This is a genomic window from Halobacillus salinus (assembly GCF_004684905.1).
Classification (GTDB): Bacteria; Bacillota; Bacilli; order Bacillales; family Halobacillaceae; genus Halobacillus; species Halobacillus salinus.
In genome coordinates this window covers 1491989-1721253 of sequence record NZ_SRJC01000001.1, presented here as the reverse complement: position 1 = coordinate 1721253, position 229265 = coordinate 1491989, and the positions used below count along the sequence as shown (strand labels likewise).

The window sequence follows — 229265 nt, the reverse complement described above, 5'->3', positions numbered from 1 at the left end:
TGTGGTCACACATGGCTCACGTTAATGTCTTTGATACGACGCTTCGGGATGGAGAACAGTCAGCAGGTGTCAATTTGAACCGTCTGGAGAAAATTGAGATTGCGAAACAGTTGGAACGTCTAGGAGTAGATGTGATGGAAGCGGGTTTTCCCGCTTCTTCACAGGATGATTTCGAAGCTGTTAAAGAAATCGCCAATACGGTTAGAGGTTGTTCCGTTACAGGACTTGCCCGTGCGCATCGTAAAGATATTGACCGTGCCTGGGAGGCACTGAAAGGCGGAGCGGAACCACGCATTCATATTTTTCTAGCAACCTCCCCAATCCATATGACCCACAAACTGAAAAAGACACCAGATGAAGTGGTGGAGACGGCGGTAGAAATGGTGTCTTACGCGAAGGAAAAATTTCCTATTGTACAGTGGTCGGCAGAAGACGCTTGCCGCTCAGACTTGGATTTCCTAGTTCATATCATCGAAAAAGTGATTGATGCTGGGGCATCTGTTATCAACCTTCCGGATACGGTAGGTTATACAACTCCAGATGAATACGGGAAGATGTTCCGTTACGTAACGGAGAATGTTCCGAACATCGATAAGGTCATTCTATCCGCTCACTGCCACAACGATCTCGGGATGGCTGTTTCCAACTCATTGGCTGCTATCGAGAACGGTGCCCGTCAAATTGAAGGGACGATTAATGGGATCGGTGAAAGAGCTGGGAACGCAGCAATCGAAGAGATCGGAGTCGCGCTTGAGATTCGCAAAGATCGCTACGACTATCAAACGAATCTAGTATTGAAGGAAATCAAACGTACGAGTGATCTGGTCAGCAGATTGACTGGCATGATGGTACCAGGGAATAAAGCGGTAGTCGGAAGGAATGCTTTCGCCCATGAATCCGGCATTCACCAAGACGGGGTGTTGAAAGAGTCAACAACCTACGAAATCATTACACCTTCTATGGTTGGGATTGATTCCAACCGTATGGTACTAGGAAAACATTCTGGTCGTCATGCTTTCAAAGAAAAAGTGAAAGAGTTCGGCTTTGAACTCAATGAATCTAAATTGAAAGAAGCGTTCGAATCATTTAAGAACCTTACAGGTAAGAAGAAAGAAGTAACGGATGATGATTTGTTCGCTATATTGACAGATACGCAGACAGAACACGATAATCTGCCGAAATATAAATTGCAGGCATTTCAAGTGCAATATGGCAGCATAAACCGCCCTACGGCAACCATCCTGCTTACCCAGCCGAATGGAGAAGAAGCGGAAAAAGCGAATACAGGCGAAGGTAGTGTCGAAGCCATCTATAACACACTGGATGATTTGATAGAAGGCGATGTCCACTTGATCGATTATCAGCTAAGTTCTATCGGTCGCGGCAGGGATGCACTCGCTGAAGTCCATGTTCAACTGACCGTGAATGGGGAGAAGGCCTCAGGTCGCGGGTCCGCTCAAGATGTATTGGAAGCTTCTGCACATGCTTTTCTGAATGCTGTAAACCGCACTCTGTATAGAGAGCAACAGAAAGTTTATCAAAAAGCCCAAGTATAGGAAGGGGAGCTCCTTAATGAAGAAACACATCGTCCTTTTGCCTGGAGATGGTATCGGTCCAGAAGTAACGAAAGCCGCGAAACAAGTGCTTGAAGCAATAGCCGGACGGTACCAGCATACGTTCACCTTTGAGAGCCATGATATTGGAGGGGCTGCCGTCGACCAACATGGCACTCCTCTTCCGGAAGACACAGTGGAAGCTTGTAATAAAGCAGACGCTGTATTCCTAGGAGCTGTCGGTGGTCCGAAATGGGATCAGCTTCCTGGACATCTTCGACCAGAAAAGGGGCTGCTAGGTATCCGCAAACAGCTTGGCCTTTTCGCTAACCTTAGGCCAGTTCAGGCTTTTCAGCAGTTGCTTCACGCCTCCCCTTTAAAATCGGAAGTTGTAGCAGGCAGTGACTTACTGATCGTTCGTGAACTTACAGGCGGTCTATATTTCGGAGAACCTCGTGAACGCCGTGATAACGGACAATCCGTAGTCGACACACTGGCTTACCAACGATCAGAGATAGAAAGAATTGTAGAGAAAGCTTTTCAAAGTGCCCAAGTTCGAAGGAAGCACCTGACATCCGTAGACAAGGCGAACGTCTTGGAATCGAGTCGGATGTGGAGAGAAGTTGTAGAAGAGAAGAAACAGGCTTATCCAGATGTAGAGGTAGAACATATGCTGGTAGACGCGGCAGCTATGAAACTAGTGACAAACCCATCGAGCTTTGACGTCATCGTTACGGAAAATATGTTTGGTGACATCTTAAGCGACGAGGCTTCCGTATTGACAGGTTCCCTTGGGATGCTGCCATCTGCAAGTGTACGTGAAGACGGAGTCGGATTGTTTGAACCGGTACACGGGTCTGCTCCTGATATCGCAGGACAAAACAAAGCAAACCCGCTTGCGTCCATCCTTTCCGTCGCTATGATGTTGAAACACTCATTCGGAATGCAGGAAGAAGCGGATACAGTGGAAGCGGCGGTTCATGAGGTGCTGCATGCTGGCTTCCATACTGCGGACCTTGATATTACTCAAGGGATTGAAGTTGGTGGCAGTCAAATGGCTGCAAAAGTGATCGAACAAATCAGCACGAATGATACGACGGAAAATATCATGCGCTGCTATGTGTGATGGGAAAGGAGAATGATGATGGGGCAGGCGAAGACGATTATCGAAAAAATATGGAATAAACACGTAGTCCACGAAGAAGAGGGGAAGCCAGACCTTTTATATATTGATCTGCACTTAGTCCATGAAGTGACCTCCCCTCAAGCATTCGAAGGCTTGCGAATGAGTGGACGAAAAGTCCGTCGACCTGATAGGACCTACGCTACGATGGACCATAACGTACCTACCGTTCACCGTAACGTTATCAAAGACGCTGTATCAAAGAAACAAATGGAAACGTTGAAAGCAAATTGTGAAGAATTCGGCGTAGACCTTGCGGATATCGATCACCCTGATCAGGGAATTGTCCATGTCATTGGTCCAGAGCTAGGTTTGACACAGCCAGGAAAAACGATTGTATGCGGAGATAGCCATACTTCCACACATGGGGCATTCGGAGCGCTTGCTTTCGGAATCGGCACGAGCGAAGTGGAGCACGTCCTAGCAACGCAGTCCCTGTGGCAGTCAAAACCAAAAACGATGGAAGTTAAAGTCGAAGGGAAGCTTGGAACAGGAGTTACAGCAAAAGATCTTATCCTTGCTATCATCGGTAAATTCGGGGTTCGCTTCGGTACTGGTCATGTCATTGAATATACTGGGGAAGCGGTCCGCAACCTTTCGATGGAAGAGAGGATGACGGTTTGCAATATGTCCATCGAGGCTGGCGCGAGGGCTGGATTGATCAGTCCTGACGAGACGACAGTTAACTACTTGCAAGGTCGTAGGCATACACCTTCTGGTAAAGAATTCGATGTGGCAGTAGATGAGTGGCTGTCACTCGCTTCTGATGAAGGGGCTAAATACGATCAGACTGTATCCATTCACGCGAATGAAATCGAACCTCAAGTAACGTGGGGAACGAACCCATCACAGTCTGTCCCGGTTGGTGGTAACGTACCGGACCCACTTGAAGTAGCAGAAGATGCGGACGGTGTTCAACGTGCCATCGAATATATGGGGCTCGAAGCCGGGCAATCGATTCAATCGATTCCAGTTGAACATGTATTTATCGGTTCTTGTACGAATTCCAGAATGAGCGACTTGAGGCGAGCTGCTGATATCGTGAAGGGCGGGCGCGTACATGAAGGAGTCAAAGCGATTGTCGTACCAGGGTCTCAAACTGTAAAGCAGCAGGCGGAAGCAGAAGGACTGGATACGATTTTCCTTACCGCTGGGTTCGAATGGCGCGATGCAGGTTGCAGCATGTGTCTCGCCATGAATGATGACATCGTACCACCAGGTGAGCGCTGTGCATCAACATCGAACCGAAACTTCGAAGGCAGGCAAGGGAATGGTGCTCGTACACACTTAGTCAGTCCAGAAATGGCAGCTGCAGCAGCACTAGAAGGAAGATTTGTCGATGTAAGAAAATTCGCCAGTGCGGTAGGAGGGTAACAGATGGAACCTTTGAAACAACATACTGGTCTCGTTTACCCACTTAACCGAACAAATGTGGATACAGATCAGATTATTCCTAAGCAGTTCTTGAAACGAATCGAACGACAAGGATTCGGCCAGTTTCTTTTTTATAATTGGCGTTTCAACGAAGATGGATCGAAGAAAGAGGAGTTTTCATTAAACGATCCAGTTTACGAAGGAGCTTCTATCCTTGTTGGTGGAGAGAACTTCGGTTGTGGCTCATCAAGAGAGCACGCACCGTGGGCGATTCAGGACTTTGGATTTAAAGTCGTCATTGCTCCAAGTTTTGCTGATATTTTCTATAATAACTGTTTTAAAAATGGAATCTTACCTATTCAATTACCAATCGAAACAACGGAAAACATGATCAAAGAGGCTGAGGACCATCCGTACGAACTAAAGGTCGATCTTGAGAAACAAGAGGTGACCGATGGTTCTCGAACAGTCTCTTTTGATATACAACCTTACCATAAGGAAATGCTTCTGAATGGTTGGGATGAAATTGCTGTCACCTTAACGTATCAGGATAAAATCGACCAGTACGAACAAAAATTATCTTAAAGGAGTGAAGACGTTGGGGATTTCTTAACGCTAGCCAAAGTAATGGATGCACACAAAACGTTGCAAGGGGTGGTTCATCGAACACCGCTTAAGACGTCGGAGACACTCAACCAGCTGGTTGGGAGACAGGTGTTTATGAAGATGGAAAACCAGCAAAAGACTGGGGCATTCAAAGTCCGCGGGGCTTCCTATAAGGTGTCTCAACTTACAAAAGAAGAGGCGCGTCGAGGGGTTATCGCGGCTTCAGCCGGTAACCATGCTCAAGGCGTGGCGCTTGCTGCGACGAAGCGTGGCGTGGAAGCGAAGATCTTCATGCCAGAATCAACCCCTCAAGCTAAAGTCCAAGCGACAGAAGGTTATGGTGCGAAGGTGGTCTTGACAGGTGAATCATTCCAAGAAGCCTATCAAGCTGCTTGTGAGGAGCAAAAACGCTCTGGAGCGATTTTCGTCCACCCATTCGACGATCATGATGTGATGGCAGGTCAGGCCACGGTGGCTGTGGAGATGTTGGAGCAGCAGCCTGACTTACAGACGCTTTATGTGCCGATCGGCGGGGGTGGATTGATCAGTGGCGTAGCTTTTGCGGCTAAGCAATTGAAACCATCTATTCATGTAGTTGGAGTTCAATCAGCAGAAGCACCTTCCACGTACAACGCCCTATACAAACGGGGACCAGAGAAATTGACATCAGTCTCAACAATCGCTGATGGGATCGCCGTGAAGGAAAAGGGGAAAGTGACCTTTCCTTGTATCCAGAAATACGTGGATCGGGTCATCACTGTTGAAGAATCTGAAATTGCACAAGCGATGCTTTTCTTACTTGAAAGAGAAAAGACATTGGTCGAAGGTGCAGGAGCCACTGCCTTAGCTGGTCTAATGCAGGAGGGCGTTTCTCTTTCAGCGGGGAATTCAGGGGTTATTCTCAGTGGAGGGAATATGGATTTGACCCGTATTCCGATGATCCGTAAGCTAGCGAATCCGAAAAAAATCGTGATTGCATGAAAGAGCTGATCCCGCTTTGCGGGACAGCTTTTTCTTTTTTAGTTTAGACTTCTTCCATAAATCCCTCACAAGTTCTCCGTGCTCCGAGTAGATATGCTATGATGAAAAAAAGTTAGGAGGATTGCTATGAAGATCCCATTTATTAAATGTCATGGTTCAGGAAATGATTTTATACTTATTGATGAATTAGAGAATGCTTTAGCTTTTACAGAAGAGGAGCGCAAGCATTTATCTCTTCTTTTGTGTGACAGAAACAACGGGATCGGCTCAGATGGCATCCTATTTGTTTTAGGAAGCGACAAAGCAGAAGGACGTATGCGCATGTTCAACTCGGATGGCACAGAAGCCGAGATGTGCGGTAACGGTCTTCGCTGTGTGGCGAGGCATATGATTGATAAGTTGGGTCGTTCCAATATACAAATAGAAACAGAGAAGGCTGTACTCTCTGTCAGTCAAGTAGAACAGATTTATCCTTCTATTGATACGTTTGCCGTTGCCATTGAGCCGGTTTCGTTTGATGTAGCTTCGCTGCCGATGAATTTCTCTGCAGAACAAGCAGTTGATGTTGAGATTCCAGAGCTATCTGAACGTCATAGGTTTACGGCGTTAAGTGTCCCGAATCCTCATATCGTTTCACTGGTAGATGAGGTGAAAGAGGAGGAACTTTATGAAATAGGGAAGAAAGCTAATCAACTCTCTTCTGTATTCCCGAACGGGGTCAATGTTAGTTTCGTCCAGCAGCTTGAACAGAACCAAATATTCGCAAGGACTTACGAGCGCGGTGTCGGGCTGACTAACGCGTGTGGCACTGCGATGTCTGCCTCATCACTTGTTTCTACCCTTCTTGGCACCAATGAGTTAGACACTCCCGTCGTTGTAATCAATAAAGGAGGACTAGTCCATTGCATCGTAACAAAGGATGGAGATACTTACCGCATTCAGTTACGGGGCAATGGCACGAATGTCTATCAAGCGGTTGTGGAAGTGAACGATGATATGCAGGCATTTTACGTACATTCTGAAGAGAGATTTGAAGAAGAAAATAAGGCATATGAAAAACTGCAAAACTATGCTGCTAGTTTGATAGGAGGGAGCAGAGCATGATAAAAACATTTGAACTAAGAACCGATCACCATGATCAAATGATTGATGTTACCCATATGGTGGAGAAGTGGATTCGTGATGAAGGAATCGAAGAGGGGATCATCGTAGTAAGTTCCATGCATACGACTGCTGGACTTACGGTAAATGAGAATGCTGACCCTGATGTGAAGACAGATATGTTGAGAAGGTTTCGTGAGGTTTATCCGTGGAATCACAAAGAGGACCGTCACATGGAAGGGAACACAGCTGCACATATGAAAACAAGTACTGTCGGCCATGCCCAAACCTTGATTATCGAGGATGGGGAGCTTACGTTAGGTACCTGGCAGGGTCTCTATTTTTGTGAATTTGATGGGCCAAGGAATAGAAATTTCAAAGCAAAAGTGATGCAATAAATGAAAAACACCGCCTCTTTCAGAAGATGAAAGGGGCGGTGTTTTATGCACAACGAAACCGGTTTACTAAAAATCGTGGTTTTTTTCAGAAAAATCCTTGAAAACGGATTCATTAGCGTATATAATCAAACCAAGTTAACAAATCAATTGATTTTTTTTAGGTGTTTACGAAACCGGTTTCGTAAATGCAGCCATTATTTAGGGGGAGATTTCATTGTTTATGAAAAAAGGATTTATTGTTAGCATGCTTCTGCTTGTAAGTGCTTTCTTATTTGCCTGCAGCAGTGACAATCAAGAAGCTTCAGGCGAAAACGGCGACGGCGCTACTCTGGACTTCTGGGTGTTTGGTGCAACGAACTATGAAGATCTAGCGAAAGAATACGAGAAAGAGAATCCAGATGTGAAAATCAACATCAAACGTTCTGAATTAGGCGATCACCACGACAGTCTTTTCACTTCCATTTCTGCGGGCACAGGTGCTCCGGATTTGACAATGATCGAAGTCGATCAGCTTGACCGTTATAGAGAAGCTCAAGATCGTTTCGTGAACTTGTACGACCTTGGTGCAGATGAAATCCAAGATCAATACTTAGATTGGAAATGGAACATGGCGGAGAATGGCGAAGGCGATTTCTTATTCGGACTTCCAACTGACATTGGACCGAAGGCGATGTACTACCATACAGGAGTCTTTGAAAACGCGAAACTACCAACTGATCCTGATGAAGTTAGTGATATGATTTCTAGCCCAGACGCATTTGCGGATGCAGCTTCTAAAGTGCTAGACGAAACAGGCAAGCCGATGGTAGACAGCATGGAAATGGCGTTCCGTGCAAACATGGATGCCCTTGAAGTAAGTTACTTCAACCGTGATGGCGAGCTATTGATCGAAGAGTCAGGTAACGGAGTTCGTGAAGCATACGATTACGCTGTAGAACTACATGATAAAGGCTATGTAGGAAACTTTGAAATGTGGACACCAGAATGGGCGAACGCTTTGAATAAAGGTGAATTCGCAGTTGAAATGGCTCCAGCTTGGTTGAAAGGTTACATGACAGAAAATGCTCCAGAAGGTAAAGGAAACTGGAAAGTAACGACTCTTCCAACAGACTTTGCTGGTAACTGGGGTGGGTCTTATGTAGCGATCCCTGCTGAGTCTGAGCAGCAGGAAGCGGCTTATGACTTTGCTAAATGGTTACTATCTCCAGAGAATCAATTGAAGTCCTTCACAGAAAGTGGATTGTTCCCATCTGCACCATCTGTTTATGAAATGGACGAATTCGTAAACAACGAAGATGAGTACTTCAGCGGTCAAAACACTGCGAAATACTTTGCAGAAGCAGCACAAGACATTCCTGAAGTTTACAAAGGACCAAAATATGTAACAGTTAACAATGAAGTACTGACAGCTCTACGCAACGTGCAAGAAGGTGCTGATCCACAAGAAGAGTGGGATGCAGCAGTGAAACGTATTCAAGACATTTTGAAACGATAAAACAACAGGCTGGGTGAGGCTGCTCATCCAGCCCTCTCTTAAGTAAGGGGTTGATGGAGTGGAGAGTGTTCATAAACGAAAACAAGTAGCAGCGAAAGCCCAGAAGAGAAAACTATCTGAGAAGAAAAAGGATATGATCTCGGGTTACTTATACGTTGCACCTTTTTTCATCATTTTCGGTATCATAGGGCTATACCCTGCGATTTTTAGTATAGTGCTAGCTTTTCAGAAGTGGAACGGGCTTGGAGACATGCAGTTTGTCGGCATGCAGAACTTTGTCATTGTTCTACAAGATCCTTTGTTCTGGAAGTCATTATATAACACGATCATCATGGGATTGATGGGAACAGCGCCCCAATTGATCGTCGGAATCATTTTGGCCTACTTCTTGAACATGGCCGTAATCAGGTTCACAAACTTCTTCCGAGTTACCATATTTATGCCATATATTACATCCATGGTAGCTGTGGCATTGGTATTCGGAGTATTTTTCAGTAGTAATGAGACTGCTCTTGCAAACTATGTATTAGGTTTACTCGGGTTCGATCCAGTTAGTTGGAAGACTTCAGAGTGGGGAGCTAAAATTGCGATTTCCCTAATGGTATTTTGGCGATGGGTCGGATACAATACGATCATCTACTTAGCTGGCCTTCAAAGTATTCCGAAGGATTTATATGAAGCAGCTACAATCGATGGCGCAAACAAAGTTCAGCAATTCCTTCACATCACGGTTCCTTTATTGAAACCGTTTATTATTCTGACAGTATTCATGTCTACGGTCGGTGCCCTTCAGTTGTTCGCTGAACCTACAGTATTCCTAGGTAGCTCCGCATTCAACCGTGATGAAGCGATGACCGTCGTCATGTATCTATATCGAGACGCATTTAACTTAGGATCATTCGGTACTGCTTCTGCAGCAGCTGTTCTATTGTTAATTATCATCATAGGCGCTGCAGCCCTGAACACGTGGTTAACTTCTGGTGCAGGGCGTAAGAAGAGAGGAGTGTAAATATGGCAAATCCAAAACCAAAGAAACTTACTAAAGGTACATTACCAATCTACGTGGTTTTAACCATAGCTTCTCTTTTGTCGCTTTTCCCGTTCTACTGGATGTTTGTAATGGCGACAAGGCCAAGTGCCGCTTATAACTCGATTCCTCCAACATTGTTACCAGGAACTCAGTTAGTCGAGAACTTCCAGAAAGTATTGGATACAATTCCTTTCTTCCAGGCGATGTGGAATACCATCATCTTGTGTTCAGCTGTAACAATAGGTGTCTTACTGATTAGTTCCCTTGCAGGATTTGCATTCGCTAAGTTCCAATTCCCAGGCAAGAACTTCTTGTTCATCCTGATCTTGCTGACAATGGTTATTCCGCCGCAATTGGGATTGATTCCACAATTCTATCTCATCTCGCAATTAGGTTGGCTCGATACATTGCTCGGGGCTGGTGTCATCTTCTTGCTGAACCCGCTAGGAATCTTCCTTATGAGGCAGTATGTCAGTCAATCTGTTCCTGATGAGTTGATGGAGGCGGCGAAATTAGATGGTTGTTCGAACTTCAGAATCTACTGGAGTATTGTACTACCAATCATCAAACCGGCATTTGCAACTTTAGGAATTATTGTTTTCACTTTGGTATGGGGAGAATTCTTGTGGCAGTTCACGGTATTGCGTGACCCATCCTCCTACACATTACAAGTCGCATTGGCATCATTGAACAATGCTTTCCGTGTCGACTTCGGGATGTTGTTATCAGGAGTATTCTGGGCAACAGTTCCGTTGATCATCATATTCTTAATGTTTAACAAACTCTTCATCTCAAGTATTACAGAGGGATCCATTAAGTAGTCTTTATATGCTACTCTCGCTCTTTGTTGATACAATAGAGATAACAAATGGCGAGTCGTAATGAAGGAGCTGTAAAGATGGACTTAACGATAAGAGATATTGCCAAAATGGCAGGTGTTTCACCGGCCACTGTATCAAAAATCATGAACAATTACGGTGGAATAAGTGAAGCAACGAAAGAGAAAGTATTCAAAATCATTGAAGATACAAATTATCAACCAACCTTCTCAGCAAAATCACTAGCCACTAAAAAATCTAACTTGATCGGCTTAATCTATGCCGGAAAAATCAATGTTGATTTTAAGCACCCGTTTTTTAATGAAGTGGTGAATACATTCAAAAAATCTGTCGGTGCTTTGGGCTATGATTTGTTGTTGTTCTCAAATGAAAAGTTTTATCAAGGAGAAAGTCAATACCTGGAGCGGTGCAAACACTTCCATGTGGATGGCTGCCTGGTGATCGCCGGAGATGAGATCGAAGAGGCGGTCCATGAAATCGCAGAGAGCCAGATTCCCTGCATCGGGATCGACTTGGAACTTGAGGGACCTCATTCGAGTTACATTATGACCGATAACGAAAAAATCGGCATGAAGGTCGTTGAACATTTGTATCTAAATCAAGTCCGAAAGGTTGCCTACATTGGAGGGAATCCAGATTCTTTCCTTGCCAATATCCGTAACCAAGGCTACTTTGCTGCAATGAAAAAATTCGGCTTACCGATTCGTGATGAGTGGGTTCACTATGGGGACTTTTTCGAGGAAAGTGGCTATCAAGCCATGAAGGAGATACTTGAAACTGGAGAATGTCCAGAAGCGGTATTTGCCGCTTCCGATATGATGGCTTTAGGTGCATTGAAAGCCATGAAGGAGAAAGGTATTTCTGTTCCGGCAGATGTTCAACTTATCGGGTGCGATGATGTCGAAGCGTGCCGTTATAGTGACCCTCCATTAACGACGGTAAGACAAGATAAACAAAAGCTAGGGAAGCTGGCTGCTTATATGCTTGATGATCTCATTCGGGATCAAAACGAGATACACCCGGTTAAAGTCGATCCTGATTTGGTATTGCGATCATCAACATTAGTTAGGTAGCTATAGCCTCCTTATCATCAATGGAGGGAAAGTCATGACAACGATTCAGTTTCCAAATGACATCAAGTGGGGAGCGGCTACCGCTTCTTATCAAATAGAAGGAGCTGCTAACGAAGGTGGAAGAAAGCCTTCCATTTGGGATGTGTTCGCTCATACACCAGGTAACGTCAGAAGAGGCGACCACGGTGATGAGGCGTGCGACAGCTACCACAGATATAAAGAGGATGTCCAGTACTTAAAAGAACTCGGTGTGGATATGTACCGCTTTTCCATCGCTTGGCCGCGTGTCATTCCTAATGGCACAGGTGAATTGAACCCAGAAGGCGTTCAGTATTATCGAAATTTGATCAACGAGTTATTGGAGAACGACATAGAACCAATGATTACACTATATCACTGGGACCTTCCACAAGCTTTACAAGAAAAAGGTGGTTGGGAAAGTCGCCAAACAATTGATGCTTTTGAAGCGTATGCGAAGGCAATGTTTGAAGAGTTCGGCGATGTAGTCAAGAACTGGATTACCATCAATGAACCTTGGTGTGCTTCCTTCTTGTCCAATTACTTAGGTATCCATGCGCCTGGCAAAACGAGTCTGCAAGCGGCAGTCGATGTTTCCCACCACTTGCTGGTTGCTCACGGGCGCGCTGTGAAAGACTTCCGTGATATTGTACCTGATGGAGAGATAGGTTATGCTCCGAATATGGGCTGGATGGAACCTTTCACAGATAAAGAGGAAGACATAGAAGCGAGCAAGCGTGCGATGATGTGGCAGAAAGAGTGGTTCATGGATCCGGTCTTTAAAGGGACTTATCCGGAGCAACTCGTTCAGCTCTTCGAGAAGAACGGCGCCGTTTTAAAAGTGGAAGAAGGAGATTTAGAGTTTATTTCTCAACCGATCGACTTTATGGGAATGAACTACTACACTGGCGGCCTTGCCCGGCATAAAGAAGGAGAGGGCTTGTTCGACGCAGAAGAGATTCCGCTTGATAATCGTAGAACCGATATCGGCTGGCCGATCTATGCGGACGGGTTTTACCGTTTGTTGAGAGATTTGCATCAAACCTATGGTGATGTACCCATTTATATCACCGAAAACGGTGCCTGCTACAATCATGAAGCAAAAGATGGCCGGGTAGAGGACACAGAACGGGTTGACTACTTGAAACAGCACCTCGCTTCTTTGCACCGTGCAATCGAATCAGGTGTTCCGATCAAAGGGTATCTTGTATGGTCATTGTTGGATAACTTCGAGTGGGCATTCGGCTATGAAATGCGCTTCGGTATTATTCACGTCAACTTCCGTACGTTCGAGCGGACACCGAAAGACAGCTTCTATTGGTATAAACAATTGCTTACAAACGGATGGTTTGAAGTGTAATAAAGGAAAGACCCCGGGAGATTATTCTTCCGGGGTCTTGCTTGTTTAATAGGCAATGGTATGGCAATAATGAAGGTAAGCAGAAAGAACGGAAGGGGGATAACGTGATGAGAGTAAGAATAGAGTGGACCTATAAGAAACCGAAGGGTCCGACTACATTTTTCAAATCAGAGGAAATGAAAGCAGCGGAAGCGGCACTGATAGCGGAAGATTTAACACAGACAGGGCGTGTTAAAGAACTTCAGTTTCTAGATACCAACGATCAGTCCTGGTCGATGAAAGAACTGAATAAGTTCTTAAGAGGAATCCAGACAGAGCCTCATGATGCAATAGTGTACTTCGATGGAGGCTTTGATTTAGAAGAGAAGGTGTCCGGGCTGGGTTGTGTGGTGTACTATGCACAAAACCATAAAAACTATCGCTTGAGAACGAATGCGAAGGTAGAAGGGTTGAAGTCCAACAATGAAGCGGAATATGCAGCTCTGCACTTAGCCTTGCAAGAGCTCGATCTATTGGGGATCCGCCATCAGGAAGTGACCTTTGCAGGTGACTCCCAAGTAGTGATCAATCAGTTGCTGGATGAGTGGCCGGTAATGGAAGAAGAACTATCTAAATGGGCAGATCGAATCGAGAATAAAATGGATGAATCAGGGATCAGACCTTCCTATAGCGTTCTATCCCGAAAGAAAAACAAAGAAGCGGATCGATTAGCTACACAGGCTCTCCAAGGTGTAGAGGTACGAAGCACGATCGAACTCGAGAATTAAAAAGGTAAGAGAAGAAAAAAACGCTCCGACTTAGGATTGTCGGAGCGTTTTTTACGATTAATAATTCATGGACTCCCCATTTTCGGGTATGGCAATCTTGCTTGCGATAGCGTTAGCTTCCACGTAATCTTCTAACTCTCTTCTCGTTAACAGACAGTGGTTCAACGCTTCCATATGAACTGCGACGATGTTTGCGTCTGGGGATTCTTCATGGGTTCTCACGACATCTTCTTTTGTCATCGTGATCGGACCACCTTCTAAGAATTGGGCAGCTCCCGCGTTCACTACAATGACTTCCGGACGGTGCGTGTCGATTACTTCTTCAACGCCATCATACCAGATCGTATCCCCGGCTATATATAGTGTCTTTTCATTATGGTAAGTGAAGACAATTCCAGAAACGCTTCCTGTTAACGAAGTCATTTCTTCAGAACCATGTTGTCCTTCTGTGCGGATAACTTTCACTCCCCCGATAGTGTCGACCTCGTCTAAACACATGACCTTTGTAAAACCTGCTCCTTCTACTTGTGCTTGATCTTTTTCATTTTGAACGTAAATTGGCATGTCCTTAGGTATTTTTTCTTTTGCAGCTTCGTCAAAGTGGTCAGGATGGAGGTGCGTAACGAATACAGCATCCACGTCTAGAAGCTCTTCAACAGGTATTGGAAGTTCTACAAGTGGGTTGTTCAAATGTTGGTTCGTCGTATTTTCAAAAGGTGGCATGGATCCTTTGTCAGCGAAAAAAGGGTCGATTAAGAAGCGGTGGTTCGCGTATTCTACAAGCATTGTTGCATTACGGATATGTGTAATCTTCATCATTAGCCCTCCATTTATCTTCTCTATAAGTTAGTTGGTTATCTCTATTACTCTAAATGTGTTCACAAAAAGCGTGGATTCTAAACCTTTCCAAACGTCAATATAGATGCCTATGTACTTAAGGATGACCTACATAACTGTAGCTGCGTCGACCAAACTAATAGAAAAAGGGGACAATCTTATGACATTATTCCGTCTTGGCTATGTTGCTATGAGTATGCACCTTCAAAACGCTTCACCTTCTCAAACTATGACGTACAAGCGTTTTCAACAAATCCCTGATCGTGAGGCCGGGTTAAACAAGCTCGCACGTATTGCTCAAAGTAACTTACACAATTGCTTGCGCTTATTAAAGCATAACAAGTCGCATGGAATTAAATTTTTCCGGTTCAGTTCCAAGTTGGTTCCGCTTGCGACACATGAGGAGTTGAAAGGGTGGAATTATATATCCCCAATCAAAGAAGACCTTCAAGAGCTGGGGGCATTTGCGAAAAAGAATGGCATGCGTGTTGATTTTCATCCGGATCACTTTGTTGTATTGAACTCGCCGAACAAAGATATTTTGAAAACCTCGCTTCAAGTTCTGAAGTATCACTATCTGCTTCTTCACCACATGGGCATTGAGCCTGCACATCGGTGTGTGCTTCATTTGGGAGGAAAATACCAAGACAAAGAGTCCTCTTTGGAACGACTTATAGAAAACTGGATGAAAGTGCCTTCGGATATTCAGAAGATGATTATGATAGAGAATGATGATACGTCTTATACGCTTGAAGATTGTCTTTATGTTTGTGAGAAGTTGAACCTGCCTCAAATCTTTGATCTGCACCATCACATGGCGAACCACGCTGATCCGCAATGGGAAAACCATTGGTCAAGAGTCGTAAAGACATGGTCTCATTCCAAACTACCTTTAAAGATGCATATTTCCAGTCCGAGATCAGATGATGCCTTTAAAAGTCATGCCGATTTTGTTGATCCTACTATGTTTCTTGACTTTGTTGAAAAAGTGAATGGATCTGTCAGCCAGATCGACTGCATGATTGAAGCAAAACAGAAAGATGAAGCATTATTTCGGCTGGTCGAAGCACTTGAAAGTGACTCACGGATTGAGATGAAGAGCGAGAGTACGTTCATTTGGAAGGGGTAAGTGACATTTAAGCTTTAAGGACGCGTGAGTTGTCAGTAAGGGGCTTATATTTCGACATTGAGGTTGTTTTTATCAGTAAACTGTCCAATAGGGCTACCTTTATCTACGTAATCAGCTATAAATTGTAGGAAACGTCGTATAATGAAGCCATTTTCGACGGTTAAGGAGGGAAGGAGGAGTATTATGTCGATTAACGAATAAAAACCCCCCCCATTCTAGGAAGAAAAGGGGGGAGCTAATTAAAATACTTTTGTTGTCCAATCTTCACAATTCCAAACATCTGTTACAATATCCTGATAAAATTCAGGCTCGTGGGAAATGAGAAGGACACTGCCTTTATATTCTTTCAATGCTCGTTTGAGCTCTGCTTTCGCATCCACGTCAAGGTGGTTGGTTGGCTCATCGAGCACAAGGAGATTCGTCTCTTTATTGATTAATTTGCAGAGTCTGACCTTGGCTTTTTCGCCACCGCTCAACACTTGAACCTTACTCTCGATATGCTTCGTTGTCAGTCCGCAACGTGCAAGGGCAGAGCGCACTTCATATTGCGTGAAGTGACGGAATTCTTCCCAGATTTCTTCGAGGCAGGTGTGGTTGCTAACCTCTTTTAATTCTTGTTCGAAGTATCCGATATGGAGATTATCCCCTTGCTCAACCGATCCTGACACAGGCTCGATCTCACCTAGGATACTCTTCAGTAAGGTTGTTTTACCGATACCGTTTGCACCGGAAAGAGCAAGCTTCTGGCCTCGTTCCATCGATAGATTAAGCGGACGGGAGAGAGGTTCGTCATAACCGATGACAAGGTCTTTTGTCTCGAATAAATACTTGCTCGGAGTACGCGCCTGTTTGAAGTCGAACTTCGGTTTCGGTTTTTCAGAATCGAGTTCGATCACGTCCATCTTATCCAATTTCTTCTGGCGGGACATCGCCATTTTACTAGTAGCGGCGTTCGCTTTATTACGAGCTACGAAATCTTTCAAGTTCGCAATCTCTTTCTGCTGTTTCTTAAAAGCAGCTTCTTTTTGCTGCTTTCTCATTTCATACACACGCAAGAATTCGTTGTAGTCGCCTGGATAACGACTGAGTTCCTGATTTTCCATATGATAAATCAGGTTCACGACACTGTTGAGAAACGGGATGTCGTGTGAAATGAGAATAAACGCATGCTCATAGGACTGCAAGTAGCCTCTCAACCATTCGATATGCTCTACATCCAAATAGTTGGTCGGCTCATCGAGAAGTAGGATCTCAGGTTTTTCGAGTAATAGTTTGGCAAGTAGGACTTTTGTTCGCTGTCCACCACTCAAGTCATGCACATCGCGTTCAAGGCCAATCTCATCCAGCCCCAAACCGTTGGCAACTTCTTCTACCTTTGCATCAATCGTGTAAAAATCGTTATTGGTAAGAATGTCTTGCATCTGACCTGTTTCCTCTAGTAGTTCTGTCAGCTCATCTGGTCCGACTTCCCCCATTTTGGCGAATAGTTGGTTCATTTCTTCTTCGAGGTCGAACAAGTATTGATAAGCGGTTCGCAATACGTCGCGGATGGACATACCTTTAGCAAGGTCGGCATGCTGATCAAGATAGCCGACACGTGTACGTTTCGCCCATTCTATTCTTCCGTCATCTGGTTCTATTTTTCCTGTAATGATATTCATGAAAGTGGATTTACCTTCACCGTTCGCTCCGATCAAACCTATATGCTCTCCTTGAAGGAGGCGGAATGAAACGTCATCAAAGATGGCTCGGTCACCAAATCCATGGCTCAATTTATTGACTGTGAGTAAACTCATCTTGTAAACACCTTTTCTAATTAGAATTCATGTTTCCTTATTATAAAGGTCATCTTACAAAAGTGATAGTGATTTTAAGAAAAAAAACGCGCTGCAGCATACAGCGCGTTACATGTTAACAGATCGAATCTTTAGGACTAGGGTTCTTCAAACCGAATAGGGGTCTGATGAACAAGGCTAGACCTGTTCCTAGAAGGGCCATAATCATCCATACATATCCGTGCAGGCTGAAGGAAGCAATCCCGCCGAAGTATGCACCAATGTTACATCCGAAAGCAAGGCGAGCACCATATCCCATAAGTGCGCCTCCGAAAATAGAGGCTATCCCAATGCCTGGTTTGATTTTACCTGGTTTGAAATTTCCTTGGAAGCTTGCTGCTATGAAGGCACCAAGGATAATTCCAAAGTTCATGACACTGGTTGAATCAGCTAGCACGGTCTGATTGAGTGCTGTAGTATTACCTTGCCAGTAGGTCCAACTTGCCACGTCAACACCGAAGGTCTGCAAGAACTTGGATCCCCACAATGCGAATGCAGAGGTGATGCCCCAAGGATTACCTCGTATTGTAAGGGTTAGCGCATTTAGTAATCCTAAAATCACAGCTGCTAAAAGTAGTGGCCACGCCCCGCGCCATAACCGTTTAAGACCGGAAGTTGTGGCTAAGGGTGCCATTTTAGGCGGATTTTTTCTCTTCGCGATTTTGACAGTTATTCCGTAGATTCCTAAAAAGACAGCAATCTGGACGATCCAGCCACCGAAATATCCAAAGCCTGTGGACTCGGCTAAGGAGATAGCCGGTAGAGATGGTAAGCCTCTCCAGAAACCGATGTGATAGGCACCGAGTACAGATCCTCCAATAAATCCGAGTAGGGTCAATATCATCGACGACTTACCGCCACCTACTGTATATAAGGTACCGGAGGCACATCCTGAACCGAGCTGCATGCCGATCCCGAATAAGAATGAACCGAATACCACACTCAGTCCCACTGGGAACACATAGCCTTGAGGGCTGTTACCTGTAAAGCTGAAACCTGTAGATAAAATAATGGCAAAGAAAGTGCTGGCTACTGCAAGCATGAGCAAGTGTGCCTGAAGTCCTTGTACGTTCCCAACAGACATGAGCCTCCTGAAAGCGGATGTGAACCCAAAGCGAGCATGTAGTAATGTGAGTCCAAACGCTATGCCGACTATAAACAAGACCCCTTGTGTTGCATTCGTGACCGTTACGATCATGATGAACAACATCAGTGACAATATGGCCCCGAACCAGACAAAAGGTTTCTGTATAGGGTTTAACGAGGATACCTCAGTTGTCGGTGCCCACGTATTGGAATGTGATACATTTTGTGTAGACATGACCAATCCTCCTAATTCATATTTGTTTACTTGGTTTTAAACAAGGTTATTTTAACGGACAACTCGTCTATTTGTAAACCTATCTGCATAGACTAATTGTAAAAGATAAGATGTGCTACTTTTACTTAGGCTTAACACCGAATTTAAGGACAAGTAGTAAACTGGACGTGAAGACAGGGTACGTATTAAAAATATTGGAGGGATGTCCTATACCTGTCGTTAACCGATTTTTCACTCGTTTGTTTTTCCTTGTCAATTCAAGATCAAGTCGAAGAACGGCGTGGAGAACATCTGGTGCTCCCCCCCCAACATAAATGAATACTTATAAGCTGCGCCTTCAAAAGTCGCGGCTTTTTTGTGTGAAGATATTTATCTTTATACGCGTTTTTAAATAAAAAGGACAGGGTTAATCCAAAATAGGATAGGGTATTGTTTTACAGGTATTAATAGAAAGGAGTGTGTATCCATGCCAAAAAAAGACGAGTGGCATGTCATTTTTTTATTGGATAGTAAGCGAGTTGTTACCCACGACTTGGAGTTGAGTGAAGCGATGGATGAAAGGGAAGCCTCTGAATTCATTGTGAAGCAGTTAGATCGTGGAACATGGTGGTTTCTAGAGGATGGAGTTGCCCTCCATACGCGCGGAGTAGAAAGCTTTTACTTAGACAAATGTGCCAAAAGAACCCGTTTTTCCAGAGATTAAAAAAAGAGGGAAGCTCCTTATAGGAGCTTCCCTCTTCCGTATTTAGGATAAGATTTCAACTTCTATCTGCCGTCTACCGAATTCCATTGCATCAGATTGTCCAGGAATAAACACATCGATACGATGTCCTTGGATATCCCCACCAATGTCACCAGCAACAGCAATTCCGTATCCTGGAACGCGGACCTTGGATCCGAGTGGTATGATATCAGGGTCGACTGCGATTACTTTCTTATTTGGATTGGCACGAAGGTCGATACCCGTGTAAGTCGTTCCACTGCAACCTTCACAGAAAGCCGTATAAGCAGTAGCTTCAACGTTTACAGTCGTTTTCGATTGCTCGGACTTCTTCTTCGGTTCACTGAATCGTTCAGCATCTGATTCTTTCTTCTTGAGTTGAACCTCTTTTTCTTTTACTTCTTCTATAGAAACACGTTCATCTGCGTGAATGACTGTTGGGTTTTCGCCACCTAGATATAATATGCCTAGTGTATATAGTACGGTCATACTTAGGAGAATTCCTAGTTTTTTCATCATGTCATACTCCTTTAATGTGAATTCATTAGAAGTATAACAAGTACGAAATCACTATATCAAAGTCAAAGGTGAGTCATTTGTATTACACTTTAATGACAAAAATGACTTTAACGGGATGTTCCTTTGCGTTTCTTACCACAGCAGGACGAAGGGCGTGGTGGTTTTTTCTTAGACTGGTTTTTATTGTTTCGCTCTCCCATAATGACACTCCTCTCCCTTGGAATTAAGGTAGTATATGCACGTCTCGTTTGATTGACCGTGCGTTTGACATGAGACTTTTGATGGATGTGCATTCCCTTTATAATTAGTAAAGAATAGCTGTCGAAATAACCTATTCACATGCTATAATAAGAACGATGGAATATATTCCAAGACGTTAGAATTAAAGGAGGACGGGCCCATGTTATTTTGTCCTCACTGTGGAAGTGAAGTGAACGAGGGCTCCCGTTATTGCTCCCAATGTGGTCAACAATTAGAAGGGGATCTAAAGAAACCTATACATAAGTCGGAAGATCGAAAGAAGCCTTGGCTGCCTGTTTTACTGCCAGTGTTGGTAGCCCTTTTGACATCTGCCGTACTTTTTTTTGTTTACACTCATGAGCAAGGGGTCAACGAAGAAGTATTGAAGAGCAAACAAGAAGCGGAGGAACTCGCATTATCCGGTCATTATGCGGATGCTGAAACCATGCTGGAAAAAGCTGCGGAACAGCGTCCCAACATTGAAGCATTTCAAGAAGACTTGGATAGTGTACGCTCTGTTCTGACCTTGCAAGAGGATATGAGTCAGGTGGAAACTATGATTGAGGATCAAAAGTTATCTAAGGCGGAGGAATCACTATCTGAAATACAGAAAGTGATCCAAGAAAAAGACAGTCAGCTATTTTCTACCTTAATCCCGGAAATGAACAACTTGGATTCGCGAATTACCGTGATGACTATAAATAAAGAACTGAGTCGTATGACGGATATTGATGAACTAGCGGTAAAACTGAACGAACTATCAGGTTTGAATTTGAAAGAGGCGTCTCAAGTAAGGGAGAAAATCACGGAGAAAATGATTTCCTTGTCTACCAAACAAGCAGAAAAGGCATTGAATGAGAAACAGTATAGCGAGGCTATATCTTCGGTAGACCAAGCCCTTCAATACGCGGGGAATAATCAAAAGTTATTGCAACTGAAAGAGCGTATCAAGCAGGAGAAAACTGCTTTCGAGGAGAAGCAACAAGAACGCTTGGAACAAGCGATGCAGCAGGCTGCAAAGGATGAACTAAAGAATCAAACAGATGCATTAGAGGTAGTGGAAGTTTCCATAAAGAAAGATGAATTCGGTGATTTCAGTGTTCAAGGTAAAGTGAAAAGCGTCGCTACACAAATCATCAGTACAGTAACGGCGACTTACGAGATAAAGAACAGTGAAGGTAAGGTAGTGAAAAAGGATTCGGCAAAAGTCTATCCAGTTTATTTGAACCCGGAAGATGAAGGTACATTTGATAAGGTGTATTATAAGCTGAAGGGAAAGAACTACAAAGTCGAAGTGACAGAAATGGAATGGTTAGTAGAGTAAGGAGGCGATTCGGTGAATCGTGCTTGGATCATCAGTCTTGCCTTAACTTTTTGTGTATTAGTTGCGGGTGGCATAGGGTTATATTATGTCATTGATAAAGTACCTGCTCAGATTCAAGCAGCACCTGTACTAAGTGACCCGCAAGTGAACAAGAGTAGTGAAGAGCAAGTTCCGAAGAAAACAAAAGATATTATATATGAATCTCAGAAACTAGTCGTTCAAATAGAATTAGAGGACGGCAGTATCGGCTCAGGTTTCTTGTATAATGAGCAAGGCGACGTCATAACGAATGCTCACGTTGTAGCAAATAATAAAGACGTTACTGTCATGACTACGGAGTCGAAAGAGATGCCGGGTGAGGTAATAGGAATAAGCAGGGATACGGATGTAGCTGTCGTCAGAGTTCCCGGCTTGAAAGGCAAACAGCCCCTCCCGATACTCGAAGAGGATAACGTAGAGCTTCTAGATGAAGTTCTTGCGCTTGGAAGTCCTTTAGGTCTTCAGAATACCGTTACTCGAGGAGAAATAAGTGGCTTGAACCGTCATCTTCAAATCGATCCATTTGAGTACGATGATGTGTATCAGATTTCGGCACCAATTTCGCCGGGAAATAGCGGTGGTCCATTAATAAACAGTAATACTGGCGAAGTAATCGGAATCAACAGTGCAAAGATAGGTCAGGAGACAATCGGGTTCAGTATTCCGATAACAAGTGTTCTTCCGATGGTGAAGCAATGGAGTGAACAGCCGATGGAATCGCTGCCGGACTTTCCGGAACTTACTTCCTCATCCAGTGCAAAAGGCAACGTAACGGATGCGGAGCAGGCTACCTATCTGGTGCAGTACTTTTACGATAGTATCAATCAAGGGGATTTCGTAACAGCGTACTCTTTATTGGGGAATAGCAGACAGGAAGAAACTTCCTTCGAACAGTTCCGCTCAGGGTACTATAATACTCTTTCGGTCAAAGTGGATAATTTAGTAGCAGACCCTAAAGATAATAAAATCGAAGTTACTGCTTTTCTAACTGCTGAGGAGACGAAAAATGGGGAGGTTTCTATTAAGAAATACAAGGTTACCCACCCTGTCAAATATGAGAATAAGTCCTTGAAGATCTTCGAGGGAAGTGGCGAAGAATTAACTGCTGAATCGAAATCGGAATGAATATAAAGAAGAGGCTGGAATGATCAATCAAATCATACCAGCCTCTTTTTTTGTTGCGTGCTCTTTTTGGGCTATCTGTTGTGCACTTCATGTGCTACTCGGATCCCGGATTCGACCGCTCCTTCAATCCAGCCATGAAAGGAAGAGGTGTGCTCCCCTGCGAAATGCAGACGCCCTTCTGGTGTTGCTAGGTTTTCCTCAATATCCCTGCTCTGACCTGGTGTGAACAGCGTGAAGCACCCGGCTGAGAATGGATTGGCGCTCCAATTGAACACCACGCTTGAAACGTATTGTTCATAGACTTGCTCCCCATAGATTTTCGATAAGGTTTGCATGATTTCATCAATAATCTGATCCTTTTTTAAACTGTTAAATAACAATGCATTTTGCCCCCAGCTATAGCTTGCAAGCATTACAGCAGGCTGGGAAGGATCCGCGGAAGCTCGAGGGAGGTACATGAAACGTAAAGGCAGATCGGTAAGAAGGTTATCATACGGATACTTCTCCCAGAATCTTGTCTTAAATTCAATGCCTACCTTAACAGCAGGGACAATGGTTAGTTCTCTTATCGCTTTCCACTTATTAAACGAAATCGAATTGTAGGGATCGACTTCCATGAATTGAAAAGCTGTATATGGCACCGAAGAAATGACGTAGTCGGCCTGCCAACACCACTTTTGCTTTGTTCTAGTATCTGTTGATTCTACAGAAACACCTTGGTCAAATTGGGTTATTTTTACCACTTTTTGGTTGAAATAGATGTTGTCTTTTAATTGCGGATAAAACGAGTAAGGAAGTCGATCGTTTCCTCCGGTAATTTCAAAAAACTTCGTTTCATCACCGAATATAGGGTAAATGATGTCTGTCAAAATATCGACAAACGAAAACTCTGGAAACCCTTCGATTCCAAGCAGCACGTTGATTTTACGAACGGCTGTTTCTGAAAGGGAAGGACCGAGGGGGTTGTGTCGCAAATATTCCCCCATAGAGTATCGGGAATATTCTTTTCGTAGCTGTTTTTGTTCCTCCGGGGAGCTGTTCTTGTACAAAGTCAGGAAGTATCCTACAGCTTCTAAGAAAAGAGTGGATGCTGTCTTTCCTTCTTCAGATTCGTTTAAAGGAAAGTTTAGGATATCAGGGTGTTCTTCATAGTACTCCCGGGTCGTCAAAATATCATTGACGAATATTAAGTCCTTTGAGGAGGAATTTAGAAATTTGTTTATCGGTAAATCGAATTGTTTAATGTATGTATGGGTCAGCAGGTGATTACCAGGAATCCGCATTGCCCCCACGTCTAAGTAATTGCCCTGAGTAAAAGGTTGTCGAACAGTGAATACTCGTCCTCCGAGCCTTGAATTTCCTTCTAAGATTGTCACCTGATGCCCAGCCTTCTTCAGCAATGAACCGGCAACTAATCCAGCCATGCCTGCCCCGATGATAATCAGCTTCTTGGGAGCCGAGCCCGCTTGAAGCCCATCTTGGATTATGTGAATCATGTCTTCAGGATAAGATAGAGACGATGAATTGTTCATAACACACCACCTTTTTACTTATTTATGATTTTTTGGAAATGAATATGTCGGTCACTTTAATCATAAAATCTTTTTTCTCTACATGTAATATAGGAAAAGAGGTGAGATGGATGCACGAAAACCAAACTTCCATACCTGTCTTGTGGGTGAGTGGCATGGGGCGAGTCAAAGTGGAACCGGATATGGCCGAAGTGAAAGTGGGGGTCGTGACGGAAAATCAAAGCTTGTCCGTTGCTCAGTCGCAAAGTGCAGAAGTTGTCACGAAACTCATTCAATCACTGCAGGAAGCCGGTATAAAGAAGCAGGATATCCAAACCGATGAATACTACATTTTCCCAGAATATGACTATCAAGACGGCAAGCAGGAGTTCCGAGGGTATCGAGTGACGCATATACTGAATGTGACTGTGGATAACATTCGAAATGTTGGAGCTATTATTGATCTTGCTGTATCGAACGGAGCGAATCGAGTTTCCAATGTAAGTTTCCATGTCCGAAACCGAACTGAGTATGAACAAGAGGCGCTTAGACGCAGCTTATACGACGCACAAAGAAAAGCACAAACTGTATGCCAAACGCTGGGAGTCCACTTATATCCCGTTCCGATCAAGATCGTAGAGGGAAGGAGTGATGTCAGGGAGGAGAGGCCTGTAACGTATGGGAAGACAACAGTTTTGAGCAGCGCAAGTACACCAGTTGAAGCAGGTCAAACGGAGATAACGGCTCAGGTTCAGGTACAATTCACCTACTATTCTCCTCAATAAGGTTGTCGTTGCTGCACGAAAAATTACTCCAACAAAAAAAGTTGCGTAAAGCAAAAACTTACCTTACAATATCCCTATGCATATTTTGACGCGGACAGGAGGTTTCTATGAATGGTTGAAAATTTGATGCTCGCTTTTGGATTGACATTATTAGCTGGATTGGCAACAGGTATCGGTAGCCTGTTGGCTTTTTTTACATCCACTACTAATACAAAATTCCTATCGTTAGCGCTAGGCTTCTCTGCTGGAGTCATGATCTATGTCTCGATGGTTGAGATATTCTTTAAAGCACAAGATGCACTTGTTGGTTCGATGGGAGAAGTACCTGGTAAGTGGTTGACTGTTGCGGGTTTCTTCGGTGGGATGGTTGTGATTGCACTCATAGACAAATTGATACCGAAGGCAGGTAACCCACATGAAGTAAAAAAAGTGGAGGACATGTCCAAATCACAATCCTCCATACAAGATTCCAATCTACTGAAGATGGGAACGTTCACAGCCCTTGCCATTGCAATTCATAACTTCCCCGAGGGGATTGCAACGTTCACAGCAGCACTGAACGACCCGACACTTGGAATAGCGATTGCGTCGGCTATTGCTATTCACAATATACCGGAAGGCATTGCTGTTTCGGTGCCGGTGTATTTTGCAACTGGAGATAAGAAGAAGGCCTTCAAGCTTTCTTTCTTAAGTGGACTTTCAGAACCCTTGGGAGCGATATTGGCGTATTTAGTACTGATGCCGTTTTTGAATGATGTGGTATTCGGCATTCTGTTCGCCGGTGTTGCAGGTATCATGGTGTTTATTTCATTAGACGAATTACTGCCGGCATCCAGGCGCTACGGAGAAGCCCACTTGTCTATTTATGGGGTCGTTGCTGGAATGGCCGTTATGGCACTCAGTCTGCTTTTGTTTATTTAAATATCTTTCTATCTATAAATAAGTCCGATCAGCGGTGTGTCTCACTCCTGATCGGACTTTTATTATAACGTAATATTTGTTTTTCTCTTCTGGAAGTCGACATCCTGGTAATAGGTGTTCTTAACTAGCACATTCGGCCCTAAACACTGAACAGCTGGACAGTGGCAGTTTAGAGATTGTGCGGTTTTTGTACCCATCCATTGATCATACGCTTCAGGAAGGGAGGTGGTTTGGATGTTTCCTAGTCCTGGTTCATCTCCGAAGTCTGTTACGATGATATCACCACTGAAAATGTTGACATTTAACCTGGATCTTCCGTCTGGGTCATTTCTAACGGAAACATTTTTCTCTTGGTAAAGCCTTGTGAGGAGATCCAAGTCCTCTTGAGAAGAGCTGCAAGGATAGTAAGGAAGCGTTCCAAATAACATCCAAGTGTCTGGATTTCGGTGGTCTAGTAACCTAAGGATTCCTTCACGCATTTCGTCAAGACTCAGTGTCTCCAAACTGCTGGCGAAATCAACCGGATACATAGGGTGAACTTCATGACGAGCACACTTCATTTCAAGAATATGGTCATGTATTTCTTCTAAGTAAGGGAAAGTTCTCTTATTCAACATCGTCTCTGCTGATACAAGGACCCCTTGATCAGCTAAGCGTTGAGAATTCTCGACCATTCTATCAAAGAACATCCTTCTGCTTTTTTCAGGTGGCTTCTTTTCCATTCTTGCAAACCCAGTATGGATAAACTCATCAATTGTACCCCAGTTGTGCGAGATATGTAACACGTCCAAGTAAGGGATAATATCAATATAGCGCTCATACGGCAAAGTTAAATTAGAGTTGATTTGTGTTCGAACTCCGCGGGAATGAGCATATTTAAGAAGTGGTAAAACATAGTTCTCTACAGACTTCTTGGACATCATAGGCTCTCCACCCGTAATACTTAGTGTTCTGAGATGGGGGATTTCATCCAGGCGCTTTGTAATCAGTTCCATTGGTAAAGCCTCTGGGTCTTTTGATTGAAGAGTGTAACCGACAGCACAGTGCTCGCACCTCATATTACAAAGAGTAGTAGTTGTAAACTCTATATTTGATAAAGTCATAGATCCATGCTCTTGGACATCCATGTATGCCTCCCAAGGATCATATTCGGGAGTCAAGGATTGAAGCCTCATATTAGTCTTCATGAATGAAACTTCCTTTCTAAAAAAATAATCATAACGTTTATTCTATCATTATTCTGGTAAGAAACCTAGCATTCCTAAATAAGAGGATTACTTGTTATTAGAATCGAAAGGTATAGAGGTAGGAGGAGATTTGAGAATGAAACAAACGGTGTTAATTACAGGTGCATCAAGTGGCTTTGGGTATTATACAGCACTGAATTGTGCGAAAAGAGGTTTTCATGTCATTGCCACTATGAGAAATATGGACAAGGCGAAACTATTCGAAGAGAGCGAAGCAGCCGAAGAGATAAAGAATAATATTGAAGTATGGCAGCTGGATGTTACGGATGCACTCTCACTTGCTCATTTTAAAGAGAGGGTTCGAAACCTTACGAGGCTAGATGTACTTGTGAACAATGCTGGGTTCGCAATCGGAGGATTTGTAGAGCAAGTTCCTTTAGAAGCGTATAGAAGGCAGTTTGAAACCAATTTATTCGGTGTCATTCAAGTCACTCAAGCTGTTCTTCCTCTCATGAGAAAACAGGGAAGTGGAAAAGTCATGAATGTGAGTAGTATCAGTGGTCTGATCGGCTTTCCTGGTCTGAGTGCTTATGTATCGTCCAAGCATGCCTTGGAGGGATGGTCGGAAAGTTTGCGCTTTGAAGTGAAACCATTCGGAATAGACGTAGCGCTTATAGAACCTGGTTCTTATCAAACGAATATTTGGTCAACAGGAATGGAGCTGCCAGAAGAAGTGCACAACCCTGATTCACCATATGCCTTTTACGTTAAAGGGCTTTGGGATGCACTACAACAAGAGTCTCCAGGAAAGCCTGAACAAGTTGCTGAATTAATGGGCAAGCTGGCGGGTCGGACTAACATTCCGAAACTCCGATATCCGGTTGGGCCAGGTGTGAGAATGAATTTATTATTCAAGACATTACTACCTTGGAAATGGCTCGAAAGAATCGTCTTGAAAAAGCTGCTCCGTTAACTGTTTCCTTCTCTCTTTAAGAGGGAAGGTGCAACATAGAGAGGAGAGATTAGAATGGAGATTATGCGCGGAGCAGAAGAAATTAAATACGAAGGAAATGAAGTGGGGGTACTTGTATCCCGCGGTTTCACAGGGACTACTCAGAGTATTCGACCATTAGCGGAATCCTACGCCAGAGAAGGCTACACGGTATGTGCACCTCGTCTGAAGGGGCATGGTACCACTCCTGAAGATATGGAGACTACTACATATCATGACTGGGTTGCATCGGTCGATGACGCTATGACATGGCTTTTGGATAGATGTGGATCGGTATTTGTAGTAGGACTGTCTATGGGAGGAACGTTGGCTCTTGAAACTGCTGTTCAATATGAAGCAGTAAAAGGAATAGTCCTCATTAATGCAGCAATTGAGATTCCTGCATTGAACCATATCGATTCGAATAATCAGCGTTTTATCGAACCGATCGGAGCAGATATCAAAAATGAGTCATTTGAATTGACATACGATAAAACACCCGTCAAGTCGGTGGAACAACTACAAGATCTAATGTCCGAGGTCAGAGAGAAGCTCTCTAGTATTCATTGTCCTATTCTGTTATTTGTTTCGGATGAAGACCATGTTGTTCCTCCTCATAATTCAGAGGTCATCTTCCAGTCTGTGTTCTCAGAGCGAAAAGAACTCGTCCATTTAGAGAACAGTTATCATGTTGCCACCTTGGATTACGACCAAGATCTTATTAAAGAGCGGAGTTTAGAGTTTTTCCAAAGGTACACTAAAACCAGAGCTATGGACTAATAAGATAATCAGTACGTTCTTTGTTTTCGTCTCATCGTGCTGTCTGTTAAGCAAGGAGGAAGGGTATTCGTGTTTCACCGTAGGATTTTGTTTCTTGTAGAGGTCGCTATTTTTGCAGCACTTGCCCTACTGTTAGATGTCATACCATTCTTATCCTTTAAAGTATGGGCGCAAGGCGGTTCTGTGTCGTTCTCGATGGTTCCTGTCTTCTTAATGGCATTTAGATGGGGCATGAAAGGTGGAATGACAACAGGGCTGCTGTTTGGCTTATATCAAATTTTTGCAGGTGCCTATATAGTGACCATTATGCAGACGCTGCTGGATTACTTCATTGCATTTGCTGCAATAGGTGTATCAGGCATAGTTTCAGGTCCTGTTCAACAAGCGATCAGCGCACACCGGAAAAAAGGCTGGATCCTGTGGATGACCTTAGGGTGTTTCATAGGCAGTGTACTGCGGTTTGCTGCTCACTTTCTGGCGGGCCTGATCTTTTACGGCTCCTTAGCACCTCCCGGCCAACCCGTATGGCTATATTCTTTAGTGTATAATGGGGGCTACATGTTACCGGCATTCCTATTAAGCACACTTGTTATGATTTTGTTACTCTCTAAGCGACCAAAACTTCTATTATCGTGAATCTATAACGCTCAACTTAGAGCGTTTTGATTTTTGTATCTAATTAGACTATAATCTAATTAGATAGTCATTTAATAAATAAGGGGGCAATCTTATGCAATTAGAGAAAATGGTCGCATTTCATAAAGCAGTAGGCGATCCTACCAGGCTTCGTATCATCGCTTTGCTTAGGAATGGCCCGCTTCACAATCAAGTTCTTGCAGATAAACTCGGATTGAGGGCACCGACGATTACCCATCACCTTAAGCGATTAAGGGATACAGGGATGGTTTACACAAGACGTGACAAGAACACCATCTACTATTATCTGAACGAGAAAACATTGGAACTGATGGCTACCTCCATTCTGAAATTAGGAGATGATCAATCAATGCAGGCAAGCGAAATGAAAATGACCAATCAAGAGCAACAACGGATTTTACAAAACTTCATGACGGAAGATGGACAATTGAAGCAGCTTCCGAGACAGTTGAAAAAGAAACTCGTCATTTTATCTTATTTTGTTCAGGGGCTGGAAGAGGGAAGAGTATACGAAGAGAAAGAGATCAATGATTACATTCAAACATTCTTCGATGACTTTGCCACTGTAAGGAGAGAATGGATTATGCAGCAGTTTATGTATCGTGAACATAACCGCTATGAGAGGAACCCGGTCGAAATGTGGCCAATGAAGGTGGAAAGGTAGCTACGGCTGCCTTTTTTTATTTGAAGAAGCCTACAATCGATTAAAGGTTTGATTCTTGCAGATATAGGTAAAATATAGATTACTATGGTTTGGGGTGAAGCGTATCTATGAAACAAGGAACTAGCTTATGGAATGTATCGCGGGTTGAGTGCGGGGAGGTGACGGAGCTCCAGGATGAAGTGGCTGTCGAATTCCCTCTTACACTCGTTGTGAACGGGAAGGAATTCGCCACCATGGTCTGCTCTCCTTTAGATTTGGAGGTTCTTGTCATCGGTTTTCTAGCTTCTGAGGGCATCATACGTCGTAAAGAAGATATTTCCAGTCTGTCTATAGACGAGGACACAGGTTTCGCTTATATCGAACTAACAAAAGAGGTGCCGGTCGTCTCCACGATGGAAAAGAGATGGATCGGGTCATGCTGCGGAAAAAGTCGTGCATTCTATTTTCAGAGTGATGCCAAAACCGCAAGAACGATTATGAACCATTTCCAGTTGGAGCCGGAAGTCTGCCTTCAGTTAATGAAACAATTCCACGCAGAAGCTCAAGTGTTCAAAAAGACTGGTGGTGTGCATCAAGCCTCCATTGCAACAAGAGAGGGGCTTGAGGTTACTTTTGCAGATATAGGGCGTCATAATGCTTTGGACAAGTTACTCGGACACATGATTCTTCATCAATTAAGGAACAAAGAACACACCGTTTTATTCAGTGGAAGAATCTCTTCTGAGGTTCTCTTGAAAATTTCGAAAATGGGGATTGGATTTCTGCTTTCCAAGTCAGCACCCACCGACCTCGCTCTCAAACTAGCAGAGGATTTGAACATCACAGCAATCGGTTTTGTACGAGACGATCGGATGAATGTGTACACTCATCCAGAGCGATTGAAAACAGATGTCGCTCCGTCATTTGCAGAAATGAACAAAGGAGGAATTGACGTTGATTGAACGCGATCATACAGTAGTTACAATAAATGGAACCGAGTATTTGGGAGAGCCCGGCCAGAACCTTTTGGAGTTAATCCAGTCTTCTGGGCAAAGTGTCCCGGCAATCTGCTATACAGAGTCGCTTGGGTCTATTCAAACATGTGATACTTGCATAGTTCAGGTGAATGGAGAGCTTGTAAGGGCTTGTGGGCAAACAGTTGAAGCTGGAATGAGTGTGCAGACAGAGCTGCCTCATGTACATAAATCACAGAAAGAGGCGCTCGATAGAATCCTAGAGAAGCACGAGTTGTATTGTACCGTTTGCGATTATAATAACGGCTCGTGTGAAATCCATAATACAATGGCCGAATTCGGCCTCGAACACCAGTCAAGACCATTTCAACCTACCACATACAATCGGGATGAATCGGGATCTTTTTACCGTTACGACCCAGATCAATGTATTTTATGTGGGCGCTGTGTAGAAGTTTGCCAAGATGTCCAAGTCAATGAAACGTTAACGATTGATTGGGAACGCCAAGAGCCGAGAGTCATATGGGATAACGACGTCCCGATTGATCAATCTTCATGTGTGAACTGTGGGCAGTGTTCTACAGTTTGCCCTTGTAATGCAATGATGGAAAAAGGGATGGAGGGAGAGGCTGGCTTCTTGACTGATCAGAAACCAGGCATTCTTAAATCCATGATTGAATTGACCAAGAAAGTTGAGACGGGTTACGGGCCACTGTTTGCAGTGTCCGACACAGAAGCTGAAATGCGTGAGTCCCGAATTAAGAAGACGAAAACGGTCTGTACGTATTGTGGAGTAGGCTGCTCATTCGATGTATGGACAAAGGATCGGGAAGTCTTGAAAGTTGAACCACATCCAGAATCGCCTGCCAATGGAATTTCTACTTGTGTGAAAGGTAAATTCGGATGGGATTATGTTAATAGTGAAGAGCGATTGCAGAGACCTTTATTGAGAAAAGGAGACCATTTTGAAGAAGTTGAATGGGAAGAAGCGATTGGTTTCGTAGCAAAACGGATGAAAGAGATCAAAGCGGAGAAAGGTTCCGATCACCTTGGATTCATTTCATCATCTAAAGCGACCAATGAAGAATCCTACTTGATGCAGAAACTGGCTCGCCAAGTAATTGGAACAAATAATATCGATAACTGCTCTCGCTATTGTCAAACACCAGCCACAAAAGGATTGTTCCGTACAGTAGGTCACGGTGGGGACTCTGGATCGATCGATGATATTGCCTCAGCGGAACTCGTCATGACGATTGGGTCCAATACGGCAGAATCCCACCCGGTTCTTGCTTCCCGCATTAAACGGTCGCAAAAACTCTTTAACCAAAAGCTCTACGTTTTTGATTTGAGAAAACATGAAATGGCAAAGAGGGCAGACAAGTTCATTCAACCGAAGTCCGGAACAGATCTAGTCTGGTTGTCTGCTGTAACCAAGTACATTTTGGATCAGGGATGGGAAGATCGTTCTTTCCTCGAAAATTGGGTGAATCACTTTGAAGAATACCGTGAAAGCCTTGAGCCTTTCACGTTAGAGTATGCATCTGACATGACAGGGATATCTATAGAAGAGTTGAAGCAGCTCGCAGATACCATTGCGCATGCAGAATCTGTAGCTGTCTGTTGGGCGATGGGTGTCACGCAGCACATGCGTGGAGCGGATACTAGTACGGCGATTTCCAACTTGTTGCTGATCACTGGCAATTATGGCAAACCGGGAACTGGTGCGTACCCTCTGCGTGGTCATAATAATGTTCAAGGGTGTAGTGATTTTGGAAGTATGCCGAGCTTCTATGTCGGTTATGAAAAAACCACGGATGAGGACGTACGTGGAAAATATGAAAAAGCCTGGGGTGTTGAGCTCCCTGGTGGTACTGGAAAGGATAATCACCAAATGATTGAGGCGATCCATGACGGTGATCTTTCCGCAATGTACGTTATGGGAGAGGACACTGGGATAGTGGACGCTAACATTAATTACGTTACCGCCGCGTTTGAGAAGTTGGATCTATTCATTGTACAAGACCTGTTTTTGACGAAGACTGCAGAGTATGCAGACGTTGTATTACCGGCTTCTCCTAGTCTTGAGAAGGATGGTACTTTCACAAACACCGAACGACGTATTCAACGTCTATATAAAGCTTTAGAACCGTTAGAAGGAACAAAGCCTGATTGGCAGATCATTCAACTTATCGCACAAGCGCTTGGGTTTGATTGGGGATATTCCCACCCATCTCAAATCATGGAAGAAGCAGCAGGTCTTGCGGAGATGTTTGCTGGTGTTAGTTATGAACGTTTACAAGGGTATCAAACGCTGCAGTGGCCGGTTCAAGCAGACGGGACGGATGAACCTTTGCTATTCACGGATGGATTCCCATTCAAGGATAAAAAGGCGAAGTTATTCCCGCTTGAATTTGAATTGCAGTACGATACGAGTGAAGAATACGACCTTCATGTCAATAATGGTCGCTTACTGGAACACTTTCACGAAGGGAACATGACGTATAAGTCCGAAGGGATTGCCAGAAAGACTCCGAATGCTTTCATAGAAGTTTCCGAGGAGTTGGCAAAAGAACGAGGAATATCAGAAGGTGCTGAAGTGAAGCTGATTTCGGAATCGGGAGAAGCGACAGGCGTTGTCACTGTGACCGATCGCGTGAAAGGAAAAGAGATTTTTCTACCTCTTAACGATAGTGGAAAATCGGCAGTCAATTTCCTTACTGATAATCGAGTGGATAAAGACACGAATACACCAGCCTATAAGGAAATAGCAGTGAAGATGAAAGTGTTGAAGAAGAAAGGGAAGTCTCCGATTCCTCCGAACAACCATCGTCGTGGTCATCCTGTTCCACAAATAAGCGTAAGAGTTGAGGATAAGTGGAAGAGGGAAGATTATCAATTTCCAGGAAGTCAGGTGAGGCGCTAATGGGGAAGGCTATTACAAATATTAATCGGTACTCCGTATCTGAAGAAGAGAAAAGGGACAAAGATTTTGCGGAAGTGAAAGAAGCGGTCGCTGACAATAAAGATGCTATTTTAAAAGGCATACAACTGTTAAAGGCTTTGGAAGAAGGCGGAACTCTTGATACTGCTTATGCTTTTACGAATGCAAAACGAACGGCTTTAGAACGGGTTGTTCAAGAGATTAGTAAAGAGCAGTACACACCACTTCTTGAGAATTTACCGAGTTTAATTTTCCTGATAGGCGAACTGGATGTAAATGGAATTCGTGACCTCACGAAGCGGTTGAATAAAGGGATTGAAGAAATGGAACAAGTACCATCAGATGAAAAGTCTAACGTACTAGATGTGATGAAGGCTTTAAAGGATCCAGATGTGAACCGTAGCCTGACGATGATGCTAGGATTTCTTAGAGGTATGGGGCGGTCTTAGATAAAATAAAAAGAAACGTTCAGCTTGAATGAAGCTGAACGTTTCTTTTTTGCTGTTCAGATATCTAAAAAGAACCATACGATCATGATCAGTTGAATGATAATTTTTGCAACCGTACCACTCAAGAAGCCAAGAAGCGACCCTATTGCGGCTTTCATAGCCTCATTTGTTGTCCGTTTCTGGACCAATTCCGTGATAATCACCAGTACAAATGGCACGATGATGATCCCGAAAGGAGGTATGATGAAAGATCCTATGATGACACCTATTGCTGCTAATCGCTCTCCCCACTTGCTACCGCCATACTTTTTCACAAAGTAACTGTTAGCAATAATATCGGATACAATGAGAACGATTGTTAAAACAACAACGCCTATCCAAAAGAACATGGACAATGAATCTCCGTCTATAAAGAAGAAGTACCCTAAAAATCCGATCCAGAGCACGAGAGGAGCGGGGATGATCGGAAATATAATACTTGCGAAACTTGCTATGAAACAAGCGATGATAATAACCCAGATAATGATTTCCATAAGTGGACCTCCAACTTTCTTTGATGTACGTTTTAACTACGTTATTAAAGAGAGATAAGTTTCACTTTTTTTGCAGCCAAAAAGCCAGGCATCTGCCTGGCTTTGGATTTTCATTATTTTAGACCCAGGTCTTGTCGGTCAGGTGGAGCCATGAATTCTGGACCGATAGGATCTTTCACATGTTTAAGAAGTATCTCATCGATATCATGTAGTGTTTCTGTATCAATCTGAAAGTCCGATACGTCTTCTACCGGGTCAAGTTGATCCGGACGTCGACCGCCCATCAAGGCAATTCCTGATCCTGGCTGGTCCAATACCCAGCGCAATGCTAAATGAAGTACACGTTTACCGAATCGATCCTGAGCCAGTTTATCGAGTTCGTCAACAGCGCTCAGGTATTGTTGGAAACGAGGCTGTTGGAATTTAGGATCATTATTCCTAAGGTCATCTCCTTCGAACTCTCGACTCTCAGACATTTTGCCGGATAATAGACCGCGACACAATGACCCGTAGCTGATTGTCGTGATATTATGATCCTTTGTATAGGGAAGTGTCGAGTCTTCAATATCTCTTTCAAACAGATTATAGGGAGGTTGCAATGTGTGTAAAGGAGCAGCTTCTCTGAATATATCCATCTGCTCTGGAGAGAAATTGCTGACTCCTATTGCTCTGATTTTCCCTTGTTTATAAAGGTAATTCAGTGCTTCCGCTGTTTCGTATATCGGTGTCATAGGGTCCGGCCAGTGAACCTGATAAATATCAATATAGTCAGTTTGCAAACGGTTGAGTGAGTCTTCTACTTCCTGATGGATTCTCTCTGTTCCCGCGTTTCGAAAGACAGAATCATCCTGCCAGTCCATTCCGACCTTTGTTGCTAGTACAATATCTTCTCGTTTACCATATTGTTTCAATGCCTTGCCCACAATTTCTTCCGAACGGCCAAATCCGTATACTGGCGCTGTATCAATTAGATTTATTCCTTTATCAAGTGCGGTGTGGATCGTTTTAATGGATTGCTCTTCATCCGTACCACCCCACATCCATCCTCCAATAGCCCACGTACCAAGTCCAATTCTACTAGCTTCTAGGGATGTATCACTAATTTTTATTTTTTCCATTTCAAGCACCTCCAAAACAATTCCTACTCATGAAGATACCCTTTATAAAAATAAGTTAATCATCTCAATAATTCTCCTTTTCTATTTTCAGAAAATTAAGATATAATATTGGAAAAGATATTTAGGGGGCGAAGTAATGGAAACAGCCAAGGAATTTGAGGTTCGTAGTCCAAAGAGGAAGCCTTGGAAGAAGTACGCATTAATATCAGTAGGTATCGTTGTTTTGTTGATCGCAATAGCGCTAATTTTTGTAAACGTTTACATAAATCGATCATTACCCCAAGTGCAAGGAGAAGTAGAGATCAATGGATTGGAGGAGCAGGTCACGGTATTGAGAGATGATCAGGGTGTCCCTCATATCAAAGCGGAGAATGCTCATGACCTATTTCTTGCTCAAGGGTATGTTCAAGCCCAAGACCGGTTATTCCAGATGGAGCTAGCAAGACGACAGGCGTCTGGTACTTTAAGCGAAGTGGTGGGGGAGGCTACAGTGGACCAGGATAAATACTTCCGAACACTAGGTCTTCGTAGGGCAGCGGAAGCATCATTGACTAGCTATTCAGAGGAGTCCATGGATGCATTGGAGGCATTCTCAGATGGAGTGAATGCTTATATAAATGACGCGAGCACTAATCATCGCCTTCCTCCAGAATTTGCTCTAATGGGTATTGAACCTGAAGCTTGGGAACCTGTCGATTCATTGACAGTTGGTAAGTATATGGCTTTTGACTTGGGGGGACATTGGGAGCGACAGGCTTTCAACTATTACTTATTATCCGAATTTAATGAAGAAAAAGCTTATGAATTATTCCCGACGTATCCGGAAAAGGCTCCAACCATCTTAGGAGAGGTCGGTAAGGTGGACGTTGCTTCGAGTTTCAAGGATGCAGTCATTCCTCATGCATTCAATGGAAGTAACAATTGGGTAGTCAGTGGAGAACGTACATCATCAGGTGCACCTTTACTTGCTGATGATCCTCATTTGGGGTTGGCAACACCTTCCATTTGGTATCAGATGCATCTACAATCTCCGGAGTACAATGTCTCTGGTGTCATCTTTGCTGGGATCCCAGGAATCATTCTAGGTCACAACAGTGATATTTCTTGGGGGGTAACGAACGTAGGACCAGATGTGCAGCAGTTGTATTTAGAAAAAAGGAATCCAGATAACCCGGATGAGTTCCTTTATGAGGAGGAATGGGAAGAAGCGACCATTCACAAAGAGCCTATTAAGGTCAAAGATGCAGATACCATTGACTATGAAGTGACGGAAACAAGACATGGTCCCATCGTAAGTGAGTTTGCTGAGCAGAGTGGAAAAGACACATCCATGACATTACGTTGGACTGCGTTAGATCCAACGACAGAACTAGAAGCGATACTCGAAATTAATCGGTCCACTAACTGGAATCAATTCGAAAAGGGTCTTGAAAAGTTCTTAGCTCCTGCGCAGAACTTTGTATTCGCTTCAAATGACGGAACGATCGCTTACAAGGCGAATGGACAGATTCCTATTTATGATAATCCTGATGATGCATTGCTACCAATGCGCGGATGGAAAGAAGAGGATGAGTGGAAAGGGTATATCCCGTTTGATGAATTGCCGAGTATAGTGAATCCTGAAGAAGGATTTGTCGCAACTGCTAATAATAAAGTGGTTGGGGACGATTACCCTTATCATATCAGCCATAACTGGGCTCAACCCTATCGTTATGAGCGAATTGTACAGTTATTAGAAGGAAAAGAGAATTTGAAAGTGGAAGACTTTCAAGAGATGCAGATGGACGTTCATAACTTACAGGCGGAAGAGTTTCTACCGTTTATGCTGAGTCATCTTAGTCGCGAAAATCTATCACACCAGGAGGAAGAGGCTGTCAGTCTATTGGAGGGTTGGAATTATGAAGATGACAAGGACCTCACCCAACCATTGCTTTTTCACGCTTGGATCTCAAGCATACAGGATGTGCTATACCAAAGTTCAATACCTGAGGAAATGAGAGGACTTTTCCACGGTTCTGGTCAAACAACGGATGAACTGCTACGAGACGTGCGAGAAGGGGAGGACTCTGTCTGGATAACAGAAGCAGGCGGAATCGAACAAGTAATGACTACTTCATTTAACCGAATGATTAGCGAACGGGTAGAAGACCTCGGAGAGGACGTGGAGCGCTGGACATGGGGAGATGCACATGCTGTTGCCTTCACTCATCCATTGTCCAGTATCGGGTTCCTGGAACGATTCTACAACCCGGAAGAACCAAAGCCTGTAAGTGGCAGTAGGGTAACGGTGAGAGCAGCTGGTTATGGAGAGGATGGAATCGTTGACCATGGAGCATCATGGAGATTCGTATCAGATTTATCGAAACCTTCGTTAGGTCACCATATCGTTGGACCGGGTCAGTCAGGGCACTTTCGGAGTGCGTGGTACCACGACCAATTTGATGACTGGGTAGAAGGGGCGTATCATGAGACGTCTCTACAAGAGACGTCTGGTCAGGAATTGATGCTCACTCCCGCAGAATAATCGATCCAAATCAAGGGAATGTCACGTATGGGAAATACCCATCGTGACATTCCCTTGTTTGTATCAGTAGTAAAAAATAGTTATTTGTGCCACAATATATAAAAAAGTAAGAGGAGGGAGAAGCATGCACGAATTTCATGATGCATTTATTCAGATATTAATCTTGCTCGCTATTTCCGTTACTGTCATCGGAATTGCGAAGCTGTTAAAAGAGCCATACTCCATCGCACTAGTAATTGTTGGGTTGATATTAGGACTTACTGAACTCCCTTACATTGAAGAAGCGGAGTTTTACATAACTCAGTCAGAAGTCTTTCAAGCTACAGTCATTTCACTGTTTCTTCCTATATTATTAGGGGATGCTACTTTGAAACTTCCCTTTCACCATTTGTATCATCAACGGAAGCCTATCATTGGACTTGCATTTGTTGGTACGTTTCTTTCCTTCGTCACAATAGGTGCAGCTTCCTATTTCTTGCTGGATCTTCCGCTTATTGTGTCATTCACTTTCGCAGCATTGATGAGTGCGACAGATCCGATAAGTGTATTGTCCATCTTTAAGTCTCTCGGGGTCTCTCAAAAGTTATCGACCGTAATGGAGGGGGAGTCTTTATTCAATGATGGTATTGCTGTCGTTCTATTTAAGATATCAAGTATCTACTTATTGACTTATATCGAAATGGGCTGGAGTGGTCTAGGGAGTGGGGTCCTCTTGTTCCTGCAATTTGCCTTAGGTGGAGCGGTTATCGGGCTCATAATCGGGTTTATCTTTTCACAAGTCATCCGGATCTATGACGACTATCCGCTAGAAATCGCTTTTAGTGCGCTGTTATTCTTCGGGAGTTACTTTATTGCTGAACACTTCCATACTTCAGGAGTTATTGCAGTAGTGGTGGCTGGATTCGTATTTGGAGATTATGGTGCCAAAATCGGTATGTCCAAGGAAACCAGGACTAATATCAATACATTCTGGGATGTTATTACTTTACTAGCCAATTCCCTTATCTTCCTAATGGTCGGGATTGAGATCCGCAACATTGACTTTGCTGACAGCTGGGGACTTATCGCCTTCGCAATTGTGATTGTGCTAGTAGGAAGGACGCTTGCCCTTTATATCAGCACGGGCTGGGTGAAAGATCTGAACAGGAAAGAAAGGTTATTATTGAATTGGGGTGGGCTTCGAGGAAGTCTATCTATTGCACTAGCTCTCAGTCTTCCTCTTGAGTTTGACGGGAGGGAAGAAGTGCTACTGCTAACATTCTCGGTCGTACTATTTTCGCTTCTAGTACAAGGCTTGACAATTAAACCTCTCGTTAAAAAATTGGGGCTTTCCTCAAAATAAAGAAAGAGAATCTAAGAAAAAAAGGAGGCTTTCCAAGAGCCTCCTTTTCTCCTTTCTATACAAAATAGTCCATGTAGTAAAAGAACGTGACGACGAGTGAAACGGCCGAATAGGCTAAGCATGTATAGAACCCAGTCGAGGGCAGGAACTTTTTAGTTTCCGATTCTTGTTTAATACCAGTGCTTGATTGAACCTGTAAATCGATGGCTTTCGTACTATGCCCACCCGCGGAATTGAAAAAGCGGATAGCAAAGGCTACTAGTAACCCAAGAAAAAATGAGAAATCGATAAAAGCAGAGTTAGTCAGCCAGGCTATTCCTGTATTGACTGCAAGCAAAAAGGCGACTGTCCATAAAATCATCATAATTTTCTTCACTCTAATCCCTCCTATCCGTTTATACGACTTAGAAGGTGAAAGGTTCCGAAAATTTAAAATATAAAACTGTCCCTTTAAAAAAAGCCACTCAGCAGAGTGGCTTTACATATAGCTTTGTAGGTTCTTGACAGCCTCGCTCAAGTTCTCATGAAGGACAAAGTCAAACTGATGATCACTATTGGTTGGTTCGTTGTTGATGAGAATTTTCGTCTGGTCTTTTGCATAATACGGCAGCATATTGAACGGAGTTACCTGCAACGAAGTGCCAAGCACAAGTAGTACTTCTGAACGATCGATTACTTGCTCCGCTATCTCGTGAGACGTAATCATATCACCGAACAACAATACGTTCGGCTTTAAATATCCACCGCATCCCTCACAAGTAGGGGTTTCTGCCGACATGATATGCTCGAGTGAAAAGACTGCCCCACAATCAGGGCAAGTTGCACCGCTTAAGCTACCATGGTACTCTATAACATTTTTGTTTCCTGCTTTGGTGTGAAGTCCATCTACATTCTGGGTGATGATGGTTACTTCGCGGTCTTCCGTTTCAAGAGACCGAAGGAAGGAGTGCACGCTATTCGGTTGATAAGATTGAACTAATTTCATCCTGAAAATCGCTTTATATTTCTTCCAGAAATCAATAGGGTCGTGGTAAAAATAGTCGGCAGACATATAAAACTCCCGTGACTCATCCTCTGACCATAACCCCTCGCTCGAACGGAAGTCTGGTATTCCGCTGGCAGTAGATACCCCAGCTCCCGTGAGTACTGTAAGGGATTCGCAAGATTTCAAATGTAAAGCAATCGTTTCGTACATGGCCGAACTCCTCTTTCTATCGTTTATTGAATCCCTTTCGCTGAACAAATTCTGTAACGTCCATTCTCATAGGGTGTGTGAAGCGTCGCAGCATTTGGTCTGTCCAGGAATCAGTACGATTGTTACTTCCTCTATTCAAATAATAGGCAGCAATCGTAGAATTGAATGTTTCTAATGGTTCCTCATAAGACTTGTATTCATTTTCGAAGTAGACAGCTTCTTTCGGCAAACGAGGCTTGCGGTCGGGCCGATGATCGGGAGTACCTATAACTAGACCGAACAATGGAATGACATGCTTCGGTAATGATAGGACTTGGTCTACCTTTTCTATGTTATTGCGCAGGCTGCCGATATAACAAATGCCTAGTCCCATGGATTCTGCTGCTAAAGCAGCATTTTGGGCTGCTAAAGCTGCATCTATAGCAGAGACAAGAAAATGTTCACTGTTCTCTATATTCGGAAGCATATCTTCATACTCCTCATCCGAAGCCTTGATGGTCACCCGGTGGAAGTCAGCACAGAATACAAGTAAATGACCGTTATCTTTCACATAATTTTGTCCCGATACTTCGGCTAATGCTTCCTTTTTGTGTTGTTCTGTGACACCAATAATGCTATAGGCCATCATATAACTCGATGTCGAAGCTTGTTGAGAAGCCTCTATGATTGTACTGATTTGGTCTTCGGTCAGCGGTATATCTTTGAATTTACGTATAGAGCGATGGTCAAGTATTGTTTCGATAACCTGGTTCATTGATAATCCTCCTATTGATAGATCCAGTGTGTCGTGATGACATCCCTCACTCCTGAATTAGAAATGGGTTCGGATTCTACAGTAATGATTTGATTAGTATCAAAAGTAACAGAACGGATCGGATATTGGAATTGATTCGGCCTTGGAATTAATTGTTCCTCTTCTTGCAATTCTAGTTCGACCGGTTGTAACGTTTCAAGGTTCAGAACAGATAAATGATGCGTTGGTGTTTGGTCCTCCGTGCTCCGTTCAAACAGGAAAGCTGCAAAAGATTGGTCAGGAGAAAGTTGGTACTCGGTAAGCACACTCAAGTCACTTAACAAAAAGGATGAGGCTTGATCAAAGTCTATCAATAGATAGGAGCAATCATCCTGGTGACAAGCGAAGGTCACTATGTATTGATCATTTATAACATGGGTGAAAGATAAGGATTGAAGTTTTTGTACTGGCTTATTAAAATTCCCCAGATACCTAGAAAGTATGGGGTAATCAGAGAAGGAATAATCATAATTGTGCTGATCAATAACCACTTCGGCTATGTCATCATTTTCTTTATTGGCATTAGTTTGTTCGATTCCGATCGCCTCTTCTAAAACTTCTGAGGTAGAAGAAGTGTTATCCTGACCTGCTTGGCACCCTGCTAATGCAATAAAACAGATAGCAAATGAAAATAGCATTTTATTCATAACGATACCTCGATTCCGCATTTCTACCATCAGGATATCACATCTTCCTCGGTGGGAAGCTAGTGATTCAAGATGAAGAGTACATTTTAAATAATTTAAATATTCAGTAAAAGAGGAATAATGTCGTTTGGTGGAGAAATATATAATATTACACTTTGGCGAGGTGAACGTGATGGGAGAGGTGTGCGACTTCAGGTTCTATCAAAGCAGGAAACTTGTTAAAGAGAGAGCGAGAAACAAAAAGCTGATCTACGAAGTGTATTTATCTACTATTCAGTTTGTCCACTTAACGGCGGATGGTACTTATGAGGATCCAGGAGATTACTTAAATACTAGTACTGATCTCCGGGAGTTGTATATGAACGATGAAGAAAAATTTTGGCAGATGTTTGATTTGGTCAAAAAATATTGGAGGTTAGAGATCAAGTATGGAAATGAGATTTTCGGACGTGCATTTGATGCATTTCCAACCGTCGAATCATTGTGTTTCTTTATTAAAAAAGAGATGAAGATCATGTAGACAATCTTACAATTGTCTCATGACCTTCATCCTTTTTTTGGTATTGAGGAACCCTACATAGACTTGAATGATTCCAAGTCCAAGTATTAAGGATCCCACAGAGATGGTAAGAAGAGGGCTCGTACTAATGTGAACGATTCCTACCAGAACCATCCATTTGTAAAATCCGTTCCTAAAGGTGTAGTAACTTAATGCAAGCGTAATACTTACTACGATAAGAACGCCTATTCCTGATGCTAACATATTGATTCACTCCTGATAATATCTGAAAATTCTTAATTTTAACTACTTTAACATATTATGTATCTTTTGTATAGTAGCTTAGAATATTTATATACCCTGATTGATTGTTTCTAAACATTTCACTCGAGGATGGGCTCCAAATTGTAAAATATGTGAGAACCTGTTCTGATTGGGGTATGTTATAAATATAGTTTTTCTGACACTGATGCCGAATATTAGAGGAGTGATAGTAATGAATGGAAAGATTGAAGTCGAACACTTGTCGAAAACGTTCAAGAAAGGAAATGTGCAAGCAGTTAAAGATGTCTCTTTTACAGTAGAAGAAGGGGAGTTCTTCGCTTTTCTTGGTCCTAATGGAGCTGGGAAATCCACTACTGTTCAAATCTTAACGACCCTCATAAATGCTACCGGTGGAAAAGCGTTGGTTGCTGGTCATGATGTCATCCGGGAACCAGACCAAGTGCGGCGTTACATTGGTGTCGCTCTTCAAGAGACCGGTGTAGACCCTGATTTGACTGGAAGGGAGCTATTAGAACTTCAAGCCAACATATTTGGATTCGATAAAGGAGCAGCGAAAAAACGAGCAGAAGAACTTCTCGGCATCGTTCAACTGACAAAGGATGGAGAACGAAGGGTAGGAAACTATTCGGGAGGTATGCGGCGCAGATTAGATCTTGCGCTTACATTAGTGAATGAACCTAAAATCCTATTTCTGGATGAACCGACTACTGGTTTGGACCCTTCTAACCGGATGGCGATTTGGAAAGAACTGCGACGCTTGAACGAAGAAAATGGCACAACGATTTTCTTGACTACACAATATTTAGAGGAGGCCGATTCCCTGGCTCACCGAATTAGCATCATTAATGCAGGTGAGATCGTTGCAACTGGTACGCCGAAAGAACTAAAAGCCCAAATTGGCAACGACTTGATCACTATGACTTTCAAGTCGAAAGAAGATATGTTGAATGCTGAACAGCTAATGTCTGAGCATTTAGGTGATAGTGAAGTCATTAATCAAAATGGAAAATTGACTTGTTATGTAGAAGACGGTGCTAAGCAATTGCTGACGCTTGTCCGTATATTGGATGAAGAAAATATCGAGGTGGAGTCTGTAAATTTGTCATCTCCTACCTTGGACGATATATTCTTGAAAATCACGAGTGAACAGAAGGAGGAGGAATAATGGGCAACAGTGTATGGAAAGACACCTGGTTGATTACCGTTCGAAATATAAAGACAACATTGCGCAACCCATTCTCTTTTATACCCAACTTGATTATTTCTGCATTCTTTTTGTTAGTTTATGAAGCTGGATTGAGTGGTATAGCGGAGCTTCCTACATTCGAAGGGGCTAATTACTTAGCTTTCATTCTTCCGGTTTCGATAGTCTCTGCGGCAATCGGCGGAGCAGGTGGAGCTGGTCAGGGAATTGTCAAAGATATTGAAAATGGATTCTTCTCTAGGTTATTACTTACCCCGGCATCAAGACTTGCGATTGTATTAGGTCCAATTATTGCAGGGATGCTTCAGTTACTGGTGCAAACGATTCTTATCATCTGTGTCGGCTTCCTATTAGGACTTAAAGTGGAAACAGGATTTTTAGGCGTTTTATTTGTCCTATTAATAGCTATCGGATGGGGGCTTGCATTTGCAGGATATTCAGCTGGTGTTGCGCTCCGAACGAAAAACGCTCAAGCCTCTCAGTCAGGTACACTCATCTTTTTCCCGTTGATCTTCTTAAGTACAACTTTCGTACCTTATGAATTGTTGGATGCACAGTGGTTGAAAATCGCAGCCACCATTAATCCGACTACGTATATATTTGAAAGTATGCGTAGTGTTTTGATTGATGGCTGGGTATTCAGTGAAATGATCCAGGGGATTCTTGCTATTGGTATTGCGTGCGCCATTACGATTACCTTCGCTGCTGTTTCAGCTAAGAAAGCAGTCGCAAGAGGCTGATGGAAACAAGTATTTCCATGTGAACGCTATCATGCTATACTGAATTCACTATATACGTTAGGAGTTGATGTGTTATGGCAAAACAAACTTACCATTTCAGAAACCATAAGATGATTACACTAGGAGGACGCATCATCTCTTAACGTCCTCCAAACCAAGGAGGAACCGGATGAATTTAATGAATGAATTTTTCAGTAGTCAAGTGATAAAAGGCGAGCAGGTAGGGAGAATTAGCTTCAGTGCTCATGGTGTCTATTCGATTGTCACGGATGCGGGCACTATAGAAGGAAGGATACCAGGGCGTTTTTATCATAGGGCTGAAGAATCGAAAGACTACCCTGCTGTAGGCGACTGGGTTGTTTATCAAAGGGAAAACCAAGGACCTGCCATCGTTGATCGCGTGCTGAACAGAAAGACGTTGCTCTCACGTAAAAAAGCAGGGCCAGGACTGGATGAACAAGTCATGGTAGCGAATGTAGATGTAGTACTGGTGGTCACTTCGTTAACGAAAGAGTTTAACGTACGAAGGATAGAGCGATATGTGCAGCAAGTATATGAGAGCGGTGCGAGACCGGTTATTGTTTGCACAAAGAAAGATCTATGCACTCAAGTGAACCAGAGAATGTATGAAGTAGAAAGAGTTGCCCCAGGAGTCCCTGTTCATTGTTTGAATACAATAGAAGGGGAAGGGGTGGATGCGTTAGTTCAAGAGTGGAACGAATACGAGACGGTTGTTTTGATTGGTTCTTCAGGCGTCGGTAAATCCACTCTCATCAACCATCTACTGAGTGAGCACGCTCAAGAAACGCAAGAGGTGAGAGCTCAAGACCATCGTGGCAGGCATACTACGACTCATCGTGAACTTTTCAGGTTATTGGATGGGGCGTTTCTTATCGATACACCAGGCATGAGGGAAATGCAGCTATGGGGCGAGGAATCTACCATCGATCAAACGTTCTTGGATATCGATCAGCTACAGAAACAATGTAAGTTTCGTGATTGTCAGCATGAAACGGAGCCAGGTTGCGCAGTGAGACGTGCAATTAATGACGGTGAGCTCGAAGAGGAGCGTTTGAATAACTATCGTAAATTGAAGCGTGAACTGAAGCGGTTGGCATTAAAAGAAAAGTATGGAACACAAAGGACCAATCGAATGCTGCATGGCCCGAATAAAATACAATGAAAAAAGAGCATTCTCAAGTACTTGAGAATGCTCTTTTTTGGTTGGTCATTACTTGTTCATATATTTCTCAATTTCCCACTTACTAACAATCAGTGAATACTCTGTCCACTCTTCTTCTTTTGCACAGATGTACTGTTCGGAAGTGTGATCACCAAGTGCATTCAGAAGGACTTCGTCTTTCTTCAGAGCGTTAATCGCTTCTTTTAGGTTAGTAGGAAGTGTTGGTACACTGTCATCTTCTACTTCGTAAAGGTTACGGCTTTCTGCTTTACCAGCATCTAGCTCATTACGAATTCCTTCCAGTCCTGCTTGGATCAATACAGCTAGTGTCAAGTAAGGGTTCGCTGTTGGGTCCGGGTTACGAACTTCGAAACGAGTACCTTTACCGCGAGTAGTTGGAACACGCATCATACAACTACGGTTAGAGTGTGACCAAGCTACGCTGACCGGAGCTTCATAACCAGGCACTAGACGTTTGTATGAGTTAACGTTAGGGTTCGTGATGGCAGCAATGGCACTAGCGTGGTGTAGAATGCCGGCGATAAAGTGTTTCATTGTCTTAGATACGCCATCTTCTGCGTCTTCATCATAGAACACGCTGTCTCCGTCTTTGAATAGAGAGAGGTGACAGTGCATACCGGAACCGTTCTCGCCTGCAATCGGTTTAGGCATGAATGTAGCATGATAGTCATGATTCGTCGCGATATCTTTTACAACGTTCTTGAATGTTTGAATGTTATCAGCTGTTTTCAGCATGTTGTCAAAACGGAAGTTGATCTCATGTTGACCCATCGCTACTTCGTGGTGGGAAGCTTCCATTTCGAAACCATACTTCTTCAGTGTACGAACGATATCTCGGCGGACTTTATCTCCTTTATCCTTTGGTGAAGAATCGAAGTAACCACCGCGGTCATTCATCTTGCTGATTGGATAACCATCTTCGTTCAATTTAAATAGGAAGAATTCAGGTTCAGGACCTACGTTTACCGTATAGCCCATGTCTTCCGCTTCTTGCATCGCACGTTTAAGAATATATCGTGGGTCTCCTTCAAATGGAGTTCCATCTGGTTTATAAATGTCACAAATGAAACGAACACTGCGATCCTCTTCGATTTGGGATGGCAATACTAAGAATGTATCTAAGTCTGGAACAAGATACATATCGCTTTCTTGAATCGCAGAAAATCCAGAGATGGAAGAACTGTCGAACATTGCTTCATTATTAAGGACCATATCTAGTTCCTCAATAGGAAGTTCTACGTTCTTCGTGTCTCCAAGCATGTCTGTAAATTCTAGTAGAATGAACTCAACATTGTTTTCTTGAACTTGCTGCTTAATCGTTTCCTTGGTATGTGTCATACAAGACCCTCTCTTTAAATGTATTTTGAAAAACGATAGTTCGTCTTTCTTATTGTTTCTATGTAAGGAATTCTAACATAATGTGTAGCGGATTCCAAACATCTTTTTATCATTTCCCGAATTTTTTGATAATAAACCTAGTAATCATAGAATATAACTTTTTCATAGAAAGAAGGGGATTGGCTATGAGAGCGCACTCTTATAAGAAGGGAATAACTCTGTCTGTTTACCTATTTGTTATATCGTTTCTAGAATCGCAGTGGAAGGTGGGGGACCATTCTTTCAATTTGATGATGTATGTAACGATTCACCAGCTTATCTATATTCCTGTTGGTTGTATTTTGGCATGGGACAACTCGGCAGAATTTCGAGTGGAGTGGAAAAGGATGATCCTTTTCGGTGTACCGGTTCTGTATTTGATAAGTGTTCCTTATATCATCCGAGTAGAGTCCGTACTTCCCTCTTACATGGTTACAAATGGAGCGGTAGGAGTCGTTTCGCAGATTATATTAGGGTACATCATTATTACTTCCCTTTACGTTAAGCAAATAACCTATAGGAAACACTGAGAAAGATGGACGTAGAACTAATTTTCCTTTATAATCGTGTCTGTGAAAGCTGTTACGGCTACATACTATGAAGAGAAAGGATGACTGAAATGAGTAAAACATTTATTTTTGGACACAAAAATCCAGATACAGACACGATTACTTCAGCACTCGTATATGCCAACTTAAAGAAAGAACTAGGAGAAGATGTTGAAGCGGTTAGACTTGGTGAAGTTAATGGGGAAACACAATTTGCATTGGATAAGTTCAGTGTAGAAGCGCCGAAAATGGTAGAGCGTGTTTCTGATGAAGTAGAGCAAGTTATTCTAGTCGACCATAACGAGCGCCAACAAAGTGCGGAAGATATTGATGAGGTGCAAGTTCTGGAAGTTATCGATCACCACCGAATCGCAAACTTCGAAACAAAAGGTCCTCTATACTATCGCGCGGAGCCTGTTGGGTGTACAGCAACGATTTTGAATAAACTGTATAAAGAAAAAGGCGTAGAAGTTCCTAAGGATATGGCTGGTCTCATGCTATCTGCTATTATCTCTGACTCTCTATTGTTCAAATCTCCTACTTGTACAGATGAAGATCGACAAGCTGCGGAAGAACTTGCAGAAATCGCTGGTGTGGATGCTGAAGGGTATGGATTGGACATGCTTAAAGCAGGTGCAGATATCAGTGACAAGAGTGCAGAGGAACTGATTTCTCTTGACGCGAAGGAATTTGAAATGGGCGGTAAAAAAGTTGAAATCGCTCAGGTGAACACTGTGGAAACAGGTGACGTTCTGAAGCTTCAATCTGAACTGGAAAAGGCAATCGACTCTGTTATTTCCAGTAAAGAGCTTGATCTATTCCTGTTGGTTATCACAGATATTCTCGAAAATGATTCCACCGTACTTTCATTGGGACAAGCAGCAACTGCGGTTGAAGAAGCTTTTGGTGTGACATTGGATGGAAATCAAGCCGTTCTTGAAGGCGTCGTTTCCCGTAAGAAACAAATCGTTCCACCTCTTAATCAACATTTTGCATAATAAAAAAAGCGGTCACCAATTGCTGGTGATCGCTTTTTTATGGGAAAGGAAAGGGTCATCCAAAGTTCCATTCTTCTCTTAAGATCCCCATACGAATGGAGTCATAATACTCTCCTTCATATAGTCTTGTTTTACGAAGTCTTCCTTCCATTTTCATTCCTAACTTTTCAGCTACTCTCATCATTCTCTCGTTCCTAGACCAAGTTGTCAGCCCTACTCTAGCTAAGGGGAGTATTTGAAAAAGGTGGTCTATCCATAATGAAAGGGCCTCCGTTCCGTAACCGCCGTTCCAGTAGTCCGAGTCGTAAATGCCAATTCCTACTTCTAACCAAAGAGAAGGCTTGTGTTCCCAATAATACGTTACCGTACCGATGACGTGACCGTCGACTTCAATGATTAACCGTGAGTCAGGCTCTCCGAAGGCTAATCGTTGCTGTCTCGCATATTCATGGCTTCTATAACTATCTAGTGTATGAGGTTCAAGCGGATAATAAGGCGCGTCCCACTTCTTCCACTCCGGTTCGTCTTGGTAGATCATTTTCCAAAGGGCTGGAATATCATCATCTTCGATCGTTCTAAGTACAACTCTGACCCCTTTTAAATTGGTGACTGTCTTTGCCATTTTGAATCTCCTTTGACGCATTCTCCCTATATTTTAACATATGGATCTATGTTCATAGCACACAAAGTTTTTGATAGTGTATGGTAGGGTATAGTGAAAAAAGTAAACTTACATAAGAAAAGGGTGATTGCATGATAAAGGTAGCTGCTTATTCGAAAGGTAATGGGCTGCAAGATGATCTTTCTCTCAAGCAGCTGTCAGAGAAGGAGTGGGATTGGTATTGGGTTGACTTTGAATCTCCCACTAGCGGAGAAGTGGAGCTGTTAGAGAGCTTCTTTCATTTCCACCCTCTAGCTGTAGAGGACTGTCTACATGAATTGCAACGTCCTAAATTAGACTATTATGATGACCACACATTTTTTGTCATTCATTCCATTCATCCGAAAACGTTGGAAAGGGAAGAGATTAACATATTCTTAGGAGAGTGCTACATTGTTACTTTCCATAAGAAGCCTGCCCGGTCTCTTGAAACGGCAAGACAAATGTTATTCAAAAGTAGGCATAAGGAAGAGGTGGATGAGTATTTTATTCTCCATCAAATCTTAGACAAAGTGGTTGATAATTATTTCCCGATCGTTTATCGGATTGAGGACCATATTAACGAAATCGAGGATAATACAAAGAACCTATCTATGGAGCGGCTTCTTGACGAACTTTTCGATCGGAGAAGTGAGTTGTTGACTTTGAGACAGACCGTTCATCCGATGAGGGACTTACTTTACCGGATTCTTAACACCCACCACCTGGATGGTGTAAGAGAAAGAAGGGAATACTTTGCTGATATCCACGATCACTTGATCAAGGTTGCAGATATCATTGCTTCTAATAGGGAAATGACCCAGGACATTAGGGATAGCTACCTTTCCTTAAACTCACACCAGACGAACCGCACTATGCAGATTCTGACGGTAATATCTGTGATCTTTATGCCTCTCACGTTTATCGTAGGAATTTATGGAATGAACTTTCGAAATATGCCAGAACTACAATGGGAATTCGGCTATTTTGGTGTATGGGCTATAATGATTGGTATTGCGTTCGGAATGTATCGTTGGTTTAAAAACAAAGGTTGGTTCGATTGAAAGACCTCCTCCTTATATAGGGAGGAGGTTTTTTCGTTCTTAAGACTGATTCATATTCACTCTCTTGGCTGTGGGAGGATTTTTCCCAGGAAGCTATGATAAAGGTAACTTACAAAAGGGGAGTGAATGGGTGTGATCAACGAATTTGAACTGTCGCAAATCGTGTCAGATAGACGTACGAAGTAATGGCTTGTTCCAGTTTGGTTATACAGAAAAAACGACCAAGCATAGGCTTGGTCGTTTCTAGTTAAAGTAGTCTTCCGAAGACATAATTAATGAGGAACCATAGGATACCGAAGAAGATAATTAAATAGGTAATGTATTTGATAGCTGCTACGCCGACCTTACTGGAATCGGTTTTCTTTTCCTTTACTTCAATATCACGGTCTTGTTTCTCTATGTCCACATCACGATCTTCTTTCATGTCTATTCACCTCTTGTACAAATATTATACAACTATAGAAGTTTGATCGCTCATCATTGATTCGGTGTACCGCTTACGGCATCTTGTTTGTTCCACCCGATCTTTCCAAGAATCTTCTACCTCTGCAAAAACAGTTTCTACATTTTCCCCATCTATGATCAAAATAACGGGCTGGTCTAGATCCATTAATAAGAAGAAAGATAATAGCTTCGGGAAATGACCAGCATCAGCAATGGATTGTCTCTGATGTAAGTACATTTGAAGATTATTGGACCCAATCAGTTTATGGAGCTTCAAAATCTGATTCGTTGTTAAAGGCTGGTGGAATTCAATTTGATACGAGTAAAGCTCTTTCAAATTATTCGCCTCCACAGTGATTGTTAATGTTTTGTTACAATACTGTTACCCGTACAAAACTTATACTAAACCGGCTTTATTTTAATGCTCGTAAATCATCTTCCTTGTCATGCCCCCGTCCACCACAATATTTTCGCCATTCACAAAGTCATTCTCGGCATCTGCTAAGTAAAAGGCTGCCTTCGCGATGTCTTCCACTCGTCCTACTCGGTTTGATAAATGTTGTTCGTGATCTACATTTCTTAATTCGCTAAGGTCGCCTGTATGGATCCAACCTGGGCTTATGGAATTAACTCTAATATCGTAAGAGGTGAGGGATGCAGCAAGTGCGTGAGTCAGGGCAATTATGCCTCCTTTGCTGGCAGCATATCCTTCAGAATTCGGTTCTGACATGCTGGCTCTGGTCGAGGCAATATTAATGATCCTACCTTTGATCTGCATTCCTTTCCAAAGGCTGCTCGTTAACTTAGAAAATAAGAATACACTGCGCAAGTTGGTGTTTATTATTTCGTCCCAGTCCTCAACCCAGGATTCAAATATGTTCTTGAATTCGCTTATCCCAGCATTGTTTATTAAAATGGTCGGAATCTGATGATCAGTCTCCAATTGCTTGATTAGCTGTGAGATAGCTTGCGGATTGGAAACATCACAGGGATAAAATAGAAAGGTACCCGATAATTCGTTTGCTTCTTTGGATAATTTCCTGCCATTTTCTTCATCTATATCACAACCAATAACCTTAGCTCCCCTTTTTGCATAGGCTAGTGATAAACCTTTTCCAATGCCGTTGCTAGCTCCGGTAATGAGTACGACTTCTTTAGAGTGGTCCATGAACATTCCTCCTTCTCCTGTATTTTCCTTACAGGGTTTGAACGTAAACCTCTTGTCTACATTGCTTGTGAAGGTAACAGGAACATGATATGATTCTTTCAAACTTGGAGGTGATCGTATGCGGAAAGTTACACTAGTGGACGTGTTCAAACATCGGATTACTCAGAAGTATCTCCAAAGATCCGGCATTCATCACGCGGTCACCGTCGCTGGTTACGCTCTGGAGATGGCTGTCGAGGCAGGCGTAGATCCCGACCTGGCAACGAAGTCCGCCTTGCTGCACGATATGGGGCATTATGAATGGTACCGAGACGGTAAGTGGGACTATGAAGAATACCGTAAGCATGATATCCATGCTATAAAAGGTGCAGAGCGCGCACATAAGTTATTGATCAGGCTCGGTGAGGATAGAACCGTCGCGAAGGAAGTTTCACTGGCTGTCTTATTGCATACAGATAGCTATCTGCCATTTGAATTGAATGGGAAAAGGACACCTCTCCAAGAGGTGGTTCGATTGGCTGATGAGAAGGATGAGCAGCCTGGTGGGTTACACCATTACAAACAAATGGATAAGAGTGAAGCAATAAGAATCTTGCATCAGCTTGATCTGGAAGTGGACCAGGCAGACTACGAAAATGACGTATCTTGAAGCATGATTCTTGGAAAACATCTTTTATTTCAAAAATGGCTTTACATTAGGAAAATGTTTCTATATAATTTCCAGTGTAAGAAAAAATTACTAGGAAAGCGAGGTCGAAAAAATGAAAAACATGAACATGAACACTTCAATGAACTGCATATCGACCTGCGCTAGTACGGTAATCATTTATTCATAAAGTTCGGATACAATGAAAATATGTACTCATAATTGCTGCAGGTGGAACGTAATGTAATCCTGTGGCTTTTTTATGGAGTAGTACTGAATCACTCAAGCCACAGGAGTCCCCTGTGGTTTTTTATTGTGCAATGAGAGAGTATATTTACTCTTTTGTGATATAAACACACTATTTAGGAGGTGATCAATATGACGATCCAATTTTTAATTTTCACTATACGCATCTCAAGGAGAAGGGTAAGGAAATGTGCACCATTGCCTGGGTACCGTCCGACCGCGGAAGACCGATGGTTAGATAGGAAATCTTCCATGAACCAATTAATGTAGGGGGGTGTGAACGATGAATGAAAATCGCAGAATTGAATTTATGAATTGGTTGAATGTGGAGAAGGATACGGATTAGCTGGAAGAAGGAGGAGCTGTCATGAAGCTGAATTTCATCCTATTTGTCGTCACTTTTCAAAAAGCATCGGAAGAAACAAGAGGCAGACAACTGAAAAAGATGAGAGCCATTGAACGGCAGATAGAAGCGTCGAGAATCAAGAGTCATTTTATTTAAAAAAACAAGCCCCCGAATCTCGGGGGCTTGTTTCCGTTAGAAGAAGCTTGGGATATCACTTTCTTCTGAAGGGTAAGCCCATAGGAAAGATGATAACTCTTGTTTAGTCATTTTTTTCTTCATCGCTAATGCGAATATGTTAATTAGGTGCTCAGCCGAACTGGTGAGTAGGTGTGCTCCTATTATTTCATTCGTTAATGGGTTCGTAAGTATTTTGACATACGCTCCATTTTCGTTCGTGCGTTTATAAGAGAAGAAAGAAGCGATATTCTTAGACTGCACCTCATAAGGAATGTTTTGGGAACTGGCTTCTTGTTGAGTTAACCCAACCTTTGCAAGCTTAGGATAGGTGAACACGACAGAGGGTACGGGGGTGTTTACAGGACTAATTTCCTCTTCCTCAAACAGGTGTTGAAGCAATCGCCGGACTTCCTCTCCGGCAACAGGTGTCAGAGGTGGCTGGCCGTTTTCAGCAACATCACCAACCGCATAGATATGTGAATGGGATTGAGTTTGGTAGAAATCATTTACTTTAATACCTTTTTCCCCAAGTTCAATACCTGCTTTGTCAAGCTGCATTCCGTCAACGTTAGGTGAGCGTCCTCCGCCATGTACTACGAGATCCGCCTTGAATTCATGTTCGTGGTCGAATTTCTTAACATTCAATCGGTAACCCCCATCCTGTGCTTTCTCAATGGCAGTTACTTCTGTACCAACATGTATATCGACTCCAAGATCTTTCGTCAATTCAATTAGTTTATTGGTCATTTCGTGGTCGAAAGACTCTAAAACGTTTCTGCCTCTGTGCAGGATGATTACGTCTTTGCCGAGCCTTGCGCATAAGTGGGCAAACTCAAATGAGATATACCCTCCTCCTACGAAAAGTATTCGATCAGGAAGCTCTTCTAGCTCGAAGAATTCATCGCTTGTCGTTAAAAGGTCTCCACCTTCAACTGGAAGAGTGGCTGGTTTAGCTCCTGTAGCAATGATGATCTTCTGTCCCGCTAAGGTCTGGTCGCCTACTGATATCGTCTTTGCATCTTGAAAAACTGCCTTTCCCTTAAACGTATCGATTCCCTCGTTCTTCAAGGATTCTTCAATCGATGGCGATACTGGTTCTACAAATTTATCTTTAAACGTTTTTAGTTCCTGCCAATCTAAATGAACCTCTCCTTTTAGACCAGACCCCATTACTCGTTGAGCATTATCATAGATCTCGGATATGCCGACGAGGACTTTTTTTGGATCGCATCCTCTGTTCGGACATGTACCCCCAAATTCACGCTCTTCCACTATGGCGACTTTCCATCCTTTCTTTCTTGCTTGATTAGCCGCACGGCCTCCTGCGGGTCCAGATCCGATGACGATTAGATCATATGTACTTGTCATTAGTCCCATCCTTTCTATAATCAGTAATTAAATTCTACCCATATTATGTACTTAAGAAACCATTCGAAACCTTTGAAAAAGGAGGATAATTCCGTTATGTTCAATAAAAGGACTTTACAGAAGGGCATGAGAGAATTGAATTTACATAGAACGCCAATTCCGGTTTCCAAAGCAGTAGAAGACGTCTTGAATACAAAAGTAGATAAGCGAGTAGAGAAGGTGAAACTCGAGCAGTCTTTTCACCGTGTTTTAGCAGAGGATGTAGTGGCCACTCATCCTGTACCTCCTTTTGACAAATCACCGTACGATGGGTTCGCCTTCCGATCCGAAGATACAAGGAACCTTACGCGTGAGGAACCTGGTCAATTCCGAGTGATCGAAACCGTTCCGGCTGGACACCGGGCATCTAGAGCTGTGAATAAAGGGGAAGCTATTCGAATCATGACTGGTGCGGAGATACCGGGAGGGGCAGATTGTGTTGCAATGTTCGAAATCTGCCAACCTTATCAAAGGGACATGGAGGAGTGGGTAACGCTGAAACGTCCCCTTTCTCCTCAGCAAAACATTATCCCGACCGGATCTGAAACCAAAGAGCAAGAAATCCTTGTGAAAAAAGGGGAAGTAATCAATCCTGGCATACAAGCATTATTAGCCACATTCGGATATGGAGAGGTCCAAGTGTACGTGAAACCTAAAATCGGAGTATTTGCAACTGGCACAGAGCTGCTCGATGTAGACGAACCATTGCAGCCTGGGAAGATCAGAAACTCCAATGCTTATATGGTTATGTCTCAGATAGAGCGTGCAGGTGGGACTGGCATCTATTTTGGAAAACTCGAGGACAATTTTGATCTATGTTATCAGGCCGTGGAAGAGGCTCTTGATCAAGTGGACTGCCTCATTACTACAGGAGGCGTATCTGTAGGGGATTATGATCTTATGCCGGACATATACGACAAACTTGAGGCAGAAGTGCTATTTAATAAGGTTGCAATGAGGCCGGGGAGTGTGACGACCGTTGCGAGGAAGGATGAGAAGCTGCTATTCGGGCTTTCGGGTAATCCTTCTGCTTGTTATGTAGGATTTGAGTTGTTTACTTATCCCATAATCCAGTCTTTCTTGGGGAGAAGCCGTCCCTTCCACAAGAGGGTCCAGGCAACATTAGGAAAGGACTTCAAGAAACCTAACCCGTTCACCCGTTTTGTAAGAGGGTTTATTTCTTATCATGAAGGGAATGTGTATGTACATCCTTCTGGCATAGATAAATCAGCTGTTGTAAGCTCTTTAGCTGAAACGAATGTACTTATTCAGCTTAGGGGAGGAACAAGAGGTTATCAACAAGGGGATGTAGTGGAAGCCATTTGTCTCGAAGAAATGGATGGACAAAGCCATTTTTAGATAGAAAGGTGTGGTGAAGTTGGCTGAAACGCTTGTAGATCAATTGCAAAGGCCGATGAAAGATTTAAGAATATCAGTGATAGATAAATGTAATTTTCGTTGTACATATTGTATGCCTAAAGAAATTTTCGGAGACGATTATGCATTTATGCCAAAAGATCAGTTGCTGAGCTTCGACGAGATTATCAGGCTGGTCAAAGTGTTTGCTCAATTCGGAGTCGAGAAAATTCGTATAACGGGTGGAGAACCTTTGATGAGAAAAGACCTGCACCTTCTGATCTCTCAAATAAAAGAAATAGAAGGTATTAAGGATATAGCAGTCACAACGAATGCTGTCTTCCTCGTCAGACAAGCGGCTAAATTGAAGGAAGCTGGTTTAGACCGAGTCAATATTAGCTTGGACGCAATTGAAGATGATGTGTTCAAGGAGACGAACGGACGAGGAATAAAAACGGCTCCTGTTTTGAAGGGGATTGAAGCAGCAAGAAAAGCGGGACTGAATATAAAAATAAATATGGTTGTCAAAAAGGGAATGAATGAGAGTCAAATCCTGCCGATGGCCCGTTACTTTAAAGGGACTGGTGCAAGACTTAGATTCATCGAGTTCATGGATGTCGGGAATCACAATGGATGGAAGATGAATGAAGTTGTCTCCAAGAAGGAAATTGTGGAAAAGATCAATGCTGAGATGCCTTTAGAACCTGTAGATCCAGCATATTTCGGCGAAGTCGCTTCTAATTACCGGTACATAGATGGAGAAGGAGAGATTGGTTTGATCTCTTCTGTGACGGATGCTTTCTGCAGTAGTTGTACACGTGTGCGGTTGTCCGCAGACGGTAAACTGTTCACCTGTCTGTTCGCTTCGGATGGTTATGATATCAGAAAGAACTTGAGAGATGGAGCGAGTGATTCACAGATAGTCGAGACTATTCGATCGATTTGGATAGGTCGTAAAGATCAGTATTCTGTTGACAGGGCCGCTGGTAAACCTTCCCCTAAAAAGAAAATCGAAATGTCCTATATCGGAGGTTGATGTAAGTCCCGGGGTCAGTGGTTTATGGCCCCAGGGACATTTTTTTCGCGGAACTTTCTTTGCTCAATAAAGGAGCGTCCTCTATAATAAATAATAAGACTATGAGCCCTTGGAGGTCATATAAAGTGAAAACCTTTAAATTAGTTTCTTTAGACATTGTAGAAGAGAAAAATGACGACATCACTCAGCGTAGAATCAAGCTTCAGGATGGTTTGATCATTAATCGAGAAGATGACCACGGACGTTGGACGATTGAGGCTTATGTTGATGATAGTTATAAGGATTTCTTTCAATCGATGGTCGAAAGTGAAGAAGAGCTGATCATCCAAGTGAAAATAACGAAACAAAGCAACCAACCTGCTACATTTTTCGTGAAAGTCATTGATACGAACACTATCGGCGATTCCATGAACGTAATTTTCATAGGAACGATGATTGATCGACAGTTAGAACAAGTAGAGGGAGTCCTTAAGTCTTTAATGGATGAGGGCTTTCAAGGTGAAGAACTATTAGAAGAATTCAAACGCAGGGGACATCAAGCGAAAGCGTGATTTCCCTCCCTACATACAATGACAAATTTCGTGTAAACGGAGAAATTACTCTTCCATCCTGATATAATAAACAAGGCATATAGTCACAGAAAAAAACGATACATTAAAGGAGTACTAGCATGTGGGTGAGAAGGAAAAGCCTTCGCTGGCTTAATGGATTATCGCCATTTCAATTAATTGCGATTTACTATTTATTTGCTGTCACCGTTTCTTCCATTCTCATTGCTCTGCCCGTGGCTCACCAGCCGGGGGTCAACCTGAGTTTCATAGACGTGTTATTTACAGCAGTAAGTGCGGTTAGTGTAACAGGTTTAACTACCGTCCCTACAGCCGAGACATTTAGTACAACAGGAATATTTATCCTTGCACTTGTCCTGCAGTTTGGTGGAATTGGAGTTATGACCTTAGGAACTTTGATTTGGCTCATGTTAGGGAAGAAAATCGGTTTGAAAGAACGTCGTCTCATTATGACAGACCAAAACCGAAATTCTTTCCAGGGCATGGTAAGTATGGTTCAGCAAATCGTTCTTGTTGTTTTACTGATAGAGCTTCTAGGCTTTTTGACGCTCGGGACATATTTCCTTCAGTATTATGATCCCGGTGAAGCTTACTTACAAGGATTCTTCGGTACAATCAGTGCAATGACGAACGGTGGCTTTGATATTACAGGTCAATCTCTGATTCCTTTCAGTGATGACTATTTCGTACAGTTCATCAATATGATTCTAATCATTGCTGGGGCTATTGGGTTCCCGGTATTGATCGAAGTCAAGCAATATTTGTTTCATAATGATCGAGTGAAAACGATTCGCTTTTCTTTATTTGCGAAGTTGACAAGTTTTACTTTCTTCGTGTTAGTAGGATTCGGAGCGATTATGATCATTGCTTTGGAGTTTAACTATTTCTTTTCAGGAAAATCCTGGCACGAAATTTTCTTTTATGCTTTGTTCCAGTCCGTAACGACAAGAAGTGGTGGTTTGTCCACTATGGATATCAACCAATTCCAAGAGCAAACGCAACTTTTCATGTCATCTTTGATGTTTATCGGTGCATCTCCAAGTAGTGTCGGAGGCGGGATACGAACAACAACTTTCGCGCTTGTCATAATCTTCATCCTCACTTTCGCTAGAGGTGGATCGAGGATACGAATTTTCAGAAGAGAGGTTCACAACGAGGATTTGAACCGGGCTGTTGTTGTAACATTGATGGCCCTTATCACCGTTTTTACGGCAATCGTCGCCCTCTCCATAACGGAGCCTTTCAATTTGAACGAGATTATATTTGAAGTTACGTCTGCCTTTGGGACAGTTGGCCTGTCTCTTGGCATTACACCTGGACTTTCCGTTTTTGGAAAATGTGTGTTAATGCTGTTAATGTTCCTCGGGCGAATTGGGATTTTAACGTTCTTATTTTCTTTCCAGAAAGACCGTACTTCAGGAAAGTACCATTATCCAAAAGAGAGAATAATTATCGGTTAGTCTTTAGGGGGATGCGTCATGTCGTATACAAGTGAGAAAGAACTTCCGATTCACGAGTGGTTATACAAGCATTTAAATGACCCACTTATTTTCGTAAATGAAGAGCATCTTATTGTCCGCTGTAATCCTTCGGCTGTCCAACTTATGGGGGAAGTCGAAGGGAGTTCAGTGGACATATTTTTTCCAAGGGAGAAATGGAGACACGGCAAAGAAAGTCATCAGGTATTGCATCTGAATAAGAAGTTGAAGGGAACGTTCCACCTAAAGTCATTGAAGTTGGAGGACGAGGCTTTATACGCCATTATCATTGTACCCGTCTCGATTCCTGAAGAGCATAGGAAGATACTTAAAGAATGGGATCAGGTTCGATCGGAGGGTGTGGTCATCCATGAGGATGGAGTTATCGTTGATTGTGATAGCACGTTTGCTCATCTGTTCGGTCACGAACCGGAGGACTTAAGGGGAACCGAGGTTTATCAGTTGGTTGATCGTAAACATCATCAAAGGGTGACAAACCTCTCGATGAACGATGAAGAAAGCCCACCTATAAAAGGAATGGGGAAGAATGGAAATGCTGTGTTTGTCGAGGTGGTGGCTCATCGATACGCCCAGAATGATCTGGTGAGAGTAGCCATCGTCCGTGATGTGACAGAACGCGTACATAATGAAAAGAAAATAGAGTTTATGTCCTATTTCGATGAGATGACGGATCTTCCTAATCGCTTATACTTTAACGAAATACTAAGTCAAGCTATTCAAGAAGCTCACGGGAACGGAGAGAAGTTTGCCGTCCACTTCATTGATATCGATTATTTCAAACAGATCAATGATACACTTGGCTATACGTTTGGAGATAAGCTGCTTCAAGCCTGCGCTTCTAGATTAAAGAAGACAAACGGTTCTACTACGTTTGTAGCGCGTCTGGGTGGCGATGAATTTCTTGTGTTGCAACGGTACATAAATTCAATGGAAGAAGCGGAAAGCCATGCACAGTCCATGATTGATACTTTCAAGCAGCCAGTCACCATTGATGGATATGATCTATTTACTACAATAAGTGTGGGGCTAAGCTATTATCCTTTCCAAGGAACTACTGTAGATGAGCTAATAAAGAAAGCTGATAGTGCCATGTACACGGTAAAAGAAACGCAGCGGAATTCATTTATGAGCTATGATACGTCCATGACCGAGAAATTTGAAAACATGTTATCCATTGAAACGAATTTAAGAAAAGCTATAGAAAGAGATGAGCTTCAAGTACATTACCAACCTCAAAAAAGTATCCTAACGGGTAAAGTAGTAGGGATGGAAGCGCTCATCCGTTGGCATCACCCCACGAGAGGTGTGGTTTCGCCGTCCGAGTTCATACCGATTGCGGAAAAGAACGGTCTTATCGTGGAGATTGGTGAGTGGGTGATGCGTGAAGCTTGTATTCAAAATAAACAATGGCAGGACCAAGGGCACCCTCCAGTAATTGTCGGAGTGAATTTATCTGCGCTGCAGTTCCATCAGAAAGATATTGTTCAACGAGTTAAGAGGGTCTTGAAGGAAACAGGTCTTGATCCACACTACCTCGAACTTGAGATTACAGAAAGCATGGCAATGTCGAATGAGGAGTACATCATAAAAACCTTAAATGACTTGAGAAACCTCGGTGTTCATGTATCGATCGATGATTTTGGAACAGGATACTCTTCATTGAAATATTTGAGTCGTTTCCCTGTAAGTAAACTGAAAATTGATAAAGCATTTATTAATGAGAACCAAGAGCAGAACCAAGCAATCGTTAAGTCGATCATTCATATGTCCCATTCCTTGAACATGAAGGTTATTGCCGAAGGAGTAGAGACAGCAGAGCAATTAGCCTTTCTAAAAGCAGAGCGCTGCGATGAAATGCAAGGTTACTACTACAGCAGACCACTTCCCCCGGAAGAGTTGTCATCTATTTTCACGAGGGATCACCTTCATTAACAGGGTTCTTTTGCAACAAGAAAAAAGGCGGAATCACTTTTTTGTGATTCCGCCTTTTTCGTTTTTATTATTTATTCAAGGGGTGGTTTTAGCAGTAAAATGCCGCTCCGACAATAATCAACAGAATGAACAAGACAACGATTAATGCGAAGCCATTTCCAGTTCCGTACCCACCGACTCTTTGACAACGACGTCCACCATAAGGGTAGCATCCTCCGTACATAAAAGCTCACCTCCTGTTGTTTACATACTCAGCGTATGCAAGAAGGGGCTCTGGCGTATAGACACTTACCTAGTTCGTATAGGAAGTCGGTGCTGCTTTCATTATTTGACTTCTTGTATCAGAACTAGCTGGGGTTTCTGATTGATGTTCACTGCAATGATCAATCTCCTCACACCAGTGGTTTAATTGACTCTTCTGTTCTGTTGGGTTTGAAACCAAGGCATGGGAAGGGTAATAAGGCCCGTGTACTCGCTGTTTAGCTCTCATGATTCCGTCCTCCTTATCACTAGTATGAACGGTTTTTAAATGATTATGAGGCGAATTATACTCCTGGTGGTTATAAAAGTGTAAAAAGGGGTAAGGATTAGGACAATGACTTCTATAAATTAGTGGACGAAAGTGAGCACATTGAGGTGGGCATATTGCCGTACTTTACATAAAGGGTTCGTTATAATGTTTGTAAGTTGTCGTGAGGAAGGTGAATAGGATGAAGAAGATTGCAGTAGTGGGTGCTGGTCCCGGTGGATTGGCTGCATCTATGATTTTAGCTTCAAAGGGATATGATGTTCATGTATATGAGAAACAGCACTATGTTGGTGGTAGGAACGGGCACTTCTCGTTGGGGGATTATACGTTCGATATCGGTCCGACATTCCTTAGTATGCCCCATATCATGGAAGAGATATTTCAATCAGCGGATCGAAATGTCCATGATTATATGGATCTCATTGAGCTTTCTCCCATGTATGAACTGCAGTTCGACGGGAAGCGTGTTCCGATGTATCGGGACAGAAGAAAGATGCTTCGTGTCATCAGAGAGTATTTCCCCGGCAATGAAGTCGGTTATCAACGCTTCATGAAAGAAACGAAAGAGAAAATGGATGCCTTAACTCCTTTATTGCAGACAAGGCACCATCGTTTAAGGGATTATGTAAGTAAACGAACTTTAAAAGCCCTGCCGAAATTATCGCTAGGTAAATCAGTTTACGACGTATTGTCAGAATACTTTAATGATGAAAAATTAAAAATCGCCTTCACATTCCAGGCGAAATATCTAGGGATGTCTCCGTGGGAGTGTCCCGGCGCATTTTCCATTCTCTCTTATATGGAACATGCTCATGGTGTCTTCCACCCCAAAGGTGGGGTCAACCAGTTGTCTAAAGCAATGGCGAGAGTAACGGAAGAGCATGGTGGACAAATATATCTAGGTCAAGGAGTCCGTAATTTTGTTTTAGACGGGAAGAAAATCACGGGCTTAGAATTGGAATCGGGGGAAAAGGTGACAGCGGATGAGTTCATTGTCAATGCTGACTTTGCCCATGCGATGAATCATTTGGTAGAGGACAAGGACTTGAAAAAGTTCAAGTCGGATAAATTGGCTAAAAAGAAATATTCTTGTTCTACATTCATGATCTATGTTGGTTTGGATAAGTTGTACGATATGCCACACCATACGATTCTCTTCGCAGAAGATTACCAAAAAAACGTGAATGAAATGACAAAGGATCTTGTGCTGTCAGAGGAGCCATCCATCTATATCCATAATGCAAGTGTAACAGATGATACTCTTGCACCTGAAGGACACTCGGCCGTTTATATCCTTGCTCCTGTTCCGAATAACTATTCAGAAATTGATTGGGATGAGAAAGAGGAAGTGTTTAAACAGTTGGTCTACGAAGAATTAGAGAAGAAAACAGGATTCTCCGATATTCGGGAACATATTGTAGCTGAGAAGGTTTTGACTCCTAAGCAATGGGAACAAGATCATTTTGTCCATAAAGGAGCTACCTTCTCCTTAGGGCACCAGTTGTCACAAATGATGTACTTCAGGCCGCACAATAGATTTCAAGAGCTGGAGCACTGTTGGTTAGTAGGCGGGGGGACGCACCCTGGAAGTGGACTTCCGACAATTTTAGAGTCAGCTAGGATTACGACAGGTTGGATTAGAGAGGAAGAGGTGCAACCTACATGAAACAAAAGGAAACGATAATTGTTGGCGGGGGTATAGGTGGGTTGGTTACAGCCCTGCTGTTATCCAATGAACCAGATCGAAATGTGACTATTGTGGAGAAGGAAAAACATCTTGGTGGACGACTGACGTATGAAAGGCATGGGGAATACAAAATTGATCAAGGTCCTACCATCGTATTGCTTCCCGATATGCTTCTCAATATTCTAGAAGAGGGTGGAATGGAGAAATCGAGGTTCCCTCTTCTGCCTTGCAACCCTTTATATGATGTGAATTTCAGTGATGGATCTACTTATACCAAATATTCCGATCCTGTTCAGCAGAAGGAGGAACTTGCTGATAAGTTCCCGGGTCAGGAGAAAGGGTTCGACCGGTTTTTAAGCGATATGAAGATTCGCTTTCTTCAAGGTAGAAGCCAATTCTTGGAACAATCTTTCGTAGAAAAGAGAACCTTTTTCTCTGGTAAGAACCTTCGCACTCTGATTCGCTTACGAGCATATCAGAATGTCCGTCGGATGATGAGACGTTACTTTTCTGATGAACGTCTAGTAGAAGCATATTCATTACAAACACTCTATATCGGCGGCCATCCCCAACAATCCCCGGCTATGTATTCACTTGTTTCCTACAGTGAACATGAGCATGGGATTTGGTACTTGAAAGGTGGCTATGCACACCTGGTGGAATTGATTGTTGAGGAGTTAGAGGAGCGAGGAGTTCATTTCATGACGAATGCTCCTGTTGAAAATTTAGACATTCAAAATCACCAAGCAAAGGGCATTGTCGTGAATGGCAAGACGTACCAAGCGGATGATGTTATTTTAAATGGAGATTTCCCATTGATGGACCGTCTCGTACCTGAAGAGTATCGACTGAATCGAAAATACACACCTTCATCAGGATGCCTCCTTATCTATATGGGGCTAGATAAGAATTATGAGCATTCATCGATTCATCAGTTCTTCCTTTCTTCAGACTTCGACCGCCACATGCGGCAAGTATTCGAAACGAAGGAGTTACCGGATGACCCTTCTTTTTATACATTCCACCCTTCTATGGTGGATGATTCACTTGCTCCACCAGGAAAAGGGGTATTATATACGCTCATTCCGGTTCCCGTGGGTCCCAATGTGGATTGGAGTAAGAAAGAAGAATTGATACAGTATGTAATCAACCAAATGGAGTCAAGAGGTTTTCCAGGATTGAAAGATCAGATTAACTGGATGAAGATCCGTACTCCAGAAGAAGCACAAAAGGAAGGCTTATATGCTGGTGGAAGTTTCGGGATAGCCCCTACACTGTTTCAGTCGGGTGTTTTCCGTCCACAAATGAAACCTTATCCAATTGAACACCTTTATGCTGTTGGAGCTTCCGTCCACCCTGGTGGCGGGGTGCCCATCGTTATGCAAGGTGCCAAACTATTGGCAAATCATTTGCAATTTGGGTCCTCAGAAAGGCATAATTACAAGCGAGGTGTTAAGTGATGACGGATTTGAACCAAGCTTACCATTATTGTAGAAAGATCATCGAAGAACATTCCAAAACATTCTCCAAAGCATTCTCGTTGCTTCCAAAACAGCAGAAGTATGCTGTATGGGCGATTTACGCTTTTTGTCGAAGGGTTGACGACATTGTCGATGAAGGGACGAGCCCTAAAGAGGAGCTGGAGCAATTTGCTGAGGAGTTTGAATTGTTCATGGAAGGCAAGTTGATGTCGGAACATCCTGCTTGGATTGCCTTAGAGGACGTTTTCGAGAAGTTTTCTATGGATGCCAAACCTTTCTATGACATGATTGAAGGGCAGAGAATGGATCTTTACCCGGAGCCGATTGAGACAAAAGACGATTTACTTAGATATTGCTATCATGTTGCGAGTACGGTCGGACTTATGTTACTGCCAGTCCTCGCACCTGGTAAAACGCCGATGCTTCGCCAAGGTGCTGTTGAACTTGGCTACGCGATGCAAATCACCAATATTCTGAGGGATATAGGAGAAGACCTCGAACGAGGCCGTATATATGTACCTACTGAATTATTGGATAAGCACGCCTACACAATGGATGATTTGAAAAATCGCAGGTTGAGTCCGGCTTTTGTTCAATTGTGGGAGGATCTGGCTACGGACGCCGAAGCGTATTATGCTAATGCGCTAAAGACGATTTCATACTATCCACTTTACTCACAGGCTCCAGTCGGAGGAGCTGCTCGAATGTATCGTGCTATCATTCAATCGATAAGAAATAATGACTATCAAGTATTCAGTGAGCGGAATTATGTGAGCGATCAACAGAAGAAGCAGATTATTGCTGAGATGCAGTAATCTGCTTCTTTTTGTAGTATCACTCGATATTTACGAGTTTTCCAATCATTTCATTCGCTACGTTCTGCCCGCTTAAAACGACCATCGGTGACCCTCCACCAGGGTGTGTGCTTCCACCACAGAAAAAGAGGTTATCGACGTCCTTCGATTTATTAAATGGTCTCATAAATGCCTGCAGCTTCCGGTTGGAAGAGGGACCGTATAAAGACCCTTTATAAGCACCGAACATGTCCGCGATTTGTTTGGGGGTTATGACTTTCTCGTATTTCACGTGCGATTCAAGCGGAATACCATTTCGTTTCAATTTATTATAGATCAACTGTTTATAGGCTTGATCGTCTTGAGTATTCCTTTCTTCAAGTGCTGGTGCATTTACAAGAAGGAATGTGTTGTCTCCTTCTGGCGATACACTCGGATCTGACTTGGAAGATGTACATAAATAGATGGTAGGATCATCAGCATATCTACCTTTTTGAAGTTGATTGAATTCTTTTTTGTAATCATTCGAAAACAGCACATGGTGGTGATGCAGTTGATCAAGTTTTGTGTCCAGTCCTGCCATAATGACAAAAGCTGAGATGGAAGGGTCAATCTTTTTAAGCTTTTGTTTTGAAAGCGATGGGCTCGCATCTTGACCCAAGAGCTTCGGGACAGCTTCCAACAGATCCCCATTTATCAATACGTAATCTGCCTCGACTTGTTCACCTGACTCTAGCTCTATACCGACAGCGGTGTTTCCCTCAGTCAGTACCTTCCGCACGGGTTGATTGTTATGTAAACGTGCCCCCTGACGACGAGCTGCCTTTACAAAGCTTTTGGCAATATTCGTGTTACCTCCTCGAACATAATAGACGCCATCATTCAACTCCAAATGAGCAATCATCGCGAAGGTAGCAGGAGTAGTAAAAGGGCTTGAGCCTACATATGTTGAGTAACGATTCAATGATTGAATAATCTTAGGATTTGAAAAGTAAGAATGGAAGAAGCGATCCATTGATTGCCAGGGCCTTACTTGTGCTAACGCTTTTGCCAGTCCTGGTGAGAGATAATCGGACCAGCTTGAAAAGGTTCGATGAAGGAAGTGCTGCTTAGACAAGTCATATAATCGCTCCACTTCATCCAAGAAACGATCGTAACGTGCAGCTCCTTTTTGGTCCATGGCTTCGAGCTGTTCTTTCATATCCGCTGGATTGGAGGAGAGATCAAATACTGTCCCATCAGGAAATTGGTTGCGAGTGTGTCTTTCTAGTTGGATGAATTCCAATTCTTCTTCCGGGATAAGACCTCCTTGACGGACTACGTCACAAAACACTTCCGGCATTGTCATCGTATTAGGTCCGAAATCGAAGTGGTAACCCTGTTCATCAACGGCCATCATTTTTCCGCCAAAGTGATGATTCTTCTCATAAACATCTACTTCCAACCCGTGTTTAGCAAGGGTGACCGCGGCAGATAAACCACCGAGCCCCCCACCGACAATCGCTACTTTCATTCATAAGACCGTCCTTTCCATTGATAAGTATCTCCTTTGAGGTGTACAAACATGGATACTACCATTAATGTGATCATGATCATGACAGATACGGGTAAAAAGAAGGAAAGCCAAAGCGGATGCCCCGTACGACTGTCTACATACATTTTAAAAGTTACAGTTAACAGGTAAGGGAGTAAATAAAGCATACTTCCTTCAGTTATGGCAAAGAAAATATAAGCTGTCGGGAGTAGAAACAGAACCGTATAGAAGATAGAAAGGAAGAGCACCATCCACACGGAACGCCCTAATCCTGAATAGATGTTCTTCTTAAAACCATTCCACGTCTCTTTTGAAGAACTGTACATATAAGACAGAACCGACGGCGTAATATTAACAAGAATCATACGAAGTCCGTGCTTCTTTACTTCTCTTGCAATATGAACATCTTCCACCAAAGAGTCCTTGACGGATTCGTGTCCACCAATTTTGATATAGGCTGACTTTTCTATACAAATAAAGATACCACAGGCAGCAGTAAAAGCTGGGCGAGTAGTATGGTTGGCAATCATTAACGGGAGGTGCAGTTGGACAACCATGTGTTGGAGAGGTACGAGCATGTGACTTAGAAAATGATCATTCGGATAGTGTGGAAATCCACTTAGCATTGAAGCATCGAATTTCTTCATCGTAGCAACCGTGCTCTCTATAACATGGGGAGCGACTCTCGCGTCCGCGTCCAAAAATAGCAAGTACGCTCCGTTCGCTTCCTCAGAGAGTTGATGACAAGCATGTACCTTACCGTTCCAGCCAGAAGGAAGGGGGCGGCCGCTAATGATTCTGAACCTTGGGTCATCACTTATTTCCTGATCGAGTAATCTATACGTATCATCTTCAGAGTGATCGTCTAACAGCAGAATCTCCAAATTGTCATAAGTTAATCGCTTCAAGGAAGCAATCAGACCCTTCACGTTCTCCTCCTCATTCCTTAATGGAATGAGCAAAGATACCTTGGGAGTCGATGAAAGGGTCATATTGTGTTTTAGAGGGTAGAGAAATATTCCATTGATAATGGTCCAAATGTTAAGCAGGATGGTAAGAATCAATAGGGAGTAAAAAATCATTGTTCCTTCCACCTCCGAAATTGTTGATCAAATAAATTGTGCCGTTCTTGAATGACAGCTTCACGCAGTTCATCCAGTTGCTTCGTCGCTAGGTCCTCCAACAGATTGGATAGTTCTTTTCGGTTAAGCGAAGAGAAGGAGCTGTTCTTTACTGGTTCGCCTATTCTTACATAGACGTTCGGTCTACGGGAATGCTCAAGACTATAATATAGGCTGATCGGAACAACATTCACGTCTTCACTATGCTCTGCTATGTAGGCAGTGCCAGAAAAAAATTCAAGAGGGCGTTTCTCTAGATGTTCCTCCTGTCCTTGAGGAAATATCCAAACAGTCTTGTCTTCATTAAGTAATTGAATGGAGTACTGAAGCGATTCGATCATATCCCGCCGGAGCTCAGCATTGATGGAATAGCCACCCACCTTCTGGAAGAATGGGTGTTTCTTCATGCCTTTCTCGCTCATCATAGCGTATCCTTCCGATTGCACAATTTGGTCGTTCAAATAAAAGATGAGAAGCGGATCCCACCACGTCGAATGGTTGATAAGAAATAATGTCCGTTTGTTAGGAATCTCCTTCGAGTCTTTCCATAGGTGAATTTGTTCAAAATGATAACGGAGAAAAAAACGATTAAAGCGCGTAAAACCCCATTCTATTAACTTGTTTTTCTCAGCTCTCTTCATGGCGGGTTCTCCTTAAAAAGTAAAGTGAATACCAAAGTACACTGAGAACAATCACGAGTGCAGAGGCTAGCCATAGACCTCCTGAGACAGCAATGATGCAGAACATCACAATGATGAGTCCATAAACGAGTGCCAGCCTATTCTCCCAAAGTTCAACCTGTGTATGTTTGGTAGGGGAAACGAGAACGAATGATAAATGCAAAGCTGATGCTACAACCATCCAGCCAACGAAGTTAGAGAAAGGGATGTCATAGTACAACCCTGGTTCTTCCCATAACCAATATTCCTTTACTTTGAAAGAAACAGGATCCAGGATTAAATCCATCGTCACAGCTAATAAACCCCCGATAATGATGAACATGATTTTGGATACTATAGTATTCGAAAGCCTTGTGATGACTCTTGCTAATTCATGTGAGCAGCCCATAATAAGAAGCCAGGCAAATCCGATAGTGATTGGTGTGTTGAAGAGTTTCAATCCAAAGTTATCCGTGTATTGATAAGCTCCGAATAAAAAGTCATACTCCACACCCAGATGCTCAATCCAGATACTAGCGACAATAATCCAAAGACTGTAGAGAATACCAAAACGACGCCCGTACAAAGAAATGAAGTACAGGCCACTCACAATACCTGCTGCGATAAGGAATACGCTATTTGCCCATTCTAACCAAGGTGGAATCAGGTCAAAAGTGAGCAGGAATACACCGCATATGTACCAAAAAATAAAAAAACGATAGATGAGATTCATTGGGGGACCTCCTTATCTATATTTTATCGAAGCGAGCCCCAAGTGTATATGTAGAACGCTTATGTTCTATTCCATGATACCTCGGTTATCAGGTCATTAAACGTAATCTGCGATGTATTTGAGTTATTTTTTATGAGCAACAGGGAACTTCTATTAATGGAGACGATTTTTTCTGTGTTTTTTGATAAACTATAAGAGATGAGGGGGGTGACACCATGGAATTAGTAATGTGGTTTGTGTGTGTAATCATAGGTGTTGGTTTAACTGCGATGAATATCTTTGATAAAGGGTAAACCATACTTAACCGGGGAACAGGTCCTTCTGTTTCCTTTTATTTTGCTTAGTGATGTTAGAATTTTCAGTATAATTTAAGTCTCGAGTACATAAGAGCAGGTGATTACCATGATGAAATCCTGATGTGTGGGCTATTCAAACAATCAGGAGGGATGATTAATGGGAAATTTAAAAACGGAATCTTTGAAAAGAAAACTTAATGAAGAAGATTTCTCAGGAGTACTTTCTTTATCAAGTCAAGGTTATTCGTTAATGGAGAAAATACGAGGGTATCGGAATGAGGCAGAAGGGTTACCCAATCTGCTCGACACGAGGTTTCAAATTGCTTCAGGGTGCAAGATATTCACAGCTGTAGCAATCTGTCAACTAGTAGACCAAGGTAAGTTGACTTTTGATACAACTATTAACCAATGTTTGCCTCGATCATTTCCACTATGGAATGATGATATCACTTTGCATCATCTGCTAACTCATACCTCAGGAATACCAGACTACTTCGACGAGGACGAGATGGACAATTATGAGGAATTGTGGAGGGAACGCCCGACTTATCAAATGAAAAACCCGGTTGATTTTCTGCCACTGTTCCAACATGAAGCGATGAAGCATACTCCAGGCGAGGCCTTCCATTATAATAATGGAGCTTTTATCTTGCTTGGATTAGTCGTTGAGGAAGTATCGGGTCAGTCGTTTAGGGATTATGTTCAAGAACATGTATTTGATGTAGCTGGCATGGGGGCGTCGGGTTATTTTTCAATGGACCGATTACCTGAGCAAACAGCTTTAGGGTATATAGACGATGAAAGTGGCAAGAGAACGAACAGTTACGCTCTCCCGATCATAGGGGGGCCGGATGGTGGAGCTTACGTGACAGTGAAAGATATGGAATGCTTTTGGGATGCGTTGATCCACCACAAACTATTGAATCCGGATACGACGAATGCACTTTTGACTCCTTATCAAAAGGTTACGGAAGATATTTATTATGGATACGGGGTTTGGTTGAAAAAGCAAGAGGATGAGTGGCTTAAATGTTATGTTATGGGGTATGACCCGGGGGTTAGTTTTCACTCCGCCTACTATATGGATTCTAAAACAACGTTAACTATTTGCAGTAATTACAGTGAATTTCCGTTTAGTTTTGTTTTAGCACTAGAACAAGGCTAGACCATATTAATAAAACATGAAAGAAACCTCATGCTTAGAAAGCATGAGGTTTCTTTGTTCTACTTGGTTAATCCCCATTCATTGAAGGGATAGATCACTAATTCAGTTCGTCCGATAATCTCCTCTTCGTCGATAAAACCGAGTCCGTTCCGGCTATCTTTGCTGATAGCACGATTGTCACCCATCACGAAATATTTTCCATCAGGTACTTGAACGGGACCATAATCTCTAGTGCCGTTAATTGCGCTATCGTTAAGATAGTTTTGTTTTTGCTCTTCACCGTTAATATATAGAGTATGATTTCTTATCTCAACCGTGTCCCCTGGCTGGCCGATTATACGTTTTACATAACTTTTGACAGGACGTTCGATGATCACGATGTCCCCTCGTTCAGGTTCGTCGATATAATAGATGATTTTATTGAACATTACACGTTCCCCGTTTTCGAGCGTAGGGTCCATGCTAGCTCCTTCTACAATGGATGTCGCAAAGAAAAAAGTTCTTAATATAAAGGCTAATGTTATGGCGATGGCAATAGCTTTCAACCATTCCAGCCACTCATTCTTTGATTGCTCTGACAATGCAGATCTTCCTTTCTTGATGAACACAGGATACATGCTTGGTCGTTCAATCTCCTTTATATTTTATCACATCAGAACTAAATGAAAAGCGGTCTAAATGAGGGTTTACAAAAGTGTAATATGTCGACAGGTCACTAGCTTTGTCAAAGGTATTTACAGGAATCCCATTCTTTGAGATAATTCGGTGCGAATAAGGAATAGGGGAACAAACATTCTTTCCTGTTAATTTCATCCTGTGTTATGCTTAAGTCAGACTAAACATCAGGGGGCGCTCAGATGAACATGAAGTATGAACTACCACTTGATGACGAAGTGGAAAGACTACGAAAGAAGATGATTGAAATCGCATCGAACCAAGGCTTTGCAAGTCAAGAATCGGTCGAGGTGAGTCAAGAACTGGATCTATTATTAAATAAAATGCAGATGGAACATCAAGTATAAACAGACGCCTTAGGAGTGCAATTTATCCAAGGCGTTTGTTTTCTTTTAAGCTTGGATGCAGTAAGGAATATCGTCAAAAAGAAAAGTTATATTCTATTGTTTAACAGGAAGTTATCTAAACGGTCCAACCCTTTTTCAAGAGTTTCTAAACTGTAAGCGTAGGAAAGTCTCATATACCCCTCTCCATACTCCGAGAATGCATCCCCTGGAACGAGCGCAACACCTGCCTCCTTCACCATTCTTACTGCCAAGTTGAATGTCGTCTCGCCCTGAAGAGCTAAAGACGGAAATACATAGAAAGCTCCATCAGGTGCAGAGTAATCTAACCCCATTTTATTCAATCTATTGAGAACATAGTCTCTTCTTTTTTGGTAAGCAGCTTTCATTTCTTCGGTATAGATTCTGCCGTTCTGCAATGCTTCTAGTGCGGCATGCTGACTAATGCTCGAGGCACAGGAAACATTATATTGATGAACTTTCAACAGGTGTCGGGATAACCAGGCAGGAGCAAGCGTATAGCCAATTCGCCATCCTGTCATAGCTTGGGATTTTGATACGCCATTAATGACGACTACATGATCCTTTATTTCTTTGAACTTTGCGATAGAGGTGTGTTCTTGTTCAAATACCAGTTCTCCGTAAATTTCATCGGCAATGATGAATAGTTCCCTTTCTTTTACCAGGTCCGCAATGTCCCTAAGTTCCTTCTCCGTCAAAGAAACACCGGTTGGGTTAGAAGGGTACGGCAGGATGATGGCTTTTGTTTCAGGTGTCACGTTTTCTCTGATAAGGTCTGCCGTTAATTTAAATCCATTATCTCGAGTATCAATATGAACCGGGACTCCACCAGATAACTTAATCAGAGGCTCATACCCAGGGTAAACTGGACCTGGCAGAAGGACTTCATCGCCAGTTTCTAGTATGGTCCGTAGCGTAATGTCAATTGCTTGTGAAGCCCCGACGGTTACGATGATCTCTTCGACTGGTTCATAATCAAGTTGATATAAGGTGGAAACATGTGCAGAGATTGCTCTTCGTAATTCGATGATCCCTGCATTATGAGTATAGCTCGTCTGGTTATTATGGATCGCATCAATTCCGGCCTGTTTAATGGATGAGGGAGTAGGGAAATCCGGTTGGCCGATCGTTAATGAAACAACATCGTCATAGTCGCTAACCATGTTAAAGAATTTTCGAATTCCTGATATTTCGATAGTAGAAAGACGTGGATTGATTCGTGAATGCATAGTGTAACCTCCAAGTAAATGAATCTTAACAAAATGTTCAAACAATTCAGAATGATGACGTGTTATACTTTTTATCGTAAGCTGAACGAAAGGAGTAAAATGGAATGAGATCCAATCGTATTTCATTTGAAAACCTGGTCGATCAAAACAAAAGGCAATTATTAAATGATGAGCAAGCACTTGAAAAAATAGAACAAGAGATTGATGAGAAGCACGCCAAGAAATCCAAATCTGAATCTATAGTAAACTGATCATATCACAGGAGTAAAGCAGCCGCATACCGGTTGCTTTCTTCTTTTTTGATTCCGTTTTTCGTGATGATTTTGAAGCATCACGTTTATAAAAATATGTCAATTGTGTTTATAATAGAAAGAGAATAGAGGAGGGAAGGCAATGCAGCAGACAGGATTGATCTTAGAAGGTGGAGGTATGAGGGGGGCTTATACGGCAGGAGTGCTCGATTATTTTATGGATGAGAAAATCCACTTCCCTTATGTTGTAGGTGCCTCTGCAGGCGCGTGTAATGGAAGTTCTTACGTAGCAGGACAAAGGGGACGTAACTACGAAGTGATCGTAGAGTATGGGAGTCACCCGGAATACATATCGTACAAGCGGATGTTTACCCAGAAACAGCTGTTTGGAATGGATTTCATATTCGATACGTTACCTAATCAGCTTGTTCCATTCGATTATGAGGCATTTCAAAACAGAAAAACGACCTTTGCCGTGGCAACAACAGACATGAAATCAGGTGAGTCCTTATTTTACGAGGACTTTCCAAATCGTGAATCGCTACTCAAAGTGATTCGAGCATCCAGTTCGCTACCGTTAGTAGCCCCGAGTATCGAGTATGACGGACGAGAGTTGATGGATGGAGGGATTGCAGACCCTGTTCCTATTCAGCCCTCTATAGACAAAGGGAATAAAAAACATGTCATCATTTCAACAAGGAACGATGGATATGTGAAGAAGAAGATGAAGCTGGGATGGTATTTTCTAAGGAGATATAAGAATTATCCTTTGTTCGCCAATGCTCTATTGGGTAGACATTTAAAATATAACCGACAAATGGAACAACTGAAACAGATGGAGGATGAAGGGTCTGCGTTTGTTATTCAACCAATTCATCCACTGAAGGTCAGTAGGATAGAGCGTAATCGTGACAGGCTCCATGCTTTGTATGAACAGGGCTACCGGGAAGCGGAGGAACAAAGGAGCCAGTTAGAGCATTTTTTGCAATCTTAAATGGGAGTGAATGAAATGGGAGAGAGTGAGGAGATAACTAGGAGAATTGTAGAAACTTTCTCTGAACATCGGAACGATGAGAATCGCCAAGGGATGGAGAAGTATATGAAACATCACTTTGCATTCTTTGGGATTAAAGCACCCGAGCAAAAAAAGTTGTTGTCCCCCATATTAAAGGAGTTCCGAGGAATTTCGGAGGAGGAGCGTTTTGAGGCAGCGCATCTATTGTTTCAGCAGAGAGAACGTGAGTGTCATTACGCTGCGCTTTCCCTATTGGAAAAAGGCAAGAAGTTCATTTCAAGAGGCGCTATTGATGAGTATAAGAAGCTGCTTATGACCGAGTCCTGGTGGGATACAGTCGATGTTCTCGCTGCAAAATTGTGTGGCGGTTATTTTCTTATGTACCCTGATCAACTTATTCCGGTGACAAAAGAGTGGCGTCAGTCAGACAACATGTGGGTCCGGCGCTCCAGTGTACTACATCAACTCAAATTCAAAGATATGACGGATGAACGATTGCTGTTTGAAACCGTGGAGGTTCTGAAGAATGAAAAGGAATTCTTCATTGAGAAGGCGATTGGATGGGCGTTGCGTGAATATAGTAAAACGGCTCCTGAAGCAGTGCAGGATTTCATTAATAATACCGAGCTTCGTCCACTTAGTAGAAGAGAGGGCCTCAAGTGGATGAAAAACAAGGGTCTAATCAAAGTGTAAGTTTATTTTCGTTCTCCTTTGTTCATAATGGTTTATAGATTTGAACAAAGGAGTGGAAGGATTATGGAAGGTTGGATTGATTTATCGATTCTCGATCAGGTCATTGGGTTGGTTGATGCCGATTTATGGCATATCGTCGGTTGGAATCCTAGTTATGTCCAATTTTCGCTCGTGTTCATATTTATGATGTCTCTTATGTGGGTAATCCGTCCGATTATCGAATGGTTAATTGTTAAGCAGTGGGCATTGACCTTGAGCTACTCAGCAACGGCGCTATTGGTTTTTAGTTTCCTGCAATTGGTCGATCGGTACGCCATGGTACAAAACGAATCGTCGCTTCCAAGTCAATTCTGGCCAATTTGCTTGCTTGCTATTAGCGGTTATGGAGCTATTCATCTCCTGTTTGTCGCTTCTATCAAAGTATGGCAGAGAATGACCAAACGAACCAAGCGGCGCGCCGCATAAAAAAATCCAGGGTCCCTGGATTTTTTTATTTAAAATTTTGTGTTGGTGAACCCACCATCTATACGGATGACTTCTCCATTAATATATGGTGCATCAGAAGTTAACAAGAAAGTGACCAGCTCTGCCACTTCTTCTTGCTCCCACCGCAAGTTTGAAAGCCACCTTATTCCTTTGAATCCTCCTCTCTACTTTTTATCTTTTCGCCGGTTGTTTGTTTGTAAACAACTCCTGAAGTGTTTGAAACTTAAGGGGGGGCTGAATACGTATAAGGAGTCCAGAGAGGGAGGTGTAGTATGGAGTTTCCCATCCTATTTTTGATAGTGCTTCTCTTTATAATTGGCCTCATTGTACTTAATATCTTTACAAGTGTATGGGCTTACCGAGATGCAAAGAAGAAATCCAATAGTGAACTTTATTGTTTGGTTGTATTGGTTGGTACCTTGATTTTTCCTGTGGTTGGACTTCTTGTGTATATCATTATTAGAAACGATTGAAACAGATAGTGGTGAAATCAAAGCCAATAAGAAGCTTCTAACAAAGTTATGCTAAAAAAAAGGCGAACGAAGTCGATATATAGGGTATAACTTAATGATTAGGAAGGACGATACCTATGGATAAGGATCAAGGAATACTGCTTGAAAGTGGTACAAACGAACTGGAAATTGTTGAATTCGGAGTCGGCGAAAATCGTTTCGGAATCAATGTTATCAAGGTTAAGGAGATACTAAATCCCCAACCCATTACGAAAATTCCACATTCGCATTCTTCGGTAGAGGGAATAATTGAAATCCGAGGTGAAGTCGTACCGGTTGTGAACGTGGCCCACGCACTTGGGTTCGATCCTTCCGAACAACCGGAACAAGATAAATTCATTCTGTCAGAGTTCAACCAAACGAAAATCGTATTCCATGTACATACTGTCACCCAGATCCATCGTATTTCTTGGGAGCAGATTGAAAAACCGAGTAAAATGTATCAAGGTTTAGAGACTCAAATAACAGGAGTCATTAAGATGGAAGAAGAAATGATGCTTCTGTTGGATTTCGAAAAAATCGTGGCAGATATCAATCCTGAAACAACACTTCAAGTTGATCAATTGAGGGAACTCGGAGAGCGGGAACGTTCCCACAAGAAAATTCTGATCGCAGAAGACTCCGGTCTGCTAAGGGCGTTATTACAAGAGACTTTGGAAGAAGCGGGCTATTCCCAAACTCACCTTTTTGAAGATGGTAGGGAAGCATATGACCACCTTAAAGCTCTGGCGGAAGAAGGAAAAGAGGTAGATGAAGAATATCAATTGATCATCACGGATATAGAAATGCCTAGGATGGATGGTCATCATTTCACTAAGCTTGTAAAAGAGGATTCTAAGTTAAGCAGTCTGCCTGTTGTCATCTTTTCTTCACTAATTACTAATGAACTTCGTCATAAAGGAGAGAAGGTTGGGGCAGATGCTCAAGTATCCAAGCCTGAAATCGTCCAACTTGTAAAATATATAGACCACCATATTCTATAAAAAAAAGCCGCTATACGCGGCTTTTTTTAATCTTTATCTAATACTTCATACAGGTCATCATGCCACTTGTAAGCGTGTTTGGAAAGTTGCTCCGGTCCAAGGTGGTCAGGAGATGCTTCCTGTACAATCTGTTTTTCACGTGCCGTCAAATGTTCAAATGAGGAACGCATCTCTGTTGTGTATTCCATATATTTGTGTAGATGATAAAGAAAATCATCTAGAGGACGCATGGTCATGTGAGTCACCCTCCTTTTTTAAGGACACTGTTCCTTTTTAGAAGAAGACTCAAACATATTATGGAAGGTTTGGGAGAGTTCACAAAATCATTTTCTTCGTCTTTGGTTCCACGGACTTACCGTTTTTTGACCAAGCATACTTGGCTGAGCTGTCGTATGGTAGGACGGAGCTGTTTTGCTCCTAGGATTCTCCCAATTTAAGTATCGATATAACGTTCGCTTTGCTTTAGATAGGGAAAGCTGGGGTTTTGGATTTCGATAGTTCTGATCTACTTTACCAAGGTGCTTGAGTTGGTCGAAGTCTTTTTTGTTTGCAGGAACATGGAAATAGTATCCACCTACTTCTATGAGGAGCGTAGAATGCTGCTGACTCAATTTCGGGTGATCGGAAAAGTGGAGGCCGACTTTCCTTGCTCGATCTTCCTGAAGAAGCTTATCTATTGTGTGTTTCTTGATTTCATATAAGTGTTTCGGTTGAGGCGCGGTTTTGGCGTGGCGATTCACTATGAATAAAGATTCTGCTAACTCTTGATTACTGCTCACCTGTTTCCTCATACGCGTACTCCTTTCATTGCGGTTGATTCTATCGTAATAGAGAATAGGGAAAAATGCAAAATATTTACATATTTAACAAGAGAAACGGTCGACCACTACTTGGTCAACCGAATAACGTCATTTACGATTTTCTTCATTTCTCCCGCTTTTGTTCCAGAATACCTTTTAACTACCTCTCCTTCAGGTGTTACTAAGAAGAAACTTGTGCCATGAGCGAATTGATCCGTATCTTCTAGTCGCTTCAAAGGAGATTGAAATGACTTGATAGAAAGTTCTTTCACTTCCTCAAAAGTGTACCCAGTCAAAAAGCTCCATTGTGTGTAATCTGGATTATATGGATTCGCAAACTCCTTCAGCTTGGCTGGAGAATCATGCTCGGGATCTACGCTGATAGAACGTAGCGGTATGTCTATTTTTTCTTCTTTAAGTAACTGTTGGAGTCTTGCCATATTTCCTGTCATAGGAGGACAGACGGTTTCACAATTCGTGAATATGAAGTCTGCAATCCAGTATTCCCCTTCAAGGTCCTCACGTAACTCGACCGTTTTTCCATCTTGGTTAACGGCGGAGAATGCTTGAATCTCCCGTGACATATTCTCCTCAATGGGAGAACCGCATGCTGTCATCAGCATAATCATGAACAAGGCTCCAATGACTTTGGTCATCATATATATCCCTCTTTTAAAGTTTTCTAACCTAATTCTATCATTTAGAGGGCTTTCTTGACTGTAATTCACAAAACTGTTACACCTTTTCAGGCTCTAGGTGGAATATAGACATCTCTGGTCTGCAAAGGAAACGGTAGGGTAACCTGGTCGTACCTATTCCTCTGCTAACAAACAAGTCTAAAGAATCCAGGGCATAGTGCCCCTCTACATATTTTTCTGCCATCGGGGGAGTAACGAGATACCCGAAGCCTGGGAGTTGTATTTGTCCCCCATGGCTATGTCCGGACAATTGAACATCCACGGGGTAAGCATGATATCGATCCGCGCTATCAGGTTCATGTACGAGCAGAATAGTATATAGTTCTTCACTAGTGTTGTAAAGAGCGGATTCAATATCGGGGCTACCGAGCATCATGTCGTCCAATCCAGCAAGAACAATTTCGGTTCCTTCTTTCTGAATACGGTGGTGCTCGTTTTGCAACAACTGAAACCCGCCATTTCCCATGACTTCTTTTATTTTTTCCGTGCCATAGCCACCATGGTCGTGGTTCCCATAAATCCAATACTTACCAAACGGTGCTTCTAACTTGTCCAATAGTCTGACAAGCTCGGGGTGGAAATAATAAGTGTGCGGAGCATCAACTAAGTCACCTGTAAATACGATTACATCAGGACTTTGCTTTTGTATCGTGTTTACAAGTCTTTCGAATGACTGAATGTCGTAATGGAACCCAAGATGGGTATCGGAAAACTGCAGAATGGTAAAACCTTGAAATGAATCAGGTATTTTAGTATGAAGAAGCGGGTAACGTTTGATCGTAAGCATTTCAGGCTCAATGTAACGTGCATAGTAGTAACTTAGCCCACTCACACCCAAGAAACCTACCACGCTTTTAAGCATGTTCTTCAGAAAAACGCGTCGAGTGATTGCCATAAGAAAGCCCTCTTCTCTATATGCTTTCGCTATTATAACACGGTTGTCTTTAAGAAAAATGAGGATTTCTGTCAATCCTAGCAATCTTTTTTTAAAAATGAACAGGAATTCATTTTTTTGTGTTGAATGTAACCATAGAGAAGATAGGAGGCTTTGGGAATGAAAAATGAGGTAGTTATTGTTACAGGTGGTTCAAGTGGTATGGGGCTCTATATGGCGAAACGCTTCTTAGAAGAGGGAGCAAAAGTTGCCATAACGGGCCGTAACCAAGAGAAACTTGAGAAAGCGAAAGAACAGATAGCAAAAGGAAAAGAGGAAGACCTTCTACTTATACCGATGGACGTGAGGGAAGTGGAAGATGTTCAGCGTATGGTCACATCAACAGTAGACGCATTCGGCCGAATCGATCATCTAGTGAACAATGCGGCGGGTAACTTTATAGCACCTGCTGAAAAATTAAGTACAAATGGATGGAACTCTGTCATTAACATTGTTTTAAATGGGACCTTCTACTGTAGTCAGGCTGTTGGAAATTATTGGATTGAACAAGGCATTAAAGGTTCGATCTTAAATATCGTAGCGACATACGCGTGGAATGCGGGAGCAGGAGTCATTCACTCTGCAGCGGCCAAATCAGGTGTACTTACCATGACGAGAACACTTGCAGTCGAGTGGGGGACTAAATACGGGATCCGCGCAAACGCCATCGCACCTGGCCCTATTGAGCGTACAGGAGGGGCAGAGAGGTTGTTTGAGTCTGAAAAGGCAGCTGAGCGTACTTTGAAATCCGTACCGCTTGGCAGGCTTGGAACCCCAGAAGAAATTGCTGGACTTGCGCGCTTTATCCTCTCTGAGGAAGCTTCTTACATGAATGGAGAAGTCGTCACTCTGGACGGAGGTCAATGGCTCAATAAATTCCCTTTCTGATTCTATTTTAAAAAAACATCCAACGTTTATATACCGTTGGATGTTTTTCTTAGATTATATAGAAAAAGATGGTGAAGAAATGTAAGATCGATCCCCCAAGTACGAATAGGTGCCACACCATATGGTGGTACGTAAAGCTCCTCCACACATAGAAGATTGCTCCGATCGAATACATTACGCCACCGACGACAAGATACGTAATCCCTCCAGCAGGCACTTCTGCTGTCAGTGGACCCCATGCTAAAATAATGAGCCAGCCCATCAAAACGTAGAATACCGTTGAGAGAACAACGAACCGTTTGACGAAGAACACTTTGAACAAAATACCCAATATCGCGATACCCCACACAATCCCGAACAAACTCCAGCCAAGTGTACCTCGCAATGGAACTAGCAGGATAGGAGTGTAGGTCCCTGCAATAAATAAATAGATGGAAGAGTGGTCGAAGATCTCAAAAAGGTCTTTCGCTCTCCCGGGAGGAAAACTGTGTACAAGAGTAGAAGATACATACAAGAGAAGCATGGTTGCTCCGTATATCGATACGGAAACAATGTGCCACGCGTTCCCGCCAATACTTGCGAATACAATCAGTAGTACAAGCATAGCCACACTCAAAATCGCTCCGATTCCATGAGTAATGGCATTTGCAATCTCTTCGCGTCTAGAGAAGGTATGCGTCATCATAAACCTATCAACCCCATTCTAATGGATACTGTTCATTATACTCTTTCCAATCAGAGGAATAAAGTATGGATTAGTCTCTTTGTGGTTTCGGTTGGAATAATCAGGGTATATGGATATCGGTATGATGAGTAGGAGAGAAATGTCGGAAATTGCGGTTCGAATAGCGTTTGAAACTATGTTAAACTATGTAATGGTTCACATTGAGCGTTTGATTCTGTGCTCCTTCCGTTGTACGTCATAAAGGAGTGATTGACGATTATGGTTAGTTTGGAAAAAAACAAATTGGAATGGCCGACAATAGCTGAATTGATGATTCCATCTGAAAAGGTTGCTCACGTCCAGATAGGAAACCCATTAGAACATGCCTTGCTTGTTCTTGTAAAATCAGGATATTCCGCTGTACCTGTTCTGGATCCGACTTATAGATTTCAAGGAGTCATCAGCAAAACGAAAATTTTGGAAGAAACGCTTGGAATTGAAGAGTTTGAATTGAATCGTTTAGGCGAAATCCAAGTCAATGAAATAATGGACACAGAGGTTCCGTGCTTGAATCCTGATGATCATATGATTGAAGCTTTGCACAAGTTGATTGATTATCCGTTTGTTTGTGTGACAAATGAACGTGGGGAATTCGATGGGATTGTAACGAGAAGAAGCATTTTGAAACAATACAGCAAACATTATCACGAAATTCTTAAATTCTATGAGTGAAAATTATATGTGAGAATATGGTAGAATAGATGGCATCTCAAGGTGTCATCTATTTTTTTCTTGTTTATGGACAGCAATAGATCTGTTCTTTCTGATGAAAGGATGAATAGAACAATGGAGCAAATACATACAAAAAACCGGCCATTCATTCTAGCATCCGTCATGCTTGCTATGTTCCTGGCTGCAATCGAAGCAACTATAGTATCTACTGCAATGCCCTCTATTGTAGCGGATTTAGGAGGATTCAGGCTGTACAGCTGGGTGTTCTCTGCTTATCTGTTGACTAATGCATCTACTGTACTGCTGTTTGGGAGACTTGCTGATGTATTTGGGAGAAAACCGATTTTCTTAACAGGTATCAGCCTCTTTATGCTGGGGGCGATCGTTTCTGCTCTTGCACCGAACATGCAGGTTTTGATCGGAGCGCGTCTGATCCAAGGAGTAGGTGCTGGTGCACTGATGCCCATTGCAACAACGATTGTGGGCGATATCTATACAAAAGAAGAAAGGGCGAAAATTCAAGGTTACCTTTCTAGTGTCTGGGGGATATCTGCCGTAACGGGACCTGCCCTGGGTGGATTCTTCGTTGATGTGCTCAGTTGGCCGTTTGTCTTCTGGATGAACATTCCTCTAGGCTTACTTGCCCTTGCAGGAATCACCTTCTTTTTTAAAGAAGATACCTCTTTAGAGAAGCGTTCTGTTGACATGGTCGGCTCGATCTGGGTGGTGATCGCTGTCAGTTCTTTACTCTTTATACTAGTAGAAGGAGGTCAGCGTGTTCCGTGGTTATCTGCAGAAATAATAGGACTCCTAGCTTTGTTCTTAGGAAGTCTCTTCGCCTTTTTGCATCATGAGAAATCAATTGAAGACCCTATGCTACCGTTGCACCTTTGGTCGATCAAATCCATTCGGTATGCAAACATCACTTCGTTTCTAACCGGAATGATCCTTATCGGTGTTTCCAGCTATCTACCTGCTTTTGTGCAAGGAGTGATGGAACGTTCTGCCACGATAGCAGGATTCACGCTGACTACCATGTCGATAGGGTGGCCTATTGCCTCGACGATAGCGGGGCGGTTGGTATTGAAGATAGGATTCCGCAAAACTTCAATAATAGGGGGAGTTTCGCTCATAATCGGAGGAATTGTATTCTCACTACTTTCTCCAGAACGTGGACCACTGGTAGCAGCACTGGGATCTTTGTTTATCGGTATCGGCATGGGGCTTACGTCTACTTCGTTCATCGTTTCCATTCAGAATGCGGTTAGCTGGCAATCCAGAGCAATAGCAACTGCATCAAATATGTTTATGAGGACGATCGGTAGTGCTCTCGGTGCAGCACTCCTCGGAGGCGTTCTGAACAACCGTGTTGAGGAGTTCATCAGAAGTGCAGGGTTACCCGAGCGAATCGATTTGAATTCCACCAATCAGCTTCTGACAGAAGAAGGAAGAGAAAGTCTTGGTCCTGAAGTAAGAAGGATCCTTCAAGAAGGTTTGAGCTCCGGTTTGCATATGGTATATATCGGTCTCCTCCTGTTAGCGGGTGTCAGTGTTCTATTTATTTTGTTACTTCCGAAAAAAGAAGATTGAAAATTCATTCTCTCCTTTGATAAAGTAAAGAAGGAAAGACAATACATAAGGAGGAATGACATATGAAACAAATGGATGCTAACGAAATTATTTCGTTTATTTCTAATAGTGAAAAGTCAACACCAGTCAAAGTTTATGTGAAGGGGAAGAACTTGAGTGATTTGGACTTTGGAGATCAAGTCCAAGATTTCCTCTCCGCAGATTCTGGCGTCCTTTTCGGCGAGTGGAAAGTACTCGGACCACTTCTAGAGAAATACGAAGAATCCATCGAAGACTACGTCATTGAGAATGATCGTAGGAATTCCGCTATTCCTCTTTTAGATCTCAAGAAAGTGAATGCACGGATCGAGCCTGGTGCTGTTATACGAGACCAAGTGGAAATCGGTGATGGAGCTGTCATTATGCTTGGTGCAATGATCAACATTGGTTCTGTTGTAGGAGCAGGCACGATGATTGACATGAATGTTGTACTAGGTGGACGTGCGACTGTCGGTAAGAACTGTCACATTGGTGCAGGTGCTGTATTAGCAGGTGTGATCGAGCCTCCTTCTGCAAAACCTGTAGTGGTAGAAGATGGAGTTGTGATTGGTGCCAATGCTGTGGTTCTCGAGGGAGTTACAGTCGGTGAAGGCGCCGTAGTCGCGGCAGGGGCTATTGTAACGGAGGATGTTCCTCCTCAAACCCTCGTTGCCGGAACTCCAGCGAAAGTCATTAAGAAAATTGATGATCAAACCAAATCCAAAACCGAAATCAAACAAGAATTGCGTAAGTTGGATAATTGACGAAAAGGCCTTGCTTAGGAGCAAGGCCTTTTGCATAAACAGGAGGAGAAGAATGGTGAATCAAGAATCACTTCAGGCGATAAGGCGAGATCTTCATAGAATTCCAGAGCTAGGCTTTCAAGAGTTGAAAACCCAGCGCTATTTGTTGGATTACATCAGAAATCTGCCGCAGGAAAATATAACCATCAGTACATGGCGGACTGGTATATTTGTGTTTGTAAATGGGGAGAAGGGTAGCAAAACGATCGGCTATCGTACAGATATAGATGGTCTTCCTCTTCAAGAAGAAACGGGCCTTCCTTTTTCATCGGAACATGAAGGGAGAATGCATGCTTGTGGACATGACTTCCACATGACGATTGCGCTCGGCGCATTATCTAAACTGGCTGAGCAACCTGCTGACCATAATGTAGTGTTTCTATTTCAACCAGCAGAAGAAGGTCCGGGTGGTGCGGAACCGATGCTGCAATCGGAAACTATGAAAGCGTGGTGGCCGGACGTGATTTTTGCTCATCATATTGCCCCGGAATTACCCGTCGGTACTATTACATCCAAACCGGGCTTGCTGTTTGCCAATACGAGTGAGCTGTTCATTGATTTTGAAGGCACTGGAGGGCATGCGGCGTACCCGCATCGTACAAAAGATATGGTAGTGGCAGCGAGTTCTTTCATTGTCCAGCTCCAGCAGATTGTCGCACGCCGAGTAGACCCCCTCGATAGCGCAGTCATCTCGGTAGGTAAAATGGAAAGTGGGACTGTGCAGAATATTATTGCTCAAAAAGCTAGAGTTGAAGGAACGATACGTACGTTGTCTCCTGCTTCTATGAGCATTGTGAAAGAGGAAATAGAAAAATTGGCAAGAGGCTGTGAAATCTCAAATGACTGCAGTATTACGATTGATTATGGGGCTAACTATCACCAAGTGACGAATGATGAAGGATTGGTCGCTTCTTTTAAGGAAGTCGTAGAACAGTGCGGTTATACCTATGAGGAGGCACCGATGGCGATGACAGGAGAAGATTTCGGTTATATGGCTAAGGAAATACCGGGTTTCATGTTTTGGTTAGGAGTAGATTCACAAGCTGGTTTGCATCAATCAAAGCTAGACCCGAAAGAGGATTCTCTCCCAATAGCCGTTGATGTCGTTGAGTCCTTCATCCGAACACTTACTTAACTATGCATATGCTGCATTCTTAAAGGGAAACTAAATTCAAGTGTGTTTTGTAATCTTTAAGGGTAAGCCTACAATAGTGTTTACATAGTTAAGGGGGCGGGAGTCATGGAAGCAACAATTAAGCTTATTGCAGTAGCGATACTCATTTTACTTACGGCATTTTTTGTAGCAAGTGAATTCGCGATCGTTAAGGTGCGTAAGACCAGAATGGAATCACGGGCAGCCGAAGGAGATAAGAAAGCAGAACGAGCTTTGAAGCTCTTGAATGACCTGGATTATTATTTATCGGCATGTCAGTTGGGGATCACCATCACTGCTCTAGGTTTAGGGTGGTTAGGAGAACCGACGCTTGAGGTGCTGCTACATCCTTTATTTGATGAGCTTGCCTTACCAGATACGATTTCGACGACGCTATCCTTTGTAATCGCGTTCTTCGTTATCACATTCTTACACGTTGTTTTGGGAGAACTTGCACCTAAAACAATTGCAATCCAAAGAGCAGAAGCAATTACTTTGCTGCTTGCACGACCGCTTATTCTATACAGCAAAATAATGTATCCATTGATTTGGCTATTGAACGGATCGGCGAACATATTTGTCCGCTTGTTCGGCTTTCAAACAGCGAAGGAATCAGAGGAGGTCCACTCAGAAGACGAATTGAGACATATTCTGACGCAAAGCTACAAACAAGGGGAAATCAACCGCTCAGAATACACGTACGTGGACAGAATATTTGAATTTGATAACCGAACAGCTAAAGAAATCATGATCCCAAGAACGGAAATGGCAGTTCTCGATATTACAGATTCTGTGATGACTAATATTCGGTCCATGAAGAGTAAACGTTACACTCGATACCCTGTCATTCAAGGTGATAAGGATCAAATAGTCGGGATTATCCATATGAAAGAACTAGTTTATGTGGGTGACCACGAAAGCCTGAGTCCATATATCAGGCCAGTAATGAAGGTGTTTGAGAATGTCCCGATTCATGACTTACTTGTGAAAATGAAAAAAGAACATTCTCATATGGCTGTCCTTGTTGATGAGTATGGTGGAACATCGGGCATTGTTACGGTAGAGGATATCCTTGAGGAGATTGTAGGAGAAATTCGAGATGAATTTGACCACGAAGAGGAAAAAGAGATACGCCGTCTCAAGAACGGACATTACCTGCTGGATGGGAAAACCGCTATCCAAGATATCAACGAATATTTCGATATGGAACTGAAACATGAAGACATCGACACGATATCAGGTTGGATCTTCACACAGGATTATGAGGCGGAAGAAGGAACCATTATTAAAGAAGGGAATATGCAATTTAAAGTGGTCGATATGGAAGATAGCCACATTAAGAAAGTAGAAGTTTGGCAAGAGGATACAGCATAAAACAACCTGCCCAAATAGGGCAGGTTGTTTTTTATTAATCTTCATTTTTGGTTACGTACACTTGGTGAGGGTAAGGAATCTCGATTCCTGCTTGGTCGAGCGCTTCTTTCATCGCTTTACGCAAGTCGCGTTCAACACCCCACTGCTCCATGTTAGCTGTTTTGCCCAAGATACGAATGACCACATCTGAGGAACCAAGGCTTTGAACACCAAGCACGTTCGGCCCTTCTTTGAAGCGTTCATCCTCTTGGAAACGTTCTGCTACTTCGTTCAACACAGTCATAGCTTCATCGATATTCTCATCATATCCGATTCCGATATCAACAAGAGCTCTCATGTTTCCGCGAGAATGGTTGGCTACACCAGCAATGTTGCGGTTTGGAACAAAATTAAGTGTGCCGTCGAAGCTGCGGATCTGGGTTGTACGGATGCCGACTTCTTCGACCACTCCGTCATAGCCACCCGCTGTCACGTAATCATCCACCTCTACCTGACGCTCTAGTAATAGGAAAAAGCCTGTCACGACATCGGATACAATACCTTGAGCACCGAAACCTATTGCCAGACCTACAATACCAGCACCTGCAAGTAATGGCGCAATGTTAATATCTAATGCTCCAAGAATCATTACAATCAGAATAAAAATGAGAGCATAGGAAAAAATGTTAACAGAAAGCTTCTCTATTGTCTTACTTCGTCCTTCTGTTATATTGCGCCTCTGACCCATTTTGTGAATGGATTTTTGAATGGCCTTTGTACCAATGGGGCGTACTATGAGAAATCCGATTATAAGTAAAAGGATCTCGAGACCGCCCATTATAACTGATTCAACTACAACACTAGGGTTGAATTTAAACCCTTCTTCAAACAAATTCATTATTGGTCTCCTCTCATAAAGCAAAATAGTATCCTTTTATAGAATAGCGAAAAGTATGTCATAGTTTCAAATATTTTTCAAGAAAAAGCAGAGGATTGTCGGTTTCTGCGCCGATAGACTTCGATCAATATATGGAGGTTTGTTTAATGACAGAACGAATGGTAGCCAAGCAGGCACCCCGTTTTGAAATGGAGGCTGTGCTTCCTAATGAAGAATATGGAAAAGTGTCGCTTGAGAAGAATATTAGTAAAGATAAGTGGACGGTTCTCTTTTTCTATCCGATGGATCTATCTTTTGTAAGTCCCACAGAAATTACGGAATTGTCTGATCGTATTGAGGAGTTCTCAGAACTCAATACAGAAGTGATCGGCATTTCTACGGATACGATCCACGCTCACAGGACTTTTATTGCTACGCCACGGGGAGAGAATGGCCTCGGGGATCTTCAATTTCCGCTTGCAGCAGACACGAATCATCATGTTTCCAAATCATACGGTGTACTTATTGAGGAAGAAGGCGTCGCATTAAGAGGATTATTCATCGTTAACCCTGAAGGTGAACTGGAGTATCAGGTTGTCCACCATAAGAATTTGGGACGCAACGTAGATGAGACAGTAAGAATATTGAAGGCATTACAAGAAGACGATCCACATCCATTAAGCTGGAAAGTGGGGCAACAAACACTATAAGGAACGAGCAACTTCCATAAATATGGAGGTTGCTTTTTCATTGGTAAGGGAACTAACCAAAAGGAGATAGGTAGAGGTTCCGTCAATGGAATGAGAAGGAACATCATTAAATTCCGACTAAAGTTCACATTACTACTAATTTTTGAAAAATTAAGTCAAAAGGGTGGATATTTATTTCGTTACCCGATATATTAGTTATTACGGAAAAAAAGATTCAGAGGAGGGAGACAGATGGATACATTTAAAAAATTGAAGCAGTTTTACTGGCCATATCGAAAATACTTCTTTTGGTCATTGTTTTCACTGCTTTTTGTGACAGCGATTTCACTCGTTTATCCGATTGTCCTTAAAATTACGATCGATGATGTTATCTTGGCAGAACAATATAACCTGATTCCTTACATTTGCATTGCATTCATCGCACTTATGATTATCAAAGGTATAGCGACATATTTTCACCAATACTTAGGAGAGAACTTTGGAATCCGATCCGTCTACACACTGAGGGATGAGTTGTACAAGAAATTACAACGCCTTCCCTTCAAATATTACGATAACGCCAAAACAGGAGACTTGATGTCAAGGTTAACAGCTGATGTTGAGGGCTTCCGCTTTTTCCTAGCGATGGGCTTCTCCGAATTGGTGAGGATTACTTTACTGATTGTGTTGAGCCTAGGAGCGATGTTCTATTACTCCGTGCCACTTGCATTAGTAACAATGGCTGCTATGCCTTTCTTGGCTGTAGTAGTGTACCGCTTCGATCGGCGTGTTCACCCGGCTTTCCGTAAGATTCGGAAGTCATTTGGTAAGTTGAACACACGTGTTCAAGAAAACATCAGTGGTATGAATACAGTGAAATCTTTATCTAGAGAAGATTTCGAAGTGGGTCGCTTTCTAAACCGAAGCGAAGACTATCGTACGAATTTCATTACAACGTCCAACATATGGTCGAAGTACTTTCCTCTTATGGAGTTTATCGGCAACATATGTGTCGTTGCTCTTCTTGCATACGGAGGTTATCTAGTCATCAATACTCCATTGCAATTGGGGGTTCTTGTAGCCTTTTTCCAATTTGTTTGGCTTGTACTTGGTCCGTTGATGAACTTTGGGTTCGTCATTAACCTTTTCTCTCAATCGAAAGCATCTGGTGAACGTCTGCTAGAAATTCTGGAAGCAGAAGAGGATATCCAAGAAAAAGAAAACCCGATTGTGAAAGACCGGTTGAAAGGTCATGTAACGTTTGAGGGTGTCACGTTAACCTACTCAGAAGATGACGATTCAGCTCTGAAAGACATCTCATTCGATGCTCCACCAGGCAAAACGATAGGGTTGATCGGGGCGACGGGAGCTGGGAAAACGAGTATCACACAGTTGATTACCCGTTTCTATGAACCAGAAAAAGGAGAAGTGCTTGTTGATGGCAAGCGTGTCCAGGAATATGGGCTGAAAACGCTTCGGAAGAATATTGGGTTTGTATTGCAGGAATCGTTCCTGTTTTCCACGACCATCCGGGAAAACATCAGTTATGGTAATCCTGATGCTTCGTTAGACGATGTCATTTCGGCAGCGAAACGTGCCCAAGCTCATGACTTCATTATGGAGATGCCTAATGGATACGACACATTATTAGGGGAGAGAGGAATGGGATTATCCGGAGGGCAGAAGCAGCGAATTGCGATTGCCCGTGCCATACTCATCGACCCAGCGATATTGGTGTTGGATGATGCGACATCTGCTGTTGATATGGAAACGGAATTCCAGATCCAAAAAGCCTTGCAAGAAGTGATGGAAGGCCGTACTACCTTTATCATCGCACACCGTATTTCTTCTCTGAAGCATGCGGATGAAATCCTAGTCCTTGAAGATGGTGGAGTCGTAGAGCGAGGAGTTCATGAGGATCTCCTTGTCAACGGCGGTCCATACCAACGCATCTACGATATTCAATACCAAGATAAAGAGAAGATCCTTAATACTGCCAATTTATAGAGAAAAGGGGGGACCGTTATGGCAAAGCGGCCAAAACATGAGCCTGAAACGAATAAGCATTTAGACCGTTTCAAATATACGAAAGACCAAGCGGTAGAAAAACCGTTTAATTGGGCGCAAATGTGGCGCTTATTGAAATATGTGAAGCCTTACTCCAAGAAATTATTGCCCATCGCGATCATTGCTATGCTTGTATCGACCATCGTCCGACTCGTTGTTCCCATATTGATTGGTAAAGTAGCAATTGATATAGCCATTAAAGGGCAAGATGTTCCATTTTTGACTAAGCTCGTTATCGGCATATTCATTTTGTATTTGCTGAGTTACGTCGGGAACGTATTCAGGATCAAATATGTGAACATATTAGGTCAGAACGTTATCTATGATTTGAGACAGCATCTTTTTTCTCACGTACAGCGGCTGTCGCACCGCTTTTTCGACACCCGCTCAGCAGGTTCGATTCTTGTGCGGATCATGAATGATATCAATTCGTTGCAAGAACTGTTTACAAATGGAATTGTCAACTTACTTATGGATGTTGTCATGCTTACCGGGATTGTGGTCATTCTCTTCGTCCTCAGCCCGAAACTGGCCATTGCTATCCTTGTCATCTTGCCAATCATGTTCTACATCTCAACGAAATTAAGGCGGAATATTCGACGATCGTGGCAGGATGTAAGGATTCAACAATCCAAATTGAATTCCCACCTGAACGAAAGTATTCAGGGAATAAGGATCACACAATCCTTCTCCCAAGAAAAAGAGAACACCGAATATTTCGATGGAGTGAACACAGACAATTTCAATTCATGGGATAGAGCAATAAAGAAAAGTTCCATGTTCCGACCGTTCGTGGAAATGAGTAACGCAATCGGAACTGTCATTCTTATAGCTTTCGGTGCCTATCTGATTTTAAATAATAGTATTGAGATAGGAACTTTTGTTACTTTCTCCTTCTATTTAGGAATGTTTTGGGAGCCGATTTCACGTTTGGGGATGATGTATAACCAACTCCTTATGGCAATGGCGGCATCTGAACGCATCTTCGAGTTCCTCGATGAAGAGCCGAATGTTGAAGAGAAATCAGATGCTGTGAATTTGAAAGACATGAAAGGTCACATTGAGTTTGACCATGTTCAGTTTGCTTACGATGAAAAACGTATCGCGCTCCACGATATCAACTTAGAAATGAAGCAAGGAGAGACGGTTGCCTTAGTAGGTCATACCGGTTCTGGTAAGTCGACAATAGCCAATCTTATCAGCCGTTTTTACGACCCAACAAAAGGTGCAGTGAAGATTGACGGAGTCGATTTAAGAGATGCAACAATCGATAGCGTCCGCCAACAAATCAGTGTTGTCTTACAGGATACCTTTATTTTCTCTGGTACCATCATGGAGAATATACGCTTCGGTAATCCTAATGCATCGGATGAAGAAGTGATAGAAGCTTCCAAAGTGGTCGGGGCAGATGATTTCATCCAACGTTTGAATAACGGATACGAAACAGAAGTAGAAGAACGAGGGAATATATTATCAGCCGGGGAAAGGCAGTTACTTTCCTTTGCGAGGGCGCTACTAGCCAATCCGAAGATTCTTATTTTGGATGAAGCGACTGCAAGTATCGATACCGAAACGGAAGTTATGATTCAAGAAGCGCTTCGTAAATTGCTGAAGGGTCGAACAGCTATTATGATTGCCCATAGACTTTCAACCATCCGGGAAGCGGATAATATATTTGTGCTGGAGAATGGAAAGATCCTAGAGAATGGATCGCACAATGAGTTAATGGATCAGAAAGGCGAATATTATGAATTGGTCAAAGCACAGTTTCAGATGCTTGATGCCATTTAGCGAGAAAGCACCTTCTTTTATGAAGGTGCTTTTTTATGTCGTAAAGCTTCTCTCTCGCGTTAAGGATTGGCTGGTTGAGGGTATTTGGAAATTAAGTATATCTTTAGACAAATTCCTTCTTGTGGTGTAAACTGTAGTCAAAATTAAGAGATTGTGAAGTTTGTCACAAAATCGTCAACAACTTGAAGTTGGGGGAACGCTTACAGCCCTTATACTATGTAATCAGAGATATTAATTTGCCTAAACCGGTAAGGAGGAACTTCTATGTTTGAATTAGATGGTGCAATGATCAGTAGATTATTGACGTCTATGACTCTTCTATTCCACGCCATCTTTGCCACGCTAGGCGTCGGGGTACCCGTTCTAGTATCTGTATCAGAGCTGATCGGGATAAAGAAGAAAGACCCGCACTATACGTTGCTTGCTAGGCGTTGGACAAGAGGATACACAATTACAGTAGCGGTGGGTGTTGTTACAGGAACCGCTATCGGCTTGCAGCTATCATTGATTTGGCCAAGCTTTATGCAGCTTGCGGGAAATGTTATAGCACTACCGCTATTTATGGAAACATTTGCGTTTTTCTTTGAAGCGATTTTTCTAGGAATTTATTTGTACACGTGGGACCGGTTCAAAAATCCGATATACCACTGGCTCTTATCTATTCCTGTTGTAATTGGAGGGACACTGTCCGCATTCTTTATCACGACCGTCAACTCATTCATGAACCAACCACAAGGTTTCGAATTGGAAAATGGTACAGTTACGTCGATTGATCCTTTGGCAGCCATGTTTAACCCGGCTACTCCTACAAAGGTATTTCACGTCATATCTTCTTCGTACTTAACAGCAGCTGCTGTGTTAGGAACAATAGCGGCCATTTCCATCTTGTTTAAAAAAGGCTCTGCCTACCACAAGAAAGCATTGAAACTCACAGTCAGCCTCACTTTCATTTTTGCAATTATGACAGCCGTAGCTGGAGATTTGTCAGCGAAGTTTCTCGCGGAATACCAGCCTGAGAAACTAGCGGCTGGGGAGTGGCACTTCGATACAGAAGAAGGAGCCGATTTGATTGTGTTCGGGACACTGGATGAAAATAATGAAGTCCAAAATGCGATTCGGATTCCGAATGCATTGAGTTTCCTTGCGCATGGTGATTTCAATGCAGAAGTAGAAGGGCTTGAAGAGACACCTGAAGATGAAAGGCCTCCTCTATGGATTCACTACATGTTTGATTTGATGGTATCCATAGGCTTTTACACACTGGGGATATCCATGCTGTTCCTTGTTTTCTGGAAAGTGAAAAAGTGGAATGAGCACAATAAATTGATTCTAACCGGGCTTGCACTGGCAGGACCATTGTCTATGCTGGCAGTTGAATTCGGTTGGATTTATGCAGAGGTCGGTCGTCAACCTTGGATTATGAGAGGCTTTATGACAGTGACAGAGGCTGCAACTACTTCCCCACACATTGGCGCGATGTTCATATTGTTCTTTGCGCTTTATGTAGTTCTCGGTACCGGATGCGTCGTCGTCCTCAGGAAAATGTTTAAAAACAACCCTGCGGAAATCGAATTGGAACATCGATTTCCGCAAGTTGCTGCGACGAAGGAGGATGACAACTCGTGAACTATGAATTAATTGGAATTTCAGTACTCTGGCTTTTCCTTTATGGCTACTTAATTGTAGCTTCGGTTGACTTTGGTGCCGGTTTCTTTGCTTACTACGCAAGAGTGACGAAGAAGGATCATATTATCAACCAACTGATCTCCCGTTATTTGTCACCGGTTTGGGAAGTGACGAATGTCTTCTTCGTGTTCTTCTTTGTAGGTCTTGTAGGATTCTTCCCGGATGCAGCGTACTATTATGGTCAATCCCTTCTAGTACCGGGAAGTATAGCGATCGTTCTGATCGCAATTCGAGGTTCATTCTATGCTTTTGAAAGTTACGGTTCAAAAGACAACGCCTTTTACATGTTTCTATATGGAGCAACAGGACTGCTGATTCCAGCATCGTTATCCACTGCCTTGACTATTTCAGAAGGTGGATTTATTGAAGAGACGGGAAATGGCGTTCAACTGTTGTTCGGGAAGTTGCTTAGCAGTCCTTATTCTTGGAGTGTTGTATTCCTGGCATTGGTGTCTGTCTTATATATCAGTGCGATGTTTCTAACGTATTATGCTCATAGGGCAGGGGATAAGCCAGCTCTCGAATTGGTCAGAAAATACGCTTTGTTTTGGAGTTCTCCGACGATCATTGCAAGTTTGACGACGTTTATCGCTTTAAGTCAGCAGAACATGGAACACTTCGAACGAGCACTAGACTTATGGTGGGTATTCGGTATTTCGGTTGGATTCTTCATGGTTGCTGTCTTTCTCGTCTATCAGGGCAAATACTATGGCTGGGCATTCATTTCCGTCATGTTCCAATTTTTCTTCGCTTTCTTCGGTTATGGGGCCTCGCACTTACCGTATATTCTAAAGCCATATATCACTATTACGAGTGCTGTGACAAACGAGACGATGGCGATATCGTTGATCATCGCCTTTCTAGCAGGTTTGTGTTTGCTCGTACCATCTCTAATATTGTTGATGCGTATGTTCTTGTTTGATGCGGATTATGTAAAAGGGAATAAATAAATCGTTTAGAAGGTGGGCCATTTAGGGCTCACCTTTTTTGTCTAGGAACGCAGTCTTGAACAAGATATCTACTTTTAGTGATTTCTGTGATAAAATAACGTTATATTTAGTGGAATATGGAGGACTCTTACATGAAAAAAGAATTCGCTGTTATTGGCTTGGGACGCTTCGGTGGGAGCATCTGCCGTGAGTTAAGCCGTGAGGGGATGGAAGTCCTGGCCATTGATTTAGATGAAGATAAAGTTAATGAATACAAAGACATTGCAGGTCATGCGGTAATCGCAGACTCTACAGATGAGAATGTTCTTAGAGAACTTGGTCTGCGTAATATTGATCACGTAATCGTTGCCATTGGAGATAACATCCAGGCTAGTATTTTGACAGCATTGATGCTTAAAGAACTTGGTATCAAGACGATTACAGTCAAAGCACAGAATGATTATCATGAAAAAGTATTGAACAAAATCGGAGCCGATCATGTCGTCCACCCAGAGCGTGACATGGGGAAACGAATTGCTCATAATATCATATCGAACAACATTTTAGACTACATCGAACTGTCTGATGACCATAGCGTTGTAGAAGTTAAAGCCGGAAGCAAGATGAGTGGTCGTACATTAGTCGACCTCGATATCCGTGCCCAATATGGGTGTAACGTCGTTGCGATCAAGAGGAAGAAAGATGTCATCGTCTCTCCTATGGCGACGGAGGAAATAAGAGAAAGCGATGTACTGATTGTCATCGGGGCAGATAAAGATATCAGTCGATTTGAGAAAAACTTAGTGGTAGAAGATTAATTCGAACCTCCTGTTTATCCAGGAGGTTTTTTTTGTATCGTTTAACATTTGGTCAGATGGGAAATAAGAAGGTTATACGATAAAATGAGGTGACACGCATGTTTCAGAAGAGAACAGGAGAAGTACTAGTAGAACAACTTATTTCTCATGACGTAGAGCATCTTTTCGGTTTACCGGGAGATTCTATCAATGAGTTTGTCGATGATTTAAGAAAGAGACAAGAAGATATTGAATTTGTTCAGGTCAGGCACGAAGAAACAGGTGCATTGGCTGCATCTTCCTATGCAAAGGTTTCTGGCAAAATCGGTGTGACTTTGGCCATCGCTGGGCCGGGTGCTGTACACTTGTTAAACGGTCTCTATGATGCCAAGGCTGACAATGTACCAGTACTCGCAATAGTTGGACAAGTGAACAGTACAGAAGTAGGGACGGAGGCGTTCCAAGAAATAAATCTAGAGAGAATGTTCGATGATGTAGCGGTCTTCAACAAACGAGCTGAGACGGAAGTACAGTTGCCGGACTTAATGAACCAAGCGATTCGCGAGGCATACGCTAAGCGTGGTGTTTCTGTACTGATTGTACCTGATGACTTGTTCGCCAAGAAGCAGAAGGATGAGCCGAGACTGACAGCACCGGGCTACATAAAGCCTGAAATGATGCCCAGCACACAAGACATGAAGCGTGCCAGGGAATTGATTGAAGCTGCTGAGAAGCCTGTGATCTTAGCTGGGCAGGGTACAAAGCATGCTAGAGAGTCGCTACTTTCATTTGCGGAAGCGGTCAAAGCTCCGATTGTATTGAGTTTACTCGCAAAAGGTGTGATTCCAGACTTGCATCCCTATAACCTGGGCCAACATGGGCAAATTGGGACAAAGCCTGCATATCATGCTATTAAAGAATGCGACTTGCTCTTATTGATCGGAACCCAGTTTCCGTATCGAGACTTTTTACCTGACAATGTAACGGCAATTCAAATTGATAATCAACCTGAAAACCTTGGTAAACACTATCCTATAGAAGTAGGTTTACCGGGAGATGCTAAGTCCACGATGGATGCATTAAGAGAACAGATTGTTCCTGTCGAGTCTCGTGACTTTCTAACGTCTTATCAGGAGAAGATGAAAGATTGGCACATCGCGCTTCAAGAAGAGAAGCGTCTTCAGGAGGACCCATTGCATGCACCCCAAGTGATGTATCAGATTGAAAAAGTAATGAAATCCGGTGCGATCATTTCTGGAGATGTAGGAAACTCTACCGTCTGGGTTTCGAGGTTCTTGCCGTTAGTCGATCAAAAGTACATGGTTTCAGGCTGGTTGGCTACGATGGGAAGCGCATTGCCAGGTGCAATCGCTGCACAGCTTGCATATCCCGATAAGCAAGTGATAGGGATTGCAGGAGACGGTGGTTTCTCGATGGTGATGCATGACTTTGTCACAGCTGTGAAATATGATCTTCCTATAAAGATGATCATTATGAATAACAGTAAGATTGGTATGATTAAATATGAGCAGGAACAGATGGGGCATGTGAACTATCTGACGAACCTCGGGGAAATTGACTTTGCGAAATTCGCGGAAGCCTGTGGGGGAGAAGGATATCGAATTGAAACATTTGATGATCTAGAACCGAAAATGCGCCAAGCTTTTCTTTCGAACAAACCGGCAGTAATTGACGTAGTCATTGAAGATCAAGCTCCGTTACCTGGACATATCGATTATACGTCGGCAGTTAACTTCTCTTCCTATATCATTAAGAATTTCTTTGAAACGGGAACACTGGATCTACCGGATATGAGAAAAGCGATTAAACGACTGTATTAACTATTAAGTCCTGCTGGTCTAACAGCAGGACTATTTTTGAAATAATACGTGATAACAAAGCAAGCCCCCGCTGAATATTCAACGGGGGCTTGTTCATGCTTTACACTTCCATGATAATCGGAAGGATCATTGGACGACGCTTAGTCTTTTCAAACAAGAATGGAGCAATCGTATCTGTGATTTCATTCTTGATTTCAGACCACTGAGTGGTGCGACGTTCCATTACTTTTTCTACATGGGAACTGACAAGCTTTTGAGCTTCTTTAATCAAGTCTTCGGACTCTCTCATGTAGACGAATCCACGTGAGATGATATCCGGACCTGAAGCAATTCTGAATTCTTTCATGTTGATGCTGACGACAACAATTACGAGACCTTCTTCAGAAAGAATACGTCGATCACGAAGGACAATGTTACCGATATCGCCAATACCGCTTCCATCAACATAAACAGATCCAGATGGTATTTTACCTGCAACCATTGCTTCATCTTTGCCTAGAGCTAAAACATCTCCATTATCCATGATAAAGCAATTGTCTGGATCAACATCACAATCATGGCTTAGCTTAGCGTGTTCTTTCTGCATACGGTATTCACCGTGTATCGGCATGAAGAACTTCGGCTGAATCAAGCGAAGCATCAGTTTCATTTCCTCACGACTTCCGTGTCCGGAAGTGTGAATATCGTTCAGTGGGCCATGAATGACATCGGCACCCGCTCTGTACAATTTATTGATTGTACGGCTGACACTAATTGTGTTTCCAGGGATTGGGGAAGAAGAGAACACAACTGTGTCGCCAGGTTGGATTTGGATCTGACGGTGCGTACCATTAGCGATACGTGAAAGAGCCGCCATCGGTTCACCTTGTGACCCGGTACAAAGAATGGCTACTTCATTAGCAGGAAGTCGGTTTATTTGCTGTGCATCGATAAAGGTATCTTTCGGTGCACGGATATAACCTAGCTCCTGACCAATGCTGATGGATGCTTCCATGCTTCGACCGAATACCGCTACTTTACGGTTGTTCCTCACAGCAGCCTCTACGACTTGCTGTAAGCGGTGAATGTTCGAAGCAAATGTTGCAAAAATCAAACGACCATCTACGCGAGTGAAGATGTCTTGAATACTTTGTCCAACCACACGTTCTGACTTAGTGAAGCCAGGAACTTCAGCATTCGTACTATCTGATAACAGGGCGAGAACACCTTCTTTTCCAATTTCAGCCATCTTAGCTAAATTGGCAGGTTCTCCGACAGGGGTGAAATCGAATTTAAAGTCTCCAGTATGAACGACATTACCAGGAGGGGTCTTTACAACGATTCCGAATGAATCTGGAATACTGTGTGTTGTACGGAAGAAGGACACAGAAGTCTTACGGAACTTAACCACGTCTTCTTCTTCAATAGTATGCAATGTTGTGTTTCGCAATAAACCGTGTTCATCCAGTTTGTTGCGAATTAGGCCAGCTGCTAATTTTCCAGCATATATAGGGATATTAACTTCACGTAATAGATAAGGGATTCCGCCAATGTGGTCTTCGTGACCATGGGTGATGAATAGTCCCTTGATTTTATCCTGATTCTGAACAAGGTACGTATAGTCTGGAATGACATAGTCGATACCTAGGAGTTCGTCTTCAGGGAATTTAATTCCAGCATCAATGAGGATGATTTCGTCCTGGAACTGAACGCCGTATGTGTTTTTACCAATCTCACCAAGTCCGCCTAGGGCGAAAACGGCTGTTTGGTCATTTTTTACAAACTTCATCCGTTAGAGGCTCTCCACGACATAATCTTCAGATTGTTTTTCGTAAGCCAAGTGATCCTCATCTAACACCTGGATGTATTCAATGTTAATACCCTTATCCGCTAATTTTTTACGTACTTGTCTCTCTGTTTCTGCTTCAACGTACTTGGCCTGAGTACGTTCACGCACAGGAACTTCTTCTTTATGTTCCTGATATAATACTTTAAATATCATTACTTTATCGCTCCTAACTAGATATAATTTCCACATTCTTGTCCTGTCATCAATCATAGCATGTTTAATAGATGTGTTGGTAATAAACGTGATGGTGGAACAAGTTCCAACCCATCAGTTACGCGTAGGTTTTACGTTCCATAAGTTTTTTCCAACGTTTTCTAAGCACCCTTCTTAGACGCTTCATCATCGTGCATCCATCTCCTTTCCAAGATGAAGAAAAGCACTAAAAACGTTAAACCGCCCAATCCCTGTTACTACTAGTATAATACGGTTTGGTAAAGAATGAAACATTTACATTTCGAATATTGTCTGTTTTTCTTCTCAAACCCAAGAAGTCGTGCTAAAGTAAACCCAAATACTAACCACTTCTAGTATTACATATCAGTAGAAGATTCAAACGGAAAGGACGTTGAAATGATGAAAAAGAAAATCGCATTTTTCGATATAGACGGCACTTTGTTGAATCATGACAAAAAGCTTCCTGAAGAGACAAAGCAGGCCATCCATGATCTTAAGGAGGCTGGTGTCTACGTCGCGATTGCTACAGGGCGTGCTCCATTCATGTACAAAGGGCTTCGTGAGGAACTTGGAATCGATTCCTTCGTTAGTTTTAATGGGCAGTACGTAGTCTTTGAAGGGGAAGTGGCTTATAAAAATCCTCTTTCCACGCCCCATTTAAAAGCTTTGCATCAGCAGTCTGAAGGAAACGACCACCCTATGGTGTTTATGGACCATGAAGGAATGAAAGCTACGACACCTGAACACTCCCATATCCAAAAGAGTCTAGGTTCACTCTACATCGATCATCCCTCAGTAGATGCTGCTTATTATGAGAAAAGGGAAATTTTCCAGTCACTATTGTTCTGTGAAGGAAATGAAATCGAGGAATACCGAAAAGACCACCCTGAGTTTGATTATATCCGTTGGCATCCCTTCTCTTGCGATGTTCTGCCTAGTGGTGGCTCCAAAGCAGAAGGAATCAAGATATTATCAGAAGCTGCGGGTCTTACTATTGAAGATGCCTTTGCATTTGGCGATGGCCTGAATGACATAGAGATGATCGAACAGGCAGGAGTTGGGGTTGCGATGGGCAACGCAGTACCAGAAACAAAGCAAGTAAGTGACTATGTAACAGACGACGTGGATAACGGAGGTCTTGTAAAAGCTATATATGAAGTTGGACTTCTATAGTTTAACTAAAATGCCTCGACACACTTTGTGTCGAGGCATTTTTTATCCTAGATCTTTCTGGGCCGTTTTATCGGTCTGCAGGGGTTGCATTCTCTGGCTCTTTGAATGGGTCTTCTGGATTGATGTGGTCATAAAACATAACACCGTTCAGGTGATCAATTTCATGTTGGAATACTATAGCTGCGTAATCTTTTAAGCGGAGTTTGACTTCGTTCCCTTCAAGATCTGTGGCTTTCACGGTTATGCGACGATAACGTGGCACGTAACCCGGAACCTCTCGATCGACGGAAAGGCAACCCTCTCCAGTAGAAAGGTACGTACGTTCTACAGAGTGGCTTACGATACGTGGGTTGAACAAGCCATAGGAATAAAGCTTATCCTTCAGGTCTACGAAATGTACCGCCAGCATCCGTTTGTTCACATTTATTTGTGGAGCTGCAAGGCCAACACCAGGACGCAGGCCGTAGCGGTCACAAACTACTTCATCTTGGCTGTTCTTCAAGTATTGAAGCATTTCTTCCAACGTTTGTTGGTCTTTTTCAGAAGGAGGGAGTTCTACGTCTTCTGTGACTTTTCTAAGTGCAGGGTGTCCCTCTCGTATAATATCTTCCATAGTAATCATTCCAAACATCCTTTCTAAGTTATCCACTGTAAAAATATAGATGAAAATAAAGTGCTGGTCCATAGAGAGAGTAAATGTTCTCTTGAACAGTACTGGAATTATAAAACGAGTAATTGGAAAAATCCGATAAATGTTACTTTCATTTTATTTTCATTTATTATACTATGGTACATATCACAAGATTACAATGATGAAGTTGTAGTACAAGGGGGAACTATTCGTGCGTTTACGTTTTCTATTGGCGTTGCTTGCAGCAGCGGCTTTTCTTTTGTCTGCCTGCACAGGGCCATCTGCTCAAGAAGAAATTTATGATCACCTAGAAAAAGCTGTTACTCTAGAGGATGCTTTCCGTGAACAGCAGCAGCCTTTAGTCGAGCTAGAGAATAAAGAGCAGGAGCTTTACAACCAGATTATCGAACTTAGCATGAATGAATTCGATCAAATCAAAAAGTTATCTCAAGAAGCAGCAGGTCTCGTAGAGGATCGACGGGAGAAGCTTGAGTTAGAGAAAGAAAGTATTGAAGCTGCTAAAGAAGAATTTGATAAGATCGAGCCCCTGATCGGTGACTTAGAAGAAGATACAGAGGTTAAGAAAAAAGCGGAAGCTATGTATGAGAAGATGCAGGAACGATATGAAGCCTACCAGGAATTATATAATAGCTACGACGAAGCGTTAACACTGGATACAGAATTATATGAGATGATGCAAAAAGAAGACTTGAAAGAAGAAGACCTTCAAAAGCAAATCGACAGCATCAATCAGACTTACACAAAAGTCATTGAAGCTAATGAGAAATTCAATCAGTACACAGAAGAGTATAATGACCTGAAAAAAGAATTTTACCAGGCTTCTGATCTGGATGTAGAATATGAAGAAGATAACAAGGAAGAAAATAGCGGAGATTCCGAATCGAATGAATCGTAATATTGTTTCATCAAACCGTCTCAGGTAGAGACGGTTTTTTTATTTGGATAAAGGTCAGTCACTACTCTTAGTTACCTATATAAAAGCGTAGTACCATTATAGAGCGAATCAGTTGCATAAGTTGCAAAAAAAAGACTAAAATTAATACAGGTATCAAAAACGATTGATACAGTATTGGGAATGCTAACCCTAGATTCACCACTTTTTGACACCTCAATCAATAGAGCTCTAATGGTCTACAATATATTTTGTAAAGTGATTGACGAATGATGACGAATTGAGCTAAACTACAAAGTGGATTTACATTGTATCAATAAATATCCTATAGGGAATGTAACAGTTTGCGTCTTAACTAACTCCATGATTAACAAAGATGGGGACGGGGTAAAACGTAAAGTGTGAATTGGTACAGATTTTTTAAAGAATTGGGAAAGCTACTCACAGCATCCATTTTCAAATAAGAAAGGAAGAGGTGAATCATTTTGAAACGAACTCTTGAGAACATTGAAAATCAGTTCGAAACGTTTCAAATTCTGAACGAAGAAGGCAAAATCGTTAATGAAGACGCTATGCCTGATCTATCAGACGAAGATTTAAAAGAAATTATGCGTCGTATGGTTTACACACGTATTTTGGACCAACGCTCCATCGCTCTAAACCGTCAAGGACGTCTGGGCTTCTACGCTCCAACAGCAGGTCAAGAGGCTTCTCAGCTTGGTAGCCAGTTTGCCCTTGAGAAAGCAGACTTTATCCTACCGGGGTACCGTGATGTTCCACAATTGATCTGGCACGGACTTCCTCTATACCAAGCGTTCTTATTCTCCCGTGGACACTTTAAAGGTAACCAAATGCCTGAGGGCGTTAATGCTGTAAGTCCACAAATCATCATCGGTGCACAAATCACTCAAGCCGCTGGTGTAGGTCTTGGTTTCAAGAAGCGCGGTGAAAATGCCGTATCTATCACATATACAGGTGACGGTGGTGCTTCACAAGGTGACTTCTACGAAGGTATTAACTTCGCAGGTGCATTCGGTGCACAGTCAATCTTTGTCGTACAAAACAACCGCTTTGCCATCTCTGTACCAGTTGAGAAGCAGTCTGCTGCTCAAACAATTGCTCAGAAAGCAGTTGCTGCTGGTATCGAAGGTATTCAAGTAGACGGAATGGACGTTCTAGCTGTTTATGCAGCTACGAAAGAAGCTCGTCAACGTGCAGTTGATGGAGAAGGTCCAACGTTAATTGAAACTCTAACATACCGTTACGGCCCTCACACAATGGCTGGTGACGACCCAACACGTTATCGTACAGAAGATATGGATAACGAGTGGGAGCAGAAAGATCCAATCGTTCGTTTCCGTAAGTTCCTAGAAGAAAAAGGTCTATGGTCTGAGGAAGAAGAGAACGAATTGATCGAGAAGACTAAAGAAGAGATTAAAGCTGCTGTTAAAGAAGCAGACAACACTCCTAAACAAAAAGTTACAGATTTAATGGATATTATGTATGAAGAACTTCCTTCAAACTTGAAAGAGCAAAGGGAAGAATACTCTGAAAAGGAGTCGAAGTAGATCATGGCACAAATGACAATGATTCAAGCCATCACAGACGCGATGCGCACAGAACTGAAAAATGACGAAAACGTGCTTGTATACGGTGAAGACGTCGGTCAAAACGGCGGTGTTTTCCGTGCAACAGAAGGTCTTCAAAAAGAGTTCGGCGAAGACCGTGTTTTCGATACACCACTAGCTGAATCCGGTATCGGCGGTATGTCTATCGGGCTTGCCCTTACAGGCTTCCGTCCCGTACCAGAAATCCAATTCTTCGGTTTCGTTTTCGAAGTAATGGATGCAATCAGCGGGCAAATGGCACGTTACCGTTACCGTTCCGGTGGTACGCGTCCAATGCCGATCACAGTTCGTTCTCCTTTCGGTGGCGGCGTACACACACCTGAACTTCACGCAGACAGCCTAGAAGGCCTAATGGCACAACAACCAGGACTACGTGTCGTAATCCCATCAAACCCATATGATGCAAAAGGACTGTTGATTTCTTCAATCCGCAGTAACGACCCAGTTATCTTCCTTGAGCACATGAAACTTTACCGCTCATTCCGTGATGAAGTACCTGAAGAAGAGTACACAGTAGAACTAGATAAAGCGACTGTAAAACGCGAAGGTACAGACGTTACGCTTGTTGCTTATGGTGCAATGGTTCACTCCAGCCTTAAAGCAGCAGAAGAGCTTGAAAAAGAAGGAATCAGTGCTGAAGTTATTGACCTTCGTACAGTGAGCCCTGTCGACTACGAAACGATTTTAGAGTCTGTTAAGAAGACGAATCGTGCCGTTGTTGTACAAGAAGCTCAGAAGTCTGCAGGTATTGCATCTGCAGTAGCAGCTGAAATCCAAGAGAAAGCGATCCTGCACCTAGAAGCACCAGTACTACGTGTAGCCGCTCCAGATACAGTTTACGCGTTCACTCAAGCGGAAGAAGTATGGTTGCCAAACCACAACTCCATCGTTGAAAAAGTAAACGCAGTAATGAACTTTTAATCATCTCTAAAAATAGGAGGTCATAACCATGGCATTTGAATTTAAACTGCCAGATATCGGTGAAGGTATCCACGAAGGCGAAATTGCCAAGTGGTTCGTCAAGCCGGGCGACGAAGTGAAAGAAGATGACGTACTTTGCGAAGTACAAAACGATAAAGCCGTTGTTGAAATTCCTTCTCAAGTAGATGGTACGGTTAAAGATATCCACGTTGACGAAGGCGAAACAACAACAGTAGGAACAGTAATCATCACAATTGATGACGGTTCCGAAGACTCAGGTGATTCTGGATCAGAAGAGAAGGAAGAGCCGAAAGAAGAAAAACAAGAGGAAGCTCCTAAACAGGACGAAAAACCAGCTGCACAAACAGACAGTGGAGACGTAGACGAAGACAAGCGTGTAATTGCGATGCCTTCTGTACGTAAGTTTGCACGTGACAACGATGTAGACATTCGTCAGGTACAAGGTTCTGGCAAAAACGGACGTATTGTTAAAGAAGACGTTGAAAGCTTCATGAACGGCGGACAGCCACAAGCTGAAGAAGCTCCTGCTCAAGAGGAATCTCAAGAACAAGCATCTCAACCACAATCTGTACCAGCTACAGGTGAAGAGTATCCAGAAACTCGTGAGAAGATGAGTGGTATCCGTAAGGCGATCGCAAAAGCTATGGTCAACTCTAAGCATACAGCTCCTCACGTTACGTTGATGGACGAAGTAGATGTATCAGAGCTTGTTGCTCACCGTAAGAAATTCAAAGCTGTTGCTGCTGAACAAGACATTAAACTGACGTATCTACCTTACGTAGTAAAAGCGCTTGTATCTGCAATTAAGAAGTACCCGATCTTGAATACTTCTGTAGATGACAGCACGGATGAAATTATCCAAAAACACTATTATAATATTGGTATCGCGGCAGATACAGATAAAGGACTACTTGTACCTGTTGTTAAAGAAGCAGATCGTAAGTCTGTATTCTCTATCTCAAGCGAAATCAACGAACTAGCTGTTAAAGCTCGTGACGGTAAACTTTCTGGTGATGAAATGAAAGGTGCTTCCACGACAATTACTAACATCGGTTCTGCTGGTGGACAATGGTTCACTCCAGTAATCAACCACCCTGAGGTTGCAATCCTGGGTATCGGTCGTATTGCTGAAAAGCCAGTTGTACGTGACGGCGAAATCGTAGTCGCTCCAGTACTAGCGATTTCCTTGAGCTTCGACCACCGTGTAATCGATGGTGCGACAGCTCAGCATGCAATGAACCACATCAAGCGTTTACTGAACGATCCACAACTTATTATGATGGAGGCGTAAAGTATGGTAGTAGGAGATTTCCCAATCGAACTTGATACGTTAGTAGTCGGTGCGGGTCCTGGTGGCTATGTAGCTGCCATCCGCGCTGCTCAAACGGGTCAAAACGTAACAATCGTAGACAAAGGTAACTTAGGCGGTGTCTGCCTGAACGTAGGTTGTGTCCCTTCTAAAGCGTTGATCCAAGCTGGTCACCGCTATGAACACGCAAAAGGCGCAGACGACATGGGTATTAAGTCTGAGAACACTACTGTTGACTTTTCTAAAGTCCAAGAGTGGAAAGGTAGTGTAGTAAACAAACTTACAGGCGGTGTTGAAGGCCTTCTAAAAGGTAACAAAGTAGATATCGTTAAAGGTGAAGTTTACTTCGTGGACAAGAACACTGTACGTGTAATGGACGATAAGAATTCTCAAACTTACACATTCAACAATTGCATCATTGCAACAGGTTCTCGTCCAATCGAACTGCCAACATTCAAATATTCTGATCGTGTCCTTGATTCTACTGGTGCACTTTCTCTAGAAGAAGTACCGAAGAAGCTTGTTGTAATCGGTGGCGGATACATTGGTACCGAGCTTGGTACTGCGTATGCTAACTTCGATACAGAAGTTACAATCCTTGAAGGTACAAAAGATATTCTTGGTGGCTTTGAGAAGCAAATGTCTTCTGTCGTTAAGAAGCGTCTTAAGAAGAAAGGTGTATCCATCGAAACAGAAGCGATGGCACAAGGTGTTGAAGAACGCGAAGACGGCGTAACGGTTAAGTATGAAGTCAAAGGCGAAGAGAAGTCCATTGATGCAGATTACGTATTAGTTACAGTCGGTCGTCGTCCAAACACAGACGAAATTGGTCTTGAGGAGATGGGACTTGACCTTACAGATAAAGGTCTGATCAACATCGACAACCAATGCCGTACAAATATCGAAAACATCTATGCAATCGGTGATATTGTAGCCGGACCACCACTTGCTCACAAAGCTTCTTATGAAGCGAAAGTAGCAGCGGAAGCTATTGCTGGTGAGAAAACAGAAATCGACTACCTTGGTATTCCAGCGGTTGTCTTCTCTGATCCAGAATTAGCATCTGTCGGTTATAGCGAGCAGGAAGCGAAGGATGCGGGATACGAAGTGAAAGCTTCCAAATTCCCATTCGGAGCGAACGGTCGTGCGTTATCTCTTAACGACAGTGATGGGTTCTTGAAACTTATCACGCGTAAAGATGATGATCTAGTAATCGGTGCTCAAATTGCTGGCCCGAACGCTAGTGACATGATCGCTGAATTAGGTCTTGCTATCGAAGCTGGTATGACAGCTGAAGATCTAGCGCTTACTATCCACGCTCACCCAACATTAGGTGAGATTACAATGGAAGCAGCAGAAGTTGCGATTGGTCAGCCAATTCACATTGTAAAATAATTGATACTAAAAAGAGTCACCATAACGGTGGCTCTTTTTTTGTGCTCATGAATTTAAAAAAATGAGGGAAAATATTTAGGAGGAGGTTTTTATGATGAAGGATAAGAATAAAAAGCATAAAAGCAAAAAAGATTTAAATGCTATGAGACATGAAAAGGGCGAACAAAAAGGGAAAGCGACTAATAAAGGCACAGAATAATTGGTAAGGACTTGCTTCAGGCAAGTCCTTTTCTACTTTTCACGAAGCTCAAAGAATCTTGAAATCACTAAGTAGTACGAAGACCATGGATACTAAAAAAACCTAAGAAGTAATCTTAGGTTTAAAATGACAACGTATTTTCGAGCTGGGTTAAGATTTTATCGCTCGAATTTTTTCCACTGATACTTTCTACTACTCGCCCTTCTCGTTTAATGACGAGCGTTGGGAGGAGGTCCTCAGACACACCTATTTCGTCAGACTTCGTTGTCGATTGTGTGAACTGAATATTTTCAACATTATTCCTGCTTGTTTTCCAATCCAAGAGGGCGTTCAAGTAATCATCAGCATGTTCTTTTTCGCTGCTTTTTGTATATAAAAATAATTCATAGTCCGATTCTGCGGCACTAAGAACTTCAACAGAATTTGACTGCGGGAGGCAACCGGCTAACAAAATGATTGCCATGATGGGTATCATCATTCGATAGATCATAGGCGTTTCACTCCCTTTGTTTCTTTGCATACTCAGTCTAACAAATGAGGTAAGGAATTTTGCTCTTGTTAACAAAATGTTACATAAATGAAAGGGATCTGTTGTATCATTAATGGATTTGTTAATAGATACATCGTTGTGTAAAGTTATACTGTTATCTTGACTATGTGGTGCACCCCATGGCTTAGGATAAGGATGGGGGGATAACTTGTACAAAGTAAGTGAATTTGCCAAATTAACGAGATTAAGTAAAGAAACACTCCGTTATTTTTCCAATTTGGAAGAACTATTGCTACAAAAGCGTCAAAGGATGAAGAGACAAATTAGAGAATTACAAGAGCGAATGAAGGAACTGGACGTTTTCTTACAGTCGGGGAAACCTTCAGGAAATCATGCCTAAAGTAGAAGAGCATAGGTTGGTCGAGGGGACTGAGGGAGAGAGCGGAGCTAAATACCTTCAGAAATACAGAGAGGGTAAAAGAGTGGAGACCTACAAAGTGGAGGAGTTAGATTATGCCGATGAACCTGATGATAAACGGAAGCAATGGAAGTTTGAATTAGGGAAAGCCTTCGAGGTCAATCTGACTTATACCTTTTATAAAGAAGCAGATCGAACTAGATTCGTGTATGAAGGGACGAATAGGGGGGTAATTTCATCGGTCGCGCTATGCTTAAATTAGGCAATGATAAAAGCCAGATGAATGTTGTAAACGAATTTCTTAATCGAATAAGTGAGGGATCAGTCAGACACGATAAATGATCTATATCATTTCTTAAATCTCTTTTCCATTAAAGTAGAGAAGCGATATTAGAATAAGATGACAAATAATAAACTGTCTGATATGATGACAATGTAACTGAATATTTTAACAACAACTACTAGGGGAGCCTAAATAGGCTGAGAAGAAGGAAATCGAACCTTCTGACTCTTATGAACCTGATCTGGTTAATACCAGCGGAGGGAAGTAGTTAGACGCACGAGGCGTCTATTTACTTATGCCTATTCGAAGTCAGGTCCGTACCCCGGACCTGACTTTTTTTGTTCTCCTTCAAGAAGGGAGGAATGAAATTGAATCGTACGAGGTTGATCATTGTAATGGCCGTATTTGTAGCAATTGGAACAATGGGTTCTCAGTTGCTTTGGTTTCCAGCGGGTATTGCTAAAGCTTATCCCGTACAGCATGCCGTGAATGTAGTGGCTGCAGTAGTTCTTGGGCCGATTCCAGCTGTTGGCATCGCTTTTGTAATAGGGTTGCTTCGCGTCTTTCTTGGATTAGGCACATTGCTCGCTTTCCCGGGTGGAATGATTGGGGCTTGTTTAGCAGGCTTATTTTACAAATGGACGCACCGTGCATCTTTTGCAGCTGCTGGTGAGGTTTTCGGCACGGGAATATTGGGAGCTCTGTTCTCTGTTCCATACTCCCATCTTCTTATGGGGAGTTCTGCGGGAGCGATGGCCTTTGTGCCGCCATTCATTGTTAGCAGTTTATCAGGAGCAATTTTAGGTTGGCTGGTTGTCAAGAAACTGCAACCGAGTGCAATACGTCTAGTACCTACAAAATCTTAAGGGGGAATTGTTGTGTCCTTTACAAATCAATTAAGAGAAGAGAATGAACACTTATTCCGTGAAATCTATCGTCACCCATTCGTGCAAGGAATAGGAAAAGGGGAGTTGAACCCTGAGGCTGTTGCCCATTACGTTAAAGCGGACTATGAGTACTTAAATAAGTTCATGCAAGTGTATGGACTCGCCATTTCAAAATCAGCGGAGCGTGAAGAAATAGAGTTTTTCAACGAGCAAGTTCAATTTATTTTACACAGTGAAGTGCATCCTCATAAGAATTTGTGTGAATATATAGGCATTCCTTATGAAGACTTACAAGGGTACGACCTTCCGCCGACTGCGGATCATTATATTAAGCACATGTTATACCATGCCTTGCAAGGAGGTATGGGGGAGACTCTGGCTGCACTCCTTCCGTGCCCTTGGACATATTTGGAGATAGGGAAGAAGCTTGAGATAGAGTTTCTTAATGAATCGCAGGACCATCCCTTTCAACCTTGGATTACATTCTATACAGAAGACGCGATGATGGATGTAACGAATTTCATGAGGAGCCGATTAGACCAACTGGCTGAGAAAGCTTCAGACTCTGAAAAACAAAAGATGAGAGAAGCCTTCCATAAAAGCTGTCAACTAGAGTGGTCCTTCTGGGAGATGGCTATTACATGTGAAGGATGGTTAACAGAAGAGGAGGTATCGACTAGATGATTAGCTGTGCTCTTACAATCGCCGGTACAGATCCAAGTGGAGGAGCTGGCATCCAGGCAGATTTAAAAACCTTTCAGGAACTTGGTGTTTATGGAATGTCTGTTGTAACATCTGTTGTCGCTCAGAATACGACAGGAGTGCAAGGAGTTCATCATATGCCAGCTTCGTTCCTGACAGAGCAAGTACGTTCTGTTCGATATGATATGCCAATCCATGCGGTGAAGAGTGGGATGATTCCGACAGTGGACATGATGAGGGCCGTCGCTGATCAAGTGGAGCATATTGATGCTCCGTACGTGATCGATCCTGTCATGGTGGCTCAAAGCGGAGATGAACTAATAGAAGAAAGCGCAATGGAAATGTGGAAAGAACGATTAATACCTTTAGCAACAATCATCACCCCTAATATACCGGAAGCTGAAAAAATCATAGGTACATCCATTCATTCTGTAGAGGATATGCGAGAGGCAGCAGAACATATCTGTACCGTTCTCGGGGCTAGTGCTGCGCTAATAAAAGGTGGGCACAGAGACGGAGAAGCGCTTGATGTCCTCTATGATGGCTCAGAGTGGGAAGTCTTTACAGCAGAACGAATAGACACAGCGAACACGCACGGAACTGGCTGTACTTATTCTGCTGCGATTACAGCTTGTTTGAGCCAAGGTCATTCTCTTTTTGATTCCGTGCGTATAAGTAAAGAATACGTGACAGCCGCTATTCGTGAATCTTTTTCTTTAGGACATGGAAGCGGTCCGACCAATCATTTTGCATGGAGAAAGGAGCGAAGTATATGAACGAAGGCATTCTACACAAAGTAAGAGAAATGAATCCATTGGTTCATAACATGACGAATCAAGTGGTAATGAACTTTAGTGCCAATGGTCTGCTGGCATTAGGAGCATCGCCGATCATGGCGAATGCAAAAGAAGATGCCGCCGAAGTAGCAAGACAGTCCGATGGTCTATTACTCAATATCGGGACAGTAGGAGAAGAGCAGCTAGATGCGATGATTTTAGCCGGAAAGGCAGCTAATGAGCAGGAGATTCCAGTTGTTATAGACCCAGTAGGAGTAGCTGCCACCTCGTATAGAACAAAGCTGTTCGAAAGTCTATTATCGGAAGTGCAACCAACTGTCATAAAAGGTAATGCAGGAGAGCTTGCTCATCTAATTGGTAGGAAATTGGAGACAAAGGGCGTGGATTTTGTAGGAGAAACGGATCCGACGGAGGTGGCCGAGGAAGTTGCCAGAAACTGCGGAACTTCTGTTTTATGCACAGGTAAGACAGACATCGTCACAGATGGCAATAGAACATTAAAGAATGAGACAGGTACTGCTCTACTTACTCAAATTACAGGAGCAGGTTGCTTGCTTGGTTCAGTCGTGACAGCTTACTTAAGTGTAGGAGAAGATGTGTTGGAAAGTGCTCATGCCGCTGCAGCTTACTACGGGAAGAAAGCGGAAATAGCAGCTTCGCAAACTGATGTCAGAGGACCAGGCACATTTTTATCCCACTTTATAGATCAATTGGCCGGGGAGGATATGGGATGAAGTCCGGTCAATTACGAAAGTATCTTGTCATGGGATCGAATCAGTGCTCTAGAGATCCGCATGAAGTATTAAGAGAGGCCATTGCAGGAGGCATAACGGCTTTTCAGTACCGTGAGAAGGGTAATGGTGCCCGCTTAGGTCAGGAGCGACTGATGCTTGGGAGAAGCCTCCGTGAGATATGTAAAGAGAATGACATTCTGTTTTTCGTTAACGATGATCTTGAATTAGCAATACAGTTGGGGGCGAATGGTGTCCATGTAGGTCAAGCGGACAAAGAAGTGACTTATATAAGAGAACATCATCCTGAACTGCTGATTGGACTATCTGTTTCAAATGAAACGGAACTCGCAAATAGTGAAATAGACTATGTTGACTATTTAGGAGCAGGACCTATTTATCCCACGGCTACTAAAGAAGATGCAAAAGAATCGGTAGGTACAGACTGGATTCGACGTATCAAAATAGTGCATCCAACTATTCCGGTAGTGGGAATCGGTGGAATAGATCCAACGAATGCTTCGAACGTCATTGAAGCGGGAGCGGATGGAGTAGCTGTAATTTCTGCCATTACAAAAGCAGTTGACATAAAAGCAGCAGTTCGGCAAATATGAAAGAGAAAGCTCAGGGGGGTGACTCCCTGAGCTTTTCTGTGTACCATCTATTGGCTGTAGCGTTGAATAGTGGCTCGTAATTGTTCTGCAACACTGTTTTTATTTTCGAGCTCAGATTTGGAATAAGATAATTTGACTTTACTTTCATCCATTTCTAAGGCTTCCGCAAACAAGCCTCCCAGGCCTCGAGCGCGTCGATCCACTTCTAGGAATGTATCAATACGATCTTCGTAAAGGAAAAATACAGCTTCTAGTTCATCAAGGTAGGAGCGGAATTCGCCACTTGGCTGAAACTCAAATTCCTGTACATACCCGTGATGTTTCGAATATTCCATTTCTACTTTCTTAACAGAGAAGCCAATCGATTCTATACATTCCAAAATGGTTTCAAGGTAAGGGTGTGGTGCCACCTTAATTGGATCACGGTCTTGAGGGTCAAGAGCCATCGGAATGTCCAATCCTGTCTCAAACCAAATAGGGAGTCTTCCAACCGAAGCCGGTACATGGAAAGGAAGGTGGACAGTGAAAGGAATTTCTTTAATCTCACGAGCAGCGATGACTAGATCTTGAGTGATTAAGTACTTTTCCAGAGAGACTTTCTCTTTTACTTTCCTGTCATCCACTTCTCTTATTGCCTCTGTCATTAGGAACAAGTGTATCGCGTCAATCGATTGATCAACGTCTCCACCTTTTATGACCACTTTGCCAGTCACTTCTTCCCCGGGGATAAATGAATCCTTCTCTAGCTGAGTGTCTACTTTAGCAGCGCCGACCCCGACACTCGCCAACAATTTTTTGAACATGTATTTTCTCCTCCTTTTCCTGATTATACGAAAAAAAGGAGGAAAAGGATTCAAAAAAAGTGCTCTCCGATTATGGAGAGCACTTTACTAACTTTAACTTAGCTTTTCTTCTTCAAGCCCACTTCCTTCGCATCCTCATTAAACTGTTTATAGAGTGAGAAACAGATTAAAATCATGATGAAAGTGAACGGGAAGGCTGCGATGATAGCAGCAGTTTGCAGTGCTTGTAGCCCGCCTTGCCAAAGTAGTACGGCTGCTGCACCTGCTTGGATAATACCCCATACGAACTTGACTTGGTTCTTAGGGTTCAAGCTTCCGTTCGTCGTCTGCATACCAAGTACAAACGTAGCGGAGTCGGCAGATGTTACGAAGAACGTACTGATCAGCAACAGACCGATAAAGGACATGATACCGCCAAGTGGAATGTGTTCTAGCATAGAGAATAATGCAACTTCCGTTCCTAGATCACTCATATCCTGATTGATGTTGATACCTTGGAAGTACTCAAGGAAGATCGTTGTTCCACCGAATACGGAGAACCAAAGTGCACCGAAAATGGTTGGAACAAGAAGAACACCCAAGATGAACTCACGGATTGTACGGCCTTTTGAAACACGTGCGATGAATGTTCCTACGAATGGAGCCCAGGAAATCCACCAAGCCCAGTAGAAAATAGTCCATCCTTGCACCCAGTTGCTGTCTTCAGCAAATGGTGTCATACGGAAACTCATATAAGGTAGATCACGAAGATAGGAACCGAACGAAGTCGTAAAGAAGTCCATGATGAAGTTCGTTGGTCCAGCGAATAACAAGAAGAACATTAGCAATAGAGCTAACACAATGTTTGTATTACTTAGGTATTTAATTCCTTTGTTAAGTCCTGTCATAGCAGAGATCATGAATAATACCGTTACGACAATAATTATGATCAACTGTAGTGTAAAGGTATCGTTCAATCCCGGAATAGTGAATGCTAGTCCACTTGAGATTTGCAGTGCACCGAGTCCTAAAGAAGTTGCTACACCGAAGATTGTTGCGAAAACCGCAATAAAGTCAACAAGTGTACCGATGGGTCCTTTAACACGCTCTTCCCCTAATACAGGAGTAAGCGCCGCACTAATAACACCTGGAGCATCCTTTCTGAACTTAAAGTAAGCAAGTGCTAGTGCCAGAACTGCGTAAATCGCCCAAGGGTGAAGACCCCAGTGGAAGAAACTATATTTCATAGAGGCTTGCGCTGCTTCTTCAGAAGTGGGTTCCATACCCGGAATTGGTGGAGTGTGGAAGTGTGAAAGTGGTTCGGCTGCACCCCAGAATACAAGACCGATTCCCATACCTGCACTGAACAACATGGCGAACCATGTAATATATGGATATTCTGGCTCATCATCCGGTTTACCCAGCTTCAGTTTTCCATATTTAGAGAAGATAAGGTAAATCGCAAAAATGAGGAATCCGGTGGCGGATAATAAATAGAACCAACCGAATTTTTCAGTTAAGAATCCTTGTATTTGTGATGTAACGTTTGATAAGTTCGCAGATCCCACTAAATCTTGAGGCAAAACGCCCCAGATGATAAAGAGGAAAGCTACGACTACCGAGATGTAAAATACTCTCGTAACTTGGTTCATGAATATCATCCCTTCTATTTAATTGTGTTGCTTTCCATTCCGTCAATCGTTTCCTTTTACATAACACTCCCGGACCACCTGTTTTCTCTTATCAGACATGTTTTGCAGTTCTTCGAGAACATCATGAAAACTTAAGAGTTCATAAATAATGATTGTCTGAGGCGGAAGGTGATGTCTGTAGTGACTTTCTCTTTCGACATGTTGTTCCTTCCATTTCCAAAACATGTGATCCAGTTTGCCAACTCTTTGGAATTGTTCTTCAGTAATGGAATGGGTCGGGTCCTGAAGCGATTTGACATAATCCTCGATTAAAGAGAGGATCAGCTCTTTCTCCTCAGCGGAAAAATCAGAAGCATCAATTTTCACATACTGCAGATTTCCTAAATGGTAGGCAATCTGTTGAAGCGCTCCGAGTTTCTTCTGGGAAAACTGAAACGCTAGCAGTTCCTCTTTCGTATGCTTGTGGTACTTCCACTCTTCCCTTTGGTAGTTGGAAAGTAAATACGTTCTTTCCAAATGAGCAGTCAATTGACGATAAGACCTCGAGATACTTCGATTTTTCTCTTTAGATTCTGCAAAGGTGTCCTTAATTATTCGCTCTAATAATCGACTTGAATGATTAAATAGCTGATTGATGTTCTTGTAAATCATCGGCGAATAATTAGGAGGTAAAAGGAAAAAATTCACAAGAGTTGAAATGATGATACCAATAGATGTAGTACCCAGTCTTGTGAAAAACGAAACAAAATAATGGTCTTGAAATTCAGGTATCATAGCAATAGCAGTAATCGTTGCGACCAGAATACCATCATCCATTTTCAGCTTGTGACAAACGGCTATTGTAATCATAGCAGCAAGTGCAAACGTGACAGCACCTTTACCGAATAGGCCGTAAAAGCTCGTAGCTAAGAGTGCGCCTATTGCCGAAGCAGGAAAACGCACTGCTGCTTTCTTGATGGAATCAGCAGCTGTATGTTCGATTGTGACAATGGCTGTAATGACGGCAAAAATAATGGGTAGGTCAAAGAAACCACAAATAAGAGCAGTGAAAAAGACGGAGATACCTGTCTTAATCGTACGACCACCGAACAACTTGAATTTTTTGAGCGAATTCATCATGACTTTAATCACCTTTGCATCCTTAGTATCAATTAGCCACGGTTGGCTATTATATAATAAAATATCTCAAAACGATAGCAAAAAAACAAATACAGTTTTATAATAGGCAATGGAAATACATAACAGTGGAGGGTCAATCTATCATGAAGCAATTAATCACTTTGGTCTTGATCACTTTGATTTTGGCAGCATGTGGTGCAGAGAGCCAAGGGAAATCTGACGAGACAGACAAAGCGGAACAAACGGAAGTAGAAGAGACTAATGCATCCGGAAGCGGAGAAGAGGAAGAGGCTTCAGAACAGGATAAAGAAGAAACAGAAGCACAAGACGAGGAAGCTACAGAAGAGGAGGCCACAACGCAGCAAGACGAGTCCGAGGTACCGGCTGAACCGCAATATCAGCTAACAGGCAATTGGTCGTTCGAGCCGATCAATGACGCCAACCCGGAAGTTGCCTTACTGACTTTTGACGATGCCCCTGACGAATATGCAGTCGAAATGGCAAAAAAATTAAAGGAAATGAATGCCCCGGCCATCTTTTTTGTCAATGGACATTTCATTGATACGGAAGAAGAAAAAGAAAAACTGAAACAAATTCATGATATGGGATTTGAGATCGGAAACCATACGAACTCCCATGCTTCGCTTCCTGATCTGACGAAAGAAGAACAGCGTGAAGAAATTGTGGGGTTGAATGATAAGATCGAAGCGGTAATCGGAGAGCGTCCTAAGTTCTTCCGCGCTCCATTTGGGCAGAATACGGATTACTCCAAACAGCTATCACAAGAAGAAAAAATGCTGGTTATGAACTGGACATATGGTTACGACTGGAATAAAGAATATATGGATGCGGATGCGATTGCGGATATTATGGTGAACACAAACCTTCTAAATAACGGAGCGAACTTACTTATGCATGACAGAGAGTGGACCTATAAAGGGCTTTCTGAAATTGTGGAAGGTTTGAGAAATAAAGGGTATGAGCTTTTAGATCCGAAATTGATTAAAACTCCTTAGCAAAGAGATGGGCTGACGTTATGACGTCAGCCTTTTTTTAATTCTCAGGTCTTAACAAACGGGCGGAAACATATATATGCATAGGCTTAAATTAATAGTATGACACAATTATAAAAAAGTTATACTTTTGGGCTTGATTTTCGAAATGTGACCCATTACAATGAAGTTATATTGAAAGCGATTACAAATACAGGGGAGTGGATGTGAGTGGGTACAATTATTTGTCAAGATTGTCAGAAGGTTATTGAACATTACGATAACGAGAAGGTTTCTACTCTTTATAGCACTTGTCCGGATTGCCATCCTGCAGATGAATAACATAATGCAAAAAGCCTGCTGTCTCTAAAAACAGCAGGCTTTTTTATCTGAAATTATTGGAATGCTCTTTGTTCTTTTATAACGTGAATGTTCTCTAACGTGTCATCCTGTGGTCCTTGGACAGGCAGACCGGCCTCCATATTTTCCTTAATGTACTGGATATTATCTTCTGTTATGATTTCTCCAGGTAGGAAAATAGGGATGCCTGGTGGGTAAACCATGACAAATTCAGCACTTATTCGCCCGACAGCATGCTTCATCGGAATTCTTTCTGTGGAAGCATAAAAGGCATCTCGTGGGGTCAATGCTAGTACAGGTATGTCAGGGACCTTGACTGTCATATCTCTTTCCTGATGAGTAGGTGTGCTTTCTGCAGCTAGAGTAGATAGAGCATGGATGAGCTTGTCTACTTCCGCTTGTGTATCTCCCGGTGTGATGATACAAAGCAAGTTATATAAGTCAGAAAGCTCCACTTCAATATTGTGTTGTTTGCGAAGCCATACTTCCGCATCGTACCCTGTAATGCCGAGATTCTTCACTGAAATGATCAACTTTGTTGGGTCATATCCGTAGGTTGCGTCGCTTCCTAATATTTCTTCACCGGGACAATACAAATGTGGAATCGAATTAATACGGTCTCTTGCATTCGTTGCAAGCTTTATACAATCATCAAGTAGAGCTTTCCCGTTTATTGCGAGGTGGCGTCTTGCCGTATCCAGTGAAGCTAATAGAATGTATGATGTTGATGTTGTCGTGAGCATTGATAATATACTTTGGACACGCCCGTGAGAAACGAGACCTTCTCGCAAGTTAAGTACAGAACTTTGGGTCAAAGAGCCTCCGAGCTTGTGAACGCTTGTCGCTGCCAAATCAGCACCTGCTTGCATAGCGGACAATGGTAATTGATCATGAAAATGGATATGAACTCCATGAGCTTCATCAACCAATACAGGGATGTCATAAGAGTGAGCAATCTCTACAATATGAGTTAGGTCAGCAGTTATGCCGAAATAGGTAGGATTGATGACAAGTACCCCCTTGGCATCTGGGTGAGCTTCGCAGGCTTTTTGGACAGCCTTTGGTGTAATCCCGTGGGAAATGCCCAACTTTTCATCTAGCTCAGGATGAATGAAGACTGGCTTGGCACCTGAAAAAATAATGGCCGTCGTTATCGATTTATGGACGTTTCTCGGTACGATTATTTTATCACCAGGGTGGCAGACGCTCATGATCATCGTCATGATTGCACCGGAAGTACCTTGAACGGAGAAGAAGGTATAGTCCGCTCCAAAGGCTTCTGCAGCCAATTCCTGTGCATCTCTAATCATGCCATGGGGATGATGTAGGTCATCCAATGGCTCTATATTAATTAAATCGATGGATAGTGCAGAATCCCCGAGGAATTCTCGATATTCTTGATCCATACCTTTACCAGTCTTATGACCGGGGATATGAAACTGAGTCGGTTTCTTTGCAGCATGTTCTTTAAGCCCTGTAAATAAGGGAGTTGTTAATTGGTTCATTTTATTTCAGCACCTCTTTAAAAATAGAAAGCAAGTGAATTATAGCAGAGTCCCTCGTACGTGGCTAGTTAATTTCGAACAGAGACAGTTGTTACTGTGATTAAGGTACTCGTGATAGAATAATGCTAAGGGAGGGGTTTCATGGATTGGCAAACGAGAGTGACACGGCTGTTAGGTATTACATATCCGATTATTCAAGGTGGGCTAGCCCATTTAGCTTACTCAGATTTGGCTTCAGCAGTTTCTAATGCAGGGGGGCTTGGGCAAGTTACTGCTATGAGCATGTCAGACCCTGAGCAGCTGCGGAATGAAATTCATAAAGTACGACAAAAGACATCGAAACCTTTCGGGGTGAACTTTGCAATTGGTCAACATGGTCGTTCTTTCGAGGACATGGTTCAGGTTGCAATCGATGAGCAAGTGCCAGTAATCAGTGTTACTGGAGGAAATCCGAAACCGGTTCTGGATATGGTAGAGGGGAAGGGGATCAGAAAGCTGGTCCTCGTTGCAGCTAAGAGGCAAGCTGAGAAGGCAGAGGAACTCGGTGCTGATGCTGTCATGGTCGTTGGCCATGAAGGAGGCGGTCACTTAGGGCGAGACGATGTCGGAACGTTTGTGTTGACTCCTCAAGTTGTCGATGCTGTCGAGATCCCAGTCATTGCATCTGGTGGAATCGGTGATGGCAGGGGGTTGATGGCAGCTCTTGCTTTAGGCGCAGAAGGAATCGAGATGGGTACAAGATTTATCGCGACTGCGGAATGCCATCATGCCCATCAGGTTTATAAACAAGCACTCATTGATGCGGATGAGGCTTCTACAACTGTAATTAAGCGTAGTATTAAGTCACCAGCGAGAGCTCTAACGAATGATTGGACAGAAAAAATCTTAGAGCTTGAAAAAAGCGGGGCAGGCTATGAAGGGTTGAAACACTATATTAGTGGAGAAGCCAACAAAGCTTATATATACAAGGGAGAAGAAAGCGAAGGATTTGGATGGGCTGGTCAGGTAGCCGCCAGAATAAAGGACATACCATCTGTAAAAGAGTTATTTGAGCGCATGCTAACTGATGCGGAGCAGATAAGGAAGCGATGGTCTTAACATGTAAGGAGGAAGCGGAATGAGTTATTCATACCCGATTGATGAGCAATACTGGTCAAAAGAAGAAATCATCGATGTAGTCAATTTTTATAATATGATTGAACAGGCATACGAAAAAGGGGTGAACCGTGACGACTTAATGCTCGCCTACACTCGGTTCAAACAAATTGTGCCATCTAAAAGTGAAGAAAAGAAACTGACAAGCCAGTTCGAAAAAGAATCAGGATACTCCAGTTATCGTACGGTGAAAAAAGCAAAAGAATTGAATGCTGGCGCAAAAGTGAAAATGTCTACATGAATGCTGAAGAAGAAAGGACGTCCGCCTGGACGTCCTTTCTTCTGGTTATAGACTTTTAGTCATTCGATATAGCGGCTCTAGTGTTTGGAATGTGTCTTTACATAGTTGGAGAAAAGCCTCAGGATCCTTCAGGCGATTATCTCCTCGAGGCAAGGTTTGTCCGCAAAGAATTTCTGCTTTCTTAACAGATCCCAGGCGCTCGGTCATCGAATCGAATTTCTCTTCTTTCACTTCCAGATGCGGGATAGCATCTGGTTTTGTGTGGTCAATTGACCACACGAATTCATCAGGGATGTGGTCAAGGATATCCTGACGGTTTTCCTTCAACTTTCTAGCGAAGTCTTGTTTAATCGGGCTTTCATAAATGACTGCAAACCAGATGAAAACATGCGTCTCCCACAAGCCAATCTGAAAATGAGGAAGCTTCTTGTAGCCTCTTTTATTTGCAGCCAAGGCTGCCCAAGTATCGTTTGGTGGATTCGTTTTTCGTCGAGCATGCTTTGCGACGTGGACGAACATTTCGTCTCCTGTCATCGCTGTTACATCAGGAGCAAGGTCTGTTGCAATTGCTTCGAGTTTAGGGGAAATATTCTCACGCAGGGCTTCCATTCTACTTTCAAGTCCTGGAATGGAAAATACGTCAAAATCTTTTTGTGTAAACCCTTCGAATGTTGTCATGTCATCAACTCCTTTTTACTAGGCATCATTTTACCACACAATCCCACCCTTACGAAGCAATGTGTTCGGTGCGTTTGAACCTATGAAAAATGGGTTAAATATAAGTAATCTTATAGAAACTTTTGCCGCGTTCGACTCATATATATACAGTAAGGGTTTGAAAGGGAGGGATTAACCATGAAACATGTCATGGAGGCATTGCGTAAACGAGAAGCACAAGAGAAGCTCCCGGTAATCCGTATGGAAATTGATTATGAACTTGTCACATTGCATGATGCTATGGTTGCTGGAGACGAAGAACAGATAATGAGAGCTAAACGCAAGTTGTCAGCATTGCGAAAGCAATTGATTGAATGGTCTCTGTAAACACGAGTAACAATAAAGTTACTCGTGTTTTTTTGTCTTTTTTGATTGGGTTTTGATAACATAAGATATAAGTTGATTAAAAGGAGAAGTCGTGGATGGACAAGCAATTAAGAAATGAAGTATTTGAATCAGCAAAGTCCTGGGTTTTAGAGGCTGGAGAGCGGATCCGTGAGAACATCGATGCGCCTCGTCAAATAGAGACGAAGTCTAACCCGAATGACTTAGTCACAGAAATGGATCAGCAAACAGAACAATTCTTTGCTGAGAAGATTCGTTCCAAGTATCCAGAGCACTTTTTACTGGGAGAAGAGGGGTTCGGTGATGACCTGACCGAACTCAAAGGGATGGTTTGGATTGTCGATCCTATTGATGGAACGATGAATTTTGTACACCAGAAACGCAATTTCGCCATTTCTATCGGTATCTATGTGGATGGAATTGGTGAAATCGGCTTGATTTATAATGTTATGGAAGACGTGCTATATACCGCGAAAAGGGGAGAAGGAGCTTACAAAAATGATTGGAAGCTTCCAGAACTGAACCATGAACGTCCTTTGCATCAGTCTATTCTGGCATTGAATACAACTTGGATGATTCCTGAAAACCCGTATATTGAGCACACTGGTGTGCAGGAGCTGGTGAAAAAACTGAGAAGTACGCGCTCCTATGGCTCCGCTGCTTTGGAATTTGCTTTCGTTGCAGAAGGGGTTATGGATGGCTACTTGACAATGACGCTCATGCCATGGGACTTTGCCGCGGGTGCCATTCTAGTGAAGGAAGTAGGCGGGGTAGTCACACAGGCTGACAAAGAACCGTTGAATTTGTTAGAGAAATCTACAGTCTTGGCAAGCCGTTCCCCTATCCATGATGAAATCATCGATCAGTATGTGTCATTAAAGAAAGCAAAAAGCGACCGTTGATCACGGCGCTTTTTGCTTTTTTTAAGTAGTGGAACGTTTTAATTTAAGACCGTATCCCATGATGCCAAACCCTAGTAATAAGAAGAGACCTGATAGCCAAAAGACTTTTTGACCTAGGGAAAAGGCACAGAAGATAAAGGAAAAAATGACGAGACAAGCAAGGAACGCCATCGTTACCGGCGTATTTTTCATCTGAATCACCCCTATTCACCTGCTATTATATCTAATTTGATTGAAATTTGAAAATCAGCTCGCCGGGTAGCTTCTTTATGCGATATCCTGTATCATAGGGAGGAGTAGAGGTTACGTGAGGAGGAGCGTTATGCAAGACACGTCCATATTGCAGGTGCCAACGGATCTATGGCCTGTTGCGGATTTTTTCTTTCAGGGCTTGGGTAGTGAAGTGAATATGAATAACCCTGACGAAGTATCCATGTTGTTTCGTTCATTTTTATTACTATACTTAACGACTGTCATTCTGACGATTGTAACATTCAAATTAGGTTTCGCACGAAAATTACCATTGATGAAAACGGTTGTAGTATATGCCGTTTTAGTTATAGGGACATTTTTATTAACTTTAATATTGGGTTTGAACCTCCCGTTACCTGAGAGTATTGCAGTTGCAGCATTGATTCTCGGAATTTACCGTTTGCGTCTGCACAAGGAAAGAAGCGGAAGAGAGAGCCAACAATCATAGGTGTAAGAGCTTTGCAAATCGCAAGGCTCTTTTTTTTTGCTTGTTAAAAGAAAGAGAGCAGCTTATAAGGCTGCTCTCTTGTTTAAGGCAAATGCTTTTCTTTTTTTCGTTCGCGACGAAACTGGAATTGCCCTGTTTCTAATCGCTTCTTCGTCTTGTCAGCAATTCGCTCATGGCAAGGCTCGCACATGAACGTATTTATGCGTCGATTTCTTAATCGCTTAGCTTGTAAGCAATAACTATCAATCGTTTTGATGGTATCGCATATGACACATTGAACACGCATGGTTTTCACCTCAATGTTATACAATCATTTCTGTAAAGTATAACACATATTTCAAACTCTTGAAATTAGATGAAGTTTCCACGTTTTGTTTTCATTTTAGGAGGGAAACGTATGGATAGAATGTAGAGGAAAGGATGATAATGTGGTGAGAAAACGTTGGGTTGCAACAGCAGTGGGAGCCTTAGCAGGAGGAGCTATTGCCTATTTACTTAAAGATGAAGACAACCGGAATAAAGTGGTGGATAAAGCTAAGAATCTGCAAGGAAGCTTGAGTTCAAAGTCTGATATGCCAGTACAAGAGGCAGGCAAACCAGAAGTTTCTGATTTGGAAAATTCAGAAATGGTTTCAGAAGGCTCTCAGTTCGGGGTCCAATACTACAATGAATTAACGGAGAAAGAGCGTGAAATCCTAGAAAAAAGCAACAGCTAAATCCTGAGCGGATTTAGCTGTTTTTCTGTCCTTGTTCTTTCGACTGTTCCTTTTCGATTTTCTTGAGTTTTTCTTGATCTTTTTGGTTCACTGATTGTTGGTTCGATTCGGACTGGGACCGTTCATTAATTGGGCCTTCAGGCATATATCGTCCTACTATTTGACTCAATTCTTCTGTGACAGCTTGAATTGGGTGGCCTTCTTTCATTTTTCGTGTCAGTCCTTTAATGCGCTCAAGACCATCAGCGTCAGCAATGACTACAGCTTGCTTTCCGTAAGGGTCATGTTTGAGAGCTTCTGCAACGGAGAACTTGATCACACCTACCCTGGAACGATCTAAGTCTTTATCAACATCGATTCCTACTGCGACATAGTTCCCAAGAACAATAGCTCTAGCGTCGCGAACATCCGGAACTTCAACAGCTGTCTGTGCTAATCGCTTGGCGATTTGTTGGTTGGTAAGTTCTTTGCGCTCTACAGGATCAGAATCGGTTACATACTTCAGTTCTGGATCTGTTTGTCTTTCTCTGAGTAGCGATTGTTCATTATTTGCTTGGCATGCAGCGAGAAATAGCAGCAAAGTGATGAGCAGAATTCTTTTCATCGTCAACACCACATTTCTTAGTAAGCCCATTTAGGGCATTGGATTTGTGCTTATAGTGTGTGCAACTTTGGAAAAGAATATGTAAAAAGGACAGCTTGTTAGCTGCCCTCAGGAGTTATTGCAATTCAATTCTTTTGATTCCTTTGATCGGCGCATCTTGATTCGATCCATCATGGAAGTAAATATGAATCGGCCCACTCTCTTTAAGTGGCTTTCCGTTCTCTGCAAATAGTAAGTACGAATCTGCAAGCAGATCAGCATCTATAATTTCTTCTTCCTGATCTGATATAAGCTTTGCTTGTGTAACGTCTTTCATGGGTTCGCTAGTTTGAAGGAAAGATTTAATGGGCATTAGAAACGTACCATTTACAATTCGCTGCTTTTCATATCGGTTAATGCTTTTATTCACGGGTGGATTCAGCTTTTGTTGATATACTTCGCGATCAAAGCGAAGGGATTTGCGCTTTAATTCGTCTTCTTCTTCTATGGAAGACTCTGCATTTTCTGGTTCGAATATTTCTTTGAACGTTACCTTACGATCGTCAAAGATCCACACTGTTGGATCTAAGGTGATCGGAAACTTTACGTTTCCAGCAATTTGTACAATCATGGTGGAGCCACCTTTCCAATAATTATCAACCTACTCCATGATAGCAAAAAATGAATTCGATTTCATTAAGGGAGGTCATGCCTTTTGAAAAAAGATATCACACAAGACATATTAGAAGAATGGCTTGAAAATGTAAGGCCTTATGCTTTCGACGGTCAAGTGGCAAACTATATTCCTGCCCTATCAAGGCAGAACCCAGAAGAACTCGCTGTAGCGATCCAATACTTGAACGGGGAGAGTGTCGAGGCAGGGTATACTGACGCTACTTTCACTCTGCAAAGTATATCGAAAGTCATCGCTCTTGCGCTTGCTCTAATGGATAACGGGGAGGATTATGTGTTTGATCGGGTTGGTATGGAGCCTACTGGAGACCCGTTCCATTCGATCTATCGTCTGGAGAAAACGCCAGGCAAACCACTGAATCCCATGATCAATGCCGGAGCACTAGCCGTTACCAATATGATCCACGGAGATACGCCGGATGAAAAAGTAGGAAGGTTACTTAGTTTTATTCATGACCTGACAGATGATCACACGATAGGGTACAATCCTGAAGTTGCTTCCAATGAATTCGAGACATCATTCTTGAATCGTTCGCTACTTTTCTATATGAAGCAACATCGAATTGTGAAGGGGAGCGTGGAAGAGACGCTCGATGCTTATACAAAACAATGTGCCATTGAAGTGAATGTATGTCAGTTAGCAAGAATAGGTGCACTATTTGCTAATGGAGGGCGTGATCTGGAATCAGGAAGGAGTATTATCCCTAAGCATCTAGCTAGAATCTGTAAGACCTTCATGGTCACATGTGGTATGTACGATGCTTCAGGCTCGTTTGCAATCAAAGTAGGAATCCCAGCCAAAAGTGGAGTGTCAGGATCCGTGCTGGCATCACTCAATCACTTCGGCGGTATAGCTGTTTACGGCCCCAGTCTAGATGAAAAAGGGAACAGTGTCGTAGGCTTGAAATTATTAGAGCTATTGTCTAATCGCTACGATTTGTCAATTTTTTAGGGGAATGACTGAACCTCTGTTGCATTTTTTCGTACGAGACGATAATATGAAAAGAGATAGACTGTAAATGGAGGGGATTTTGATGTTGTCTGATGTGGCTGTGGATCATCGTGAAAAGGCCTACGCCCTTCTAAAAGCTGACGCTGATAAAATACTTCGGTTAATTAAAGTTCAGATGGACAACTTGACGATGCCTCAGTGTCCACTTTATGAAGAAGTTTTAGATACACAAATGTTCGGGTTATCACGTGAAATTCACTTTGCGGTACGTCTTAACCTCGTTACGGAAGAAGAAGGCAAAGAACTTCTGGATAACTTAGAAAAACAATTGAATGTTCTACATGAGGCTGCACAGAAATCATGATAGACTTACTCAAATTGCGACGTCCTCAGTTGTAATTTGAGTTTTTTTGTATCTGGGACTACTTAGGACGTTCGTCTATGAAAATATGAAAAAGTAGGGATGAATGAAATGTTTCAACGCTTAAAAACCTATGACTTTAGTTTATTGTTTGCCCCTATTGCACTTGCTGCATTCGGAACAATCATGATCTACAGTGCAAGTATGGTGTATGGACCGATGGTATTCGGAGTCGAGAGCAACCACTTTTTGATCAAGCAGATTCAATGGTTAACGGTAGGACTTGGAATGATGATTTTGGTGTCTGCTATTCCTTATCGCCATTGGCAGAAGTTGACCAAGGCTATTGTTTTGTTCATGTTACTGTCGCTGGGATTATTGTTCTTCTTTGGAACAGAGACGAATAACGCGGTTTCCTGGTACAACCTTGGTTTTATGAATTTTCAACCAGCTGAATTTGTCAAAATCGGCTTGATCATATACTTATCTTCTGTTTATGCAAAAAAACAGAAATATATCGATGATTTTGGAAAAGCGGTAATTCCACCGCTTGTTTTGACGGTACTGATTTTGGGTTTGATCATCATGCAGCCTGACATCGGCTCTGCTGCTGTTATCGGCATGATTGCCAGTTTGATCATCATGAGTTCCGGTATTAAGTGGACACATATCTTATTACTAGTTGTGGTTACGTTTGGCGTCATAGGAATCGGGGCGACCCAGATGGTGACAGATGAGAGGCTTGAGAGGTTCTCCGGAGCTTATCAACCATTCGAATCACCGGACGATGACGGATATCACTTGATCCAGTCGTATGTCGCAATCGGTACAGGAGGTCTTGTTGGCGAAGGTATTGGACAAGGTATTCAGAAGTTGGGCTACCTTCCAGAACCTCATACAGATTTCATTATGGCGGTTATTGCTGAAGAACTGGGCTTTATCGGAGTTGGTATTACGGTTGGCTTATTAGCTCTGATCGTACTTAGGGGATTATACATATCATCGAAATGTCGTGATGCATTTGGCGCATTACTCGCACTCGGTATATCCTCTATGATCGGGCTTCAAGCTTTTATTAATCTTGGCGCGATGAGTGGAATACTTCCAATCACAGGGGTAACCCTGCCTTTTGTAAGTTATGGAGGATCCTCCCTTGTTATTCTTATGATAGCTGTTGGGATCTTAAATAATATAGCAAGAACTGTAAAAGTCAAAGAGGAAGAGGAGGAAGAAGAAGAGGTAGTGGAAAGAAATGTAGAACCGATGACCAATAGAGGAGTGAGATCATGGCAGAATTGAAGAAAATCAATAAAGTACTAGTTGCTAACCGTGGCGAAATTGCCATCCGAGTTTTTCGTGCTTGTACAGAACTGAACATTCGAACAGTTGCAATCTACTCTCAGGAAGATACGGGTTCATACCACAGATATAAAGCAGATGAAGCTTATCTTGTTGGTAAAGGGAAAAAGCCGATCGATGCATATTTGGACATCGAGGGAATCATTGAAATCGCTAAAAGTGTCGGGGTTGATGCTATTCACCCTGGCTACGGCTTCTTGTCTGAAAACATACATTTCGCAAAACGGTGTGAAGAAGAAGGTTTGACCTTCATTGGACCGAATAGTGAACAGCTCCATATGTTCGGTGATAAAGTGAAAGCAAGAGAACAGGCGATTGCAGCGGACATTCCTGTCATACCAGGCAGTGACGGTCCTGTAAGCGGTTTAGAAGAAGTGCGCCGCTTCGCAAACGATAACGGTTATCCGTTAATGATCAAGGCCGCAATGGGTGGCGGAGGCCGCGGTATGAGAGTTGTCCGCAACGCTGATAGTCTTGAAGAAGCATACGACCGGGCCAGATCTGAAGCAAGAGCAGCTTTTGGAAGCGACGAAGTTTATGTAGAGAAGTTAATCGAGCAGCCGAAGCATATCGAAGTGCAGATCATTGGAGATCGTGATGGGAACCTTGTTCACTTGTATGAACGTGACTGCTCTGTGCAACGCAGGCACCAAAAAGTAGTGGAAGTTGCCCCGAGCGTCGCGCTGAATAACGAGCTTCGGGAACAGATTTGTGACGCAGCTGTCCAGTTGATGAACAATGTAGATTACATTAATGCAGGAACAGTAGAGTTTCTCGTGACGGGGGATGAATTTTACTTCATCGAGGTTAATCCACGTGTTCAAGTAGAACATACGATTACCGAGATGATCACAGGAGTCGATATCGTCCAGACTCAGATCATGGTAGCAGAAGGACACGCTCTCCATTCAAAAGAGGTAGGCATTCCTCTACAAGAGGAGATCCGTACTCACGGATATGCGATTCAGTCTCGTGTTACCACTGAAGATCCGCTCAATAACTTCATGCCAGATACAGGTAAGATTATGGCCTATAGATCTGGAGGAGGATTCGGTGTTCGTTTGGATGCAGGGAACGGTTTTCAAGGAGCAGTTATCTCTCCTTATTATGATTCCTTGTTAGTAAAACTCTCCACATGGGCATTAAGTTTTGATCAGGCAGCTCACAAAATGGTACGGAACCTTAAAGAGTTCAGAATCAGGGGTATTAAAACGAATATTCCATTTCTCGAAAATGTCGTCATGCATAAACAATTCCTGAACGGTGAGTATGACACCACATTTATCGACCGTTCTCCGGAACTGTTTGTCTTCCCTAAACGAAAAGACCGCGGTACCAAGATGCTTACTTACATAGCTGACCGGACAATCAACGGTTTTGAAGGGTATGGAAATCGTAAGAAACCGACTTTCCAGGAGCCGAGGATTCCGGTTGTTAAACATTCCGACCCTATGCCTAACGGTACGAAGCAGATATTGGATGAGCGTGGACCAGAAGGACTGGCGGAATGGGTGAAGAACCGCCAGGAAGTGCTACTTACAGATACAACATTCCGTGACGCCCACCAATCCTTGCTGGCTACACGAGTCAGAACGAAGGATTTAGAAGCGATTGCAGAACCTACTGCACGACTTCTTCCGGACTTGTTTTCATTCGAAATGTGGGGAGGCGCTACCTTTGATGTTTCTTACCGCTTCTTGAACGAAGACCCGTGGTCGCGACTTCTCAAATTAAGGGAAAAAGCTCCGAATGTACTTTTCCAAATGTTACTGAGAGCATCCAATGCAGTGGGATACAAAAACTACCCGGATAATTTGATCAAGGAGTTTGTCGAAAAGAGTGCTAATGCAGGCATAGACGTCTTCCGGATTTTCGATAGCTTGAACTGGGTAGAAGGGATGAAATTGACCATTGATGCTGTTCGCGAAAATGGAAAAGTAGCAGAGGCTGCTATGTGTTACACAGGTGATATCTTAGATTCATCACGTCCTAAATATGACCTGAATTATTATAAGAACCTAGCAAAAGAGCTTGAAGATGCTGGCGCCCATATCCTGGGGATTAAAGACATGGCGGGTCTATTGAAACCAGAGGCAGCCTATCAACTTATCTCTACATTGAAAGAGACAGTCGATATTCCGATTCACTTGCACACACACGATACGAGCGGGAATGGCATATTCACCTACGCCAGGGCAGTGGAAGCAGGCGTGGATGTTGTCGACGTTGCAGCAGGCACAATGGCAGGCCTGACTTCTCAGCCTAGCGCCAATAGCCTGTATCATGCTTTACAAGCAAATGAACGCAAACCGCACATCAATATTGATTCATATGAGGAGCTTGGCCACTATTGGGAAGATATTCGTAACTTCTACCACGATTTCGAAAGTGGGATGAGAGCACCTCATACGGAAGTTTATCACCACGAGATGCCAGGAGGTCAGTACAGTAACCTTCAGCAGCAGGCGAAAGCAGTCGGGCTGGGAAATCGTTGGGATGAAGTGAAAGCTATGTACCGCCGAGTTAATGACATGTTTGGTGACTTGGTGAAAGTGACCCCTTCTTCGAAAGTCGTAGGGGATATGGCACTGTTCATGGTTCAGAATGACCTTACAGAAGATGACATATATGAACGTGGACAATCTCTTGATTTCCCTGACAGTGTGATTGAGTTATTCCAAGGGTATTTAGGCCAGCCATATGGAGGGTTTCCTTCAGAATTGCAACAGATTATCTTGAAAGGCCGTGAACCACTACAAGTGAGACCTGGTGAGTTGTTAGAGCCTGTAGACTTCAACGATTTAAAAGAAACATTATTCCATAAATTGAATCGACCAGTCACAAGCTTTGATATGATCAGCTATGCTCTTTATCCGAAAGTGTTCTTAGACCACCAGTCATTCACGGAGAAATATGGTGATATGTCCGCTCTTGATACTCCTACCTTCTTCTATGGGATGAGACTTGGTGAAGAGATTAGTGTGGAGATTGAGCAAGGGAAAACATTGATAGTGAAGCTTGTTTCCGTAGGAGAAGCCCAAGTAGATGGTACGAGAACCATTTACTTTGAATTGAACGGTCAATCCCGTGAGGTCGTGATTCGGGATGAGAATGTGAAAGCAGCTGTTCAAGAACGTCCAAAAGCGAATAAAGCAAATGAGAAGCATATAGGGGCAACGATGCCTGGTACAGTAATCAAAGTTATTTCTAATAAGGGGGAAACCGTCAAAAAAGGGGACCACCTGATGATTACAGAGGCAATGAAAATGGAGACTACCGTACAAGCGCCGTTTGATGGTGTGATCAAGGACATCTATGTTGATAGCAATGAGGCTATTCATGTGGGAGACTTGTTGATAGAGTTTGAATAATAAGAAAAGCTCAGAGCCTGAAGCTCTGAGCTTTTTTAATCCTTATGCTTTTTTGCGCTTCGTGATGATAGGAGTAGGAAGTAAGAGAGTAACCCTACATATAATGAAATGACAAGGGCATGAAGTAGTGCAACGATCAGATGCACGTATGTAATGATGACAAAAGCCCCAAGTGCAACTTGTACGATCATGAGGATTACGGCAATTAACCAACCTGTTCTCATCAGCGAATCATCTTTATACTCGCGAAGTACTTTTATAAACAAATAAATAGTCCAGATAAATACCATTCCTGCAGCTAAGCGATGTCCCATTTGTATCCACTGGTAAATACCGTAGGAACTGAAATCGAAAGGAGAACGGTTATAACAAAATGGCCAGTCCATACACACCATACTCGAATTCGTGTGCCGGACAAGAGCACCTGTATAGACAACCAGCAGTACATAACTGATCAAGCCATAGAACTGGATTCTCAGATCTTTTTTGATATACACCGAATCGGCGTCGAACTTTTTGTCTATCTCAAAGATGATAAGTGTGAGCAATAACACAGCGGAGAATGAAACCAGCGAAATTCCGAAGTGCATTGCTAAAACAAAGTCTGACTGTCCCCATTTTACCGCGGCAGCGCCGATGAGTCCCTGAGCAAGAAGGAAAAAGAAAGCTAGGAAGGATAAGAATTTAACTTCCCGAATGTGTCCTACTCTTCGCCACGATAGAATAGCTAAAGCAAGAACGAAGAGACCTACGCCACCAGAGACTAACCTGTGGCTAAGTTCGATGATGAGCTCAAGGTTAATAGAGGAAGGGATCAGTTGACCATGGCAGAGCGGCCAACTCTGTCCGCACCCCATACCTGATCCTGTTTTTGTAACTAACGCACCGCCCAACAGCACCAACAGCATACCGAATGTGGAAAGGACGGCAAGACCTTTCAGTAATTTCATAGGATGAACTCCCTTATATGTAATACAAAATCGACGAACAATATAATACCATTTCATAGGAAAGAAATCATTACTATTCCACGAAAAAAACTTGCATATTGTGGAATGGTTTGCTAGAACTATATAAGTACGCCGTTTTACAAGAAATCTTAGAAAATAGTTGGAAACACTGTTAAAAGTCTTCAAACTAGTGAATACTTCTGATTAGAACAGCTTCACAAAGTTGTCACAATTAAATAAAATTCTCCAGTTTAAATAGATAGAACAATGATTCCATGATACAATAATTCTGATGTTTCTGGGCAGACATCTTCAATAAAAAACGGTGTCTGTACTTGAGGCAGCCCTCGAATGACAGGTACACGCCCCTCAGCTGGGTATGTCAGCGAGGTAGAAGGAGGAAGATATTACGATGGATAACCCAAGAACAGTCGAGTCTGCTTCAGCAGATTTGATGGACCAATCGACTGTCCGTGAGTCTTCGTTGTTAGCTGATATTAAAAGTTTGATCAAAGTCGGAATCATTAATTCCAACCTTATTACAACCTTCGCAGGATTTTGGCTTGCGTTGCACTTTACAGGGTCACAATTTACCGATCACTGGGGAGCCTTTATCCTCACTATGCTCGGAACCGCATTCGTCATAGCTGGCGGCTGTATTTTGAACAATTGGTATGACCGTGATATTGATCCGATCATGTCGCGCACACAGAGTCGACCTACGGTAACTGGGACGATGTCCTTGTCCGTTATTCGAACATTAGGTATAGCGACATCGGTTGCTGGTTTTATCATATTGATGTTTACAACAGTGGAAGCGGCTCTCTTTGGGGCATTCGGCTGGTTTGTTTATGTGGTCTTGTACACAATGTGGTCGAAAAGAAGGTACACGATTAACACTGTTGTCGGAAGTTTTTCTGGCGCTGTTCCACCTTTGATCGGCTGGGCAGCGATCGACCCAGGACTCCAATTAGAAGCAATTATTTTGTTTTTAATTATGTTTATTTGGCAAACGCCTCACTTCTTAGCTTTAGCTATGAAGAAGAAAGACGAGTATAAGGCAGCGGGCATCCCCATGCTTCCTGTTGTCCATGGTTTTAACATGACAAAAAGACAGATAGTCATTTACGTTGCATGTCTATTACCACTACCGATCTACTTAGCTTCACTCGGTACTGTATTTCTCGTCATTGCCTCTGTCCTGTCGCTTGGATGGCTCGTATTAGGAGTAGCCGGATTCTTTATGAAGAATGACTACAAGTGGGCGACATGGATGTTCATCTATTCATTGAACTATTTGACCATTATCTTCTTTACAATGGTTCTAGTTACACTACCCTTACCTTTTTAACGTACTAGTCCACTTCATTGTGGACTAGTTCTTAATAAAAAATGATATAAGAGAAAGAGAGGTATCACTCATGAGAGGTTGGATGGGAAAATTCCGTTCCTTATTTTTATTTGGTACTCTTGCACTGATTTTATCAGGTTGTGGGAAAGACAATTTGAGTGCCTTAAAGCCAAAAGGCTATAGTTCGGAATTAATATTGGATCTTATGTTGATCAGTATTGCAATAATGATCTTTGTATTTGTTATTGTTATGGCGATTTACGCTTTTGTACTGGTCCGCTATCGTCAGAAGAAAGATGACGAAGACATCATCCCGAAACAGGTAGAAGGGAACAAAGCCCTTGAGGTAATCTGGACTGTAATTCCGATTATTCTTCTACTAGTTCTTGCTGTGCCGACAGTTCAAGCAACATTTGACTTAGCAGATCGGTCTACACAAGATGATGATGGTGTTCTTACCGTTGAAGTTACAGGTAACCAATACTGGTGGCACTTCAACTACAAAGGAGAAGAGATCTCTAGTAGTCAGGAGCTGTACATTCCAACAGGTGAACGCGTCTACTTAGACATGAAAGCAAGCGATGTACTTCACTCTTTCTGGCTGCCATCAATAGCCGGAAAAATGGATACGCTTCCAGGGGAAAATATTAACACAATGTACTTAGAAGCCTATGAAGAAGGCGTTTACTGGGGTCACTGTACTGAATTATGTGGTCCTTCTCACTCTCTGATGGACTTCCGTGTGGTTGCGGTAAGTCAAGATGAGTTTGAGCAATTGAAAGAAGATTTCCGTAACATAGACCCTGAAGCGAAGCCTGAAACGGATTCAGCTGTAGAAGGCCAGAAGACATTCAATAATAAGTGTATGTCTTGTCACGCAATCGGTAATGCTCCTATGGGGGTAGGACCGAACTTGTCGAACTTCGCAAATCGCGAACGAATCGCAGGAATTTTAGAACCGACCAAAGAAAATTTGGTTAGCTGGATTACGAACCCTGATGAACACAAACCGGGGAACAAGATGCCTGCAAACCTTGTCGATGAACAACAAGCCGAGGAAATTGCAGATTACTTGTTACAGCTTGACCACACGGATGTCGGTGAAGACGCTCCGACTCAATCTGAAGAGTAAAAAAGAGAAGGTTATATAAAAAGGGAGGTTAAAGCGTGAGTACTGCAGCTGCGCAAAAAAGTGGCTTTCTTGCTACCATTTGGGATTACCTAACGACCGTTGACCACAAAAAGATTGCTCAACTCTATTTGTACACCGGTGGTTTCTTCTTCCTAGTTGGCGGCGTTGAAGCTATGTTAATTCGGATTCAGCTGATGAAACCAGACAATGATTTTCTATCAGCTGGACTTTATAACGAAATGATCACAATGCATGGTACGACGATGATATTCTTAGCAGCCATGCCATTGATATTCGCATTGATGAATGCCGTTGTTCCATTGCAAATAGGAGCACGAGACGTTGCATTCCCATTCCTGAACTCCTTAGGGTTCTGGTTGTTTTTCTTTGGTGGTGTACTTCTGAACGTCTCATGGTTTACTGGAGGAGCACCTGATGCCGGGTGGACCAACTATGCTCCGTTATCGACCACATCACCTGGTCACGGGGTAGACTATTATGTCATGGGTCTACAAATATCCGGTGCCGGAACGTTGATCGCAGGTATCAACTTCTTAGTTACAATCGTTAATATGAGAGCACCAGGTATGACTTACATGCGTATGCCTTTGTTTACATGGTCGACTTTCGTAACAAGTGCCCTTATTCTTTTTGCATTCCCAGCCTTGACAGTTGGATTGTTCCTAATGATGTTCGACCGCATGTTCGGATCCGCATTCTTTGATGTGGCGCTTGGCGGTAACGTTATTATTTGGGAGCACTTATTCTGGATCTTCGGTCACCCGGAAGTATATATTCTGATCCTTCCGTTGTTCGGAGCATTCAGTGACATATTCTCTACGTTCTCTAAGAAACGTCTATTCGGTTATTCCGCGATGGTATTTGCGACGGTTCTAATCGGTTTCTTAGGATTCATGGTATGGGCTCACCACATGTTCACAGTAGGAATGGGGCCGATTGCGAACTCCATTTTCGCTGTTGCAACTATGGCGATTGCCGTGCCAACAGGTATTAAGATCTTTAACTGGTTGTTCACGATGTGGGGCGGGCAGATCCGTATGACAGCAGCGATGCTTTGGTCTGTTGCATTTATCCCTTCCTTTACTATTGGAGGAATGACGGGTGTTATGCTTGCAGCCGCAGCAGCTGACTACCAGTATCATGATACGTATTTCGTTGTAGGTCACTTCCACTACGTAATCGTTGGTGGTGTTGCCTTCGGTCTATTCGCAGGTCTTCACTACTGGTGGCCGAAAATGTTTGGTAAAATTCTTAATGAGAAACTTGGTAAATTGGCATTTTGGCCGTTCTTTATCGGTTTCCATCTGACGTTCTTTATCCAGCACTTCCTAGGTCTTATGGGAATGCCACGTCGTTACTGGGTTTTCCTTGATGGCCAAGGATTGAATACAGGGAACTTAATCAGTACTATCGGTGCCTTCTTAATGGCAATAGGAACTATTATCTTCCTAATCAATATCGTCTACACAGCCTTCAAAGAACCAAAAGTTGGTGGAGATCCTTGGAATGGACGTACCCTAGAATGGGCTATTCCTTCCCCGCCACCACATTACAACTTTGCTCAAACACCACTTGTACGTGGTTTAGATCCTCTTTGGGTAGAGAAAATGGATGGTAAGAAAGGTATGACACCTTCTGAACCTCTTGGAGATATCCATATGCCGAACGGATCTATTCTTCCGTTCATGATGTCCCTTGGAATGTTCATTGCAGGGTTTGGATTCATCTATCAGATCGACAGCAGTAGCTGGCTGATAGCTGTATTCATTGGTATGGGTATTACACTTGGTTCCATGCTTACTCGTTCCTTGAAAGATGATCTAGGGCACCATATTCATAAAGAAGAGCTTGAAAGAGATATTAAGAAGGGGGCTGGCAAATAATGAGTCATGATGATGTACTGAATCCGAAGCAAATGCCGCATGATCCGGAAAAAGCCACCCTTGAAGGTAAAAACAAGTTCCTTGGTTTCTGGTTTTTCCTCGGAGGAGAAACAGTTTTATTCGCAAGTTTATTCGGGACGTATCTTGCTTTAAACGGTTCTACTCAAGGCGAGAATACTCCGGAACACTTATTTGGACTGGAGCTAGTATTCATTATGACGATGCTCCTTCTTACAAGTTCCTTAACATCTGTATATGCCATGTATCACATGAAAAACCATAACTTCCAGAAGATGCAGTTGTGGCTCGTGATTACGGTCTTGTTAGGACTTGGTTTTCTTGGATGTGAAATTTATGAGTTCATGCACTACATTCATGAATATGAATTCACATTCCGGTCGTCCGCATTTGGTTCTGCCTTCTATACGCTAGTCGGCTTCCACGGAGGACACGTTCTATTCGGACTTTCTTGGATTACGGCTCTGATCATCCGTAACCAGAAGCGTGGATTGAACCTTTACAATGCTCCGAAGTACTATATTGCAAGTCTATATTGGCACTTCATTGACGTTGTTTGGGTATTTATCTTTACGGTTGTCTATCTCATGGGAAAGGTGGGTTAAACGATGTCAAACGCCAAACCTGCTCATCAACATGAATACGAAAGAAAACAACACCGGGAAGAGATGAAGCATCAGGTCATCAGCTTTGTGATGATGATTATCTTCACATTCGTTGCATTTGGAATGGTGATGTTCGAAGTGAACTCGTTCTTCATTATTCCAACTCTGATCTTGCTTGCTGTCGTGCAAGTTGCTTTCCAACTTTATTATTTCATGCACATGAAAAACAAAGGTCACGATATGCCTGCCCTCATGATGTATGGCGGTGCAGCCGTAGCCTTGCTTACGATTATTACCTTTACTACTTTGATTTGGTGGTAAAACAGAAAAAAGACCGGTTCTTCCGGTCTTTTTTTATAGGTTTGAATTGTATAAGAGATATGAACGATTTTTGAACAATGGGGTAGAAGACCTCGTTTTTTATCAGGAAACAAGGTAAAATGAACTGTAATGAGTACAAGAAATATGAGGTGAATACCTATGTGGTTAGAGCTACAGATTTTCGGATTCCGAGCCCTATGGAGTCCTTTGTATGCCTTATTTATTGTTCTGCTAGCTGCACTCTTTATCTTTATCACACAATGGAAACGACCGGCAGGGGAAGATGCGCCAACGACTAAACAACAAGTGTTCTTCTATTCGGGACTTGTCCTTTTATACATTATAAAAGGCTCACCAATGGATTTACTGGCTCATATTATGTTCACTGCACATATGACGCAAATGGCGCTCTATTACTTACTGTTTCCGATCTTAATCATTAAGGGAATTCCATCCTGGATTTGGAGAAAGCTTTTCCAAGTGAAAGGTTTGTCTTGGGCATTGCGTTTGATTACGAAGCCATTGATTTCATTGCTTCTGTTTAATGGACTCTTTTCCATGTATCATATGCCTGTAATCTTTGACTTTGCTAAGTCCAGTGAGATTTCTCATAGTGTGATTTCCACTGTCATACTAGTGACAGCGTTTGCGATGTGGCTATCCGTATTTCCTCCTCTGAAGGAATTGGACAGAATATCTCCATTGATGAAAATTGGTTTTATCTTTGCCAATGGAGTGTTAATTACACCGGCATGCGGATTGATTATTTTTGCTGGATCCCCTCTCTATGCAACGTATTCAGAGGCAGGGGCCTGGATTCAGGCTTTAAGTTTATGTGTGCCAACTGGAGTATTGTCTGACTTGGCCTCTAGTTTAAGTGGACCGGCATACTTTACACCAATGCCTCTTGTCGAAGACCAGCAGCTTGGTGGAATTATTATGAAGATTACACAAGAAGTCATTTTTGGAGCTGTCATAGCTTATGTATTCTTCGGTTGGTTCAAAAAAGAAGGAGACACAGTCGATCCCTTACCGAATCAAGTATCGACAGAATCATAAGAGCGATGGTTCTAAAGTAAAGAGAGAGTTTGAAATGGGGTGTACGTATGCCATTGTTACCAACACTCAGTACAAGCTTTATTGTCATTAGTGCTGTACTGGTTGCGATTGGCTGGTGGTTAATCGCGAAAAACAAAAGGAAAGCTCATAAAGGCGTGATGATTGCTGCGGCAATCAGTGCCTTGATATTTTTCATTATCTACTTAAGTCGAACCGTATTTGTTGGAAATACTAGTTTCGGTGGACCTGATGATATAAAAATTTACTATACTATTTTCCTTATATTCCATATCATATTGGCAACAGTCGGGGCCGTATTCGGTATCGTGACATTAACACTTGCCTTTAGAAGGAGAATAGCTAAACATCGCAAGATAGGACCAGTTACAAGCATCATTTGGTTCTTCACTGCAATAACAGGTGTCGCTGTCTATTCACTCCTTTATATCATATATGACGGAGGAACGACGACAAGTATGATCAAAGCTATACTTGGGTTATAGTGAAAAACAACGAGAGTCTAAATGCTCTCGTTGTTTTTTTTATCGAATTTTAGGTGAACATTGTTTAGGTAGGGGGAAGAACAGGTATATAGGACAGTATGAATCGATTCCCTACATAAAATATACTAGGAGGATACAACCATGGAACTGAAAACAGGACGTCTCCAGTTAATACCCATTACGGTGGATTTAGCTCAGATGTTAATGAAGAACTCACTCGCATTTTACTACAAATACCAATTACCTTGGAATAAGAATTGGCCCCACGATGGGCTGAAAGCACTTCTTCCGATTTATACGGAAAAATTGGAGGAAGACCAAGGGCAGTTTGGGTTTGGTCCATGGGTAATGATTGACCTTGATGGAGAAGCAGTAATCGGGGATATTGGTTTTAAAGGAAAACCCGATGAAGAGGGAACAGTAGAGATCGGATATCATGTTGTGGCTTCTGAAAGGAACGTAGGTTATGCGACGGAAGCAGTAGCAGGTTTGTGCAAGTGGGCATTCACTCAACCGGAAGTGAAATCTGTAGAGGCACAATGTGACAAGTCGAATATTGCTTCTCAAAAAGTATTGATTAATAATGGATTCACTCATACAGGAAGGCATAGGGAAATCTTCCTTTTCAAGAAAGATAAAAGTGTTCAAAAGATGGAAGAAGATTCATTTAAAAAAGGACTATAATAGCTCATAAAAAAAGACAGCCTATAGGCTGTCTTTTTTTATAGTTTATAGTTCCATCGAATGATGCCTGCTTCTTTAGCTGAATTGAACGCGATGACCACAAGCGGTCCAAGTAGGAAACCAGCGAGTCCAATCAGTTGTAAACCAAGATACATGGCTATTAAGGTAGCAAGCGGTGAAAGCCCGATGTGTCGCCCCATAACTTTCGGCTCTACAGTACGACGTATAGCGAGCAAAACAATGGCTAGGACACCAAGCTTTGTCCCCATAGCGAGATCCCCTGTAATCAACATATATACAGACCATGGACCGAGTATGACGATAGATCCGATAATCGGTATAAAATCGATCAGCCATATGATGAGTGCCATAACTACAGCGACTTCTGGGGCAATCCAAAGCAGTCCGAGTAATGTGACAAAGAAGATGATGATACTGACAAGGAACTGTGCTTTTAAGAAACCAAATATTACATAACCTAAACGTGCGTTCATGAACTTGACCTTCTCGGATGTTGCTTCCGTAAAGTGTTCATGCATTTTATCTTTTAAGCGAGGCAGTTCGAGCATGAACAGAAATAGCGCAATCAGGTAAACGAGGAAGCTTACTAAGAACTCTGGTATCTTTGCTGCAAACGCAGCGAGATTGGTCAATTGAAGCTTCTCAGATAATGTATCAGCTGTGTTATTTACTGTGTTTGTCAATTCAAGTGTTACCCTGTCCACTAATTCCTTAGGCATATTCTGAGTGAAACTATCCATACTGCTTTCCCAGTTTAGCAGAACATTGTTGATCTGGTTGATATAAGCAGGGGCATTCGCGGCCAATTGAGCTGCTTGAGCAACCGCGCTGGTCACAGCATATGTACCAAGTAGACCTAGAAAGATCAGAAATAGCAGGAATACGATGGTCACAGCCATCTTTCGGTTCATGCGGAATCTGAATTGGATCCACCGTACAGTTGGATTAAGAAAGAGAGCGGTCACAAGAGCTAGTATTAATGGAACGGCTACAGGTAAAATGAAATACGCCGCTATCGCAAGTATTACGGCGAGTAGGATTAGGATCCACTGTTTTTTGGTTAGTAATCGGAACAATTTAGTAATGTAGCTCCTTTCCCTTGAAAGCTGCTCGCTACTTAGCGAGTAATGCATTGATAAAAAGAGTCGCTCACCTAGTTAAGGGTGTGCGACTCCGATTGGTGGTTCCGGATGATTCATTAATTACGGTTATCTGGATTATTAGACAGCTCTTTCATCTTGTCTAAAATTTCTTGGTTGTTGTTTTCTTTCGCCCAGTTTTTCAACTTGTCCAATACGATGTGTTCCGGTACTTGGTTATGGTATTTCTCTGCTGGTTCTACTACTTTCTGAATCAGTTGGTGTGCACGTTCAATCGTACCGCTTGAGAAACCTTCTTCTTCTCCATATTCAATGCCGTGGGGATAATAATGGCGTCCTAGAAGTGGGGTCATAAGCGTGATGACAGCATCTCCTTTATCGACGTCACCTTCTACAGCGAATCCTTGAATACGAATGTAATATGTGATGTTTTTCTCCGGTGCTTCCATTTTGTAATCATATGTTACACGTTCGTAGTCCCACGATCCACCAAGGATGAATCCATTATTTTCTAAAAGCTCCGTTAATGGTTTGAAGTCTAACATTAGTCCATCTAACCCAGTATTTTCTAATCTCATTACTTCCACCTCACATGTTGTTATGTACTTCGTTCATTTTAGTATGAAAACGATTTAGTTGCAATTCCATGCATACTACTTACTATCCACTTTTGCTTTTACATTATACTACAAATGACGGAGCGTTGCATGTAATAAATTTATCAATTCGGGGACACTAAGGACTGATCTTGATCTAAAGGAGGAAACATCATGAAAAATGTTGGAGATATCATGACAAAACAAGTATCTTGCTGCAACTCAGACTCTTGTCTGAGCGACGCTGCTTCTATGATGAAAGATAAAAATATCGGTGCTCTGCCGGTGTTGGACACCCAAGGGAACGTACTCGGTATGGTTACAGACCGTGACCTTGTGCTAAGAGGGTATGCCGACAAACGTGCAGATTCATCATCTATTCAGGATGTAATGAGTAACCAAGTGGTTTCTTGCTCTCCGAATACGACACTTCAAGAAGCGAGTCAAATGATGGCTGAAAAGCAAATCCGCCGTCTTCCTGTTGTAGAGAATGGTAAGATCATGGGGATTATTTCCCTTGGTGATTTGTCTCTTGATCAGATGTCAGATCAGTCAGCAGGCCAAGCCCTGCACGAAATTTCAGAGCGTCCTGAATTTCATTAAGGCTGTAGAGAAGAAGATCTGCTAATGCAGGTCTTCTTCTTTTTAAGTTAACTGTTCATAGGTTGCTCATTCTCACTTATACTTATATTAAAGACGAGAGAGGGAGATGGGGTATGAAGCGTATAATATCTTTACTCATGATAACTATTGTGCTGTATTTCATATGGACAAGAATCGAACCGTTTCCTAATACAGAACAACAAGTTTCAATAGGGATTGAGCCGGTAGAAGAACCTGCAGAACCTGTAGAAGAAGTGTTTCAAGAATCAACAAGCGAACCAGTCATAGAAGATAGCGAATCACCTGAGAGTGTCAAAGGAATATCGGATGAAAAGTTGGGCAGTTTGTACGGGCAACCTGTTTACACAGCACCTAGTGAATTTGGGTATGAGTGGTGGGTATATGACCAAGATCCTTTATCATTTGAGCAGTTTGGTGTAAAAAGTGGGGAAGTAGTCACAGCGGTAATCTCCACTCCCGATAAGGAAGTGGAGGGTGTGGAGATCGGAGCTTCCTATAAAGAGTTAGCGGAAACTTTTAACTTCAAGAAGACGTATGCATTAGGTAGTGAGCAGGGATTTCGTTTTGAACTGACTCCAGAGGACATGAAAGAGAGGCCTGTGATCTCCCTAAATGATGAGTGGTCAATGCAGCTGTATTTCGACACTTTCACGGAAACTCTTTCGGCGGTCCGGATGGTCCGGAATGACATTCTCCTATTGATGCAACCTTATAAAGTAGTATATCGCGGAAACCTTCCAAAGCCAGTTCCCTTAGACCGAGAAGGTTGGCAGTTAGTGGAAAGTGGCATGGAGAAACAAATATTAGGACTGACAAACCATATTAGGAAAATGCATGATTTAGGCACCTTGAATTTACACACAGGAGCATCTTCGGTTGCTTTTTCACACAGTAGGGATATGGATGAAAATAACTACTTCTCTCACTATTCTCAAAACGGGGACGGACTGAAAGAACGATTGAGTAACATAGAATATAGGCAGGCTGGTGAGAATATTGCAGCTCAATACGTAGATGCAACGGCAGCGGTCCATGGGTGGTTGAATAGTAAAGGGCACAGAGAAGCCCTTTTGGAACCAAGCTACACACACATTGGTATAGGCGTACATCAGCGCTACTACACACAGAACTTTTTAACGCTTGCGGAATAATGTGCATAGGCTATGATGTACATGGTAAAGCGAGGTGTGAAACGATGAATAAAAAGGATTTACACCCCAGTGTTCAGCGCTTCAAAGAATTCGTCGATCAAAATCCACGGGTGAAGAACCAACTTCGAAAAAATCATAAACTTATCCAGAAATACTATGAAAAGTGGATGATCCTTGGAGAAGACGACTCGTTCTGGAGTTCATTGCCACCTGAGAAAAAAGAATATCAGGCGAACAAAATGGAGTGGATCAAGCAGTTGGGGGTATTGGTGGAAGACATCGATTGGGAAGAAGTGTCGCGTCAAATTGAAGAACTAGGTGGTGCAATCGGTCAGTTCCAGCAAATAATTTCCGATGCTAAACAAGATCGACAAAAGCCTAAAATGGAATACCCTTATTACTAATAAATGGAGGCGGCAGCTTTTCAATCTGCTGCCCCATTTGATAAGATGAGTAAAGGGAGGTGGGCAAAGAGATGCTAGCTACAATGGAAATTGTCGATCTACTTGACCGCTCTGAAGCAATCGGAGAAATGATTATGAACTCCGAGACCATGCAAGAATATCAACAAGCGAAATTTGCGCTTGAGAATGATAAAGAAGCTCAACGTCTTATTAAGCAGTTTGCTGATATGAAAGAGCACTATGAGGATGTACAACGCTTTGGTCGTTACCATCCCGATTATAGTACCATCATGAAGAAAGTGCGTTCCGTTAAACGTGAAATGGACATGCACGAGAGGGTGGCCACTTTTAAGAAGGCAGAACGTCAAGTTCAAAAGCTGTTGGATGAAATAAGTGAAACGGTTGCCTTTAGTGTCAGTGAACAAATCAAAGTTCCGAAAAACGGAATGGCCCTAACCGATTCAGGTTGCAGTGGCGGTTGTGGAAGCGGAGGAAGCTGTGGCTGTGCTTCCTAGGAAGTAAAGCGAATACAATCATCACATAAGTTACCGCAACAGAACATCTTGCGTTGTGGGACAAGAAACCGAATACGGTACACATAAAACGCCTGATTCTTGCGAACGTAACTCATCTCAAGGGTCAGGCGTTTTCCTCTCATGGCTTTTGCTGCACATAATTTCAACGCATCCTCAAGCATCCGTTGATCTACATGATCTTCAAGCCATAAGTAGACGAACGGTAGACCAGCAACTTTTTTCCATTCACTTCTTCGAATTAGAGAAGATTGATTAAGCTTTGTTCTGAACGTTTCAAAAGCAACTTCATGATCGATTTTCATCACGGTACGCTCCTTTTAACGATTGCTGATAGTGCATTCATTTGGTAAGCTGTACATAACTATTTAAAAATTTTTCAAAAAAGTAGGGAGTCTTAATGCTAAGAACTAAACGACAAGGAATTATTGTCTACTTTCAGCATATGAAGAATGTCCGGCAGATAAAAAAACACGGCCACCTTATCCATGCCTCCAAAAAGCATAAGTATGCGGTAGTCTATGTGAATCAGGAAGATGTAGAATTCAAGATGGAGAAATTAGAGCGTCTACCTTTCGTTTCCCGTGTCGTTCTTTCCCATAAACCTGATATCCGTACAAATTATGAGAACGCGAAGCCGGACAAAGCCAAGCAATATGATTACAAGATGGGAATATAAAGAAAAGGCTGCCGTATTGGCAGCCTTTTCTTTATATATTCTGAAGTGGATATGATCCCGCTTCTCTTATCCTGAGAGGGCGTCATCATAATCCGGGACTAATGGATTGAGTGTTTCATCCGATATTAAGAGAGCGGAGCGATGAATTTGTTTGTACGTAAGATACCGATCAGATGCTGATAGAATAAGTCCGTTTCAGGAAAAATAGTGGAGGGTTTGATTGTGAATTCTATCACTTCTTTACCTGCTTTCTCGACCATTGCTTGAAACATATCAAAACGTTTGTTTGACTTTTCGTGAGGGTTCGGAATGCCCTCTCTACATATGTAGATGGGTTGGAACTTCTGCTCTCGACCTGGCTCTAGTACAAGGGCTAATGAAGCCACCGGCTGTCCATTCTTCTCACTGTAAAATGCGATAGCATGCTTAATCCGATCAGACATTCGTTCTCCAAGCTCTATCAACTCATACAGATCGGAGTAACCTTCTCCGAGTTCAATGAATTTTTGTATCATAAACATTTCTTCCTTTCTAAATGTTCCATCCTACCAACCGTAGCACGAATGAAGGGGAATGTGAACTCTCATCAAGCCGAAACGGTGGGGCAGCGTAACAGCACTTAACTCAATATTAGAGGAGGGGGAATAGATGAGAAGGGTAATCTTTGCTTCGGTATTGTTTTTGTCTATTTCTTGCTTACTACTACTATACCAGTGGGAGGACTTCGAACAGCCGGCTCCAAATAAACATGGCAGTCTGCCTTCTCCTACGATAAACATCGACATCAAGCTTCTAGAGAATACTTATGTTATACATTATACGTTTGAGGAATGGCTTCCTGGGACGTATGAGGTGTCTTTCCCTGAAGAGAGTCGTATGATCAGGTGTAGCCATGATTGTTTGAAGGAAAAGGATAACAGTACCGCTGAGTGGGAATTTACTGGTGAAGAGCAACTTTCTTACGAATTGCCGTTCGGGAACCAAGATAAATTAACAGAATGGAATCTGAAGTTCAGACAAGGGGAGCGATACGTTAAGCCAGAGTACAAGCTCTCTCTTGAAGATTATAGTCAAATGGAGCACACATGGGTCGGTGTGACATCTAAAAAGTCAGATATCCGTAAAGATTTAGTGCGCTATTATCAGTTTGAGAAAACGAATAGGATCCACTACCCGTTGGTACTAGTTAAGGATTCGTCCAAGAAAGTGTGGCGTAGTGGGGAATGGGTCGTGACTTATCCAAGTTCATCCCCGATCTCAGAAGATACAAAACGCTATATAAGAGCCTTAGAGAATCAATATCAACCCGCCCTTGTGGAATTGAATCAAGAGTCAGCGGCTCCTAGTGGAGGTTACCTATCTGTTAAGTCTGTCTACCAAATAGAGCATGCCTTGTTCTTGCAACAAATCAAGTCACTCTATCCGGATGCTTCAAGAGAATGGGCTATTCCTGTGTTGTCCCAACTGTTCTTCGATAAAAGTCTTACTGAAATGGAGAGATCACAAGCAATGGCAGGCGATATCCTTGCCGTCTTTTCAGAAGAAGAGGTGGAGACAATAAAGCAGAAGCTTCTCCGTAATGATGCATCTGCAACTTTGGTAACCAAAGTGGATGAACTTTTATCACAAGTGTATGGGATGCACACTACTTTCTTTTCTCAGAATAAAGAATCAGGTTCCTACGTTCCGCTTTATTTCCTCCATTCTAAACCTGTGATTTCACCTGATCAAACTATGGACGAAGACGCAGTTGAACTGGGGAGGGAAATGTATTTACCTTTGAAACCATTACTGAATCTAGCTGGGTACTCTTTTACTCCATTTCCAAAAGATAAACTGTTTCTAGTGGAACTGCCTGGTCGATCGTACCGATTCTTTCTTAATCGGTCGACATTTATCATGAATGAGCAAGAGTTCGGAATGGCGACGGACCTCCTGCGCAAAGTAGATGGTCGTATTTTTATGAAGCGTCACTACGTAGAGGAATTGTTGAATATCAATGTAGCCGAGCGAGAAAATAGCATAATAGTGCAAAAAAAATAGGGCTGTCCATATAGACAGCCCTTCTTTTCTATCCTCATACAGAGCATAAAAAAGTAAAGGGAGAGGAGAAACCGGAGGGCTTATGGGGAAGTAAGCCTTCTCCGTTTTCAGAAGCAGTATTCCGCTTCATTGCTAGTATGGACCTGAACCCGCTGATTTATTCAACCATAACGAAATTCTCCATGGCTTGAGTAGAGTGTCGCCTACCCATGTATTTTGTGGTAGGATTATGGGGAATGTTGTTAGAAAGAGGTGACAGAAAATGAGAGTCATTGCTGGAGATTTTAAAGGCAGACCATTGAAATCTGTGCCGACTCATCAAACTAGGCCGACAACTGATAAAGTGAAAGAAGCTGTATTTCACGGGATCGGACCTTTCTTTGAGGGGGGACGAGCCCTTGATTTGTTTGCAGGAAGCGGAGGGCTGGGCATTGAAGCGCTAAGCCGTGGTGTAGAGTCATGTGTATTTGTCGATCAGCAGCACAAAGCTATTTCCACAATCCATGAAAACATCGAATTACTAAAGCTGAAAGACCGTACAGAAGTATTCCGTACAGATGCAAAACGGGCAATGAAAGCTGCAGGGAAACGTGGTCTAACCTTTGATTATATATTCCTTGATCCACCTTATAAAAAGTTTTCTTATGCTGAGCTGATGGAAGCGCTTATCGAGCATGGATTGTTAGCAGATGGCGCAACCGTTGTTTGTGAGCATGATGCTTCTGAGGAGATCCCGGAAGCGGTAGGACACCTGGAAAGGCAGAAGACGGATTCATATGGAAGCAATATCGGAGTTTCAATTTTTAAGTAAAGGAGGCAGAGACTGTGACGCAAGTAGCGATTTGCCCAGGAAGTTTTGACCCGATTACATACGGGCATTTAGATATCATCCAACGAGGAGCGAAGGTTTTCGACCACGTGATAGTCGCCGTGTTCAATAACCAAAGCAAGTCTCCGTTATTTGATGTGAATGAAAGACTCGAGTTATTAAGAGAAGTTACAAAAGACTTAGATAATGTATCGGTTGATTCATGTGAGGGGTTATTGATGGACTATGCCAAAGAGAAAGGCGCAAAAGCGATTATCCGTGGCCTTAGAGCTGTCAGTGACTTTGAATATGAAATGCAGATCACATCCATGAACCGAAAGCTGAACGAGGAAATTGAAACGTTCTTCATGATGACAAACAACCAATATTCCTTCTTAAGCTCAAGTATCGTAAAAGAAGTAGCGAAGTATCGTGCCAACATTTCAGACTTAGTCCCACCTCCAGTTGAAAAAGCGTTACAAGAGAAATTCTAAATGACAAACCACTACTAAATGAAGTAGTGGTTTTTTTGTTTAAGATAAACGCTGATAATGTGTGGTTTTCTCGCGATTACGTTTAACTTTAATAAACATCATGGAAGCAAGCATAATGATTGTGACCGGAGGTCCGTTCTGCTCAAAGAAGAGCATAAGTGAACGGATTTGGTCCTGTGTAGGCTCCCATAAAGGGAGAATGGATTCCAGCGACCAGCGTTCGTATATTTCATAAACTCCTATCATCAAGAGAGCGGCAATGGTGCCGTGAGCGATTCGTGCCATTGCATATGGCTTAAAGCTTATGTCCGTACTGGCCAATATGCTTGCGATCTGTGCTTGGATAGAGAAACCGTGAAACCCAAGTAAAAAACTGACGAGCATCAACTGTGCAAGAAGTGGTTCGCTCGTTGCAGTGATGGATCCAATTCCTGTCGTCATCTCAAGCATCCCAGAGACAATCGGTATGTGAAAATTATAAGGAATTTGGAGCCAGGTGAGACCGTGGGAAACAAGGTGGATCATGCCTGTCTGTTTCAACAATTCTGTCATCACACTGAACAACATAATAAATCCCCCGACCATGAGAAGGGTATCGACGGATTTTGTCACAGCATCACCCATCAGTTTCCCGATCGATCTACCGTCTTGTAAACGAGAGGAGTGCATAGTGTCGAAAGCATTTCGTAAACCGGGGTTTCTGCTAGCTCGTTCCAGCGACGTCTCATCCTTCTTGTAGTATCTCATTCCGATTCCTACTAAGAAATTCCCACCGTAGTGGCACAGAGCAATTAAGAAACCGAGCTTAGCACTATGGAAAAAACCGACGGCGATAGCGCCGAATATGAAAAGGGGACTTGATGCATTCGTAAAAGCTACCAGTCGCTCTGCTTCAGCTCGGGAAACCTGTCCATTCTTCCGTAGATCTGCAGTCCACTTTGCTCCAGCAGGGTAGCCGCTTGCCATTCCCATCACCCACACAAATCCCCCACACCCCGGCACGTTAAACAGTGGACGCATCAGTCTTTCGCTTAATGCCCCAAGACCGTGAACCAGTCCGAATCCTATCATCAATTCAGCTGTTATGAAGAAGGGAAGGAGAGAAGGGAAAACGACTTCCCACCATAAGTCCAGCCCTCTTAGACTAGCTTTCAGTGCTGCCTGCGGATAAACGATCAAGGCGATAGCGAAAAGTAAGGTCAGACTTGTCAATACAAGCGTTTTCAGTTTGGAAATGAGCTGCACCTCCTAGCGCGTACGGTTTCCTGTACTTCTAATATCATCCATAGTAAAATGATATTATTCTTCAATACCAAAGCTTGTCTCCTAGTTCATGTGTACGCTCATAGTCGGTGGGTTTATTCCATAAAATAGTATGGAATACTCGGGAGGAGGGATGTCGGATGGAGCGTCCGAAAGTAGGGTTAGCTCTTGGCTCTGGTGGAGCAAGAGGGTTTACACATTTAGGTGTGCTCAAAGTGCTTCAGGAGCATGGCATTCCAATTGATATGATTGCAGGAAGCAGTATGGGAGCCCTTGTAGGTTCGTTTTACGCTGCTGGTCAAAGAATTGAGGATTTATACAAGCTTGCTTTAACTTTTAAGCGGAAGTATTACCTGGATTTCACAGTGCCTCGAATGGGATTCATTCAGGGACGGCGGATCAAGGAGTATATCCGTTTATTCACTTTTGGAAAAAACATTGAAGAATTTGATTTGCCACTTGCGATTATCGCAACGGATCTTTACGCAGGTGAAAAACGGGTGTTCCGAACAGGACCTGTGAGTGAAGCTGTAAGGGCTAGTATTGCGATTCCGGGTATTTTTGTACCGGAGAAGATTGATGATCGCTTATACATTGATGGAGGGGTGATGGATCGGGTGCCGGTATCCGTCGTCAAAGAAATGGGAGCCGACATCATCATTGCAGTAGATTGCGCCCATTTCGATGCAGACCCTAATATCAATTCGATTTATGACGTTATCATACAAAGTATAGATATTATGCAGGATGAATTAGTGACAGCGATGGGGGTTTCTACCGACGCGGATATTATGATTCGTCCGGATGTATCCACTTATAGCGCCCGGGCATTTACGAACATCAAAGAGATCATTGAGGCTGGAGAGAAGGCAGCAGAAAGCCAAGTGAAAAACATACAAATGAAGCTGTCTGGATGGAAGGAGTCTTAGGCATGAGGAATAATAAACGAGTTCTGATAACCGGTATCATTACTTTGCTCATTGTTGCACTATTAGGTGCTTATCGGATGCCATATTATATTTATAAACCAGGTTCCGCGGATGAGCTAGACCCGATTGTACAAGTAGCAGATGGGTTTCAGAGTGAAGGAGAAATGCACCTTGTAACCGTCAGGGGTGGTCAGGCAACCCCAATCCAGTGGCTGCTTGCGAGTATACGTCCATACCATCAAATTTATCCACTAGACCAAATTCGTCCCGAAGGTGTAAGTGAAGAAGAGTATTATCATGCTCAATTAAGGTTGATGGAATCATCTCAAGAAGCGGCGAAGGTTGTTGCCTATCAAGCAGCTGATAAAGATATCGAAATCAACTATGAAGGGGTCTACGTCGTCAACGTTTTAGAGGGCATGCCAGCTGAAAAGGCATTAAAGTCAGGCGATGAGATTACTAAAGTAGACGATCAACAAGTTAAGGAGACTAATGACTTGATTGATTATGTCAGTGACATGGAGGAAGGCGACACAGTGACCTTGACCATTGAACGAGAAGACGAGACTCTTCAGAAAGAGATCGCTCTAGCGCCGTTTCCTGACAATCCGGACAAAGTCGGCGTCGGCATTTCTTTAGTTACGGATCGCACGGTGGAAGTGAATCCTGAGGTTACTGTAAAGAGTGGAGAAATAGGCGGTCCGAGCGCTGGGTTAATGTTCACGCTCGAAATGTATGATCAACTTACGGAAGAGGATATCACGAGAGGCTATCAAGTTGCTGGTACAGGAGAAATCAACTATGAAGGGGAAGTTGGAAGAATCGGAGGGATCGATAAGAAAGTCGTAGCTGCTTCGGATGATGGGGTCAATATTTTCTTTGCTCCAAATGAGGAAGGCCGAGAAGGGTCGAATTACGAAGTGGCCAAACAAACGGCGGAAGACATCGGAACCGATATGAAGGTCGTTCCGGTAGATACTTTTGATGATGCCCTGAATTATTTGAAACAACTTGAACCGAGAACATCATAATAGCTTTATCTTTTTAAAAAAAGGCGGACCCGAATGGATCCGCCTTTTTTCTAGTGTTCCATCCTATGGAGTTGTTCCGTTAAAGAATGATAGGAGCTTTATATTCCCGGTCCATACGCTCTATTCTGCTATCTGCATTCAAAACACTGTAATAGCTGATGGAAGCCCGCTCTTCTAGATCAAGCATCGGGTGATCCAATTGTTGAGGCTGCGTAACAAGCGGGATGTCCATATCTTTCTTCTGTTGTTTCAAATAATTCCGCCCAGTAGTATTCATACCTAGAACGCGGGCATATGCGGGTTTCGTGTCTAGCAGAAGCTGTCTTGCTTGCTGCTTGGTTGTGCCAATCAGAATATGTACTAATGTCCGCTGTAGTCTTGTCCATGTGTACCGTTTTGTTTTTAAGGCTTTCATGAATTCTTCAAAAGAAGCAGCCCGCTTCACTGTCCGTTGCAGTCGGTGTTCAAGTCCTTCATCTACACCGTGAATCTCACGCAGCTCCTCACATGTCATCGTTAGAATCTTGTAATGGAGAAAGGGATAATAGTGCTCCCATCCATGCCAGATACTCGTCCTTGTCTTGTATTCTCTTAGTTGGTCCACGGTAGAAGAAGGTAAGGCTTCTTTGACACGAAGGGAGAGTCCTTCTGTTTTCATTTCTTTACGTATGCTGGTGGCACTTGCAATCCTGCTGTCTATGGTTTCGTCATGGTAGTTGCTGCTTGTACGCTGAATAGTAAGTGGCTCCACTCTTTTATGATAAGTAAGCATTTGTTTCACGTAACTAAGGCCGAGGATATTGTTTGGTTGACTCAAATCGATACCGTCCTGTGGAAAGCCTATTTGTTGAAACGCAAGCCGAGATGCTTCTGGAAAGGCATAACCTTCATTCAAGAAGGTGCGCAAAGCTTGGTCATAGATCGGTTGATGACTGGAGAGGTATTGATCAGCATCAATAAACGATTGAATGTTGCCGTCTTCACTTCCGAAACAAATCGAATCAACCCCCATTTCAGCCAGCGTTCTCACTGCCCCTTGACTAAAATAGTCGCTATGTTCTACTGCGTATATATAAGGGAGTTCAAGGACTAGATCTGCTCCGCCTTGCAAGGCAGCTCTAGTCCGGTGCCACTTATCGACTATGGCAGGCTCTCCCCTTTGCAGGAACGGCCCACTCATTATGGCTATCATGCAATCAGCATTCGATTTGCGCTTTGATTGTTGCAAGTGATATTGATGTCCATTATGAAAAGGGTTATACTCCACAATTACTCCTGAAGCGTGCATTATTTTCCTCCTTTCGTTATTGTTGAATCGTCTTTTAGGTTATTTTATCATGAATAAGGTAATAATTCGCATCAGGTCGTTGTTTTGTGTTATTTTAAAAATAGTCCTTTTTGAAGATCAACTATCTCTTAAGGGTGTAAAGAAAAAATATTGACAAATCAGCTAAATCCTTTTACAATAACTTTTGTTGCCATGAGGTGAGAACTATGAAATTTCCTCTACAGAAACTGAAGCAAGCGGGAGAAGAACCACTTGTTTTTGAAGATGATGTAGATATTCGCGAATTAGAGACAATGAACAATGACATTCGCAGGATTGAGCCTGTTCATGTCAAAGGTCAAGCGACCACACGAGGAAATGATATTACCATTATGTTTTCTATAAAAGGTGAAATGGTTTTACCTTGTGCTAGAACGTTAGTAGATGTAACGTACCCGTTTCACATTGATGTGGTAGAAGTGTTCAACTTGTCTCCGTACTATACGGTGGAAGATGATTCGGAAGTGCATCCTGTAAACGGAGAAGTGCTTGACTTAACGCCTTATATCAGGGAAAATGTACAGTTGGAGATTCCGACTCGAGTATATTCAAATGATGATGAGGCTCATGAAGCAGCCGTCCAAGAAGGAAAAGGCTGGCAGGTGGTTACAGAGGAACCTGAGGAAAAGAAAGTGGATCCTCGAATGGCTAAACTGCAATCATTATTAAATGAAGAAGAGAACGAATAGGAGAACTGTAAAGCAGTTTTCTGATAAGACTTAAAGGAGGTGTACAACATGGCAGTACCAAAGCGTAAAACGTCTAAAAAGGTGAAAAACCAACGCCGTACTCACAAGAAACTTCACGCACCAGGAATGGTGATCTGTGAAAACTGTGGTGAGTACTCCAAACCACACCATGTTTGCAAATCTTGTGGACAATATAACGGAAAACAAGTGGTTGAACAGTAAGACCATTTGAAAAAGAGCTTGGCGCTATGCGCCAAGCTCTTTTTTATTTGCCAAGCGATGAGGAGCCTTTGAGCCTTTTCTGATAAAATATAGGTGGAGGTGAAGCAGAATGAGTCTCGTATTATTAGATTGGATGGAAGATGGGTATGCGGTAATTACATTGAATCGTCCTGAAAAGCTGAATGCTATTAACCATCAGATGGTACAAGAACTTGATGAAGCATTGGACCTTGTGAGGAAAGAGGATCATGTTAAATTTCTAACGGTTACAGGAAACGGAGACAAAGCTTTTTGTGCAGGTGGGGATTTGAATGAATTTCATGGGAATTTAGAAGAAGATGAAGCCTATGATTTGTTAGCACCGATGAAGAATGTATTGTACAAACTAGCAACGCTGCCTATTCCGACTATTGCTCTATTGAATGGACAAGCGAGAGGTGGCGGATGTGAAATTGCTACGGCTTGTGACTTCCGTTATGCCTTGAAAGGTACTTCCTTTGGGTTTATACAGGGGAAGCTTGGGATCGCTCCGGGATGGGGTGGTGGGACGTTACTATATGAGAAGGTGGATAAGCAGGCAGCGGCGCACTGGCTGATGACGGCTACTATGTATAGTACAGACCAAGCATTACGAATCGGGTGGCTACATAAAGTGTATTCTGATAAGGAATGGACGATGGAAACCTTGCTCCAACCGTTCCTGCATAATTCACAAGAGCAAATGACTTGGTTCAAAAAACAATACCTGAATTCGTTAAAACTAGACGAACTCTCTGTAAGGATGGAAGAGGAGACGATCAGTTGCTCTAAGCTCTGGGAGTCGGAGGCACATAAAGAAGCGGTGCAAAAATTCATGTTATCGAGAAAAAACTGATGAATATTATTCTATCAACCCTTCCGTTTGCATAACTATAAACAAACGATAGAGGAGGGATGAGATGGATGCCCCTAGACAAGATGCCTGGAAGGATGAGGAGGATCTTCTTCTGGCAACAACGGTACTTGCCCACATTAAAGAAGGGAAAACTCAGCTTGAGGCCTTTCAGGAAGTCGCCAATCAGCTAAAGCGTACACCGGCGGCGTGTGGATTCAGGTGGAATGCAACGGTGAGGAAAGAGTATCAGAAGGAGATTCAAGAAGCGAAGCAGAACCGGAAGCAGAATCGGACCTTTTTCGCTACGACCTCTGCCCCGAGTGACGCCCCTATGTCTCTTGATGCAGCCATATCCTTACTTAAAGAAATGAAAGTGAAGCAATATGAAAATCAAGGTCGTCAGAAGCTTGAATATCAACTCCAACAGTTGAGTCAAGATAATAAGCAGTTAAGGACACAGCTGAAGGCTTGGGAAGATGCTTGGAATGAAGTGGATCGACTCGTTCATTGGGTGAAAGAAAGACAAAAGAGCCCATCGTGATTGAAACAGAAATCTTACTATATTATGCATAATAGAAGGCCACTACAGCATTGTAGCGGCCTCATTTGTGTAGTTAATTCGTTTCTCTTTCTCCGACACCAGATGGCAACCAGATTAGTGGGTTTTCCCCGAGGTCGCGCTCTACATCGTAATTGGCTTTTTGGAAATCCATCTTCTCCCAGAAAGCTTGGGAATTGATACGAGGGTTTGTTTTGATTGGAAGTCCGAAACCTTTGGCGAAATCGACTAAGTCTTTTCCGTAGCCCTGCCCCCGGTAATCAGGCAAAACTTCAAGTTTCCAAAGTTCCAGATAGTCTTGAGGTGGTGTGAAATATTTATCGTATTTCGACTTTACTCGATATAAACTCATCCTTGCTACTAAAGCGCTTCCATAATAAATACCAAAGAATGGAGATTCACTGTCGTTTTCCACAATGTTGCTCTCTAAATCCTCGAGCATCGCCAATTCCTGATTTCCGTACTCTTTAAAACGTTTGAACTCTTCTAGGGTTTTATAATTGACTAACAATGGTTGTACTTTTGACTTGGTCATCATGTCAGAATCCCCTTTCAAATATCTGTATCTGCTTCTATTATAATATAAAAATATTCAGAAAGAAATGAACAATTGGTGGAAGACTGAGGTGAGTCTGCCATTTGAAGTGTACATTTGCTACAATAGGTACAAAGACGTTGTACGAAATGAGGGGTGCGCATGGATATTGCGATAGTCGGTGGAGGAGCGATCGGTTTATTAACCGGAGCCCATCTAGGAAGAGATCACACGGTACATATGTATGTAAGAAGAGAAGAGCAGGTGGAACAACTGAAGCAAGAAGGGATTTCGTGTTCTTCTGTAGAAGGTGCGGTTCCCGTTCATTCCCATCTTGTAACAGAAGGTTTCTTAAGTCATGATTTGGTCATTATCGCTGTTAAGCAGGATCAAGTACCTAGCGTTTTACAAGAAATAAGGAACACGAACAGTTCTGTACTCTTTTTGCAAAATGGAATGGCTCACCTTGAGTTGATACCTGATTACTTGAATGCTTTGATTGGCGTAGTGGACCACGGGGCATTGAAAATCGATGACCGAACGGTGGAACATTTGGGCAAGGGTACCATACAAGTAGCGCCCTTTAAGAAGGGAGCGACTGGACAATCTTTAGTAGATGAACTTTATCAGGAGGATTTTCCAGTTCTTTATCGAAAAGATTATCAAAAGCTAATGGTAGCGAAGTTGGTAGTCAATACGGTAATTAATCCTTTGACAGCTTTGTTTGAGGTGAGAAATAAACAGATCAACGATAACCCTTCCATTCAAAGATTAGCCTATACCTTATGTGAGGAAGTCTGCAGCGTGTTTAGTCTTCCCCATGAAGAGGAATGGGAACGAGTCCGTCTTGTGGCAGAGAGAACAGGGGAGAATGAATCATCGATGTTTAAAGATATTAAGGCAGGACGAAAGACAGAGATTGATGCCATATCGGGCTATGTTTTGAGAAAAAGCAATAGAGATGTCCCCTATCATCAGTTTGTTGTCGATGCTATTCATGCTAAAGAAAGGAGGGGTTCATGATGGCAGAAGTGATTATCTTTATCATGGCAGCGATTCTTACCATGCCGATTCCGTTTTTATTTGTTTTTTATTTTCTGTCAAGAAGGTGGCATGGCAGGAACAAGAAAGCCGTTCACCAAACGGCTGCCTTTTCTGCACCTGTGTTCATCTTAGCTGTTCATGTCTTGATGCTCGTATTGTTCCAACAGAGTTTCTTTGCTTATATCGTTATTTTTTTAATGATACTTCTGGGATTATCTTTGGTCATCCAGTATAAATTGCATGACGAGATTCGGTTCATAAGGGCATTCAGAGGGTTTTGGCGTGCTGCATTTCTATTGTTCACAGTTGTATATATGGGGTTGTCCATTTTCGGGATTTTGGGACGAATCGTATCCTAGTCAAACAGATTAGATGAACTCGCTCTCTCTTTTTTGTACAATACAATAGGGTACATAAGGTGATTATGACAAAAGGAGAAGTTCATTTATGCGTATGGAAGCCATTGATATCCAATCAAAACAACGATTTTTTAATGATTATCAACATAACTTTGATCAGGTCAGTGATCAATTCGAATACAATCCAAGAGAAGAATCCATCTGGAGTGAACGCTATCAGTATGTAGTCAACCAATCCTATCAACGTGAGGCACTTTCTGATGTTCTGGTGGAGATGAACAAGAAGTGGGAGGCACCTACTGAGACGTTTGAACAAATCGAAAAGTTAAGGAAAGAGAATAGTGCAGTCGTGATAGCAGGTCAGCAGGCTGGTCTGATGACGGGGCCTCTGTATACTGTCCACAAAGCGATTTCTGTTCTTCAGTTAGCTAAGCAGAAACAGGAAGAACTTCAAGAACCCGTTGTTCCAGTATTCTGGATAGCTGGTGAAGACCATGACTTTGACGAGATCAACCATGTCTTCCTGAAACAGCAGGATCACATGGAGAAGTTCAGTATTCAACAAAACCCTGACCAAAAACAATCCGTGTCAGATATGGCATTGGAACAGGAAACAGCAAGTAAGTGGGTAAGATCAGTTTTCTCGGAGATCCAGGAGACAGAGTTCACCAATGACCTTCTGAAACAGTGTCTGTCCGCTGTGGAGAAGTCGGAAAGCTTTACAGATTTCTTTGCTAGGCTCATGTATCAGCTCCTTCCAGAGTCTGGTTTGGTATTGTTTGATGCTCATGATCCGATGGCAAGAGAATTGGAGCGCCCATATTTTAAAAACATGATTGAAAAGAATGAACCGATTGCTCGTGGCGTATATGCTGCACTGCAAAAGAATCGCAACCAAGGTTATGAAACCCTTCTCGATAGTGAAATGGACGATGCCCACTTGTTCTATCAGCATGATGGGGACCGGACACTGCTTGTACGAGATGAAGCCGGACATTTCAAAGGGAAGAACGATGAGGTAGTCTTATCAAAGGAAGATTTGCTTGAAGTAGTTGAGCAACAACCGTGGTTGTTGAGTAACAACGTCGTGACCCGGCCATTGATGCAGGATTGTCTTTTCCCTGTTCTTGCTTTCATCGGTGGACCTGGGGAAATCAATTATTGGTCTGCGTTGAAACCTGCTTTCTCGGAGGTCGGGTTGCAGATGCCGCCTGTCATCCCAAGGCTCTCCTTTACTTTGGTAGACCGGAGGACGCAGCAAATATTAGATAAATACGAGTTAAAGACATCCACCTCCGTTGAGTATGGTGTCGGAGAACAGAAGTTGAATTGGTTATCGTCCCATTCTGTAGCACCAATCGAGCAGCTTGGTGAACAAGTGAAGGTGGAAATGGACCGTATTCATCGTCCTCTTCGCGAAGCCTCTTCTCAATTCGGGGCGGATATCGAACAGCTCGCAGACAAAAATTTGGAGTATATCCAACAACACGTTGATTTTCTTACCAAACGTTTTCATCAGTCGTTAGAACAACAGTACAGTAGAGAAATGAAGGAATTTGAAGATGTGGAATTACTTCTCCACCCTAATGGAGGTTTGCAGGAGAGAGTGTGGAACATTCTCCCTTGGATCAACCAATATGGGTTGGATGTATTTGAACGGATGAATGAATCTTACTATTCATTTGAGTCCCCACATTATATCGTTCATCTCTAAAAAAGTGGGTCCTGTACCCACTTTTTTCTTTTTGTGTGATTTGTCTGTTGAATCACGAGATAAAGGCATTTGGAACAAAAAATTCTGCCTCAGTAGGCAGGATTTTTTTTGTAGAGAAAGAATTAACTAAAAGTAAGTGGAGAAAAGTGGGGCGATGTGGTAAGGTGGACTTAGAAGGTGGGGGAACTCTATGTTCATGGGGGAATTTCAGCACAACATCGATACGAAAGGCCGTATTATCGTACCTTCGAAATTCCGTGAAGAGCTAGGGGAGAGCTTTGTCTTAACCCGTGGTTTAGACCAGTGCCTTTTTGCTTACCCTATGAATGAGTGGAAGCTTCTTGAAGAGAAGCTGAAGAAACTCCCTCTTACAAAGAAAGATGCCAGAGCGTTCACACGATTTTTCTTCTCTGGAGCAGTAGAATGTGAGCTCGATAAGCAGGGAAGAGTAAACGTACCACCTCCACTGCGTAAATATGCCACGTTGGAGAAGGAATGTGTCGTCATTGGTGTATCGAACCGGATTGAGTTTTGGAGTCATGATGAGTGGGAAAGCTATTTCGACGCTTCAGAGGAATCCTTCTCAGAGATCGCAGAGAATATGTTAGATTTTGATATTTGATTGATTAGAAACGAGTGAGAATATGTTTGAACATTATAGTGTATTGAAAAGAGAAACCACCGAGCAATTACATATTATGCCGAAGGGGGTATACGTGGATTGCACACTCGGTGGTGGAGGACATTCGGAAGTGATCGCCCAGCAATTAGACAAAGAAGGGCATTTATACGCATTTGATCAAGACGAGCATGCACTAGCTGCAGCAAAAGAACGCCTTGAGCCTTATGCGGATCGCATTACGTTTGTGCACGCCAACTTTCGTCAGTTGGAAGAGAAGCTTGAGGAATTAGAAGTCGAGCACGTAGATGGAATCGTTTACGACTTAGGTGTTTCCAGTCCGCAGCTTGATGTGGAAGAGCGTGGTTTCAGCTATCAGAACGATGCTCCGCTGGACATGAGAATGAATCAAGAGCAAGAACTCAGTGCAAAAGAAGTAATTAATGATTGGGCTTATGAGGACCTTGTCCGCATCTTCTTTAAATATGGGGAGGAGAAATTCTCCAAACAAATCGCCCGTAAAATAGAAGCGGCACGTAAAGAGGGACCCATCGAAACAACTGGTGAGCTTGTTGACTTGATTAAAGCTGGAATACCAGCACCTGCGCGAAGGAAAGGCGGGCATCCTGCCAAACGGGTGTTCCAAGCCATTCGTATCGCGGTCAATGATGAGCTGGGGGCTTTCCAGGACAGCCTTCACCAAGCGGCAAGAGTCGTTTCCATCGGTGGTAGAATTGCGGTAATCACATTCCATTCACTAGAAGATCGTTTGTGCAAGCAAGCCTTTAAGAAGTGGAGCTCCAACCCGCCACTGCCAAAAAATATTCCGATGATTCCTGAGGATAAACAGCCACCTTTCAAGTCGGTTACACGAAAACCTATTGTTGCAGAAGACCTTGAATTGGAAGCGAACCGCCGTTCAAGATCGGCTAAACTTCGAGTTGTAGAGAAAATAAAACCATGGAATGACGATTTTCAATTTGAAGAAGGGTGGAAGCAAACATGAGTGTCGAACATGCGAGAAGGGAACAACAACCCCTGCAGCAGCCGAACAAACAGAAACAGGTCAAGGTAAAAGTCCACAAGAAGAAGCAATGGATCAGTACAGGAGAGAAATTCCTTTACTCCATTGCTACAGCAGCAGTTGTTGCTTCTTCTTTATTTCTCGTTCAATTCTCATCCTCAACAGATGCATTGAACCGTGATATCAGAAGCCTTGAACAAAACATTTCGAGTCAAGAAGCGAAGAACGAGAACTTGGCTTATCAGGTGAAGGAACTGAGCAACCCGGATCGTATTTTGCAAATTGCTAAAGAGAATGGATTGGATATCCAAAATGCTCAGGTCAAACAAGCCGGTACCATCGGAAATTAATCGTGAGCTGGTGATTCAATATGAAAAGTGTTAATACACACCGTGGTGCAGCCATTTTGATTTTAGTGTTTGCGATTATGTTTTTAATAGTAGCCGGCCGTTTTCTGTACATAGAATCGACGGCTGAGGTGCAAGGTGTAGATTTGAATGAGTGGGCAGAAGATATACGGACTAGTTCGTATGAGATTGATGCCACTCGTGGGAAAATCTACGATAAAAATGGTATGGTACTAGCTTATGACCGACCAACGTACCGTATGTATGCCATTGTAGACCCCGAATACACCGCCAACCCGGAGGAGCCTAAACACGTGACGGAACCTAGTGAAACCGCAGCGAAGTTGGCTCCTCTGTTAGATTTAACGGAAAGTGAAATCGAAGATACGATTGAGAATGGGGTAGCAACACACGAAAACAGCGATGAAGACGACGACCTTTTCCAAGTCGAATTCGGAGCTAAGGGGAAGAATTTATCCCAAGCGACCGTAGATGAGATCAAAGAAATGGAACTGCCAGGCATCCAATTCATCGAAGAGTCGAAACGGTATTATCCGAACGGCGTCTTCGCCTCTCATGTCATCGGGTTTGCTAGAAGTGAAGACAACCAGATCAAAGGAGTAACGGGAATCGAGAAGCAGATGGAGAAGTATTTGGAGGAGAAGAAAGGACACATCTCCTATGAACGAGACAAGTACGGAACCAAACTGCTCGATCCCAAAGAAGTGATGACTGAACCCGATAATGGGGAAGATGTCTATTTGACGATCGATCAAAAAATCCAGACGTTCTTAGAAGATGCCATGTCTGAGGTGGAGAAACAGTACAGCCCTGATAAGGTGATGGCAGCGGTCATGGACCCTGACACAGGGGAAGTGCTGGCGATGAGTAACCGTCCCAGTTACAACCCGAACGCAATCGGAGACGTGAAGAACTGGTACAACGATATCATCTCTTATCCGTTTGAAGTGGGATCTCCTATGAAGATCTTCACATGGGCTGCGGCAATGGAGGAAGATGTATATAACGGGTCTGAACTTTATAAGTCGGGGACGTACAAAGTAACACCAAAATCTAAAATCATAAAAGACCATAATAATGGGAGAGGCTGGGATCCGATTACGTATGACGAAGGATTTCAGAGATCCTCTAACGTAGCTGCGTCTAAGTTGGTTTATGAAAAAATAGGTTCTGATAAATTCAGGGATTATATATCAAAGTTTCATTTGGACCAAGAGACTGGTATCGACTTACCGGGAGAACTTTCTAGCAAGTTAGTTTTTAATAAACCAATTGAACAAATCACTACTGGTTTCGGCCAAGGTTCAATTTTCACACCTATTCAACTGATGACTGGGGCAACGGCTATAGCTAATGGTGGTGAAATGATGCGCCCATATGTATTATCGAAGATTGCATCAAGCGAATCGGGAGAGGTCTTGAAGGAAGGTAAGCCGGAAGTGATCGGGGAACCTGTTTCTAAGGAAACGGCAGAGAAGGTCCGTGACTTAATGGGTGAGGTCGTTTCTTCCGAAAATGGAACTGGTCAATCTTTCAAATTAGAAGACTTTTCTTTAGCAGGAAAGACTGGAACTGCTGAGATACCTGATGGACAAGGCGATTACATGGTAGGACGAGAAAACTATGTATTCTCCTTCATGGGAATGGCACCGAAAGACGACCCAGAGCTTCTGATGTATGTTGCGGTCAAACAGCCACAACTGGAACCAACAGAACTAGGCTCAGAGCCAGTCTCCTACATCATTCGGACCGTAATGGAAAATAGTCTTCATTACTTGGACATCCAGCCGGATAAGAACCATGAAGCGAACGTCTCGGAATATTCGCTACCTGATGTAACAGGAATGAAAGTATCAAAAGCGAAGAGTAAGCTTGAAGAAACGTTCGATAATGTTGTGGTGATCGGTAATGGAGGAAAAGTGGAAGCTACTTTACCGGGAGCTAAAACAGAAATGCTTGCTAACCAGAAGGTCATGATTGTGACAGACCAGCCGAAGATGCCTGACTTAACAGGGTATTCGTTACGTGATGTCAACCGGATAGCTGATCACTTCGGATTGCAAATGGAAGTGATGGGAAATGGATTCGTGACGAATCAGAGTATCAGTGCGGGGTCTGAAATCAATGAAGATGGTTATCTCGTAATCGAGCTCTCTCCAGACCAATAAATAGTACTAGAAGCGGTGAGACCCAACGGGTCTCGCCGTTTTTCGTTTATTATGCTCGGCATGCCTGCATTGTTCTATTCATCTGATGATTGCATATAGTGATACAAGCTGACTCTATCGAATTTCCAAAGGAGTTATCAGGATGAGGAGACGAGTATCGCAAGTCATAGTAAAAAAGAGGTTAGTCACGGTATTTTTGTTTGGGATGCTGATTTTTGCTGTCATTGCAGGTAGGCTTGGGTATGTTCAATTCGTATTAAGTGATTTTCTAATTGAGAAAGCAGAGGAATCCTGGAGTCGTGATATCACGTTCGAACCAGAGAGGGGCAAGATCCTCGACACGAATGGTGAGGTGCTCGTTGGGAACCAATCGGCGCCTACGGTCATGGTCGTTCCAAGACAAGTGAAGGAACCAGAGAAAACGGCAAAGCAGTTAGCCAAGATTTTGGATATGACCGAAGAGAAGGCGTATCAACATGTAACTAAAGTTACTTCGATCGAGCGGATTCATCCGGAGGGGAGAAAAATAAGTGAAGAACAGGCGGAGGCGATACAATCTCTTGCTATGCCAGGGGTTTATATTGCTGAAGACTCTGAGCGCTTTTATCCGAATGGCGCCTTTCTTTCTCATGTGCTTGGTTTCAGTGGAATTGATAATCAGGGTCTGCTTGGCCTTGAAGCCTATTATGATGAGGAATTGAGTGGAGAGAAAGGGGCCTTGTCCTTTTTCTCAGACGCTAAGGGTAAGCGAATGCCGGATATTGCAGATATTTACAAACCTCCGGTGGATGGGAAGGACTTGAAGCTGACCATCGATTACCGGGTACAATCGATTATTGAGAGGGAACTTGATATTGCTGAAGCGAAATACAACCCGGATGGGGCGGTGGCGCTGGCGGTCGATCCAGATACAGGGAAAGTCGTTGCAATGGCTTCACGGCCAAACTTCGATCCTGCTGATTATCAAGAAGTAGATCCGAAAGTTTACAACCGTAACTTACCAGTCTGGAGTACGTACGAACCAGGTTCTACATTCAAAATCATTACGCTCGCAGCTGCTTTGGAAGAGGATTTAGTCAACCTTGAGGAAGAACATTTTCATGACTCCGGTGCCATCAAAGTCGATGGAGCAACGCTTCACTGTTGGAAGCGTGGAGGACATGGCGATCAGACGTTCTTAGAAGTAGTCCAGAACTCTTGTAACCCAGGGTTCGTCACATTGGGGCAGCGCCTTGGTAAGGATCGCTTATTCGAATACGTCCACCGATTCGGATTTGGTGAGAAAACTGGCATAGACCTGGAGGGAGAAGGAAAGGGAATCCTGTTCAAACCTGAAAATGTCGGGCCAGTGGAACAAGCAACGACAGCATTTGGACAAGGTGTATCCGTCACCCCGATCCAGCAAGTCATGGCAGTAGCTGCGGCGGTTAACGGTGGATATTATTATGAGCCTTACATTCAAGAAGCCTGGCTTGATCCGCGAACAGGTGAAGTTCTGGAGGAAAATAAACCGAAGTTGAAAGAACAAGTGATTAAAGAAGAAACGTCAGCTGAAATTCGTAAAGCGCTAGAGAGTGTTGTTGCAAAAGGTACAGGTAGAGGTGCGTATGTAGAAGGATACCGGGTTGGCGGTAAAACAGGTACAGCACAAAAGGTAGGAGCAGACGGGCGATACATGGAGAATAACCACATTGTTTCATTCATCGGCTTCGCGCCTGCAGATGACCCTGAGCTTGTCGTTTACTTAGCAATCGATAACCCGAAAAATACAGTTCAGTTCGGAGGAGTGGTGGCTGCTCCAATTGTTGGGAACATCATGGAAGATAGCTTAAGAGTCCTTGGTGTTAAACCACGCAAAGATGGTCTGGAAAAAGAATATGCTTGGCCGGATGAACCACTCGTAGAAGTTCCAGATGTGACAGGAATGGAGAAGAAAGATTTGAGCCAATTGTTGACTCCGCTTGAAGTAGAGGTCAGCGGCGAAGGGGATGAAGTCGTCACACAGGCACCCGAAGCAGGTGTGAAGGTGCCGCCAGGGTCTACTGTGCGTGTGTACTTGAAATAAGTGAAGGCTTGCGAAGAATACAAATCCATGCATACAGAGGGTTCGCTGTTTTGCTATAATAAGTCTGTATGTGAGTAGAGGTGAACGTTCTTGAGAGCAGAAGCGTTACTTGAAAACATCCGGTTTTATCGGGCGACTAGTCAGATAAACAACTTGGACATTAAAGGAATCTCGATGGATTCGAGGAAGACGTTACCTGGTGATATATTTATTTGCATGAAAGGGATTAAAGCAGATGGGCATGAATTTGTAGCCGATGCAGTGGCAAAAGGAGCAGTAGCGATTATGGCTGAAGAGCCCGTTGCTGCCCCTGTTCCTGTCCTTTACGTAAACGATACATCTAGGGCTTTGGCAATGACTGCCTCAGCCTTTTATCATTTTCCGACCGAACAACTTCGATTGATTGGGATAACGGGTACAAACGGAAAGACGACGGTTTCGTATCTGCTCGATGAACTATTCACCCACCACCGTCATACGACAGGGGTGATTGGTACGATCCAAGTGAAGATTGCGGGTAAGACGACACCGGTGCAACATACCACTCCTGACTCTCTATCGTTGCAAAGATATTTTGCTCAAATGGTAGAGGAGAGCGTCGATACCTGCATCATGGAGGTGTCCTCACACGCCCTTGATCAAGGGCGTGTGTTCGGGTGTGATTTTGATGTGGCTGTATTTACGAATCTAACGAGAGACCATTTAGATTATCATGAGAATTTTGAAGATTACTTTCGGGCAAAATCGTTGTTGTTCGCACAACTAGGCAACGGGTATAATAGAAAAGGGCTGAAATATGCCATTATCAACAAAGATGCGACTTACGCGACGAGGTTAATCCAATCTACTTCTCAGACATTATTAACTTACGGCATCCAGGAAAAAGCAGATGTTCGAGCATTGGATATCCGGTGCAGTGAATCCGGAACCTCATACCTATTACAATCGCCAGCAGGTGATATAAAAGTGAACAGTCCGCTGATGGGTATGTTCAGTATATACAACATGCTGGCTGCTGCCAGTGTCGGTCTTCTATACGGAATTCCTCTAACTACAATTAAGAAAAGTTTTGAACATACTTCTGGAGTTAAAGGAAGGTTTGAACCTGTGAATGAAGGCCAACCTTTCGGGGTTGTGGTGGATTACGCCCATACCCCTGACTCTTTGGAAAACGTGCTGAATACCATTCGGCAGTTTTGCAAAGGGAAGGTTTGGGTAGTTGTTGGATGTGGAGGAGATCGTGATCGCACGAAGCGGCCGATGATGGCCAAAGTGGCGGTCGAACTTGGTGACTACGCTATTTTCACAACGGATAATCCACGTACAGAGGACCCAGAAGACATATTTCATGATATGATTGAGGATATTTCTATTGGCTATGAATGGGTGCCGGATCGCAAGAGTGCGATACAGAAGGCAATTCAAGGAGCGCGAAAAGGCGATATGGTCTTGATTGCCGGTAAAGGGCACGAAACATACCAAGAGCGGAATGGAATCCGGACCCATTTTGATGATTGTGAAGAAGCAAGAAAGATATTACGGACGATTAAGGAGACATAAAAACATGAAGCTTGAGGTAGCGGAGCTTACGAAGCTCTTTCCAAACTATAAAGGTGCGGCACAGGACGCTATTACTATACGTACAATCATGACGGATACACGGAAGCGAGCGAAGCAAAGTTTGTTCGTTCCGATCGTTGGTGAATCTCATGATGCGCACCAGTTTATGAAAGGTGCCATTGAACAGGGTGCTACTGCTGCATTGTGGCAGCAGGATAAACCATTGCCTAAATTGGTGCCGACGGACTTTCCTGTTTTCTTTGTAGAAGACACAACTAAAGCTCTCCAGCAACTGGCCCAGTATTATTTGAGAAAAGTCGACCCAATTGTTGTCGGTGTGACCGGCTCAAACGGGAAAACGACAACGAAGGATATGGTGGCCGCCGTCTTGGCTACTAAATACAACACGCACAAAACCCAAGGAAACTTCAATAACCATATCGGTCTTCCGCTCACTATCCTGTCTATGGATACGAGTGCAGAAGCTGTTGTGTTAGAGATGGGTATGGATCGTGCAGGTGAAATTTCCTTGCTCTCTCTCCTTGCGGAACCGGATTATGCCATCATAACAAACATTGGTGAATCACATATCGAGAATTTCGGGTCTCGGGAAGGGATCGCAAAAGCGAAGCTTGAGATTCGCGACGGTCTCAAAGGTGTTTGTATCATGGATGGTGACGAACCATTACTACAGGATGCACTTCTGGATGAGCAGACGATTTCATGCGGCTTTGGTGAAGAAGCAGATTATGTAGCAGTCATCGAAGAATTACTAGACGAAGAAACTTCGTTCACTGTAAATGCTGTATCTTATCATTTACCAATGGCTGGTCGTCATAACGTGAAAAATGCGGCTTTCGTCATTGCGCTTGCTGAGAAATTAGGAATTGCAAAAGACGGTATTCAAAGGGGATTCGAGCAGATTGAAGTGTCCGCTATGCGATTTGAGAAGCATGAAGGGAAGAATGGATCTCTTCTTATCAATGATGCTTACAACGCTTCCCCGACTTCGATGAAAGCTGTCATAGAAATCATTCGTCAATTGACATCCAAAACGAGAAAAGTGTTAGTATTAGGAGATATGTTTGAACTAGGGGCAAATTCAGAACAATTGCATGCAAGCGTTGCAGAGGCTGTGGATGAAAAAATCGATGCTGTATATACGATCGGAAACGATTCAAAACAAATATCCGAAGCAGTAGCTGCCAAACAACTCGGGATAACCACTTCCCACTTTACAGAGAAAAAAGCGTTAAGTCATCACATTCAATCAATCTTGACAGAAGATACTGTTGTATTAATCAAAGCTTCACGAGGGATGAAATTGGAGGAACTGCTGGAGGATCTAGTCAATTGATTACCGGCGATGACGGAGATAAAAGGAGGAACAAATCATGAACGACTACATAGTACTAATCACAATGGCTTTATCATTCGCACTTACAGTTGTGATATCGCCGATCATCATTCCTTTCCTTAGGAGGCTGAAATTCGGGCAAGCGATTCGGGACGAAGGGCCGGAATCCCACCAGAAGAAATCCGGAACCCCTACAATGGGTGGTGTGATGATTATCGTCGCTGCCCTTGTCACGACACTCATCTCGGCTTATTGGTTCCAACCAGAAGCACCAAGCATCCAACTGTTCATCGTCTTATTTGTATTGGTAGGGTACGGTTTACTTGGATTCTTGGACGATTATATTAAAGTCGCATTAAAACGAAATCTAGGTTTGACATCTAAACAGAAAATGCTAGGTCAAATCGTTATTGCAATTGTGGTCTATTTAATTTTAAGACAAAATGACTTTCCTACAACAATCGGAGTACCTGGTACCGATATGGAATTCGAACTAGGATTTGGGTACGCGATCTTGATCCTGCTAATGCTGGTAGGGGGTTCCAACGCGGTTAACTTGACTGACGGATTGGACGGATTACTTGCAGGAACAGCTGCTGTTGCATTCGGAGCATTCGGGATTCTTGCCTGGACGATCGAACCGAATGTGGAAGTTACTATCTTCGCTTTATCCATTGTTGGCGCGTTGCTAGGATTCCTTGTATTCAATGCACACCCTGCAAAAGTGTTCATGGGGGATACTGGATCGCTTGCGCTAGGTGGAGCGATCGCTATCATAGCTATTTTAATGAAGATGGAACTGCTGCTAGTGATCATTGGCGGAGTGTTCGTACTTGAGACGCTTTCCGTGATCATTCAAGTTATTTCCTTCAAGACTACTGGTAAGAGGGTTTTCCGTATGAGTCCCCTCCACCACCATTACGAGTTGAAAGGCTGGTCAGAATGGCGAGTCGTCACAACATTCTGGGCAGTTGGCCTTGTGTTTGCTGTAATCGGTGTATATATTGAGGTGATGTTCGGATGAAAACATTGAAAGATTTTCCTTATAAACAAGTTCTTGTCCTAGGTTTAGCCAAGAGTGGTACTGCTGCTGCCCATTTGCTGTTAGATAGTAACATTCGTGTAAGAGTCAACGACTTGAAAGCGGATGAGTCTAGTGAAGCAGTGCAAGCTTTAAAACAAAAAGGAGCAGAGGTGTTCCTCGGTGATCACCCTTTGTCTGCCTTGGACGGCGTTGATCTGATGGTCAAAAACCCTGGGATTCCGTATGAGAACCCGCTTGTAGACGAAGCGGTCAATCGAGGTATTCCTGTTGTCACAGAAGTAGAACTTACGAGTCACCTGCATAAGGGACCATTGATTGGGGTCACGGGTTCAAACGGAAAAACGACAACTACCACATTGATCCATAAGATGATTGAAGCAGATGGAAAGCCGGTATCGGTAGCTGGAAACATTGGGAGTGTCTCTTGTGAAGTAGCTCGGTCTACTTCAGACGACGAGACGATGGTTGTTGAACTTTCTTCTTTCCAGCTGCTAGGAACAGAAGATTTTCGACCGGACGTTGCTGTGTGGTTGAATTTGTACGAGGCTCACCTTGATTATCACCATACGTTGAAGAACTATCATGATGCCAAAGCGAGGTTGATTGCCAATCAGACATCCGAAGATAGTTTGGTATTCAACGCGGATGATGGCAAAATCGTCAGCTATCTTCCAAATGCATCTGCTCATCAGGTCCCTTTCTCCCTTCATAACAAAGAGAAGGGCGCATGGACTGATGAGGAGAATATTTACTACGAAGAGGAAGCCGTAATGAGTCGGGAAGACATTGTGCTCGTCGGACCTCAGAACCTGCAGAATATCCTTGCCGCCGTCGCTGCTGTGAAGCAGGTCGGAGTATCGAATCAAGCGATTTACGAAGTCCTTACGTCGTTTACAGGAGTCGAGCACAGGCTCGAGTTTGTAACAGAGTCAAATGGAAGACTCTTTTATAACGATTCGAAAGCTACGAACATACTTGCAACATCCTATGCCTTAAGGTCTTTCCAACAGCCGGTGATTTTACTCGCTGGTGGACTTGATAGGGGCAACGACTTCGAAGGCTTACTTCCGTATTTGAGCGGAGTGAAAGGCGTCGTTTTATTCGGTGAAACGGCGGATAAATTAGCGGAGACAGCAAATTCTGCTGGTATTGAACAGATAGAAATAGTTGATACCATGCAGCAGGCTGTAGATAAAGCGTATGCAATGTCTGATGCGAAGGACGTTATACTGCTGTCGCCTGCTTGCGCGAGTTGGGATCAATATTCCACTTTTGAACAAAGAGGCAACATGTTTACAGATGCCGTGCATAAGCTGAAGTAAGGGCTTATGCGTCAGGCGTAGCCCTAGTTTCCACCTGAGATGGGAGGTAGGGCTTTTTCTTATGGAGGAAAAAATCAAAAAGCCGGATTTATGGTTGATTGTGGCGATCATCGGAATTCTGACGATCGGCATTATCATGGTGTACAGTTCCTCGAGCATTTGGTCAGAGTATAAATTCGACGATCCGTATTTCTTTGCGAAACGGCAGATTCTTTTTGCGACAGTTGGGTTGGTCGCTATGTTTGTTCTGTCCCGTATCCCTTATTACGTTTGGCATGGACATGCTAAGTTGATCTTGATCATCTGTCTTGTCTTCCTGGCGGCGGTCCTTATACCAGGAGTAGGGATGGTACGTGGTGGGGCGAGAAGTTGGATTGGAGTAGGGATGTTCAGTATCCAACCTTCCGAATTTATGAAACTCGGTTTGATTCTATTTCTGGCCAAGTTCCTTTCGGAGAGACAGAAGCGAATGAATTCATTCCAAGAAGGATTTCTGCCAGGTTTAGCTTTGATTCTAGTGCCGTTTGCCCTTATTATGCTGCAACCTGATTTGGGGACAGGTGTGGTGATGGTTGGGACATGCTTAGTGATGATGTTTACAGCTGGAGCTAGAATCAGTCACTTCATGTGGATTGCCGGTGCTGGTATGGCGGGGATGGTCGGTTTAATTGCTTCCGCACCTTATCGGATTAAGCGGATCACAGCGTTTCTACACCCATGGGAAGATCCTTTAGGCAGCGGCTTTCAGATAATCCAGTCTCTTTATGCGATCGGTCCAGGGGGGCTGCTTGGACTTGGCCTGGGTAAGAGTATGCAAAAGTTCTTTTACTTACCGGAACCACAGACGGACTTTATCTTTGCCGTGTTGGCAGAAGAGTTAGGATTTTTGGGTGGGCTCGTGCTGCTTGGCTTATTTTTTATTTTGTTATGGCGCGGCATTCGCGCAAGCTTGTATGCACCAGATTTATTCGGGTCGCTCTTGGCGTTAGGTATTGTCGGAATGGTGTCTATTCAAGTCATGATTAACGTCAGTGTTGTGACAGGGTTGATACCGGTTACTGGTATTACCCTCCCGCTCGTCAGCTACGGAGGTTCTTCTCTAACGTTGACCCTCGCTTCTCTAGGGTTGCTCCTAAGTGTCAGTCGATTCTCAAGTAAATAGAGAGAAAAAGAGGTTCTGGTGGAGCTGATCTACCAGAACCTCTTTTTCAAGGGAAGAGTCGCATTTTGTTGATGAAAGGTGTTTAGCAGAGGGGGATAAAGGGTATGGACATGTTTGTGAATGGCAGACTTCATACATAATCGGGAATGTTGTCGTCAGAAGGGGATTAGACGTGAAATTTCTTGTGAAACTAGTAAAGTTATCCCAATAATTAAAGACTTTTTTGTGATATAATGGTAGTGCTTTGTAGTAGATTTAAAACATCTGAGTATAGGTGTGAAAGAAGCACTCCTAGGGTGTTAAGGAATAAGGAGAAATGCCCGATATGGAAGAGAGAAAAGTTGTCTCCATAGAAGAACGTATACCGAGATTGAAACAAACAAGAAAAAGCAAAGCGAACAGAAGATTGATCTTCTATTTATCGATTTTATTCGTGTTGATCAGTTTGGTCATTTATTTGCAGTCTCCCCTGAGTCATGTGCGTAACATCAATGTAGAAGGTGCACAGCATATAAGTTCAGAAGAGATCACCAAATTGAGTGGTATTACAACAGACACGAACTATTGGCAAGTAAACGCGAAAGAAATCCAAAAACAAATCGAGTCCCACGAACAAATCAATTCTGCTGATGTTTCCAGACAGTTTCCGAGTACGGTTGAGATTGAAGTTAAGGAAGCGGAACGGATTGGTTATGTAATGGAGAAGGGACAGTATCGCGCCATTTTAGAAGATGGTACGCAACTCGAAGCTACCTCTGTACCAGCAGGTGATGCTCCAGTACTTGCTGGATTTTCAAAAGCAACTTATTTAGAAGAAATGTCGAAGGAGTTGAAGGAACTTCCGTCCAGCGTAGCAAGTCTCATTTCAGAGATTCACTGGGTACCAAAGGAAGGCAACCCTTATCAAATCCGACTTTATATGAACGATGGCTATGAAGTATTAGCTTCCATCCGTAATTTTTCTACGAAAATGCCATCTTACCCTTCGATCGTGTCACAACTTGAACCTGGCTCTCATGGGATCATACATATTGATGTAGGAGCCTATTTTGAAGAGCTGCCTGAAGAAGAGGGCTCGTCTGATGAGGAGAATACCAATGAAGCGGAAGGGTAGAGCATGGTTGCTATCACTCGTTTTACTCGCTTCGGGGTTTTTGATTGCTTACAGCTACCAACAGACGAAAACAGGTCCTGAAATGGTTCAACTGAACGACTCGCAGTGGAAGAAAGAATATTATTACCAACAACAGTTGTTGAATATGGAAGAAAGAAACAAGCAGTTACGTGAAGAATTGAAACAAAAACGTATGGATATCCAATCACATGAGAGTAATCTTGCTACAAGTGAACAAACGGTTTCGGATCTCGTGACGAGGAAGAATCGTCTTCAACAACTTGTAGGAGAGTTGCCTATAGAAGGACAAGGGGTGGAAATTGCCCTTAGTGATTCGGCGTATATACCAGACCAAGAGCAGGTGAATCAGTATATCGTTCATGAAAGCCATATTCATGCCGTTATTAATGAATTGCTCAGTTCTGGAGCAAAAGCGATTGCTATCAATGGTCAACGCTACTTTAGTGACAGCTATATTGCTTGTACTGGGCCGGTGATTACCTTGGACGGGATTCAACACCCTGCTCCGTTTGTGATCACGGCCATAGGTGACCAAGACGTATTATATTCTAGTTTAGGTCTTACTATGGGCGTGGTGGATCGCTTAAAAGCGGACAATATCGAAGTGAGTCTTTCTAAGGAAGAGAACATTCTTATGGATGCTAAACTATCCACTGAAGGGTGAGTCATTTGAAAAAGTTATCAAAGTGGATGGTTTCCTTTATTTGTTTATTCATTGGGTTTATGGTTGCGGTTCAATTTCAGACGACAACAGCTGAGCCAGAAGTCAGGGACACAAGAGATGAATGGGAGATTCGGGAAGCTTTGCAACAAGAACAAGAGAAGCAACAAGAGCTTCTTCAGAAAATTTCATCAGCTGACAAGACGCTGGAAGATTATGAGGAACAGTCTTCTGAAGAACAATTGGCAACGTTGAAGCAGTCCATTGATTCTCTAGAGCAGCGATTAGGTTTAACTGAGGTCAAAGGGAAGGGCATAGAAGTGCAGGTCTCACCTATCATCTTTGAAGGTGTTTCTAATGCACAAACTTACCCGGAGTTGTCCCCGGAACTTTTGACGCGAATGATCAATGATTTGAATACCTACGGGGCAAGTGAAATAGCAATTGGGAATGAACGGTTGACGAACCTTTCTCCCATTAGAAATGTTAATGGCTCGACCTATGTGAATAATCGGCCATTACCATCCTTACCATTGACTATACAGGTGTTAAGTGAGGAACCACAGAAATTGAAAGATTACATGGAAGCAAGTCAATCTAGAGACGTCTTCAATATTGAGAGTCTCGAGATTGATGTAGAAGTGAAAGAAGAGCTTAAGGTACCGAAGTATGATGCTCCTCTACACTTAGAAATATTAGAAGAGACTGGTGAATGACATGTGGTTACCGATATTGTTTTTGGTCATCGGTTTATCGTTAGGATTATTGACGGATCTTCAAATTCCTGCCGCATACTCCGATTATTTATCAATCGCTGTACTAGCTGCTTTTGATACATTGTTAGGTGGTATTCGAGCTCATTTGGAGCGGAAATTTGATGAGGTAGTATTTATTACCGGTTTTTTCTTTAATGTGGCACTTGCTGCGTTGCTAGCGTTTCTAGGCGTTCAACTCGGGGTGGATCTCTACCTCGCTGCCGTCTTCGCCTTCGGTGTAAGGCTGTTTCAAAATATTGCCATCATCCGTCGGATTATAATTGACCAAAATTTACTAGTAAAATTACGAAAAAAATAGCCAAAACTTAAAGGATATTCACGTATTGTTGTGGAAAACATTAAAAAACGGGAATATATGCCGATTATAAAGGTTGAAATATATCAATTCATTTACGAATACATGACATCAATTGTTTTTTACCTTTATGTTCGATATGATTTTTAATACTATGACTCTCAGAAACCGCATGGTTCAAGCTTTCGGGGAGTAGTGTTTTTCATAATGAGAGCACAATGTGCTTGAATATATTTCAATGGCTTGTTATAGGAGGTGCGTCACTGGTGAATCAAAACGAAATTTTAGTGAGTTTAGATATAGGAACTAGCCGGATCAAAGTGATTATCGGTGAAATTTTGAATGATACACTGAATATCATTGGAGTCGGTTCGGCCAAATCCAAAGGTATGAAAAAAGGTGCGATTGTGGATATTGATCAAACCGTGCAATCAATTCGTACCGCTGTAGAACAAGCGGAACGAATGGTAGATATGAAGATCGACCGAGTAGTTGTCGGTGTGAATGGAAATCACATTCAATTGCAACCATGCCACGGCGTAGTTGCTGTCTCTAGTGACAGCAGAGAGATAGGAAATGAAGATATTACGCGTGTCATTGACGCTGCTCAAGTTGTTTCAGTCCCGCCGGAGCGTGAGATTATTGACGTAATTCCAAAACAGTTCATCGTAGATGGACAAGATGAAATCACGGACCCAAGGGGTATGATCGGTGTTCGATTAGAGATGGAAGGCATGATTATTACTTGTGCCAAAACCGTATTACATAACACGCTTAAATGTGTGGAGCGTGCGGGGCTTGAAGTATTGGATGTGTGTCTGCAACCACTGGCTTCAGGTACGGTATCTCTATCAGAGGATGAGAAGAACCTTGGGGTTGCACTGTTAGATGTCGGAGGTGGCTCTACAACTGTATCTGTTTTTGAAGAAGGGCACTTGAAGGGGACGAGCTTGATTCCGTTTGGTGGGGATAATATCACCAAAGATTTATCAATTGGTCTTCGTACTTCTACAGAGGAAGCAGAACAAGTAAAAGTAGAGCACGGACATGGTTTCTTTGACGATGCTAATGAAGATGAAACCTTTTCTGTGACGATTATTGGAAGTAATCGCGAACAGGCATTCAATCAATTGCAAATCTCTGATATGATTGAAGCTAGATTAGAAGAAATTTTCGTTTTTGCGGCCCAAGAGATCCAACGGATGGGCGTTCGTGAGCTGCCAGGAGGTTTCGTACTCACTGGTGGGTCCATGAATATGCCTGGCGTACTCGAGCTCGCTCAAGACGTTTTCCATTCTAATGTGAGACTTGCCATCCCTGATTACATTGGGGTAAGAGAACCGCAGTTCACAAGCGGCGTCGGAATCTTGCAATTCGCCTATCGTAATGCGAAAATACAAGGAAAAGAGATTTTTCCTGCTGTAACCGTAGAGGAAGTCGAACAACCTCAATTGAAGAAACAAAAACGTGTAGTGAAGCAACAGAAAGAAAACACTAAAGAGAAGAAAGAGAAAAAAGAAGGCGGATTTTCAAACTTATTGAAATACTTCTTTGATTAAACGACAAGCGTGGTATCGCTCTTAAGATGGACGTACCCATAAATCTTGTAATCTCGTGTATTAGGAGGAACGGAAGATGTTAGATTTTGATACGAGCATGGACCAGTTGGCAACGATAAAAGTAATCGGTGTCGGCGGTGGAGGTAGCAACGCCGTTAACCGAATGATCGAACATGGTGTTCAAGGGGTAGAGTTCATTGCAGTGAACACAGATGCTCAAGCCTTGAACCTTTCTAAAGCGGAAGTAAAGATGCAGATTGGCGGAAAACTGACACGTGGTCTTGGTGCCGGAGCCAACCCAGAGGTCGGTCGCAAAGCTGCTGAAGAAAGCAAAGAACAAATCGAAGAAGCTTTGCAGGGTGCAGACATGGTCTTCGTTACAGCAGGAATGGGAGGCGGAACAGGTACAGGAGCCGCTCCAGTCATTGCACAGGTAGCGAAAGAACTTGGAGCATTAACTGTCGGTGTCGTAACTCGACCGTTCACATTCGAAGGTCGTAAGCGCTCTACACAAGCGACCGGAGGAATTGAAGGACTTAAAGGCGCAGTAGATACTTTGATCGTGATTCCGAACGATCGTCTACTCGAAATCGTAGATAAGAACACACCGATGCTTGAAGCATTCCGTGAAGCGGATAATGTGCTTCGTCAAGGTGTCCAAGGTATTTCCGATCTAATCGCTGTACCTGGACTTATTAACGTTGACTTCGCAGACGTTAAGACGATCATGGTGGACAAAGGCTCTGCTCTTATGGGAATTGGTATTGCAACAGGAGAAAGTCGTGCGGCTGAAGCGGCGAAGAAAGCTATTTCATCACCACTTCTAGAAACGTCTATTGACGGTGCACACGGCGTACTGATGAATATCAGTGGAGGAGCAAACTTGAGCCTATACGAAGTGCAGGAAGCTGCTGATATTGTTACGTCGGCTGCCGATCAGGAAGTAAACGTCATTTTCGGTTCCGTTATCAACGAGAACCTGAAAGACGAAATTGTTGTAACCGTGATTGCGACTGGATTTGATGAAACTCAACTAGCGCAAGGACAGCAGAAAAAACGTCCACAGCCGCAGCAACAATCACAACCGAAGTCTACAAATGTAGAACGTACTCAACGTGAAGAGCAACCTCGACGCGAAGCACCACAACCTCAGCAAAAGCAAGAAGAGGATACGCTGGATATTCCTACATTCCTTCGTAACCGCAATCGTCGTCGATAAAATTATTTAAAACCCGCTGGACCACTGGTTCAGCGGGTTTTTTGTGCATTTTCCTGTACAATCCCCACCACATTTTCTCTCAACACAATCTGTCAAAACTTGTTCCTGTGACATTCAGATTGTGACAGACTTTTCAGCGGGACAGGCTTATACTTTTTGTTATAACATCCGTTGAGGAGGGGGTTAACATCTACTTAGATGCGGTATGGCTACTCAATATTTTGATGGATGCCATGATCCTCAACTTGACTCTTGGGTTGACGAGAGCTAAGTCTTCCAAGTTTCGTCTCTTCAGTGCCGCCTTGATCGCATCATCGTTGGTGCCACTCACCATTTACATGCCCCATCATTTTTTAACTAGCAGCTTAGGAAAAGCGTTGATCTCCCTAGTCATTATATGGGTGGCCTTTCGTTATTCCTCCCTTCGAGCCTTTTTTATGCAATGGATTAGTTTTTATTTTATTACCTTTGCGATCGGTGGAACCATGATGGGGGTTCACTTTTTCTTAACGACTGAGATGGAAGTGCAAGGTGGTACGCTCGTTACGTTCTCAGGTGGATATGGCGATCCAGTCAGTTGGTGTTTTGTGCTCATCGGATTTCCTTGTTCGTATTTTTTTACAAAGTGGCGTTTTTCTCAAGTGGCTGTTCATCAAATGAAAATGGATCAGGTGTACGAAGTGGAAGTACAATGGAATGGTAAGACTGCTAAGTGTCATGGAATGGTAGACAGTGGAAATCAGTTAGTGGATCCAATCAGTCGTAAAATGGTGTTCTTGGCGGATCGTTATGTGATCGAGCAATTGATAGACGAAGTGGTTGTGGATGAGCTCACTATGGATCAAGTAGCTACATCAATGGACGGACTTCCTGGTCCTGTCCAAGATGCTCTACGTCTGGTACCTTTTCAGGCTGCAGGGCATGCAGGTCAATTACTTGTAACACTTACCGTGGATTCTGTCGTCATTCACACTGAGAGTGGTCCATTGAATGTTCAGAAACCTTTACTAGGAGTTCAACAGTCCAGTCTGACACACGACAACACGTATCAGATGTTGATTCATCCTCATGCCATGGTAAGAGGTAAATCAGCTTAAGAGGGGGAAATGGAATGAAGAGATGGTATTTCCGGCTACGGTTGTGGGTTTACAAGTGGTTAATCAGATTAGGTATTAAACAGGATGAGATCTATTATATTGGTGGTAGTGAAGCATTACCGCCACCGTTATCAAGAGAGGAAGAAAGAGAACTTCTCGAGCGTCTGCCGAAAGGAGATAAGGCTGCTCGAGCCATGTTGATCGAGCGGAACTTGAGACTGGTTGTCTATATCGCTCGTAAATTTGAAAATACGGGTCTCAATATTGAGGACCTGATCAGCATCGGTACGATTGGATTGATCAAAGCTGTCAATACCTTTGATCCGGAGAAGAAGATAAAACTCGCAACGTATGCCTCTCGCTGTATTGAAAATGAAATTCTGATGCACCTTAGAAAAAGCAATAAGCTGAAAACAGAGGTATCCTTCGATGAACCGTTGAACGTGGATTGGGATGGTAATGAACTGTTACTATCCGATATCCTAGGGACAGAAGAAGACTTGATCACTAAGGGAATCGAGAAGAAGATCGATAAGAAACTTCTCTTATCAGCGCTCGAACAGTTGAACGATCGAGAGAAGCAGATCATGGAATTACGTTTCGGTTTGATTGGAAAGAAAGAAAAAACCCAGAAAGATGTAGCAGATATGATGGGAATCTCCCAGTCCTACATATCAAGGCTGGAGAAGAAGATCATTCGCAGGCTGCAACGCGAATTTGATAAGATGGTTTAATTTTACAATTTATAGACATGCATAATTTTTCCTTCCAGGGAGATACTGAGAACTGATTACAGCTTCCTGGGAGGGTCTTACTTTGACACGACATAAAGTAGAAATATGCGGAGTAGATACATCAAAACTACCGGTGTTGAAAAATAAAGAAATGAGGGCCCTGTTTGAACGGTTGCAAAGTGGAGAAATCGAGGCACGTGAGCAATTAGTGAATGGAAACCTTCGCTTAGTCTTATCCGTCATACAGCGTTTCAACAACCGTGGTGAATATGGTGATGATCTATTCCAAGTTGGATGCATCGGTTTAATGAAGTCCATTGACAACTTTGATTTGAGCCATAATGTTAAATTTTCTACTTACGCGGTTCCGATGATCATCGGAGAAATCAGAAGATACTTACGGGATAACAATCCTATTCGTGTTTCAAGGTCGTTACGCGATACTGCTTATAAAGCACTTCAAATGCGTGAACAATTGATCAGTGAAACCAACAAAGATCCAAAACCTCATGAAATTGCCGAAAAGATGGGCGTACCTCATGAGGATATTGTGTTTGCTATGGATGCTATCCAAGATCCTGTATCATTGTTTGAGCCAATTTATAATGACGGAGGAGACCCAATCTTCGTTGTCGACCAGCTTAAGGATGAAAGAGAGAAAGACTCGGTGTGGCTTGATGAACTTTCGCTCAGAGAAGGTATGAAACAGCTCAATGACCGTGAGAAAATGATTCTGACAAAGCGATTTTTCCAAGGAAAGACACAGATGGAAGTGGCCGAGGAGATCGGCATCTCCCAAGCCCAAGTATCCCGTTTAGAAAAAGCGGCAATTAAAGAGATGAATTCATCAATGTTTCAATAATACTCAACAGCACTTCTGTTTATTCCAGAGGTGCTTTTTTTGTGTCTTCATGTAGTCATTGGTTATCACGTAGAAACGATATCACTAATCAGTGCTGTTTGTGCATATAGTGTAAAAAGGAGGAATGGGCGAATGAAAATCTCAGAGTTACAAATGAAAGATGTGATTGCTATGGAATCCGGTGAACGCCTTGGATATATTAGTGATTTAGATATCGATACACAGCGAGGCAGGTTGAAAGGGTTAGTGTTGACATTGAAAGGGAAAGCGATGGGACTATTCGGAAAAGAAGAAGAAATGTTGATTCCATGGGACCAGATTGTGAATATAGGTGCTGATGTCATCTTAGTCAAAAAGACAGGGTATTCGGCCATTTCTACATCACAAAAGTCAGAAACAGACGAATAATAGAAGAAATCGATGACGGGATGTGTTAAAATAAAGGGAAATTGAGGTGGTCATATGAGTGAACTTTTTCAACATACAACCAAACGTCAGCTGACTTGCTTCACAGAAATCCCGAATCTTGTCTGTGGCTTGACCACTCGTCAAGGAGGCGTGAGCGAGTCACCATATGATTCGCTCAACATGGGCCTTCACGTAAAGGACCGTGATGAAGATGTCATCAAGAATCGAAAGCTTCTAGCTGATGAAGTAGGCATCCCTCTAGACCGGTGGGTGATGGGGGAGCAAGTACATGGAATTCAAGTTAGGCGTGTCGAAGAAGATGATTTGGGGAAAGGTACAGTAACACTTGAGTCTGCTGTTCCAGGTGTCGATGGACTGATTACCAATCAGAAGAATACGATGATGGCAGCTTTCTATGCAGACTGTGTCCCGCTCTATTTCGTTGACCCTACGAGTGGATGGATAGGTATTGCCCATGCTGGTTGGAAGGGTACCGTTAATGGGATGGCAAAAGCAATGATTGATCAACTTGTTGCAGAAGGGGCGTCTATACATGATCTGAAGATGACAATCGGTCCCTGCATTCGTTCTCAGCACTATGAAGTGGATGATCGCGTCATTTCTCACATTCCTTCTGAACTTAGAGAAGAAGTGTTGACTCCGACAGATGATCATCACGCTTTACTAGATTTGAAATCTTTGAATCGTTCTTTGGCTTTGCAAGCAGGGCTTGAAGAACAGAACGTTCAAATGACATCATTGGATACATACGAAGAAGAGCGTTTGCTATATTCCCATCGACGTGACCAAGGGAAAACCGGGCGAATGCTCGGCTATATTGGTTGGACAAGTTGACGTGGAAGGAGAACTACAATGTCGGTTAAGGAAAACCTATCAGTTATAGAGAATTCGATTGAGGAAGCCTGCCAAAACTGTGGCAGGACGAAGGAGGATATTACGGTTATTGCCGTGACCAAGTATGTTTCGATCGCTCGCGCTGAAGAAGCGATCGAAGCAGGCATTGAGCACTTAGGTGAGAACCGTAAAGAAGGCCTGCTTGAGAAGTACGAATCCATTGGTACAAAAGCGAAATGGCACTTCATCGGCTCGCTTCAATCAAGAAAAGTAAAAGATGTCATCGATCAAGTTTCGATGATTCATTCGTTAGACAGGAAGTCATTAGCTAAAGAAATAAACAAACGTGCCAGTCAGCCTGTTCCTTGTTTCATTCAAGTGAACGTTAGCGGCGAAGAGTCCAAACATGGCCTAGCACCGGATGACGTAGAAGAGTTTGTAGACTTGATGAAGAACTATGAGAATATTCAAGTGGTTGGATTGATGACAATGGCCCCACATACAGATAATGAAGAACAACTGCGTGGAAACTTCCGCAAGCTTCGTGCCTTAAGGGATATTATACGGGATAAACATCTGCCCCATGCCCCTTGTGAATCTTTATCGATGGGGATGAGCAATGATTATGCTATTGCTATTGAAGAAGGTGCAACCCATGTTCGGATAGGTTCTAAACTTGTCGGAGAAGAAGCCAATCAATAAATCTGAGGTGAAAAAATATGAGCATGAAAAATAAGTTCCGTTCCTTCTTTACATTGGATGACGAGTATGAGTATGTCGAGGAAGAGGTAGAAGAGGAAGAAGTCGATTACGAAGAGCCGAAATCGAGAAGCGGCCGCAAGCAGGATAATGTCGTGAGTTTGAAGAGCGCCAAGTCTTCCTCTAAAATGGTGTTGATTGAACCGAGCAGCTATAACGAAGCACAGGACATTGCGGACCAGCTCGTCAATCGTCGTGCCGTAGTGATAAATCTTCAGCGGGTCGATCACCATCAGGCAAAACGAATTGTAGATTTTTTAAGCGGAACCGTTTATGCTATAGGTGGAGACATTCAAAAACTCGGCACACAAACCTTTTTGTGTACGCCGGATAACGTGGAAATTTCTGGATCCATCTCAGATATCATTCCACAGGAGACAGATGAAGAATACAGAAGGTGGTAGGTCATGGTTATTTTGTTCGATATCCTCTCAACAGCGTTTCGAATCTACAGCTGGATCTTGATTATCTACATTCTGCTGTCCTGGTTTCCAGGCGCAAGAGAGTCAAGTTTCGGTGAATTGATGGGACGTCTTGCGGAACCATTTTTGGAACCGTTCAGAAGAATCATTCCTCCGCTCGGCATGATTGATATTTCGCCGATCGTAGCGATTCTAGTACTGAACTTCGCATCCCAAGGTCTTTGGGTACTGAGAGGTATGTTACTTTAATTCACATATTAACAGGGCAGGGAATGGAGTCTAGCACCTCATTTCCTGTTCTTTTTTTAAATAGGAACGTTAGTAACGGAGAAAGCAGAGGTTGAATATGGAGATATACCAGCATTTTAGGAAAGAAGAACATCCATTCATTGATCAGGTACTGGCTTGGCGTGATGATGTAGAAATGAGATATCAACGCAAGCTGACCGATTTCTTAAACCCTCGTGAACAATTGATTCTACAGACCATTATGGGAAACAACCCGGATCTCGTTTACGGATTCTCAGGGGGAGCGGAAGGGGCAGAAAGAAAAAGGGCTATTATTGCTCCAGAGTATGAAATCATAGAACAAGATGATTTCCAGCTTACTTTACTGGAAGCTACCTACGCAGATAAGTTCATAACACTAGAACATCGAGATGTACTTGGAGCTTTCATGTCACTAGGCGTGAAGAGGGAAAAACTTGGTGATCTTGTCGTTCAGGATGGTGTCGTTCACATTGTTGCTGGAGCTGAAATCAGTGATTTTATCAAGATGAACTTGACAGGTATCAAAAAAGCGAACGTCGATTTCATAGAAAAACCTATGGCAGAGTTAATGGAAAGTAAAGAGACATGGAGCACGAAAGAAACAACTGTTTCCTCTTTAAGGTTGGATGTACTCACGAAAGAGATCTATGGCATGTCTAGGAAGAAAGCTAGGATGCATGTTGAAGCAGGTCATGTGAAAGTAAACCACCGTGTAGTCGAAGATACGTCCTTCCTACTGGAAGAGGGTGATTTGATCTCTTTAAAAGGTAAGGGAAGAAGCCGATTAGAAGAAGTAAGGGGTCAAACGAAAAAAGACAAGTTCCGTGTAACGACCTCAACGTTAAATTAATTCTGGAATAAGAAGGAATTCGTTAGGTTTTGTCGAATGAATTAAGTAGCTAGGAATACGATAAGGAGGTGGCTGGTGTGCCTTTAACACCGTTGGATATTCATAACAAAGATTTTACGAGAGGCTTTCGAGGGTACGATGAGGATGAAGTAAACAACTTCCTCGATCAGGTCATTAAAGATTATGAAATCATCATCCGCCAGAAGAAAGAACTTGAGCGTGAAGTCAACCAGCTGAATGAGCGTCTCGGTCATTTTAACAGTATTGAGACTACGTTGAACAAGTCCATTCTTGTAGCTCAGGAGACAGCAGAAGAAGTGAAGACAAATGCACAGAAAGAATCCAAGCTGATCATTAAGGAATCTGAGAAGAACGCGGATCGGATCATCAACGAAGCATTGGAGAAATCCCGCCGAATCAACATTGAGGTCGAAGACATGAAGAAGCAGGCGAAAGTCTTCAAGACACGACTCCGTATGTTGGTTGAAGCGCAGCTTGATATGATTGACAATGATGACTGGGACCACCTTTTTGATACGGAAATCGAGGAAGATATACCTATAGAAGAGCCCCAGTACAGCTCGCAGAATTCTTAATGAAATAAAGATTCTACATAAATTATGCCACCGATCATCAGGTGGCATTTTTTTGTTTATAAAGTTACTACCGCAAAACTGGATTAGTAAGAAGTCATCGTTCCTTCTGAATAACCATTATGGGTTCTGGATAAAGGAAATTAAATCTATGGTGCCTGCGCTGATTAAAAGGAAAGCTGCGACAATAAGGCTTAGTCGTATTAATTTGTGGCTGGTTTTCTCCTGATTGAAGTCTCTTATCCCCTGCAAAGGAAAGAATAAGAGACATAGTCCGAACAGAATAGAAAAAATAAAGATCTGCAATCCCTCCCGTAGAATCTGTTACTATTCCATACGAATTAGATTTTCTTTTGGTTTCTGATAAATATAAAAAAGTCGAGCAGTGACCACAGAGTAGAGAAAGATTCTAATGAAAAGGGATTCTGTGGTACAATAGCTTGGGAATATGATGGATGGAGGACGGACGAATGTTTGTGTATTACTTAATTGCGCTTGTAGTCATCCTACTCGACCAGTTGACAAAATGGATCGTTGTCACGCAAATGGAACTCGGACAAAGCATTCCGGTTATTGAGAATTTCCTTTACTGGACTTCTCACCGTAACCAAGGAGCTGCATGGGGAATTTTGCAGGGGCAGATGTGGTTCTTCTATTTGATCACTGTTGTCGTAATTGGATTTGTCATTTACTATATCCAGCAGTATGGAAAAGAAAGCAGATTGGCAGGTACAGCCCTTGCCTTGATTCTAGCGGGAGCGATTGGGAACTTCATCGATCGTATCTTCCGCAGAGAAGTCGTTGATTTCGCAGATACACTCATTTTCGGCTATGACTTTCCCATTTTCAATGTGGCAGACTCGTCACTAGTGGTGGGAGTGATTCTCGTGATGTTAGCAACGATCATCGATGAGCAGCGTAAGAAGAAAGGAAGTTTGGAATCTTGAGTGAACAATATATAGTAGAAGAGCAAGACCAGTCTAAACGTATTGATAAATTGTTATCGGATGCATTGGATGATGTGTCTCGTTCGCAAATACAAGGTTGGTTGAAGGACAATATTGTAAAAGTAAATGGTAGTAGCGTGAAGAGTAATTATAAAGTGCAAGAAGGGGACGAAATTACCTGGGAAGTACCAGAGCCTGAACCGATGGAGTTGAAAGCGGAGAATATCGATCTTGATATCGTATATGAGGATTCCGATGTCGTCGTTGTCAATAAGCCAGCTGGTATGGTCGTTCACCCTGCCGCTGGGCATGGAAGTGGAACGCTTGTTAATGCGCTGTTGTACCATTGCAAGGACCTTTCTGGGATAAATGGTGTAGAACGACCTGGAATAGTCCATCGAATCGACAAAGACACAAGTGGACTTCTGATGGTAGCCAAAAACGACCAGGCGCACCGGTCACTTGTAGAGCAGCTGCAGAATAAATCTGTTGAACGTCGCTATGAAGCGATTGTCCATGGTATGATTACGCACGAATTCGGAACGATTGATGCCCCGATTGGTCGTGATCCTAAAGACCGTCAGCGCATGGCGGTTGTGGAAGGCGGGAGAGACGCCGTTACCCATTTCCAGGTCATCAAGCACTTTGAAGATTTCACTCATGTCGAGTGCAAATTGGAAACTGGACGAACGCACCAAATCCGTGTCCACATGCGCTACATCAACCATCCGCTTGCGGGTGATCCTAAGTACGGTCCGCGTAAGACGCTGGATATGGAAGGACAAGCACTGCATGCACGTACGCTTGGCTTTGAACATCCGAGAACCGGTGAATGGAAAACATTCGAGGTACAGCCTCCGGAGGCATTCCAAGAGATGCTCGCTTATTTAGAAGAAAGACAAAAATAACCGTTGACACTATCTTCAAGGTTTGTCATACTATTAAACAGAATATAAAGACCTTTAAGAACAGTCCCGTGAGGCTGGGAAGGTGACGGTGAAACACGTAGGAGACGTGTATTCTAAGCCCCTTTTCTGCCTTCATGCGGAAAAGGGGCTTTTCTAATAGGTATAGGAGGAAGAGTCGATGGAAGCAAAAGCTACCGTATTAGATGAAGCAGCGATCCGAAGAGCGTTGACTCGAATCTCACACGAAATCATTGAGAAGAACAAAGGGGTGGAGGACCTGGTTCTCGTCGGAGTCAAAACGAGAGGCGTCCCGATTGCTAAAAGGTTGAAACATAAAATTCAAGAGATCGAAGGTGTGGAAATACCAGAAGGCGAATTGGATATAACCCTTTATCGCGACGATCTTACGGAAAACCAGGATGAACCCGAACTGAAAGAAACGAACATTACAGCGGATATCGACGGAAAGAAAGTCATTCTAGTCGATGATGTACTTTATACCGGTCGCACGGTGCGTGCCGCAATGGATGCACTGATTGACCACGGCAGACCTTCGCAAATTCAGCTTGCAGTCCTTGTCGATCGAGGGCATCGCGAATTGCCGATCCGAGCTGACTTCGTAGGAAAGAACGTGCCGACATCCCAAGATGAAATCATCACCGTTTCATTGGCAGAGACTGATGAACGGGACCAAGTAGAGATACACGAAAAATGAATCGAGACAACCTTTAATTCAAGTCCCGAGAGGCTGAAAAGGTCGTAATGGATATACGTGTACAAGACACACGTCTACCTCTTTGCGCACCTTTTCTAGCGCAAAGAGGTATTTTTTTGAGCAAAAAGAGGAGGAATTTAAATGAACCAACATAAAGCTGCCTTAGAAGTAAATGAAGTCCCAGCAATGCACAAATGGCTAACATTAAGCCTGCAACACTTATTCGCCATGTTCGGAGCGACAATCCTGGTGCCATTCTTAACTGGATTATCACCAGCAGTCGCACTTGTGTCGAGCGGGGTTGGAACACTTGCATATCTCTTAATTACAAAAGGAAAGATTCCAGCCTATCTCGGTTCAAGCTTCGCATTCATTGCCCCGATCATAGCAGTCTCCGAATCGAGTGGAGTTGCTGGAGCTATGATAGGTAGTTTCTTTATCGGGTTAGTCTACGGACTAGTTGCACTCCTTATTTCCATGTTCGGAACCAACTGGCTGATGAAAATCTTGCCACCAGTCGTAGTTGGGCCGGTCATCATCGTCATCGGTCTTGGTCTTGCATCTACTGCCATTGATATGGCGATGTACATCCCTGGAAGCGAGACATACTCTGGAACACACTTTACGGTGGCACTTGTGACGCTAGCCATCACAATTATCGCTTCTATCTTCTTCCGCGGATTCTTCTCGCTGGTGCCGATCCTGTTCGGAATCATCGGAGGTTATGTATTCGCACTTACTCAAGGCATCGTCGATACAGCACCTATCCAGGAAGAATGGGCATCAATCACATCTGCCGATTCGCTTTGGGGAGTTCTCGCAGCGCTTTTCCAAATGCCGGACTTTGTCATCCCATTCGTCGACTTCGCACCAACGGAAGTGTTCAGCTGGGAAATCATCTTCTTGATGGTGCCTCTAGCCCTCGTGACCATTACGGAACACACTGGTGACCAAATGGTGTTATCGAAAGTGGTAGGGAAGAACTTCTTGAAAAAGCCAGGCTTGCACCGCTCGATTCTCGGAGACGGTGTAGCAACCATGATTGCCTCCTTCTTAGGTGGACCGCCGAACACCACTTACGGTGAAAACATCGGTGTTATGGCGATTACAAGAGTATATAGTGTCTTCGTTATCGGAGGCGCAGCAGTCATAGCGATTTTCTTCGGATTTGTAGGGATGATCACTGCTGTCATCGGATCCATTCCATCTGCAGTCATGGGTGGCGTTTCGATCCTACTCTTCGGAATCATCGCATCCAGCGGTTTGCGCATGCTGATCGACAATCACATCGATCTTGGGGAAAAACGTAATCTGATCATCTCCTCTGTCATCTTAGTGATCGGTGTCGGTGGAGCATTCATTCAAGTAACAGACAATATCCAAATTGCCGGCATGGCGTTATCTGCCATCATCGGTATCATCTTGAACCTTGTCCTTCCTGGTAAGGAGAAGGGAGAAGGAAAACAAAATATGTTCGAAGCGCCCGTGTCTGAGACTTCCAGTGAGGAGAAACAGAGCGGCGTAGCATAAAGAACCAACACTCAAACACATTTTAACCGAGTCCTGTGAGGCTCAGAAGGGTGGATGAGGGATGGGCTTCCTTCGCATGCAGCGAATGAGCACCCCCACCGCCTGGGGGTGCTTTTTTTGTACCTCCTTTCTTATAAAGGCAATAGGCCAAATCAAAATGGATAGGAGAGATAAGATGATGACGAGCGTTTTATCACGTCCCCACCTGCTTTCAATGCAGCAACTGACCAACGAACAAATCTTCCACCTGTTTCAACTTGCGGATCAAATGAAGAATAACCTTTACCTGCCGGTCGAACGGCAAACATTTGCAGCCAATGTCTTCTTAGAACCGAGCACAAGGACGAAAATGAGTTTTCAAGTAGCAGAAACAAGGCTTGGTCTCGAAACGATGAATTTAGATGGAGAGTCATCCAGCTTTACGAAAGGGGAAAGCCTGTATGACACGTTGAAGACGCTCGAATCGATCGGAGTAGAAGTTGCAGTAGTTCGACAGTCTGAAGTGGGACTGCTTGATCAATGCAAAGACTTGAACCTTTCACTGATCAATGCAGGGGACGGTTGCGGAGAGCACCCTACCCAGTCTCTGCTTGATTTATATACGATCCATGAACACTTCCAACACTTTGAAGGATTACACGTTGCAATAGCTGGGGACCTGAAGCACAGCAGAGTAGCGAGATCAAATGCACACGCACTGAGAAAACTCGGCGCAGAAGTCTCCTTTGTAACGAAACCAGAATGGCAGGATCCTACCCTCACGGATCGTTACATCACAATGGACGAAGCAGTCCATGAATGTGATGTTCTGATGTTGCTACGCATCCAGCATGAACGACACACGGATTCAGGAGAAGAGCTTGGGTATCTCGAAAACTACGGTCTTACTAAAGAAAGGGAAGCCATGATGCATCCGAACGCTATCATATTGCACCCTGCTCCGGTGAACCGGGGAGTTGAAATAGATAGCGACTTAGTAGAGTCACCGAAGTCAAGAATTTTTAGGCAGATGACCAACGGCGTCACCATCCGCATGGCCATCATAGAAGCATTATTGAAAGGGGAGCTGTAAATGAAGAAGATTATAAATGCAAAGACACTAGTTAACGGAGAGCTCAAATCGTGTGAGGTACTGATTCAAGGCAACAAAATCCAACAAATAGATTCCACACTCAGCGAACCGGCAGAAACTATTATTGATGCACAGGGACATTTACTTACTCCCGGGCTAGTAGATGTGCATGTTCACCTACGTGAACCTGGAGGAGAAGCGAAAGAAACGATTGCAACTGGAACGCAAGCAGCTGCAAAAGGGGGCTTCACGACAGTATGTGCCATGCCGAACACCACTCCGGTCCCTGACTCTCGTGATCACCTCCTAGCCCTTTTAGATAAAATCGATCAAGATGCTCATGTACGCGTACTTCCTTACGCGTCAATCACAACACGTCAGGTCGGGCGTGAACTCGTCGATATGGAAACGCTCAGCAACCTCGGAGCATTCGCCTTTACAGATGACGGGGTCGGCGTACAAAGTGCCGGAATGATGTTCGAAGCAATGCAGCAGGCAAGCAAACACGGGAAAGCGGTAGTCGCACACTGTGAAGATAACTCCCTGGTCTATAAAGGAGTTAGTCATCACGGGGAAGTAAGTGAACGTCTGAACCTGCCTGGCATTCCGAACGTTGCAGAATCCGTTCAGATCGCAAGAGATGTATTACTCGCCGAAGCAACTGGGTGTCATTATCATGTCTGCCACGTCTCAACGAAAGAATCGGTTCGCGTAATACGCGATGCAAAACGCGCTGGAATCCACGTAACAGCCGAAGTGACTCCTCACCATTTAGTACTTAACGAACTGGACATTACGGAAGATGATGCCATGTTCAAAATGAATCCACCGCTTCGGTCAAAACAAGATCAGCAAGCTTTGATCGAAGGATTGCAAGATGGAACGATCGACTTGATCGCAACTGATCATGCACCACATACAGAAGAAGAGAAGTCACAAGGCTTTGTGAACTCGCCATTTGGCATCACCGGATTCGAAACAGCGTTCCCGCTTCTCTATACCGAACTGGTAGAAAAACAACTAGTCACCTTGGGTGAGTTGGTAGACTGGCTAACTATTAAACCATCGCAAACTTTTGGACTATCATTCGGTACATTGCAAGAGGGTGCTCATGCAGACCTTACGCTAATCGATCTAACAGCAGTAAAACAAGTAGATAGGCATTCCTTTGTATCAAAAGGGAAGAACAGCCCCTTCCATGGGTACAAGCTGAAAGGCTGGCCGGTACTGACTATGGTGGACGGAGAAATCGCATTTAAGGAGGCAAATTATGAAACAGCTCGTGCTTGAAGATGGAACGGTATTTGTCGGAGAAGGCTTCGGTAGTGATAGGGAAACGGTCGGAGAGGTCGTTTTCAATACGGGGATGACTGGTTACCAAGAAGTCATTTCAGACCCCTCCTACTGTGGGCAACTCGTCACATTCACTTACCCACTTGTCGGAAATTACGGTATCAACCGTGACGACTTTGAAACGGTAAACCCAGCCATATTGGGAGTGATTGTCCGCGAACATTGCGAATATCCTTCCAACTTCCGAAATGAGGAAACACTTGATGCATTTTTGAAAGCAAAGAAAATCCCTGGTATAAGCGGAATCGACACGCGGAAGCTGACGAAAATCATCCGTGAGCACGGAACAATGAAGGCGATGGTTACCTCAACGGAAAGATCCGTTGAAGAAGTGCTTCAAATCATGGAAGATACTCCTCTATCGAAGGATCAAGTGAAGCAAGTCTCCACCGTCAAACCATATGTAGTTCCAGGAAGAGGCCACCGGATCGTCCTGATGGACTTCGGGATGAAACATGGTATTCTGAGGGAATTTACGAAGCGGAATTGTCACGTCACCGTTGTTCCATATCATACATCAGCAGAAGAGATAGAGCGGCTGCGTCCTGACGGGATCATGCTCTCTAATGGACCTGGAGACCCGAAAGATGTTCCGGAAGCAATTCAGACAATCCGCCAATTGATGAATAAACTACCAATCTTCGGAATTTGCCTTGGCCACCAGCTGATTGCTCTAGCGGATGGAGCTGATACTTCCAAGATGAAGTTCGGTCACCGAGGAGCCAACCAACCCGTGAAAGATTTACAAACGGGGAGAACCTATATGACATCACAAAACCACGGTTATTCAGTTGATCAAGAGTCTTTAAGATCTACGAATCTAGAACTGACACAAGTGTCTTTGAATGACCAGAGTGTGGAAGGACTCAAGCACGAGCGCTATCCGGTATTCTCTGTTCAGTATCACCCGGAGAGTTCGCCTGGTCCGGAAGACACAGCACACCTATTTGACGAATTCTTACGTCGCATTGATAACCAAGAACGGACTACAAAGGAGGAATCCGCATGCCTAAGCGTACAGATCTAAACAAAATTCTAGTGATTGGTTCCGGCCCGATCGTCATCGGCCAAGCAGCAGAGTTCGACTACTCTGGAACACAAGCCTGTCAGTCATTGAAAGAAGAAGGGTATGAAGTGATATTGGCGAATTCTAACCCTGCGACGATCATGACGGACCATACTTTCGCAGATCATGTCTATATGGAGCCGCTCACACTGGAATTCATGAAGAAGATCATCCGTAAAGAGAAACCAGAAGCGATTCTCCCTACACTGGGAGGACAAACCGGTTTAAACATGGCGGTGGAGCTCAGTGAATCCGGAATTCTCGAACAATTCAATGTCGAACTTCTGGGAACGCCTTTGGATGCAATAGAACGCGCAGAAGATCGTGAGAAATTCCGTTCGCTCATGCATGAAATGGATCAACCCGTACCTGAGAGCGAGATTGTAAGTACGGTGGATGCTGCGCTCGCCTTTGCCGATCGAATCGGTTATCCAGTGATCGTCCGTCCTGCCTATACGATGGGTGGAGCAGGAGGCGGAATGTGCGACAACGAAGCTGAGCTCCGAGAAACGGCGCGTAATGGGCTAGCGGTTTCCCCAGTTCACCAGTGCTTGATTGAGAAGAACATTGCCGGATTCAAGGAGATCGAATACGAGGTGATGCGGGACCGATACGATAACAAAATTGTCGTCTGTAATATGGAGAACTTCGATCCTGTTGGAATCCATACAGGGGATTCCATAGTAGTTGCTCCATCCCAGACGCTCAGTGACCGTGAATATCAGATGCTACGTAACGCATCGCTTGAGATCATTTCGGCGCTTGAAATTGAAGGAGGCTGTAACGTACAGCTGGCGCTTGACCCCCACAGCTTTCAATATTACATCATCGAGGTAAATCCACGGGTTAGTCGCTCATCGGCACTAGCCTCAAAAGCGACGGGGTACCCGATAGCAAAACTAGCAGCGAAGATTGCTGTAGGAATGACATTGGATGAGATCCAGAACCCTATCACCGGAACGACCTACGCCTGCTTTGAGCCGGCGCTTGATTATGTCGTTACGAAAATACCACGCTGGCCGTTTGATAAATTCGCTAAAGGTAACCGGAAACTCGGTACCCAGATGAAGGCGACAGGAGAAATTATGTCCATCGGACGCACGTTCGAAGAGTCGTTCTTGAAAGGGATCCGCTCTTTAGAAGGGGAAACAGAAGAGCTTTATTTGACCTCAACTTTGAAGCTGAACAGTCAAGATCTAGAATTCCGCCTGCAAAAAGCGGATGATGAGCGTGTCTTCGTTCTGGCCGAAGCGTTGAGAAGAGGCTACACGCTTGAAGCATTGCATGAGATTACAGGGATTGATTTCTTCTTCTTATACAAACTGAAAGGGATCATCGACCTGGAATCTGAAATCACAACAGAAGGACTCACAGCTGACAGATTATACAAAGCGAAACGAATAGGATTTTCTGATGTGCAGATTGCGCGCCTCAGCGGTCAGACACTTGATGATGTCTTAAGCTTCCGTAGAAAGGAAAATATCCGCCCTGTCTATAAGATGGTGGACACGTGTGCGGGGGAATTCGCTTCTGAAACTCCGTACTTCTATTCAAGCTACGAAGATGAGAATGAATCGATTTCTTCCTCAAATAAGAAAGTGCTTGTGATCGGCTCAGGTCCGATCCGCATCGGGCAAGGAGTGGAATTTGACTATGCAACCGTACACTCTGTACTTGCACTGAAGGAAATGGGTTATGAAGCGATTATCATGAATAATAACCCAGAGACGGTATCCACCGACTTCAGTGTATCCGACAAACTTTACTTCGAGCCACTCACCTTGGAGGATGTAATGAACGTCATTGATCTAGAGAAGCCGGAAGGTGTCATTGTCCAGTTCGGTGGTCAGACTGCCATCAACCTTGTCGATGGATTGAACCGTCAAGGCGTAGAAATTCTCGGAACGACAATGGATGCCATCAACGAGACAGAAGACCGTGATTTATTCGAACAATTGTTGAATAAGTTAGAAATCGCAAAACCAGGTGGAGAAAGTGTATTAAATGAAGAGCAGGCGCTAGTTGCTGCCAAAAATATCGGATATCCTGTCGTCGTCCGCCCGTCCTATGTTCTAGGCGGAAGAGCAATGGCAATTGTGTACTCGGAAGAGGAACTACAGTCTTATTTAAAAGATAATGTGGCGGTCTATAACGGACACCCGATCTTGATCGATAAATACATGACGGGAATGGAAATCGAAGTCGATGCCATTTCGGACGGAGAAGATGTGTTCATACCGGGAATTATGGAACACATTGAGCGAGCAGGTGTGCACTCTGGCGACTCGATGGCAGTCTACCCGACACAGCGTCTCTCCGCACAATTGGAACAACAGTGCATCGATGCGACAACGAAGATTGCACGCGAATTGAACATGAAAGGTTTGATCAACATCCAGTTTGTCGTACATGACGGAACAGCTTATGTGCTGGAAGTGAATCCACGTGCGAGCCGGACAGTACCTTTCTTGAGTAAGATTACAGGGGTACCAATGGCCAAGCTTGCTACAAATGTCATTCTAGGTAACAAGCTTACAGAATACGGGTATCGCTCGGGCGTAGCTAAGAAGCCCGAAGGTGTATATGTGAAAGTGCCGGTGTTCTCATTTGAGAAGCTGCGTAGTGTCGACACGACGCTAGGACCGGAGATGAAATCGACCGGAGAGGTGATCGGTTACGACCAGACCCTTGAAAAAGCATTGTACAAAGGGATGACTTCTGCCGGCTTGAAGATCCCAACGCAAGGCTCTGTGCTTCTAACTGTAGCGGATAAGGATAAAACAGAAATGCTGGAAATTGCTCAGACGTTTTATGAACTAGGGTTCCAGTTGTTTGCAACAGAAGGGACGGCTTCCGTCATAGAGGAAGCGAATATTCCAGTCGAAGCAGTCGGAAAGCTCGGATCTGATCAACGTGATGTCATCGACTTGATTCAGAATGGGGATGTCCAAGTCGTCGTAAATACATTGAACAGCGGCATGAGAGCGAGATCAGACGGGTTCCGTATTCGAAGAGAAGCGGTCGAACATGGGATTGCTTGCATGACGAGCCTTGATACAGCGAAATCCATCGTTGATGTGATTCAGGCTATGTCCTTCACAGCTCGCTCTATCACTCCAATGGAAGGCGTGATGGCATGAAGCGAGAGTGGATGACGATTATCGAGCATGAACCGATTGCCCGTAATACCTTCCGCCTTGTCCTCCAGGGCACGATAGCAAATGATGTGAGAGAACCAGGGCAGTTCGTTCATATCCAGGTAAGTAACGATTTTTACCTCCGTCGGCCTGTTTCGATAGCAGAAGTCGACCGTGAAGAAGGGAAAATGACACTGCTGTATAAGTTGATGGGGAAGGGAACAGAGGAGTTGTCCAACAAGCACGTCGGGGATACAATCGACGTGCTCGGCCCTGCCGGAAGCGGATTCCCATTGGATGAAATTGATTCTAACCATGCCCTTCTGATCGGAGGAGGTATTGGTGTACCACCACTCTATCAATTAGCGAAGCAATTACATGAAAAAGGTGTCCCAGTAACGAGTGTACTAGGGTTCCAAAGTAAAGAGGAAGCGTTCTTTACGAAAGAGTTTGAGGAATATGGCGACGTAAGAGTCGTAACAAATGATGGGACACTCGGCCATCGGGGGCTGGTAACGGACGTGTTGGAGGGGAGCTTTGATACGTATTTCGCATGCGGTCCTACAGCTATGCTGCGCGCTGTAAGTGAGAAGCTTGATGGCATGCAGGGTTACCTTTCGATGGAAGAACGGATGGGGTGCGGAATAGGGGCATGCCTTGCTTGTGTCGTCCCTGCCAATGATGAGAAAGGATACCGGAGGATCTGTTGTGATGGTCCGGTTTTTGACGCGAAGGAGGTCGTATTGTCATGATGCTGCCTGGACTTGAATTGAAGAATCCGATTATGCCGGCATCAGGGTGCTTCGGCTTCGGGAAGGAATTTGCCCCTTTTTACGATTTGTCTGAGCTTGGGGCGGTCATTATGAAGGCGGCTACTGGTGAGCAACGTTTCGGTAACGGCACACCGCGTGTAGCTGAATCAGCTAGTGGAATGCTGAATGCGATTGGTCTGCAGAACCCAGGGGTGGATGCAATCATTGAACACGAAATTCCTTTTCTCAGAGAGTATGATGTACCGGTGATAGCCAATGTGGCAGGAAGTACCGTGGAAGAGTATGTGGAGGTAGCGCGTAAAATCTCTAGGTTTGTAGATGCGCTCGAATTGAACATTTCCTGTCCCAATGTGAAAGAGGGAGGGGTCCAGTTCGGGACCGATCCTGCCCTTGCAAAACATGTGACCGAAGCAGTAGTGCAGGTGAGTCAAGTTCCTGTGTACGTCAAGCTATCTCCTAATGTAACCGATATTGTTCAGTTGGCAAAAGCTGTAGAGGAAGCAGGTGCAAGTGGACTATCGATGATCAATACTCTTACAGGGATGCGCATTGATCCGAAGACAAGGAAGCCGATCATAGCGAATCAAGTCGGTGGACTTTCTGGTGCTGCCATCAAACCTGTGGCGGTTCGGATGGTGTATCAAGTGTACGAAGCTGTAGATATTCCCATCATCGGAATGGGAGGAATCGAAACAGTGGATGACGTGATCGAATTCTTACTTGCCGGTGCGAGTGCCGTTGCTATCGGAAGTGCGAACTTCAAAAATCCACTAGTATGTAAGGAAATCATCGAGGAATTGCCACAGGCACTTAGAAGTTATGGTTTTACTTCTGTAGAAGACGTGATTGGAGGGGCTCATCGTGAAACAGCTACAACCGGTGTACTTCGCACTTGATTTTCCGAGCGGTGAGGAAGCTTTGGCTTTTCTAGACGAAAATGGATTGGAAGGTATTCCTGTAAAAGTCGGGATGGAATTATTTTACCGAGAAGGTGCCGATATGATCAAAGCTTTGAAAGAAAGAAATCACAGCATATTCCTTGATCTGAAACTCCATGATATTCCCGTGACTGTGGAAAGAGCAATGCGAAACCTGGCTGGTCTTGGGGTTGATGTAGTGAATGTCCATGCGCAAGGCGGAGCTGAAATGATGCGTTCCGCTGTCCGTGGTCTAGAAGATGGCTCAGAGGAGCGTCCGGTACTATTGGCTGTTACAATATTGACCTCAAGTGACCAGCAGATGATGGAAGAAGAGTTGCTGCTACGGGAGCAGTTAATGGATGTCGTTCGCCATTACACGGAATTAGCTAAGAAAAGTGGGGTGGACGGAGTCGTCTGTTCCGTTCATGAAGCCGATCTTGTGAAAAACATAGAAATGCTTGCCTTAACACCGGGCATACGGTTAGAAGAGGGACAGTCTCATGATCAGAAACGCGTTGCTACTCCCGAATTTGCACGGCTAAAAGGGAGCGACTCTATTGTAGTCGGACGAGCTATCCGCGATTCCAAGAACCCTCTAGGTACTTATAATAAAATCAAGGAGGCATTTTCAAATGAAATCACTCATTCGTGACTTAATTGCAATCGAGGCTGTAAAGGTTGAAACCGAAGATTACTTCACATGGACATCCGGTGTACGGTCCCCGATCTATTGCGATAACCGTTTAACGATGTCTTATCCGGAAATCCGTCGTAACATAGCGGATGCTTTTGTTGAAAAAATAGATGGAGATATCGATGTCATAGCTGGTTGTGCCACAGCTGGAATCCCTCATGCCGCTTGGGTTGCGGAACGATTAGACCTTCCGATGGTGTACGTCCGTTCGTCTGCTAAAAAGCATGGAAAAGGCAACCAAATCGAAGGTGCCGTCAGGAATGGGGATCGTGCTATCGTGATCGAAGACCTCATCTCAACTGGTAAGTCTTCGATTCAGGCTGCCGAAGCGTTGAGAGAAGCAGGAGTAGAAGTGGTGGAGGTCTTGTCGATCTTCACATACGGACTGGACGCCGCCGATAAAGCATTCGAAGATGCCGGCTTGAATTATCGTTCTCTCGCTACGTATTTAGAATTGATGGATGAACTGGAGCTGACGGAAGAAGAGTACTTGAGGATGAAAGAGTGGCGAGCAAACCCATACGCTTTCTCTAGCTGATTGGATTGTGAAAGTTGCGAAAATGCGCCCTTACTTGTAGGATGGAAGCAGTACAACATGAGGGTGATAGTAGTGAAATCAAAGAAACATTCGTTTTTCCTCTTAATGAATGCCTCCCTTGGACTTTTAACTTGTTTTATTTATTTATACACGTGGGTGGCATTTGCTTTTATGGAGTCGATGTGGTCTTTTGAACCACTTCTAAGCTTGGTTGGATCGATCACCCTGTTTATTTTATGGAATGTTTACATCTTGAAAAATGAACGGAAGAAGTATTGGGCGCAGGCGATTTTTTCCTATCTAGCTTCTATTGCTGTGTTTGCCTATTTCTTGAGCTGAAAACCACGACTTTTATGTCGTGGTTTTTCATTGCGCTGTAAGGAAATCAAGCTTAGGGGCTTCAAGCCCCTAAGCTTTTTTCGTTTTCTCAAGAAATTCATCGATTGCAGACATGACAGGCTCGATAGCACGGTCCCAGAACGTGTGGGATGCAATATCTTCATCTAAAAATGTATCAGCGAGTTCGTCCATAGTCAGCGATCCTGTATGTGCAAGCAGTTCCTCATAACGATTCTGGAAACCCTCTTGGCAGGCGAGTGAATACAGACCATTACTGAATAAATAGCCTATAGTGTACGGAATGTTGTAGAATGACTGCTCACTATCGTAAAAGTGGGGAATCGTCATCCAGCTATATCCGTCATAATCAGAAAGACCATCATTCGTCCATTTCTGCTCTGTTTCTATCATCAGTTCTTTAAGCTCATCCGCAGTAAGTTTGCCTGCTGACCTCCTCTTATAAAACTGCCTCTCAAAGTCGTATTTCGATGGTATTAAGGTAATGTACTTAATGGCAGTAGAAATTTGCATTTCAAGAAGAGCAAGTTCCTCATCCAAATCATCTGCCTTTTGTTTTGCTGCATCGAGAACAAGGTTTTCTGCGAATGTCGAAGCAGTCTCCGCAAGGCCTGTCCCAGTCTCTTGAGCGAATCCGGGCAGTGGTTGTAATACGGAGTTATGATAAGCATGTCCTAATTCATGCGCAAGTGTGACTAGGTCATGGTAGTTGTTCTCGAATGTCACTAATATCCGGCTTTCCCCCTTTAAGGGTATCGAAGCGCAAAACCCGCCGAAAGCTTTTGTTTTGCGTGCTTCTGCGTCAATCCAGTGGTTATGGAAGGCGGTCTCAGCCAACGATCCCATCTTTTCACTGAAAGAAGCGAACTGGTTTTGAATGATCGTTGCTGCCTCCTCATAGGTGACGTTGGCTTTGGTAGAAAAGGCGGGAAGGTGAAGGTCGTAATAACTGAGCTTATCAAGACCCATGACATGAGCTTTCCGTTTTAGAAATGCTTGTACTTTTTCCTGGTGGTTTTGAATGGATTGCATCATAGCTTCTACAGCTGCAGAACTGATTTTATTTTTCTCGAATAGCTCGATCTGTACTTCTGACCATTCACGAAGGCGATAGGTGTCTAGGCGGAAGCCGGCAAAATGGTTGAAGATCGATGCGAAAACATCAGCATGAGACTTGCACACCTCGTGAACTTGTTCAGCAACTCTCTTCCTTGTTTCCCGGTCTGGGTCGAGCATGGAGCGGATGATCGCTTGATTGATAGATAAATCTTCGTTGTCGATTGGAACACGGAGGTCATGGAAGAGTTGTTCATAGTGATCTTCCCAGCCAGTGATACCATTGATGGATAACTGATTGATGCTATCTTCAATTGGCTGCAGCGCTTGATCATCTGTTTTTTCTCTTTGTCTATGTAAAAAGGGACGGATGGTTTGCAGTTCTTCCTGGTTCAACAATTCATTCCAATCCGATTCGCTCAGGCTCTTGAAAAGCTGGTCGAGTTCTATCTTTAGTGCCTCCACATTGGTCTTCAACTGTTGACTCTTGTCCATCCATTTAGCTGCATCCTGGTTCTTAGTGTCTTGTGAAGCAAGGCAAATGCAGAATTCATCTACGTGAAAGGCATGAATCATAATGTCCTGTAGATCCAGGATAATGTTTTTCATTTCCGTGATGGATGACCATTCTTTCATCCTTTGCTGTAAGTCGGGAATTTGGTCGTTTAGATCTTGAATATGTTTTCGTAGTGATTCGGATTGTTCGCCTCCACTGTAAATGGAGTCGAGGTCCCATTGTTGACTAAGTGCAGTGTTCATAGCTTCCATCCTCCTTTAATACCCTTATAAGGATATTATTACCTTTTATTATACAGAAAGAAAGTTTGGAATCCTACTTTAAGAAGAAACAGAGTTGTATTTATTTGAATTTTTCGTCTTATTCAGATGTTTGCGTTATGATAAGAACTAACAAAGTTGAAGGAGGCGATGTCGTATGCATACATATGAGGTTTACATCGATCAAAAGGAAGGGGGGAGTAGTGTCCCCTTAAGGAGGAATAGTATTGAAAGATTATGCGATTGACCAAGTATCCTTCCAAGTAAGGGAAGCCCATGATTTTTCCTGGCTTAAGGATCTAGGATATGTGTTCAAGGTATTTGATGAACAGGACTCTGGAAACATCTGCTTTGGAGTAGAAAGGGATGGCAAGAGAAAGTTCGTCAAATACGCTGGAGCAAAACCGCAAGATTATCTTGGTGACGCCAAAATGGCAGTGAAACGACTGAAAGATGCTGTGCCGCTTTACGAGGAGTTAGCTCATCGTAACTTGATCCAGTATTTGGATGATTTCGAGACAAAAGAGGGTCAAGTGATCGTATTCGATTGGTTTGAAGGAGAGTGTCTTCATCCGCACTGGGCATATCCGCCGCCACAGAAGTACACGCATCCTGAATCTCCCTACTTCAAGTATCGTCACTTACCTCTGAGAAAGCGGCTTGCTTCTTTCGATGCCATTTTGACTTTCCACGTGTTTATGGAAAGCCGCGGTTATGTCGCTATTGATCTCTATGATGGAAGCATACTTTATGATTTTGAAACAGGCATAACGAAGGTTTGCGATATCGATTTTTATAACAAAGGACCTGTCTTGAATACTATCGGTGAGGAATTCTGGGGATCGACTCGCTCTAAGTCTCCAGAAGAATTTGAGAAAGGGCAACTTATCAATCATCAATCTAATGCCTATACACTAGGTGCTCTTGCCTATTCGATCTTTGGAGGAGAGACCGATCGTTCTTTGGAAAATTGGGAAGCAGGTGAGGAACTTTATTCAGTAGCGAAAAAAGCCACTGAAAGGAACCGGTCGGATCGATTTTCAAGTATTCACCGATTGAAGGAAGAATGGGATAGGAGGAATCCGTATTTATGAAACTTTTACTAATAGGTGGAACGCAGTTTCTCGGAAGGCACATAGTGGATGCTGCCAAAGTTGCAGGGCATGAGGTCACACTGTTTAATAGAGGGAAAACGAATCCAAGTCTTCATCAAAATGTGAAAGTAATCCAAGGAGACAGGGAAGTACAAGAAGATATTGATCAATTGAAAGAGGGTACATGGGACGCAGTAATAGATACTTGTGGCTACACCCCTCAGACAGTTGCAAAAACTCTGGATGCCGTGTCTTGCCGTGTAGACCACTATGTATTTATTTCTACCGTGTCGGTTTATAAGGATTTGCTGAACGGAGAAGGGCTTAAAGAAACAGCGGATGTCTTGTCCCTCAGCTCTCGGGAGATAGAGGAGGTGACCTCTGGTACGAGCGGAAGGGTAGATGGAGGTTACTATGGTCCATTGAAATATCACTGTGAAGAAGAGGTACTTCGTGCTTTCAGAGAGCAACACACGATCATTCGTCCCGGACTGATTGTCGGCCCTCATGATCCGACCGACAGGTTTACCTACTGGCCATCGCGTATCGCAAAAGGAGGGGAAGTGCTCAGCCCGGAGCCTAAGCATAAAGATGTACAACTAATTGATGCCCGCGACTTGGCGGAGTGGGCCGTACATGTTGCAACAGAACGAATCGTTGGAACGTTTAACGCAAGCGGTCCAGGAGAAGAAATGACGATGGAAGATTTCCTTGAATCATGTAAAAAAACACTTAATGAAGAAGCGAAACTGAGGTGGGTACCGAATACATGGCTTGCTGACCGGGTGCAACCGTGGCTCGAGATGCCGCTTTGGATCGGGCAGGAAACTGGTTTTGGTGTTGACTCTCAACCCGCTGTCGAGCGAGGGCTAAGCTATCGTCCAATAGAGGAGACGATTCGAGATACATATGACTGGCACTTGTCTCGAGGCAGTGTACAACAAAAGGCGGGTCTTGATGAGGAGAAAGAAAAAGAACTTCTAAAGGATGCACCTTCAGGCGATCAATAGAGGGGTATAATCGAAACAGGATTTTTAATCAACGGAACTTATAAGAAATCGATCACTCTTAGAAGTGAATATTCGAACAGAGCGATTTATCAACGAAATAACAAGATAAATCCATCAAACAACCTTTTGAAAGAGCAGGCAATCGCCTGCTCTTTTTCTTTTTCATAATTTATACCACTTTCGCGCATGCTAAACAAAAACGTGTGAATGAAAGGAGCGATTTTATGAAACAAGATTCCAAAGGTGCCTCATCTAATTCCTCCTCCAATACCGCTGTTTCTGAAAAGCTCCTTTCCTCTTTAGATGAAAATATGAACATCATAGAACAAAAATTGGGGAAAAGCTCGGACCTCGTGATTCGTAGAGTAAGTATCAGCAAAACGGCATGTGCTGTTGTCTACATTGATGGTCTCGTAGACAAAGATACGGTCCAAGAGTACGTTATGGAAGCGCTTATGCTTGATCTCCCTTCTCACAGGACGTCTGCGAAACATTTGTACGATAAGATCAAGAAAGCGTCGTTACCAATCGGAGAATTGAGTGAGGTCGAAGAGTTTGCCCACCTGCTTAACAGGTTGTTATCAGGGGAGACACTATTACTGATTGATAAAGAAGCGAAGGCTTTAGTCGCAAGTACGAAGGGCTGGAGAGACCGTGGTGTGCAGGAGTCGACGTCTGAAAGTGTCATACGGGGTCCAAAAGAAGCTTTTAACGAAACGCTCAGGACAAACACCGCTTTATTAAGACGGAAGATCAGAGACCCGAACCTTCGTATGGATGCTAAACGAATCGGGAAAATGACCCAGACAGATATCGCGGTTGCTTACATTGAGGGAACAGCGGAAGACAGTGTCATAAAGGAAGTACATGCCCGTCTTGACCAAATAGACATCGATGGCGTTTTGGAGAGTGGCTACATTGAGGAGTACATTCAAGATGCACAGTACTCGCCTTTTCCGACTATTTATTACTCTGAAAAGCCAGATGCTATCGCGGCAGGCATTCTAGAAGGGCGTGTGGCAATTATAGTGGATGGTACTCCAGATGTCCTGCTAGTGCCAGCACTGTTCGTTAACTTCTTCCAATCCAGCGAAGACTATTATCAGAGAGCGGATATCGGAACATTGATCAGGTTATTGCGACTTGTCTGCTTCTCGATTGCCTTGTTTATGCCTTCCTTGTACATCGCTTTTACGACATTTCACCAAGAGATGATTCCAGCTCCACTGTTGATCAGTCTGGCAGCACAGCGCGAAGGTGTTCCTTTTCCCGCCTTTGTGGAAGCAATGATCATGGAGCTGACGTTTGAGATTCTTAGAGAAGCCGGAATCCGGTTGCCAAAGCCTGTAGGATCTGCAGTATCCATTGTAGGAGCACTTGTATTAGGTCAATCTGCGGTCCAAGCAGGTCTAGTTTCACCTGCAATGGTCATTGTCGTGGCCATTACAGCTATCTCGAGCTTTGTCTTCCCAGCCTACAACATGGCTATCCCTATTCGGATGCTAAGATTTATATTTATGTTCTTAGCGGCGACTTTTGGGTTGTACGGAATCATTCTCGGTCTGATTGCGCTGGTTTTCCACCTTTGCAGCCTACAATCTTTCGGAGTCCCTTATATGTCTCCATTCGCTCCGATTGTCGCAAAGGACCAGAAAGATGTTCTAATTCGGTTCCCACATTGGGGGTTGTTCACTAGGCCCACGTCTACAGCAAAGAAAAACCAGAAGCGTACAAATCCATCGTCGAAGGAGAGTTGATCATGAATATTTCAGTTTATAAGTGGTTTGCAAGAGCGACTGTGATTTTGACTTGCCTCTTCCTTTTGACTGGTTGTTGGAATAGTAAGGAATTAGACGAACTGGGTATTGCTGTGGCAACAGGCATTGATAAGAACGATGACGGGGATTACGTCGTGGTCGTTCAGGTGATCAATCCTTCGGAAATCGCTACTGATGCTCCGACGAACCGTCCTCCGGTATCGACTTATTCTATTACCGGAAAGACGATATTCGAAGCATTTAAAAAATTATCAGCCAAAAGCCCCCGGAAAATCTATTTTTCCCAAATGCGACTCGTCGTTCTCGGTGAAAAGCTTACGCAAGAAGGCATCATGCCGACATTGGATTTTCTATATCGAGACCATGAATATAGGGCTTCTTTCTATGTAACGGTAGCTAGAGATGCGCCGGTGGACAAATTGCTGAGCATCGTGACACCTTATGAAAAAATTCCAGCTAATAAGATTATGAACTCGATAGACAATGTACAGTTAAACTGGGGAGTGACCAAAGGGATAACGATTGATAAATTAATTGCCGATATCAGAAGTCCTGGAATATCACCTGTTCTCGCCGGAATTTATATTATAGGGAACGAGGATGAGGGGAACAACATGTCTAACGTTGAAAACGTAGATGCGCCCACCAAACTTGAAATCGATCACCTCGTCGCTTTCAAAGATGATAAATCGGTCGGCTGGCTGAATGAAGAGCAAAGCCAGGGGTTGAATTATGCAACGGGTGATGTGAAAAGCACGATTGTCACCCATCCTTGTGACGACAAAGGGACATTGACGGTTGAGATCCTGCGCACGACGTCTGGTATAAAGGCAAACACTAAAAACTCAAATCCGTCTGCCACGATTAGCATCGAAGCGGAAGGGAATGTGGCGGAAGTTGATTGTGAAGTAGATCTTGGTGCCCCTGATGCCATTCACAAAATTAATAAAGAGGTAGAAAAACAAATTGAAGATTTGGTCCAATCGACAATCAAGGTGTCTCAGGAAGAATTCGAAAGCGACATACTAGGGATCGGAGGCGCGTTCCATAGGGATGAACCGAAATATTGGAAGAGTGTTGAGGGAGATTGGGACCAACAATATAAAAATGTGGAAATATCGGTTGATGCTAAAGTGAAAGTTCGTCGCAAAGGGAATTCCACTCAACCCATCGATAAGAAAGGATAAAGTTTATGTGGCCAACATTCGGGATCATTGTCATAACATCGGCTATCTTCTGGTTGGAACTGCCTAAATTAAAGAAGAACGGTCAAAAAAGGGATATTTGGTGTTTTTCTGTGATATTACTTACTGCTACATCTGTCAGTATTATGGAGAGTAAAGGGATGGACGTCCCAAACCCACTCGACTATATTCAAAGCTTTTACAAATCCATTTTTTCGATAATTGGTTTATAAAAGGCTAAGGGAGGTGCATCTTGATGGAGAACCAGACGATCAGTCCGAGGCAGTTTATGTTTATTGTAATCCTATTTACGATTGGAAGTTCAATCCTAATTGTCCCTACACCAATGGCTGCTTTGGCCAAACAAGACGCATGGTTATCTGTTATTCTATCTGTGATGGCTGGACTCCTCCTTGTTTTCTTATATAACAAGATTGGGGAAAGTGCTAAAGGGAAAACATTCATTCAAGCATCGACCTATGCGTTCGGTGCATGGTTCGGTAGGTTGTTTAGTGTATTCTATCTGATCTTCATCTATATTCTTGCTGCACTTGTCTTGAGAAACATAGGTGACTTTATGACGACACAAATTATCCCCGAGACGCCGTTACAGTTTACTCATATCTTATTTCTGCTGGTCGTCATTGCTGGTGCCTACTTGGGAGTGCAAGTCATTGGAAGGTCGGCAGAAATATTCATACCGTGGTTGATTTTATTGTTGCTTTTTATGGTATTATCAATCACCCCTCAGATATCCATTGATAATTTAAAGCCCGTATTAGGCAACGGAATTTTACCTGTAGTGAAGACATCAAATATAGTAATCGGAACCCCTTTTTTAGAAATGGTGACACTTCTAATGATCTTCCCATATGTAAAGGAAAGTAAGAAGACTTCCCATGCCTGGCTATTAGGTGCATTGATGGGGGGAGGAGTCCTGTTACTAATCACGCTCCTTTGTTTACTAGTCCTCGGACCAGATTTGACGGCGCTGAATGCTTATCCTACTTACAAGGTAGGCGAAAAAATAAACATAGCTGGATTTTTAGAAGGCTTGGAAATCATTATCGCCATCATATGGATGATCACGATTTTCTTTAAATTGATTGTTCTGTATTATGCATCAAGTGTCGGCATCGCTCAGTTTTTGAAGTTAAAGGACCACCGTCCATTACTGCTTCCACTCGGTATGGGAATGGTTGTACTTTCCATCATTGCTTATCCGGATGTCGCCTATTTTGAAACGTTTGTCGGTGAAACATGGATGTCCTATGCTTTAACCCATGGATTGATTCTTCCTCTGATTCTGTGGGCTGGATTAGCAATAAAGAATAAGAAATCCAACAATACTTAAAAGGCCAAGTAATGCTTACTTGACCTTTTTTTCATTTCAAATACATAGTAATGAAGAGGTAGCAGCTTGATGGATTTCATGGAATAGCCTGAGTGGTTTTGCAATAATCAAAGGGGGAATCACCATGCCGGGTGGTATCCTGTTCAGTATTGTTTTTGTTTCAACAGCTTTGTTCTTCAGTTTTCATATTAAGTTGTGGGTAAGGTTTATGCTCGCCGTTTATTACGGCGTCGTATTTTATCTGTTTACAAAGGGGTACAGCAAGTTGGTAGAAGAGCGAGCTCAGCATGTTGACAAATATGGTTATGATTTTGGAAGCACGGAAGATGTAAGGATGCTTCAGCAGTTCTGGGGAGAAAAAGCAGCCTTCGTGGACCGCTATTCATGTTTAGTGATTGTTCCGATTTTTGTATTTTTAATTTACTCATATTCCAAATGGATGAAGCGAACAGATAACAGCTTTCTCAAGGTGCTGGTTTTTCTCACCAGTATTCCCGTTGGATTGGTTGGGCTCTACTTTTGGATTACATTTACGATGCTTGGGTATCAACCTTGATCAAACATATCTATAAGGCCTATGTCTAATAATTCTTTCGTAAGTGTAAATGACAGAAATTTCAGCAAAATTGAAACTTATGGAGGATCTTGAGCGTATGAATGATATACCTTAGAGGAGTGATAGATATGGAGGCAGTCATTACAGTAGAAAACCTGACGAAGTCCTTCGGTGCAACCCAGGCGGTCCGAGGAGTTAGTTTTTCTGTTCGGAAGGGTGAAATATTCGGTATCATCGGGCCGAATGGAGCAGGAAAAACAACAACACTTGAGATGATTGAAGGAATTCTGAAGCCAGATGACGGGACGATCGACGTTCTCGGACTTGTTCCAAGTAAACAGTTGAATGCTCTTAACCGCCGGATCGGAGTACAGTTCCAGTCCACATCGATCCAGAAGAAAATGAAAGTGAAGGAAGCTTTGAATCTATTCTCGTCTTTCTATAAGCAGGAGACGCAAGTTGAGTCCTTGATAGAACTGCTAGGATTGGAAGAAAAGTTGAATGTGGTATTCGAGGACCTCTCCGGTGGTTGGAAACAGCGAGTGACGCTTGCGCTGGCAACACTTCACCAACCAGAAATCCTCTTCTTGGATGAACCAAGCATGGGGCTCGACCCACACGCAAGACGGGAGATGTGGACGTTGATCCGCACGTTGAGGGAGCTTGGAAGTACCATTGTATTAACGACGCATTATATGGAAGAAGCCGAGAAATTGTGTGACCGAGTTGCTATGATCTACAGCGGTGAAATTAGAGCTCTTGGCACCCCATCCCATTTGTTGAACGAACATATTGCGCACTGCATCACATTCCAGTCCGATCATTTGAACAAAGAGGACCTTTTATCCTTCCCAGGTGTTTTGAAAATCGAGCAGAATGACGCAGACTTCCGGATATTCAGTGATGATCAACAATTAACGGCATACCATGTCTTCCAGTATTGCCATGATAAGTCTATCCAACTATTCAACTTCTCGTTTGAAAGAGGATCTCTAGATGATTTATTCGTCCATTACTTAGAAGAGGAGCAAATCGGATGACGACAATTGTGAAATTAGCGCAAATGGAGACAAGGATGTTCTTTCGAGATCGACTCAGCGTGTTTTGGACGTTCCTATTTCCTGTCGTAATGATCTGGTTATTCGGATCGATGTTTGCAGGGAATGAAGTAAGTGACACCGCGTTTGCCCAGATGTTTGTTCCTGCCTGGATCGGGGTCAACATTGTTACCACTTCCTTCTTTACACTAGGCACGGTGCTTGCGAGCTATCGGGAGACAGGAGTGCTGAGAAGGTATCAGTCGACTCCACTCCAACCTTGGAAAATATTAGCTGCCCATACTTTTCAAGGGACAGTCATTTTCTCGATATCAGCAATCCTCTTGATGGTGTTCGGCATGCTTATGTACGACTTAACGATCCCTGAATATTGGGGGAGTACGCTAATTGCCCTATTGGTCAGCATCATAGCTTTCTTCCCTTTCGCTCTGTTCCTTACTTCCCTCGCTAAGAATACGCAGGCTGCTGCAGCAATCAGTTCTCTGTTTTTAAACTTAATGATTTTCTTATCAGGGGCGACGTTCCCACTCGATATGATGCCTCAAGTTCTTCAATACGTAGCGAAGATTCTGCCTTTATATTATGTGATTGAAATGCTGCGTGGGACTTGGAGTGAGGCTCCGATTACAGAGTATGGCCTCGATGTAGGAATACTTCTCGGAATTGGTATTATCTCGGTCTTTCTTGCATCCCGGTTTTTCCGTTGGTCAGGTAAGTAAGAGAAAGTTAATAATAGAAAAGGGAGCAGAGACTAATTGAAAAGTCTCTGTTCTTTTTTATTGGATTCAGAGCTGATGTTTGTGAATTTGAAATATAGATTACGAAAGAGTGTGATAAACTTGAAAAAAACGTAATGGAGAGCTCTAAATGAACAAATCACGTTATAAACTCAGTACGATGATCATATTTTATGTTCTTCTAGTCGTACTTTTTTCATTATTGATAACTGACCTGTTGATCTCTTCCAATACAAGTGAAAATATTCGGGACCAGCTCGAGGAAAAAGCATTGATTGTATCTCGTGCAGTGGCTGAATCGAATGTCGTCCGACAAGAGCTGCAAAATCCAACGGAAGAGGATTTGATTCAGGATTATGCCATGAGTATTCAAGAAGCTTCAGATGTCCTCTTTGTCGTGGTCATGAATATGGAAGGTATTCGAAGGTCTCACCCAAATCCTGAACGTATCGGTGAATCGTTTGTGGGTGGGGATGAAGGAAGAGTACTAGAGGGTGATGAGTACATATCGACGTCAGAGGGAACGCTTGGTAGGTCGGTGCGTGCGTTCACTCCGATCTTTGTTGACAGCGGCGAACAAGTTGGCGCAGTATCTGTAGGGATCTCCCTTGATGCAGTGAACTCCTCGGTGAGAAGCAGTCACTATAATGTATTAATTGGATCTTTGATAGGGGCGTTAGTAGGTGTTTTAGGTGCATTTTTATTGGCGCGTTATATTAAGAGAAGTTTATTCGGCTTAGAGCCGGCTACAATAGCCCGAATTCATGAGGAACGCAACAGTATGCTTCACTCCGTTCGAGAAGGGATCATTGCAGTAGACTCGGAGGAGAGAATTACACTTGTTAATAAATCAGCGAAGAACATTTTTCAAAAAGCGGGAATTGGAGAGGACAATCCCGTCGGGCTCCCTATATCTGATTATATTCCCCATTCTAAGCTTGGAAGGGTGCTTAAGTCTGGCGAGCCAGAGGTTGATGAAGAACAAGTGATCAATGGATCTTCCATCATAGTGAACCGAGTCCCACTGATTGTAAATGAAGAAGTTGTCGGGGCTATCTCTACTTTCAGGGATAAAACGGAAGTCAACCAGTTAGCTGAACAGTTAACGGGAGTCCGGTTGTACGCGGAGTCCCTGCGTGCCCAGTCCCATGAATTTAAGAACAAGCTCCACGTCATGCTGGGTATGGTTGAATTAGAATCCATAGATCAATTGAAGTCTTACATGAGGCAGCTAGTCAATCATCAAGTAGACGAAACAGATTCCATCACGAACCAAATCAAAGATCCTGTACTGGCAGGGTTCGTCATCGGAAAGTTGAGTTATGCCCGGGAACAAAACATTCGACTTACTGTACGCTGCGATACGATTATTCCTATCCCAAACGATGATAACGTCACGCATGAACTCGTTACAATTATAGGGAACCTGATAGATAATGCTGTGGAGAGTATGGACAAAGAAACAGGCAGGAGAATAGACCTTACTCTTTCTTATATTGATGAATTATTGGAGTTGGAAGTAAGTGATTCTGGCAGTGGGGTGTCGGAAAAGGATTTACAAACGATGTTTCGAAAAGGGGTCTCCTCTAAAGGAGTCGACCGGGGGTATGGTCTGCACCTTGTTCAGACTAGTGTGGAATCCCTTGGAGGTTCATTAGAGGTACAGTCTACAATAAATGTGGGAACCACGTTCTCAGTAATTATTCCATACGATTCGGAGGTAAAAGAAGTATGATTCACGTGTTGATAGTAGAAGATGATCCGATGGTTGCGGATTTGAATAAAAAATATGTAGAACAAATCAAAGGGTTCCATGTTGTGGGCACAGCTCCTGATGTGGAAGAAGCGTTGAGCCTTCTAGAAGAGTTTCGTGTGGACCTCATACTTCTTGATGTTTATATGCCAGGGCGTAATGGTTTGGATTTGCTGAGGGAGATCCGAAGAAAAGATGAACACGTCGATGTAATCCTAATTACCGCTGCATCAGAGAAAGAACAAGTACAGCATTCTTTAAGATTAGGAGCGGTCGACTACTTGATTAAGCCTTTTGAGTTTAACCGTCTGCAAAAGTCTTTGTTTAAATACCAATCTAATGTATCTGTCCTCCAATCAAGTAGGAATGTCAGCCAGCAGGAACTTGACGATATTCTGAGCACGAGAGAGTCAATATACGAAACACAGCCTGTTTCTATACCGAAAGGCCTTACCAAAACGACACTTGAGCTCATAGTGGAAGTGATCTCAGAAAGAGAAGAAGCATCCTTCTCAACGGATCAGATTGCAACCGCGGCAGATTTATCGAGGGTCTCAGTAAGAAAGTATTTGAAGTTTTTAAAAGACATAGATTTTCTTGAGGAGACGTTGTTATACGGGGTTGGACGTCCTGTCTATCACTACCAGCGAACTGGAAAACAGAAAGTGGAATTGGATTTTCACCTTTAGAAAGCAGCCTTTGTTGGCTGCTTTTTTTAATTACAATAAGATTTTTATTTTCTAATCATAGGAAGAGGAAGCGTTTACATTTATGATGAGAATCACTTAGAAAGAACATCTGATCAGATATTTGGAGGCAGTATCATGAATAGAGAAAACTTAACAGAAGAAACAATCAATCTTCATCGAGCATTCAGAGGGAAGATAGAGGTGGCTAGTAAAGTACCTTTGAATACTGGTACAGATTTGAGTCTTGTGTACACACCGGGAGTAGCAGATATATGCAGAGCGATCGCAGAAGATCCTAAAGAAGCGGATTCCCTTACATCAAAAGGGAACATGGTTGCGATTGTGACGGACGGAACAGCTGTACTTGGACTTGGAGATATAGGGCCTAAAGCGGCTCTCCCGGTTATGGAAGGAAAGAGTCTCCTATTTAAGAAATTTGTAGGGATAGATGCTTTCCCGCTTTGTCTTGATACGAAGAATACTGAAGAGATCATCAAGATTATTAAAGGGCTGGCTCCTACATTTTCAGGAATTAACCTTGAAGATATTTCCGCTCCAAGGTGTTTTGAAATAGAAGAACGATTGAAGGAAGAGCTTGATATTCCTGTTTTTCATGACGATCAGCATGGAACAGCAATCGTTGTATTAGCTGGTCTTATCAACGCGCTGAAAATCGTTAACAAAACAAAGAAGGCGTCAAAAATTGTAATCAACGGTGCCGGAGCTGCCGGAATCGCAATTGCTGATCTCTTGTTAGAAGCAGGGTTTGAAGATGTCACGCTAGTGAGCTTAGAAGGAGTTGTGACAGAAGGTGCAGATTGGATGAACTCGAGACAAGCGTCTATGGCAAAAAGAACGAACCTTCATAAGGTGACGGGACATTTAGGTGATGTGATTCATGAATCTGATATATTCATCGGGGTCTCGGCAGCCGGCGTCTTAAGTAAAGCTCATGTGAAGAGTATGAATCAAGACCCGATCATCTTCTCTTTAGCTAATCCAGTACCTGAAATCTATCCTGAAGATGCTCTGGAGGCTGATGCTGCCGTTGTCGGAACAGGGAGATCGGATTATCCCAATCAGGTTAATAACTTACTAGCATTCCCAGGCATTTTTAAAGGAGCCCTTAATAAGCGGGTGAGGGATATCACAGTAGATATGAAAATTGCAGCCGCTGAAGCTATTGCGAAGGTTGTAACAGAAGAAGAGCTTTCACCAGAGTATGTCATTCCGAGTGCACTGAACCATAAAGTAGCAACCTCTGTAACCCGTGCAGTGGAGCAGCTGGTAGAATCCGAAGCGGAGTGCTTCGTAAAAAGCTAAGCACGCTTAATAAAAAAAGGAGATGATGATATGTCTAGTCAAGCTGAGAGAGTGCAAGTCAGCCAAGAACCGAAAGAGAATATTACTTTTTTAAAAAAGGAAAAGAAAGCGTTCTCAATAATGGGGATGCCGGTGTTATGGTTTCTCTTATTCTCTGTCATTACCCTTGTGAGTATGTACACAGGAAACCTGCCAGGAGGGATGATCGGAAGCCTTCTAGTAATGATGGTGCTGGGTGAGCTGTTCGGTTGGCTCGGAGATCATACACCAGTACTGAAAACGTACTTAGGAGGAGGCGCTATTCTCGCGATATTCGGTGCAGCCTATATGGCATATTCCGGCTTGATTCCGGAAGGGACAATCACGATGATTACCGACTTTATGAAAAGTGGAGGGTTCCTGAACTTCTATATAGCCGCATTGATAACGGGGAGTATCCTCGGGATGAATAAGGACATATTAATCAAAGTTGGGGTAAGATACTTCCTGCCTATTTTCGGTGCCGTAATTGGTGCGATGGCGATTGCAGCTTTACTAGGTTCAATCGTCGGGTTCTCACTAAGAGATGCTGTTCTGGTGATCACGATGCCTATCATGGGAGGTGGCATGGGAGCAGGTGCTGTACCGATGAGTCAGATTTATAGTGAACTAATGGGGAACGACCCAAGCTATTACATTTCCATGTTAGTACCTGCTTTAGCATTAGGTAACGTATTTGCTATCATCATAGCCAGTATGCTCAACATTTTAGGGAAAAAAGTGCCTTCCTTATCAGGAAATGGTCAATTATTGAAAGGATTTGAGTACCAAGAAGAGAAAACGACCTTCGACATTCAAAAAATGGGGATCGGCCTCATGGCAGCGGTTCTGTTCTTCACAGTAGGTTCGTTGTTAGCAGGCATCATTCCGCTTCATGCTTATGCAATTATGATTATTGTAGTAGCGGCGGCAAAGATCGGTGGAGTAATTCCTCAAACTATTTTAGAAGGAGCGAACCAATGGTATAAATTCGTAGCGAAAAACTGGACGTTCGCACTACTCTTCGGAATAGGAATTGCCTACACGGATCTTGGTACAGTACTAGAAGCACTGACCCTTCAATACATTGTGACGGTTCTTGGTGTCGTGATTGGATCGGTAATCGGTGCAGGATTGCTAGGTAAGCTTGTAGGTTTCTATCCCATTGAATCGGCTATTACAGCTGGGTTATGTATGGCGAACATGGGAGGGACTGGAGATGTAGCCGTTCTCTCCTCATCCAGAAGGGTGGAGCTGATGCCATTTGCACAGATTTCCTCGCGCCTAGGTGGGGCTATCATATTGTTACTGGCTGGTTTGATCATTCCATTTCTAATGTAATACAAATGTCTGCCTCTGCATGAGGCAGGCATTTTTTGTTTTTTTGAAACGTATATGTTGCTGGTTCGTATATCAGGAAGCAAGGGAAGGGGTTGATGGCATGTCTTTATACCTTAAATCGTTAACGAGTCACGATGGAGAAGAAGTCTATCAGATGCTTCAAGAAATAGATGCAAATGATAACGGCTTTACAAATGAAGTCAAAGGAATGACGTATGAACATTATTTGAAATGGCTACAAGCTAACGCGGCATATGCCCAAGGACTGGATCTTAACGAAGGGATGGTACCTCAAACGACATACTGGTTGTTTCATGATGAGGAACCTGTCGGGTACGGTCGTATCAGACACTTTTTAAATGAGAACCTTCGGAAAAATAGTGGACACCTTGGTTATGCGATCTCCTCCTCTCATCGAGGAAAAGGGTATGGTTACACGCTTTTAGGTTTACTCATACATAAGTGTATAGAACTGGGGATAGAGCCTATTCAAGTCGGAGTGAATAACTCGAATGAGCGGTCTAATGCCCTTGTAAAGAGGCAGGGTGGAATTGTTCATAGTCGTACTGAGAAGAAAAATATTTACAAGGTAGAAACGGAGCGCTTTCTCCATCAGTGGGAGGGCTGGGACAATCATTAGTAAGTATATTCCCTCTGCATCATAAAAGCCCCTTTCACGAGGGGCTTTTATTGAGCAACACAAACTTTGTTGCGACCTGTCTTTTTCACTTCATATAAGGCATCGTCCGCATCCTTCAAGAGAACAGGTGGGGTCTTCGTTGTTTCATGATAACAAGCAAGGCCGATGGAAACAGTGACTCTAATAAAGTCTCCAGAAGATAAAAGAAACGCATGCGCTTCCACTTTCTCTCGAATTCTCTCGCTTATCTGTATCCCTCGTTCAGTCGAACAGTCCAGCAGAATCACTGTGAATTCCTCTCCTCCATTTCTGCTGACAATATCAAACGAACGGACGGTGTTTCTGAGTATGTCACTCAATTGTATCAACACTTGGTCCCCTTCTTTATGTCCATACGTATCATTGACGTTCTTGAAATGATCGATATCAATGAATAAGAGAGAAAGCATCTCCTTGTTTTGCTTCGCTTGAGAACTAGCTTCGTTAAAAGCTTGGTCGAACTTTCGGACATTATGCAGTCCAGTCAGTCCATCTGTCGAGGCTTCCGCTTTAAAGCGGTCGAGTAATTTCTGGTTTCGTCTGACATACTCCACTACAAAGAAGGAGACAAAACCAGCAATATAGGAAATCGTCCAAAAGGAAGGCAGAAGAACGAATAACGTATTATTTGTCGGAAGTAAATAACAAATAAGGACAGTGAAAATAATATTTGATGCTGTAAGGATGAAAAAGATTTTCCATTGTTTATGAATACGCCATTTGGTGATCAGTAGAGTCGTAACTGTGATGAATACAATCAAGACCAAAGCGAGCAAGGAAGAACTGTTCAATCCGATAGTAAAACGTCCTAAAGTAATGAGTACCATGGCAATTACTGCAGGCAAACTTCCTCCATAATAGGCAACCAAAATCAAGGGAATGTGCCTTAAATCTACGATGGTTTCATCAAAATGCATGCTGTATAGCATGAGCACGTTACTTAGAATACCTGCTAGCATCCCAGCTGAGACTTTTCTCATCCATGAGGAAGAGCGATGGAGAGGCGAAGAGCTGGTCAGTGATGTGTATAGGAATAGAGTTGATATCAGTATGGCTAAGTTCGAAAATAATTCTTTTATGATCATATTGCTTCACCTACTCATAGGAAAGGGATAGATTCGGAATACTTACTGGTATTATAACTATCTTTTACCAATCAGGGAACTTGGAAGTCTTTAATCCAACCAATTTACTTCGGACTACATTTCTTTGGAACAGATTATTTATTTGATATACTTTAAATTCGAGATATTAATAGAGGATAGGGGAGTTATATGCAGCAACTTAAAGAAAAAGAGATGCTTCAAGGACGACTGTTTAACGCTGTTGAAGGAAATTTGGCTATGATTTATTTTGATAGAGGACGAAGGGTCACTTATGTAAACAAATTGTTCTCCGATACGATGAAATTTCCTAATGAAAATTCTTTAATAGGATTACATCATCGTACCTTTTGCTTTGATGATTTTTCAGAAAGTCCGAAATATGAGTCTTTCTGGAAGGGTTTACTAGATGGGAAGAGCTTTCAAGATAAAATTCTAAGAAAAGACGCACATGGCAAAGAAGTTTGGTTAGAAGCGACGTATATGCCTGTTGTGGAAAATGGTCAAGTTGAAGGGATTCTCAAGTTGGCGACAGATATCACCAAGCGGCAGCGTGATATTACGGATGTTGTCACAAACTTGAGGGAAATGTCTGTCGATCTAGATGAACGTGCAGTTAACGGGCTTGCTAATCAGAAAAGCTTGCAAATGAAGATCGACAAGATCACTGAAATATCTCAAGACAATACGGATACGTTGAGAGGTTTGAAAGAAACAACTTCATCGATTCAGACTGTTGTAAAAACAATCAAGGACATCGCATCCCAAACGAACCTATTATCTCTTAATGCTGCAATTGAAGCAGCGAGGGCTGGAGAGCATGGAAGAGGCTTTGACGTAGTTGCAAAGGAAGTTAGAAAGCTATCTAATCAAGTCGAACAATCAATTGGTGAAGTGAGAAGCAACATAGAAAATATTACAAAAGAGATTTCTCTCATCACAGAAGGTACGCTGAATATTCAAGAAGATGTATCCGAGGCTGTTGAACAAATCCTTCATACAAGAGAAGGGTATGAGTTAATTGTCGAAGCAGGTGAGAGGTTGAAAGGGGAAGCAGAGCAGCTAAAAGGCTTGATCTAATAATCAAGAGGTCAAGAAACAAAAATTCAAGATCATCTTCTATACATCAAACCATCTTACCGTCATACACTATTCTTGGGGTGAGAAAAATGCCGAGAGTGAAATATACAGATTCAGATGTTGCCTTGATGGCTCGAATGATGCGGGCGGAAGCAGAAGGAGAAGGCAAACAGGGAATGCTGTACGTGGGGAACGTCATTGTAAACCGAGCCAAAGCGAACTGCTTGGACTTCCAGGATGTAAGAACGATCCCTCAAGTGATTTATCAAGTTCAAGGTGGCAATTATTCTTTTGAAGCCGTTCAAAAAGGGAACATGTTCTACCGTCGAGCAAGGTCGGTCGAAAAGAGACTTGCCAAGAAGAATTTGGACTATTGGAGAGACCATCCTGCGAAGTATGCTCTTTGGTATTTCAATCCATATGGCCCTTGTCCTCCAACATGGTACGGTCAGCTATTTACAGGTCAATACAAAAACCATTGCTATTACGAACCAGTCGAGGGGACATGTGCGAGCGTGTATATAGGTGGATGATGAGTGTTTCATAGAAAGGAAGAACATATGTAACTTATATGTTCTTCCTTTTTTTGTTATTGTAGAGAAAAGAATGATTATAGGGGGAACAAATTTGGATAGTGTGATTTTTGATTTGGATGGGACGATATGGGATCCGGTAGATACGGTCCTACAGGCATGGAACAAGGCAATTCAGCATCACATCGACTTGGAGACCGAGCTGACCAGAGAAGACTTAGAGAGCATCATGGGGCTGCAAATCCATGATATAGGGGAAAAGCTTTTTCCTCACGTGGAGGAAACAACACGTCTTTTGATGCTGGAGGATTGTTTTGAAAGAGAAGTCGATGAGCTTAAAGAACATGGTGGAGCTCTTTACGACCAAGTGGAAGAAGTATTGGAAGACTTATCCCAACGATACAAGTTATTTATCGTCAGCAACTGCCAAGACGGCTATATTGAAACATTCTATATGTTTCATCAGCTGGAAAAGTATTTCGAAGACTTCGAAAACCCAGGCCGTACAGGTCTTTCCAAAGGAGAGAACATTCGATTGGTGATGGAAAGAAATAATTTGGAACAACCAATCTATGTCGGAGATACTGATGGGGACCGCAAAGCAGCTGCATACGCAGGTATCCCATTTGTGTTTGCCAGTTATGGGTTTGGTGAAGTGTCAGACTACGAGAAACGCATTGAAACATTCGGAGAAATGATAGAAATATGAATGGGTTCGCAGTAATACTAGTTATCATTTTGTCATTATGGTCCATTACCAAGACGATAGATAAATGGATGAGCCGGCTGATAGGGAAACAAGAAGAGCAGACAAGGCTTTTGAAAGAAATGAAAGAGATGATAGAAGCAGATCATGAGAAAGAGTAGGAGTTAGCTGATTATAGTACAGAAAGGAGTGGTCATCTATTATTGTCCTATTATTGATCGTAATAATAATTCTCATGATAGGTCTTCGGTCCATTCTGCTGGACTCTAACCGAAGACTCCGGGATATTGCGGGGAAACTTGAGGAACTGGAAAAGTCAAACTATGGGAAATCAAACGTAAGTAAGGAAAGAGAAGAGAAGGACCCCGACAATACATAAGTATGAAGGAGAGAACCTATGAATTACTTCTTCCCACTTGGAAATGACACGGAACGAGAACCATTGATGGAGAACTTGCCAGATACTTATAATTACGCGGCACTGATCTTTTTTCCTTTTGTACGAATGCCTAACGGTTGGCGAGGGAAGGAGAGTGCTCTCCCTCATATCTACTACCCGATGGAACGTGATATCATTCGGAATGGACGACTACTAACATGGAAGGAAGTAGGAAATCTATGCGGATTTACAAGTGTAGCGGAAACGTCAAAAGCTATAAAGGCTTGTTTAACTTCATCCATGGGGAGAGAACCTTACAGACGACCGGATTTGCAGGAGAGGCTCGAAGAAGTATTGGATGAAACGATGTTCTTTCCGCTTGAAGACCGATTTCCTAAGCACTTGTTCCAAGAACTGATGACAATTCTTCAATCATCAGGCGCAAATACGTTCAAGTATGCGACAGTATATGAAGAAGAGGGGCAATTTACTATGGAGCAACTCGACGAAGATACAGTAGATAAGCTGTGCTCTACTCCAGTGATGATTGCAGATGAAGAGATGAATATAGTATTATCCTGTTTTTTTGACGATGTTTCTGTCCTGCTGTATTCGAAAGAAGATAGGACTTCCGTGCTCTCTGATACTTCATTAGAAGGGGTTGCCTTAGAGGAGGATACTCCTTTGGTCTGGGAGAATTATTCCAACCCTTTGCGGTACTTTCCATAGGCAAATCACTTCATGATTTCAACCCGAGGTAATGAATAAGAATGGAGGTGAGTCAATGTTGAAAAGCAAAGTGCTCAATTTTGTACTGGCTTTTTTATTGTTATTAAGCGCTGCGCATGATATCGACCGCCTGCTTTCCAATGAGGGTTTTGTGTGGTTGAACGTGACATATTTAGCTTCTTCATTGATGGCTGGTTGTTTCTTCTTTTATTCAGGTGTTGTGAGGATGAAGGAGGAAGGGTAGGAGTGGTACATTGCTAGGCAAACGAGAAGCTTTAGTCAAAGAGAAAAAAGGCTATCTGAAAAATGAAAAGTATGAGACTTACTACGAAATACATACACCGGTCCAGGCTTCTTCCGACTCAACGCCTATCATCCTTTTAGCTGGAGGACCAGGCCTCTCTTTTACAACATTAACCCCATTACTTAACCTAGCAGAAGGAAGGCAAGTCATAGCCTATGATCAGTTGGGCAGTGGGCGCACGACGAGGTCTGAAAGCTTCGAATCATTAAATATCAAAGACTTTACGGACCAATTCAGCTCTATGGTGAGAGAACTTGGGTTAAACAAGTTTCACCTTCTAGGTCACTCTTGGGGGAGTATTTTAGCGGTAGAAGTTGCTGTAATGTTTCCGGAAAAAACAAAGAGTCTTATTCTACATAGCGGCATTGCCGATTGGCAGAAGTGTCTGAAGGAGAGGGAAAGGTTTGAAGAGGATCATTTTCCTCGCGAATTAAAGCGAATTAAGAAGAAGGCGAAAGAGGGTATCAAGATTTCGGAAGAAGAAGCCGATTATTTCACAACCGAATTCAGCGAGCGTTTCTATTGTAGAGTGGATCATCCAGATTATTTAGTTCGTGCACTAGCGGATAAGGATGTGCGTTCCAACCAGCTCATCTGGGACCCAGAATGGAATAAAGAGGTGGCACGCTTTACTGTTTGTGACAAGTTAAGCGAAATTAAGTGTGCTGCGCTTGTTGTCAGTGGTAGATTTGATGGTCTTTCCGTCGGCCAAGCACCGTTGTTTGAAGCGGGCATCCCGTATAGTCAACATGTAGAGTTTAGGAATTCTTCTCATTATGCACATATCGAAGAACAGCAGAAATTCCTAGATTTAGTTACAGGGTTTATTAATAAAGTGAAAAGTCATGAGCTTCACTCTAAAAATAAATGAAAGAAGGGGTTTCTATGCGCGAGGGGTTACTTCACCACGTAGAGCTTTATGTATCTGATTTGGAGAGGTCACAATCATTTTGGGGATGGTTCTTGCAGGAGTTGGGATATGATTCTTATCAACAGTGGAGTAAAGGGCAAAGTTGGAAGTTAGGGGATACCTATTTAGTGTTCGTCCAGGTGGAAGAGCGATATTCGGATATTCCTTATCACAGGTGTGGCACGGGCTTGAATCATTTGGCTTTTCACGCATCGTCCCGTAATCGAGTAGATGAGATGACGGCGGCACTCAGAGAGAAAGGTGTATCCATTTTATATGAAGACCAACATCCCTTTGCTGGTGGCGAAGATTATTACGCTGTCTTTTTTGAAGACCCGGATCGAATAAAGGTAGAATTCGTTGCACCATAATAGAATGTAGATTCACAGAGAGGCGATTATGAGACGATTAGCAATCCTTACAGTAGGTAAAACGCATTCAGGAAAGAGTACCTTTGCAAAACTGCTCGAGAAGGAGCTTCCGAATTCTCTAGTTGTAGACCAAGATAACCATGCAGCTTTTATTAATAGCCATTATGAGAAATTACAGCCGAAGACTGGGCCCAACACCTTGAAGCACGCAATATCTAAATTGATTGTCGATTATGCCAAGGAAACGACAGACATGCACATGATCGCATGTAGCGCTAATCGGACGAGAGCTGGCAGGAAGTATTTACTTGAAACGATTTATCCAAGAAGTGAGTTCGTACGTATTATAGTACACTTTGACATTCCTGATGATATTCTTAAAGAACGCGTGTTGGAAAGTCAACGAAGTACGGGGATCTTCAGAGGTGAATTTACCAGCTTTGAAGAAGTGCTCAAACGGCAGCAATCTGAATCTGAATCTAAAGAAGTAGTGGATCCTGTAGTAGGAGAAGCGGACTATCTATTCGTCATTAAACAGAACGATGAACTGGAGTCTGTCATTAAGCAGATCACCCATATATCCAAACGATTCTAATTTCATTCCAAAACTTAAAGGTTTTATCTTTGAGGAGGGGACTTATGAACTTTCAAATGAATGAAGCACTTGAGATTTTAGAGCGCACTCCAGAAACATTGGAAAGCTTCCTGACCGGGCTTTCAGAAGGTTGGTTGCACTGTGACGAAGGGATGGGAACGTGGAGTCCTGCACAGGTAGTAGATCATCTCATAGATTGTGAGATTAACAATTGGATTCCAAGAGTAAAGAAGATACTCGAAGCAGATGGGGACAAATCATTTCCAGGTTTCGATCGTTTTGCACATATAACTAATCCTTCTTATACCGCAATCGAGGAAAAGGTGAAGCAATTTAAGCAACTAAGGCATCAAAACTGTGAATTGGTGCGGGAACTGATTAGAGAAGAATCGCAGGTTGAATGGAAAGGGGAGCATCCTGCTTTTGGAGAAGTGAATCTAAGGGAGTTACTGTCGACCTGGGTTGTCCATGATTTTACTCACGTTTCACAGATTGTGCGGGTGATGGCAGAGAGATATAGGGAAGATGTCGGTCCGTGGTCAGAGTACCTTGGTGTCCTTCGAAAATAAAGAAAGCGGATGACCTTCTTCGGTCGTCCGCTTTTTCCATTTCTATAAGAAGAATGCTATAAACAACTGTAAGTAGATCTGAACCATTACATAGAATGCAATGGCGTATTTGTAGTTGAACAATAGACCATTTTTAATAATACTCAGTTTGTTGACAGAGCTTAATATAATGGACGGCAGAATCAAAGGGGAAAGCATGATCGAAATAACGCTCCCAGATGTAATCCCTAGAACGACGATTTCTGGTGGATAGGGAAGCTCGACTCCCTGCAGAATTCCAGAAACGAGTACAATGACAGTCAATGGACCTAGTCCGATGAAACCTAGAATGATAACAACGAACGGAAGGACCAACAGGAAGTTCAGGAAAGGGACGGCATCTGTTACATAGAATAGTCCGTCAATGATGTATTTACCGTATCCTGATTGATTGACAGAGTTAATCAAAAATCCTGCTGCTAATAGGATAGAGAACTGCTGTGCTTTATTTGGAATACTCTCTTTTAAGTACACGTTTCCATTCTCGGTGATGGCACTACCTCTTCGGCGAATAATGAAGTATAGAATGACCCATCCTACGATGACGATAGGAATAATGTTCAATAACTTCACATCTGTTATCGCATTGATAAAGAAAATAGAGCCGAACAGCGTCACGAATAGGAATGCGAACTCTAATGCATCGCGGTTTCCTCTTGTATCCTGCTTCTTATGCTCTGCAATCTTGTCAAGCTCCTCCTGAATGCCTTCTGTTAAATCCACTCCATAATGGCGCTCTTGATAGTAAGAGAACATGACAGAAAGAAGAATTCCTGCCAAAGAGATGAAGAAACCTTGCAGAATCGATAAGGATAAGGAAGCACCAAGTGCGTCAACAGCGAATATGAAACTCGGTATGCTGACTACCCACATCGTTGTCAGAGAAAATGCACGAAGTAAAGCAGTCCCCTTGTAATTCTCCCAAGCTTCTCCTTTCTGATTGCTCAAAAAGTCATTGATCATTCCATATACCATCGGGATGGAACCGAACAATAGGAAGTAGGAAATGATCTGGGTGATCACCATCATGCCGAAGTAGAACTTGCGACTTGTATTTAGCAAATTTTGAGCGAAGTTGATGACCGATTCGATATAAGGCTTCTCTTCCAGTACCCAACTGATTGTAGGAACAATGAGCAAAAGAGCGATCAATCCGCTCATCACGGTGAAGCCGGACTCGACCCCTTCGAGCAGTGAAGTTCCGGCAGAAAAATGAACAAGTAGTGCAATCACTAGTAAGAGAAGCGAAATGCCTGCTTGTTTGACCGGAAGGAAGAAGTACCCAAGGGAAAAGGCAGCAAGCCCGAACAAGGATAGAACAATGGAAAGGGTCCCGCTACCTGTAAAGTAGACAATGAAATGCATAATGACATATAAACTGATAAAGAATGTATATCCTTTTTTAGCGTGTTGTATCATATTAGGATTCTCCTATCTTACTTTGGAGTGTGAACCTAACATATCTTATCATATGGTTTGCGATTATTCTCCTATCCTGCTTTTTCAACCTCGGTTAAATTAGATTAGCAGAGCAGACTACTCTCCCCCTTTAATAAGCGCATTTCATGATAAAAAAAGAAGACCGGGAGGGGAAATCCTGGTCTTCGTATTAACCTAGCGCAACGTCCAATGCCATCATGACTGCAAAGCCGATCATGAGGCTCATAGATGCTAGGTTTACATTGCCTTTTTCGTGAGATCCTGGGATGATTTCTTTTGCAACTACAAATATCATCGCACCTGCTGCAAAGCTTAGAGCATATGGAAGAATCGGTTGGATCCAAATGACAGCAAGCGCGCCTATCACAGCGGCAATCGGTTCGACCATCCCTGAAAACTGACCAAACATGAAGCTTTTCATCTTGCTCATTCCATCCCGGTGGAGCGGCATGGAAACAGCGGTTCCTTCCGGGAAGTTTTGAATACCGATCCCTAATGCTAACGCCATAGCACTGGCCAGTGTCGATTCGGTCGATGTGGAAGCGAGTGCACCGAATGCCACACCGACGGCGAGTCCTTCTGGAATATTGTGAAGCGTCATGGAAAAGACAAGCAGCGCCGTTCGGTTCTTCGCTTTATTGTCTTTAATATCATAAAGATAACGGTCTGTATCGATTTTGGATAAGATGCGGTCTATGCCTAGAAGTAGTACACCACCAAGCAGGAACCCGACAACGGCAGGTATCCATGATGCGACACCGCTGTTTTCTGACATGTCGATAGCAGGTGCTAGCAGGGACCAGTAACTGGCTGCGATCATCACGCCGCCTGCAAAAGCGAGCATGCTGTCTAGAAACTTCTGGTTAGCGCCACGTACAAAAAATACGAGGGATGCACCAAGTGCTGTCATGCCCCAAGTGAATAATGTACCTATGAATGCCTGCATGACAGGGCTCGTGTCTTTCATTATATCTAACATTGAGTTCACCTCTCTTTGAGTTCAGCTTTAAAATTTGCACACGGTAAAAATTGATTGACATGCCCATTGTAGTGATTATTCAACGGTTCGTCAAAATTCCTGTTTTTACCGCAATTGAACCGATTAAAGAAGGAAGTCTGTGCACAAGAGAGCTATAATGTGAAGAAGAGGGAAGAGAGAGGATGTTGCAGATGGATTCCAATCGTGATTTGGTCATGTATTACGGCAAGCAACTCAATGTAACAGATATAGATCCCGAGCTAGCCCTTCAATTACTGCAACACCGTACGGAACTATTCCGTCAACAGGATAAACTAGACCTAGAAGATTTCCTGCGTTTATCCTCATTTGACATGAGTCTGATTGATAGATCGGAAGAGTTTGTAGAGCAAATAGAAAAAGTATATGACTTTACTGCTTCGGACGAACAAGAAATCCCGCCTGAACAATGGTGGTGGCACTTGAACAAAATATCTTTGGGTCATTTGGATTTCAGCATTCTATTGGAAGAAGAACAGGTTATATAAAGAAAAGACCTAGGATGAATCTCTTTCATCCTAGGTCTTTCTATTATTCAAAGTGATCAACAATGGAGAGGAATTGATCCTGTGATAGTTGTGTCTGGCCTTCGAACGATAGGGAAGACACCTGATAATGGATGCCTTTGGATTCCCAACGAGCTGTTTGATTGGTTTCTTTTGTTCTAAGGGAAATGTTATTCCCTTTTGCGGTTACTACATCTTCGAAAGATGCCCCTTCATATGTAACGGGACCTTCAACGATAAATACGTCTACTACCCCATGTTTCTTATTACTGATATGGATATTTAGTTGTTGATTATTTGAATCGATGTCAGCATCTACTCTTTCCAAATCAAACGGGAACTTAGTTGGCAATTGCACATCATATTCCAGTGATGCTGCTAATTGGTCGACTTTGGAATCGTTTAGAGTCGATGCATCACTTGCCTTGGTTTCACTACTACATCCAGCGACTACAATCAAAAGAAGCGGGACTATCCATTTTTTCATCTTTTGCACCTCCTTATATATGGACGTTTTTGGGATGGTAATTGTTTCAATATTTTTTCTTTTTGCGTTATTCTAATATCTAAGAACGTCCTGAAGTGATGAAAGAAGTTCACAATGCTTAGGAAGGAGGGATTGGAATGGCAATGGATTTTCACGACCCGCGTAATAAAGGAAGCTATCGAACTCGCGTTGCTGATCAAAGCTGGCGGGAGACGGTATCTTCAATCATCTCATTCCCGGTAGAGAAAGCAGCAGACATAGGATGTGGAGGCGGCATCTATACGAAGGCGCTTGCTGAGCTTGGGTCTCGGGTCGTCTATGGTATTGACCAATCGGAGGTCAGTCTTTCAGATGGCGAAAAGACGTGTCGGGAGCTCTCTCAAGTCTTTTTCCAAAAAGGTGAAGCGTATTCAACGGGGCTAGAGGAGAATTCTTTTGATTTGGTGTTGGAGAGGGCATTGGTTCACCACTTGGATGATCTGGGGCAATGCTTCACGGAAGTGGAAAGGGTGTTGAAACCGGGAGGAGTAGTACTGGTTCAGGATCGTACACCTGACGATTGTTTCTTGCCGGGAAGTGATACGCATCTTCGGGGGCATATATTTGAGTGTTTTCCGTTATTGAAGGAAGTGGAGAAACAAAGGCGTTATACGAGTGAACAAGTGATTCGTGCTTTACATGATGCTGGATTATCCAGAGTGCGTGAGGTTACGCTTTGGGAGATGAGGCGTACTTATTCTGGTAAAGAGGAATTGCGTCAGGATTTGAGTGGCAGGATTGGGCGTAGTATTCTGCATGAGCTGGATGATGATGAGTTGCAGTATTTAGTCGATTACATAGATCAACAGCTAGACGACGGCCCATTGGTGGAAAAGGATCGATGGACGATTTGGATTGCGGAGAAGGGGGATAAAATATGAAGCGAGTGGCGATTGTGACAGGTAGCTCGAGAGGTTTAGGTAAGGCGGTTTCGAGACGACTTTCGAGTGACGGGGTTCGCGTTGTCGTGAACTATTATTCCAATCAAGAGAAAGCGGAGAAAGTGGTTGCTGAAATTGAACGTGACGGTGGGGAAGCGGTGGCGATTCAAGGAGATGTCACAACAGAAGAAGGGGCGGATCGTGTCGTTGGTGAAGCGGAGAGAGTGTTTGGGCAATCCGTTGATATCGTTGTCAATAATGCAACTGGCCCGCAGCCTGAGCTCTCTTTAGATGAGGTTTCGTGGGAGGATTATTTAGATCAACTTCATTTCTCTGTGAAGGCTCCTCTATTATTGACGAAGCGAGTAATGGGTGGAATGAAGCATAATCATTGGGGGCGGATCATTAACATTGGAAGCGAAGTGGTCGGCTTAGGGAATGCAGAATTCTCCAATTACGTAACGGCGAAATCCGCTGTCGTCGGGATGACAAGGTCGTGGGCTAATGAGCTTGGAGCGTTTGGAATCACGGTCAATGCGGTTCATCCTGGTTTTATTCCAGTCGAGCGTCATGGAGAGGTGACAGAAGAAAGCGCACAAGGTTACGTGAGTGGAGTTCCGCTTAAACGTCTCGGAAAACCGGAGGATATTGCCGCACAGGTTGCCTTCTTATGCAGGGATGAGGGAGGCTTTGTGACTGGTCAGAATATCTCGGTCAATGGTGGGAAGACGTTTGGAGTATAGAAAGGTATTGAATGCTGTCTGAGGCGGGCCATGAGGTGCCGCCTTTTTTGTTTTGGAAAAAAGTTCAGGTTACGACTGATAGGAGCATCAAATTTATAAGAGGGTCATACAAATGGGGTGAGGTGATAACAATGGATGAGAATCTGCAGAAGGTATTTAATCAACTGATACACATCGAACAAGTCTCTACGACGTTGTATTTAGCTATGTCTGCTTATTTAGACCGAAAGAATTTCACCGGAATGGCGAATTGGCTGAGGTTGCAGTCGGATGAGGAGAGAGGACATTTATTAACGCTTATTAAGTATGTGACAGACAAAAACGGGGTAGTCGAGCTGAGCAGTGTGCCAGCACAGCCGACGGATTTTGGAACTCCGCTCGAGACTTTCCAGCAAGTGCTGGAGCATGAGCAATATGTGACGAATGCTTACAGGCAGGCATACTCATATGTCAATCAGGTTGATCCTCAAGGAGGCGTGATTATTCAAGATTTCCTTCGTGAGCAGATTGATGAAGAAGCTCAAGCTCAAACGATAATAGATCGGTTGACTTTAGCTGGAAATGATGCCTCCGCAACCCTTTTGATCGATCAAGAACTTGGCCAGAGGCAAGCTGCTGGTTGAAGTTGGGGACAGGGGCATCGTCCCACCGGGACGATGCCCCTGTCCCCATTTCACATTTCACGTTTTCTCCCGATAATAAGGTAAAGTGTGTTTTTCGCTGTATTGGTTAGGGGGAATTGGGTTTGGAGGAAATGGTTGGTCATTATCATGTTTGGTTTGTCGTACTGTCGATACTGATTGCGATAGCAGCTTCGTTTGCTTCGCTTCGAATGGTTGAAAGGCTCAGGAGAGCTGTTGGCTGGCATCGTTGGAAGTGGATTGTAGCTGGCGGAACGATGCTTGGCGGCGGTATTTGGTCGATGCATTTCGTTGCGATGCTTGCCTATGAAATGGATATGACGGTTACATATGATATGGTCTTACTTACGATTAGCATATTATCATCTGCGTTGGCTAGTTTCTTAGCCTTTTATATAATCAGTCAGAAAAATAGTAATCTTATTCGATTACTGATAGGTTCTTTTTTTATTGGTACAGGAATCATCACGATGCACTATGTGGGAATGGAAGCGATGCGTATGCCGGCTTCCATCGTGTATGATCCCTGGATTGTTGCTTTATCTGTTGTGATTGCCTATTCGGCGTCGTTCGTTGCCTTAATCGTGTTCCGTGCATTTTCGGATCAGCCTTCGAAGTTTTCACGCTACAGCTGGGGAGCGGCGGTTGTGTTAGGTGTTGCGATTTGCGGGATGCACTAC

242 protein-coding genes, 2 pseudogenes and 1 riboswitch (2 of these 245 running past the window's edge) are annotated in these 229265 nt (G+C 43.1%); of the genes and pseudogenes, 184 read left to right on the top strand and 60 right to left on the bottom strand.

The window, feature by feature from the left end; translation table 11 throughout:
• The 14 genes from ilvC to E4663_RS09235 all read left to right on the top strand — a co-directional run.
• Nucleotides 1-25, top strand: the final stretch of a protein-coding gene (gene ilvC / locus E4663_RS09300; protein ID WP_079480545.1) for a ketol-acid reductoisomerase. The gene continues 1007 nt to the left of window position 1, outside the view; only the last 25 of its 1032 coding nucleotides appear in the window; its start codon lies off the left edge, out of view; it ends in the stop codon at nt 23-25.
• On the top strand, nt 12-1556 hold the full coding sequence (locus tag E4663_RS09295; protein WP_135327373.1) for a 2-isopropylmalate synthase: 1545 nt from the start codon (nt 12-14) through the stop codon (nt 1554-1556). Before ilvC ends, E4663_RS09295 begins: the two co-directional genes overlap by 14 nt.
• A gap of 16 nt (nt 1557-1572) precedes the next feature.
• Entirely contained in the window at nt 1573-2679 is a 1107-nt protein-coding gene (gene leuB, locus E4663_RS09290; protein ID WP_135327372.1) for a 3-isopropylmalate dehydrogenase, read from the top strand.
• Nucleotides 2680-2697: 18 nt separating this feature from the next.
• Nucleotides 2698-4110, top strand: a complete 1413-nt coding sequence (leuC, locus tag E4663_RS09285; RefSeq protein WP_135327371.1) for a 3-isopropylmalate dehydratase large subunit — start codon at nt 2698-2700, stop codon at nt 4108-4110.
• A gap of 3 nt (nt 4111-4113) precedes the next feature.
• Nucleotides 4114-4695, top strand: a complete 582-nt coding sequence (gene leuD, locus E4663_RS09280; protein ID WP_135327370.1) for a 3-isopropylmalate dehydratase small subunit — start codon at nt 4114-4116, stop codon at nt 4693-4695.
• Nucleotides 4696-4737: 42 nt separating this feature from the next.
• Complete coding sequence (gene ilvA, locus E4663_RS09275) at nt 4738-5697, top strand: threonine ammonia-lyase (protein ID WP_135327369.1); 960 nt, start codon at nt 4738-4740, stop codon at nt 5695-5697.
• Between the two features lie 126 nt (nt 5698-5823).
• Nucleotides 5824-6801: a diaminopimelate epimerase gene (gene dapF / locus E4663_RS09270; protein WP_135327368.1), complete on the top strand. Its 978-nt coding sequence runs from the start codon at nt 5824-5826 to the stop codon at nt 6799-6801.
• Complete coding sequence (locus E4663_RS09265) at nt 6798-7196, top strand: secondary thiamine-phosphate synthase enzyme YjbQ (protein ID WP_135327367.1); 399 nt, start codon at nt 6798-6800, stop codon at nt 7194-7196. Before dapF ends, E4663_RS09265 begins: the two co-directional genes overlap by 4 nt.
• A gap of 220 nt (nt 7197-7416) precedes the next feature.
• The gene (locus E4663_RS09260; RefSeq protein ID WP_135327601.1) at nt 7417-8691 is read left to right on the top strand and encodes an ABC transporter substrate-binding protein; all 1275 of its coding nucleotides are present in this window, start codon (nt 7417-7419) and stop codon (nt 8689-8691) included.
• Between the two features lie 58 nt (nt 8692-8749).
• Entirely contained in the window at nt 8750-9700 is a 951-nt protein-coding gene (locus E4663_RS09255) for a carbohydrate ABC transporter permease (RefSeq protein ID WP_079480537.1), read from the top strand.
• Between the two features lie 2 nt (nt 9701-9702).
• The gene (locus tag E4663_RS09250; RefSeq protein WP_079480536.1) at nt 9703-10542 is read left to right on the top strand and encodes a carbohydrate ABC transporter permease; all 840 of its coding nucleotides are present in this window, start codon (nt 9703-9705) and stop codon (nt 10540-10542) included.
• 77 nt (nt 10543-10619) lie between these two features.
• Nucleotides 10620-11633, top strand: coding sequence for a LacI family DNA-binding transcriptional regulator (locus tag E4663_RS09245; RefSeq protein ID WP_135327366.1), 1014 nt, complete (start codon nt 10620-10622; stop codon nt 11631-11633).
• Nucleotides 11634-11667: 34 nt separating this feature from the next.
• Nucleotides 11668-13011 (top strand): GH1 family beta-glucosidase, encoded by a 1344-nt coding sequence (locus E4663_RS09240; protein WP_135327365.1) that lies wholly within the window; start codon nt 11668-11670, stop codon nt 13009-13011.
• 107 nt (nt 13012-13118) lie between these two features.
• Nucleotides 13119-13778, top strand: coding sequence for a reverse transcriptase-like protein (locus E4663_RS09235; RefSeq protein WP_135327364.1), 660 nt, complete (start codon nt 13119-13121; stop codon nt 13776-13778).
• Between the two features lie 57 nt (nt 13779-13835).
• Here E4663_RS09235 and E4663_RS09230 read toward each other — a convergent pair whose 3' ends face one another.
• On the bottom strand, nt 13836-14594 hold the full coding sequence (locus E4663_RS09230; protein ID WP_135327363.1) for an MBL fold metallo-hydrolase: 759 nt from the start codon (nt 14592-14594) through the stop codon (nt 13836-13838).
• Between the two features lie 181 nt (nt 14595-14775).
• Here E4663_RS09230 and uvsE point away from each other — a divergent pair, with 181 nt between their 5' ends.
• Nucleotides 14776-15744 carry a UV DNA damage repair endonuclease UvsE gene (uvsE, locus tag E4663_RS09225; protein WP_135327362.1) on the top strand — a complete coding sequence of 323 codons (969 nt, stop codon included), beginning with the start codon at nt 14776-14778 and terminating at the stop codon, nt 15742-15744.
• 239 nt (nt 15745-15983) lie between these two features.
• Here the strand turns inward: uvsE and E4663_RS09220 are convergent, their stop codons facing one another.
• Both E4663_RS09220 and E4663_RS09215 read right to left on the bottom strand, forming a co-directional pair.
• The gene (locus tag E4663_RS09220) at nt 15984-17540 is read right to left on the bottom strand and encodes an ABC-F family ATP-binding cassette domain-containing protein (RefSeq protein ID WP_079480529.1); all 1557 of its coding nucleotides are present in this window, start codon (nt 17538-17540) and stop codon (nt 15984-15986) included.
• Nucleotides 17541-17655: 115 nt separating this feature from the next.
• Nucleotides 17656-18900: a YeeE/YedE family protein gene (locus E4663_RS09215; protein ID WP_135327361.1), complete on the bottom strand. Its 1245-nt coding sequence runs from the start codon at nt 18898-18900 to the stop codon at nt 17656-17658.
• Between the two features lie 466 nt (nt 18901-19366).
• Between E4663_RS09215 and E4663_RS09210 the strand changes: the two genes are divergently transcribed.
• Nucleotides 19367-19603 (top strand): hypothetical protein, encoded by a 237-nt coding sequence (locus E4663_RS09210; RefSeq protein WP_135327360.1) that lies wholly within the window; start codon nt 19367-19369, stop codon nt 19601-19603.
• A gap of 42 nt (nt 19604-19645) precedes the next feature.
• Here the strand turns inward: E4663_RS09210 and E4663_RS20365 are convergent, their stop codons facing one another.
• Nucleotides 19646-20137, bottom strand: a complete 492-nt coding sequence (locus E4663_RS20365; protein ID WP_135327359.1) for a 3D domain-containing protein — start codon at nt 20135-20137, stop codon at nt 19646-19648.
• 403 nt (nt 20138-20540) lie between these two features.
• On the opposite strand from E4663_RS20365, the gene E4663_RS09200 reads away from it, so the two are divergent.
• Nucleotides 20541-21704, top strand: a complete 1164-nt coding sequence (locus E4663_RS09200) for a zinc ribbon domain-containing protein (protein ID WP_135327358.1) — start codon at nt 20541-20543, stop codon at nt 21702-21704.
• Nucleotides 21705-21716: 12 nt separating this feature from the next.
• Nucleotides 21717-22868 (top strand): S1C family serine protease, encoded by a 1152-nt coding sequence (locus E4663_RS09195; protein WP_135327357.1) that lies wholly within the window; start codon nt 21717-21719, stop codon nt 22866-22868.
• A gap of 71 nt (nt 22869-22939) precedes the next feature.
• Here E4663_RS09195 and E4663_RS09190 read toward each other — a convergent pair whose 3' ends face one another.
• A complete protein-coding gene (locus tag E4663_RS09190; RefSeq protein ID WP_135327356.1) occupies nt 22940-24400 on the bottom strand; it encodes a flavin monoamine oxidase family protein in 1461 nt (486 codons plus the stop codon).
• A 110-nt stretch (nt 24401-24510) separates the two neighbouring features.
• Here E4663_RS09190 and E4663_RS09185 point away from each other — a divergent pair, with 110 nt between their 5' ends.
• Both E4663_RS09185 and zupT read left to right on the top strand, forming a co-directional pair.
• On the top strand, nt 24511-25164 hold the full coding sequence (locus tag E4663_RS09185; protein WP_158290465.1) for an SIMPL domain-containing protein: 654 nt from the start codon (nt 24511-24513) through the stop codon (nt 25162-25164).
• A 111-nt stretch (nt 25165-25275) separates the two neighbouring features.
• Entirely contained in the window at nt 25276-26085 is an 810-nt protein-coding gene (gene zupT, locus E4663_RS09180) for a zinc transporter ZupT (protein ID WP_135327354.1), read from the top strand.
• A 62-nt stretch (nt 26086-26147) separates the two neighbouring features.
• Here zupT and yfkAB read toward each other — a convergent pair whose 3' ends face one another.
• On the bottom strand, nt 26148-27272 hold the full coding sequence (yfkAB, locus tag E4663_RS09175) for a radical SAM/CxCxxxxC motif protein YfkAB (RefSeq protein ID WP_135327353.1): 1125 nt from the start codon (nt 27270-27272) through the stop codon (nt 26148-26150).
• A 136-nt stretch (nt 27273-27408) separates the two neighbouring features.
• Here yfkAB and E4663_RS09170 point away from each other — a divergent pair, with 136 nt between their 5' ends.
• From E4663_RS09170 to E4663_RS09140, 7 genes are all read left to right on the top strand, one after another.
• Nucleotides 27409-28245 (top strand): SDR family oxidoreductase, encoded by an 837-nt coding sequence (locus E4663_RS09170; RefSeq protein ID WP_135327352.1) that lies wholly within the window; start codon nt 27409-27411, stop codon nt 28243-28245.
• A 54-nt stretch (nt 28246-28299) separates the two neighbouring features.
• Nucleotides 28300-29043, top strand: coding sequence for an alpha/beta hydrolase (locus E4663_RS09165; protein WP_135327351.1), 744 nt, complete (start codon nt 28300-28302; stop codon nt 29041-29043).
• Between the two features lie 69 nt (nt 29044-29112).
• Nucleotides 29113-29679, top strand: a complete 567-nt coding sequence (gene thiT, locus E4663_RS09160) for an energy-coupled thiamine transporter ThiT (protein WP_079480517.1) — start codon at nt 29113-29115, stop codon at nt 29677-29679.
• Nucleotides 29680-29773: 94 nt separating this feature from the next.
• The gene (locus E4663_RS09155) at nt 29774-30364 is read left to right on the top strand and encodes a DUF2087 domain-containing protein (protein ID WP_079480516.1); all 591 of its coding nucleotides are present in this window, start codon (nt 29774-29776) and stop codon (nt 30362-30364) included.
• A 107-nt stretch (nt 30365-30471) separates the two neighbouring features.
• Nucleotides 30472-31305 (top strand): formate dehydrogenase accessory sulfurtransferase FdhD, encoded by an 834-nt coding sequence (gene fdhD, locus E4663_RS09150; RefSeq protein WP_135327350.1) that lies wholly within the window; start codon nt 30472-30474, stop codon nt 31303-31305.
• Nucleotides 31298-34243: a formate dehydrogenase subunit alpha gene (gene fdhF / locus E4663_RS09145; protein WP_135327349.1), complete on the top strand. Its 2946-nt coding sequence runs from the start codon at nt 31298-31300 to the stop codon at nt 34241-34243. The genes fdhD and fdhF overlap by 8 nt, the downstream gene beginning before the upstream one ends.
• Complete coding sequence (locus E4663_RS09140) at nt 34243-34710, top strand: helical membrane plugin domain-containing protein (RefSeq protein WP_079480513.1); 468 nt, start codon at nt 34243-34245, stop codon at nt 34708-34710. The genes fdhF and E4663_RS09140 overlap by 1 nt, the downstream gene beginning before the upstream one ends.
• Before the next feature lie 56 nt (nt 34711-34766).
• Here the strand turns inward: E4663_RS09140 and E4663_RS09135 are convergent, their stop codons facing one another.
• Nucleotides 34767-35243 (bottom strand): DUF456 domain-containing protein, encoded by a 477-nt coding sequence (locus tag E4663_RS09135; RefSeq protein ID WP_079480512.1) that lies wholly within the window; start codon nt 35241-35243, stop codon nt 34767-34769.
• A 113-nt stretch (nt 35244-35356) separates the two neighbouring features.
• A complete protein-coding gene (locus tag E4663_RS09130; protein ID WP_135327348.1) occupies nt 35357-36361 on the bottom strand; it encodes an aldo/keto reductase in 1005 nt (334 codons plus the stop codon).
• Nucleotides 36362-36497: 136 nt separating this feature from the next.
• Between E4663_RS09130 and E4663_RS09125 the strand changes: the two genes are divergently transcribed.
• Both E4663_RS09125 and E4663_RS09120 read left to right on the top strand, forming a co-directional pair.
• Nucleotides 36498-38885: a penicillin acylase family protein gene (locus E4663_RS09125; protein WP_135327347.1), complete on the top strand. Its 2388-nt coding sequence runs from the start codon at nt 36498-36500 to the stop codon at nt 38883-38885.
• 124 nt (nt 38886-39009) lie between these two features.
• Complete coding sequence (locus E4663_RS09120) at nt 39010-40227, top strand: cation:proton antiporter (protein WP_135327346.1); 1218 nt, start codon at nt 39010-39012, stop codon at nt 40225-40227.
• Between the two features lie 55 nt (nt 40228-40282).
• On the opposite strand, the gene E4663_RS09115 is transcribed toward E4663_RS09120, so the two are convergent.
• From E4663_RS09115 to E4663_RS09100, 4 genes are all read right to left on the bottom strand, one after another.
• Complete coding sequence (locus E4663_RS09115) at nt 40283-40603, bottom strand: hypothetical protein (protein WP_135327345.1); 321 nt, start codon at nt 40601-40603, stop codon at nt 40283-40285.
• A 102-nt stretch (nt 40604-40705) separates the two neighbouring features.
• Nucleotides 40706-41422, bottom strand: coding sequence for an NAD-dependent protein deacylase (locus tag E4663_RS09110; protein WP_135327344.1), 717 nt, complete (start codon nt 41420-41422; stop codon nt 40706-40708).
• Between the two features lie 16 nt (nt 41423-41438).
• Nucleotides 41439-42176: an oxygen-insensitive NADPH nitroreductase gene (gene nfsA / locus E4663_RS09105; RefSeq protein ID WP_135327343.1), complete on the bottom strand. Its 738-nt coding sequence runs from the start codon at nt 42174-42176 to the stop codon at nt 41439-41441.
• Nucleotides 42177-42187: 11 nt separating this feature from the next.
• Nucleotides 42188-42883 carry a hypothetical protein gene (locus E4663_RS09100; protein ID WP_135327342.1) on the bottom strand — a complete coding sequence of 232 codons (696 nt, stop codon included), beginning with the start codon at nt 42881-42883 and terminating at the stop codon, nt 42188-42190.
• A 151-nt stretch (nt 42884-43034) separates the two neighbouring features.
• Here E4663_RS09100 and E4663_RS09095 point away from each other — a divergent pair, with 151 nt between their 5' ends.
• The gene (locus tag E4663_RS09095; RefSeq protein ID WP_206663480.1) at nt 43035-43382 is read left to right on the top strand and encodes a hypothetical protein; all 348 of its coding nucleotides are present in this window, start codon (nt 43035-43037) and stop codon (nt 43380-43382) included.
• A gap of 6 nt (nt 43383-43388) precedes the next feature.
• Here E4663_RS09095 and E4663_RS09090 read toward each other — a convergent pair whose 3' ends face one another.
• Complete coding sequence (locus tag E4663_RS09090; protein ID WP_079480503.1) at nt 43389-43625, bottom strand: hypothetical protein; 237 nt, start codon at nt 43623-43625, stop codon at nt 43389-43391.
• A gap of 232 nt (nt 43626-43857) precedes the next feature.
• Here E4663_RS09090 and E4663_RS09085 point away from each other — a divergent pair, with 232 nt between their 5' ends.
• From E4663_RS09085 to rsgA, 3 genes are all read left to right on the top strand, one after another.
• The gene (locus E4663_RS09085) at nt 43858-44811 is read left to right on the top strand and encodes an ATP-binding cassette domain-containing protein (RefSeq protein ID WP_079480502.1); all 954 of its coding nucleotides are present in this window, start codon (nt 43858-43860) and stop codon (nt 44809-44811) included.
• Nucleotides 44811-45590: an ABC transporter permease gene (locus E4663_RS09080; protein ID WP_135327340.1), complete on the top strand. Its 780-nt coding sequence runs from the start codon at nt 44811-44813 to the stop codon at nt 45588-45590. Before E4663_RS09085 ends, E4663_RS09080 begins: the two co-directional genes overlap by 1 nt.
• A 169-nt stretch (nt 45591-45759) precedes the next feature.
• Complete coding sequence (gene rsgA / locus E4663_RS09075) at nt 45760-46773, top strand: ribosome small subunit-dependent GTPase A (RefSeq protein ID WP_135327339.1); 1014 nt, start codon at nt 45760-45762, stop codon at nt 46771-46773.
• A gap of 48 nt (nt 46774-46821) precedes the next feature.
• Here the strand turns inward: rsgA and glnA are convergent, their stop codons facing one another.
• Nucleotides 46822-48132, bottom strand: coding sequence for a type I glutamate--ammonia ligase (glnA, locus tag E4663_RS09070; protein WP_079480499.1), 1311 nt, complete (start codon nt 48130-48132; stop codon nt 46822-46824).
• A gap of 293 nt (nt 48133-48425) precedes the next feature.
• Here glnA and E4663_RS09065 point away from each other — a divergent pair, with 293 nt between their 5' ends.
• Nucleotides 48426-48701 carry a hypothetical protein gene (locus tag E4663_RS09065; RefSeq protein WP_135327338.1) on the top strand — a complete coding sequence of 92 codons (276 nt, stop codon included), beginning with the start codon at nt 48426-48428 and terminating at the stop codon, nt 48699-48701.
• 89 nt (nt 48702-48790) lie between these two features.
• Nucleotides 48791-49717 (top strand): manganese-dependent inorganic pyrophosphatase, encoded by a 927-nt coding sequence (locus E4663_RS09060; RefSeq protein WP_135327337.1) that lies wholly within the window; start codon nt 48791-48793, stop codon nt 49715-49717.
• A 55-nt stretch (nt 49718-49772) separates the two neighbouring features.
• Here the strand turns inward: E4663_RS09060 and E4663_RS09055 are convergent, their stop codons facing one another.
• Nucleotides 49773-50339, bottom strand: a complete 567-nt coding sequence (locus tag E4663_RS09055) for a GNAT family N-acetyltransferase (RefSeq protein WP_135327336.1) — start codon at nt 50337-50339, stop codon at nt 49773-49775.
• A gap of 131 nt (nt 50340-50470) precedes the next feature.
• On the opposite strand from E4663_RS09055, the gene corA reads away from it, so the two are divergent.
• Complete coding sequence (corA, locus tag E4663_RS09050; protein WP_135327335.1) at nt 50471-51421, top strand: magnesium/cobalt transporter CorA; 951 nt, start codon at nt 50471-50473, stop codon at nt 51419-51421.
• A 247-nt stretch (nt 51422-51668) separates the two neighbouring features.
• Here corA and E4663_RS19950 read toward each other — a convergent pair whose 3' ends face one another.
• The 3 genes from E4663_RS19950 to E4663_RS09040 all read right to left on the bottom strand — a co-directional run bounded on the left by E4663_RS19950 (nt 51669) and on the right by E4663_RS09040 (nt 53033).
• Nucleotides 51669-51845: a hypothetical protein gene (locus E4663_RS19950; protein WP_168927333.1), complete on the bottom strand. Its 177-nt coding sequence runs from the start codon at nt 51843-51845 to the stop codon at nt 51669-51671.
• A 24-nt stretch (nt 51846-51869) separates the two neighbouring features.
• Nucleotides 51870-52202, bottom strand: coding sequence for a hypothetical protein (locus E4663_RS09045; RefSeq protein ID WP_241657139.1), 333 nt, complete (start codon nt 52200-52202; stop codon nt 51870-51872).
• Nucleotides 52203-52283: 81 nt separating this feature from the next.
• Nucleotides 52284-53033 carry an SDR family NAD(P)-dependent oxidoreductase gene (locus tag E4663_RS09040; protein WP_135327599.1) on the bottom strand — a complete coding sequence of 250 codons (750 nt, stop codon included), beginning with the start codon at nt 53031-53033 and terminating at the stop codon, nt 52284-52286.
• A 118-nt stretch (nt 53034-53151) separates the two neighbouring features.
• On the opposite strand from E4663_RS09040, the gene E4663_RS09035 reads away from it, so the two are divergent.
• The 3 genes from E4663_RS09035 to E4663_RS20255 all read left to right on the top strand — a co-directional run bounded on the left by E4663_RS09035 (nt 53152) and on the right by E4663_RS20255 (nt 54427).
• Nucleotides 53152-53682 carry an HD domain-containing protein gene (locus E4663_RS09035; protein ID WP_135327333.1) on the top strand — a complete coding sequence of 177 codons (531 nt, stop codon included), beginning with the start codon at nt 53152-53154 and terminating at the stop codon, nt 53680-53682.
• 375 nt (nt 53683-54057) lie between these two features.
• The gene (locus E4663_RS19760; protein WP_158290464.1) at nt 54058-54195 is read left to right on the top strand and encodes a hypothetical protein; all 138 of its coding nucleotides are present in this window, start codon (nt 54058-54060) and stop codon (nt 54193-54195) included.
• Nucleotides 54196-54292: 97 nt separating this feature from the next.
• A complete protein-coding gene (locus E4663_RS20255; RefSeq protein ID WP_277752104.1) occupies nt 54293-54427 on the top strand; it encodes a hypothetical protein in 135 nt (44 codons plus the stop codon).
• A 36-nt stretch (nt 54428-54463) separates the two neighbouring features.
• On the opposite strand, the gene E4663_RS09030 is transcribed toward E4663_RS20255, so the two are convergent.
• Complete coding sequence (locus E4663_RS09030; protein ID WP_158290463.1) at nt 54464-55816, bottom strand: dihydrolipoyl dehydrogenase family protein; 1353 nt, start codon at nt 55814-55816, stop codon at nt 54464-54466.
• 96 nt (nt 55817-55912) lie between these two features.
• On the opposite strand from E4663_RS09030, the gene E4663_RS09025 reads away from it, so the two are divergent.
• The 5 genes from E4663_RS09025 to E4663_RS09005 all read left to right on the top strand — a co-directional run bounded on the left by E4663_RS09025 (nt 55913) and on the right by E4663_RS09005 (nt 62247).
• Entirely contained in the window at nt 55913-57214 is a 1302-nt protein-coding gene (locus E4663_RS09025) for a molybdopterin molybdotransferase MoeA (RefSeq protein WP_241657138.1), read from the top strand.
• A gap of 10 nt (nt 57215-57224) precedes the next feature.
• Nucleotides 57225-58247, top strand: a complete 1023-nt coding sequence (gene moaA / locus E4663_RS09020; protein ID WP_135327331.1) for a GTP 3',8-cyclase MoaA — start codon at nt 57225-57227, stop codon at nt 58245-58247.
• A gap of 125 nt (nt 58248-58372) precedes the next feature.
• A complete protein-coding gene (locus tag E4663_RS09015; RefSeq protein ID WP_135327330.1) occupies nt 58373-58798 on the top strand; it encodes a YwpF-like family protein in 426 nt (141 codons plus the stop codon).
• 119 nt (nt 58799-58917) lie between these two features.
• The gene (locus E4663_RS09010; protein ID WP_079480487.1) at nt 58918-60276 is read left to right on the top strand and encodes a TrkH family potassium uptake protein; all 1359 of its coding nucleotides are present in this window, start codon (nt 58918-58920) and stop codon (nt 60274-60276) included.
• An 18-nt stretch (nt 60277-60294) separates the two neighbouring features.
• Entirely contained in the window at nt 60295-62247 is a 1953-nt protein-coding gene (locus tag E4663_RS09005; RefSeq protein WP_135327329.1) for a sensor domain-containing protein, read from the top strand.
• A gap of 88 nt (nt 62248-62335) precedes the next feature.
• Here the strand turns inward: E4663_RS09005 and E4663_RS20140 are convergent.
• Nucleotides 62336-62422 (bottom strand): annotated as a pseudogene (locus tag E4663_RS20140) (YjcZ family sporulation protein); the annotation flags it as partial.
• Nucleotides 62423-62539: 117 nt separating this feature from the next.
• The gene (locus E4663_RS08995; protein ID WP_135327328.1) at nt 62540-62737 is read right to left on the bottom strand and encodes a hypothetical protein; all 198 of its coding nucleotides are present in this window, start codon (nt 62735-62737) and stop codon (nt 62540-62542) included.
• Nucleotides 62738-62957: 220 nt separating this feature from the next.
• Here E4663_RS08995 and E4663_RS08990 point away from each other — a divergent pair, with 220 nt between their 5' ends.
• From E4663_RS08990 to E4663_RS08980, 3 genes are read left to right on the top strand one after another with little or no spacing between them, the layout of a single operon-like run.
• Complete coding sequence (locus E4663_RS08990) at nt 62958-64442, top strand: phytoene desaturase family protein (RefSeq protein WP_135327327.1); 1485 nt, start codon at nt 62958-62960, stop codon at nt 64440-64442.
• Nucleotides 64439-65923: a phytoene desaturase family protein gene (locus tag E4663_RS08985; protein WP_135327326.1), complete on the top strand. Its 1485-nt coding sequence runs from the start codon at nt 64439-64441 to the stop codon at nt 65921-65923. Before E4663_RS08990 ends, E4663_RS08985 begins: the two co-directional genes overlap by 4 nt.
• Nucleotides 65923-66759, top strand: a complete 837-nt coding sequence (locus E4663_RS08980; protein ID WP_135327325.1) for a phytoene/squalene synthase family protein — start codon at nt 65923-65925, stop codon at nt 66757-66759. The genes E4663_RS08985 and E4663_RS08980 overlap by 1 nt, the downstream gene beginning before the upstream one ends.
• A gap of 19 nt (nt 66760-66778) precedes the next feature.
• Here E4663_RS08980 and E4663_RS08975 read toward each other — a convergent pair whose 3' ends face one another.
• From E4663_RS08975 to E4663_RS08960, 4 genes are read right to left on the bottom strand one after another with little or no spacing between them, the layout of a single operon-like run.
• On the bottom strand, nt 66779-68251 hold the full coding sequence (locus E4663_RS08975; RefSeq protein ID WP_135327324.1) for a phytoene desaturase family protein: 1473 nt from the start codon (nt 68249-68251) through the stop codon (nt 66779-66781).
• A complete protein-coding gene (locus E4663_RS08970; protein ID WP_135327323.1) occupies nt 68248-69354 on the bottom strand; it encodes a glycosyltransferase family 2 protein in 1107 nt (368 codons plus the stop codon). Before E4663_RS08970 ends, E4663_RS08975 begins: the two co-directional genes overlap by 4 nt.
• Complete coding sequence (locus E4663_RS08965) at nt 69351-70034, bottom strand: lysophospholipid acyltransferase family protein (RefSeq protein WP_135327322.1); 684 nt, start codon at nt 70032-70034, stop codon at nt 69351-69353. The genes E4663_RS08970 and E4663_RS08965 overlap by 4 nt, the downstream gene beginning before the upstream one ends.
• Nucleotides 70021-70785 carry a carotenoid biosynthesis protein gene (locus E4663_RS08960; RefSeq protein ID WP_135327321.1) on the bottom strand — a complete coding sequence of 255 codons (765 nt, stop codon included), beginning with the start codon at nt 70783-70785 and terminating at the stop codon, nt 70021-70023. The genes E4663_RS08965 and E4663_RS08960 overlap by 14 nt, the downstream gene beginning before the upstream one ends.
• Nucleotides 70786-71238: 453 nt before the next feature.
• Here E4663_RS08960 and E4663_RS08955 point away from each other — a divergent pair, with 453 nt between their 5' ends.
• Complete coding sequence (locus E4663_RS08955; protein ID WP_135327320.1) at nt 71239-72246, top strand: serine hydrolase domain-containing protein; 1008 nt, start codon at nt 71239-71241, stop codon at nt 72244-72246.
• A 59-nt stretch (nt 72247-72305) separates the two neighbouring features.
• Here E4663_RS08955 and lepB read toward each other — a convergent pair whose 3' ends face one another.
• Complete coding sequence (lepB, locus tag E4663_RS08950; RefSeq protein ID WP_079480916.1) at nt 72306-72827, bottom strand: signal peptidase I; 522 nt, start codon at nt 72825-72827, stop codon at nt 72306-72308.
• Between the two features lie 276 nt (nt 72828-73103).
• Between lepB and E4663_RS08945 the strand changes: the two genes are divergently transcribed.
• Nucleotides 73104-73268, top strand: a complete 165-nt coding sequence (locus E4663_RS08945; RefSeq protein WP_241657136.1) for an aspartyl-phosphate phosphatase Spo0E family protein — start codon at nt 73104-73106, stop codon at nt 73266-73268.
• Between the two features lie 86 nt (nt 73269-73354).
• Here E4663_RS08945 and E4663_RS08940 read toward each other — a convergent pair whose 3' ends face one another.
• Nucleotides 73355-74515 (bottom strand): aminotransferase A, encoded by a 1161-nt coding sequence (locus tag E4663_RS08940; RefSeq protein WP_135327319.1) that lies wholly within the window; start codon nt 74513-74515, stop codon nt 73355-73357.
• A gap of 104 nt (nt 74516-74619) precedes the next feature.
• Between E4663_RS08940 and E4663_RS08935 the strand changes: the two genes are divergently transcribed.
• The 4 genes from E4663_RS08935 (at nt 74620) to E4663_RS08920 (ending at nt 76939) form a co-directional block, all read left to right on the top strand.
• Nucleotides 74620-74766: an FbpB family small basic protein gene (locus E4663_RS08935; protein ID WP_135327318.1), complete on the top strand. Its 147-nt coding sequence runs from the start codon at nt 74620-74622 to the stop codon at nt 74764-74766.
• Nucleotides 74767-74908: 142 nt separating this feature from the next.
• Nucleotides 74909-75760, top strand: coding sequence for a patatin-like phospholipase family protein (locus tag E4663_RS08930; protein WP_135327317.1), 852 nt, complete (start codon nt 74909-74911; stop codon nt 75758-75760).
• Nucleotides 75761-76474, top strand: a complete 714-nt coding sequence (locus E4663_RS08925) for a DNA alkylation repair protein (protein ID WP_241657135.1) — start codon at nt 75761-75763, stop codon at nt 76472-76474.
• 27 nt (nt 76475-76501) lie between these two features.
• Entirely contained in the window at nt 76502-76939 is a 438-nt protein-coding gene (locus E4663_RS08920) for a hypothetical protein (RefSeq protein WP_241657134.1), read from the top strand.
• A gap of 29 nt (nt 76940-76968) precedes the next feature.
• On the opposite strand, the pseudogene E4663_RS08915 reads toward E4663_RS08920, so the two are convergent.
• Nucleotides 76969-77073: pseudogene (locus E4663_RS08915) on the bottom strand (SDR family oxidoreductase); the annotation flags it as partial.
• 476 nt (nt 77074-77549) lie between these two features.
• Between E4663_RS08915 and E4663_RS08905 the strand changes: the two are divergent.
• Complete coding sequence (locus tag E4663_RS08905) at nt 77550-78455, top strand: chemotaxis protein (RefSeq protein WP_135327314.1); 906 nt, start codon at nt 77550-77552, stop codon at nt 78453-78455.
• 26 nt (nt 78456-78481) lie between these two features.
• Here E4663_RS08905 and E4663_RS08900 read toward each other — a convergent pair whose 3' ends face one another.
• The 4 genes from E4663_RS08900 to E4663_RS08885 form a co-directional block, all read right to left on the bottom strand.
• Nucleotides 78482-78691: a hypothetical protein gene (locus E4663_RS08900; RefSeq protein WP_079480467.1), complete on the bottom strand. Its 210-nt coding sequence runs from the start codon at nt 78689-78691 to the stop codon at nt 78482-78484.
• An 87-nt stretch (nt 78692-78778) separates the two neighbouring features.
• On the bottom strand, nt 78779-79246 hold the full coding sequence (locus E4663_RS08895; protein WP_079480466.1) for a YkyB family protein: 468 nt from the start codon (nt 79244-79246) through the stop codon (nt 78779-78781).
• 95 nt (nt 79247-79341) lie between these two features.
• Nucleotides 79342-79914 carry an SCO family protein gene (locus E4663_RS08890; RefSeq protein WP_338323618.1) on the bottom strand — a complete coding sequence of 191 codons (573 nt, stop codon included), beginning with the start codon at nt 79912-79914 and terminating at the stop codon, nt 79342-79344.
• Between the two features lie 76 nt (nt 79915-79990).
• Nucleotides 79991-80848: a metallophosphoesterase gene (locus E4663_RS08885; protein WP_079480464.1), complete on the bottom strand. Its 858-nt coding sequence runs from the start codon at nt 80846-80848 to the stop codon at nt 79991-79993.
• Nucleotides 80849-81007: 159 nt separating this feature from the next.
• On the opposite strand from E4663_RS08885, the gene fadH reads away from it, so the two are divergent.
• The gene (fadH, locus tag E4663_RS08880) at nt 81008-81775 is read left to right on the top strand and encodes a 2,4-dienoyl-CoA reductase (RefSeq protein WP_135327313.1); all 768 of its coding nucleotides are present in this window, start codon (nt 81008-81010) and stop codon (nt 81773-81775) included.
• A 49-nt stretch (nt 81776-81824) separates the two neighbouring features.
• Here the strand turns inward: fadH and trhA are convergent, their stop codons facing one another.
• Nucleotides 81825-82460, bottom strand: a complete 636-nt coding sequence (gene trhA, locus E4663_RS08875) for a PAQR family membrane homeostasis protein TrhA (RefSeq protein ID WP_135327312.1) — start codon at nt 82458-82460, stop codon at nt 81825-81827.
• Nucleotides 82461-82718: 258 nt separating this feature from the next.
• On the opposite strand from trhA, the gene cbpB reads away from it, so the two are divergent.
• The 5 genes from cbpB (at nt 82719) to E4663_RS08850 (ending at nt 88109) form a co-directional block, all read left to right on the top strand.
• Entirely contained in the window at nt 82719-83171 is a 453-nt protein-coding gene (gene cbpB / locus E4663_RS08870; protein WP_079480461.1) for a cyclic-di-AMP-binding protein CbpB, read from the top strand.
• Between the two features lie 114 nt (nt 83172-83285).
• Nucleotides 83286-84761 (top strand): MDR family MFS transporter, encoded by a 1476-nt coding sequence (locus E4663_RS08865; RefSeq protein ID WP_135327311.1) that lies wholly within the window; start codon nt 83286-83288, stop codon nt 84759-84761.
• 62 nt (nt 84762-84823) lie between these two features.
• Entirely contained in the window at nt 84824-85543 is a 720-nt protein-coding gene (gene dapD / locus E4663_RS08860) for a 2,3,4,5-tetrahydropyridine-2,6-dicarboxylate N-acetyltransferase (RefSeq protein WP_079480459.1), read from the top strand.
• 52 nt (nt 85544-85595) lie between these two features.
• Nucleotides 85596-86717 carry an N-acetyldiaminopimelate deacetylase gene (locus E4663_RS08855; RefSeq protein ID WP_135327310.1) on the top strand — a complete coding sequence of 374 codons (1122 nt, stop codon included), beginning with the start codon at nt 85596-85598 and terminating at the stop codon, nt 86715-86717.
• Nucleotides 86718-86822: 105 nt separating this feature from the next.
• Entirely contained in the window at nt 86823-88109 is a 1287-nt protein-coding gene (locus tag E4663_RS08850; RefSeq protein ID WP_135327309.1) for a hemolysin family protein, read from the top strand.
• Nucleotides 88110-88143: 34 nt separating this feature from the next.
• Here the strand turns inward: E4663_RS08850 and E4663_RS08845 are convergent, their stop codons facing one another.
• Nucleotides 88144-88986 carry a mechanosensitive ion channel family protein gene (locus E4663_RS08845; protein WP_079480456.1) on the bottom strand — a complete coding sequence of 281 codons (843 nt, stop codon included), beginning with the start codon at nt 88984-88986 and terminating at the stop codon, nt 88144-88146.
• A gap of 146 nt (nt 88987-89132) precedes the next feature.
• Here E4663_RS08845 and E4663_RS08840 point away from each other — a divergent pair, with 146 nt between their 5' ends.
• The 7 genes from E4663_RS08840 (at nt 89133) to E4663_RS08810 (ending at nt 98765) form a co-directional block, all read left to right on the top strand.
• On the top strand, nt 89133-89675 hold the full coding sequence (locus tag E4663_RS08840) for a peroxiredoxin (protein ID WP_135327308.1): 543 nt from the start codon (nt 89133-89135) through the stop codon (nt 89673-89675).
• 231 nt (nt 89676-89906) lie between these two features.
• Complete coding sequence (locus E4663_RS08835) at nt 89907-91661, top strand: ABC transporter ATP-binding protein (RefSeq protein WP_079480454.1); 1755 nt, start codon at nt 89907-89909, stop codon at nt 91659-91661.
• A gap of 18 nt (nt 91662-91679) precedes the next feature.
• Nucleotides 91680-93512 (top strand): ABC transporter ATP-binding protein, encoded by a 1833-nt coding sequence (locus E4663_RS08830; RefSeq protein WP_079480453.1) that lies wholly within the window; start codon nt 91680-91682, stop codon nt 93510-93512.
• Nucleotides 93513-93776: 264 nt separating this feature from the next.
• Nucleotides 93777-95138, top strand: a complete 1362-nt coding sequence (locus tag E4663_RS08825) for a cytochrome ubiquinol oxidase subunit I (RefSeq protein ID WP_079480452.1) — start codon at nt 93777-93779, stop codon at nt 95136-95138.
• A complete protein-coding gene (locus tag E4663_RS08820) occupies nt 95135-96148 on the top strand; it encodes a cytochrome d ubiquinol oxidase subunit II (RefSeq protein ID WP_079480451.1) in 1014 nt (337 codons plus the stop codon). Before E4663_RS08825 ends, E4663_RS08820 begins: the two co-directional genes overlap by 4 nt.
• Nucleotides 96149-96279: 131 nt before the next feature.
• Complete coding sequence (locus E4663_RS08815) at nt 96280-96945, top strand: potassium channel family protein (protein WP_079480450.1); 666 nt, start codon at nt 96280-96282, stop codon at nt 96943-96945.
• A gap of 98 nt (nt 96946-97043) precedes the next feature.
• Complete coding sequence (locus E4663_RS08810; RefSeq protein ID WP_079480449.1) at nt 97044-98765, top strand: pyruvate oxidase; 1722 nt, start codon at nt 97044-97046, stop codon at nt 98763-98765.
• Nucleotides 98766-98865: 100 nt separating this feature from the next.
• Here the strand turns inward: E4663_RS08810 and rnjA are convergent, their stop codons facing one another.
• Both rnjA and E4663_RS08800 read right to left on the bottom strand, forming a co-directional pair.
• Nucleotides 98866-100533, bottom strand: coding sequence for a ribonuclease J1 (gene rnjA, locus E4663_RS08805; protein ID WP_135327307.1), 1668 nt, complete (start codon nt 100531-100533; stop codon nt 98866-98868).
• A 3-nt stretch (nt 100534-100536) separates the two neighbouring features.
• Complete coding sequence (locus tag E4663_RS08800) at nt 100537-100746, bottom strand: DNA-dependent RNA polymerase subunit epsilon (protein WP_079480447.1); 210 nt, start codon at nt 100744-100746, stop codon at nt 100537-100539.
• Nucleotides 100747-101166: 420 nt separating this feature from the next.
• Here E4663_RS08800 and E4663_RS08795 point away from each other — a divergent pair, with 420 nt between their 5' ends.
• Nucleotides 101167-101940 (top strand): Cof-type HAD-IIB family hydrolase, encoded by a 774-nt coding sequence (locus tag E4663_RS08795; protein WP_079480446.1) that lies wholly within the window; start codon nt 101167-101169, stop codon nt 101938-101940.
• A 67-nt stretch (nt 101941-102007) separates the two neighbouring features.
• Here E4663_RS08795 and def read toward each other — a convergent pair whose 3' ends face one another.
• Complete coding sequence (gene def, locus E4663_RS08790; protein ID WP_135327306.1) at nt 102008-102562, bottom strand: peptide deformylase; 555 nt, start codon at nt 102560-102562, stop codon at nt 102008-102010.
• A 220-nt stretch (nt 102563-102782) separates the two neighbouring features.
• Between def and E4663_RS08785 the strand changes: the two genes are divergently transcribed.
• The 5 genes from E4663_RS08785 (at nt 102783) to lpdA (ending at nt 108758) form a co-directional block, all read left to right on the top strand.
• Nucleotides 102783-103487 carry a YkyA family protein gene (locus E4663_RS08785; RefSeq protein ID WP_135327305.1) on the top strand — a complete coding sequence of 235 codons (705 nt, stop codon included), beginning with the start codon at nt 102783-102785 and terminating at the stop codon, nt 103485-103487.
• 482 nt (nt 103488-103969) lie between these two features.
• A complete protein-coding gene (pdhA, locus tag E4663_RS08780; protein WP_079480444.1) occupies nt 103970-105052 on the top strand; it encodes a pyruvate dehydrogenase (acetyl-transferring) E1 component subunit alpha in 1083 nt (360 codons plus the stop codon).
• 3 nt (nt 105053-105055) lie between these two features.
• Complete coding sequence (locus E4663_RS08775; protein WP_079480443.1) at nt 105056-106033, top strand: alpha-ketoacid dehydrogenase subunit beta; 978 nt, start codon at nt 105056-105058, stop codon at nt 106031-106033.
• A 28-nt stretch (nt 106034-106061) separates the two neighbouring features.
• Complete coding sequence (locus E4663_RS08770; protein ID WP_135327304.1) at nt 106062-107345, top strand: dihydrolipoamide acetyltransferase family protein; 1284 nt, start codon at nt 106062-106064, stop codon at nt 107343-107345.
• A gap of 3 nt (nt 107346-107348) precedes the next feature.
• Nucleotides 107349-108758, top strand: coding sequence for a dihydrolipoyl dehydrogenase (gene lpdA / locus E4663_RS08765; protein ID WP_079480441.1), 1410 nt, complete (start codon nt 107349-107351; stop codon nt 108756-108758).
• A 320-nt stretch (nt 108759-109078) separates the two neighbouring features.
• On the opposite strand, the gene E4663_RS08760 is transcribed toward lpdA, so the two are convergent.
• On the bottom strand, nt 109079-109435 hold the full coding sequence (locus E4663_RS08760) for a hypothetical protein (protein ID WP_158290462.1): 357 nt from the start codon (nt 109433-109435) through the stop codon (nt 109079-109081).
• Between the two features lie 404 nt (nt 109436-109839).
• Here E4663_RS08760 and E4663_RS08750 point away from each other — a divergent pair, with 404 nt between their 5' ends.
• The 6 genes from E4663_RS08750 (at nt 109840) to thiE (ending at nt 113879) form a co-directional block, all read left to right on the top strand.
• On the top strand, nt 109840-110127 hold the full coding sequence (locus E4663_RS08750) for a hypothetical protein (RefSeq protein ID WP_193554840.1): 288 nt from the start codon (nt 109840-109842) through the stop codon (nt 110125-110127).
• A gap of 191 nt (nt 110128-110318) precedes the next feature.
• Nucleotides 110319-110428, top strand: a riboswitch (TPP riboswitch).
• Between the two features lie 88 nt (nt 110429-110516).
• The gene (thiW, locus tag E4663_RS08745) at nt 110517-111014 is read left to right on the top strand and encodes an energy coupling factor transporter S component ThiW (protein ID WP_135327302.1); all 498 of its coding nucleotides are present in this window, start codon (nt 110517-110519) and stop codon (nt 111012-111014) included.
• A gap of 12 nt (nt 111015-111026) precedes the next feature.
• Nucleotides 111027-111719 (top strand): thiaminase II, encoded by a 693-nt coding sequence (gene tenA / locus E4663_RS08740; protein ID WP_079480437.1) that lies wholly within the window; start codon nt 111027-111029, stop codon nt 111717-111719.
• Nucleotides 111716-112513 (top strand): bifunctional hydroxymethylpyrimidine kinase/phosphomethylpyrimidine kinase, encoded by a 798-nt coding sequence (thiD, locus tag E4663_RS08735; protein WP_135327301.1) that lies wholly within the window; start codon nt 111716-111718, stop codon nt 112511-112513. The genes tenA and thiD overlap by 4 nt, the downstream gene beginning before the upstream one ends.
• Complete coding sequence (gene thiM / locus E4663_RS08730) at nt 112510-113268, top strand: hydroxyethylthiazole kinase (protein ID WP_135327300.1); 759 nt, start codon at nt 112510-112512, stop codon at nt 113266-113268. The genes thiD and thiM overlap by 4 nt, the downstream gene beginning before the upstream one ends.
• Complete coding sequence (thiE, locus tag E4663_RS08725) at nt 113265-113879, top strand: thiamine phosphate synthase (protein WP_135327299.1); 615 nt, start codon at nt 113265-113267, stop codon at nt 113877-113879. Before thiM ends, thiE begins: the two co-directional genes overlap by 4 nt.
• 47 nt (nt 113880-113926) lie before the next feature.
• Here thiE and E4663_RS08720 read toward each other — a convergent pair whose 3' ends face one another.
• The 3 genes from E4663_RS08720 to E4663_RS08710 form a co-directional block, all read right to left on the bottom strand.
• Nucleotides 113927-114682, bottom strand: a complete 756-nt coding sequence (locus E4663_RS08720; protein WP_079480433.1) for a sporulation protein — start codon at nt 114680-114682, stop codon at nt 113927-113929.
• A 98-nt stretch (nt 114683-114780) separates the two neighbouring features.
• Nucleotides 114781-116313: a glycine betaine uptake BCCT transporter gene (locus E4663_RS08715; RefSeq protein ID WP_135327298.1), complete on the bottom strand. Its 1533-nt coding sequence runs from the start codon at nt 116311-116313 to the stop codon at nt 114781-114783.
• A gap of 42 nt (nt 116314-116355) precedes the next feature.
• The gene (locus E4663_RS08710; protein WP_135327297.1) at nt 116356-117432 is read right to left on the bottom strand and encodes an FUSC family protein; all 1077 of its coding nucleotides are present in this window, start codon (nt 117430-117432) and stop codon (nt 116356-116358) included.
• 143 nt (nt 117433-117575) lie between these two features.
• Here E4663_RS08710 and E4663_RS08705 point away from each other — a divergent pair, with 143 nt between their 5' ends.
• Nucleotides 117576-118448, top strand: coding sequence for a polysaccharide deacetylase family protein (locus tag E4663_RS08705; protein ID WP_135327296.1), 873 nt, complete (start codon nt 117576-117578; stop codon nt 118446-118448).
• Nucleotides 118449-118655: 207 nt separating this feature from the next.
• The gene (locus tag E4663_RS08700; RefSeq protein ID WP_079480429.1) at nt 118656-118766 is read left to right on the top strand and encodes a GapA-binding peptide SR1P; all 111 of its coding nucleotides are present in this window, start codon (nt 118656-118658) and stop codon (nt 118764-118766) included.
• Between the two features lie 53 nt (nt 118767-118819).
• On the opposite strand, the gene E4663_RS08695 is transcribed toward E4663_RS08700, so the two are convergent.
• The gene (locus E4663_RS08695) at nt 118820-120289 is read right to left on the bottom strand and encodes an aminotransferase class I/II-fold pyridoxal phosphate-dependent enzyme (RefSeq protein ID WP_135327295.1); all 1470 of its coding nucleotides are present in this window, start codon (nt 120287-120289) and stop codon (nt 118820-118822) included.
• A gap of 141 nt (nt 120290-120430) precedes the next feature.
• On the opposite strand from E4663_RS08695, the gene E4663_RS08690 reads away from it, so the two are divergent.
• Together E4663_RS08690 and E4663_RS08685 are read left to right on the top strand one after the other, a co-directional pair.
• The gene (locus E4663_RS08690; protein WP_135327294.1) at nt 120431-121387 is read left to right on the top strand and encodes an NAD(P)H-dependent flavin oxidoreductase; all 957 of its coding nucleotides are present in this window, start codon (nt 120431-120433) and stop codon (nt 121385-121387) included.
• Nucleotides 121388-121406: 19 nt separating this feature from the next.
• Nucleotides 121407-121685, top strand: coding sequence for a UPF0223 family protein (locus tag E4663_RS08685; protein ID WP_079480426.1), 279 nt, complete (start codon nt 121407-121409; stop codon nt 121683-121685).
• Nucleotides 121686-121730: 45 nt separating this feature from the next.
• Here E4663_RS08685 and E4663_RS08680 read toward each other — a convergent pair whose 3' ends face one another.
• Nucleotides 121731-122363, bottom strand: a complete 633-nt coding sequence (locus tag E4663_RS08680) for a YktB family protein (protein WP_135327293.1) — start codon at nt 122361-122363, stop codon at nt 121731-121733.
• A gap of 177 nt (nt 122364-122540) precedes the next feature.
• Here E4663_RS08680 and E4663_RS08675 point away from each other — a divergent pair, with 177 nt between their 5' ends.
• Both E4663_RS08675 and E4663_RS08670 read left to right on the top strand, forming a co-directional pair.
• Entirely contained in the window at nt 122541-122729 is a 189-nt protein-coding gene (locus E4663_RS08675; protein WP_135327292.1) for a hypothetical protein, read from the top strand.
• 95 nt (nt 122730-122824) lie between these two features.
• A complete protein-coding gene (locus E4663_RS08670) occupies nt 122825-123649 on the top strand; it encodes an inositol monophosphatase family protein (RefSeq protein WP_135327291.1) in 825 nt (274 codons plus the stop codon).
• 21 nt (nt 123650-123670) lie between these two features.
• Here E4663_RS08670 and E4663_RS19945 read toward each other — a convergent pair whose 3' ends face one another.
• Nucleotides 123671-123841, bottom strand: coding sequence for a hypothetical protein (locus tag E4663_RS19945; protein ID WP_168927332.1), 171 nt, complete (start codon nt 123839-123841; stop codon nt 123671-123673).
• A gap of 130 nt (nt 123842-123971) precedes the next feature.
• Between E4663_RS19945 and E4663_RS08665 the strand changes: the two genes are divergently transcribed.
• Nucleotides 123972-124349, top strand: a complete 378-nt coding sequence (locus E4663_RS08665) for a YlaH-like family protein (protein WP_079480422.1) — start codon at nt 123972-123974, stop codon at nt 124347-124349.
• 82 nt (nt 124350-124431) lie between these two features.
• On the opposite strand, the gene E4663_RS08660 is transcribed toward E4663_RS08665, so the two are convergent.
• Entirely contained in the window at nt 124432-124635 is a 204-nt protein-coding gene (locus E4663_RS08660) for a YlaI family protein (RefSeq protein ID WP_079480421.1), read from the bottom strand.
• A gap of 145 nt (nt 124636-124780) precedes the next feature.
• Here E4663_RS08660 and E4663_RS08655 point away from each other — a divergent pair, with 145 nt between their 5' ends.
• A complete protein-coding gene (locus E4663_RS08655) occupies nt 124781-125065 on the top strand; it encodes a hypothetical protein (RefSeq protein ID WP_079480420.1) in 285 nt (94 codons plus the stop codon).
• Between the two features lie 13 nt (nt 125066-125078).
• On the opposite strand, the gene E4663_RS08650 is transcribed toward E4663_RS08655, so the two are convergent.
• Both E4663_RS08650 and E4663_RS08645 read right to left on the bottom strand, forming a co-directional pair.
• Complete coding sequence (locus E4663_RS08650; protein ID WP_079480419.1) at nt 125079-125669, bottom strand: YhcN/YlaJ family sporulation lipoprotein; 591 nt, start codon at nt 125667-125669, stop codon at nt 125079-125081.
• A gap of 115 nt (nt 125670-125784) precedes the next feature.
• A complete protein-coding gene (locus E4663_RS08645) occupies nt 125785-126279 on the bottom strand; it encodes a hypothetical protein (RefSeq protein ID WP_135327290.1) in 495 nt (164 codons plus the stop codon).
• Between the two features lie 84 nt (nt 126280-126363).
• Here E4663_RS08645 and glsA point away from each other — a divergent pair, with 84 nt between their 5' ends.
• The 4 genes from glsA (at nt 126364) to pyc (ending at nt 132384) form a co-directional block, all read left to right on the top strand.
• Nucleotides 126364-127293 carry a glutaminase A gene (gene glsA / locus E4663_RS08640; RefSeq protein ID WP_135327289.1) on the top strand — a complete coding sequence of 310 codons (930 nt, stop codon included), beginning with the start codon at nt 126364-126366 and terminating at the stop codon, nt 127291-127293.
• Nucleotides 127294-127375: 82 nt separating this feature from the next.
• On the top strand, nt 127376-127657 hold the full coding sequence (locus tag E4663_RS08635; RefSeq protein WP_079480416.1) for an Fpa/YlaN family protein: 282 nt from the start codon (nt 127376-127378) through the stop codon (nt 127655-127657).
• Between the two features lie 108 nt (nt 127658-127765).
• Nucleotides 127766-128953: a putative lipid II flippase FtsW gene (gene ftsW / locus E4663_RS08630; protein ID WP_079480415.1), complete on the top strand. Its 1188-nt coding sequence runs from the start codon at nt 127766-127768 to the stop codon at nt 128951-128953.
• Complete coding sequence (gene pyc / locus E4663_RS08625; protein WP_135327288.1) at nt 128941-132384, top strand: pyruvate carboxylase; 3444 nt, start codon at nt 128941-128943, stop codon at nt 132382-132384. The genes ftsW and pyc overlap by 13 nt, the downstream gene beginning before the upstream one ends.
• A 35-nt stretch (nt 132385-132419) precedes the next feature.
• On the opposite strand, the gene E4663_RS08620 is transcribed toward pyc, so the two are convergent.
• The gene (locus tag E4663_RS08620) at nt 132420-133334 is read right to left on the bottom strand and encodes a COX15/CtaA family protein (protein WP_135327287.1); all 915 of its coding nucleotides are present in this window, start codon (nt 133332-133334) and stop codon (nt 132420-132422) included.
• 412 nt (nt 133335-133746) lie between these two features.
• Here E4663_RS08620 and cyoE point away from each other — a divergent pair, with 412 nt between their 5' ends.
• The 8 genes from cyoE to E4663_RS08580 all read left to right on the top strand — a co-directional run bounded on the left by cyoE (nt 133747) and on the right by E4663_RS08580 (nt 140911).
• Nucleotides 133747-134685, top strand: coding sequence for a heme o synthase (gene cyoE / locus E4663_RS08615; protein ID WP_079480412.1), 939 nt, complete (start codon nt 133747-133749; stop codon nt 134683-134685).
• Nucleotides 134686-134755: 70 nt separating this feature from the next.
• The gene (coxB, locus tag E4663_RS08610) at nt 134756-135817 is read left to right on the top strand and encodes a cytochrome c oxidase subunit II (RefSeq protein WP_135327286.1); all 1062 of its coding nucleotides are present in this window, start codon (nt 134756-134758) and stop codon (nt 135815-135817) included.
• A gap of 35 nt (nt 135818-135852) precedes the next feature.
• Nucleotides 135853-137721, top strand: a complete 1869-nt coding sequence (gene ctaD, locus E4663_RS08605; protein ID WP_135327285.1) for a cytochrome c oxidase subunit I — start codon at nt 135853-135855, stop codon at nt 137719-137721.
• The gene (locus E4663_RS08600; RefSeq protein ID WP_079480409.1) at nt 137721-138344 is read left to right on the top strand and encodes a cytochrome (ubi)quinol oxidase subunit III; all 624 of its coding nucleotides are present in this window, start codon (nt 137721-137723) and stop codon (nt 138342-138344) included. Before ctaD ends, E4663_RS08600 begins: the two co-directional genes overlap by 1 nt.
• 3 nt (nt 138345-138347) lie before the next feature.
• Entirely contained in the window at nt 138348-138665 is a 318-nt protein-coding gene (gene ctaF, locus E4663_RS08595) for a cytochrome c oxidase subunit IVB (RefSeq protein WP_079480408.1), read from the top strand.
• Nucleotides 138666-138824: 159 nt separating this feature from the next.
• Nucleotides 138825-139724, top strand: coding sequence for a cytochrome c oxidase assembly factor CtaG (ctaG, locus tag E4663_RS08590; RefSeq protein WP_079480407.1), 900 nt, complete (start codon nt 138825-138827; stop codon nt 139722-139724).
• Between the two features lie 47 nt (nt 139725-139771).
• Nucleotides 139772-140227, top strand: a complete 456-nt coding sequence (locus tag E4663_RS08585) for a DUF420 domain-containing protein (RefSeq protein ID WP_135327284.1) — start codon at nt 139772-139774, stop codon at nt 140225-140227.
• A 141-nt stretch (nt 140228-140368) separates the two neighbouring features.
• On the top strand, nt 140369-140911 hold the full coding sequence (locus E4663_RS08580; protein WP_135327283.1) for a GNAT family N-acetyltransferase: 543 nt from the start codon (nt 140369-140371) through the stop codon (nt 140909-140911).
• Between the two features lie 38 nt (nt 140912-140949).
• Here E4663_RS08580 and ytvI read toward each other — a convergent pair whose 3' ends face one another.
• Nucleotides 140950-142008 (bottom strand): sporulation integral membrane protein YtvI, encoded by a 1059-nt coding sequence (gene ytvI / locus E4663_RS08575; protein WP_135327282.1) that lies wholly within the window; start codon nt 142006-142008, stop codon nt 140950-140952.
• 122 nt (nt 142009-142130) lie between these two features.
• Nucleotides 142131-142610 (bottom strand): YugN family protein, encoded by a 480-nt coding sequence (locus tag E4663_RS08570; RefSeq protein ID WP_079480403.1) that lies wholly within the window; start codon nt 142608-142610, stop codon nt 142131-142133.
• A gap of 192 nt (nt 142611-142802) precedes the next feature.
• On the opposite strand from E4663_RS08570, the gene E4663_RS08565 reads away from it, so the two are divergent.
• From E4663_RS08565 to E4663_RS08550, 4 genes are all read left to right on the top strand, one after another.
• A complete protein-coding gene (locus E4663_RS08565; RefSeq protein WP_079480402.1) occupies nt 142803-143231 on the top strand; it encodes a CBS domain-containing protein in 429 nt (142 codons plus the stop codon).
• 137 nt (nt 143232-143368) lie between these two features.
• A complete protein-coding gene (locus E4663_RS08560) occupies nt 143369-144403 on the top strand; it encodes a CAP domain-containing protein (RefSeq protein ID WP_158290461.1) in 1035 nt (344 codons plus the stop codon).
• A gap of 44 nt (nt 144404-144447) precedes the next feature.
• Entirely contained in the window at nt 144448-144807 is a 360-nt protein-coding gene (gene ylbD / locus E4663_RS08555; RefSeq protein ID WP_079480400.1) for a spore coat protein YlbD, read from the top strand.
• Nucleotides 144808-144878: 71 nt separating this feature from the next.
• Nucleotides 144879-145322 carry a YlbF/YmcA family competence regulator gene (locus E4663_RS08550; protein ID WP_079480399.1) on the top strand — a complete coding sequence of 148 codons (444 nt, stop codon included), beginning with the start codon at nt 144879-144881 and terminating at the stop codon, nt 145320-145322.
• On the opposite strand, the gene E4663_RS08545 is transcribed toward E4663_RS08550, so the two are convergent.
• Nucleotides 145319-145645 carry a hypothetical protein gene (locus E4663_RS08545; RefSeq protein WP_135327280.1) on the bottom strand — a complete coding sequence of 109 codons (327 nt, stop codon included), beginning with the start codon at nt 145643-145645 and terminating at the stop codon, nt 145319-145321. The genes E4663_RS08550 and E4663_RS08545 overlap by 4 nt on opposite strands.
• Nucleotides 145646-145740: 95 nt before the next feature.
• On the opposite strand from E4663_RS08545, the gene E4663_RS08540 reads away from it, so the two are divergent.
• Complete coding sequence (locus tag E4663_RS08540; RefSeq protein ID WP_079480397.1) at nt 145741-146019, top strand: YlbG family protein; 279 nt, start codon at nt 145741-145743, stop codon at nt 146017-146019.
• 125 nt (nt 146020-146144) lie between these two features.
• Here the strand turns inward: E4663_RS08540 and E4663_RS08535 are convergent, their stop codons facing one another.
• Complete coding sequence (locus E4663_RS08535) at nt 146145-146534, bottom strand: DUF7147 family protein (protein ID WP_135327279.1); 390 nt, start codon at nt 146532-146534, stop codon at nt 146145-146147.
• 133 nt (nt 146535-146667) lie between these two features.
• On the opposite strand from E4663_RS08535, the gene E4663_RS08530 reads away from it, so the two are divergent.
• The 3 genes from E4663_RS08530 (at nt 146668) to coaD (ending at nt 149364) form a co-directional block, all read left to right on the top strand.
• Nucleotides 146668-148062 carry a stalk domain-containing protein gene (locus tag E4663_RS08530; RefSeq protein ID WP_135327278.1) on the top strand — a complete coding sequence of 465 codons (1395 nt, stop codon included), beginning with the start codon at nt 146668-146670 and terminating at the stop codon, nt 148060-148062.
• Between the two features lie 262 nt (nt 148063-148324).
• Nucleotides 148325-148873, top strand: a complete 549-nt coding sequence (gene rsmD / locus E4663_RS08525; protein ID WP_079480394.1) for a 16S rRNA (guanine(966)-N(2))-methyltransferase RsmD — start codon at nt 148325-148327, stop codon at nt 148871-148873.
• A gap of 14 nt (nt 148874-148887) precedes the next feature.
• On the top strand, nt 148888-149364 hold the full coding sequence (coaD, locus tag E4663_RS08520; RefSeq protein ID WP_079480393.1) for a pantetheine-phosphate adenylyltransferase: 477 nt from the start codon (nt 148888-148890) through the stop codon (nt 149362-149364).
• A gap of 39 nt (nt 149365-149403) precedes the next feature.
• Here coaD and ylbJ read toward each other — a convergent pair whose 3' ends face one another.
• A complete protein-coding gene (gene ylbJ, locus E4663_RS08515; protein WP_241657133.1) occupies nt 149404-150609 on the bottom strand; it encodes a sporulation integral membrane protein YlbJ in 1206 nt (401 codons plus the stop codon).
• 158 nt (nt 150610-150767) lie between these two features.
• Between ylbJ and E4663_RS08510 the strand changes: the two genes are divergently transcribed.
• Both E4663_RS08510 and E4663_RS08505 read left to right on the top strand, forming a co-directional pair.
• Nucleotides 150768-151556, top strand: coding sequence for a patatin-like phospholipase family protein (locus E4663_RS08510; RefSeq protein ID WP_135327277.1), 789 nt, complete (start codon nt 150768-150770; stop codon nt 151554-151556).
• 2 nt (nt 151557-151558) lie between these two features.
• Entirely contained in the window at nt 151559-152587 is a 1029-nt protein-coding gene (locus tag E4663_RS08505; RefSeq protein WP_135327276.1) for a SepM family pheromone-processing serine protease, read from the top strand.
• 79 nt (nt 152588-152666) lie between these two features.
• Here the strand turns inward: E4663_RS08505 and E4663_RS08500 are convergent, their stop codons facing one another.
• Entirely contained in the window at nt 152667-153875 is a 1209-nt protein-coding gene (locus E4663_RS08500; protein ID WP_135327275.1) for a nucleotidyltransferase, read from the bottom strand.
• Nucleotides 153876-154081: 206 nt separating this feature from the next.
• On the opposite strand from E4663_RS08500, the gene E4663_RS08495 reads away from it, so the two are divergent.
• The 4 genes from E4663_RS08495 (at nt 154082) to E4663_RS08480 (ending at nt 156240) form a co-directional block, all read left to right on the top strand.
• Nucleotides 154082-154603: a YceD family protein gene (locus E4663_RS08495; RefSeq protein ID WP_079480389.1), complete on the top strand. Its 522-nt coding sequence runs from the start codon at nt 154082-154084 to the stop codon at nt 154601-154603.
• A 48-nt stretch (nt 154604-154651) separates the two neighbouring features.
• A complete protein-coding gene (gene rpmF, locus E4663_RS08490) occupies nt 154652-154825 on the top strand; it encodes a 50S ribosomal protein L32 (protein ID WP_079480388.1) in 174 nt (57 codons plus the stop codon).
• A 109-nt stretch (nt 154826-154934) separates the two neighbouring features.
• Nucleotides 154935-155699, top strand: coding sequence for an enoyl-CoA hydratase/isomerase family protein (locus E4663_RS08485; protein ID WP_135327274.1), 765 nt, complete (start codon nt 154935-154937; stop codon nt 155697-155699).
• A gap of 64 nt (nt 155700-155763) precedes the next feature.
• Nucleotides 155764-156240, top strand: coding sequence for an RsfA family transcriptional regulator (locus E4663_RS08480; protein ID WP_079480386.1), 477 nt, complete (start codon nt 155764-155766; stop codon nt 156238-156240).
• Nucleotides 156241-156313: 73 nt separating this feature from the next.
• Here E4663_RS08480 and E4663_RS08475 read toward each other — a convergent pair whose 3' ends face one another.
• On the bottom strand, nt 156314-156796 hold the full coding sequence (locus tag E4663_RS08475; protein WP_135327273.1) for an N-acetyltransferase: 483 nt from the start codon (nt 156794-156796) through the stop codon (nt 156314-156316).
• Nucleotides 156797-156955: 159 nt separating this feature from the next.
• Between E4663_RS08475 and E4663_RS08470 the strand changes: the two genes are divergently transcribed.
• The 42 genes from E4663_RS08470 (at nt 156956) to E4663_RS08265 (ending at nt 199087) form a co-directional block, all read left to right on the top strand.
• Complete coding sequence (locus E4663_RS08470; RefSeq protein ID WP_135327272.1) at nt 156956-157816, top strand: 2-dehydropantoate 2-reductase; 861 nt, start codon at nt 156956-156958, stop codon at nt 157814-157816.
• Nucleotides 157816-158196 (top strand): DUF3397 domain-containing protein, encoded by a 381-nt coding sequence (locus tag E4663_RS08465; protein WP_135327271.1) that lies wholly within the window; start codon nt 157816-157818, stop codon nt 158194-158196. The genes E4663_RS08470 and E4663_RS08465 overlap by 1 nt, the downstream gene beginning before the upstream one ends.
• Nucleotides 158197-158284: 88 nt before the next feature.
• Nucleotides 158285-159910, top strand: coding sequence for a bacillithiol biosynthesis cysteine-adding enzyme BshC (gene bshC, locus E4663_RS08460; protein ID WP_135327270.1), 1626 nt, complete (start codon nt 158285-158287; stop codon nt 159908-159910).
• 190 nt (nt 159911-160100) lie between these two features.
• Nucleotides 160101-160532, top strand: coding sequence for a division/cell wall cluster transcriptional repressor MraZ (gene mraZ / locus E4663_RS08455; protein ID WP_079480381.1), 432 nt, complete (start codon nt 160101-160103; stop codon nt 160530-160532).
• A 22-nt stretch (nt 160533-160554) separates the two neighbouring features.
• Complete coding sequence (gene rsmH / locus E4663_RS08450; RefSeq protein WP_079480380.1) at nt 160555-161535, top strand: 16S rRNA (cytosine(1402)-N(4))-methyltransferase RsmH; 981 nt, start codon at nt 160555-160557, stop codon at nt 161533-161535.
• Nucleotides 161532-161903 (top strand): cell division protein FtsL, encoded by a 372-nt coding sequence (ftsL, locus tag E4663_RS08445; protein WP_135327269.1) that lies wholly within the window; start codon nt 161532-161534, stop codon nt 161901-161903. Before rsmH ends, ftsL begins: the two co-directional genes overlap by 4 nt.
• A gap of 20 nt (nt 161904-161923) precedes the next feature.
• Nucleotides 161924-164089, top strand: coding sequence for a penicillin-binding protein (locus E4663_RS08440; protein ID WP_135327268.1), 2166 nt, complete (start codon nt 161924-161926; stop codon nt 164087-164089).
• A 142-nt stretch (nt 164090-164231) separates the two neighbouring features.
• Nucleotides 164232-166154 carry a stage V sporulation protein D gene (locus E4663_RS08435; RefSeq protein WP_135327267.1) on the top strand — a complete coding sequence of 641 codons (1923 nt, stop codon included), beginning with the start codon at nt 164232-164234 and terminating at the stop codon, nt 166152-166154.
• A gap of 90 nt (nt 166155-166244) precedes the next feature.
• Entirely contained in the window at nt 166245-167714 is a 1470-nt protein-coding gene (locus tag E4663_RS08430; protein WP_135327266.1) for a UDP-N-acetylmuramoyl-L-alanyl-D-glutamate--2,6-diaminopimelate ligase, read from the top strand.
• Between the two features lie 4 nt (nt 167715-167718).
• Nucleotides 167719-169071, top strand: a complete 1353-nt coding sequence (locus E4663_RS08425) for a UDP-N-acetylmuramoyl-tripeptide--D-alanyl-D-alanine ligase (protein WP_135327265.1) — start codon at nt 167719-167721, stop codon at nt 169069-169071.
• 37 nt (nt 169072-169108) lie between these two features.
• Nucleotides 169109-170095, top strand: coding sequence for a phospho-N-acetylmuramoyl-pentapeptide-transferase (gene mraY, locus E4663_RS08420; RefSeq protein WP_079480374.1), 987 nt, complete (start codon nt 169109-169111; stop codon nt 170093-170095).
• Complete coding sequence (murD, locus tag E4663_RS08415) at nt 170092-171438, top strand: UDP-N-acetylmuramoyl-L-alanine--D-glutamate ligase (protein ID WP_135327264.1); 1347 nt, start codon at nt 170092-170094, stop codon at nt 171436-171438. Before mraY ends, murD begins: the two co-directional genes overlap by 4 nt.
• A 61-nt stretch (nt 171439-171499) precedes the next feature.
• Nucleotides 171500-172600 carry a stage V sporulation protein E gene (spoVE, locus tag E4663_RS08410; protein WP_079480372.1) on the top strand — a complete coding sequence of 367 codons (1101 nt, stop codon included), beginning with the start codon at nt 171500-171502 and terminating at the stop codon, nt 172598-172600.
• Between the two features lie 325 nt (nt 172601-172925).
• Nucleotides 172926-173714 carry a cell division protein FtsQ/DivIB gene (locus tag E4663_RS08405; RefSeq protein WP_135327263.1) on the top strand — a complete coding sequence of 263 codons (789 nt, stop codon included), beginning with the start codon at nt 172926-172928 and terminating at the stop codon, nt 173712-173714.
• Nucleotides 173698-174399 (top strand): DUF881 domain-containing protein, encoded by a 702-nt coding sequence (locus E4663_RS08400; RefSeq protein WP_079480370.1) that lies wholly within the window; start codon nt 173698-173700, stop codon nt 174397-174399. Before E4663_RS08405 ends, E4663_RS08400 begins: the two co-directional genes overlap by 17 nt.
• A gap of 5 nt (nt 174400-174404) precedes the next feature.
• A complete protein-coding gene (locus E4663_RS08395) occupies nt 174405-175112 on the top strand; it encodes a DUF881 domain-containing protein (RefSeq protein ID WP_135327262.1) in 708 nt (235 codons plus the stop codon).
• A 1-nt stretch (nt 175113) separates the two neighbouring features.
• Nucleotides 175114-175470 (top strand): small basic family protein, encoded by a 357-nt coding sequence (locus E4663_RS08390; RefSeq protein ID WP_135327261.1) that lies wholly within the window; start codon nt 175114-175116, stop codon nt 175468-175470.
• A 263-nt stretch (nt 175471-175733) separates the two neighbouring features.
• On the top strand, nt 175734-177026 hold the full coding sequence (gene ftsA, locus E4663_RS08385) for a cell division protein FtsA (RefSeq protein ID WP_135327260.1): 1293 nt from the start codon (nt 175734-175736) through the stop codon (nt 177024-177026).
• A 76-nt stretch (nt 177027-177102) separates the two neighbouring features.
• Nucleotides 177103-178245, top strand: coding sequence for a cell division protein FtsZ (ftsZ, locus tag E4663_RS08380; RefSeq protein WP_079480366.1), 1143 nt, complete (start codon nt 177103-177105; stop codon nt 178243-178245).
• A 149-nt stretch (nt 178246-178394) separates the two neighbouring features.
• Nucleotides 178395-179342, top strand: a complete 948-nt coding sequence (gene spoIIGA / locus E4663_RS08375) for a sigma-E processing peptidase SpoIIGA (protein WP_338323627.1) — start codon at nt 178395-178397, stop codon at nt 179340-179342.
• Nucleotides 179343-179356: 14 nt separating this feature from the next.
• Nucleotides 179357-180076, top strand: a complete 720-nt coding sequence (gene sigE, locus E4663_RS08370; protein ID WP_079480364.1) for an RNA polymerase sporulation sigma factor SigE — start codon at nt 179357-179359, stop codon at nt 180074-180076.
• Between the two features lie 82 nt (nt 180077-180158).
• Nucleotides 180159-180938 (top strand): RNA polymerase sporulation sigma factor SigG, encoded by a 780-nt coding sequence (sigG, locus tag E4663_RS08365; protein ID WP_079480363.1) that lies wholly within the window; start codon nt 180159-180161, stop codon nt 180936-180938.
• A 132-nt stretch (nt 180939-181070) separates the two neighbouring features.
• Nucleotides 181071-181346, top strand: coding sequence for a YlmC/YmxH family sporulation protein (locus E4663_RS08360; protein WP_079480362.1), 276 nt, complete (start codon nt 181071-181073; stop codon nt 181344-181346).
• A gap of 54 nt (nt 181347-181400) precedes the next feature.
• Nucleotides 181401-182201, top strand: coding sequence for a peptidoglycan editing factor PgeF (pgeF, locus tag E4663_RS08355; protein WP_135327258.1), 801 nt, complete (start codon nt 181401-181403; stop codon nt 182199-182201).
• 18 nt (nt 182202-182219) lie between these two features.
• Nucleotides 182220-182903 (top strand): YggS family pyridoxal phosphate-dependent enzyme, encoded by a 684-nt coding sequence (locus E4663_RS08350; RefSeq protein ID WP_135327257.1) that lies wholly within the window; start codon nt 182220-182222, stop codon nt 182901-182903.
• A 17-nt stretch (nt 182904-182920) separates the two neighbouring features.
• Complete coding sequence (locus tag E4663_RS08345; RefSeq protein WP_135327256.1) at nt 182921-183364, top strand: cell division protein SepF; 444 nt, start codon at nt 182921-182923, stop codon at nt 183362-183364.
• A 3-nt stretch (nt 183365-183367) separates the two neighbouring features.
• Complete coding sequence (locus tag E4663_RS08340; RefSeq protein ID WP_079480358.1) at nt 183368-183631, top strand: YggT family protein; 264 nt, start codon at nt 183368-183370, stop codon at nt 183629-183631.
• A gap of 97 nt (nt 183632-183728) precedes the next feature.
• Nucleotides 183729-184502: a YlmH family RNA-binding protein gene (locus tag E4663_RS08335; protein WP_135327594.1), complete on the top strand. Its 774-nt coding sequence runs from the start codon at nt 183729-183731 to the stop codon at nt 184500-184502.
• Nucleotides 184503-184579: 77 nt separating this feature from the next.
• Nucleotides 184580-185098: a DivIVA domain-containing protein gene (locus E4663_RS08330; protein WP_135327255.1), complete on the top strand. Its 519-nt coding sequence runs from the start codon at nt 184580-184582 to the stop codon at nt 185096-185098.
• 467 nt (nt 185099-185565) lie between these two features.
• Nucleotides 185566-186042, top strand: a complete 477-nt coding sequence (gene lspA, locus E4663_RS08325; RefSeq protein WP_079480354.1) for a signal peptidase II — start codon at nt 185566-185568, stop codon at nt 186040-186042.
• Nucleotides 186039-186950, top strand: coding sequence for an RluA family pseudouridine synthase (locus E4663_RS08320; protein ID WP_079480353.1), 912 nt, complete (start codon nt 186039-186041; stop codon nt 186948-186950). Before lspA ends, E4663_RS08320 begins: the two co-directional genes overlap by 4 nt.
• A 178-nt stretch (nt 186951-187128) precedes the next feature.
• Complete coding sequence (gene pyrR / locus E4663_RS08315; protein ID WP_135327254.1) at nt 187129-187665, top strand: bifunctional pyr operon transcriptional regulator/uracil phosphoribosyltransferase PyrR; 537 nt, start codon at nt 187129-187131, stop codon at nt 187663-187665.
• A 141-nt stretch (nt 187666-187806) separates the two neighbouring features.
• The gene (locus E4663_RS08310) at nt 187807-189195 is read left to right on the top strand and encodes a solute carrier family 23 protein (RefSeq protein WP_079480351.1); all 1389 of its coding nucleotides are present in this window, start codon (nt 187807-187809) and stop codon (nt 189193-189195) included.
• 178 nt (nt 189196-189373) lie between these two features.
• Nucleotides 189374-190267 (top strand): aspartate carbamoyltransferase catalytic subunit, encoded by an 894-nt coding sequence (locus E4663_RS08305; RefSeq protein ID WP_135327253.1) that lies wholly within the window; start codon nt 189374-189376, stop codon nt 190265-190267.
• Nucleotides 190268-191557 (top strand): dihydroorotase, encoded by a 1290-nt coding sequence (locus E4663_RS08300; protein ID WP_135327252.1) that lies wholly within the window; start codon nt 190268-190270, stop codon nt 191555-191557.
• Nucleotides 191538-192647 carry a carbamoyl phosphate synthase small subunit gene (locus E4663_RS08295; RefSeq protein WP_079480349.1) on the top strand — a complete coding sequence of 370 codons (1110 nt, stop codon included), beginning with the start codon at nt 191538-191540 and terminating at the stop codon, nt 192645-192647. The genes E4663_RS08300 and E4663_RS08295 overlap by 20 nt, the downstream gene beginning before the upstream one ends.
• Nucleotides 192626-195826, top strand: a complete 3201-nt coding sequence (carB, locus tag E4663_RS08290) for a carbamoyl-phosphate synthase large subunit (protein ID WP_135327251.1) — start codon at nt 192626-192628, stop codon at nt 195824-195826. The genes E4663_RS08295 and carB overlap by 22 nt, the downstream gene beginning before the upstream one ends.
• Complete coding sequence (locus E4663_RS08285; RefSeq protein ID WP_135327250.1) at nt 195823-196575, top strand: dihydroorotate dehydrogenase electron transfer subunit; 753 nt, start codon at nt 195823-195825, stop codon at nt 196573-196575. The genes carB and E4663_RS08285 overlap by 4 nt, the downstream gene beginning before the upstream one ends.
• Entirely contained in the window at nt 196572-197492 is a 921-nt protein-coding gene (locus tag E4663_RS08280) for a dihydroorotate dehydrogenase (protein WP_135327249.1), read from the top strand. Before E4663_RS08285 ends, E4663_RS08280 begins: the two co-directional genes overlap by 4 nt.
• Nucleotides 197458-198168, top strand: coding sequence for an orotidine-5'-phosphate decarboxylase (gene pyrF / locus E4663_RS08275; RefSeq protein ID WP_135327248.1), 711 nt, complete (start codon nt 197458-197460; stop codon nt 198166-198168). The genes E4663_RS08280 and pyrF overlap by 35 nt, the downstream gene beginning before the upstream one ends.
• Nucleotides 198149-198748: an orotate phosphoribosyltransferase gene (pyrE, locus tag E4663_RS08270; RefSeq protein WP_135327247.1), complete on the top strand. Its 600-nt coding sequence runs from the start codon at nt 198149-198151 to the stop codon at nt 198746-198748. The genes pyrF and pyrE overlap by 20 nt, the downstream gene beginning before the upstream one ends.
• A gap of 72 nt (nt 198749-198820) precedes the next feature.
• Nucleotides 198821-199087 carry a hypothetical protein gene (locus tag E4663_RS08265; protein WP_241657132.1) on the top strand — a complete coding sequence of 89 codons (267 nt, stop codon included), beginning with the start codon at nt 198821-198823 and terminating at the stop codon, nt 199085-199087.
• A 69-nt stretch (nt 199088-199156) separates the two neighbouring features.
• Here E4663_RS08265 and E4663_RS08260 read toward each other — a convergent pair whose 3' ends face one another.
• Nucleotides 199157-200920, bottom strand: a complete 1764-nt coding sequence (locus E4663_RS08260) for a M3 family oligoendopeptidase (protein ID WP_158290460.1) — start codon at nt 200918-200920, stop codon at nt 199157-199159.
• Nucleotides 200921-201165: 245 nt separating this feature from the next.
• Between E4663_RS08260 and E4663_RS08255 the strand changes: the two genes are divergently transcribed.
• The 14 genes from E4663_RS08255 (at nt 201166) to E4663_RS08190 (ending at nt 215473) form a co-directional block, all read left to right on the top strand.
• Nucleotides 201166-202032 (top strand): serine/threonine protein kinase, encoded by an 867-nt coding sequence (locus E4663_RS08255; protein ID WP_241657131.1) that lies wholly within the window; start codon nt 201166-201168, stop codon nt 202030-202032.
• Nucleotides 202029-203042, top strand: a complete 1014-nt coding sequence (locus E4663_RS08250; protein WP_135327244.1) for an NAD-dependent epimerase/dehydratase family protein — start codon at nt 202029-202031, stop codon at nt 203040-203042. The genes E4663_RS08255 and E4663_RS08250 overlap by 4 nt, the downstream gene beginning before the upstream one ends.
• A 224-nt stretch (nt 203043-203266) precedes the next feature.
• The gene (locus tag E4663_RS08245) at nt 203267-204799 is read left to right on the top strand and encodes a spore germination protein (RefSeq protein ID WP_135327243.1); all 1533 of its coding nucleotides are present in this window, start codon (nt 203267-203269) and stop codon (nt 204797-204799) included.
• Nucleotides 204800-204801: 2 nt separating this feature from the next.
• Entirely contained in the window at nt 204802-206007 is a 1206-nt protein-coding gene (locus E4663_RS08240) for a Ger(x)C family spore germination protein (RefSeq protein ID WP_135327242.1), read from the top strand.
• A 5-nt stretch (nt 206008-206012) separates the two neighbouring features.
• Nucleotides 206013-206237: a hypothetical protein gene (locus E4663_RS08235; protein WP_135327241.1), complete on the top strand. Its 225-nt coding sequence runs from the start codon at nt 206013-206015 to the stop codon at nt 206235-206237.
• A gap of 23 nt (nt 206238-206260) precedes the next feature.
• On the top strand, nt 206261-207358 hold the full coding sequence (locus tag E4663_RS08230; protein ID WP_135327240.1) for a GerAB/ArcD/ProY family transporter: 1098 nt from the start codon (nt 206261-206263) through the stop codon (nt 207356-207358).
• Nucleotides 207359-207482: 124 nt separating this feature from the next.
• Nucleotides 207483-207914 carry a hypothetical protein gene (locus tag E4663_RS08225; RefSeq protein ID WP_079480336.1) on the top strand — a complete coding sequence of 144 codons (432 nt, stop codon included), beginning with the start codon at nt 207483-207485 and terminating at the stop codon, nt 207912-207914.
• Nucleotides 207915-208042: 128 nt separating this feature from the next.
• Nucleotides 208043-208954 carry an ABC transporter ATP-binding protein gene (locus tag E4663_RS08220; RefSeq protein ID WP_135327239.1) on the top strand — a complete coding sequence of 304 codons (912 nt, stop codon included), beginning with the start codon at nt 208043-208045 and terminating at the stop codon, nt 208952-208954.
• Nucleotides 208951-209691, top strand: a complete 741-nt coding sequence (locus E4663_RS08215; RefSeq protein ID WP_079480334.1) for an ABC transporter permease — start codon at nt 208951-208953, stop codon at nt 209689-209691. The genes E4663_RS08220 and E4663_RS08215 overlap by 4 nt, the downstream gene beginning before the upstream one ends.
• A 148-nt stretch (nt 209692-209839) precedes the next feature.
• Nucleotides 209840-211444 carry a DcuS/MalK family sensor histidine kinase gene (dcuS, locus tag E4663_RS08210; protein ID WP_135327238.1) on the top strand — a complete coding sequence of 535 codons (1605 nt, stop codon included), beginning with the start codon at nt 209840-209842 and terminating at the stop codon, nt 211442-211444.
• Nucleotides 211441-212151: a response regulator gene (locus tag E4663_RS08205; protein WP_135327237.1), complete on the top strand. Its 711-nt coding sequence runs from the start codon at nt 211441-211443 to the stop codon at nt 212149-212151. The genes dcuS and E4663_RS08205 overlap by 4 nt, the downstream gene beginning before the upstream one ends.
• A 135-nt stretch (nt 212152-212286) precedes the next feature.
• Nucleotides 212287-213474 carry an NAD(P)-dependent malic enzyme gene (locus E4663_RS08200; RefSeq protein ID WP_135327236.1) on the top strand — a complete coding sequence of 396 codons (1188 nt, stop codon included), beginning with the start codon at nt 212287-212289 and terminating at the stop codon, nt 213472-213474.
• A 30-nt stretch (nt 213475-213504) separates the two neighbouring features.
• Nucleotides 213505-214833: a 2-hydroxycarboxylate transporter family protein gene (locus E4663_RS08195; RefSeq protein WP_135327235.1), complete on the top strand. Its 1329-nt coding sequence runs from the start codon at nt 213505-213507 to the stop codon at nt 214831-214833.
• A 100-nt stretch (nt 214834-214933) separates the two neighbouring features.
• Nucleotides 214934-215473, top strand: coding sequence for a GNAT family N-acetyltransferase (locus E4663_RS08190; protein WP_158290459.1), 540 nt, complete (start codon nt 214934-214936; stop codon nt 215471-215473).
• A 47-nt stretch (nt 215474-215520) separates the two neighbouring features.
• Here the strand turns inward: E4663_RS08190 and E4663_RS08185 are convergent, their stop codons facing one another.
• Nucleotides 215521-216597 carry a GGDEF domain-containing protein gene (locus tag E4663_RS08185; protein WP_135327233.1) on the bottom strand — a complete coding sequence of 359 codons (1077 nt, stop codon included), beginning with the start codon at nt 216595-216597 and terminating at the stop codon, nt 215521-215523.
• Nucleotides 216598-216786: 189 nt separating this feature from the next.
• On the opposite strand from E4663_RS08185, the gene E4663_RS20250 reads away from it, so the two are divergent.
• The 10 genes from E4663_RS20250 (at nt 216787) to E4663_RS08140 (ending at nt 222791) form a co-directional block, all read left to right on the top strand.
• Nucleotides 216787-217695: a methyl-accepting chemotaxis protein gene (locus E4663_RS20250; protein WP_158290458.1), complete on the top strand. Its 909-nt coding sequence runs from the start codon at nt 216787-216789 to the stop codon at nt 217693-217695.
• A gap of 89 nt (nt 217696-217784) precedes the next feature.
• On the top strand, nt 217785-218228 hold the full coding sequence (locus E4663_RS08175) for a cell wall hydrolase (protein ID WP_135327232.1): 444 nt from the start codon (nt 217785-217787) through the stop codon (nt 218226-218228).
• A gap of 103 nt (nt 218229-218331) precedes the next feature.
• Nucleotides 218332-218937, top strand: coding sequence for an HAD family hydrolase (locus E4663_RS08170; protein ID WP_338323626.1), 606 nt, complete (start codon nt 218332-218334; stop codon nt 218935-218937).
• Complete coding sequence (locus tag E4663_RS20070; protein ID WP_206663479.1) at nt 218934-219095, top strand: hypothetical protein; 162 nt, start codon at nt 218934-218936, stop codon at nt 219093-219095. The genes E4663_RS08170 and E4663_RS20070 overlap by 4 nt, the downstream gene beginning before the upstream one ends.
• Nucleotides 219096-219331: 236 nt before the next feature.
• Nucleotides 219332-220042, top strand: a complete 711-nt coding sequence (locus E4663_RS08165; RefSeq protein ID WP_135327230.1) for a DUF2711 family protein — start codon at nt 219332-219334, stop codon at nt 220040-220042.
• Between the two features lie 55 nt (nt 220043-220097).
• On the top strand, nt 220098-220286 hold the full coding sequence (locus E4663_RS08160; RefSeq protein WP_135327229.1) for a hypothetical protein: 189 nt from the start codon (nt 220098-220100) through the stop codon (nt 220284-220286).
• A 10-nt stretch (nt 220287-220296) separates the two neighbouring features.
• On the top strand, nt 220297-221217 hold the full coding sequence (locus tag E4663_RS08155) for an alpha/beta fold hydrolase (protein ID WP_135327228.1): 921 nt from the start codon (nt 220297-220299) through the stop codon (nt 221215-221217).
• 14 nt (nt 221218-221231) lie between these two features.
• The gene (locus tag E4663_RS08150; protein ID WP_135327227.1) at nt 221232-221627 is read left to right on the top strand and encodes a VOC family protein; all 396 of its coding nucleotides are present in this window, start codon (nt 221232-221234) and stop codon (nt 221625-221627) included.
• A 28-nt stretch (nt 221628-221655) separates the two neighbouring features.
• Complete coding sequence (locus E4663_RS08145) at nt 221656-222222, top strand: AAA family ATPase (RefSeq protein WP_135327226.1); 567 nt, start codon at nt 221656-221658, stop codon at nt 222220-222222.
• A gap of 44 nt (nt 222223-222266) precedes the next feature.
• Nucleotides 222267-222791, top strand: a complete 525-nt coding sequence (locus tag E4663_RS08140) for a DinB family protein (RefSeq protein WP_135327225.1) — start codon at nt 222267-222269, stop codon at nt 222789-222791.
• Between the two features lie 42 nt (nt 222792-222833).
• On the opposite strand, the gene E4663_RS08135 is transcribed toward E4663_RS08140, so the two are convergent.
• Nucleotides 222834-224249, bottom strand: a complete 1416-nt coding sequence (locus E4663_RS08135) for a hypothetical protein (protein WP_135327224.1) — start codon at nt 224247-224249, stop codon at nt 222834-222836.
• Nucleotides 224250-224439: 190 nt separating this feature from the next.
• The gene (locus E4663_RS08130) at nt 224440-225249 is read right to left on the bottom strand and encodes a ZIP family metal transporter (RefSeq protein ID WP_135327223.1); all 810 of its coding nucleotides are present in this window, start codon (nt 225247-225249) and stop codon (nt 224440-224442) included.
• A 191-nt stretch (nt 225250-225440) separates the two neighbouring features.
• Here E4663_RS08130 and E4663_RS08125 point away from each other — a divergent pair, with 191 nt between their 5' ends.
• Nucleotides 225441-225776, top strand: coding sequence for a hypothetical protein (locus E4663_RS08125; protein WP_135327222.1), 336 nt, complete (start codon nt 225441-225443; stop codon nt 225774-225776).
• A gap of 43 nt (nt 225777-225819) precedes the next feature.
• On the opposite strand, the gene E4663_RS08120 is transcribed toward E4663_RS08125, so the two are convergent.
• Entirely contained in the window at nt 225820-226281 is a 462-nt protein-coding gene (locus tag E4663_RS08120; protein WP_135327221.1) for a hypothetical protein, read from the bottom strand.
• 137 nt (nt 226282-226418) lie between these two features.
• On the opposite strand from E4663_RS08120, the gene E4663_RS08115 reads away from it, so the two are divergent.
• The 4 genes from E4663_RS08115 to E4663_RS08100 all read left to right on the top strand — a co-directional run.
• A complete protein-coding gene (locus E4663_RS08115; RefSeq protein ID WP_135327220.1) occupies nt 226419-227201 on the top strand; it encodes a class I SAM-dependent methyltransferase in 783 nt (260 codons plus the stop codon).
• On the top strand, nt 227198-227944 hold the full coding sequence (locus E4663_RS08110; RefSeq protein WP_135327219.1) for an SDR family NAD(P)-dependent oxidoreductase: 747 nt from the start codon (nt 227198-227200) through the stop codon (nt 227942-227944). Before E4663_RS08115 ends, E4663_RS08110 begins: the two co-directional genes overlap by 4 nt.
• Before the next feature lie 131 nt (nt 227945-228075).
• Entirely contained in the window at nt 228076-228567 is a 492-nt protein-coding gene (locus tag E4663_RS08105; RefSeq protein ID WP_135327218.1) for a ferritin, read from the top strand.
• A gap of 131 nt (nt 228568-228698) precedes the next feature.
• Nucleotides 228699-229265: the beginning of a bifunctional diguanylate cyclase/phosphodiesterase gene (locus E4663_RS08100; RefSeq protein WP_241657171.1), read on the top strand. 1857 nt of this gene lie beyond the right edge of the window; only the first 567 of its 2424 coding nucleotides appear in the window; it begins with the start codon at nt 228699-228701; its stop codon lies beyond the right edge, outside the window.

What these genes read in the sequence shown, in the direction of transcription:
- E4663_RS09295 (WP_135327373.1), top strand. Translation starts at nt 12, where the DNA reads ATGGCTCACGTTAATGTCTTTGATACGACGCTTCGGGATGGAGAACAG.
- leuB (WP_135327372.1), top strand. Translation starts at nt 1,573, where the DNA reads ATGAAGAAACACATCGTCCTTTTGCCTGGAGATGGTATCGGTCCAGAA.
- leuC (WP_135327371.1), top strand. Translation starts at nt 2,698, where the DNA reads ATGGGGCAGGCGAAGACGATTATCGAAAAAATATGGAATAAACACGTA.
- leuD (WP_135327370.1), top strand. Translation starts at nt 4,114, where the DNA reads ATGGAACCTTTGAAACAACATACTGGTCTCGTTTACCCACTTAACCGA.
- ilvA (WP_135327369.1), top strand. Translation starts at nt 4,738, where the DNA reads ATGGATGCACACAAAACGTTGCAAGGGGTGGTTCATCGAACACCGCTT.
- dapF (WP_135327368.1), top strand. Translation starts at nt 5,824, where the DNA reads ATGAAGATCCCATTTATTAAATGTCATGGTTCAGGAAATGATTTTATA.
- E4663_RS09265 (WP_135327367.1), top strand. Translation starts at nt 6,798, where the DNA reads ATGATAAAAACATTTGAACTAAGAACCGATCACCATGATCAAATGATT.
- E4663_RS09260 (WP_135327601.1), top strand. Translation starts at nt 7,417, where the DNA reads ATGAAAAAAGGATTTATTGTTAGCATGCTTCTGCTTGTAAGTGCTTTC.
- E4663_RS09250 (WP_079480536.1), top strand. Translation starts at nt 9,703, where the DNA reads ATGGCAAATCCAAAACCAAAGAAACTTACTAAAGGTACATTACCAATC.
- E4663_RS09245 (WP_135327366.1), top strand. Translation starts at nt 10,620, where the DNA reads ATGGACTTAACGATAAGAGATATTGCCAAAATGGCAGGTGTTTCACCG.
- E4663_RS09240 (WP_135327365.1), top strand. Translation starts at nt 11,668, where the DNA reads ATGACAACGATTCAGTTTCCAAATGACATCAAGTGGGGAGCGGCTACC.
- E4663_RS09235 (WP_135327364.1), top strand. Translation starts at nt 13,119, where the DNA reads ATGAGAGTAAGAATAGAGTGGACCTATAAGAAACCGAAGGGTCCGACT.
- E4663_RS09230 (WP_135327363.1), bottom strand. Translation starts at nt 14,594, where the DNA reads ATGAAGATTACACATATCCGTAATGCAACAATGCTTGTAGAATACGCG.
- uvsE (WP_135327362.1), top strand. Translation starts at nt 14,776, where the DNA reads ATGACATTATTCCGTCTTGGCTATGTTGCTATGAGTATGCACCTTCAA.
- E4663_RS09220 (WP_079480529.1), bottom strand. Translation starts at nt 17,540, where the DNA reads ATGAGTTTACTCACAGTCAATAAATTGAGCCATGGATTTGGTGACCGA.
- E4663_RS09215 (WP_135327361.1), bottom strand. Translation starts at nt 18,900, where the DNA reads ATGTCTACACAAAATGTATCACATTCCAATACGTGGGCACCGACAACT.
- E4663_RS09210 (WP_135327360.1), top strand. Translation starts at nt 19,367, where the DNA reads ATGCCAAAAAAAGACGAGTGGCATGTCATTTTTTTATTGGATAGTAAG.
- E4663_RS20365 (WP_135327359.1), bottom strand. Translation starts at nt 20,137, where the DNA reads ATGAAAAAACTAGGAATTCTCCTAAGTATGACCGTACTATATACACTA.
- E4663_RS09200 (WP_135327358.1), top strand. Translation starts at nt 20,541, where the DNA reads ATGTTATTTTGTCCTCACTGTGGAAGTGAAGTGAACGAGGGCTCCCGT.
- E4663_RS09190 (WP_135327356.1), bottom strand. Translation starts at nt 24,400, where the DNA reads ATGAACAATTCATCGTCTCTATCTTATCCTGAAGACATGATTCACATA.
- E4663_RS09185 (WP_158290465.1), top strand. Translation starts at nt 24,511, where the DNA reads ATGCACGAAAACCAAACTTCCATACCTGTCTTGTGGGTGAGTGGCATG.
- zupT (WP_135327354.1), top strand. Translation starts at nt 25,276, where the DNA reads ATGGTTGAAAATTTGATGCTCGCTTTTGGATTGACATTATTAGCTGGA.
- yfkAB (WP_135327353.1), bottom strand. Translation starts at nt 27,272, where the DNA reads ATGAAGACTAATATGAGGCTTCAATCCTTGACTCCCGAATATGATCCT.
- E4663_RS09170 (WP_135327352.1), top strand. Translation starts at nt 27,409, where the DNA reads ATGAAACAAACGGTGTTAATTACAGGTGCATCAAGTGGCTTTGGGTAT.
- E4663_RS09165 (WP_135327351.1), top strand. Translation starts at nt 28,300, where the DNA reads ATGGAGATTATGCGCGGAGCAGAAGAAATTAAATACGAAGGAAATGAA.
- E4663_RS09155 (WP_079480516.1), top strand. Translation starts at nt 29,774, where the DNA reads ATGCAATTAGAGAAAATGGTCGCATTTCATAAAGCAGTAGGCGATCCT.
- fdhD (WP_135327350.1), top strand. Translation starts at nt 30,472, where the DNA reads ATGAAACAAGGAACTAGCTTATGGAATGTATCGCGGGTTGAGTGCGGG.
- E4663_RS09140 (WP_079480513.1), top strand. Translation starts at nt 34,243, where the DNA reads ATGGGGAAGGCTATTACAAATATTAATCGGTACTCCGTATCTGAAGAA.
- E4663_RS09135 (WP_079480512.1), bottom strand. Translation starts at nt 35,243, where the DNA reads ATGGAAATCATTATCTGGGTTATTATCATCGCTTGTTTCATAGCAAGT.
- E4663_RS09130 (WP_135327348.1), bottom strand. Translation starts at nt 36,361, where the DNA reads ATGGAAAAAATAAAAATTAGTGATACATCCCTAGAAGCTAGTAGAATT.
- E4663_RS09125 (WP_135327347.1), top strand. Translation starts at nt 36,498, where the DNA reads ATGGAAACAGCCAAGGAATTTGAGGTTCGTAGTCCAAAGAGGAAGCCT.
- E4663_RS09120 (WP_135327346.1), top strand. Translation starts at nt 39,010, where the DNA reads ATGCACGAATTTCATGATGCATTTATTCAGATATTAATCTTGCTCGCT.
- E4663_RS09110 (WP_135327344.1), bottom strand. Translation starts at nt 41,422, where the DNA reads ATGTACGAAACGATTGCTTTACATTTGAAATCTTGCGAATCCCTTACA.
- nfsA (WP_135327343.1), bottom strand. Translation starts at nt 42,176, where the DNA reads ATGAACCAGGTTATCGAAACAATACTTGACCATCGCTCTATACGTAAA.
- E4663_RS09100 (WP_135327342.1), bottom strand. Translation starts at nt 42,883, where the DNA reads ATGCGGAATCGAGGTATCGTTATGAATAAAATGCTATTTTCATTTGCT.
- E4663_RS09095 (WP_206663480.1), top strand. Translation starts at nt 43,035, where the DNA reads ATGGGAGAGGTGTGCGACTTCAGGTTCTATCAAAGCAGGAAACTTGTT.
- E4663_RS09090 (WP_079480503.1), bottom strand. Translation starts at nt 43,625, where the DNA reads ATGTTAGCATCAGGAATAGGCGTTCTTATCGTAGTAAGTATTACGCTT.
- E4663_RS09085 (WP_079480502.1), top strand. Translation starts at nt 43,858, where the DNA reads ATGAATGGAAAGATTGAAGTCGAACACTTGTCGAAAACGTTCAAGAAA.
- E4663_RS09080 (WP_135327340.1), top strand. Translation starts at nt 44,811, where the DNA reads ATGGGCAACAGTGTATGGAAAGACACCTGGTTGATTACCGTTCGAAAT.
- rsgA (WP_135327339.1), top strand. Translation starts at nt 45,760, where the DNA reads ATGAATTTAATGAATGAATTTTTCAGTAGTCAAGTGATAAAAGGCGAG.
- glnA (WP_079480499.1), bottom strand. Translation starts at nt 48,132, where the DNA reads ATGACACATACCAAGGAAACGATTAAGCAGCAAGTTCAAGAAAACAAT.
- E4663_RS09065 (WP_135327338.1), top strand. Translation starts at nt 48,426, where the DNA reads ATGTATGTAACGATTCACCAGCTTATCTATATTCCTGTTGGTTGTATT.
- E4663_RS09060 (WP_135327337.1), top strand. Translation starts at nt 48,791, where the DNA reads ATGAGTAAAACATTTATTTTTGGACACAAAAATCCAGATACAGACACG.
- E4663_RS09055 (WP_135327336.1), bottom strand. Translation starts at nt 50,339, where the DNA reads ATGGCAAAGACAGTCACCAATTTAAAAGGGGTCAGAGTTGTACTTAGA.
- corA (WP_135327335.1), top strand. Translation starts at nt 50,471, where the DNA reads ATGATAAAGGTAGCTGCTTATTCGAAAGGTAATGGGCTGCAAGATGAT.
- E4663_RS19950 (WP_168927333.1), bottom strand. Translation starts at nt 51,845, where the DNA reads ATGAAAGAAGATCGTGATGTGGACATAGAGAAACAAGACCGTGATATT.
- E4663_RS09040 (WP_135327599.1), bottom strand. Translation starts at nt 53,033, where the DNA reads ATGGACCACTCTAAAGAAGTCGTACTCATTACCGGAGCTAGCAACGGC.
- E4663_RS09035 (WP_135327333.1), top strand. Translation starts at nt 53,152, where the DNA reads ATGCGGAAAGTTACACTAGTGGACGTGTTCAAACATCGGATTACTCAG.
- E4663_RS19760 (WP_158290464.1), top strand. Translation starts at nt 54,058, where the DNA reads ATGACGATCCAATTTTTAATTTTCACTATACGCATCTCAAGGAGAAGG.
- E4663_RS20255 (WP_277752104.1), top strand. Translation starts at nt 54,293, where the DNA reads ATGAAGCTGAATTTCATCCTATTTGTCGTCACTTTTCAAAAAGCATCG.
- E4663_RS09030 (WP_158290463.1), bottom strand. Translation starts at nt 55,816, where the DNA reads ATGACAAGTACATATGATCTAATCGTCATCGGATCTGGACCCGCAGGA.
- E4663_RS09025 (WP_241657138.1), top strand. Translation starts at nt 55,913, where the DNA reads ATGTTCAATAAAAGGACTTTACAGAAGGGCATGAGAGAATTGAATTTA.
- E4663_RS09010 (WP_079480487.1), top strand. Translation starts at nt 58,918, where the DNA reads ATGTGGGTGAGAAGGAAAAGCCTTCGCTGGCTTAATGGATTATCGCCA.
- E4663_RS09005 (WP_135327329.1), top strand. Translation starts at nt 60,295, where the DNA reads ATGTCGTATACAAGTGAGAAAGAACTTCCGATTCACGAGTGGTTATAC.
- E4663_RS08995 (WP_135327328.1), bottom strand. Translation starts at nt 62,737, where the DNA reads ATGAGAGCTAAACAGCGAGTACACGGGCCTTATTACCCTTCCCATGCC.
- E4663_RS08990 (WP_135327327.1), top strand. Translation starts at nt 62,958, where the DNA reads ATGAAGAAGATTGCAGTAGTGGGTGCTGGTCCCGGTGGATTGGCTGCA.
- E4663_RS08985 (WP_135327326.1), top strand. Translation starts at nt 64,439, where the DNA reads ATGAAACAAAAGGAAACGATAATTGTTGGCGGGGGTATAGGTGGGTTG.
- E4663_RS08980 (WP_135327325.1), top strand. Translation starts at nt 65,923, where the DNA reads ATGACGGATTTGAACCAAGCTTACCATTATTGTAGAAAGATCATCGAA.
- E4663_RS08975 (WP_135327324.1), bottom strand. Translation starts at nt 68,251, where the DNA reads ATGAAAGTAGCGATTGTCGGTGGGGGGCTCGGTGGTTTATCTGCCGCG.
- E4663_RS08970 (WP_135327323.1), bottom strand. Translation starts at nt 69,354, where the DNA reads ATGATTTTTTACTCCCTATTGATTCTTACCATCCTGCTTAACATTTGG.
- E4663_RS08965 (WP_135327322.1), bottom strand. Translation starts at nt 70,034, where the DNA reads ATGAAGAGAGCTGAGAAAAACAAGTTAATAGAATGGGGTTTTACGCGC.
- E4663_RS08960 (WP_135327321.1), bottom strand. Translation starts at nt 70,785, where the DNA reads ATGAATCTCATCTATCGTTTTTTTATTTTTTGGTACATATGCGGTGTA.
- E4663_RS08955 (WP_135327320.1), top strand. Translation starts at nt 71,239, where the DNA reads ATGGGAAATTTAAAAACGGAATCTTTGAAAAGAAAACTTAATGAAGAA.
- E4663_RS08945 (WP_241657136.1), top strand. Translation starts at nt 73,104, where the DNA reads ATGAACATGAAGTATGAACTACCACTTGATGACGAAGTGGAAAGACTA.
- E4663_RS08940 (WP_135327319.1), bottom strand. Translation starts at nt 74,515, where the DNA reads ATGCATTCACGAATCAATCCACGTCTTTCTACTATCGAAATATCAGGA.
- E4663_RS08935 (WP_135327318.1), top strand. Translation starts at nt 74,620, where the DNA reads ATGAGATCCAATCGTATTTCATTTGAAAACCTGGTCGATCAAAACAAA.
- E4663_RS08930 (WP_135327317.1), top strand. Translation starts at nt 74,909, where the DNA reads ATGCAGCAGACAGGATTGATCTTAGAAGGTGGAGGTATGAGGGGGGCT.
- E4663_RS08925 (WP_241657135.1), top strand. Translation starts at nt 75,761, where the DNA reads ATGGGAGTGAATGAAATGGGAGAGAGTGAGGAGATAACTAGGAGAATT.
- E4663_RS08920 (WP_241657134.1), top strand. Translation starts at nt 76,502, where the DNA reads ATGGTTTATAGATTTGAACAAAGGAGTGGAAGGATTATGGAAGGTTGG.
- E4663_RS08905 (WP_135327314.1), top strand. Translation starts at nt 77,550, where the DNA reads ATGGATAAGGATCAAGGAATACTGCTTGAAAGTGGTACAAACGAACTG.
- E4663_RS08900 (WP_079480467.1), bottom strand. Translation starts at nt 78,691, where the DNA reads ATGACCATGCGTCCTCTAGATGATTTTCTTTATCATCTACACAAATAT.
- E4663_RS08895 (WP_079480466.1), bottom strand. Translation starts at nt 79,246, where the DNA reads ATGAGGAAACAGGTGAGCAGTAATCAAGAGTTAGCAGAATCTTTATTC.
- E4663_RS08890 (WP_338323618.1), bottom strand. Translation starts at nt 79,914, where the DNA reads ATGATGACCAAAGTCATTGGAGCCTTGTTCATGATTATGCTGATGACA.
- E4663_RS08885 (WP_079480464.1), bottom strand. Translation starts at nt 80,848, where the DNA reads ATGGCAATCACTCGACGCGTTTTTCTGAAGAACATGCTTAAAAGCGTG.
- fadH (WP_135327313.1), top strand. Translation starts at nt 81,008, where the DNA reads ATGAAAAATGAGGTAGTTATTGTTACAGGTGGTTCAAGTGGTATGGGG.
- trhA (WP_135327312.1), bottom strand. Translation starts at nt 82,460, where the DNA reads ATGATGACGCATACCTTCTCTAGACGCGAAGAGATTGCAAATGCCATT.
- cbpB (WP_079480461.1), top strand. Translation starts at nt 82,719, where the DNA reads ATGGTTAGTTTGGAAAAAAACAAATTGGAATGGCCGACAATAGCTGAA.
- E4663_RS08865 (WP_135327311.1), top strand. Translation starts at nt 83,286, where the DNA reads ATGGAGCAAATACATACAAAAAACCGGCCATTCATTCTAGCATCCGTC.
- dapD (WP_079480459.1), top strand. Translation starts at nt 84,824, where the DNA reads ATGAAACAAATGGATGCTAACGAAATTATTTCGTTTATTTCTAATAGT.
- E4663_RS08855 (WP_135327310.1), top strand. Translation starts at nt 85,596, where the DNA reads ATGGTGAATCAAGAATCACTTCAGGCGATAAGGCGAGATCTTCATAGA.
- E4663_RS08850 (WP_135327309.1), top strand. Translation starts at nt 86,823, where the DNA reads ATGGAAGCAACAATTAAGCTTATTGCAGTAGCGATACTCATTTTACTT.
- E4663_RS08845 (WP_079480456.1), bottom strand. Translation starts at nt 88,986, where the DNA reads ATGAATTTGTTTGAAGAAGGGTTTAAATTCAACCCTAGTGTTGTAGTT.
- E4663_RS08840 (WP_135327308.1), top strand. Translation starts at nt 89,133, where the DNA reads ATGACAGAACGAATGGTAGCCAAGCAGGCACCCCGTTTTGAAATGGAG.
- E4663_RS08835 (WP_079480454.1), top strand. Translation starts at nt 89,907, where the DNA reads ATGGATACATTTAAAAAATTGAAGCAGTTTTACTGGCCATATCGAAAA.
- E4663_RS08830 (WP_079480453.1), top strand. Translation starts at nt 91,680, where the DNA reads ATGGCAAAGCGGCCAAAACATGAGCCTGAAACGAATAAGCATTTAGAC.
- E4663_RS08825 (WP_079480452.1), top strand. Translation starts at nt 93,777, where the DNA reads ATGTTTGAATTAGATGGTGCAATGATCAGTAGATTATTGACGTCTATG.
- E4663_RS08815 (WP_079480450.1), top strand. Translation starts at nt 96,280, where the DNA reads ATGAAAAAAGAATTCGCTGTTATTGGCTTGGGACGCTTCGGTGGGAGC.
- E4663_RS08810 (WP_079480449.1), top strand. Translation starts at nt 97,044, where the DNA reads ATGTTTCAGAAGAGAACAGGAGAAGTACTAGTAGAACAACTTATTTCT.
- rnjA (WP_135327307.1), bottom strand. Translation starts at nt 100,533, where the DNA reads ATGAAGTTTGTAAAAAATGACCAAACAGCCGTTTTCGCCCTAGGCGGA.
- E4663_RS08800 (WP_079480447.1), bottom strand. Translation starts at nt 100,746, where the DNA reads ATGATATTTAAAGTATTATATCAGGAACATAAAGAAGAAGTTCCTGTG.
- E4663_RS08795 (WP_079480446.1), top strand. Translation starts at nt 101,167, where the DNA reads ATGAAAAAGAAAATCGCATTTTTCGATATAGACGGCACTTTGTTGAAT.
- def (WP_135327306.1), bottom strand. Translation starts at nt 102,562, where the DNA reads ATGATTACTATGGAAGATATTATACGAGAGGGACACCCTGCACTTAGA.
- E4663_RS08775 (WP_079480443.1), top strand. Translation starts at nt 105,056, where the DNA reads ATGGCACAAATGACAATGATTCAAGCCATCACAGACGCGATGCGCACA.
- E4663_RS08770 (WP_135327304.1), top strand. Translation starts at nt 106,062, where the DNA reads ATGGCATTTGAATTTAAACTGCCAGATATCGGTGAAGGTATCCACGAA.
- lpdA (WP_079480441.1), top strand. Translation starts at nt 107,349, where the DNA reads ATGGTAGTAGGAGATTTCCCAATCGAACTTGATACGTTAGTAGTCGGT.
- E4663_RS08760 (WP_158290462.1), bottom strand. Translation starts at nt 109,435, where the DNA reads ATGATGATACCCATCATGGCAATCATTTTGTTAGCCGGTTGCCTCCCG.
- E4663_RS08750 (WP_193554840.1), top strand. Translation starts at nt 109,840, where the DNA reads ATGCCTAAAGTAGAAGAGCATAGGTTGGTCGAGGGGACTGAGGGAGAG.
- thiD (WP_135327301.1), top strand. Translation starts at nt 111,716, where the DNA reads ATGATTAGCTGTGCTCTTACAATCGCCGGTACAGATCCAAGTGGAGGA.
- thiM (WP_135327300.1), top strand. Translation starts at nt 112,510, where the DNA reads ATGAACGAAGGCATTCTACACAAAGTAAGAGAAATGAATCCATTGGTT.
- thiE (WP_135327299.1), top strand. Translation starts at nt 113,265, where the DNA reads ATGAAGTCCGGTCAATTACGAAAGTATCTTGTCATGGGATCGAATCAG.
- E4663_RS08720 (WP_079480433.1), bottom strand. Translation starts at nt 114,682, where the DNA reads ATGTTCAAAAAATTGTTGGCGAGTGTCGGGGTCGGCGCTGCTAAAGTA.
- E4663_RS08715 (WP_135327298.1), bottom strand. Translation starts at nt 116,313, where the DNA reads ATGAACCAAGTTACGAGAGTATTTTACATCTCGGTAGTCGTAGCTTTC.
- E4663_RS08710 (WP_135327297.1), bottom strand. Translation starts at nt 117,432, where the DNA reads ATGATGAATTCGCTCAAAAAATTCAAGTTGTTCGGTGGTCGTACGATT.
- E4663_RS08705 (WP_135327296.1), top strand. Translation starts at nt 117,576, where the DNA reads ATGAAGCAATTAATCACTTTGGTCTTGATCACTTTGATTTTGGCAGCA.
- E4663_RS08695 (WP_135327295.1), bottom strand. Translation starts at nt 120,289, where the DNA reads ATGAACCAATTAACAACTCCCTTATTTACAGGGCTTAAAGAACATGCT.
- E4663_RS08690 (WP_135327294.1), top strand. Translation starts at nt 120,431, where the DNA reads ATGGATTGGCAAACGAGAGTGACACGGCTGTTAGGTATTACATATCCG.
- E4663_RS08685 (WP_079480426.1), top strand. Translation starts at nt 121,407, where the DNA reads ATGAGTTATTCATACCCGATTGATGAGCAATACTGGTCAAAAGAAGAA.
- E4663_RS08680 (WP_135327293.1), bottom strand. Translation starts at nt 122,363, where the DNA reads ATGACAACATTCGAAGGGTTTACACAAAAAGATTTTGACGTATTTTCC.
- E4663_RS08675 (WP_135327292.1), top strand. Translation starts at nt 122,541, where the DNA reads ATGAAACATGTCATGGAGGCATTGCGTAAACGAGAAGCACAAGAGAAG.
- E4663_RS08670 (WP_135327291.1), top strand. Translation starts at nt 122,825, where the DNA reads ATGGACAAGCAATTAAGAAATGAAGTATTTGAATCAGCAAAGTCCTGG.
- E4663_RS19945 (WP_168927332.1), bottom strand. Translation starts at nt 123,841, where the DNA reads ATGAAAAATACGCCGGTAACGATGGCGTTCCTTGCTTGTCTCGTCATT.
- E4663_RS08665 (WP_079480422.1), top strand. Translation starts at nt 123,972, where the DNA reads ATGCAAGACACGTCCATATTGCAGGTGCCAACGGATCTATGGCCTGTT.
- E4663_RS08660 (WP_079480421.1), bottom strand. Translation starts at nt 124,635, where the DNA reads ATGCGTGTTCAATGTGTCATATGCGATACCATCAAAACGATTGATAGT.
- E4663_RS08650 (WP_079480419.1), bottom strand. Translation starts at nt 125,669, where the DNA reads ATGAAAAGAATTCTGCTCATCACTTTGCTGCTATTTCTCGCTGCATGC.
- E4663_RS08645 (WP_135327290.1), bottom strand. Translation starts at nt 126,279, where the DNA reads ATGATTGTACAAATTGCTGGAAACGTAAAGTTTCCGATCACCTTAGAT.
- E4663_RS08635 (WP_079480416.1), top strand. Translation starts at nt 127,376, where the DNA reads ATGTTGTCTGATGTGGCTGTGGATCATCGTGAAAAGGCCTACGCCCTT.
- ftsW (WP_079480415.1), top strand. Translation starts at nt 127,766, where the DNA reads ATGTTTCAACGCTTAAAAACCTATGACTTTAGTTTATTGTTTGCCCCT.
- pyc (WP_135327288.1), top strand. Translation starts at nt 128,941, where the DNA reads ATGGCAGAATTGAAGAAAATCAATAAAGTACTAGTTGCTAACCGTGGC.
- E4663_RS08620 (WP_135327287.1), bottom strand. Translation starts at nt 133,334, where the DNA reads ATGAAATTACTGAAAGGTCTTGCCGTCCTTTCCACATTCGGTATGCTG.
- cyoE (WP_079480412.1), top strand. Translation starts at nt 133,747, where the DNA reads ATGGATAACCCAAGAACAGTCGAGTCTGCTTCAGCAGATTTGATGGAC.
- coxB (WP_135327286.1), top strand. Translation starts at nt 134,756, where the DNA reads ATGAGAGGTTGGATGGGAAAATTCCGTTCCTTATTTTTATTTGGTACT.
- E4663_RS08600 (WP_079480409.1), top strand. Translation starts at nt 137,721, where the DNA reads ATGAGTCATGATGATGTACTGAATCCGAAGCAAATGCCGCATGATCCG.
- ctaF (WP_079480408.1), top strand. Translation starts at nt 138,348, where the DNA reads ATGTCAAACGCCAAACCTGCTCATCAACATGAATACGAAAGAAAACAA.
- ctaG (WP_079480407.1), top strand. Translation starts at nt 138,825, where the DNA reads ATGTGGTTAGAGCTACAGATTTTCGGATTCCGAGCCCTATGGAGTCCT.
- E4663_RS08585 (WP_135327284.1), top strand. Translation starts at nt 139,772, where the DNA reads ATGCCATTGTTACCAACACTCAGTACAAGCTTTATTGTCATTAGTGCT.
- E4663_RS08580 (WP_135327283.1), top strand. Translation starts at nt 140,369, where the DNA reads ATGGAACTGAAAACAGGACGTCTCCAGTTAATACCCATTACGGTGGAT.
- E4663_RS08570 (WP_079480403.1), bottom strand. Translation starts at nt 142,610, where the DNA reads ATGAGATTAGAAAATACTGGGTTAGATGGACTAATGTTAGACTTCAAA.
- E4663_RS08565 (WP_079480402.1), top strand. Translation starts at nt 142,803, where the DNA reads ATGAAAAATGTTGGAGATATCATGACAAAACAAGTATCTTGCTGCAAC.
- E4663_RS08560 (WP_158290461.1), top strand. Translation starts at nt 143,369, where the DNA reads ATGATAACTATTGTGCTGTATTTCATATGGACAAGAATCGAACCGTTT.
- ylbD (WP_079480400.1), top strand. Translation starts at nt 144,448, where the DNA reads ATGAATAAAAAGGATTTACACCCCAGTGTTCAGCGCTTCAAAGAATTC.
- E4663_RS08550 (WP_079480399.1), top strand. Translation starts at nt 144,879, where the DNA reads ATGCTAGCTACAATGGAAATTGTCGATCTACTTGACCGCTCTGAAGCA.
- E4663_RS08545 (WP_135327280.1), bottom strand. Translation starts at nt 145,645, where the DNA reads ATGAAAATCGATCATGAAGTTGCTTTTGAAACGTTCAGAACAAAGCTT.
- E4663_RS08540 (WP_079480397.1), top strand. Translation starts at nt 145,741, where the DNA reads ATGCTAAGAACTAAACGACAAGGAATTATTGTCTACTTTCAGCATATG.
- E4663_RS08535 (WP_135327279.1), bottom strand. Translation starts at nt 146,534, where the DNA reads ATGATACAAAAATTCATTGAACTCGGAGAAGGTTACTCCGATCTGTAT.
- E4663_RS08530 (WP_135327278.1), top strand. Translation starts at nt 146,668, where the DNA reads ATGAGAAGGGTAATCTTTGCTTCGGTATTGTTTTTGTCTATTTCTTGC.
- rsmD (WP_079480394.1), top strand. Translation starts at nt 148,325, where the DNA reads ATGAGAGTCATTGCTGGAGATTTTAAAGGCAGACCATTGAAATCTGTG.
- E4663_RS08510 (WP_135327277.1), top strand. Translation starts at nt 150,768, where the DNA reads ATGGAGCGTCCGAAAGTAGGGTTAGCTCTTGGCTCTGGTGGAGCAAGA.
- E4663_RS08505 (WP_135327276.1), top strand. Translation starts at nt 151,559, where the DNA reads ATGAGGAATAATAAACGAGTTCTGATAACCGGTATCATTACTTTGCTC.
- E4663_RS08500 (WP_135327275.1), bottom strand. Translation starts at nt 153,875, where the DNA reads ATGCACGCTTCAGGAGTAATTGTGGAGTATAACCCTTTTCATAATGGA.
- E4663_RS08495 (WP_079480389.1), top strand. Translation starts at nt 154,082, where the DNA reads ATGAAATTTCCTCTACAGAAACTGAAGCAAGCGGGAGAAGAACCACTT.
- rpmF (WP_079480388.1), top strand. Translation starts at nt 154,652, where the DNA reads ATGGCAGTACCAAAGCGTAAAACGTCTAAAAAGGTGAAAAACCAACGC.
- E4663_RS08485 (WP_135327274.1), top strand. Translation starts at nt 154,935, where the DNA reads ATGAGTCTCGTATTATTAGATTGGATGGAAGATGGGTATGCGGTAATT.
- E4663_RS08480 (WP_079480386.1), top strand. Translation starts at nt 155,764, where the DNA reads ATGGATGCCCCTAGACAAGATGCCTGGAAGGATGAGGAGGATCTTCTT.
- E4663_RS08475 (WP_135327273.1), bottom strand. Translation starts at nt 156,796, where the DNA reads ATGATGACCAAGTCAAAAGTACAACCATTGTTAGTCAATTATAAAACC.
- E4663_RS08470 (WP_135327272.1), top strand. Translation starts at nt 156,956, where the DNA reads ATGGATATTGCGATAGTCGGTGGAGGAGCGATCGGTTTATTAACCGGA.
- E4663_RS08465 (WP_135327271.1), top strand. Translation starts at nt 157,816, where the DNA reads ATGGCAGAAGTGATTATCTTTATCATGGCAGCGATTCTTACCATGCCG.
- bshC (WP_135327270.1), top strand. Translation starts at nt 158,285, where the DNA reads ATGCGTATGGAAGCCATTGATATCCAATCAAAACAACGATTTTTTAAT.
- mraZ (WP_079480381.1), top strand. Translation starts at nt 160,101, where the DNA reads ATGTTCATGGGGGAATTTCAGCACAACATCGATACGAAAGGCCGTATT.
- rsmH (WP_079480380.1), top strand. Translation starts at nt 160,555, where the DNA reads ATGTTTGAACATTATAGTGTATTGAAAAGAGAAACCACCGAGCAATTA.
- ftsL (WP_135327269.1), top strand. Translation starts at nt 161,532, where the DNA reads ATGAGTGTCGAACATGCGAGAAGGGAACAACAACCCCTGCAGCAGCCG.
- E4663_RS08440 (WP_135327268.1), top strand. Translation starts at nt 161,924, where the DNA reads ATGAAAAGTGTTAATACACACCGTGGTGCAGCCATTTTGATTTTAGTG.
- E4663_RS08435 (WP_135327267.1), top strand. Translation starts at nt 164,232, where the DNA reads ATGAGGAGACGAGTATCGCAAGTCATAGTAAAAAAGAGGTTAGTCACG.
- E4663_RS08425 (WP_135327265.1), top strand. Translation starts at nt 167,719, where the DNA reads ATGAAGCTTGAGGTAGCGGAGCTTACGAAGCTCTTTCCAAACTATAAA.
- mraY (WP_079480374.1), top strand. Translation starts at nt 169,109, where the DNA reads ATGAACGACTACATAGTACTAATCACAATGGCTTTATCATTCGCACTT.
- murD (WP_135327264.1), top strand. Translation starts at nt 170,092, where the DNA reads ATGAAAACATTGAAAGATTTTCCTTATAAACAAGTTCTTGTCCTAGGT.
- spoVE (WP_079480372.1), top strand. Translation starts at nt 171,500, where the DNA reads ATGGAGGAAAAAATCAAAAAGCCGGATTTATGGTTGATTGTGGCGATC.
- E4663_RS08405 (WP_135327263.1), top strand. Translation starts at nt 172,926, where the DNA reads ATGGAAGAGAGAAAAGTTGTCTCCATAGAAGAACGTATACCGAGATTG.
- E4663_RS08400 (WP_079480370.1), top strand. Translation starts at nt 173,698, where the DNA reads ATGAAGCGGAAGGGTAGAGCATGGTTGCTATCACTCGTTTTACTCGCT.
- E4663_RS08390 (WP_135327261.1), top strand. Translation starts at nt 175,114, where the DNA reads ATGTGGTTACCGATATTGTTTTTGGTCATCGGTTTATCGTTAGGATTA.
- ftsZ (WP_079480366.1), top strand. Translation starts at nt 177,103, where the DNA reads ATGTTAGATTTTGATACGAGCATGGACCAGTTGGCAACGATAAAAGTA.
- sigE (WP_079480364.1), top strand. Translation starts at nt 179,357, where the DNA reads ATGAAGAGATGGTATTTCCGGCTACGGTTGTGGGTTTACAAGTGGTTA.
- E4663_RS08360 (WP_079480362.1), top strand. Translation starts at nt 181,071, where the DNA reads ATGAAAATCTCAGAGTTACAAATGAAAGATGTGATTGCTATGGAATCC.
- pgeF (WP_135327258.1), top strand. Translation starts at nt 181,401, where the DNA reads ATGAGTGAACTTTTTCAACATACAACCAAACGTCAGCTGACTTGCTTC.
- E4663_RS08350 (WP_135327257.1), top strand. Translation starts at nt 182,220, where the DNA reads ATGTCGGTTAAGGAAAACCTATCAGTTATAGAGAATTCGATTGAGGAA.
- E4663_RS08345 (WP_135327256.1), top strand. Translation starts at nt 182,921, where the DNA reads ATGAGCATGAAAAATAAGTTCCGTTCCTTCTTTACATTGGATGACGAG.
- E4663_RS08340 (WP_079480358.1), top strand. Translation starts at nt 183,368, where the DNA reads ATGGTTATTTTGTTCGATATCCTCTCAACAGCGTTTCGAATCTACAGC.
- E4663_RS08335 (WP_135327594.1), top strand. Translation starts at nt 183,729, where the DNA reads ATGGAGATATACCAGCATTTTAGGAAAGAAGAACATCCATTCATTGAT.
- lspA (WP_079480354.1), top strand. Translation starts at nt 185,566, where the DNA reads ATGTTTGTGTATTACTTAATTGCGCTTGTAGTCATCCTACTCGACCAG.
- pyrR (WP_135327254.1), top strand. Translation starts at nt 187,129, where the DNA reads ATGGAAGCAAAAGCTACCGTATTAGATGAAGCAGCGATCCGAAGAGCG.
- E4663_RS08310 (WP_079480351.1), top strand. Translation starts at nt 187,807, where the DNA reads ATGAACCAACATAAAGCTGCCTTAGAAGTAAATGAAGTCCCAGCAATG.
- E4663_RS08305 (WP_135327253.1), top strand. Translation starts at nt 189,374, where the DNA reads ATGACGAGCGTTTTATCACGTCCCCACCTGCTTTCAATGCAGCAACTG.
- E4663_RS08300 (WP_135327252.1), top strand. Translation starts at nt 190,268, where the DNA reads ATGAAGAAGATTATAAATGCAAAGACACTAGTTAACGGAGAGCTCAAA.
- E4663_RS08295 (WP_079480349.1), top strand. Translation starts at nt 191,538, where the DNA reads ATGAAACAGCTCGTGCTTGAAGATGGAACGGTATTTGTCGGAGAAGGC.
- carB (WP_135327251.1), top strand. Translation starts at nt 192,626, where the DNA reads ATGCCTAAGCGTACAGATCTAAACAAAATTCTAGTGATTGGTTCCGGC.
- E4663_RS08285 (WP_135327250.1), top strand. Translation starts at nt 195,823, where the DNA reads ATGAAGCGAGAGTGGATGACGATTATCGAGCATGAACCGATTGCCCGT.
- E4663_RS08280 (WP_135327249.1), top strand. Translation starts at nt 196,572, where the DNA reads ATGATGCTGCCTGGACTTGAATTGAAGAATCCGATTATGCCGGCATCA.
- pyrE (WP_135327247.1), top strand. Translation starts at nt 198,149, where the DNA reads ATGAAATCACTCATTCGTGACTTAATTGCAATCGAGGCTGTAAAGGTT.
- E4663_RS08260 (WP_158290460.1), bottom strand. Translation starts at nt 200,920, where the DNA reads ATGAACACTGCACTTAGTCAACAATGGGACCTCGACTCCATTTACAGT.
- E4663_RS08250 (WP_135327244.1), top strand. Translation starts at nt 202,029, where the DNA reads ATGAAACTTTTACTAATAGGTGGAACGCAGTTTCTCGGAAGGCACATA.
- E4663_RS08245 (WP_135327243.1), top strand. Translation starts at nt 203,267, where the DNA reads ATGAAACAAGATTCCAAAGGTGCCTCATCTAATTCCTCCTCCAATACC.
- E4663_RS08240 (WP_135327242.1), top strand. Translation starts at nt 204,802, where the DNA reads ATGAATATTTCAGTTTATAAGTGGTTTGCAAGAGCGACTGTGATTTTG.
- E4663_RS08235 (WP_135327241.1), top strand. Translation starts at nt 206,013, where the DNA reads ATGTGGCCAACATTCGGGATCATTGTCATAACATCGGCTATCTTCTGG.
- E4663_RS08230 (WP_135327240.1), top strand. Translation starts at nt 206,261, where the DNA reads ATGGAGAACCAGACGATCAGTCCGAGGCAGTTTATGTTTATTGTAATC.
- E4663_RS08225 (WP_079480336.1), top strand. Translation starts at nt 207,483, where the DNA reads ATGCCGGGTGGTATCCTGTTCAGTATTGTTTTTGTTTCAACAGCTTTG.
- E4663_RS08220 (WP_135327239.1), top strand. Translation starts at nt 208,043, where the DNA reads ATGGAGGCAGTCATTACAGTAGAAAACCTGACGAAGTCCTTCGGTGCA.
- E4663_RS08215 (WP_079480334.1), top strand. Translation starts at nt 208,951, where the DNA reads ATGACGACAATTGTGAAATTAGCGCAAATGGAGACAAGGATGTTCTTT.
- dcuS (WP_135327238.1), top strand. Translation starts at nt 209,840, where the DNA reads ATGAACAAATCACGTTATAAACTCAGTACGATGATCATATTTTATGTT.
- E4663_RS08205 (WP_135327237.1), top strand. Translation starts at nt 211,441, where the DNA reads ATGATTCACGTGTTGATAGTAGAAGATGATCCGATGGTTGCGGATTTG.
- E4663_RS08200 (WP_135327236.1), top strand. Translation starts at nt 212,287, where the DNA reads ATGAATAGAGAAAACTTAACAGAAGAAACAATCAATCTTCATCGAGCA.
- E4663_RS08195 (WP_135327235.1), top strand. Translation starts at nt 213,505, where the DNA reads ATGTCTAGTCAAGCTGAGAGAGTGCAAGTCAGCCAAGAACCGAAAGAG.
- E4663_RS08190 (WP_158290459.1), top strand. Translation starts at nt 214,934, where the DNA reads ATGTCTTTATACCTTAAATCGTTAACGAGTCACGATGGAGAAGAAGTC.
- E4663_RS08185 (WP_135327233.1), bottom strand. Translation starts at nt 216,597, where the DNA reads ATGATCATAAAAGAATTATTTTCGAACTTAGCCATACTGATATCAACT.
- E4663_RS20250 (WP_158290458.1), top strand. Translation starts at nt 216,787, where the DNA reads ATGCAGCAACTTAAAGAAAAAGAGATGCTTCAAGGACGACTGTTTAAC.
- E4663_RS08175 (WP_135327232.1), top strand. Translation starts at nt 217,785, where the DNA reads ATGCCGAGAGTGAAATATACAGATTCAGATGTTGCCTTGATGGCTCGA.
- E4663_RS20070 (WP_206663479.1), top strand. Translation starts at nt 218,934, where the DNA reads ATGAATGGGTTCGCAGTAATACTAGTTATCATTTTGTCATTATGGTCC.
- E4663_RS08165 (WP_135327230.1), top strand. Translation starts at nt 219,332, where the DNA reads ATGAATTACTTCTTCCCACTTGGAAATGACACGGAACGAGAACCATTG.
- E4663_RS08160 (WP_135327229.1), top strand. Translation starts at nt 220,098, where the DNA reads ATGTTGAAAAGCAAAGTGCTCAATTTTGTACTGGCTTTTTTATTGTTA.
- E4663_RS08150 (WP_135327227.1), top strand. Translation starts at nt 221,232, where the DNA reads ATGCGCGAGGGGTTACTTCACCACGTAGAGCTTTATGTATCTGATTTG.
- E4663_RS08145 (WP_135327226.1), top strand. Translation starts at nt 221,656, where the DNA reads ATGAGACGATTAGCAATCCTTACAGTAGGTAAAACGCATTCAGGAAAG.
- E4663_RS08140 (WP_135327225.1), top strand. Translation starts at nt 222,267, where the DNA reads ATGAACTTTCAAATGAATGAAGCACTTGAGATTTTAGAGCGCACTCCA.
- E4663_RS08135 (WP_135327224.1), bottom strand. Translation starts at nt 224,249, where the DNA reads ATGATACAACACGCTAAAAAAGGATATACATTCTTTATCAGTTTATAT.
- E4663_RS08130 (WP_135327223.1), bottom strand. Translation starts at nt 225,249, where the DNA reads ATGTTAGATATAATGAAAGACACGAGCCCTGTCATGCAGGCATTCATA.
- E4663_RS08125 (WP_135327222.1), top strand. Translation starts at nt 225,441, where the DNA reads ATGGATTCCAATCGTGATTTGGTCATGTATTACGGCAAGCAACTCAAT.
- E4663_RS08120 (WP_135327221.1), bottom strand. Translation starts at nt 226,281, where the DNA reads ATGAAAAAATGGATAGTCCCGCTTCTTTTGATTGTAGTCGCTGGATGT.
- E4663_RS08115 (WP_135327220.1), top strand. Translation starts at nt 226,419, where the DNA reads ATGGCAATGGATTTTCACGACCCGCGTAATAAAGGAAGCTATCGAACT.
- E4663_RS08110 (WP_135327219.1), top strand. Translation starts at nt 227,198, where the DNA reads ATGAAGCGAGTGGCGATTGTGACAGGTAGCTCGAGAGGTTTAGGTAAG.
- E4663_RS08105 (WP_135327218.1), top strand. Translation starts at nt 228,076, where the DNA reads ATGGATGAGAATCTGCAGAAGGTATTTAATCAACTGATACACATCGAA.